The sequence below is a fragment of the Bartonella sp. B39 genome, assembly GCF_053795145.1.
This window is the reverse complement of sequence record NZ_CP200036.1, coordinates 403,700-634,385: the sequence shown is the minus strand read 5'-3', so window position 1 is coordinate 634,385 and position 230,686 is coordinate 403,700. Positions and strand designations below refer to the sequence as shown.

Genomic DNA, 230,686 nt, shown 5'->3' with positions numbered 1-230,686 from the left:
AAAGTTCAAAAACAGATAAAAACACTCATCACCCCAAAACTATATACAGCTTGAGTATACGCTCTTTTATCACACTTGTCCCATTTAAAATCAAATTGTAAGATAAGCTAAAAGAATGACAGCAATAAATATAACCGTCGCTCGTCTCGCTACCATCCAACACTTTCTTTCTATAGCGCTTTCCATAGCTAACCTTCAAAATGAACAACGGTCTTAGAATAACCACTCTCTTAATTCTTTGAAGGTAGTAAAATAAGTGTTAACATGCAATATTAAAATTTGATAAGAATGAGAGGTTCTCACCGAAATATTTTTTAACGTCTTAAGCTCTTAAAAAATTACGCTCACTTACAAAAATATCCCCATAAATACGATTAAATAAAGCGTACAAAATTCTCAATTGGTTCACGTTCAGTCTCAAAATTGTTTTCTGGAGCACTTTCATCACGATAGCCAAGTGCCATGCCACAAATAATGTGCCGATCAGAAGGTACTGACAAAAGTGTACGAATTTGTTTATGATAACCAGCAAAAGCAGCTTGGGGACATGTATCTAAGCCGAACCCACGTGCTGCTAACATGATGGTCTGCATAAACATCCCCAAATCAAGCCAGCTTCCCATTTCCATGTCGTAATCCATTGTAAACAAAAGTCCTACAGGTGCACCAAAAAATGAAAAATTCCGCGCTTTTTGGAGAAGTATTTTTTTCTGCTCGTCTTTTTGAATTCCAAGACTCTTATAAAGATCCAAACCAATTTTTCGACGCCTCGAAAGATAGGGTTCGCGCCATTGACGTGGATAATAACGAACTTCACGTTCTTCTTTTACACCTGAGAGCGCGAGTTTGGAAAGTTCTTGTCCTACTTTCTGCAATACATTTCCTGTAAGAACAATGACTTGCCATGGTTGGATATTTGTTCCAGATGGCGCACGAGCCGCAAGTTTTAAGATTTCTTTGATCATTTCGTGTGAAACTGGCTGATGAGTAAAAGCGCGAATCGACTTACGTGTCAGAATAGACCGGAAAATATCAATAGGAGAATCGTTCGTCATTGTTTTTACTTTCTCTTTTGAAAAGTGAATTTAAATATCGTTGTTTTTTATTCATAGCCGGTATGTTGCAACACCTTTGCAACCATTTTTCATTCGCTCTATTTTTTTGAAAGACTTACCACATTTGAGGCCCTATCAATGCCTATCATTAAAGAACATACAGCCCATCTCTCTCATCAAAAAGTGAATGTGAAATAAACTTTATAATCAACGATTAATTCCTAATTCAGCTAAACTCTCAAAGAAGTTTTCTCTATGCATCCTAAATCATGCAGGAGATCATCAATACAACACTGCATTTGCTATAAATAGGCCCGTTTTTTATTAATCCCTGCAATTAATTTCTTAAGATTTTTCTCATCATCAGGTAGTTTTGCGACTATAGTCAACATATCAGATATTTCAGACAAAGAAAATTTAACTCTTTTTAACACGCAGTATCTGTTTTAATTTGCGATGATCCGTTTGCGTATAAAGCCGTACACTCTCACGGCGAAAAGGCATAAAAAGCTCTTCTTCTTCATAACAACGCAAAATCCAAGCAGTTATTGAAAATTCGTACGTCAATTCGCCAATTGAATAATATTCGTATGTTTTATCATTCCGTCTTATAGATACACTTTTATCAGATATCTGTTTTTTATAAAATTTTAATTAGCTTTTTATCCTCTACTTTCCTCAATTTTTAAAATATAAAAAACACAAAATCTTCTCGTCATGCAAATATCATACAGCAGAAAATCAATTATTATTTGGATTACAGAAAAGATTTTTAACCACCTATTATAACACCTTTTCAATCTTTATAAAATATATCAACCAAAAAAAATCTCACAATATTCAAAACCAGTAGCTATCTTATTTTCAGATAATTCACCCCTGTTCCCTTAACACATGATAACCTATCACCATATGCACTTTTTAACCTTAAATATATTGGAAATAAACTTTCTATCCAACTGTAAAATGAGAAATTTATGAATAAGAAGCGCATGAAAAGATGAATATCACTATAAGAAAATACAATAGGCCAGAAAAATGCTTAAAACAATAATCGCCTTACAGCTTTTAAAGTCATATTTTTTAGAAAAACACGGGGATTCTGCATTATGCAATCTGTAAAAAACGCCCAAACTTTATATTCGGACGCTCTTATGTCAATTCTTTAAGTATGTATACAAATTATTCAGCAACCGCTTCGGTTGTCATATTTGTCAACATAGCCTTAGCTATTTCATTATTGCTAGACTTGCGCCGCTCATCCACAATCAAATCATCACGGACCGTAGCAATACGGCGAATTTGAGCAATTGTACCGCCCGTACCCGCAGGAATAAGACGACCAACAATAACATTCTCCTTAAGACCTTGCAAAGTATCAATTTTACCAGAAACAGCTGCCTCAGTAAGCACCCTTGTTGTTTCCTGAAACGATGCTGCCGAAATAAAAGAGGGTGTTTGAAGAGATGCTTTCGTAATTCCAAGAAGGATGGGGGTACCAGACGCGGGTCTCTTCCCTTCTGCAATCAAATTATCATTGATTTCATCAAGTTCAATGCGATCAACATTATCACCTGCAATATAGCCTGAATCTCCAGATTCAGTAATCTCAACTTTTTGCAACATCTGACGAACAATCACTTCAATATGCTTGTCATTAATTAAAACACCTTGCAAACGATAAACTTCTTGAATTTCATTAACAAGATAAGACGCCAAAGCTTCAACGCCCTTAATTGCTAAGATATCATGAGGAGCTGGATTACCATCGAGGATATAATCTCCTTTTTCAATTTGATCGCCCTCTTGAAAGTGAAACAGTTTGCCCTTTGGAATTAAATATTCTACCGGTTCAAGAGTTTCATCATTTGGTTCGATGATAATACGACGCTTATTCTTGTAACCACGACCAAAACGAATTGTACCACTGACTTCAGCAATAATAGCATGATCTTTTGGACGTCGCGCTTCAAAAAGCTCAGCCACACGTGGTAGGCCACCTGTAATATCTTTTGTCTTAGCACTTTCCATTGGCAAACGAGCAATAACATCACCAGCCTTAACATGCGAACCAGGCTCAACAGAAAGAATGGTTTCGACTGACATCATATAACGGGCCTCACCCCCCTTATACAATTTAGCAATGTTTTCACCTTTTTTATCTGTGTGGATGATAATGGCTGGTTTTAGATCAGCACCACGCGGATTAGCACGCCAATCAATCACTAAACGCTTTGTAATACCGGTAGACTCATCAGCCGTTTCAGTAACTGATAAACCATCAATCATGTCTTCAAAACCTACATAACCTTCAACTTCAGTTAAAATTGGACGTGTATAAGGATCCCATTCTGCTATACGTTGCCCACATTTAACCACATCACCATCATCAACGAAAATATGCGCACCATAGCTAACACGATGCACTACACGCTCTTTTCCAGACTCATCCTTGATAAGGATAGCCATATTACGCCCCATAACCACCAAATGACCTTCAGAATTGCGAACCACATTGCGATTACGAATTTCCACCGTACCTTCATAGGAGGCTTCTAAATGAGATGAATCCACAACCTGGGCCGTTCCCCCTAAGTGGAAAGTACGCATAGTAAGCTGAGTTCCTGGTTCACCAATGGACTGAGCCGCAATAACACCAACAGCTTCACCCTGATTCACTGGTGTTCCACGTGCCAAATCACGACCATAGCATTTAGCACAAACACCAAGACGCGTTTCGCATGTCAAAGCAGAACGGATTTGAACAGACTGAATTCCAGCTTCTTCAATCTTAGCAATATCAGCTTCCTCAATCATCGCACCACCTTCAAGGATAACCTCTCCAGAAACTGGATGTAAAATATCAACAAGTGCTGTGCGACCAAGAATCCTTTGACCAAGAGATGCAACAATTTGTCCCGCATCAACAATAGGCTGCATAGTAAGCCCCTTTGCAGTACCACAATCAACTGCTGAAATAATAGCATCCTGTGCAACATCAACAAGGCGGCGTGTTAGATAACCAGAATTGGCTGTTTTTAACGCAGTATCAGCAAGCCCTTTACGTGCACCGTGAGTCGAATTGAAGTACTCGTTAACGGTTAGACCTTCCTTAAAGTTTGAAATAATTGGTGTTTCAATAATTTCACCCGATGGCTTTGCCATTAATCCGCGCATACCAGCCAACTGCTTCATCTGGTTAGCAGAACCACGTGCACCAGAATGTGACATCATATAGATCGAATTCATTGGCCGCTGACGACCCGTTTTAGGATCAAACTCAACGGCCTGAATACGTTTCATCATTTCATCCGCAACGCGATCCGTACATTTACCCCAAGCATCCACGACCTTATTATATTTTTCACCTTGCGTAATTAAACCGTCATTATATTGCTGTTCATATTCTTTAGCTAAAGCTTCCGTTTCTGCAACTAAACGCGATTTGCTATCAGGAATAACCATATCATCCTTGCCAAAGGAAATTCCTGCACGACAAGCATAAGAAAAGCCAAGCTGCATGATACGATCACAGAAAATAACCGTTTCTTTTTGCCCGCAATGCCGATAAACTTGATCAATCATTTTAGAAATATTCTTTTTGGTCATTTCTTGATTAACAATATCAAACGAAATATTCGGATTTTTCGGCAAAAGCTCCCCGATAATCAAGCGACCAGGTGTTGTATCATAAAGTTTGGCAACTTCTTTTCCATCCTTCCCCATATTGTTAACGCGGCCTTTAATCTTCGTATGAAGAGTTACAACCTTATTTTCTAAAGCGTGATGGAGTTCACCTATATCAGAAAAAGCCATTCCCTCACCTGGTTCTTTTTCTGAAACGATCGAAAGATAGTAAAGGCCAAGAACCATATCCTGCGAAGGAACAATAATCGGTGCCCCATTGGCTGGATGAAGAATATTATTGGTCGACATCATCAAAACACGGGCCTCAAGCTGTGCTTCAAGAGAAAGCGGAACATGAACCGCCATCTGATCGCCATCAAAATCCGCATTAAAAGCAGTACACACCAAGGGATGCAGCTGTATAGCTTTCCCTTCAATCAAGATAGGTTCAAAAGCCTGAATCCCCAAACGGTGCAATGTCGGCGCACGATTGAGCAAAACAGGATGTTCACGAATAACCTCATCTAAGATATCCCACACTTCCGGATGCTCTTTTTCAACAAGCTTCTTTGCTTGTTTTACAGTTGATGAATACCCCTTCGCATCAAGCCGTGCATAAATAAATGGCTTAAACAACTCAAGAGCCATCTTTTTAGGAAGACCACATTGATGCAATTTTAATTCAGGGCCAGTTACAATAACAGAACGCCCAGAATAATCAACACGCTTTCCAAGTAAGTTTTGGCGGAAACGCCCTTGCTTACCCTTCAGCATATCTGAAAGAGACTTGAGTGGACGCTTATTTGCTCCAGTAATTACACGCCCACGCCGACCATTATCAAACAACGCATCGACAGCTTCTTGCACCATACGTTTTTCATTGCGCACAATAATTCCAGGGGCACGCAATTCAATCAACCGTTTCAAACGGTTATTACGGTTTATTACTCGTCGATAAAGATCATTCAGATCCGATGTCGCAAAACGCCCACCATCAAGCGGAACTAATGGACGTAAATCAGGTGGAATGACTGGAATCGTCCTCATAATCATCCACTCTGGTTTATTACCAGATTCAAGAAAATTCTCAACGATCTTAAGTCGTTTAATCAGCTTTTTCTGCTTTAACTCCGAAGTTGTCTCAGATAATTCGGCGCGCAAATCATTCGCGAGTTTCTCTAATTCCATGCTGGCTAGAAGCTCGTAAATAGCCTCAGCGCCAATCATAGCTGTAAATTGATCCTCCCCAAACTCATCAATAGCAAGCATATACTCTTCTTCAGAAAGAAGCTGATAGAGCTTAAGGGATGTCAATCCTGGTTCTGTTACAATATAATTCTCAAAATAGAGAACCCGTTCAATATCCTTCAAAGTTAAATCTAAAAGTGTAGAAATACGACCTGGCAATGATTTAAGGAACCAAATATGCGCAACCGGTGCCGCAAGCTCAATATGGCCCATACGCTCACGACGTACGCGCGAAAGAGTCACCTCTACACCACATTTCTCACAGATAATACCCTTATATTTCATGCGTTTATATTTACCGCACAGACATTCATAGTCTTTAATAGGGCCAAATATACGTGCACAAAAAAGACCATCACGCTCTGGCTTAAAAGTCCTATAATTAATAGTCTCAGGCTTCTTGATCTCACCATACGACCAAGACAAAATCTTCTCAGGACTCGCAATGGAAATACGAATAGAGTCAAATGTCTGCGCTGGCGCCTGAGGATTGAAAAGATTCATGACCTCGTGGTTCATGCCGTTCTCCTTCAAAGATTCTTATAACCCGTTATTATATCTTATTAATTTTATCACAGATCTTATTTAAAACCCATTTTTATCTTTTAAACTGTCTGCGCTACCTTAATAAAAGTCTTTTATTTAACCTCTTAAGATAATCAGAGCGCGCTCTTTCCAGTGCACTCTTCTCAAATTATTATTCTACTGTATCAGACAATACCCGCTGTGCAATAAGCTCGCGCGCATCATCAAGTTCTACATTAAGAGCGAGTGAGCGCATTTCTTTTACCAGCACATTAAAGCTTTCGGGTATACCTGCTTCAAATGTATCATCACCACGCACAATTGCCTCATAGACTTTCGTTCGACCAGCCACATCATCTGATTTTACAGTCAACATCTCCTGCAAAGTGTATGCAGCGCCGTAAGCTTCAAGTGCCCAAACTTCCATTTCACCAAAACGCTGACCACCAAATTGTGCCTTACCACCTAATGGCTGCTGGGTAACAAGCGAATATGGTCCAATCGAACGCGCATGAATCTTATCATCAACAAGGTGATGCAATTTCAACATGTAAATATATCCAACTGTCACCGGACGATCAAAAGGCTCTCCAGTACGACCATCATAAAGCGTAACCTGTCCTGAGCTATCTAGCCCTGCATCTTCCAACATCATGTTGATATCAGATTCATGTGCTCCATCAAAAACAGGCGTTGCGATTGAAACGCCTTTCTTCATCTGCAGTGCCAATTTATAAATGCTTTCATTATCATACTGACGTACTGGTTCATTATGATCATTATCAGGCATCAGATTCTCAATACGCTGACGCAAAGGAAGGATATCCCCAGTCTCTTGATATAATTCTATCAAATCACCAATCTTCTTGCCCATACCAGCACACGCCCAACCAAGATGTGTCTCAAGAATTTGACCAACATTCATACGACTAGGCACACCAAGTGGATTCAAAACGATATCAGCGTGGGTTCCATCTTCGAGAAACGGCATATCTTCTACAGGAAGAATACGTGATACAACCCCCTTATTACCATGACGTCCTGCCATTTTGTCACCCGGTTGGATTTTGCGTTTTACAGCTACAAAAACCTTAACCATTTTCATGACACCAGGAGGCATTTCATCACCTCTTTGGACCTTCTCAACTTTATCCATAAAGCGACGTTGTAATGCTTCTTTTGATTCATCATACTGCTTGCGCAAAGCCTCAATTTCATTCTGAAGCTTTTCATCATCAACAGCAAATTGCCACCATTGTGAACGCGGATAGTGAGCCATCACCGTATTGTCAAGTTCCTTACTACCCGAAAAGCCTTTTGGACCTTCTACAGCAACTTTGCCTACCAACATATCAGCAAGACGCGCATAAACATTGCGATCAAGGATCGACTGTTCATCATCACGATCTTTAGCTAAACGCTCAATTTCCTCACGTTCAATTGCCATTGCACGTTCATCTTTTTCCACACCGTGGCGGTTGAAAACACGAACTTCAACAACAGTTCCAAAAGTTCCAGGAGGCATTCGCATAGAAGTGTCACGAACATCTGAAGCCTTTTCTCCAAAAATGGCACGTAGAAGCTTTTCTTCTGGCGTCATGGGACTTTCACCTTTTGGTGTAATTTTGCCAACCAAAATATCACCAGGCTGAACTTCAGCACCAATATAAATAATACCAGCCTCATCAAGATTCCTTAACGCTTCTTCCGCAACGTTAGGAATATCGCGCGTAATTTCTTCTGGACCAAGCTTTGTATCACGTGCTGCTACTTCAAATTCCTCAATATGAATTGAGGTAAAAACATCATCGGCAACAATACGCTCGGATAACAAAATGGAATCTTCATAATTGTATCCATTCCAAGGCATAAATGCCACAAGAACATTTCGCCCAAGAGCTAAATCACCAAGATCTGTAGACGGACCATCTGCAATAATATCACCCTTCTCTATCCGATCTCCTACATGCACGAGGGGACGCTGATTAATACAAGTAGACTGATTGGAACGCTGAAACTTTTGTAGACGATAAATATCAACACCAGACTTTGAAGGATCCAAATCTTCTGTTGCACGGATCACAATACGGGTTGCATCAACCTGATCAACAATACCACCACGCTTTGCACTAACGGCAGCACCTGAATCACGAGCAACAATTGGTTCCATTCCCGTACCGACAAATGGTGCTTCAGCACGCACAAGTGGAACCGCCTGACGTTGCATGTTTGATCCCATCAAAGCACGATTCGCATCATCATTTTCCAAAAATGGAATAAGAGCTGCTGCTACTGAAACCAACTGTTTTGGTGAAACATCCATCAAATCCACATGATCGCGCGGTGCCATCAAAACTTCACCTGCATGACGACAAACAACAAACTCTTCTGTAAAGCGCCCCTCAGAATCCAATGAAGAATTAGCCTGAGCCACATAATGCTTTGATTCTTCCATAGCAGATAGGTAAATAACTTCTGTTGTCACTTTACCATCGATAATTTTGCGATATGGACTTTCAATAAAACCATATTTATTAACCCGCGCAAATGTCGCTAAGGAATTAATTAAACCAATATTAGGACCTTCCGGCGTTTCAATTGGACAAATACGGCCATAATGCGTAGGATGTACGTCACGAACTTCAAAACCTGCACGTTCACGTGTCAAACCACCTGGACCAAGAGCAGAAAGACGGCGCTTATGGGTAATTTCTGATAATGGATTGGTTTGATCCATAAACTGCGATAATTGTGAAGATCCAAAAAACTCGCGAACCGCTGCAGCAGCGGGCTTTGCGTTAATTAAATCTTGTGGCATAACTGTATCAATTTCAACCGATGACATACGTTCTTTTATCGCACGCTCCATACGGAGCAAACCAATGCGATACTGATTTTCCATCAACTCTCCAACTGAACGAACGCGACGATTGCCAAGATTATCAATATCATCAATTTCACCACGACCATCGCGCAATTCAACCAACATCTTAACAACAGCGAGAATATCCTCTTGACGCAAAATGCGAACCGTGTCTGGACAATCAAGATCCATACGCAAATTCATCTTAACACGCCCTACAGCCGAAAGATCATAACGTTCTGGATCAAAAAATAATGAATGGAACATAGCTTCTGCTGTATCCATTGTTGGTGGCTCACCGGGACGCATAACCCGATAAATATCAAACAATGCATCCTGCCGACTTTCGTTTTTATCCACTTTTAAAGTATTACGAATATATGCTCCAATATTCATGTGATCAATATCAAGAATATTAATTTGATCCGCATTAACATCAAACAAAACCTTCAATATTTTTTCGTCAATTTCATCACCAGCTTCAAGATAAACCTCACCTGTCTGATAATTAACTATATCCTCCGCTAAATAACACCCTAATAAATCATCCTCACTAACCTTAACCGCCTTGAGACCTTTCTCAGCTAAAGATTTTGCAGCACGAAGCGTTAGCTTTTTACCAGCCTCAACAACAACTTCACTGCTGTCCGCATCTACAAGGTCAGAAACAAGCTTCATGCCCTTAAAGCGATCAACAGAATAAGGAATACGCCATCCATCTCCATCTCGCTCATAAGTGACTTTATTATAAAACATCGATAAAATGTCTGATGCATCCATACCTAACGCCATCAAAAGACTCGTAACAGGAATCTTGCGTCGCCGATCAATACGAGCATAGATGATGTCTTTAGCATCAAACTCAATATCAAGCCAAGAACCGCGATAAGGAATAATACGAGCAGCAAAAAGAAACTTTCCCGATGAATGCGACTTTCCTTTATCATGATCAAAAAAGACACCTGGAGAGCGATGCATCTGTGAAACAATAACGCGCTCCGTACCATTTACGATAAAAGTACCATTCGTCGTCATTAAAGGCATATCACCCATATAAACGCCTTGCTCTTTAATATCTTTGATATCTTTTGATCCCGTATCTTCATCAATATCAAAAACAATTAAACGCAATATCACCTTTAATGGCGCAGCATAAGTCAAATCACGCTGACGGCATTCTTCAACATCAAATTTTGGTAAATCAAATTCATAACCAACAAACTCAAGCATAGCTGTACCGGAAAAATCCGAAATAGGAAATACCGATTTAAAAACAGCCTGTAAACCTTCATCTGGTCGTCCACCTTTCGGTTCCTCAACCATGAGAAACTGATCATATGACGCTTTTTGTACCTCAATAAGATTCGGCATTTCTGCCACCTCAGGAATCTTACCGAAAAATTTGCGTACGCGCTTACGACCATTGAATTGAGACATCATCGCTAGGGTTTGAGCCATCATCGCTCCTTGATTTTTACTCTTCAAGGTAAACTAAACCTTGAAAGCTTTATGTCATTAACCTGCACATGCAGACCAGTTCACCTGATACCCGATAATGGATATCACCAATTTGCTCCATTAACATAAACCATTGATTTACTCGGCCCTATGATAAAGGAACTAGAAGTAAAACCTATACCCATTTACTCAACTATTAGGAAATAGGCTTTCATTAATCATCTTCCTTTTTTTCAAGAGAAAGTAAATCGGCGAACATAAATGCCCGCCGACAAAATAAAATCTACTTAAGCTCAACTTTAGCACCAGCAGCTTCAAGTTGAGATTTAATTTTCTCTGCTTCATCTTTAGAAGCACCCTCTTTAATAGGCTTAGGAGCTCCCTCAACCAGATCTTTAGCTTCTTTAAGACCAAGCCCAGTAAGAGCACGAACTTCCTTAATGACATTAATTTTTTGCGCACCACCTTCAACAAGGATAACATCAAATTCTGTTTTTTCTTCAGCAGCTGGAGCAGCGGTACTGGCAACAGCAGCTACAGCTACAGGAGCAGCAGCCGAAACACCCCATTTTTCTTCAAGCAACTTAGAAAGCTCAGCAGCTTCCAAAACAGTTAAATTAGAAAGGTCTTCTACGATCTTCGCTAGATCAGCCATTTTTAAATTCCTTCAATTAAAAGATTTGAACCATTATTTAAAACTTATTCAAAAAACAGAAAAGCACCAAAACTCTTCCATAAACATGAATACAAAACAGCCTTAAGCCGCCTTATCCTCCTGAGCATATGCTCCAATGACACGCGCAACCCGACCAGCAGGTGCATTAATAACCTGTGCAATACGGGTTGCAGGAGTAGAAATCATACCCACAAGTTTTGCTCGCAATTCGTTCAGTGAAGGCAATGAAGCTAATGACTTCACAGCTTCTACACTCAAACTCGTTGCACCCATTGAACCACCAAGAATAACAAATTTGTCATTGGTCTTTGCAAAATCAACAGCAACTTTCGATGCTGTAATTGGATCTTCTGAATAAGCAATAAGTGTTTGTCCAACAAACAAATCCACTATCGATTCAGATTCCGTGCCCTGAAGAGCGATTTTAGCAAGACGGTTTTTGGCGACTTTAACGGCACCGCCAGCTTCACCCATTTTCGAACGAAGATCGTTCATCTGTGAAACTGTCAGACCGGAATAATGTGCAACAACAACAGAACCAGACTTTCGAAAAGCCTCATTAAGCCATGTAACAAATTCGCGTTTTTCCGCTCTATTCACTGTCTCTCTCCATTTAACAGATTTACTTAAAGCAAACCTGCTGGTTACCTTTGATAACACAAAATACTCCATGCTATCGATGAGGATCCTGTCCCCTTTTTCACGCATAACGATCAAAGGCAACCTTGGCTCAAACCCTTTAAGTCTTTTAACTCTCAGTTTTTACCCCAGTCTCATGCGGGCTTTTTCGATTAAGATACCCAAGTATCGCCCACAATCTCGGACAGGATATTCCGGAATTTCTTCCAGTATAACCTAAGCTCGATAAAGCTTAGATAGCTCAATGCCGATAAGAACCGACATCCTAAACATAATCTCGTTATTCACATACCCCAAAACAAAATTATAAATCTGTTTAAACTTACTCCGAACGAACAGTTGCAGGATCAACTTTAACTCCAATCCCCATAGTCGAAGAAACTGCAACACGCTTAACATATTCACCTTTTGCACCTTGTGGCTTAGCTTTAATAACAGCACTCGCGAAAGCTTTAATATTTTCCACTATCTTCTCAACCCCAAAAGAGGCCTTACCGATACCGGCATGGACAATCCCAGCTTTTTCAACGCGAAATTCAACAGCACCACCTTTAGAAGCTCTTACAGCACTAGCAATATCAAGCGTTACAGTACCAACTTTTGGATTTGGCATCAAACTCCGTGGACCAAGAATTTTACCAAGACGACCAACAAGAGGCATCATATCAGGTGTTGCAATACAACGATCAAAATCAATCTTTCCACCATTAATGCTCTCAAACAAATCTTCAGCTCCCACAACATCTGCACCAGCAGCCCTAGCCTCCTCAGCTTTATCACCACGTGCAAAAACAGCAACACGAACTTTACGCCCAGTTCCATTGGGCAAATGAGCAACACCTCGAACCATTTGATCTGCATGACGGGGATCAACACCTAAGTTCATTGAAATCTCAATCGTTTCATCAAATTTAGCAACTGCACGCTCTTTAACAATCGAAACAGCATCTTTTAAAGCGTAAAGCTCATTAAAATTAATATCTTTACGGATATTTTTTATTCTCTTTGCTATTTTTGCCATAACATTAGCCCACCACTTCCAAGCCCATAGAACGAGCAGAACCCTCAACCATACGCATCGCTGAATCAATATCATTCGCGTTAAGATCCTTCATCTTTGTTTGTGCAATTGAACGAATCTTATCACGAGAGATACTCCCTACAGACACTTTACCAGGCTCTTTCGAGCCAGATTTTAAATTTGCTTCCTTCTTCAAGAAAAATGATACAGGAGGTGTCTTTAAGGAAAATGTGAAAGACTTATCTTGGTAATACGTGATAACTACTGGAATCGGTGCCCCCTTTTCCATTTCCTGCGTAGCCGCATTAAACGCCTTACAAAATTCCATGATATTAATACCACGCTGACCGAGAGCAGGACCAATCGGTGGAGACGGAGTAGCCGCTCCTGCAGGAACCTGCAACTTGAGCTGACCTATACTTTTTTTTGCCATAACAATCTGCCTTCAATTTTACTGGGATGCAACAAGTTGTCTTGCCTGCTACCCTCTGCAGTTAAGTGGTCCGGATCATCAAGCCGACAAAAGCTATAACTCACCTCCCACCAGCTACCTAAAGTGGTTGAAAAAACTCTAAGCTCATCAGAGTTTCTCAACCTGACCAAACTCCAATTCAACAGGCGTAGGACGCCCAAAAATTAACACTTCAACCTTAAGACGAGAACGCTCTTCTTCAACCTCTTGAACGATTCCATTAAACGAAACAAAAGGCCCATCGGCAACACGAACCTGCTCTCCAACCTCAAACAATATAGAAGATTTTGGAGACTCAACCCCCTCCTGAACTTGTTTCAGAATTTGTTCAACCTCTCGATCAGAAATGGGAACGGGACGCGCATCTGATCCTAAAAATCCCGTCACTTTAGGAGTATTCTTAATGAGATGATAAACATCATCTGTTAACTCAGCACAAACAAGGACATAACCAGGAAAAAATTTTCGCTCAGTATCAACTTTACGCCCACGACGAACTTCCACAACACGCTCCGTAGGAACAAAAATCTTCTCAAACAGATGATCAAGTCCTTTTTGTTTTGCCTCCTTGGCAATAGCTTCTGCTACCTTTTTTTCAAAATTCGAATATGCTTGAACAATATACCAACGAGTAGCCACAGTCACACTTCCTTGCATTCTCAACTAAAAAGATATTTTAGAAGATCAATACCCCGCCAAACACCAAAATGCATAACCTGATCCACAACAAAAAAGAAAGCCGAAGCCAATGCAGTTACCAACAAAACCATAACAGTCGAAATCACCGTCTCGCGACGCGTAGGCCATTTCACCTTAACTGTTTCTGCATATACCTGTTTTAAAAAGGTTATTGGATTGGTTTTAGATGCCATCAATCACACTATATTCTTTCTAGCCTTAATTATGTTTTATACAATAAAATAAATACGACAAAAACGCGAAAAGCCAATCTTCAGCCTTATGCGGCTTCCTCATTTTCTACTCAATACCGATTCACGCACAAAAAAACAAGCCCTACACAAAAAAAAGCGAAGAAGGCAATTAAAAAACCACCTTCTCACAGCTAAAATGTTATTGCCCTCTGGCAGGGGCAGCAGGGCTTGAACCCGCGACCTGCGGTTTTGGAGACCGCCGCTCTACCAACTGAGCTATACCCCTAATTCTTAATATTAAAATATCTCCTAATAACAAAGACGTTTTTCAATAATCACTCTTTATTCAATGATTTTAGAAACGATACCGGCACCAACAGTACGACCACCTTCACGAATAGCAAAACGAAGCTTTTCTTCCATGGCAATTGGAACAATCAAAGAAACATCCATAGCAACATTATCACCAGGCATTACCATTTCTGTTCCTTCTGGAAGCGTTACTATCCCCGTCACATCTGTCGTACGGAAGTAAAACTGTGGACGATAATTCGTGAAAAATGGAGTATGACGCCCACCTTCATCTTTCGTTAAAATGTAAGCCTCCGCCTTAAATCGGGTATGAGGAGTAACTGAACCAGGCTTTGCCAAAACTTGACCACGCTCAATTCCTTCACGATCAACGCCACGAAGCAGTGCACCAATATTATCACCCGCCTGACCTTGATCCAAAAGCTTGCGGAACATTTCAACACCTGTAACCGTCGTCTTAGAAGTGGGACGAATACCAATAATCTCGACCTCTTCACCAACTTTAATAATACCACGCTCAACACGACCAGTCACAACAGTTCCACGACCAGATATCGAAAAAACATCTTCTATCGGCATCAAAAACGGCTGATCAACAGGACGCTCTGGTGTTGGGATATAATTATCAACTTCACTCATCAAAAGACGAACCGCATCTTCACCAATGCCTTTGTCCTTATCTTCAAGAGCTGCCAATGCTGAACCTTTAACTATCGGTATATCATCTCCTGGGAAATCATATTTTGATAACAACTCACGTACTTCAAGCTCAACAAGCTCCAGAAGCTCCTCATCATCAACCTGATCAACCTTATTGAGAAAAACTACAATCGCCGGAACACCAACCTGACGCGCTAGCAGAATATGTTCACGTGTCTGAGGCATCGGACCATCTGCCGCAGAAACAACCAAAATTGCACCATCCATCTGTGCTGCACCCGTAATCATATTTTTTACATAATCCGCATGCCCGGGACAATCAACATGTGCATAGTGCCTTTTTTCTGTTTCATACTCAACATGTGCTGTAGAAATCGTAATCCCACGTGCTCTTTCTTCTGGTGCAGCATCAATTTGGTCATATGCTTTAAATTCACCAAAATACTTCGTAATCGCTGCTGTCAATGACGTCTTCCCATGGTCAACGTGACCAATCGTACCAATATTAACATGCGGCTTCGTACGTTCAAATTTGCTCTTTGCCATTGCTATCAATCTCTTGTCTTGTTCTCTTGTTTTATTAGCACCTAGAAACAGTCCTGCAGAACTGAACTAAATTTGGACTGCCACATCAGTCCGAACACTACAACCCTTAGATGAAAAAAACCACCAAATCTACGATGGCAAGCTTTTCCATCATACTCACTCGCCCAATCAACAACAACTGTTTGGAGCGGGTAGCGGGAATCGAACCCGCATATTCAGCTTGGAAGGCTGCTGCTCTACCATTGAGCTATACCCGCAATCATGTAATAACTCTCCTCCGATGAATGGTGGAGGGGGTTGGATTCGAACCAACGTAGCATACGCAACGGATTTACAGTCCGCCCCCTTTAACCACTCGGGCACCCCTCCATTACATCGGCAAAGTTGCGCAACAAGGCATCACGACAACCAAAATTTGATCACCCATTCAATTCAAACCGGTCACGAGGCGGTTATGACGATTACTATTGTATCTGTCAACAGGATAAATATGATTCTGTACAAATTTCCTGCTAATAATTTTAAATCACAGCTTTTTTCTATCTATTTTTGCTATTTACACGCTATAAAGAAGCTATGAAAGAAAAAATATCAAAAAATTCTCATTATGCTCATCTACGTCGCCAATACCGCGATACAAAAGGCTTCCCTTCTCGATCTGCCTCACATCTGAAAAAGGAAACTATTCCTTTGCCACAAGGAAAAATTCGTCTTTATGGTATCCATTCGGTTCATGCTGCTTTAAAAAACCCAAAAAGAATTTTTGGTTGTCTCTATGTTACACCAAATGCCTTAAAACGATTAAATATATCCGAATCAGATTTACCTTGTTCTATTACACTATGCTCCCCCAAACAACTCGATGCACTCGTTGGAAGTGATGCAGTTCATCAAGGTGTTGTTGTGGAAACTGCCCCACTTAAGCCATGCCAATTGTCTGAACTAACGAATACCGATCTTGTCATCGTAATGGATCAAATTACCGATCCCCATAATGTCGGCGCTATTATGCGCTCTGCAGTTGCATTTAAAGCTGAAGCCCTTATCACCACTTGTCGCCACTCACCCCAAGAAAGTGGAGTTCTTGCTAAAGCCGCATCCGGAGCTTTAGAGCTGATTAATTATATCACTGTAGGAAACCTCGCCGAAGCACTCCAAGAGCTTCATCAAGCAGGTTTTATTAGTTTTGGACTCGATTCAGAAGGTGAATATCCTCTAGAAACTGCGTTAACAGGAAATAAAATTGCTCTTGTTTTAGGAGCAGAAGGGAAAGGTTTACGTAAAAAAACACGTAAAACCGTTTACGCATTAGCGCGTCTTGATATGCCCGGAAATATTAAATCATTAAATGTTTCAAACGCAGCAACAATAGCACTTTATGCTGCTCATAAATATCTTAGATCATAGTGTTTAATTTTTTCCGTGAAATATCAAAAAATCCAATCAATAAAAAACCTGAGAAAAAACCACCAATATGAGCCTCCCACGCAATTGAAACACCATCTTCTTTAAAGAAAAAAGAAGAAATTCCTATGATAAAATCAATACTCAACCATATACTTACGAAAACAAGTACATCCCTCGAACGCAGTGCTTTTTTGATAGACAATAAAGGGCCTAAAAGTTTTTCATTTTGCGTACTACCTGTCAAATAACTTCGAGGAAAACCGTAGCGTGCAATAGCACCCACCATTCCACAGACTACGCCTGACGCACCGACAAGCGATATCGCACTATTTTGGTGAAATACAAAATAAGTTAACACAGCTATAATTGCTGTTAATATCCAAAACATAAAAAAGCGAAAATTACCCATATGTCTCACTAAAGGAGACCCAAAAATCAAAAGCCAAGCCATGTTAATAGCAACATGTTTAAAACTACTATGCATAAATGAATAACTAATCATCGTATGACAAAATGCTAAAGGTTCAACCTTAAATAACACAGGTGTAAATGAAAAAAGATCAAGAATTTCAATAGAGAATTGAGGAGAAAAAAAATACTGAGGAATCAAATAAGTACCAAAACAAAGCGCTATCAAAACAACTATAATAAATGGAACATTCAATAATGGTTGTAGAGATTGTTTTGGGGAAAACGATACGTCATTATAGTGGTAATTGGCATCTTTCATCGTATAAAATCTCATACTCTTTGGTGAACTAGTAGCTCTTTGTGCAAAAATAAATATATAACTTATTGATAATAAATAAGTTTTTAACATAACTTCATTTGGTTGGCGCTCCTAGACTTCAAATATCTTTATATGAAACCGCTTGTGTTTTATACAAAATATTTTAAAAGATGAGTGTTTAGAATATCATCTACAAAATTACTACACCATGATAGAGCTAAATTAAAATGATTCAGTTAATTTAGATTTCTATTGTAGAGAGAATATAATTTTGATTATTCATCTGTTTAATATGCTTTTCAGTTGGAAAAAACAGAATCAGAGACTATAAAAACGAAACCCTATAAATTAATTTGTACCTTCTCTGTAGAATGATGGTACTTTATAATTTAGCAATTTAATATTAAGCACTTTTACGAAAACCATCACAAATGTGCAATAACAAATGTACTTTTAAAATATGCAAATAAAAATATCACCACTCCTTTTTCCACATCTAACCATCTCGTTTTAAAGCTATCTTTAGCTGCTTAGGGGAAAATTATAAAATAAACAAAAAGAATATTTTGATTTCAATACATCATTTATAAAAAATCATTGAAGAATCTGACTTTGAGAATTTTGTTTGCAATCTTTTAACCACACGTCATAAATAGGATGCTCTACAGCATTCAAACCAGGGCTATCTGCAAACATCCACCCTGTAAAAATACGCCGCACCTTTTTATCTAATGTAATCTCATTAACTTCAATAAAACCGGTTGTACGCGTCGGTTCATCCTTGGAGCTCGTATAACACGCGCGCGGCAATACCTGTAAAGCACCATATTGATAAACTTCACCAAGAGAAACTTCAAAACGCATCACCCGTCCAGTAATTTTATCAAGACCAGCAAAAACAGCAATTCCATTGCTCACACGCTCAGCTTGTACTTCAACAACTGAGGACAAAAATACTATAACCTCTATGAAACAAAGACAAAAAAAACGCTTCCACCCCAACAGTAAAAAAATTCTCATCACATTAAATCAATCATATCTAAAAATTCTATTTATAAAATAGTGCAAATAAAAAACAACGCACGCACCAGAGCATCTTATTTTTTAGGCGACCACGCATCATAATCTTCATGCACACAAGGACGCTCGCCACTGTAAGGAATAGCTCCTTTTGGACGATAAGCATCGCTCGTTCCTGTCATATTGGCAACGTGAGGCTTTTCCCATTCATACGGTTTATAATTCTCCCGCGTTGGTGGACTGTCACAGCGATGATGAATCCAACCATGCCAACCTGGAGGAATAGCAGAAGCTTCAGAACAACCTTTATAAATCACCCAACGACGCGGATAACCATCTTTATGAGTGCCTCCCTCATAATAAATATTTCCAAACTGATCTTCCCCTATACGCTTGCCTTTACGCCAAGTAAAAAAGCGCGTATTGATGGTATTACCATTCCACCACGTAAAGAATTGCTTAAAAAAACCAGCCATCTTTTATTCCATTTCTTCAGTATGTTCATGAAACCAATCATTAGAATAAAATTATCATGATACTTGCAATTACTGAAAACAAGAATTTATCAGCAAAATCGAACCATGTCACCATTTGATAAATTCAGCTATATTCCTCAATTAAGAGATATCATATTCATGAACTTTACTCTACCTCATAAAACTCAATCTATCCCAAGTTTTATCTTAATTAATTGATTAACAATTTGAGGATTTGCCTTACCACCTGTCATTTTCATGACCTGACCAACAAACCAACCACTCAAAGCAGGTTTTTGTTTTGCTTGTGCAACTTTATCAGAATTATTAGCAATAATTTCATCAACAGCTCTCTCAATAGCCTTTGTATCTGTTACTTGCTTCATATTGCGTTCTTCCACAATCTGACGCGGATCCCCCCCTTCATTCCAAATAATCTCAAACAGATCTTTAGCAATTTTCCCAGAAATTGTTCCTTCTTTGATAAGATCAATAATGCTCCCCAGTTGATCTGGTGATACTGGTGTCTCTTCAATCTCACGATTATCTTTATTTAAAGCACCCAACAGATCATTAATTACCCAATTGGCAACGATTTTTGCATCACGCCCGTGTGCTACTTTTTCAAAATAATCAGCAATGGCTCTTTCTGTCACAAGAATGGAAGCATCATATACCGTCAACCCCATATCCTTGACGAAACGTATTTTTATATCGTCAGGCAATTCAGGCAATTCAGCCGCTAACGCATCAACAAATGCTTGATCAAATTCCAACGGCAAAAGATCGGGATCAGGAAAATAACGATAGTCATGCGCTTCTTCCTTTGAACGCATAGACCGCGTCTCACCTTTAGCAGCATCAAAAAGTCGCGTTTCTTGATCTATGACACCACCATCTTCTAAAATTGCAATTTGACGACGTGCTTCATACTCAATCGCTTGACCAATAAAGCGAATAGAATTTACATTTTTAATCTCACAACGCGTTCCAAAATTTTCACCAGGGCGACGAACTGATACGTTAACATCTGCCCGCATAGACCCCTCATCCATATTACCATCGCAGGTACCCAAATAACGAACAATCGTACGTAATTTTGTCATATAGGCTTTAGCTTCATCTGCTGAACGCATATCCGGTTTAGAAACAATTTCCATAAGAGCAATGCCAGCACGATTAAGGTCAACAAAAGACATCGTTGGATGCTGATCGTGCATCGATTTTCCTGCATCTTGTTCAAGATGCAACCGCTCAATCCCAATTTCAACATCCTCAAACTGGTCGTTCGAATCTGGACCAACAGATATAATAACCTTCCCCTCTCCTACAATCGGAGAGCGAAATTGAGAAATTTGATAACCTTGCGGTAAATCCGGATAAAAATAATTTTTACGATCAAAAACAGACTTCAGATTAATCTGCGCCCTCAATCCCAAACCCGTTCGAACTGCTTGACGGACACATTCCTGATTAAGAACAGGTAACATACCAGGCATCGCTGCATCAATAAGCGACACATGATTGTTCGGTTCAGCACCAAACTTTGTCGAAGCTCCTGAAAAAAGTTTTGAATTGGATATGATTTGCGCATGAACCTCCATACCAATGATAACTTCCCAATCACCTGTAACTCCAGAAATGAAACGCTTAGAATCAGGAGTGCGCGTATCAACGATGCTCATTGCCAATCCACTATCAATATTTTTAAAATACACATGATGGCTAATCTAAAACCACTCTCAGTGCAAGCCTAGAATAGAAATCTTATAAAAAAGCCCGACTTCACCGGGCTTGTTCTTTTCGAGTAAATATTAACCTTTTTTAGGTGTCTTTTTCTTAGCCGGAACTTTTTCTGCGGCTTTTTCCTTCACTGCAGATTTTTTCTTCTCTGGCTTTTTTTCTGTTAAATCTGTTTCGTCATACTCTTTCATCAACTCTTCAACGGTCACTTCTTTATCTATGACTTTTATCTTTGTCAGCAAATAATCGATGACTTTTTCTTCAAAAATTGGGGCACGTAAATTTGCAACAGCTTCCGGAGTATTACGGAAAAAATCCATAATTTCTTTCTCTTGTCCAGGATATTGGCGAACCTGATCGAAAACTGCTGCTTTTAGTTCATCTTCACTTACTTTAACACCAACCTTCATGCCAATCTCAGAAAGTACCAAACCAAGACGAACACGACGCTGTGCAAGTACACGATATTCCTCCCGTGCTTGCTCTTCTGTAACGCCTTCATCTTTGAAACTGCGACCAGCCTTTTTTAAATCATCATTAACCTGAGCCCATATATTATTAAATTCAATTTCTAAAAGTCCTTCAGGAATCTCAAAATTATAATCAGCATCTAAAGCATCAAGAATTTGACGCTTAATTTTTTGACGAGTCATTGAGCCATATTGACTTTCAATCTGCCCACGAACAACTTCACGTAAGCGATCTAGAGATTCTAAACCAACTTTTTGCGCTGCTTCATCATCAATTTTTAGCTCGCTCGGCTTAGAGACGACTTTAACAGTGACATCAAATTCTGCATCCTTACCAGCCAAATGTACTGCATTGTAATTATCAGGAAATTTAACAGAAATCGTTTTCTTATCACCCGCTTTTACACCAACTAATTGCTCCTCAAAACCAGGAATAAATTGTTTTGACCCCAGAATCAATTGCGCATCATTATCTGCTCCACCCTCAAATGGAACCCCCTCAAGCTTACCAAGATAATCTATTGTAATACGATCACCTTCTTCAGAAGGACCATCTTTTAGCGAATAATCACGCGTAGAAGAAAGAACCCGCTTTACTTGATCATCAATCTCTTGTTCATGAATAGCTGCAATTTCGCGGGTAATTTCAATATGTCCAAAGTCTTTAATTTCAAATTTTGGCAAAACTTCATACTTTAAACTGAAAACAAAATCGGCTTCACTATCCAGAACTTTTTCATCTTCATCTACATCAATTTGTGGCTGCAATGCCGAGCGCTCATTGCGGTTCGCTAAAACAGAACGGGGTGCATCACTAACAATCTCATTGATAATTTCTACCATAAAAGATTTACCGTACATTTTTCGTAGGTACCCAGCTGGCACCTTCCCAGGACGGAAACCATTAAGCTTGATTTTACCCTTGGTATCATCCAACCGTTCATTTAATTTTTCTTCTAAATCTCGCGCCGGAACCACGATCTTAATTTCGCGCTTCAGTCCTTCATTAAGCGTCTCGGTAACCTGCATTTAAAAAACCTTCATTTCTCTGAGGAGAGGGATAAACCCACTCTGATAACAACCACATTCTAACACTCGAGTGTTAAATTACCATGAAGCGGAATTCCAGACACATAGAAGTCCGTAGTGCTCAAAGAATCCCTTTGGTGCGGATGGAGGGACTCGAACCCCCACGGTCTCCCGCCAGAACCTAAATCTGGTGCGTCTACCAATTTCGCCACATCCGCTCAAACTTACAAGCCAAGTAACCTTACATAAGCGGCGTTTCTATACCATTAATTAAAGAAAAAAAGCAAACAAATATATCTAAAAACAAAAATACACGTCATTCTTAATAAAGCACAAAAACAAAATCTACACTTTTCATACAGAGATGCTTCCGTTAAAAGTAGGCTATGTTAAATACATTCAATACTCCAATTCATATCATTGGCGGCGGTCTTGCAGGTAGTGAAGCAAGCTGGCAAATTGCTCAATCAGGGATCCCCGTTATTTTGCATGAAATGCGACCCCAAAAAAAATCTGATGCTCATAAAACCGATAATCTTGCAGAGCTAGTCTGTTCAAATTCATTCCGTTCCGATGATTCATCAATAAATGCTGTAGGGCTTTTACATAACGAAATGCGATTGGCAAAATCGCTGATTATAAAGGCTGCAGATGCCAACAAAGTACCAGCAGGAAGCGCTCTTGCCGTTGACCGCGATGGATTTTCCAAAACCGTTACAGCAGCACTTGAAAACCATCCTCTTATAACTATAAAACGTGAAGAGATTCAAGATCTTCCTGAGGATTGGCATAATATCATCATTGCAACTGGTCCTCTTACCTCACCAGCACTCGCTGAAAAAATACGAGCAATAACTGGAACAGAAGCGCTCTCTTTTTTTGATGCTATCGCACCTATTATCTATACTGATAGTATTAATATGGACATCTGTTGGTATCAATCTCGCTATGATAAAATTGGCCCTGAAGGAACAGGAAAGGATTATCTTAATTGTCCCCTTAATAAAGAACAATATGAAGTATTTGTTCAAGCGTTGAAAAGTGCAGAAAAAATAGAGTTCCGCGACTTTGAAAAAACACCCTATTTTGATGGATGTTTACCAATCGAAATTATGGCTGAGCGCGGACTTGAAACCTTAAGGCATGGACCCATGAAACCTATGGGATTAACCAATGCCCATAATCCCGCAATTAAAGCCTACGCCATCGTTCAATTACGCCAAGACAATAAACTTGGAACCCTTTACAATATGGTTGGTTTTCAAACAAAACTGAAATATAGTGAGCAAGTTCGCATTTTTAGAATGATTCCAGGTCTTGAAAAAGCAAAGTTTGCCCGCCTTGGCGGACTTCACCGCAATACTTATCTTAATTCACCAGTCATTCTTGATCAAACTCTCCGTTTAAAACAAAGACCAAGACTGCGTTTTGCAGGACAAATCACAGGATGTGAAGGTTATGTCGAATCATCGGCAATTGGGCTTCTTGCTGGGCGTTTTGCCGCTGCTGAATATAACCATAATTGCCCTTGCTTACCGCCATTAACCACAGCATTTGGAGCTCTTTTAAACCATATTACGGGTGGACACATTGTGGCTAAAGAAACAGAAAGGCAATCTTTTCAACCAATGAACATCAATTTTGGACTTTTTCCACCTATCGCTTCTGTCAATCAGTCAGAAAAACGCTTGCCAAGCAGAGAAAAAAAATTAGCAAAAAAACAAGTTATAACTGCTAGAGCTCTGAATGATTGTATTCAGTGGTTAGCAGATAGAGAACAAAATAGCTCCTTATAAATACATTCTTTGCCTTCAGTCTATTCAAGAGATCATAATACCTCTTGTGCAAAAATTACCCTAAAGCCCCTTTACGATATTAACTACTGCAACGAATAAAAACCACTCTTTGTTTCATTATTTATTAAACAGGGTAGGAATCTTAAAAGAGCTTTTTTACTATACATAAAAGCTTTCACCACTGTAAAAAGCACACATATTTCAATCAGTTAGAATAAGTAATGATTGAGACATACCACAGCAACGGGAAGAATAGAATATTTATTAAACTATTCGCAATAATGGCTTTTTGGTCACTTTGTGCACACAAAACTTTACGAAAACTTTAAAAGCACTGAAAAAATTTAAAACAAACGCACATTACCAAAATCCATGCAGAAAATACCTACAGAACACTTCTAAAAAAACCCGCTTATAAATAAATCGGGTTTTTTTAATGTAATCCAAATTATTTTTTATTAACAGCTTCTTTTAAACTTTTCCCTGCAGAAAACTTGGGCACAGAACGCGCTGGAATATCAATTTCAGCCCCAGTTGAAGGATTACGCCCCTTCGTAGCAGCACGATGAGAAACTTCAAAAGAACCAAAACCTGGAAGGCGAACATCTCCCCCTGAAGCCAAGGCTTCTGTTACAGAAGCTATAAAAGCATCGACAACAGAACCAGCTTGCGCTTTCGAAACACCTGCCTTTTCAGCAACAGAGCTAACCAATTCACTTTTATTCATGGAACATTTCCTTTCCCTATATTACCGGATAACACAACTTAACCGTGTCATCGACAGTTTATTGAAAAGTACAACAAACAGAAGTCTTATTTTCATCCAGAACATTGTTTTTTAGCAATAATCACAGTTATTCACGGAATTTTTTACTTTTTTTAAAAAATAAATAAAAAACAACCACGAAAATGCCTTCTGCTGCTTTAAAAATGCAGTCACAAATAAGACTAATGAATCAGTGTGCAATCTGCATTCCTTCACTATCGCTCTCTGTTCTCATAGGCACAGGAACTGTGGGAGGTTCTGTCCATTCAATAGGTTCAGGAAAGTGAACCAAAGCATGCTTAAGAACCTCACTCACATGATTCACTGGAATAATTTCCATATTATTTTTGACATCATCGGGAATATCGATCAAATCTTTTGCATTTTCTTCAGGAATAAGTACTTTTTTTATACCTCCTCGAAGAGCTGCCAGTAGTTTTTCTTTCAATCCACCAATCGGTAAAACACGCCCACGCAAAGTAATTTCACCAGTCATTGCTACATCTTTATGTACTGCTATCCCTGTTAGCACTGAAACAATTGCTGTTACCATGGCAATCCCTGCTGATGGACCATCTTTTGGCGTAGCACCTTCTGGAACATGAACATGGATATCGCGTTTATCAAAAAGTGGAGGTTCAATACCAAAATCAACAGCGCGAAAACGTACATAAGACGCTGCTGCCGAAATTGATTCTTTCATAATATCGCGCAAATTTCCGGTTACGGTCATCTTGCCTTTACCCGACATCATAACCCCTTCAATGGTCAATAATTCTCCACCAACCTCTGTCCACGCAAGGCCTGTCACAACACCAATCTGATTTTCTCCTTCAATCTGGTTATAGTGGTAGCGTTTAACACCTAGGAAATCGTTAATATTATCTTCCGTAATCTTTACAGATTTTTGATGCGTCTTAAGAATTTTTGTAATTGATTTACGTGCTACTTTCATTAATTCACGTTCAAGGTTACGAACTCCTGCTTCACGTGTGTAAAATTGAATAATCGACTTTATCGCGCCATCAGAAACACTGAATTCTTTTTTAGATAAACAATGATCTCTCAATGCCTTTGGCAAAAGATGTCGCTTAACAATTTCCATCTTTTCACATTCAGTGTAACCAGCAATACGAATAATTTCCATTCGATCCATTAATGGCCCTGGAATATTAAGGGTATTCGCAGTTGTAATAAACATAACATCAGAAAGATCATATTCAACCTCCAAATAATGATCAATAAATGTACCATTTTGTTCGGGGTCGAGTACTTCTAATAAAGCTGATGAAGGATCTCCGCGAAAATCTTGCCCCATTTTATCAATTTCATCAAGTAAGAAAAGCGGATTAGATTTTTTGGCTTTTTTCATAGACTGAATAATTTTCCCAGGCATAGAGCCAATATATGTTCGGCGATGTCCACGAATTTCTGCTTCATCTCGCACGCCTCCTAACGAGATACGAACATATTCACGCCCCGTCGCTTTTGCAATAGAGCGAGCAAGTGATGTTTTCCCTACACCTGGAGGACCTAGCAAACAAATAATAGGACCTTTTATTTTTGAAGCTCGACTTTGTACTGCTAAATATTCAACAATTCGCTCCTTGACTTTTTCAAGACCAAAATGCTCATTATTCATGATTTTTTCAGCAAAATTTAAATTGTTTTTGATCTTCGACTTTTTCCCCCAAGGCATTGCTAATAACCAATCAAGATAATTACGGACAACCGTCGCCTCTGCAGACATAGGAGACATATTCCGTAATTTTCTCAATTCTGCCCCAGCTTTTTCATTTGCCTCTTTGGAAAGCTTCGTCTTCTTGATACGCTCTTCTAATTCAGAGAGCTCATCGCGGCTATCATCACCCGCTCCCAACTCTTTCTGAATAGCTTTCATCTGCTCATTGAGATAATATTCTCGTTGGTTTTTTTCCATTTGCCGTTTAACATGCGAACGAATACGCTTCTCAACCTGCAAAACAGAAATTTCTCCTTCCATAAAAGAAAGAACACGCCCAAGGCGATCACGGATAGGTAATAGCTCTAATATCTCCTGCTTTTCTGAAAGTTTAATCATCAAATGGGAAGCAATAGTATCAGCAAGCTTAGAAGGATTATCAATCTGGCCAATAGCATTGACAACTTCAGGAGAAATTTTTTTATTAAGTTTTACATAATTTTCAAAATAAGCAATCACCGACCTTGAAAGAGCTTCAATCTCAACATTATTCTCTCTAAGCTCTTCTGTGACAGTCGCATATGCCTGATGATAATCTTCATTCGTAACAAATTGGCTAATTTTTGCACGTGCAGTCCCCTCAACCAAAACCTTTACAGTTCCATCAGGAAGCTTTAAAAGTTGAAGAATATTAGCGAACGTACCAATATCGTATATATCTTCTGATTTTGGATCATCATCAGAAGCATCTTTTTGCGTAACCAACAGTATCTGCTTATCAACCGCCATCGTTTCTTCAAGAGCACGAATTGATTTTTCCCGGCCCACAAAAAGCGGAACAATCATATGTGGGAAGACAACAATATCACGAAGAGGTAAAACAGCGTAAAGACCCTCTCTTACTTCATTTGTCTTTTCATCAATATATTGCATAACTCTCCTTTCTGGAGCCTATAATCTATCCACTACACAAGCCCACCCTTAGCAACCCTTTATCCTAAAATACATGAAGTGGTAACTGTAAACATATAAATCAAGCATTATGACTACAATATTCAGAAATACCCATTCTCAAATGATATTATTATTACTTCTCAGATCGCGCAATATCATGCCGATACATTTTCTTTATCTTCTGCACGTTCTGAGTAAATGTAAAGAGGATGTGCTTTTCCATCAACTACGTCGCTCGAAATGACAACTTTTTGAACACCTTCAAGAGATGGCAGCTCAAACATCGTCTCAAGAAGGATCTTCTCCATAATAGAACGTAAACCACGCGCACCGGTTTTACGCTCAATTGCCTTTTTAGCGATAACCTGTAAAGCATCTTCATGAAATGCTAACTCGACATTTTCCATCTCAAAAAGACGCTGATATTGCTTTACCAATGCATTCTTTGGTTGTGATAAAATTTGCACAAGAGCGTCAACATCTAAATCCTCTAAAGTAGCGACAATAGGAAGGCGACCAATAAATTCTGGTATCAAACCGAATTTTATAAGATCTTCTGGTTCTAAATCACGAAAAATCTCACCAACACAACGCTCATCAGGTGCTTTAACTGTAGCAGAAAAACCAATAGACGTTTTTTCACCACGTCCTGAAATAATCCGTTCTAAACCAGCAAAAGCTCCACCACAAATAAATAAGATATTTGTTGTATCAACTTGTAGAAACTCTTGTTGTGGATGCTTACGCCCCCCCTGAGGAGGAACAGAAGCAATCGTTCCTTCCATAATTTTTAACAACGCCTGCTGAACACCCTCCCCTGAAACATCTCTTGTAATAGAAGGATTGTCAGCTTTACGAGAAATCTTATCGACCTCATCAATATAAACAATGCCACGCTGCGCACGTTCAACATTATAGTCAGCAGCTTGAAGAAGTTTCAAAATAATATTTTCAACATCTTCACCCACGTAGCCTGCTTCCGTCAAAGTGGTCGCATCTGCCATCGTAAAAGGCACATCGATAATACGCGCTAATGTTTGTGCTAAATACGTCTTACCACATCCCGTTGGACCAACAAGAAGAATATTCGACTTTGCCAACTCAATGTCATTGCTCTTAGACTGATGCGCAAGTCGCTTATAATGATTATGGACAGCAACAGAAAGAACACGCTTTGCATGTTGTTGACCAATAACGTAATCATCAAGAACTGTTATAATCTCCTGCGGAGTAGGAACACCATCACGTGCCTTGATCCCAGAAAATTTATTTTCTTCACGAATAATATCCATGCAAAGCTCTACGCATTCATCACAAATGAATACAGTAGGCCCCGCGATGAGCTTACGCACCTCATGCTGACTTTTGCCGCAGAACGAGCAATAGAGAGTATTTTTCGATTCGCTCCCGCTATTGCCAATTTTGCTCATTTTTCTTTCCTTTCACCACGGTATATGAATACTTCGTCTTTTCAAAGGAAGTTTTTCATAACGAAAAATATAAAGACATATAAAAAAACCTGCGTGTCATAATATTTTTAGGTATTTTCCCCTTATTTTCGCGATATTTTTACAAAAGGCTCTCTTTAAAGTAGCTCTTTTTTCTGTAAAAATTCTTAATCTTTTTCATCTTTTTCAGTTTCTGCTCGATATTGTATAACGTCATCAACTAAGCCAAATTGCTTAGCTTCTTCCGCTGTCATAAAGTGATCACGATCAAGAGTTCTCTCAATAACCTCATAGTCCTGGCCTGTGTGTTGAACATAAATTTCATTTAAACGACGTTTCATCTTTATAATATCTTGCGCATGCCTTTCAATATCTGAAGCCTGACCTTGGAAACCACCAGATGGCTGATGCACCATAATACGTGCATTTGGCAAAGTAAAACGGTGTCCTTTCGCTCCAGCTGCTAAAAGCAGCGATCCCATAGATGCAGCTTGGCCCATGCAAAGTGTAGAAACAGGAGGGCGAATAAACTGCATAGTATCGTAAATTGCCATACCAGATGTCACAACACCACCTGGTGAATTTATATAAAGACTAATTTCTTTTTTAGGATTTTCAGCTTCCAAGAAAAGCAATTGTGCACAAACGAGCATCGCCATACCATCTTCAACAGGGCCATTAATAAAAATAATCCGTTCTTTTAAAAGACGAGAAAAAATATCATAGGCCCGCTCACCACGATTAGTTTGTTCAATAACCATAGGTACAAGACTTAACGCTGTTTTCATTGAATCACTCATGTTTTCACTTTCCGTTCATATAATAAGCGCTCTTTACGCATTCAATGCTCTTCTCCATAGGCTAACATTACGCTCTTACGCAAGTCACAATCAGTGCTCTTTAAACAAGATTAAAATCCCAGTGGTTAAAATAGCAATAATAACTCTACCTAAACAAGTCACATGCGTCAGGAATGCGAGACACAGCCCAATGGTAAAAGCTTCCTTCCTGCGGTTTTTGAATGGTCTTTGTTTTTCTGTGAATATGAAACCCTATCAAGCGTGGATCCGCAAGCGGCTCAACGCCAAAAGCTGGATCAAAGATATATTCAGTTTTTCGCCCCGTCCAATAATAAAAAGTTTCCTTTTCTTTTGCTTGATGAAAAAAACCATATCGTTTGGCTAACCGCGAAATACCGTCATTGCCAAATATCGTAACTCCAAGATTTCCTGGTAAAATCGGCATTTTTTTCCTCTTTAACCAGAATGGTTTCCAAACACGGCGCCTAAAACCAAGCCAATGAGGCACCATTTCTGTGCCTGCCCAATAATCTTCAAACACTTTTATGATAGGGTTACCAGGCGGAAAATAAAGCGCAGAAACGCCCACCCTTACAGCATTTTCTCTTGCAAGCCAAACTTTATTCGCATCTGGATGAAATTGTCTAACCAGGTAAACATCTGTATCTAACCAAACACCTTGCTGATATTTCATCAGCATAACACGAAAAAAATCTGAAAACTGAACAATTGTACATCCAGGTTTCTCATGAGAAAAGTTAGGATCAAGGCGGTAAATCGCCGAACGTGGCAGAATTGATTCGGCTTCATGCAATTCAACACCAACGGGTAGGTTTTCTAATTTATCATAGCTGAAAAGCTTAACACGCTGCCCAGTTTTAACCATTGAGGACAAACAAAGTCTATCAACAAGTCTTAATTGTCCACTATACCAAAAAGTACAAATATCCATAGGCAATATATCAAAAATATTCCAAACTTACACGAAAAAGTTGTTCAACATCACGAATATTCTCAGCAAGAGCAAAAATCACTATCCGATCGCCAGACAAAATACGCGTATCTGCCGAAAGCTGTATGATTGTCTCATTGCGATAAATTGCACCAATTCTCAAACCATCTGATAAATTGAGCTCTGACAATGATTTTCCAACCAGTGAAGATGTTTGCATCACTTCAGCCTCAATAATTTCTGCCTGACCATTAAAAACCGAGTGAACCGCACGAATACGTCCACGACGCATTTGTTGCAAAATTCTTGATATAGTAACACTATGTGGATTAAGATATGCATCCACACCAACGGCACGACTAAATTCCTGGTACGCAACATTGTTGATCAATACCATATTAGCTTTACATCCCAATCTTTTAGCAATAATAGCACTTAAGAGATTGACTTGATCCTGATTTGTCAATGTGATTATTAAATCAGCTTGATCAATTCCAGCATCTTGAAGAATTACTGGATCTAAGACATTACCATACAAAACAGTCGTTTTTTCGAGCTGATCAGCAATTATTAACGCTCTTTCTCTCTGCGATTCTATAATCTTCAATCTTAATTTATGGAGACGCTTTTCAATAGCCTGAGCAACATAAAGACCAATATGACCGCCTCCTGCAATAATCATGCGATGAGCATCTTGTTCTTTGTGACCAAAAAGCCCAACAGCACGACGCATCTGATCACGAGCAACAACAAGATAGGTCACATCACCAACGCGTAATTGCGTATCTGAGTGTGCCACTAATAATTCTGAACCACGCTTAATTGCGGTAACTGTCGTGCGAAGATCTGGAAAAAGCTCCGTTAATTGACGCAAAGGTGTATTAATAACCGGACAATCTTCCATACATTCCAAAGCTAATGCAACAATATCATCATTACAAAAATAAAGGACATCTATTGCACCAGGTAAAGCAATACGACGCAATACCATTTCCCCAACTTCAACTTCTGGCGAAATGACCACATCAATGGGAATATTCTCTCGAGCAAAAAGTGTTTTATAGCGCGGTTCTAAATAAGATTGTGAGCGAATACGTGCTATTTTTGTTGGAACATTAAATAACGAATGTGCTACTTGGCAAGCTACCATATTGACTTCATCAAATAACGTTACTGCAATCAACATATCAGCTTTGTCTGCATCAGCAGCTAAAAGAACTTCAGGCCGTGAACCGTGACCAACAAAACCTCTAACATCCAACGTATCGCGAATCCTTTCAACCAATCTCGTTTCAATATCAATAACAGTGACATCGTGATTTTCAGCAGCAAGACGCTCTGCTATCCCATAACCAACCTGTCCTGCTCCACAAATAATAACACGCATCGCTTTAAGAAACTCCAAGCGCTTTAAGCTTACGGTGCAAAGCTGAACGCTCCATACCTATAAATTCAGCTGTACGGGATATATTTCCGCCCAGACGCCCAATTTGCGCCACTAAATACCTCTTTTCAAACAATTCCCGTGCTTCACGCAATGGTAATTCCATTATACTCTTATCTGTATCCATTTGAATGCGCGGTAAAGAATCGCTCACTTCTTGAGGGAGAAACTCTGCTGTTATTGGGCCATCACCATCACGTACAAGAATGAGAAGACGCTCAATATTGTTGCGGAGCTGCCGCACATTGCCCGGCCAAGCATGTGCTTGCAAAATTGCTATCACATCATCACTAATTTCACGTGGCTTAATACCAAGCTGCTGCGATATTATTTTAACAAAATGACGCACAAGTTCCGGAATATCTTCACGACGCGCTGACAGTGGTGGAACAGTAATAGGAACAACCGAAAGACGGTGGAAAAGATCCTCTCTAAAACGCCCGTCAGAAATAAGGTTTTCAAGATTTTGCGCCGTGGAGGAAATGAAACGAACATCCACCTTGACACGTTTTGTGCCTCCAACCCTCTCAAATGTCTGTCCCGTCAACACCCGAAGAATCTTACCTTGAGTCTCACGTGGCATATCAGCAATTTCATCAAGATATAATATTCCACCGTGGGCTTCTTCTAATGCACCAATCTTGCGCTCCCCTCCCTCCATTTCGCTGCCAAACAATTCTATTTCCATTCTTTCCGGAGTGATCGTTGCAGCATTTATTGTAACAAATGGCCCTTTCGAACGCGTTGAAAGCGCGTGAATGGCACGCGCTACCATCTCTTTTCCCCCACCCGAAGGGCCAGTGATCATAATACGACTATTGGTCGGTGCTACTTTCTCTATGATTTGGCGCAAATGTTTTATAGCAGTCGACTTTCCGAGCAGTTCTAATGTCTCACTCGAGCGTTTTCGTAATTCTAAAACCTCACGTTTTAATTTTGAGTTTTCAAGAGTCCGTTCAGCAACTAATACAAGTCTATCGGCTTTAAAAGGCTTTTCAATGAAATCATACGCTCCTCGCTTTATAGCAGAAACAGCCGTCTCAATATTACCATGACCAGAGATCATAACCACCGGAAGAGCCGGATATTGCGTTTTAATCTCATCAAGCAACGCCAAACCATCAAGACGACTTCCTTGTAACCAAATATCTAAAAAAATGAGCTTTGGGATACGTTCACTGATTTGCGCTAATGCTTCGTCAGAGTTACATGCAACACGCGTCTCATAACCTTCATCATCCAAAATACCAGCAACAAGCTCACGAATATCTGCTTCATCATCAACAATTAAGATATCTGATACCATTCTATTCCCCTATGTTATGACTTGTGGCTTGCATAATAATACCACCTTGCTTAGCTCCATCCGCCGGAAAAATCAAACGGATCATTGCTCCACGACCTCCATAAAAGCTCTTTGGTGCATCATGTAATTCCATGGTACCACCATGATCTTCAATAACTTTGCGCACAATAGCTAATCCGAGCCCTGTCCCTTTTTCCCGCGTTGTTATATAAGGCTCTAATAATTTTTGCCTTTTCTCTTTAGGAAGCCCTATACCGTTATCAATAACATCCACAATCACACACCCTTCGTGACGATAAGAACGGACAAGAATATGACCGTGAATGCTTTCCTCTCGCATGACCGAATCTATGGATTCGCTCGCATTTTTGATAAGATTGCAAAAAGCTTGCACAATAAGACGATTATCAAATGCACCCACAAGTGGTACACTTCCTAAATCTTGCTCAAAATGAATATCATGTCGCGTAACTTCTATCAAGAAACATGCTTCACGCAGCAATCCGCGTATATCCAAAACGTTCATTCGCGGCTTAGGCATACGCGCAAAAGAAGAAAACTCATCAACCATACGCCCAATATCTCCAACCTGTCGAATAATCGTATCAATACACCGCTCAAATACCTCTCGATCCTGTGTAATAATTTTGTTGTAACGTTTACGAATACGTTCAGCCGACAACTGAATAGGTGTAAGCGGATTTTTGATTTCGTGTGCAATACGGCGTGCAATATCTGCCCACGCCGATGTACGTTGTGCTGCAACAAGATCTGTAATATCATCAATCGTTAGAACCCAAGATTGTCCCTGTCCGTCATCTTCTTCCATCGTAATTTGCACATTACAAACGCGTTCTTGTCCTACAACACTTAAAGTTACCTGCTCACGATGATTTTTACGACCCAACGAACGTGCAGACTGAAAAACCTGCCAAATTTCAGCACTTAACGATAAAAGACTGTGCCCAATAACTTGTTCAGAGCGAATATTAAACATCGTTTCAACAGATCGATTGATAATTGTAATATCGCCATTATCATCGATGCCAGCCACACCCGCTGTTACACCAGACAAAACAGCTTCAGAAAAACGCCGTCTCTCATCGATTTGATCGCGAACTGCAATCAACTCATTGCGCCGACTTTTCAGCTCACTGACCATGTAATTAAAAGTTTTCGATAACTGCCCAATATCCCCATCTCGCGCACGCACTGGCACAAAGACCTCCATATTCCCAGAAGCTACATCATCAGCAGCACTAATAAGAAGACGAATAGGGCGTACCAAACGATCAGCAACAGCAATACCTGCCCAAATAGCCGATAAGAATAAACTAAAAAAAAGACACAGATAAAGCATACCAAATGCGATTTGCGTCAGCAGACGATTTTCATTTAAATCACGATAACGATCTGTATTGACTTCCGTCAAACGCAAAGCAGACAAAACGTCTTTATCAACGTCGCGCACCAAATACAAAAATGTATTTGGGATATTAGTAAATTTTAAAATAATGCCAAAATAATCATGAACCCCTGGTTGAAAAGAAAAAGGCCTCGCGTTGGTTGCACGCTCGATAAGATGGGAGGGGGGAATCGGCAGTTTATCCTCATCACCAAGATTGCTCGATATAAAAACAGTGCCGCTAGAACTTAACAAAAATGCACCACGTAGATTGCGCCCTATAGCGTGACGAGTCAATTGTATCCTATATTCAGCTGGACTACGCTCTAAAAGCCTTTTGTTATCAAGCGCAAATGCCATAGCATAGGATAAATTTTTCAAGTTTTGAAGCATTTCATCCGCATAAGCATTTGCTAAATCGATAGAAGAACCTACAATTTGACGTGTTGTCGTATCAAACCATCGATCAAGCCCTAAATTCAGTGCAGGCCCCGATACAAGAGCAACTGCAACAGCCGGCATTGTTGCAACAAGCGCGAATAACGAAATAAGACGCACATGAAGACGAGAACCTGCACGCCTCGAGCGCCAGGCACGGATGATGGGAATCATCTCATAAAAAACAATGATTACAAGTCCTAAAACCCAGACACTATTAATCCCTATAAGAATAAGAGTTACAGCTCTACTAGGAACAACAGGCGTTAATCCAATAAGAATGATAAATGAAACAGACGCTGTCAGCAAAGACAACACAATAATTGTGATACCTAAAAAGATATACACCTTACTTAAACGATACAATTCATCGTTAGAAGTATTTTGATCTATATCTTGGAGATTTGTTGCAGATGTTGTATTCATGATAAGCTTGCGTTACTTTATCCTGTCGTCCTCATATAACCTCTTGTAACAGAAATTGACAATACCGCATTTAAAATATAGCCAACCTATTAAAGAGAGAAAGAACTTCTACATTTTGCAAAATATCTTTAAAATAAAGTGCGTTCGGGAAGAGATTACAGAGGAGATAAGATGCGGTTAACCAAACAGACAAATTATGCGCTTCGGATGCTCATGTACTGTGCAGATAATCAGGAATCTCTCAGTCGGATTCCAGAAATTGCTAGAACATATGCTGTTTCTGAATTTTTTTTATTTAAAATCCTTCAACCACTTGTTGAAGCAGGTTTTATAAAAACAGTGCGGGGACGTAATGGTGGTGTTAAATTAGCTAAACCAGCAGCAGAAATTTCGGTAGCTGATGTTGTGAAAGTAACAGAGGATAACTTTTATATGGCAGAGTGTTTCAATACTGCAGAATCTAATTGTCCATTGATAGATTTTTGTGGTTTAAATGCTGCACTTCAGAAAGCGTTAAACGCTTTTTTTGACGTATTATCAGTGATATCTCTTGCCGATCTACAACAACAAACCTCTCAAAAACAATTAAAAATTGATGACTGTGAAACAATCAGCTAAAGTAACCAAAAAGGAGATTAAATATTTCTATTGCAGCTATAATATTAGCCGCTGGGCGCGGTGAACGAGCAGGATTTCTACAAAAAAATCCAAAACAATACCGACTTTTAGGACAAGAGCCGGTTATTTGTCGTACTGTGCGTTGTTTTTTGCAGCATCCAGCTATCACGACGATTATCTTAGTTATTCATCCAGAAGATCGTCAAATCTGTGAACAAGCTATTGGCGATTTTAAAGAGCGCCTCATCATCATTGAAGGAGATGATACACGTCAAATGTCCACCTTATGTGGACTTCGTGCACTTAAAAATATCAAGCCAAGATATGTTCATATTCATGATGGTGTACGCCCTTTTATCAAAAAAAAGCTCCTCGAGAAAATCCACACTGTCGTCAGTCATCAAGAAGGCGTTATCCCTGTTCTCGCCGTCTCTGATACCCTCAAACGCGTAAATAATGCACACTATGTTTTAGAAACCATTTCACGCACTCATCTTCATAGTGCACAAACTCCACAATGTTTTCCATTTGAACGGATATTAGCTGCCCATGAAAAAGCAAGGCAAACTTGTAAAAGGGAATTTACCGATGATTCAGCAATTGCTGAATGGTTTGGAATTCCTATGCGTACCGTTCCAGGAGACCCTAATAACATAAAAATTACTTGGCACGAAGATTTTGATACCGCACACTTTTATCTCCAGAAAAAAATGCAAATATTTCCTGATATCCGCACCGGCAATGGTTATGATGTTCACTCTTTCGAGGATGGTGATTTTCTTATATTATGTGGTATAAAGATTCCTTTTCATAAAAAATTAAATGGACACTCCGATGCTGATGTTGCACTTCATGCGTTAACAGATGCCCTGCTCGCTACGCGTGGTGCTGGAGATATTGGCACACATTTCCCTCCCTCTGATCCTCAATGGAAAAATGCATCATCAGAAATTTTTCTACGTCATGCTATTGATATTATTAAACAAGCAGGTGGCCGTATTGCCAATGTTGATATTACACTGATCGCCGAAAAACCTAAAATCACTCCTTATCGACAGAAAATGACAGAAAATCTGATGAATATCTTCACAATTTCACCCGATCGAATCTCCATTAAAGCGACAACAAATGAAAAGCTTGGATTCATCGGTCGTGAAGAAGGCATTGCTGCTTTTGCAGCCGCTACTGTTCTTTATCCAGGAGAAGTCCCAAAATGACGTATTTCTGTGAAAAACAAGCACATGCAGTCCTTACAGCTTGTCGCCAAAAGGGGGTACTTTTAACGACTGTTGAATCCTGTACAGGAGGCCTCATTGCTGCAAATCTCACTAATATTGCAGGATCATCAAATGTACTCGATTGTGGATTCGTCGTTTATTCAAATGAAGCTAAAACGCGCCTTGTTGGCGTATGCGCTGAACTTATAAAAACCTATGGTGCCGTTTCAAAAGAAGTTGCGCTTGCAATGGCAGAGGGTGGATTAAAATATTCACGAGCTGGAATTGCTATTTCTGTAACAGGAATTGCTGGTCCAGGAGGCAAAAGTCTCGATAAACCTGTAGGTCTTGTGCATTTCGCAGTTGCTTACAAAAATCATAAAACGCTGCACAAAGAAATGCACTTTGGGAATCTTGATCGTAAAGCTATCCGCTATGCAACCGTTGAAAATGCTTTGAAAATGATCTTACAATCTCTCCAATGATATATTCCCAAGATTTGATTTTCATATTTCATGTCACCACAATTACAGAGTATAATTTACAATAGGTGTCATACAAAAACATCAACTGAATAAATTATGTTGCCGGATACCCATAAATTTTATGTGCACGCATTTCAAAAGCATCGGTAAACTTATGAAAAGCAACATCAAATATTGAACCCATAATTAACCCAAGCATTTTGCTTTTAAATTCATAATCAATAAAAAATTCTACATTACATGCATTCGTATTCCCAATGTGATGAAATGCCCAATGATTTTCAAGATATCTGAATGGACCATCAATATATTTAACCTCTATGAGATTTTCCTTCGGCTGAAGAAATACTTGAGTCGTGAAAGTTTCTCGGATGACTTTATAGCCAACTGTCATGTCAGCAAGAAGCAATGTCTTTTCCTCACACTTTTTGCGAGAACGTACTATTAAAGCCTCACACATTGGTAAAAATTCAGGATAACGCTCAATATCTGAAACAAGATCAAACATTTCACTGGCACTATGGGCAATCTGCCGATATGTTGTAAAAGTCGGCATAATTATCTCTGTAAAGAAAATTTTTCATCACGTGCTTTTTGCAAAATTGCAAAATCATCCCCTGCATGATGAGAGGAACGTGTTAACGGGCTAGAAGCCATATGCAAAAAACCCTTCACTTTACCAATTTTAGCAAAAGACTCAAATTCTTCAGGGGGTACAAAACGAATGATTGGGTGGTGTTTTCGTGTGGGTTGCAAATATTGCCCAATCGTCATAAAGTCAACGTCAGCAGAACGTAAATCATCCATCAATTGAAGAATTTCATTTCGTTCTTCCCCAAGACCAACCATAATTCCTGATTTTGTAAAGATTGTCGGGTCAAGTTCTTTAACGCGTTGTAATAACCGAATTGAATGAAAATAGCGCGCTCCTGGACGAACCTTTAAATATTTAGAGGGAACTGTTTCCAAATTATGGTTAAAAACATCAGGCTTAGCAGCAACAATGATTTCTAACGCACCATCCTTATGGCGAAAATCAGGTGTAAGAACTTCAATTGTTGTTTTAGAAGCTTTTCGACGAATAGCATAAATAACTTTTGCAAAATGATGTGCACCACCATCTGCAAGATCATCTCGATCAACAGATGTAATCACAACATGCTTTAATCCCATCTGTGCAACGGCATCTGCTACACGTTCTGGCTCATTATCATCAACTGCAAGCGGAATACCTGTTGCAACGTTGCAAAAAGCACAAGCCCGTGTACATATCTCACCTAAAATCATGAAACTGGCATGCTTCTGGCTCCAACATTCACCAACATTTGGGCATCCAGCTTCTTCACAGACAGTCACCAATTTATTGGAGCGTACAATACCATGCGTTTCTTTATATGTCTGTGATGTTGGCGCTTTTACACGAATCCAATCCGGTTTTTTCTGAATGCTTGTATCTGGACGATGCGCCTTCTCAGGATGACGCAAACGTCTATTCGTAACTCTATCAACAACCGTAACCATTTAAGCCTCTGCCTTTTCAAGAATGGAACGCTGATGAAAAATCACAAAATACAAGATTTTTCATACAATCCAGCCATCAAGCATTTAAAACTTGACCATAAGCATCCAATACACTTTCTTTCATCATTTCCGACAATGTTGGATGTGGAAAGACGGTATGCATCAATTCTTCCTCAGTTGTTTCAAGATTCATAGCAATAACAAAACCTTGAATCAGTTCTGTTACTTCTGCTCCTACCATATGTGCACCAAGAAGCTGTCCTGTTTTTTTATCAAAAATTGTTTTCACTAATCCTTGATCTTCCCCTAAAGCAATTGCTTTACCATTAGCGGAAAAGGAATAACGACCAATACGTATATCATAGCCAGCTTCTCTCGCTGCTGCTTCTGAAAGCCCTACAGAGGCAACCTGTGGTGTACAATATGTACACCCTGGAATTTTTCTTTTATCAAGCGGATGAACACTCTTCAAACCTGCAAGATGCTCAATACATATCACACCTTCTTCTTCTGCTTTATGTGCCAACATAGGAGGACCTGCTACATCACCAATAGCATAAATGCCTTCCACCCCCGTCCAACCCCATTCATCAGTTACAATGCACCCGCGATCGGTTTTTATACCTAATGCTTCCAATCCAAGATTTTCAATATTACCCTGAACCCCAACAGCTGCAATGAGCCGATTAGCTGTGATTGCTTCTGTCTTACCATTCACATCAATATGCGCAGTGAGAGAATCAAAATCTTTTTCAACCTTTGTTATTTTTGCTTGCGTAAGGATTCGTATACCTCTTGTCTCTAACTGCTTACGAGCAAATGTTGAAATTTCAACATCCTCAGCTGGCATAATATGGGGCATCATTTCAACAACTGTCACCATCGCCCCCATATCATGGTAAAAAGAGGAAAATTCAATACCAATTGCCCCTGATCCTATTACCAAAAGCGATTTCGGCATTGTGTGAGGAATCATAGCTTCAAAGTAAGTCCAAATAAGCTTTCCATCTGGCTCAATACCAGGAAGAGAACGAGGACGTGCACCCGTTGCAATAATGACATGTTTTGCTTGATAGCTCCCCTCTCCTAATGTTCCTTTGGGGACCGGATTTTGTGGTTGCATAATCGGTTTGGAAGATGAAGAAACCATAACTTCCGCAAGCTTACTCCCTTTTGCCTTCTTGGTAAGCTTAGCTTCACCCCAAATAACATCAATTTTATTTTTTTTCATCAAAAAACCAACACCAGCATTTAAACGTGCTGAAACTCCACGCGAACGCGCCACAACATCTTTGATATTTGCTTCAATTGAACCGTTAAGCTTTAGACCATAATCTTTCGCATGTTCAGCAAAATGCTTCATTTCCGCTGAACGTAAGAGTGCCTTTGTGGGGATGCATCCCCAATTTAAGCAAATCCCACCTAAATGTTCACGTTCAACAATCGCAGTTTTGAAACCACATTGTGCCGCACGAATCGCGGTTATATATCCACCAGGACCCGATCCAATCACAATTACATCATAAAGATTCACCACAGTAATTCCTCCATGGACATACATAAAATGGATACGCATTCTTTGAGCTTAAAAAACAAAAAAACAATATGAAAGAATTTTCTCGTGTTTTTCATTCCAAGCTTCACATAAATGCCTTTACCAAATTAGAAAGTGCAATAATACGCTCCCTCAAGCTCTTTAAATTCGGCTTTCGTCATATTGACATACCACACGCACAAATGACTCACGTGAAGCACCTTTAAACAACTCAAATTAACATTGCTAACGGATTTTCAATCATCTTCTTAAAAGTCCGCGCAAGCTCTGCTGCTAACGCACCATCAACAGCACGGTGATCAGCAGAAAGTGTGACCGACATCACCGTCGCAATCCCTAATGCACCATTTTTAACAACTGCACGCTGTTCACCTGCACCAATCGCAAAAATCGTCGCATGCGGTGGATTAAGAATAGCAGAAAAACTTTTCACACCATACATTCCCATATTTGATACAGCTGTTGTCCCTCCCTGATATTCTTCCATTTTTAACTTGCGTTCACGTGCACGCTTTACAAAATCTTTCATTTCATTGGAAATCATTGACAAAGATTTTTCCTCTGCATGGCGAACAATTGGTGTAATTAATCCATTCGCAACAGAAACAGCAACACCAACATCACAGTGTTTGTGACGAAGTATTCCACCTTTAAGCCAAGATATATTGGCATCGGGAACAGCCTTTAAGGAAAGTGCTACAGCTTTAATAACCATATCATTAACAGAAATCTTATAAGTAGGCTTTGATCCTTCTTGCATTTTAACCATTGGAGCAGCAGCATTCAATTGTGTACGCAGCTCTAATAACGCATCGAGTTCACACTCCACTGTCACATAGAAATGTGGTACTGTTTGCTTTGATTCTACCAAACGCTTGGCTATTGTTTTACGCATATTATCATGGGATGCAAATGTGTATTCATTCTGTTTGAAGAGTTTTAGTATCTGTTCGTCAGAAACACCTACAGCTACCGGCTGTATATTTTGTGATGAGTCTGAATCCTCAAAAACACCGCCACTCATGGCTTTTTCTACATCACGCTTGATAATACGCCCCTGTGGACCACTGCCCGAAATAAGTGATAAATCGAGCCCACTTTTTGCTGCTAATCGCCGCGCTAAAGGAGAAGCAAAAAAACGTATACTCTTTTTATCTTGCTGTATTGATTGCTGAACTGATAGCATGTGAGACATTTGTGTTGTCTTTGAATCTGTTTGTTTTACATCCTCTGATTCTTTGACTGCAAAAGAGGAAGAGGTTTCTTCTGCAACCTTTACTGCTTCAGCTAAATCTTCACCTTCTTCTGCTAAAACAACGATCAAAGAATTTACTTTAACGCCTTGCGTTCCAGCAGGAACAACGATCTTAGCAACCGTTCCCTCATCAACGGCCTCTACTTCCATTGTCGCCTTATCCGTCTCAATTTCAGCGATAACATCACCGGAGGAAACCTTATCTCCTTCCTTGACATTCCATTTTGACAAATTGCCTTCTTCCATCGTAGGGGAAAGCGCAGGCATCGTAATCTTAATGGGCATAGTGCTTTCCTCCGTTATGCTCTATAAGTAACAGCCTTAACGGCTTCAACAATTTCAGCGATATTAGGCAAAGCCAATTTTTCAAGATTGGCAGCATAAGGCATCGGAACATCTTTGCCGGCAATTGTAGCAATTGGTGCATCAAGATAATCAAAAGCCTGCTGCATAACACGTGTTGCTATTTCAGTGCCAACAGATGACTGAGGATATCCCTCTTCAATCGTTACCAAACGACCTGTTTTTTTAACTGAAGCAAGAATTGTCGCAAGATCCATTGGGCGAATAGTTCGCAAATCAATCAATTCAACATCAATCCCCAGTTTTTCAATTTCAGGTAACGCTTGAACCGCGTAATGCATTCCAATTCCATAGGCAACAATCGTAACATCTTGACCAACCTTATGAAGGCGCGCCTTACCAATAGGCAAAATGAAATCATCTATTTGGGGAACGTCAAATTGATGGCCGTACAAAATTTCGTTTTCGAGGAAAATAACAGGATTGTCATCACGAATAGCAGCCTTCAACAAACCTTTTGCATCTGCAGCGCTATAAGGCATAATAACCTTAAGACCCGGTATATGGCTGTACCATGCGGCATAGCACTGAGAATGCTGTGCACCAACACGCGCAGCTGCACCATTTGGACCACGAAAAACCATGGGAGCAGACATTTGTCCACCAGACATATAACGGGTTTTTGCTGCCGAATTGATAATCTGGTCAATCGCCTGCATAGCAAAGTTAAATGTCATAAATTCAACAATGGGACGTAATCCCCCAAATGCCGCCCCAACAGCCAATCCCGCAAAACCGTGTTCTGTAATTGGGGTATCAATAACTCGACGTTCCCCGAATTCTTCCAACAAACCTTGGCTAACTTTATAGGCACCTTGATATTGCGCGACTTCTTCTCCCATGAGAAAAACCATTTCATCACGCCGCATCTCTTCGGCCATAGCCTGATTAAGCGCCTCACGCACCGTCATCGTAACCATTTGCGTCCCTGCTGGAATATCAGAATCAGAGATGATATCAAAAGTAGGAGGTTCGGGAATTACGGGAGAAAGAGAGGGAGCCTCTCCCCTAGACTTATTTAAAGTATCGGCAGTCTGTGAAATATCATCAGCACTTTCACCTTCTTCCAACAACACTGCAATAACAGTATTCACTTTTACGCCTTCAGAACCTTCAAGCACAACAATTTTACCGAGAGTACCTTCATCAACAGCCTCTATTTCCATCATTGCTTTATCAGTTTCAATTTCAGCAATTACATCACCAGAGCTAACTTTATCGCCTTCTTTCTTGAGCCATTTAGATAATTTACCTTCTTCCATCGTTGGTGAAAGCGCCGGCATCAAAATATCAATAGACATACTTGCTTCCCTCGCATCAAACTAAAATATCAGTATAGAGCTCAGAAGCATCTGGCTCTGGATCACTTTGCGCAAAATCTGCCGCATCAGCAACAATCGCACGCACCTCTTTATCAATAGACTTTAAATCGTCTTCGTTCGCAAAGCCTTGTTTAAGAATTCTATTTTTTACCTGATCAATCGGATCTTGATCCTCTTTTATTTTCTGGACTTCTTCCTTTGAACGGTATTTTGCTGGATCAGACATGGAATGACCACGATAGCGATAGGTCTGCATATCAAGAATGATAGGCCCTTTACCAGAACGTGCCCAAGTAATTGCTTCATCGGCAGCTCCTTTTACTGCTCGAACATCCATACCGTCAACAACAATACCTGGAACTTCAAAAGAAAGACCACGACGGGAAAAATCAGTCTCTGCAGATGCACGTGCAACTGATGTTCCCATAGCATACTGATTATTTTCAATAATATAGACAACAGGAAGCTTCCAAAGTGAAGCCATATTAAAACTTTCGTAAACCTGCCCCTGATTAGCAGCGCCATCACCAAAATAAACCAATGTCACATTATCTTTACCAAGGTATCGATTTGAAAATGCCAAACCTGAACCAATCGGAACCTGCGCACCAACAATGCCATGCCCACCATAAAAATTCTTTTCTTTAGAAAACATATGCATTGAGCCACCCTTCCCTTTGGAAAAGCCACCTTGGCGCCCCGTTAATTCAGCCATAACACCACGTGGACTCATCCCAACCGCCAACATATGGCCATGATCTCGGTAAGATGTTATCACCTGATCACCTTCTTTTGCTGCCTTCAATGTTCCAACAACAACGGCTTCTTGCCCAATATAAAGATGACAAAATCCACCAATAAGCCCCATACCATAAAGCTGCCCCGCTTTTTCTTCAAAACGACGAATTAAAAGCATCTCACGATAGGCATCAATCTCCTCTTCTTTGGTAAAAGTGACTATTTGTGCTCTCTTTGTGGTGTTTGATAATGCCGTATTTATTACCGACGCAGAATTTTTTTTAGATCGTTCTGCCATATTAAACTCCCTTTTATGATTGTCTAGGAATAACCTTTACGAACAAAAGTTACAAGCATTATCAATCAGCTTGGATGATATCCGAGGGGATTGTGTTAAAATGCTTTTTGAAATGAAGCGGTTTCTAATTAATTTTTAATGTCATTTGAAGGGATTAAAATTGTCAACTCATTGGGTTTGGAAAAGTTTAAATTCTTCCGAATATACTCATCCAACATATCCTTCTCAATATGCCCATTGCGTAAAAGAGAAATACGCTTTTCAATGAACATCCGTTCATCTTCTACTTTATGAAGCTCTTCCTCTAATTCGATAATATGTTGATTAACCTCACTACGTGAATATAACCCGTACTCACCATGATAAATGTGATAACTGAAATAGCTTAAAACCCCCACTGTCATAAGTGGGAGTACGAAGCGAATTTTGATTGATCTGCGTTTTTGTTTTGTCCACATAAAACAGCACAGTCTTTATAGCGCAAACTTCTTAATACTTTGCCTAACTATGTATAATTTTAATTAATACCTCATTACCAAATACCTACAAAAATAATTCTCTGCTACATATTTACCTAAAGTTGCTGCATTCTATATTACAATGTACAGGCATCTATTAATTTGTAATTTTATGCCCATCTTTATCTCTGAAATTCCCTGTTAAAATAACTATAAAATCAATGAATGCCCAAGGACCAGATATCAAAGCTCCAAGGAGAGTTAGAGTTAGAATAAGCATTAAAATACCTGTTCCCGTTTTACCAACCATAAAACGATGAATACCCAACCCTCCTAAAAAAAAGCAAACGACTGCTAGAGTTGTTTTTGATTGTTGTGAATGACTTCCAGCCAAGATAGGAAAAACAGATTTAACAGTATCACCTTCGCAAACAAAATCAACGGCATCACCCACCTTCGGTGGATTCTTTCCCAACCAATCCCAACCCAAAAATTGATAACGCTTACCATCATCTCCTGAAACAAGATAAGCTCCTTGATCCTGGCTGATAATTTTACCTTTCATCTTCACCACCTCTAAAATTGTTACCCATATTGTTATTTATAAAAAAGTTTTTTTCTAACTTTATAATGTATTGATAAACTTCACTGCGCGAACACAACCCGTATTCACCATAATAAATGCGATAATTAAAACAATTGAAAAATTCCCACCGCTATAAAGAAAAATATAAAGTACAACCTTGACTGATCTGTACTTTTATCTCATTAATACATAACAATACAGATTTTTACAATATTTTTTATTTGCCTATGTATAATTATTATTAAAATACTGCTATAAAATATATGAAATAAAGTAATTATTATATCATATAAAGTAAATAATAACATATATTATTGATATTTTATAAATATATATTTCTACCAATTTGTAACTTTATTGCCATTTGCATCTCTAAAGTATCCAGATAAAATAACTATAAAATCAATAAGTGCCAAAGGTATAGTTATAACCATTCCTATAATTATCACATTTAGAAGAAGCATCACAATGTTCGTTGCAATTTTACCAGCCATGAAGCGGTGAATCCCCAAAAAAACAACAAACAAGTGCTAGAGCTAATCTCGATTGTTCTGATTGTTTTTGATTTGAGATAGGAAAAACAGATTTAACAGTATCACCTTAGCAAATAAAATCAACGGCATCCCCCACCTTCGGTGGATTCTTTCCCAACCAATCCCAACTCGAAAATTGATAACGCTTACCATCATCTCCCGAAACAAGATAGGCCTCTCGGCCTCGACCAATAATCATACCTTTCATCCTTGATCACCTATAAAGCTATTCCACATATGTTACTCATAAAGAGGTTATTTTCTAAATTTGATAATATTGTACCTAACCTCATGGCGTAAGTATAACTCATACTCACCGTGATAACCGTAAAATTAAAATAGCTTGGAATCCTACAATAATCTAATACTTCGCACTACTGTAAGCGGCAACACAAAACACATCTTAATCGATTGACATTGATGTATTGTTCAATACAAAATAATATATCCTTTTGCAATATTTCTATTCAACTATGTATCATTTTCACTAATATCTGATCATCAAATACATATACTTAAACACTCAAAGTATTATAGTTTCATAGATTAATCACAACAAAACTAAAAAAACATTGTTTCCTTTTTACATATTCCATTACTATGTAACTTCTACCAACGTGTAATTTTTTTACCATTTTTGTTAGTAAACTTCCCCGCCGCAATGACTATAAAATCAACAATTGCCCAAATCCCTGTAATCATCAAACCGACAATCGATAAAGATAGAATAAGCATTAAAGCACCAGTCCAAACTCTACCAACCATAAAACGGTGAACACCAAATATACCAGTGAACCAACAAATGAGTGTAAGCATTGGTCTTGTAGGTTCTGAATCTTGTGGCAACAATGGAAAAACAGAATTGATAACATCATCTTCACATACGAAATCAACTGACTCACCTATCCTCGGTGGAGTTTTTCCTAACCAATCCAAAGTTGCGAATTGATAACGCTTACCATCATCAGCAGAGACAAGATAAATTTCTTGATCCTGACTAATAATTATACCTCTCATCTTTAATCACCTATGAAATAGTTATACTTTTATTATTGATAAAATCATCAAATTTAATCGTCTTGTTCAGTTAATAAAAAAGACTGTTTTTTTCATTCGCCATTAACGACGCCAATCACCTGCATAACATGCCTGTACCCCTAGCATCTCTTCAATGCGAATAAGTTGATTGTATTTTGCTAATCTATCCGAACGTGCAAGCGAACCCGTTTTAATCTGCCCACAATTCGTTGCAACAGCGAGATCTGCTATGAAAGAATTTTCCGTTTCGCCTGAACGGTGAGATATAATAGCACGATAGCCTGCTTTATGCGCTGTTTCTACAGCATCAAGCGCCTCACTTAAAGTACCAATCTGATTAACTTTAATAAGAATAGCATTAGCCGCCCCCATCTTGATACCATCGCGCAAACGCGCTGAATTTGTTACAAATAAATCATCACCAACAAGTTGACATTTTTTGCCAATCGAATCAGACAGTAATCTCCATCCTTCCCAATCATCCTCGGCCATCCCATCCTCAATCGTAACAATAGGGTAAGATTCAACAAGTTGTGCCAAATAATCTACTTGTTTTTGGGCATCACGACATTTACCCTCACCTTTATAAAAATAAGAACCATTTTTATAAAATTCGGTCGCAGCACAATCTAAACCAAGTACAATTTGTTCACCTGGTTTATACCCACACGCTATTATAGATTCCATAATAAAATCAAGTGTCTGCTCGGCGCTTTTAAATTGGGGTGCAAAACCACCTTCATCACCAACATTAGTATTATAACCTGCATCTTTTAAGCGTTTTTTTAGGGTATGAAAAATTTCAGCCCCGTAGCGGATTGCTTCTTTCAGGGTAGGAGCCCCAATTGGAAGAATCATAAATTCTTGAAAATCAATCGGATTATCAGCATGTACGCCCCCATTAATAATATTCATCATTGGCGTTGGAAGAATATGCGCTTGTATACCCCCAATATAACGATAAAGAGGTAAACATAATGATTCTGCAGCTGCTTTTGCAACAGCTAATGAAACGCCAAGAAGCGCATTGGCACCAAGACGTGCTTTGTTTGGCGTTCCATCCAAAGCGATCATTGCTTGATCAATAGTAATTTGATCTCTTGCATCTCGCCCACCAAGTTCATCAAGAATTTCGCCATTTACTGCTGCAACAGCTTTTTCAACACCTTTCCCCTGATAGCGCACGCCACCATCACGAAGCTCAATAGCTTCATGTGCTCCTGTAGATGCCCCTGAGGGCACAAGAGCACGACCAAAAGCCCCATTTTCCAAATGAACATCAACCTCTACCGTTGGATTTCCTCGGCTATCAAGTACTTCACGACCAACGATATCAACAATTACAGTCATATAAGTTCCCTTCTCCAATAAAAGTCTCGCTTCATTCTAAACGCCATAATGATAGAATATCCTCTGTAACTGTATATTTAATTCACTTTTTTGGACAGATAATCAAATTCCATTAAAGTCTCAAGAACTCTTTGTAAATTATCAATTTTAATCATATTAGGCCCATCAGAAGGTGCATTATCTGGATCTTGATGTGTTTCTAAGAAAACACCTGCAACCCCAACAGAAACAGCCGCCCGCGCTAAAACTTCAACAAATTGACGTTGTCCATCAGACGAATCTCCTTTGCCTCCCGGCTCTTGAACAGAATGTGTTGCATCAAAAATAACAGGTGTTCCAAATGAACGCAAAATGGGTAATGAACGCATATCAGAAATAAGTCGATTATAACCAAATGAAGTACCTCGCTCACAAAGCATAACATTCGGATTACCGCTTTGAACAACCTTTTTTAAAACATTTTCCATGTCCCACGGAGCCAAAAACTGACCTTTTTTAATATTAATAATACACCCCGTTTTGGCTGCTGCCACCAAAAGATCTGTTTGACGACATAAAAAAGCGGGTATTTGCAGAACGTCTACAGTAGAAGCAACAGCTATACATTGCTCTTCTGTATGCACATCAGTCAATACCGGACAACCAAATTCCTTCTTCAGATCGGAGAAGATAGCCATCGCTTTTTCAAGGCCAATACCACGTGCCGCACTCAAGGATGTTCTGTTGGCTTTATCATAACTGGATTTATAAACAAACCCAATACCAATTTGATCTGTAATTGTTTTAATCCGACCAGCCATTTCAAAAGCATGTTCTCGACTTTCCATCTGACACGGACCTGCAATTAATGAAAGAGGTGATTCATTTGAAAAAACAATATTTCCAACTTTCACAATGGCATTTGGTTCAGACATTTTATTCCTCAAAAAGCAAATAATCCAATTTATGACCTAAACCAATCGACTTTGTTCTACGGTGGCTTCAATAAAAGAAGAAAAAAGTGGATGTGGATCAAATGGACGTGACTTCAGTTCTGGATGATATTGAACACCAATGAACCATGGATGATCTTCATATTCTATTGTCTCCGGTAAAATACCATCGGGAGACATACCAGAAAAGATTAAACCACACTGTTCAAGCTTCTCTTTATAATCAATATTTACTTCATACCGATGACGATGTCGCTCGTGAATCTTCGTCGTTCCATAAATTTTAGAAATATGACTATTCTCTTTTAATTCAGCAGCAAAAGCACCAAGACGCATTGTGCCACCGAGATTTCCACTTTTTATACGTTTCTCAAGAACATTTTCTTTAAGCCATTCTGTCATTAAACCTACAATTGGATTTTTTGTTTCGCAAAACTCACTTGATGAAGCATCCTTAATATGTGCAAGATTGCGCGCAGCCTCTATACAAGCTAATTGCATCCCAAGGCAAATACCTAAAAACGGAATCTTACGCTCCCGTGCAAATTGAATTGCCCGAATTTTACCTTCTGTACCACGCGCTCCAAACGCACCAGGAACCAAAATTCCATGGACTTTTTGTAAAGTAGATGCAGGATCTTCTTTTTCAAAAAGTTCCGCTTCAATCCACTCAATATTAACTTTTACTTTATTGGCTAAACCACCATGCGCAATTGCCTCGATAAGAGATTTATAAGCATCCTTCAAGCCGGTATATTTTCCAACAACAGCAATTATTACTTCCCCTTCAGGATGGTGAATCCGATATGTAATATCTTCCCAATGATCCATTTTAGGCTTAGGTGTCGGATTCATTCCAAAAGCGGCAAGAACTTCTGAATCTAACCCCTCTTTGTGGTATGCTATGGGAACATCATAAATCGTTGGCATATCCAATGCCTGAATAACTGCATTTGAGCGAACATTACAAAAAAGTGATAACTTGCTCCGCTCTGTTTCTGGAATAGGCCGATCTGCACGCACCAACAAAATATCGGGTGCAATACCAATTGATTGTAATTCTTTGACGGAATGTTGCGTTGGTTTGGTTTTCAATTCACCAGCCGAAGGAATATAAGGCATTAATGTAAGATGTACATAAATAACATTTTGCCTTGGTAATTCATTATGAATCTGACGAATCGCTTCTAGAAAAGGCATTGCTTCAATATCACCAACAGTTCCACCTATTTCACATAAAACAAAGTCAAATTCTTCATTTCCTGTAGTAATGAATGTCTTAATTTCATCGGTAACATGAGGAATAACTTGGACTGTTGCCCCCAAATAATCACCGCGCCGTTCTCGTTCAATGATATTTTGATAAATACGCCCTGTCGTAACATTATCCTGGCTATTCGCAGAACGTCCTGTAAAACGCTCATAATGACCAAGATCAAGATCGGTTTCTGCACCATCGTCGGTCACAAACACCTCGCCATGTTGATAAGGTGACATAGTACCTGGATCAACATTCAAATAAGGATCAAGTTTGCGAAGCCGTACACGATAACCACGAGCTTGCAATAATGCAGCCAACGCTGCTGCTGCAATGCCTTTTCCAAGGGAAGAAACCACACCACCAGTAATAAAAATATAACGTGTCATGAGCTTATGGTGATAAGCGGTTTATAATAATTTTTCCAGAAAAAAATGCAAAAAGAAACTATTTTTCTTCTATAAAATAAAAAAGGTGAAAAAAACACCTTTTTAAAAATCTATACTCTCTCGAAGAAACTATTTTGTACCGTCATTTGGAACTGGATTTTCAAGAGCCGGCGGAACGGGGTTTTCAGTTTCAGGATTTGTAGGCTGTTTTTGTTCCTGAGGTGAAACCGAGGTGCCTCCTAGTTGTTCAAGAATAGAAGGCTGAGACTCATCACCTAATGATGGCGCTATTTCCGGAATCTCTTTATTTTTAGAGTTCTTTTCTGAATTAACAGGAATACGCTTAAGAATATCAGAGCTGGAATTCGATATACTCCCTACAACGGTAAGTCCAATCGATACTGCGAAAAAGCAACATGCTAAAATAGCGGTCAAACGCGTTAACGGATTTTTGGATCCACGTGTTCTCATCAACCCAGAACCGCTACTTGCTCCAAGCCCACCACCTTCAGAAGGCTGAATTAAGATAATACCCACCAAAGCAATAACAACCAAAAAATGAATAACAATAAGTACTGTTTGCATAAACCCTGCTCTTTAAATAACTTTTCATGGCTATTTACACGTAAATAACACATAATCCAAGGGGGGGGCAAATATTCCTCTGTTATAATTTACGATAAACATCGCAAATAGTTAAAAAATCAACCGCTTTTAAGCTTGCTCCACCTATCAAAGCTCCATTAACATGATCAATGCTCAAAAGCTCAAATGCATTGGATGGCTTGACTGATCCACCATAAAGTAACCGCATCTTATTTCCTTCGTCACCAAAACGAAAGCGCATCTTATCACGAATAAAATTATGCACTTCTGCAACATCTGCTGAAGTAGCAGTATTGCCTGTGCCTATAGCCCATACAGGTTCATAAGCGATGATGACATTTTCTGCTGTAGTGCCATCTGGCAAAGATCCCTCAAGCTGCCGCTTGAGAACATCCAACACTTTATTATTTTTGCGCTCCTCCAATGTTTCGCCAATACAAACAAGAGCAACAAGACCTGCTCGCCATGCTGCTTGCACTTTAGCACAAATAATCGCGTCACTTTCTTGGTAAACTGTGCGACGTTCTGAATGCCCAATAATGACATGACTTGCCCCTGCTTCTTTAAGCATAAAAGCTGAAATATCTCCGGTATAAGGACCATGATCATCAAAATGACAATTTTGTCCTCCTAAAAGGAGATTTTCACCACCTAACGTATCAAAAGCCCGCGATAAAAGCGTTGCTGGAACACAAATGAGCGCTTCAAATAAACGGCCTAAATCAGAGCTAACACCAGCAGCGATAGCACGCAACTCTCCAAGTGATTCACCGTTTCCATTCATTTTCCAATTTCCAGCAATAAAAGGCCGAATATTTGAAGGCATATTTTCACCTCAGGAGCACTCACAATACATTATTTATCTTTTAGGTATCAAATTATAAAATGAAAGCAAGTCTTTAAGCTTGCATCTTTTATATCTTTATTGCAAATTCCATTATTGCTTCGATAACAACTCATACCAGAAGATGGAATTGAACGATGCTTGACATCATACGAAATGCTACAAATTCTTGGCTTTCCAGAATTTTCCTTGCTATTTTACTCTTGTGCTTCATCCTTTTATGGGGAATACCACAGTTACACATAAAGAGTGAAAGAGATCTTATTACTGCTGGAAAGTCCGCAGTAACTGTTGATGATTATCGTCTTGCACTTGCTGATCAAAGCGCACGTTTAGCACTCGCATCTCAGATTGGACGAATGTTTACACCAAATGAGATGCAGCAGTATAGAATACCCACTGTTGTTTTCAATCAGTTGCAACAAAATATACTGTTTGATGAACAGACGCGTAAAATGAAAATTAGTCTTTCAAAAAACACAATAGCGCGTATTCTTAGTGCTGATAATATGTTTCAAATAAATGGCGTTTTTGATCAGAGTTTGTTTCGTAACTATCTTCAGCATTTACGTATCAGCGAAAATAATTTTCTTGATTATTACACCCGAAAAGAGAAACGCAACCAACTCATTGCAGCTTCAATATCTGGGATGAAGGCACCAGATATGTTTTATAAAGCGCTCGCTCTTTATCGAGGAGAAACCCGTGTCGCTGATTATATTGTTATTGATCTAAAAGACAAGGAAACGAACTTTGACCCCGATCAAGAAACATTGCAAAAGTGGTTTGAAATCTACAAAAATGAATTTCGTACTCCGGAGTACCGCACTGTTTCTTTATTATCTATGACATCGGCTGAGATTATAAAACCCGAAGATATTTCAGCAGATGAGGCTAGAGCTTATTATACACAAAATACCTCGCGTTTTATGACTCCTGAAAAACGCACGATTGAAGAATTGCGATTCCCTACGCGCGAAGCTGCCGATAATGCGGCAAAAAAAATAGCCGATGGATTGAGTTTTGATGCACTGGTTAAAGCTGAAAACAAAACTCTCCGTGAGATAAAAAAAGGTCCTATCACAGAAAATGAGCTTCCTAGTCATCTAGCATCTGAGATCTTCGAACTCGAACAAGGGCAAATTAGTTCTGTAATCAATAGTATACAAGGTCCCGTTATCATTCGCGTAATACATATTGAACCTTCAGCCTTACTTCCCTTTGAAAAAGTGGAAGAAAATATTCGTCAAGAACTTGCTCAGAATCGTGCTGTAGATGCTATACGTAACAATTATACAGCGATCGAAAATGCACGTTTTGAGGGAGCTTCTCTCAAAGAGCTTGCTGACCAATATAAATTACCTCTGCGTACAATTACTATTGATAAAACAGGAAAAACAATTGGGGGTACAATACTCACAGATTTACCCCAGAAAGATATTTTATTGAATGCCATCTATCAATCAAATGAAGGAGTCGATCTTGATCCTCTCTCTCTACCAAAAAGTGGATATCTCTGGTATAAAGTAGATAAAGTTATCCCTGCCCGCGATAGAACACTTGAAGAAGCCAAACAAGATGTACTTTCTCAATGGAAAAGTGAAGAACTTCAACGCCTTCTTGATGAAAAAGCCAAAAATGCTCTAAGACAACTCTCTGAAGGAAAAAGTTTTATTTCTCTTGCTCATGCATTTGGTGTGGAAAAACAAACGACACAACCTCTACGACGCCAAGATTCATCTGAAATTTTTGGATTTGAAGGTGTTAAAGCATTATTTTCTGGCCCAAAAGGTCACTATGGCGTAGTAAGAGGTCCGATCGCAACAAATCGCATCGTTTATCAAATAAAGACGGTAACCATGCCTCAAGACAGCACCCCTCATACCCTTTCACCTGATATCCGTACCAATATAGATATGATAATAAGAGAAGATCTAAAACTAGAAATGCTACAAGTTGCCAATAAAGAACACCCTTTGGAAATTAATAGCACTCTTCATCATCAAATCTTCAACGCTGTCGAGTAAAAATCTTACAAATGATTTTTGGTATTTAAGTAATAAAATCGCAATTAGAACTTCTTCTACAATTCAAAAAATAAAATGAACTTCTTTTCCGTCAGTATAAGGATGAATAATATCCATAAAAATAATGGATGCAATTTGGAGAATAGTTTTTTCAGCGTAATAATAAAAAATGTAATCCGTGCAGACAGGCTCTATAAATGTTCTCATAATAAATGGCTATCATTTATAATCCTCTATACACGCAATATTCCCTCCAACCATAGATTTTTCTGTGGCCGTTGGAGGTAATTTTTCCTTATCCAAAAAAACCATCTTTCATTGAAAAACGATGCACACCGATACAGTTAAGCACTGAATATTAAAACCTCAATCTCATCAGAAACCAACTAATGATTTCATAAATTTTATCTTAGTTTTGTCTTCTCTAAATCATCTACCGATGTACAATCATGAATAACTACTGAAAAAAATGCACGATACATTCAACCTCAAATCTCATGAGTCCAGTTTATAACTGTTCTGAGGTCATCCTCATCAATACATTAGCAGCGCTTTCCCCAACGAGAAAAAAGGATTTTGATTTATAATATCTTAGTTACCTGACACATTTGTTGATTTCTCTGTTCTTGGATAATCTTCTTTAATCCCTACAATATCTTTGGAAAATTACCGCTTATTGCCGCCTTTGCTATCAACCAATAACGATGAATCAATGGTAAAGTCGCGCTTTCTTGAAAAACTACAGCTCCCAACTGTACTGCTTTTTGAAGAGATGCTGGTATAATCGCCAACGGAAGAAATGCTTGTTTAAGCATGCTAGGCAAATCACTAGAATGGTCGTAAAACTTGGTATAATGATCTTGGGATAACGCTACCATAGCTTCAACAATGTGGCGCTTTTGTTTGTCATTAATACGATTAGACTCCAAATCCTCCCTATCCACCCCTACAGCCTTTAGTATATCAGCAGGTAAATAGTATTGGTATCGTGATTGCATGAATGATAAAAGACGTAATACACCACTTAATCCCTGAGCAATTCCTCCGTGTTCATAGATATCTGTAAAATCTTGTGTCGTATCAGGATCCAGTATCTGACAAGAAAGCCGCAAGATCGTACTCGCTGTTTCGCTAAAATAGAATTCGAGATCATGAAGATTTTCTATCGGATTGTGGTAAAGATCTAAAATCTGTGCATCACAGTAACGTAAAAAAGCTGTCTTAGGCAAATTAAAGAGGGTCATTGCTGTAAACAAATCACTTAAAATCGGATTATCTTTACTCTTTTTTATTTCACCATTAGCGATAGAATCATACCACCAACGTAATCGTATTTCGCCAATAAGCGGATCGTGTACAGTTTCACGAATACGAGCAACTTCTACATTAAAAGCGTAAAGAGCAGCCAGTGCTCTACGCTTTTTTTTAGGCGCAAATAAAACCGATATATAGCGATCACGATCTGTGGCACGTAAGACATCAAGATAATAAGGAAGAGAATCAATCATTCTATGACACCTCTTAACTTCCTTTTTTAGCAATTAACATTCTATTTTTATCATATTTTAAAATGATGAATGAGCAAATACAGTTAAGAGAATAAAATTTTTAACTATGCCTCTACATGCATTACAAATTAAGGATTCTTTCTCTAGGTAATTTTTTAGCTACCCTCAATACATGAAGTATTTTTACTTCCAAAAATTTCACTTGTAACTGTAACGTGTCTCCTTAAGAATAAAAATTAACAAATAGATAAACTCCTACGAAAGCTTGTCGCTTACGCTCACATTCATACTAAAATAAAAGAGTAAATAATGATCACTTTGGAATATATATGTTGATTACATCAAATCTCATTCGTCTAACATTTTTATATGTAAATGATGAAGACTATTTGTCTTTATTGTGAAGGAACTGGGTAGAAAAAAGGTAAAATATCTGAAAAATTGATGTGCTTTTTAAGAACTTTGGCATCTGATCTACCGACACTGTTCTCCAAGACACTTCAAACGCAATGTATGCAAAGTAAAAAGCGTGATAAGAATATCAATAAGCAGCGTATATTATCAAATCTAATTGAATAAGGAAAAATTGCTACCAAAATATTCCATAACTTTCCTGATAAAGAACAATTGGACAGGAAGCCATAACAGACACAACAAAAAGTAAAATCTTTTAATGATTATTTTCTATAAGTTATTTTCTCTATTCTTTCATCAATCAAAGCATATTCCTTCCTATAATTCTTCCCCCATGTACTCAACTATGTATCACTGATATCCACCTCTATATCTATTGGTTACAATAAGTAATTTTTTGAATATAACCTTTATTGCATTCCTTCCAATACTGCTGTTTCATCATATTAAACTTGTCTTTATCAAATTAGATTCTATTATGTCGTGATTAATATGAATAATAAAACTATGTTTGTGATAGATCTCTTTGGTAACCTCTGCTATGGAACCAGCTTACATTTGTAGCATGTAGGTGTAACCTAATGGAAACATCTTCAATGTCAAAAGATGTTGTTTATTGTCTTTTTTTAAACAAAAGTCTTTTTGTTTGGAAAAGCGGAATATCTTCCAATGACAAATTCTAATCAGTTATAAAGCTCTTTGCACCTTTTCAATCAAAGCATAGCTCAGTTGTTTAGATCTTTCTAATTCTACAGCTAAAATTACTGCGCATTAAAGATGAATATTTTGAATGTTCTCTTCAAAACCTAAATGATCCCCTACTGAAAAGCTTCGCGATAAGACTGCAGGGTCTTAACATCGACCAATAAAACCAGTGCACCAATATGAAGTAAAGCATAATCTGTATTATCCGCACCATCCGTTGCATCCTTCTCCCAAAGCGCAGCGCCATAATGTGAGTAAATTGCTTTAGTAGGATAAGTTCTCTTTGTATGCCCATTCTAAAGCATCATCAAGCAAACCTCATGCACTTTTAGCGCATAAATTTTTAGACCATTTGCGTCAAAATTAAGCTCTAAATCTGATAAATTTTCAGAGTGTGTAGAGGCACTGAATCTGTAAGCAGCAGCAAGAATGCCGATACTAATCAAAAAGGCGCTATCAAATTGCAGATAATCTTTGGCAATTACATCATTATAAAAAATTTGTACTTCACGATCAGCCGACTGATAGCTTGCCATACAGCCATCTTCATTGATTTTCTCAGCAGCCATCCTAAGCTTTTTAAAAGCCTGTTGCACTTTCCATAGTCAACGGAGAATCATTAATCCATTTCATCGACCTTATCTACCATATCAACAGGTGCTGTTTTGGAGGCAAAAGACGCTGTTTGGGAATTAACGGACAAAATTAGAGTGTTTTTGGGAAAACCCGTTTGATAATGCCTAGCAAGAGTAAGATTTTTGTCAATACCATATTTTGTGATACAATCTGCCAAGCATAAGCAGTTCTCCCTTTTAAAACTCTCCTTATAAGATTTATCTTATCAGACTTAAAACATTCGTTTGTAGTGGAATCAAACCTTATTTTATAATATTTGTCTCAAGCAGAGATAAAAGAACAGCAAAGCAATTCAAAAATTAGCAGCAAATAATATAACAGCATGAGATCCTTTTACATAAGATGCACTGATTATAGAAGTTCCCCTTTTGAAATGATCAAAGAAAACAACAGCATTCAAGAAGCATAATAATTTCTTCATGTTACATTGATATATTGAAATAAAATATCATTGCACCGCAAATAATAGTGCAGCAACTGCCCGATCCTCAGCCAACAAAACATTAAATGTACGCACTGCTGCTCCTGTACTCATTGTATCTGATGAAATACGCTTTTCCCATAAAAGCATCCGTAACTCTTCGGGTAATCGCAACAATTCAACTCCTGTTCCTATGAGTAAAACTTCAATATCAGACGCTTCTTCTAAAACACGAAATATATTCTCTTGAGTAGGAAGAGGACCTATCATATCAATACCATAAATACCTGATGGTACACAAATAATGGAACCTCTGTGTGACATATCAGCAAAACGAAAACCACCATTTCCGTAAGCATCAATAGGTGCACGCCTCGGAAAATGCGCTTCACGAATTTGAATTGCATGAAACATCAATAAGCATCCTCTATTTTAAAAACCCAATTGCCTTTTTTTCTCTCCCTCAAAAATTAGAAAAGGGCTTGAATATTTCATGTTTTAATCATAACCTGTACAGCAATATTGAGGCAATATCTTTTATACAAAATACTGCCTTAGCAATATAAAAATCATATAAAAATTTTGCACTAAGCCGCAGTTAAATGCTATGCTCGCTTAAATAAATCTACCTCGAAAAAAACTTTCTTGGCCTCTTCACTTAGAAATAAGAAATCTCTGCCATACAAAACAATGACATTATCTAAAGGACAAGAAAATTCACTGAGATACTCCAGAGATAAAATATATATTTTAAAAAATAGTCTGCATAAAATAAACAAAACACTAGGTTATTTATCGACTATGAAACTACCTCTACAATGCAATATTTTTTATACAAAAACACCTATTTTTATAAAAATACGTCGCAAAAGAACGTAATAAACTGCAATTATAATTTAAGATTCCTTTCCCCTTGATAAAGTTTTTTTCTCCTTAGATGCACTCACATTTTCTTTTTTCGTAGTTTTAGATTTAGAATTTTGTTGTGCTTTTGTTTTAGCATTAAGTTTTGATTTTTTTTCTGAAATGGGTTCGCCTTTAATGCGAACATCAGATAATGTTGAGCGGATAACGCGAATACGAATATCATTACCAATTTCCACCTCCAGTTCACCACTCTCATCGTAAACTTTTGTCACCTTGCCAATGATACCACCACCCGTTATAACTGTATCACCACGGCGCACAGCATCAAGCATCTCCTGCCGCTTTTTCATTTGCATACGCTGCGGGCGAATCATAAAAAAATACATAATTGCCAAAATCAAAATGAATGGGACAAAGGTAACAAGTGAGGTCCCATTAGAAGCACCGCCTGCGACTTGAGCATAAGCGTCATTAGTAAACATTTTTATCTCCTATAGATTAAAATTCATGTATTTTCCACTCTACTGAAATAAATTTTCGGCTCAGAGAAAAGCCTTCATAGAGAATTTATCATACAAAGTGATAACCACACAACGCAATCACAGCTTTATAGAAAGGAGATAAATCCTTAAGAGACTGAAGGCAATGAGAAAAAACTTTTTAAAAACAGATTTATTTTCCTTTTTATATATCATAAATATGAGCATCGACATTAATTGAAAAAATTAATGATACAAAATAATTTTCTTCTCTTCCAAGGCATCTAACGGACAACTCTTTTCAAATGTATAATTTTTTCCACTGAGACGTTCTTAATTAAAAAAAATTGATTTTTTTGCTTGAAAGCCAAGTGAAAATAGATTTTCAAAATCAAGCCACTATAAATTAGTCTTCTAAATACTTGATCGGATCAACAGGTAACGAGTTCTTACGTACTTCGAAATAAACACGCGGCGTTTTAACATTTCCTGAAACACCGGATTTAGCAATCTCATCACCACGTCGTATCCTTTGACCCTTGCTAACGACAAGCTTACTGTTACATCCATAAATAGTAATAACATTGTCTTCATGCCGAATCATAACAACATTACCGAGTTCTTTTAACCCATCACTCGCATAGATAACGACACCATTTTCCGCTGCTTTTACCGAAGAGCCTTCAGGCACAGCAATGTCTACCCCTCGATTAGTTGCTGTTCCTTTTTTCTGACCAAATTGGCTTAATAAACGCCCTCGTACCGGCCAACGCATCTTAGAAATTCCTGTGGATTGTGGGGTAACAATATCATCTGTATTCGTAATGGCATCTGACAAACCAGTTTGATGGCTTAATTGCTTCATCTGTCTGGAAGAATCATTCTCAATACCTGACTTGTACATTTTTGTTGGAGGGACAGTTGTTACAGGAGCTTTATATGTAGGTGGAATCTTCTTGTGTCTTATGGAAGACGTAACTTGAGACTGGAATGAAGACTCCGTTGCTGATGACTCCCAATTATCATTGTGAACATTTGAAGCTGCTACTGTACGCCCGCTTGGGATCACTAGTACCTGACCAATATAAATGGAATTACTGCCTATACCATTTGCTAATTTTAATGCCTCAACACTGACTCCTATTTGCCGTGCAATACTTAACAGTGTATCCCCACTTTGCACAATATAAGAATTTCGCCGAAAAATAGGAGAATTATCGACTTGTGAACGGGAAAGTGTCCCAAGATTGCGTGGCGGTGTCCCCATAACTCGGCTATTTGGAGAAGACGTACTACCCTGTTGTGAAGAATTATTATACGAAGGATTATTATCGGTCCATGAATCATCACTCGGATCCACAGGTGGCAACTCAGCGCTTTGTATCATGCCATCATACGATAACATTCGCGGATTAGCAGGCATAGTTGTAGATATACTTGAACGAGTAGATACCTCACGATGAGAGAAAACATTAGCGAAGCGCTGTGTACCGGAACTACACCCCGCCAAAATTGTTATCGTCGCTAAAAAAGCCATTTCATGAAAATTACGCCGAAAAATATTACCCAAAACTTTTAAACACATAGTTTTGCTCACCCGTCAATACTCAACTCGCTCTATTAAAGCTTTCTAATATTACCTAAGAGTTAAAATTAGATATTTTATTCATAAATATCCTTATAATAATATCAAAATGAATTTATCGTAAAAAAGATAAAATAATCTGCGCAATACCTTAAATCTAAAAAATTAAAGTATTTCTGCAATGCCTTTAATAAAAGGCTGATAACGTACTTGAAACATTTCTAAACATTCAAATCGGCTGCCAATTCTCGTATAACGCGTCACTGTTTGTACCCCTTCATCAGGCCCTATAGCCTGAATGAGAATTCCATTTTCAGCTAGAAGCTCTAAAAAATCCTTTGGTTCATCAAAACGTGATGGCCAAATAAGAATACGATCAAATGATCCAAAACCTGTAAAAGTACAACTTCCATCAAGTTGCTTTACAACAATATTTTCAAGTCCCAAACCTTGAAATTTTTGTCGTGCCAAATTAACAAGTGTTTTATAACGATCAACTGTTGTCACGCGGTCACTCAGACACGCCATAAGAGCAGTACAAAAACCAGATCCTGTACCAATTTCTAAGACACGGTGCTTTTTTTTCAATGATAATGCAAAAAGAATCAAAAGCTGCTCTTCCAAGCGCTCAATATATTCACCACATTCAATGGGAATAACTTTGTTCTCATAGGCACTACTGAACCAAGGAACAGAAACGAATTGTTGACGCGGAATTCTCTCAAAGGCTGAAAAAAAGCGAACATCATCAATTCCTTTGCTGCGCATTTTAAGCACAAGACTAGCTAATTCCTCACGAAATCGTAAAATATCGTTCTGCCCCATAGTGTCATTTATTCTCCAATGAAGTAGCACCTTTGTCGTACGTACAGCTCATTTTTTAAAAATGGCAAAATCTTGCATTTGCATATCATCATCTTTCAGGTAAAACTATATAGGTTATCCTTTTGCAAAATTAAGCAGTAATACAATGAATGCCCTTCATATAGGGTTGTAAAACATCTGGAACAATAATTGATCCATCAGCTTGCTGATAATTCTCAAGAATAGCAATAAGACAACGCCCAACGGCCGTACCAGAACCATTAAGACTATGAACGAAGTGCAATACTTTATCTCCTTCTTTACGATAACGCGCATTCATGCGTCGCCCTTGAAAATCTCCACAAACTGAACAACTAGAAATTTCACGATAGCACCCTTGGCCGGGAAGCCAAACTTCAATGTCATACGTTTTACGTGCAGAAAATCCCATATCACCAGTAGAAAGAACAACTGTGCGAAAAGGTAAACCAAGCCGTTTCAACACATCTTCTGCACACTCTGTCATCCGTTCTAGCTCGATTAAAGACTGATCTTCAGTCGTAATCGATACCATCTCTACCTTCCAAAACTGGTGCTGACGCAACATACCCCGTGTATCACGACCTGCAGATCCCGCTTCCGAGCGAAAACAGGGAGTCAAAGAAGAAAATCGCAGTGGTAAATCTGATATCTCAAGAATTTCATTGTTTACCAAATTGGTTAATGGAACTTCTGCTGTAGAAATAAGCCATCGACCGTCTGTCGTTCTAAAAAGATCATCAGCAAATTTTGGCAACTGAGCTGCCCCATAAACAATCTCATCACGAACAAGAAGAGGCACCGAAACTTCTGTATAACCATGCTCGTCAACATGCACATCAAGCATAAATTGGCCTAATGCGCGTTCAAGCCGTGCCAATGCTCCTGAAAGTACCGTAAAGCGTGTCCCTGATAAACGACTTGCTCGCTCGAAGTTCATCTGTTTGAGATTTTGTCCAAGATCAAAATGTTCCTTTGGTGTAAAATCAAATGTTGGAGGTGTACCAAAATGTCGAATAACAACATTATCGCTCTCATCTTTACCTTTTGGAACATCATCCAATGGAATATTCGGGAGTGCTGAAAGAGCCTTCTCAAAGCTTTCAGTCAACCGCTTTTCTTCTACTGTAGCAGAAAAAAGGAAAGCTTTAATCTCTTCAACCTCAGCCCTAAGGCGTTCCGCCATTTTCTGATCACATGCAGCTAAAGCCTGTCCTATTTCCTTTGAAACCGCATTACGGCGCTCCTGCACCGATTGCACTTTAGCAACATGCGACCGACGTTTAAGATCGAGTTTTATTAATTCTTCCGCTTGTGGCTTAATTCCTCTCTTTTCCAGTGCTTCATCTAATTTCTCAGGGTGTTCACGAATCCACTTAATATCAAGCATCAAAATTCCTCATTTGCATCGTTTCTATTCGTTTCCTATCACATAAGGTATAAATGTCTCTTAAGAGGATTTTTTCCCCTTTTCTATGTAGTAAGCAATTAAAATTGAGATCTCGTAAAGAGTTATCGTCGGTAAGGCTACTGCAAACATAGTAAAAAAATCCGATGGGGTTACTATTGCCGCAATTATAAAAGATATGAGGATAGCCCACTTTCGTTTAGACACCAAACTATGAGAAGTTAAAAATCCAACTTTCGTTAAAAGACTAGTTACAAGAGGTAATTGAAAAATCAAACCAAAAATCAGGATAAACGATGTCATAAAGCTCAAATAATCGGAAATACGGACTATACACTCTATTCTTAAATGAATACCTGAAAGAATTTGCTGAGAAGGGCTAAACCGAAGCATCACTGGCGCCAACAGAACATAAACAAATGCCCCCCAAACGAAAAATAAAATCGATCCACCAATGAGAAATGGTAAAAAAGCCATACGCTCATTTTTATAAAGTCCTGGTGCGATAAAACTATAAAACTGACAAGCCGTATAGGGAAAAGATAAAATAGCTGCCCCAAAAGCGGCAAGTTTCATCTTTGTTAAAAAAGTTTCCCATACCTGTGTTGATTGCAAACGGATACTCCAAGGATTATCACCTGATATTTTCATCGCCCATTGATAAGGCCGTATTAAAAAATATAAAATATAATCTTTGATAAGAAAACACATAATAAAAGCTATCAAAAATGGGATCAGAGTAGCAATAATTCGCTGACGGAGTTCAATCAAATGTTTCAAAAATGGTGCTATATTGGCATCAATTTCATCTTTCTCAACACTCATAACACACCTTCTTTATTTTTAGAAGTTACAGAAATGCTTTCAGAATTATGAAAATTAACAGATGCTGTTAAATCTTCATTGGCTTTTTTCCGATCACATTCCATAACTGCCTTATCTTTTTCTAATGTATGGTGCGTTGTATTTACATCAAAATTATCGCGGATACTCCCTAGTTCGTCATGAATAGGATTAAAAGTCTCTGTTAACTCTTTTCTTAGATTAAGACCACTGATATCCGATAATGGCTTTTGCAAATCATCAAGCTGGGTTTGTTTCATAGCATCATCAAACTGATGACGAAATTCATTCGCTGCTGAACGCACATAAGCCATCGCTCTTGCTATCGTCTTTAGCATTTTAGGTAAATCTTTCAGCCCAACTACAACGATGAAAACAAGTAATATCACGAGAAACTCTGACCCATCAGTCCCAAACATCGCCTACACTCGACTTTCTCGTTAAAAAAATAATGCACAATTATAATTGTGTCTTTGTTACTTTATACGCCGTTTTCTAGCAACAGGCATCTTACCTTCTTTAGTGGAAGAAGAACCTTTTCTGCGTACAACTACACGTTTCACCGATAATGACTCAGGTTGTTGCGTTCAACATCAATTTTTTTGGAATAATCAGCTACTGTAGGCTCATCCTCAATGCTGTTCTCTTCTTCCTTCATATTCTTTTTGAAAGCTTTAGTCCCTTTAACAACATCGCCCGTTAATTCAGAAAATTTACCATACCCGAAAAGAACAAGGATAATCAGTAAAATTACAATTAAATGCGTTCGTGAAAAATATTACCCATCACTCTCTCTCATTGCTTTTAAATTTGAATTCATTTTTTCATGTTTACTCTCAAGAAATGCGATCAAATATAATTGTATCTTACTTGTATATTTTTTCTCAAGTTAAAGGCAACCACGCGCTTTTTATTGTAAACTAATTTTCTAGCCCCTTTTCCCTTGTTATTTAACGTATTATAATGAACATAAATTAAGTCGAAAATGATAAACCGCTCCAAACAAAATTCAAAATGCTTGAAAACTTTCCTCTTAAAGCCTCCTCATCTGATCTATCGGATTTCAAAACTTGACGGCAAGCATTATACGCACGTTCCAATGTTTTACCTTTTAAAAATGTCGTTATCTGCGCAATCGCAAACATCTCTTTCAAATTACCATTACAGTGAAGGATAGATAATATCACAGCCTGCTACAAAAATTTTACGTGTTAAATCTAAAAAAAATTTTCGAAAACGAAATCTCTGAAAGAGCTTTCATTGATACATCATCTAACAATTAAAAGCCCGTCAAAATCCATCTTCTTACGAATAATATTCTTAATAACTCTCTTAGAAAGTGTTGCAGGAGCCTTATCGTCAATTGCTTCACAGACGATATGCGTAGTCATGGCAGCGAGTAAATCGGCTAAATTTTTAAAAGGTATAAAATCGTAATTTTCCAAAATATTAAGCGGTGTATCCGCACGTGCTAACTCAAAATGTGTATAAGAAAGTGCTCATCCATGTCTGGGAATATGTTTCATCACTGGTAAAGCACCCCCATCCAAAAGTCCTTGAACCGCTCGCACGTCCTAAAGCCGTAACCCTGTTTCTTTGTTCTGAGCATAAATGCGCATTCCGATAATATCATATGCTTCTCTCACAGAAATATCTAAAACAGGAAAACAATTTGCATTGACGCCCAATTTTATTAAATCAAAACTATGAAGTCAAAACATAATCCACGCAGCATAAACTCCCTTATTTTTATCTCTTTTATAAAGTTTTTTACAATATTGCAGCTGCTGAGTAGTAGGATACTAAAGTTAGAAGAAAACGTTGTACCTTTCCCCCTTCTTGATTAATAAAAATAAAAGCCTAAGGCTTATACTTCATAATGAAGATTTTTTCTTCATCTCTTAGAAAAACACCAGAAATACCAATAATCACAGTCTTTATTTCTGACATTATCATAATCCTTTATGCTAAATTTTACTCAACACTCCCTCATTTGATTGAAACAGCTCGTGTGCCTCATATCAATTTTTAAAAGCTATACTTCGATATCATATATAAAAACCTAGTCATTTTACACATAAACATGAAGATTGCCTTTTAACTGAGAAAATTATTCCTTAGATGCTAGAAATATTGGAGCTTTGTCCACATATCATAGGATGTATTTTTACCGCTCATGCTCATAGTTTCATAGCGGTTTTGTTAAAGAAAAATCCTATCATTTTAATGGTGTTTTATAAGACCTATAAAATATATAAATCTTTAGATCACTAACAAATTTATTGATCAATGTAAAAATTGATCTTAAAATTTTTAGTGATTTTTACTGGTGATTCAGTTAATTTGTACTCTCTATGATTTTCTTTTAAGACGGTGATGATGCAGAAACTCTCTTACAAATATAAATGAAAAATGCCTCAATTGAAGTTTTTTCTCTTTGGTCACATTCTGGTAAAAGATTTTGATTTTAGTCATTAATCTAGTTAATAGAAATTACATCTCTTTAAAAATATAGTAAAAAACTACCAATTTATAACATTATTATTCTTCCGAATATATATTTTGGGATCAAGATATTTTTTTGATCTCTACAAGAGGTTTTTTATTGGTATAAAAGTTGTTTTCTATGTTAGTAAAAAAATTAGTGAGCAATCATATATATGGTAGAATTTACTCATGAATTATCGGCATATTTATCATGCTGGCAATTTTGCTGATGTTTTTAAACACATTATTGTCACCCGCATTGTAGAATATCTCAAACGTAAAGAAAAAGCTTTTCGCGTTATAGATACACATGCCGGAATTGGTATTTATGATCTCTCCTCTTTGGAGGCACAAAAAACAGGAGAGGGACGCGAAGGTATTCAACGTTTTTTTTTGGCTCCTATCCCAGAAGATTTAAAACCACTCCTTTGTCCATGGTACAATATTATTAATGCATTCAATGATGGGGGAAAAAAAGTATTCTATCCCGGATCTCCTGTTCTTATTCGCCAATTATTGCGTAAACAAGATCGACTGACCGCAATTGAATTGCACGATAAAGATTATCATATTTTAGCAAAAAAGTTTGCTGGTGATTATCAAACAAAAGTCCTGCATTTGGATGGTTGGCTTTCTTTAAATGCGCATCTGCCACCAAAGGAAAAACGTGGATTTATCCTCGTTGATCCTCCCTTTGAAAAACCTGGTGAATTTTCCCGCCTTATTGAAGGATTGATGAAGGCATATCGCCGTTTCCCTGGAGGAATCTACGCTTTATGGTATCCTGTTAAATATGACAAAGAAATTGAAAATTTTCTTCACGCTCTTTATCAAACAGGAATTCCAAAAATTCTACAACTAGAAATGCGTATTCGAAAAAGCTCAATACCACCTACAATGAATGGAAGCGGTATGATTCTTATCAATCCTCCCTATCTTCTTGAAGAAGAAATGAGAAAACTTAGCCCCTTTCTTCTTGCTTGTTTTGGACAAGATAAACATGCACGCTTGACTCATAAATGGATCCAAAAGGAACATTCATCACGTTAAATTCTTCCAATTTATGTCTACCTTAAATTAGATCTTCTTTATATGTGTCAAGGCATTAAGCGACTCAAAAATACTGTAATGCTAGGCTATCGATTTCTTTGACCTTTTGAGCTATAACCTCCCCCTCATGTACCTCATCTTCAGCAGTGAAAATTTGATTTTTAAAACAAAACCTATTGTAATATAATTTTTCACCATCACAGATTTATTATTATCATTATCAATAAATAAAATTGGTAACTTCGTAAAACTGTTTTTTTAAAACCGTCCTTATGTTTTTTATGAAAGTAGTAACTTCAAAATTGCATGATACTCTCATGTCAGAATACATTATTTATAAAAAAAATAACTATCATTGCATAAATGATAATACTTTAATGAATGAGAAAATTTCATATGAAAAATATAAAATAGTGTCGGATAAAGTGAATGATCCTAAAAAAAAACACAACTTATTCCAAAAATAAACCGGAAAAGCTCTCTTTTCTCTCTCATGTTACATGGGATAATGCCAATCAAGGAAATGATAAGAATCAATTCAAAGGTGCCAAACTCATACAAGAGTTAGTTAAACATCTTCCGCATAAGCCTGGGGTTTACAGGATGGTTGATGAAAATGGTGATGTTCTCTATGTTGGCAAAGCACGTAATCTTAAAAAACGTGTTTCAAACTATACTCATGAACAAAGGCACAACAACCGTATTGCTCGTATGATTCGTGCGACATATCATATGGAATTTGTTATTACTCATACAGAAACAGAAGCACTACTTTTAGAAGCTAACCTCATCAAAAGATTGCATCCACACTTTAATGTATTACTGCGTGATGATAAAAGCTTTCCTTATATCATTATTACTGATGATCATCGAGCACCTGCACTTTATAAACATCGTGGTTCTCGAACAAGAAAAGCTCATTATTTTGGTCCTTTTGCCTCTTCAGGTGCAGTAGCACAAACAATCAACGTTTTACAACGTGCTTTTTTATTACGCACCTGTACCGATTCAGTTTTTGAAAACCGTACGCGTCCCTGTTTGCTTTACCAAATTAAGCGCTGTTCTGCACCTTGTACAGATGAAATTAATGATAGTGATTATAGAGAGCTGGTCAGAGGAGCAAAGGCTTTCCTTTCAGGAAAAAGCCAATCCGTTAAAAATGATATGGTTCAAGCTATGCATCAAGCTGCCGAAAACCTTGATTTTGAACAAGCAGCAACCTACCGTGATCGTTTATCGGCCCTCTCTCACATACAAAGCCATCAAGGCATTAACCCACAAACAGTAGACGAAGCAGACGTATTTGCAATTGCACAACAAGAAGGGGTGACCTGCATTCAAGTGTTCTTTTTTCGCATGGGGCAAAATTGGGGAAATCGAGCCTACTTTCCTAAAGCAGATCCCTCTTTTTCTCGTAATGAAATTTTAGCGAGTTTTCTTTCCCAATTTTATGATGATAAACCACTTCCAAAACTTATCCTTTTATCTGAATCAATTGAAGAAAAATCACTTCTTACAGAAGCGTTTAGTCTAAAAGCAAATCGCAAAATACTTCTCTCTTTACCCAAACAAGGTGAACGAAAAAACCTTGTTCACCATGCTCATATCAATGCTCAGGAAGTACTTGAACGTAAGCTTGCTGAAACAGCCACACATACAAAATTTCTTCAAGAGCTTTCTGAAATATTCCAACTGCCTCATACCCCACGCCGTATAGAAGTCTATGACAATTCTCATACTATGGGGACAAATGCAGTAGGTGCGATGATTGTCGCGGGGCAAATGGGATTTATTAAAAGTGAATATCGCAAATTCAATATTCGCTCGACCGATATTACACCCGGCGATGATTTTGGTATGATGAAAGAAGTCATTAAACGAAGATTTTCACATCTTATCAAAGAGCATGATCTGTCTCAGAGAAACAATAATATAAAAGCTCAAAATGATGACTCCTTTCCTATTTGGCCTGATCTCATATTAATAGATGGTGGTAAAGGACAAATAAATAGTGTGCATACAATATTAGCTGAATTAAAATTGGACAATCTTATCACAGTTGTTGGAATTGCTAAAGGTGCTGATCGTAGAGCGGGGCGTGAACGATTCTTTGTAAAAGGCAAAGCGCCTTTTATACTTCCCCCACGTGATTCTGTCCTGTATTTTTTGCAACGTCTGCGCGATGAAGCGCATCGTTTTGCAATTGGAACACATAGAGCAAAACGAAAAAAAGCAGTATTAAAAAATCCGCTTGATGAAATAGCAAATATTGGTCCAACAAGAAAGCGCGCATTACTTCATCATTTTGGAAGTGCCAAAGCTGTTGCCGGTGCTTCACTCGAAGATTTAAAAAAAGTCACAAGCATTTCTGTTACCATTGCACAAAAAATTCATAACTATTTTAATGAAAAATAAGCTTGTTTCATAATCTTTGCCTTGTTACTTTTATGAAGTAAATTACATTTCACAAAAAATTGAAAATAGCTCTATGAAAAAACATACTTTTTCTTTTCCAAATATTCTGACTTATGCACGGATTATCGCTGTGCCTATGGTTGTTGCATGCTTTTTTTTAGAAGGACGGCTACAATCAAGCGATATCGCACGTTGGATTGCCGTTTCCATTTTTGTTGTTGCATCCATTACTGACTTTCTGGATGGCTACCTTGCCCGTATTTGGGAACAAACCTCCAATATTGGTCGCATGTTAGATCCCATTGCAGATAAACTTCTCGTATCTGCTTGTTTGCTCTTGCTTGCCGCAGACAGTACTATTGCTGGATGGACACTATGGGCTGCCATTATCATTCTTTGCAGAGAAATTCTTGTATCAGGATTACGTGAATATTTGGCTGAATTGAAAGTCAGTGTTCCTGTCTCTCGTCTTGCAAAATGGAAAACTTTTGTACAGATGATAGCCATTATCCTTCTCTTGGCGGGACCAGCTGGCAATAAAATCATCCCTTATACAACGGAATTTGGCATTATCATGTTGTGGATTTCTGCTCTCCTCACATTGTGGACAGGATGGGATTATTTTCGTGCTGGCTTAAAACATGTTATCATATGATAAGATACTAATATCTACAAATCCTTTCAAAAAAATCTGTAACGTTATAAAAAAATCCCGAAACATATAGTTTCAGGATTTTTTGGCTTTTCTACACGATTTTATTAACCAACAATTTCCATCTTGGAAAACCAAAAAGCGATTTCTGTTTTTGCATTTTCAGCACTATCTGAACCATGGACAGAATTTTCACCAATCGACAAAGCGTGAACTTTACGAATTGTTCCCTCCTGTGCTTCTATAGGATTCGTAGCACCCATCACTTCACGGTTTTTAGCTATTGCATTTTCACCTTCTAAAACCTGTACAACTGTTGGTCCAGAAGACATAAATTCAACCAATTCACTGAAAAATGGGCGTTCTTTATGAACAGCATAAAATCTTTCAGCTTCACGTTTGCTCATCCACACACGTTTAGATGCAACAATACGTAACCCCGCATCCTCAAGCATTTTCGTAATTGCTCCTGTTAAATTACGACGCGTTGCATCTGGTTTAATCATTGAAAAAGTATATTCTACAGCCATTTTATCACCTTTATTTCCAACATTATCTGGCTGTTCTATAGCGAGCAAGAAGCCTCTTGCCAAGTAACTATAAAAAAATCCGTATTAATTTTCAAAAATACATCATTAATCATAAAATAAGTTTCAATAAAAATAGAAATATCAATGGTACCTGATATCCTCAGAACAATACCATCACCCCTCTTACAAAAGCTAGATCTATTTGCATAGCCAGAAATACTGCTCCCCTAAAGATTTTTTATCAGAGAAAAACATAGCACGCAACAAAACATCTAGACTCTATAACAAGTGGCATTCTATCAAGGAATGTTACCTATGTAGCTTGCCAGCAGGTTTTGCACTATTTGCCACCTAGTTTTGCACCAATTTATTTTTTTTCATAGGGTTTTTTAAGGGGTTCTAAAAGGGTCTTCAAAGGCCTTTCAAAGGTCATTTAAAGACCCTTTTTATGAGTCTTTTTTTCTTTTCTTCTAAAAATCACAATTTGAAATGATAAGTTCTTGAGCCCAAGTCGGATTATTTGAGAAGCAGCATCTATAAGATGTAGTGACCTCTTTTAGTCAAATTGACTGATAATTTTTCTGTATCATAAGCACATTACTAAAGAGACAAATGTTTAAGCAATTGGGTCAAGTTGACCGAATTGCTCTTCAGTATGCAATTGTGCAATGTTTGCACTATTGCTCTTTTAGGAATTGGATAAACATTACCTCATTGCTGTACTCATGCAATTGGATCAAGTTGTCCCTATTCTTCTCTCCCACCCAAAATGCAAACATTGCATTTTGATTTCAGGAGGCATCACGACAGATCAAAGGTGCAAGGTGCACCTTTGATTTTTCATTTCCCTCACAGGCGATTTCATTGTGATCTGAAGTTGCTCTGCTCATTTCAGCAATTGGTGCAACTTGCATCAATTCCTTACCTCCACACCAAAGTACGAACTTTTGATTTTGGTCTCAATACTCTTCAACGCCGATCAAAGGGTCAAGTTGTCTCTTTGATTTTTTTCCTACCAGCCTCTATTTTCAGCCTTTATTTATTTTATCTCTCCTCCCTCTTGTTTGGTGCTTCCAGTGTAATTTCTGTGGTATATCCGCTTGATTTCTCATAGCGATGGGTGACGGTTGCAACTTTCCATGAACCATTGATTTCACCGCGGAACCCCTGTAGCAAAAGAGGTTGATCGGCCATGATTTCTGGATAACCCTCAAGGGTCAAAGAACCACTTCCCACAGCACGGCAAAGTCGGTCTGATTCTGATGCCGCTACTGCTAACGCCTCTTCCTTGCAGGTATAACAAGTCCGCAGACGACGCACAGGTCCGCTAACCCCTGTCTTATGTTTGACTTGGTATTGCTGCCCTTTTGAGCGATCAAAATAAGAAGCTTCCACCACACCGTATTGCGTGCGTGGCTCTAACGTGAATTCCCAACTGGAACAGTCGTGCTTATAAAGGTCGAGTGCTGGTAAATTGTCTCCGCTTAAAAATAAAAACTTATTGTCCTTGATCAAAAAACGTGCCTGCATGCGGTCAGCAAGGCGGGTTCGCAGATTGATCTGTACGAATCACAAAGGCAAAGCTTGTTTGGTCAACTGGGGACTGATCTTTGCTTGATAGCCATGGCGCTTGGCGAGTGTCTCAACAATCTCACCAATGGTTCTGTGATCAAAATGTTCACTAGCTTGTTCTTTGAGTTCCTTACGCATCGAGGCGCTTTTGCCACAAAGGCGTAAAATCTCTCCTTCACTGCCGCCTGAACTTACAACCGATTCAACAACAAAACGCCCCATAAACGCACTGATGATGTTCTCATAGCCAAAGATCACCTGTAGAGTGCTGTTGCTGGCCGGAACACTTAAATCATGACCGCTATCGTCAAATTCTGCTTCAAATGTATCGGCTTCATTACCGGCATTATCAGTGATGGTTGCCGTTAAAAGACGCTGGTAAAAAACTTCATGAACAGGTCTGTCTCCCACCTTAACCACAATAAAAGGGTATGTACGCATTAATCCCATAGCCGCTTCACCATGCTTTGGGGATTAGACAACACAAATTCAGGAAGTATCACACGCAATCCACGTGGCAAAAGCACACCATATTTGGCAATCTCTGGATTGGCCTCCAATGTGGCTTCTAAATAACCTTTTAAAGCTCCCACGCGAGAGCGATCCCCTAACACAGCCATGGCATGGTGAAAGCAGATGAGGTCTAAGCTCATATCCTCTAGCTCTACAACAATGTGCTTTTCTGCTATCTTCATTGGCATTGTCCCATCTGATATTGCCCCATCTGATACTGTCCTTGAGGTTTTCCCCCATCAAAAAAGGGCAAGAGACTAATGGAATAGCGGAGACGCTGAGATTGGCCAGAGCGGCTGATATAATCATGGTCTTTACTAATACTGGTGAGCACCACGCAGCCATGCATAATGGCGCTATAGGTGGTATCATTGATCCAACGGATCATCGCAACGGGTTTGGCTGCTCGAATCGTTTGGGTAATGGCATCTATCGCTTCACGGTCGCCAAACTCTTCTGGAAACAAAACCCCATGGATGGTTTTGGGATCATTACCATAGCCGGTAAATTGCAAACCAGGTGCCTTGCCAAAACGCTCCATAGAGATCCAGGAGGCAGAAAACTCTTCTTCAAAGGATTGGAAATTCAACCAGTCCACATAAAATTGATGTGGTCCTAACATCATCAAAGGATCTCTCATAGGCTCCCTCCCCTCATTCTGTTCCCCCATGCAGGGCATTGGCACGTGCACGTTGAATGGCGTGACTTACCGCACGACCAGTGGCAATAGGATCACGGGCACCATTGACATGTACCGTGACATTTTGATTATGGGTGATGGTGGAGCGGTCTTTGTCCCTTATCCCTGTGTCAGGAGCCTGTTTGTGATGGCTTCCCGCAAATTGCACAATCGGTTGAATGGCTGTTTTGCCCCCAAGCCAACTTGGCAAATGGAAAAGGTCCGATAAATCAATCGACCCAATCCATGTCTTGATGCGGCGGGGCAAGGATGTAAAAAAATCGCTCAACCCCGTGATGGAGGCCATAAAACCATCGACAATCCAATTGGCCAAGTCCTCCCCCGCCTGTTCCATACCGGCTTTGGCATCCTCAGAGAGCTTTTCTTGAGCAAAAAAACTAACCAACCATTGCCAAAAGTTGGAAAGGCTTTGTTTAAACCCATCCCACACATTGCCAAACCACCTGCCAACAGCGTTAAGTCCTTGTTTGAATTTTTGCCAAGCTTGAGAGAAATCAAAAGCAGCGGCAATAATATTTTTCCACTTGGTGATGGTTGCGGTATCAGCACCAAAAAAGCGCATGACGGCTTCAAAGGCACGACTAAGAGCGCGTGTTATTCCCCGTGCAAAGCCTTTGACAAAGGAAGAGAAACGATCCCAATATTTCCACAAAGCAAAGCAAGCGGTAAGGATCACAGCCACAACAGCAGCAATCAGAGCCCCTATCGGGGTAAAAACAGCACCAACTACAGAGGCAATGCCAGCCCCAACCACTTCTATCGCTGTCCCTATCGAACCAAAAGAGGCGGCGAATGCAGAACCAGAGACCATAAGCCCCCGAAACGTAGCCACCAGTAAAGTTATCGGCCGTAAAAGACGCAGTGATCTCCCACCAAGCCCTGCCGCCATTATTCCCAGTGAGCGACCTGAAGCCGCTAACCCTCGCCAATTTGCCTTAAGACCACGACTGAGTGCTCCAAGCTTGATAAAAGAGCTGATCAACTGCAGAAACCCAAGACGTGTACCAGCCATGGTAAAACGCAACACACGCAGAGCAATATTAAAAGCCATCAGGGCGGCAATGGTTTTGATGATAGCGCTTGTTAAAGTGGGATGGGCATTCGCCCATGTCATCAACCCATTGGTAAAATTGCCAACACTTTCCATCAAACTGTTGACAGGGGGCAATAAAACTTCACCAATGGTAATCCCCAAAGCCACGATACGGTTTTGCAAAAGTTCAAATTGCCTCATCGCACCGGTTGCTTGTTTGTCCGCCTCTTGCTCCACCGAGCCTTTAAAAACTTTTTGATCTCTCACAAACTCTAGAGATTGCCCTTAAAAAAACCCTCTTCTTCTCATCATTCTATCCCCGCGGAAACTTTATCACTTCACGCCCCTCATTAAACGCCGAAAGCCGTCTTAAAGCTTTATGCAAACTTTGACTAAATTCTTTGGCATCCAAAGCCTCATCATCGTCCGCTTTAGGGGCTAAATTCCCCACATTGTTTGGCATCAATCGGCTAACCTTTGGCTTAACGGCAAGCTTGGATTTGAGTTCTTCACCCCCTTGTTCAATCCGCCGATAAACATCCGCCAATTGATCAGGAGCAAGTTGCGCAGCCAACTGTTTTTCTGCTTTAACAGCCCTCACATACTCTTTACGCAAACGTCCATTTAAGCGTGCTGCCTGTTGGTCGTAAAAGCCAACATCTGAAAGATAAGACGCCATGCAAAGCAACCGATTATTCAGGTCATAAACCCGCAAATCTTGATGTAAATGATCCGGATCAAAACGCACAATCACCCTCTCGCCCGCATGCTCATTCAACGCCCGCGCCCAATAACGATTGCCATAAAAATGTATCTCGCCTGTTCCTTTTTGGGTGCGAAGCGCCTCTGACGTTAAAAGCCACAAAGCCCGTTGTGCCGCTGTCGCTTGCCGGATAATCGTTCCATCAGACTGCAAACTTTCTGCAAAGGTCACATCAAAACTGCGCCCCGCACAATTAACCGCTGTGCGCCCCTCTTGCGCATTATGGGCAACAATTTGCGCTCCAACATGGGCTTTGAATTCCTCAAACCCTATCGCACGCCGCCCATAATCCTCAGGCTTGGCATCAGGCTTATTGCCTGTATAAGCCCCAGCACAACAAGGATGTTTCGAAATCGCTTCTGCCAAATCACGCCAAGCTCGCTCAATCGGTTTTGATTGCCCACTATAAGGTGTCGTCCATTGCAATTGCACGCCCAGGCTCGTCAAAAGCCCTTGCGGATCATCCGGCTTAATCTTAAAGCGAAAGCGGTTTTGCACACCCCCAGAAATCCACTTGCTGGTAAAGGCACGCCCATTATCCAAGGTCATACGCTCCGGGATGCCATAAGCCTCCACCATATCACCAATCACCAAACGCACGATTTCCCAAGTCTCGGCATCCGATAGGCGCCACGATAAAATCTTGCCCGAATAAAGATCTTGAATGGCGATCAAATAAAGCCGCACAGGCTTTTCTGCCCAAGGAACCTGAACAAAAACATCCAATTTATGCCCGTCCATATTCACCGCTTGCAAAGCATGAAGCGCACTGCGATCACGTCGTTGTGCAGGATAAAGCTTTTTTGCCTTTTCTTCTCCCTCACGTGCTAACGTCACAACCGCTTTGGAAATTTCTTTATTGAAACGACGACGCAAAGCCCGCTCAGAAGGGATAGGAACCCAGCCTTTCTCACGTGCAACCGTAACCATGCGCCGATAACAGGCCGAAAATGCAGGGCGAGAGGGGCGCAAATAATCCGAACACAAAACTTCCCAAGCCCCCTCATGACACGGCGCAAATTGTGCACAACTCTCCTCACCATAGGAAGGCGCTAACGCCGCCAACCAATCACAACGCTCATATCCTTCTACCCTCTCGCGCCAATTAAAAACTGACCTGCGGCTTACTCCAAATTTGACCGCACTTAAGCTTGCCGCATCATGCACACCCATACCAGCTAAGAGTAAATCATCCATAAAACAAAGCATCTTCAAACGCTCTTCACAACGGCTTTTATGCGCCTTCGAAAGGCCATCATAGCGCAACCAAATGTCTTCTTTTTGCGTACTTTCTTCCGTATTTTGAAAAACGGCAATCTCTCTTTGCTGCATCAGTAAAACTGCCCGCGACCGCTCTGGCAATAAAGAGACGTGGTACTCCCAAACCGGCTTGGTTTTTCTCCTCACTTTCCTTGAAAAAATTGAATTCTTCCGCCAGTATGTGCGTCCATGATTATCGAGACTTTTATACGTGGACGGAAGTCCTGGCAGGGCTAATGCAGCTAATTCTGCAATGCTAAACCATTCTTTCATGGCCGCCCCCGCTTAATCTTCACGGGTGTAGCCCGCATGGCTTTTAATTGCGCCGCAATCTCCCGCTGTTCCTGCTGAAGCCTTGCAATCTCTGCTAACCGTGCCTCATCCCCTTGCAACAGCAATAAACCATCTTCACTCACAACCTCATCCCACAGCCAAAATGCCTCTGTCGCCCGCACAAAAGCCTTAAAACGCGGCAGGGAAATATCAACCTGCTTACTTTCCGCAACATAAGCATCTAAACTTGCCTTACTTAAGCAACCAATCCCTAAATAATGCGCCATACGCTCGGCAATCACACTGCGTTCAAACGGGCATTCACGCAAAGCCCGCGCCATGGCACGCTTAATACGTGAACGAAACCGCTCCAGATCAATCTGGGCAACAGGCTCACGACAGGGAAAAACCGGCTGTTGAAAAAAATCAAGCTGTTGAGAACCATGCCTCTTCATGCCTGCTCCTCCCCCCGTTCTCTTGCAAGATAATCACAAAACCGCGCCTTTGTTTGCGCATCCGCTCTCTGCCAAACACCCAACAATTGGGCAAAAATCCGTTCCTGTTCATTGATTTGTAGCGGTGTATTAATGCCATTGACCAAATCAACAGCCCGCCGTAAATCCCCCTCAACCTGTTGCAAAGCAATCGCCACACGCCGCTACGCAACCGGCTCCATCTTCGCAAGCTTCAACAATTGCGCCTGATTATCCGCCAATGCCGTGCCACGCAAAACCGCCCGTAATTCCGGCTGTAAATGCTGGGAAATTTTCGTTAAATAATGTACTGCACGTTTCGATAAACCAATGCGATCCGCCACATGTTTGGCAAAGTGCAAACTTTGCACTTTGCCATTTAAGTCACCATCATTTGGCAAAGGGTAAACATTACCCTTTGCCACTTTATCCTTTGTATATTGATTACCGTGGTCACCACCACGTTGAATCTCCCCATACTTCTTTTCCCATAATTCGCGGTAGGTCTGGACAAACAAGGCACGGTCAATCACCGACAATTCATTGCGGAAAAGGTTTTCTGCAACCTCTAAAAGCGCGGCATTGTCCTTATCAGCTTGCACCACAACAGCATCAATTTCCCGATAACCCAAAAGCTCAGCAGCACGTAACCGGTGCGCACCAGCAATAAGGGTATAATTGCCCCCTTTAGCGTTGGGCGTATGGCGTACTGTAATCGGATTCATCAATCCCTCTCGCACCATCGATTGCGCAAGCGCCTTGGCATGCTCATCATCTACAGGGCGAATGCGCTCAGGCACCACAATCAAATCTAAAGCAATCTCTTGAAATCGTGCCATCACGCCGCCACCTTTTCCATTTCTTTAAAAAACAAATCCATCGCACGCCCAGCCCACCTTCGATAAGCTTTCGCAAAAACAGGTTCTTCCAAACGTCGATTAATCACTTGCAAAGATAGAGAGATAGAAGTCCGCTGCCGTGCTTGTATGGCAACAATACGCCGCCGCGGCACCTCAAACTGATAATGCAGAATATGAATAACAATCTGTCGTGCTAACGCCGCATCAAATAAGCCATGTGGAGGATCAATAATATATCGGATCGTTATATGCTTAAAGCCACCACTCACTACTTTTAAAGAACAGGAAAGCATCACTTGTAAACGTTCAACTTCTGAATAAGGATTAACGATTTCTCTTTTTGCCTCTGGAACCCATAAATTATAAGCAGCAACCATAATCCCCCCCTGTAAAGAGAATGGAAGCACCAGCTGATTTAAAAAAACAAACCATCCAATCAGCTGCCTGATGAGACAACTGTGTGCAATTTATCTTGCCAATTTCGTATTGATGTTTAGACATTGATAAACCTTTTTATCTTATGGTATCTAAATTCATGGCAAATGCGTTTAACACGCAAAGCCGTGTAACGAGTTCAAGCGGCATTACCGCGCAGTGCGGAAGGGGTACGCGAGTCCGTATTAGCGTGTTTTGCTGCTTTAAAAATGCGACGGCGACTTTTGGGGTAGCGGTCGCTAAAAACCTGCTCAACGGGCAAGCCGATAAAATCGGCAATAGCGCGTTCAGCTTTCTCGTTAGACCGTGTCCAGATATGTTGAACACTGGATGACGATAGTTGATAAGCTTTTGCAAGCTCCGCCAAGGTCATATTACGACGGCGTAGCTCGGCTAAAATACTATGGCGATCCCATATTTGGGTCATGGTCATAACTTTCGCTCCTGCTTCAAACGGATGCTGCAACATCCGTCTTTGTGGGGTTAATTGTAAAATATATGCCCGCTATATCGGGCGGTAATAAAAGATATAATTCACTTTTATGAATTAGTAAACCTAAATGTGTATTAGGAGTGTTTTTTTGGGACGTCCTAAAAAAGAACCTAAAACAGAACTAGCAAAACGGTTACGTGAAGTGCGTCTTGCTCTTGGTTTTGTGGAACGCAAACAATTTGCTGATCATCTTGCGGTACCTGAAAGTACTATGAGCAACTATGAAACTGGCTTACGCGAACCACCTATATCCATGCTGATAATTTACAAAAATATTTGCGGTGTATCTGTGGAATGGCTAGCTACAGGTGAAGGCGAAATGTTCACGGACGTAACGAAAGTGACAGATTTAGAAGCACCTACCATCCCTGCTGGACTCATGAAAAAGCTTGGTCGCATAGCTTATACGACCTATCGTGATACAAAAATAAAACTCCCCCCTGAAGATATAGCGGAAATCGCGGCGGAGCTCTATGGAAAGTTGCAAGAGCTTGCTCAAAACATCAATGATACGGAAGAAGTTGAGCTTACTTTGCCTCTTCTCAAACTGCATTTAAAGCGTCAAATCGAAGCTGAAAGAGCACATATAACAACTACACAAAATACGGCTTAATGCCTCTCCAAAATGAAAAACTGATATGAAAATCTTTTTACATTAGAAAAATTATGTAACTATCTTATTTATAATAATATATTGCTCATAAAAATAGATAATCACCAATAGGTGAAAATCTTTTTTGCTTTTTTGGTCATTTTGGATTGTTTTTGGAGTTGCTTTTACGATTTGTCTGATTTTTTTCAAAGGTCTTTCAAAGCCGGATTTCTGGGCTTTCACAGACTTTTTAAAATTCTTCAAAGACCTTTCAAAGACTTCTCTCATTTTTAGCACAAAATTCCGATTTTTATGATTTTTCGCTCTTTTGGGCCATTTTAGCTGTCAAAATTTAATTTTACAAAACGCGCATTTAATGGTAAAAATTGTACATAAAAACAACAAATTACCACATATTCCTAACTAATCCCACCTCTTCCCACTTAGTGCAAAACATAATGTCAAACTACAACCTAGATACTCAATGGCTACGTGCAAAACATCATCCATTTAAGCTACTCAGAGAAATATAGTATTAGAAGCTGTAGTGTACGCTCAAAATATCTTGAAGAGACTGCTTCACCTTGCGGCCTTTGACATAATGTGCTTCCGCATAAAACTTTAATTTCTCACTCACTAAACTGCTCAAACCAACTCCCAATTTACCTGCATTCCCTGATAAGTTTGTGGTAAATTTATGGAGTTTATTAATTGTTGTGTAATTGTTATCTTTACTCCCTCGTATCCAAAAAGCAGTAATGTAAGCTTGAGATGAAGCATCCATTTCTGGTCCAAATTCATACCCTAACGATAAGCCTACATCACTGCGTAATGAAAGCGATGAGCTTATATCACCTGTCATTTCATTAGAAAGCTTGATTTCTTTACCTGCAGCTTGCAGCCACGTAAATTGTGCATAAGGCTGTATCCAACCAAGTCTGTATTACTTTAAAATGATATCCCGCTTCAAATGACGTACCTACTGCCCACTGATCATAACTTCCTTCAATTGCTAAACCATTGGTTGAGACTGCATTCAGATTATTTTGATAATGATTGTATTTCAAAACACCATCCAGATACACTCCGCTATGATCAAAATAAGTTGCACAAGCTCTAATGCTATAACTGCTTATACCGCTGATACCACATCGTGCATGCATAACACGGGCTTTATCATAACTGCCAAAACCACCAATATAAAACTCTCCACTCATTAATTTGCTTAAGCCACTTATCCCTAAGGTTATACCCGTCTACTCAAGCTTAAAATCTGTACAACCCGTTGCAATGTTTTCTTTGCTCTTGATCGCATATATCCGTAGCACCGCATTTTTCTTATTTCTATCTAGGAGGCCTCTTCCTGCACATATAGTTTGCAACTCGTTATGAAAGATAAGCTGGGGAGCCACTGATAGTGACAACACTGCATCCGTAGAGGGAGTAGTTAAAAAGTGAGAAACTAACAGCTCCTGACTCAATTGTGGAGAAGGTTTAGCCTTATCACTCGGACGCACAGTCATTTGATCGGCTAGCGACAAATCATCAGAAGAAACAACAGACTGTTGTTTTCCATCAGTAGGATGATGGTAATCTGCTAAACAGACCACCTCAAGAGCTTGATTTTTTTTTGAAATAATACAGGAGGAGGCTGCTCTCTCAAATGCCGTGGAGGTCGTTTCCTAGTTTTTTGCTTAGGCCTCTCTGCACCAGTGGAAAAAAGCAACGAAAGAGCAGAATCCTGCCCTTGAGAATAAGAAAAATTCCGAAGAGACTCCTCCCCCGTATAAGTAGATAAAAAAGGTAAAAATTTCTCTCTCTCATTCATGCATGGAAAGCGAATACTTGAAGAATTTGGCTTTCCAACCGCCATACCACAATACCAAATTGTAGAATCATCACTAGAATCGGCACGCCTCTCCCTCTTATACAAACTATACATATAGGTTCCACCATCAACAGCTGAAACTTTTTTTCCAGAATAGTTTGTTAGAGTAAAATTAGCCCTTTCCTTTTTGCTTTTATCGGTAATCAAGTTGATTTCAGTAACAATCCCACTTTTTTGTAAGAGAAGTCCTGTGATTTCAACACCAGAATCGGTAATGCTTATTGTGTGATTATCCTCACTATTGCCAATTGATAAGTAATCACTAGAGTTACCGGTAGCACTAATATTGATATGAAAATGTAAATTACCTGAAAGATTGCCAACATAAAGTGAAAGAAGGTGTTTATCATACGAAACAGAAGAAAAGCTAACAGTTCCTCCACTCCCACTTAGATTCTCAATATTAAACCGAGAAGTGTCTTTATTACTCCGCTCTCTAACTAAAAATAATTCTTCCTCACTTAGTCCCACTACGAAAAGTTTTTTTGTAATATGATTTCTAACATCCCCAGTGTAAAGATAAAGTTTTTCTCCATTCTCGGCCTTTATTTGCCCTCATAACTTTGCCCCTTCATATACCCATGATTTAGTAGAATCTTTAATCACTAGGCCATCCACAATTCTACCAGGGTATACTGCCTGAATAGCTTCCCCATCCGAGGTAGTATTAGCGGCTACTCCTCTGAATAAAACATGCTGCCTACCATCCTTAGAAACAGTGGTACCTGATGCAGAACCACCAGTTTTTTATGTCCCATATAAAGATTTTGTTCTCCTCCTTGTATAACTTTCGTATTCAAGCTGTTCCGTCATCAAATACATTTTGCTACCCTATTGCTCCATTACTACTAGAGGCTGTAGCATCATATGCATCACTTAGCTTCTCTACGCTTGTAAGATTTAGGAGATGCTGCTCTTCGAAAACAAGCTGCTTACCACCATGAATTTTAGTATCTATGGCGGTTCCCCCACGCGTAACTATCTGCATCCCACCTTTGTCAACAGTAGATCCCATGGAAACTCCACTATTTTCAACAACTTTCGCACCACCATCCTCAATTTTAGCATTAATGCTGAAAGGAGTACTAATCAATACTGAACCTTTTGATACCTTCCCCTCACTTGTCAAACTTGTTATCTTTGTTAGCGCCTCATTCCTTTTCTCAACTGCGTTTGCAATTTGCACAAGATAACTACTGATCATCAATATTGAAAAACCTAACTTACATTTATGTCGCATAATCTACGCTCCACTCTAATCATTAAACAAACATCCCGCAACTTCGCAGGTGGGCTGCTGTTGATTATATCATAATATATTTTACTTATGTCTAAACATTTTTTAGTGTGTTATTAAATTAATACAATTATAAATTATAAAATTAAATCAAAAATAATCTTCTAGTCCGAGGTTGTATAGTTCAAAAAAATTCAAAGTGTAATTTTTGCATACAAGGCACAATTTGCAAGACTTGTAATAATAAATGAAAAATAACATCGCCTTTAATAGAGCGTAACATCATCATAAATGTCTATATGCTCCCAAGAGTGTATAGACATTGAATGTTTAGTTTTCTAAGAGAATAACATTTCTAAGTTTAATCAGCATGTAAAACGCATATTTAGAAACTGTAACGTAGCCCTAAAATACCTTGAAGGGACTGCTTAATCTTATGTCCTTTCAGATAATGTCCCTCCGCATAAAGCGTTATTTTATTATTGATAAAACTATTTAAACCAACTCCCAACTTACCCGCATTCCCAGATAAGTCTGTGATAAATTTGTGCTGGTTATTAATTGTCGTATGATTGTTATTTATATTCTCACGCAACCAAGCTGCCGCAATGTAAGCCGTTAATGAAGTTTCTGCACCAAAAATAAATTCATGCCCCGCAGTTAATCCAACTTCGCTATGGAATGAAGTTAATGGACTTATATCAGCTGTCATTCCGTTGGAAAGCTTGATTTTTTTATCTTCAGCCTGCAAACCCATGAGCTTGACATAAGGCTGCATCCACGTGCTTTGCGCTGGCTCAAAACGACAGCCCATTTCAAATGAACCACCTATCGCCCACTGATTATAATCGCTTTGAACAGCTAAACCATTCGTTGAAATGGCTTTCAGATTATCTTTGTAATAATTATATTTTACAACACCATCCAGATACCACCCGCGAGTATCAAAATACGTTGCGTAAGCTCCAACGCTATAAGTGTTCACGTTGCTGGCACCACCTCGTGCATGAGCAACACGTACTTGATCATAACTGCCGAAACCACCAACATACAAATCTCCATGCTTTAATTCGTTCAACCGATCAGCACCAAACACTATACCTGTTTGCTCAAGCTTAAAATGTGTATGATCTGTAGCAATACGTTCTCTACTCTTGATCGCATAAGTCCATAGATCCATATCTCTCCTATTATAATCCAGAATTCCTCTCCCAGTACGCACAATTTCCAGTTCATTGTTAAAAGCAAGCCCAGAAGCTACCGCTGTAGAAAGCACTGCATCAACTGAAGGAGTTGTTGACGCCCCACCAAGAGCCAACGGATCTGTTAGTTTTGGCATAGAAGATCCTGTTCCACTGATGCGATCCGCAGCCAAAAACCAAACTTTTCCATTTTCTTCCTTTCTCTGTTTCAAATCATACATATAGGTTCCACCATCGATAGCATGAATTTTTTCACCTGAGAGATTTGTCATAGTAAACTGCGCTCCACCGCTCTGATCAGTAATTAAATCACGCTTATTTGAAGAAGGATCAGTGATTTCAACTCCAGAATCAGCAACGCTTACTGTGTGATTACCTTTTCCATTTTCAATGAAGAGATAATCACCACGGTTCCGTGCAAGAGTGGTATTGAATTTGAAATGTAAATTTCCTGAAATATTATTAACATAAAGCTGAGAATAATACGGATCAGAGCCAGTAAAAGCAAAGATAACACTCCCCTCACCACTTAATTTCTGAATGAAAGAACTTTTTCCATCAAACTCTTCGGTAATAGAGTATAATTTTGCATCTTGTCCGTTTAAAATAACGTCTTCTGCTGTAGTACGATGTTGATCATTTCCAGTATAAAGATGAAGCTGTCCAGAATGGTTCACCAGTGTCTTGCCTTCTAACGTCGAACCCGCATGCACCCATGATTTTGCTTCATCATTAATCGTTAGATTTTTCACATATCTATTGGTATATACTTCTTGGACAGCAGTCTCATTTAAAGAGACGTCAATAGCATTCCCTCCTTCTAACACACGCTGCTTACCGCCACCAAAAACTTGTGTATCAAACGCAAAACCACCATTTTTTGCACCTTGATCCTTTTTTGCAATCTCTTGTACACCCCCTCGCATAACTTTCGTATTCCAAGCACTTCCCCCATCGTATATCTTTTGTTGTCCTAGTGTTTCACCTTGACCATAAATTACTGTATCTGAAGCACTACTCCCTTTAATCTGTCCTCCGACATCCCCTTCCCCGAAAATAAACTGTTCACCGCCATAGATTTTTGCTCCTTCGACTTTTCCTCCGGTCTTAATCCTTTGCTTTCCACCTTCTCTAACGACAGCATTTTTTGAAAAGCCTTGTTTCCCCTTTGAAGCCTGAATAATTTCAGTTCCACCATGTTCAATTTTACTATCTTCACTGAGGCCTCCCGCAGAAACATGAATCTCTGCACCATTTCTCACCGTGTTATTGATAGACTTCCCTGGCTTATCTGTATTACCATCATTTAAAAAGTAGCCTTTACCATTATTATCGAATAAATGATTTTCTAGTTCAGTTCCACTATTAATGAAAATAAGCTCAGAACTTTTAAGTATCGTATTATTTTTTTCTTGCACATACGATTCGATATCGCCAACACCGTTGCCAACAGAATCTCGCATTTTTCTGGCTAATATTTCACTACTCTTATTCGTAGCAATACCATTAAGCATTTCAAAAGAGCCTGATCCGCCACTTGCTTTTACAATGGCATCACTTTTAGATGCTTGAACCTTTGTGTATTCTTCTGTTCTCACACTTCTATTATGTTGACTATGTGATATTTTCTTGTTTATGCCATAATATGAAGGCTGGTCAAAAAGTTGTATCCTGCTCTCACCCGCAACAGCCGCTTGAACAAAACAGCTGCTGACCATGAGTGCCCAATAACCTTGTTTCCACTTATATTGCATAACTATACCCTCCCCCTTCACGCCTGAGTAGACATCAGAGGTAATTAGCTCTGCAAAAATTATTTTCAACCTAAAATTTTAAGAATTATCTTTAACACTTTATTAATATTGAAAAAATCTCTATTTATACACTGCTGAATTATTTGTTTGATTGAGAGTATAAGGCAGTGCTTACATTGCTTTTTTTACACTCCTCCAAAGATTTTTCAGAAAATTGTAAAGGGTAAAATACGAGAAAAATGACACGCAGCAGAGTATATAGCCTTTACGAAAAGTCCATTTCTATGAAAAATGCTACCTCAACACCGCGTGTCTAGTTTCCAAAATTCTTAAAATGCTAAAACTGATCAGAGAACAAATACATGCTTATAAACTATGGTATACGCTCAAAATATCTTGAAGAGACTGCTTCACCTTGCGGCCTTTGACATAATGTGCTTCCGCATAAAACTTTAATTTCTCACTCACTAAACTGCTCAAACAAACTCCCAATTTACCTGCATTCCCTGATAAGTCTGTGGTAAATTTATGGAGTTTATTAATTGCTGTGTAATTGTTATCTTTACTCCCCCGTATCCAAGAAGCAGTAATGTAAGCTTGAGATGAAGCATCCATTTCTGGTCCAAATTCATACCCTAACGATAAGCCTACATCACTGCGTAATGAAAGCGATGAGCTTATATCACCTGTCATTTCATTAGAAAGCTCGATTTCTTTACCTGCATCTTGCAGCCACGTCAATTGCGCATAAGGCTGTATCCAACCAAGTCTTTATTACTTTAAAATGATACCCCGCTTCAAATGACGTACCTACTGCCCACTGATCATAACTTCCTTCAATTGCTAAACCATTGGTTGAGACTGCATTCAGATTATTTTGATAATGATTGTATTTCAAAACACCATCCAGATACACTCCACTATGATCAAAATAAGTTGCATAAGCTCTAATGCTATAACTGCTTATGCCGCTGATACCACCTCGTGCATACATAACACGGGCTTTATCATAACTGCCAAAACCACCAATATAAAACTCTCCACTCATTAATTTGCTTAAGCCACTTATCCCTAAGGTTATACCCGTCTACTCAAGCTTAAAATCTGTACAACCCGTTGCAATGTTTTCTTTGCTCTTGATCGCATATATCCGTAGCACCGCATTTTTCTTATTTCTATCTAGGAGGCCTCTTCCTGCACATATAGTTTGCAACTCGTTATGAAAGATAAGCTGAGGAGCCGCTGATAGTGACAATACTGCATCCGTAGAGGGAGTAGTTAAAAAGTAAGAAATTGATTTTGGCTCAAATGCTCGGGGAGATCTACTCGCGCATGGTATATCATCAATGTAAACCGCAAACAAGGACTAGATTTTTCCTTTGTTATGATTTTTTCTTTAGAGCATATATATAGACTTCACTGTCAATAGCATCAATCTCTTCACCAGAAAAATCTGTCAGAGTAAAATGTGCTTCTCCGCTTTGATCATGGATTAAATCAAGTTCAAAAACCAAATCCTGATTTATTAAAGGAGAGTCGGTAATTTTAATATCAGAATCAATAATGCTTATTTTGTGATGACCTTTACCTTTTCTTATAAGGAGATAACCACCGTGCTGATTCGCAAAATTGGTATTAAATCTAAAATGTAAATTCCCTGAAAAATTATTGATCTCAAGTCGAGAGTAATGTGGGCCAAACACGCTAGAAGTAAAAATAACACTGCCATCCCCCCTAAATTTTTAATTAAAGAAATCTCATCATAAATGTTAGAAGTAATAAAATACAATTTGGAATACTTTCCATTTAAAAGAATTTATTTTACTTCCGTACGAGATTGATAAGCACCAGCATAAAGATAAACTCGTCCAGAATCATTAACTGTTATGCTTCTCTCTAATGTTTGCACCATGCTGTAACCATGATTTTATTTTCTCATTAATCGTTAAATCTTTCACATAGCCCCCTAAAGCTACTTTCTGAAGAACCGTTCCTCGTAAAACGATACCAATAGCCTCACCTCCCACGAAAACATTTTACTCTCCACCAGAAAAAACCTCTGTATCAAATGCAGAACTGCTATTATCTTTTAAATCATCTTCTACATAAAGATTTCGTACTCCTCCTTCCGTAATCTTTGTTCTAAAAACCATTCCGCCATTATACACGTTCTGGTATCCTAGCGCTTCATTTTGACCAGAAATAACAGGGTCATAGGTACGGCTCCTCACCAACTCACCATTGATATTAATCCCTCCTGAAACAAACTGCTCGCCACCGTAAATTTTAGTCCTTTCAGCTTTTTCTCCATTCTCAATTCTTTGTTGCTCATATTTATACACAATGGTCTCTTGTAAAAATCCCTGTGTCTTAATAATCTCAACACCACCATTTCAATGGTGGTATATAGATTAAAACCGCCGTTATAAACATGGATCCCCCCACCATACCGAACCTTATTACTAATCGAAGATTCTGCATTGCAACTGTCAATGTCATTGTTGCATTTACTAAGACTATCAAAGCTATAATCCACAATAATAACAATTTTCCCTTTATCAATTGCGAGTTCCGTTGGTAGACTATTCGATAAACTAGTAAGACAACATAAGAAATTTGTGAAGTCGTTTCATCAATGATGTAGTTTGCATCTAAATACCAAATTTTACCGGCATCCTTATTTTTATGTGTTTCAAGCTATACACATAAGTTCCACCATCAATAGTTCTGATTTTTTCACCAAGGCTATTTGTCAAAATAACGTGAGTATTTCCACTGCAATCAGAAATTAATCTAAGTTTTTTAGGGAAGAATTTATAATTTCAATCCCAGAATCAATAATATTCATTGTATGGTAACATGACCTACTTTTTTAAAGAGAATAATTACCAAAATGCTTGGTAAGATTGAATGTAAAGAACCTGAAAGATCGTCAACTCTACGTTGAAAGTAATACCTAGCAAACCCTGAAGACGTAAAATAACTCTGCCACTTCTTTTCAAACTCTTAATATTAATTTGGGATTTTTTCCGTTATCTTCAGCAGCAATAGAGTATAGCTTAGCATCTTCTCCGTTTAAAATAATACTCTCCAATTTAGTGAAAGCTTTACCATTACCAGCATAGAGATAGAGGTTAGCAAAATCATCAACAGTTGTATCTTTATCTAATATTGCACCAGCATGTAATCATGATTTTGCTTGATGCATTAATTGTTTAAATCATCCGCATATCCAGTATTACATATCTCCTGAGTGGCGTTGTAATATAAAGTAAGATCACTCGCATTCCCTCCTGCATAGATGTTTTGCACACCATTTTTAAAAACTCAGTTCTAAGTGCGGAAGCGATTTCATTTAATATAAAATCTCCATCGTCTACACCATCGTCTTTTGTAAACCCATTATTAAAGTTCTCTGTACCATTAAAGTTCTGTACACCTCCCCTCATAATCTTTGTATTAAAAACTGTTCCATTACGATACACATTTTGTAGCCATAGCATCCCGTTTTGGCCATAAATCACCGTATCATAAGCTCTACTTCCTTGAACATCACTTTCAATTTCTTCAGTATCGACCTCGGAAACCAATTTTTCAAAAATAATCTGCTCACCACCATAAATTTTGGTGCCCTCTGCAACTGCTTCCCCTTTAATAATTTGTTTTCCACCTTTTTTAACGACAGCATATTCTGAATATGCTCAGATTTTTGACAAGCTCAATACCACCACTTTTGATTGTCGTATCCCTACTGACACTGGCTTCATCAATATAGAGCCCTCCACCCTCTAAAACCGTATTATTTGGAGAATATCCTGCATTCTTATAGTTGAAACTCTTTACTTTTTCACCAAATTCCCCAGAATTATGATTGGTAATATAAACTGCAGTATCATCATAAATTATTGAATTCGTCAGTACTTTAAAGGAAATATTTTCTATTCTCTCCTTCTCTTCTTCCGATAACTTACTTACTGCTATTGTCTGCTCATTCAGTATTCTTTTTTATCCCCCTTTTTTTCTTTTAATCCTCTCAATTCTGATAACAATTTTTCGTTTCTTCTAGATGTCCACTTATGCTTATTGGTATGATTTATCTCTCCCCCGACACAGCTACTCCACCCACACTTGCGATCTTTACAAGAAAACCAATAGCTATGAATGTTTTCAAATTTAACTTTAATTTGCATTGCATTAACTATACCATACTCCATGAGTTCAAATAGAAAATTCTACGCATTCAGAAAAAAGTGCATATATATACAAACGATACGGTGCCCCTACTTAATCTCATGCTTTTTAAGATGGCACACTACCATACAGAAAGCATTCAATGCACTAGAATCTGCCTCATCAATAGCATATACTAATAGGTTTGCTAGCAATTCAAAGTTGATATTAGTATTACTAATACACTTATAAATTGTTTTAATAGTAGAAAAAAAAGATTTTTTGGATATTTTTGAGAAGCTAAACACTAAATCTAAAAAAAAACAAATTTATCCCTAAACAGAATAAGATAGTATCGTGTCTTGAAAGAGACAGTAATACAAAATTAAAGAGATGGTGTCGTTTATAGAAACATGTTTCCATCTTCTATGGTGTTTAAAATTGTGGCATTTAGAATGGTGTTTTTATTGTAGTTAATTTGGATATATCTAGGGGATAATCATCCATATTGACTGTGCCGTGTTTATTGCTTTTATGTATTAAAAGCATAGATAATTATCGACTCGACACTGCTTTGGAATTTTTATAACTGTAAGAAATTAGTTTTATAATTTCATTTGTCATATACTGGAAGGGACATTCTATTCATGTCTATAAACTCAGAAACACAAGGTATAAGCAAAAAAAATTCTCCTCGTCGTATTTTATTTGCAAGCCTTATTGGACCAACAATTGAATACTTTGATTTTTATGTCTTTGGAACTGCTGCAGCTCTCATATTTCCTTATGTATTTTTTCCAGCGCAAAATGATCAACTTGCTATTTTACAATCTTTCCTAATCTTTGGAGCGGCTTTCTTTTCCCGCCCCTTAGGATCAGTTGTTTTTGGACATTTTGGAGATAAAATCGGACGAAAAGCGACACTTATCGCTGCACTTCTGACTATGGGTTTGTCAACAGCTATTATCGGTTTCCTTCCCACTTATGAAACCGCGGGATGGTGGGCACCTTTCTTTCTAACGCTATGCCGTGTAGGTCAAGGTATGGGGTTAGGGGGTGAATGGGCGGGAGCTGTTCTCCTCGCAACAGAAAATGCTCCTCCAGAAAAGCGTGGCTGGTACGCAATGTTTCCTCAATTAGGTGTTCCATTTGGCTTGTTTTCGTCTATTGCTGTTTATTTAGGCCTGTTGCACTTTCTTAGTCATGACGAACTTTTGGCATGGGGATGGCGTATTCCTTTCATTGCTTCAGTGATCTTTATGATTGTGGGATTATGGGTTCGTTTTTCAATAAACGAAACAGTTGCATTCAAAAAAACTCTTGAACGTAAAGAACGTGTCAAAGCTCCTATAATAGATGTCTTTTTAAAATATCCACGAATTCTATTTCTTGGCACATTTTGTGGTATGGCGACGTTTGTGTTATTTTATTTGGTGAGTGCCTATTTACTAAGCTATGCAACAAACCATTTACAGTTACCATTTTATCAAGCTCTTGAAGTAGAAATTATCGGTGCTGTTTTCTGTACAATTTTTACTATTCTTACTGGAAAAATCGCTGATCGTGTTAGACGTAGAACTTTGATGATATGGGTCACAATTATTCTTGGTATCTATTCTTTCGCAGTTCCTTATTTCTTAAGCTCTGGAATCTTAGGAATCCTTGCAATGTCTACTATTGGCTTATCGATCATGGGAATGGTGTATAGTCCGCTTGGTGCTGTTTTGGCTTCACCATACCCAACAGAGATTCGGTACACAGGTGCCTCTGTAACATTTAATTTATCCGGTATTGTTGGAGGATCTTTTGCACCTTATATTGCAGAACACTTGGTGCAAAATTTTGATGCTTCTTATATTGGTTATTATTTGCTTCTTTCCTCTTTCATTTCATTGCTTTGCTTCGTCGGATTTAAAGATGATGAAATATCCAACTAGGAAACAATGAGGAATAATAAAAAAATGCTGGCGGCAGAAATGCCGCCATTTTTATTTTCAAAGACATTGGTTGCGGTACACTCCACCACAATATTCCAGCAAAAAGTGCGCTCAGAAAAAAAAATAAAACATCTGCTATATCCCCAATACAAACTATAGGAAATATTTTCGATAGAATATGCGTTGTACCCAACCATGAAACGCAAAAAAACGCTAACATCACAGCCCATAAAACAAGCAAAACTCGATCAATGATCATCATCATTCCGTTTAAATATTTTGCGAGAAAGACAGCAATTAACGATTTTTGACCACATCTTTATTGCCTCCAGAAAAAAATCATACTGAAAATCCAACGGTCTCCTCTCGATTCTTCCGAAATAAAAATCTCTGGATTTATTACCCCTATCAATCTTATAAAAAGCAAAATAACAGACGCTGCACACATCAAACCTGCTTTTCCCAACAGCGATCTTCAGTCTGTTGCCAATAAGTTAAATTATGATTTTCCATTTTATATTTTTTCCACTGTGCACGAACAAGATCCAACTGTTCAGCATTCCGACCATCAAATATCACTACAAGTCGCTGATAAACATCAATATCCGCACAAACAGCTCCCTCTATGAGAAAGCGGATTTTTGAATCATTCGGATTTTCATGACTCGTAGTAAGAAATACAGGCTGAAAATTTGGATATTGATCACACTCAGTTCCATGTCCAATAAATGCTTCATCGGCATAAACCCATAAACGCATATCTATAGCATCGCGTTGCTCTGTATTCACAAATTGTATCGTTATCCTATCAAAACGATCAAGTGCACGCTCCACAAGCGCTGGTAAAATATCTCCCAGCGTTGACTGCGTCAAATGGTAGAACAGAATATCCACTCTCTCAAGCCTCATCACTTTTTATAAAAAATCAAAACTTTTCTGAAAAAACCTTCTATTTTCTCCAGCACAAAAGAAACTGGCTAAAAATATAACGATTCCTCTTTTTGAAATTGTGTATTTTACCTTTTTTACATGCGTCTTAAAAAGAAAAAAAGACAAGTTACTGTCTTTTAAGTTAATAAAAAAGTTTATTGTAGCGCGTTTTCCATCTTCTCTATAGACTACTGTCAACAATAAAGTATATGGTAGAATAGATTAAAGTTAACGATATTTTACACTGTTTATTTGGTAAAAATGTGCAATAGACATAAAGATATTTTTTTAAATTTGATTATATTTTTAATTCAAGGCAATGTAAAATGTCTGCTTTCTAGTTAAAAACTGAGGATGTTATCCAATCTATGCGTATTATTGAGTTCTACATCCTGAAACGTGTTCTTGTTCTATTTAGTGCTGTCATGATTGCAGCAATCAGTATCAGTTGGACAGTGCAAATTCTTGCAAGGATAAACTTTCTCACAACAAGTAGACAAACACTGCTAACAGTCTTACAATTTTCACTTTCATTGATTCCTTCTGTTATTTTTCTTGTCATTCCATTTGCATTAGTAATTGCAACTACAAGCACTCTTTCAACAATGAATAAAGACTTAGAGCTCGCGATCATCAGCGCCTCAGGTTTTCCCAAAAGGACTATTTGGAAACCAATTCTTCTTCTCGCTGTTTTTGCCTCATGTGCTTCCTTTTCTATAGCCAATTTTGTTGTTCCTCAAGCACGTTTTAACATGCGACAAATGCTAGCGAGCGCTCATTTTGATCTTATTAATCTTTTCATTAGTGAAGGAAGCTTCCAAAAACTAGCTAATAATCTTTACATAGAAATTGGTGAACGCAATCCAAATGGAACGCTTGGGCGTCTTTTCATTGCCGACCAGCGTGATCCTAAGACTGATTTTTTTTATTATGCAACAGACGCATCCATTGTGAGCAATAAAAACGGCAGTTTTCTGGTTCTTAATAATGGAGAAATAGAAAGAATCAATCGTCAAAATGACAGTATTTCGATCGTTCAATTCAGCTCATATACCTTTAGCCTAGGTGAATTCATCACCAACAATAAGACACCCACACTTTACCCAAAAGATCGCCCGCTTTCTTATTTATTAAACCCTGATCCGAAGGATCTCTACTATCAGCGAAAACCTCTCCAATATAAAGCTGAATTTCACCGCAGGCTTACCGAGTGGCTCTATCCAATTGTTTTTTCACTCATTGCATTAGCAGCCGCAGGAAATACACGCTCATATCGACAAGCAGGTAACTCCGCAAACCTTTCTGCAATTACCTTCTCTTTGCTAGTGTATTGGATAGAATATTTTTTCGCTGAAAAAGCAAAGAGCGATCTCGCATATATTCCTCTCCTTTATATTACCCCCATAGGCGTGAGTGTTCTTACTTTTTTTATGCTCTTAACAAATCATCAAATTGGTATCCCAACAAAACTTAATGAGGTTATTCAAATAGCTTTTCAAAAATTGGTCCATAAATTTGAACATCGAAAATCTCAACATCCCTCAGATGAGGTATCATGATTGGGTGGACGATTGGACGATATTTTTTTATACGTTATTTTAGAACAACCTGTTATTTTTTGGGGGGGATTTTGATTCTTGCTCTTTTGATCGACTTTACAGAAAATTCTGGTCGGCTATCAAACCTTCCACATTATACGGCAAAAGATGCCTTTTTCATCTCTATTTTACGCATTCCTTTTATCATGCAACAACTCATCCCCTTTATTGCACTCTTTTCCGCAATGGTAATGTTAATCTCGCTTAATCGAAAACTTGAACTTGTTGTAACTCGCTCAATTGGTATTTCTGCATGGCAGTTTCTCATGCCTGCTTGTTTGGGAGCTTTTCTTTTTGGATTATTTTCAATTTTTCTTATTAATCCACTTGCCGCATGGGGATTTTCTCAAGCAGAAAAAATGACAACTGAATGGCGTAGCAATAGTGTACTAACACCTCTTCATAACATGCGCATCCCATGGTTAACACAGCGTACAAATTTAGGCAGAACAACCATTGGTGCTAAATCTATCACCGATCAGGGACTTTCTCTTATCGACGCAACCTTTGTACAATATAATGATAATGCAACAATCAAAAATTGGATTAATGCCAGAAAAGCAATATTAACAAACGGTGCTTGGCTATTAACAAATGGAACGATCTATAAAATAGGACATGCTCCTGAAAAATTTTATGAATTTCAAATAAAAACCAATCTAAAGCCAGAATTTTTAACTGAACGTTTAGCAAATCCCGCGACTGTCCCATTTTACCAATTGCCAAAAAAAATTATGATCGCGCGATCATTTGGCTACTCTGCCAATAATTTTGATATGTATTTACAGTCTTTGATTGCATTGCCTGCATTGCTTGTAGCAATGACTCTCATTGCAGCAACTGTATCCTTAAACTTTACACGCTTTGAACAATCTGGAGCATTGATTCTCGGTGGTGTACTGGCTGGATTCATGCTTTATGTTATTTCTGTACTCATTCAAGCTTTTGGCAATGCTGGGTATATTCCACCAATTATTGCAGCTTGGACACCAGTTGTTATTGCATTGTTTTTGGGAATCTCTTTTTTACTTCATAAAGAGGATGGCTAAGTGAACGCATTAATAAGTAAGAGAGTGATTTTAACAAAATTAAGTGCACTTGTCTTTAGAAGTGCCGTAGGCTTTTTTTTAGGTATGTCTTTATCCTGTTCTGTACAGGCTAAAAGCCCTACTTCTATTGCTCAAAATCGTAACCAAAATTTGGTAAGTTCCCTCTTGCTCTCTGCAGATGAACTCATCTACAATCGTGATGAAAACACTGTTTCTGCACAAGGCAATGTCCAAATTGAATATAATGGCAACAAAGTCATCGCTCAAAAAGTCACTTACAATCAAAAAACAGGACGAATTATAGCGCAAGGTAATGCTGAAGTTATTCAAAAAGATGGTAACAAAATTTATTCCAATCAAATTGATATGACCAAAGACTTCAGCGAGGGATTCGTAAATGCTTTACGCATTGACACCGCTAACAATATCCATTTTGCAGCAGAAAGTGCTACGCGCAGTAACAGCGGGGTAACAGTCTTCAACAATGCCACATATACAGCCTGTGAACCTTGTTCTTATAAACCAGATAGAGAAGTGCTGTGGAAGATTAAAGCAAGAAAGATCATATGGAATAATTCTACCAAAAAAATTCGATTTGAAAATAGCCATTTTGAAGTTTTTGGTGTACCGATTCTGCAATTTCCAACTTTTGAGATTAGTGATCCAACTGTGAAGCGTGCTAGCGGTTTCCTTGCTCCTCATTTTTATTATGCTGATTATCTTGGCATGGGTATAAAAAATTCCTATTTCTGGAATTTGTCACCTCATTATGACTTCACACTTTCTTCTACTGTCTATACCAAACAAGGGCTTTTAACTGAAGGTGAATGGCGTCAACGGTTTAAAACAGGAAATTACAACATTCGCTTTGCGCATATATATCAAATGAAACCGCACAGCTTTGACAATGATACAATTGATGCACAACATAGAAACCGTTATATGCTAGCAACAAAGGGTAATTTTCGTATTAATTCACGCTGGAATTATGGATGGGATATTCTCGCACAGTCTGATCGACATTTTAGTCGTGCTTATAAACTTGAAAGCTATAACAATCCCACACAACTTTCTCAGCTTTATTTGAATGGTCTTGCAGAAAAGAACTACTTTGATATGCATTTTTACCATTTCAACGTTCAAGACTTGATATTGAATAATCCTAATGAACGCCACTCTCGCCAAGCGTGGGTTCTCCCTCGTATCGATTATTTTTTTACACCAGATCAACCAATTTATAATGGAGAACTCATTTTTCATAGCAATATGCAATCAATTTATCGTCGTCGTGCTGACTTTAGTTCTACTGACTGGAGTGGGAAGCCTCTCAACGCTGCCAGACTTTCTGGTATCCCTGGAAACAGTTTTCGTTTAACAAATGAGCTCGAATGGAAAAAGCGCATTAACATGCGCAATGGACTTATATTAACCCCTCTTCTCTCTTTACGTGCTGATATCATTACAACAAATGTGTACAAAAACGATATTTCTTCTATAACGAATGACTCTTTATCCACTCTTCGTAACTCGGCATTTCGTGGTATGGCAACTGCTGGCTTAGAATTACGCTATCCATTCCTCATTACATTGGAAAATTCCACACATATTATAGAACCAACCACACAAATTTTTATACGAAATAATGAGCGATATATCGGACAACTTCCTAATGAAGATGCACAAAGTTTTATCTTTGATGCAACTAGCCTCTTTCAACGCAATAAGTTCTCTGGTTACGACCGTGTGGAAGGTGGAACAAGAGCCAATATAGGTTTTAGATATTCTGGAAACTTTAAAAATGATTGGTCTTTTTATGGTCTTGTTGGACAATCCTTTCATCTTGCGGGAAAAAATTCCTTTGCAGAAAAGGATTTTGTTAATTTAGGTATTCACTCAAGCTTAGAGGCAAAACGTTCAGACTATGTTGCAATGTTCGGTGCAAACCATAAAAGTGGTTTTTCCTTAGAAACACGTGGACGTTTTGATAAAAAAACAGGGAAAATCCACCGTAGAGAAATTGAAGTATCACAGAAATGGCAGAATTTTCGGGCGACTCTACAATATGCCTATATTGCAAGCCAACCAAATTATGGATATCCACAAGAGCGGCAAGAGATTTCTTTTCAAACTGGTATTAAACTAGCTAGCTATTGGACTCTTAATAGCAATGCTGGTTATGATTTGATGTCCAATACATTTATAAAGCGGGGAATCAGCTTGAATTACACAGATGAATGTTTTGGATTAACATTCGGTTATCAGCAGATTATTGATCCAGGAAAAAAAACACCTTTGCAAAATTTTAATTTCTCCCTTTCATTGCGTACAATTGCAGATGTTGGAAAAAAGATAAACCAAAATTTATAAATGGAATGTATAGGCAATTTAACTTATCATTGTTTTTATAGAAAAAAACGTATATTTTGATCAGTGGATGAAAATTAATAAACTAACGCGAAGGCTTACTTATATGAACAAATTGAAAAAGCGTATTCTTACTTTATTTTGTATTGCATCTTTGAGTGTAAGCAATCTAATGGTGAGTGAATCTCTAATTTCATCGGTCTTCGCGCAGACAGCCGTCGTTGTCACAGTCAATGGCAGTCCTATCACCAATTACGATATTCAAAGGCGTGCTGCTTTTCTCAGATTGCAACAAAAACAGGGTAATCTTGTTACACAAGCGAGAAGTGAGCTTGTTAATGAAACTCTCAAAAATATTGAAATAAAGCGCCGTAATATTGAGGTAAGCAATAATGAGGTTGACAGTGCTTTTGAGAACTTTGCAACGCAAAATAACATGACCATTGATCAGCTCAACCAGATTCTGATTCAAAATGATATCACAGTGCAACACTTTAAGGATTATATCCGTGGACAAATAGGGTGGGGCCGTCTCGTTAGTGCACGCTATCAAGCTGAAACTGGTATGATTAGCGAACAAGAAGCTGTGCGTAGAATATTAAAAAATGGTGGTATAAAGCCTTCAACCAATGAATACACGTTACAACGAATTATTTTCGTCATTCCTGCACATCGCCGTTCAGAAATCTTTGAAAGACGCCAAAAAGAAGCAAGAAATTTCCGAGCACATTTTAGAGGATGTGCTAACGCTCAAAACCAAGCAAGAGGTATTTTGGACGTTACTATCCGCCACTTAGGAAAATTTCTCGAACCTCAACTTCCCAGTGCATGGGAACAGGCTATCCTTGCAACACCTGCCGGAAAAATGACTCAATTTCAAGAAACATCTGATGGAATTGAAGCGCTTGCTGTGTGCAAAATAAAAAGAGTTTCTGATGATTATGTAGCTCGGCTGATATTTTCCATTCAAGATAGCAAGCAAAGAAGCCCGCAAAAACTTGAGAAATTGAGCGAAAAATATCTAGAAGAATTGCGGCGGGTAGCACGTATTCAAAACTCATAATGGCTGTGCTTGTTGTTAGTGGTGGTGATCCTGCCGGAATTGGTCCTGAAATAGCATTAAAGGCATGGAGTTTGCGTATTACGCGCCAAATTCCGCCTTTTGTGCTTCTTGCTGATCCAGATGTTATTCGTGCGCGCGCTCACTTTTTACAAATCGATGTTGAAGTGGAATCTGTTTTAACAAATAATTCCGTAAAAAATTTCCAAACTGCTCTTCCTGTAATACCGTTAAAAAACCGACAAAATAATCAATTAGGCCTCCCTTCACCGAATAATGCTGCTGGAATAATTGAAGCGATTAAACGTGGAGTTCAATTGATTCAAAGTGGTCATGCGTGTGCACTTATCACTTGCCCTATTGCAAAAAAAAGCCTTTATGATGCTGGGTTTGAATTTCCAGGACATACAGAATTTTTAGCGCATGTAGCCCATCAAACCTCTGGTAAATGCTATCATCCGGTTATGATGTTATCTGGACCTCGATTAAAAACGGTCCCCATTACTGTTCATATCCCATTCAAGGAAGTTCCATCATACCTCACTCGTCAGATAATCATTCAAACAGCATTCATTACTGAACGCGACTTGAGAATACGATTTAAAATAACTGAACCCCGTCTAGCCGTTGCTGGTCTTAATCCTCATGCGGGAGAAGAAGGTGCGATGGGAAAAGAAGATATTGAAATTATCATACCCGCTATTGAATATCTTAAAAATAAAGGACTCAATATTATAGGCCCACTGCCTGCCGATACAATGTTCCACGAACGTGCAAGAAAGGCATATGATGTTGCCCTTTGCATGTATCATGATCAAGCGCTTATTCCTGTTAAGACACTGGACTTTGACACCACTGTCAATATCACTTTAGGACTCCCTTTTATTCGTACTTCTCCAGATCACGGAACTGCTTTTGATATTGCTGATAAGGGGATAGCCTCTCCCGAAAGCTTTATTGCTGCTCTTAAACTTGCAAATCAACTTGCCGAAAATAGTTTGACGCTATGCCAATAGATAATCTACCTCCTCTTCGTGAGGTAATTGACACATATGGATTGCAAGCTCATAAATCTTTGGGCCAAAATTTCCTTTTCGATCTTAATTTAACATCTAAAATTGCTCATCAAGCAGGAAATATAAAAGGAAAACCTGTTATTGAAGTGGGCTCAGGTCCTGGAGGTTTGACACGCGCCTTGCTTGCAAAAGGTGCCATTGTAACAGCCATAGAGCGTGATGAGCGTTGTATACCGGCTCTCTTAGAGATAGAAAAGCACTATCCGAAAAAACTAAAACTTATTTGTAATGATGCGCTGAAGCAGGATTTCTCAAAACTCTTTGAAAAAAACTTAGAAAAACCACGCATTATTGCGAATCTTCCCTATAATATTGGAACACAACTCTTACTAAATTGGTTGTTGGCTGAACCATGGCCTCCTTTTTATGAATCAATGACATTAATGTTTCAACGTGAAGTTGCCAAACGTATTACAGCTAAACCTCAATCTGCACACTATGGACGTCTTAGTGTCTTAACCGGCTGGCGTACTATTGCTAAAATTGCGTTTGATGTACCTCCTCAAGCCTTCACACCAGCACCCAAAATAACTTCCTCCGTTGTCCATATTATTCCGCGGACACAACCTCTCACCTGCTCTGCAGAAAATCTGAGTTTTGTAACAAAAACTGCTTTTGGACAACGACGAAAAATGCTTCGTCAAAATCTCAAAACAATTGGAGGTGAAAAGCTTTTAGAAAAAGCTGGAATTGATGGAACACGCAGAGCTGAAACGCTCTCAATTTCCGAATTTGTAACTTTGGCTAATTTGATGATCTAAAAAGCATAACTCTTTGCCCATCACTCCTTTTCAAAATAATAAGGATATTAGTCAATCTTTTCAGTAATAAGCTTATCAACGAAAGATTCAAAAAAGGAAAAACATCGCTCACGTTTCATTGTTTCTGCCAAATAAATTGACTTAATAAACGCCACGGACTTGTTTAAATCCTCATTAACCACAACATAATCGTAAGAACGCCAATGTTGTATCTCCGTTCGTGCATTGTTTAACCGCAGACCAATGTTATCTTGACTATCTTCTGCTCGACGATGTAAACGAGAAATAAGCTCTTTCATTGATGGTGGAAGAATAAAAACAGATACAATATCCTCTGGCATCTTTTTTTGAAGCTGCTGGGTGCCTTGATAATCAATATCAAATAACATATCTTGACCAGCATTCAACACGTTTTCAACGCTTTCACGTAAAGTTCCATAATAATTTCCATGAACTTCCGCCCATTCAATAAATTCATTTCCGTCACGCTTATGCTCAAACTCCTTCTTTGAAATAAAATGATAATGGAGACCATCTACCTCACTAGGACGTCTTTGCCGTGTTGTCATACTCACGGAGAGCTCTAATTTCCCATCCTTCAGAAGTAACTGAGAAAGGGTTGATTTACCAGCTCCTGAAGGTGAAGAGAGAATAAATAAAAAACCGCGACGCCGATTTATTTTCTTAGCACTTACTTCACTCTTAAAGAATGTCATAATATCACTCTACTTTTCTTAAACTTTGCGTCAAAACTTCAATAATACGTTTTTTACATTCCCAAAAATTAATGTGTTGCTTTTAATGCACGCCACTTACGAACATTCATATTATGCTCCTCCAAAGTTCTAGAAAAAACGTGCCCTCCTGAACCATCAGCTACAAAATAGAGTACATCACTTCTTGGTGAATGCGCCACCGCTTTCAAAGAATCTCGGCCTGGATTCGCAATAGCTGTTGGTGGCAAACCATCAATTTTATAAGTATTATATGGTGTTTCCTTCTCAAGATCTGAACGGTAAATTGCACGACCAGACGGCATTCCTTTTCCACCAAAGAGACCATAAATTACCGTTGGATCAGATTGAAGGCGCATATGTTTTGCAAGACGGTTATAAAACACCGCGGCAACCTTCGGTCTCTCTGATGCAACTCCTGTCTCTTTCTCAACAATCGATGCCAATATAACAAATTCATCGATAGATTTGATTGGTAAATCAGGTGAGCGAGTAGCCCATATTGCATTAATTAATTTTGTCTGTCCTTCACGCAGTCTATTTATAATTTCTTTGCGCGTCGTACCGCGAACAAAACGAACAGTATCCGTCATCAAACTGCCCTCTGGAGGCAAAATTTTCGGAAGATCCCCAATCAAAATTTCATTGGCAGCTAATCGATCGAAAACTTGTTGAACCGTCAAACCTTCTGGCACTGTAAAAGTATATTCAATAGATTTACCTTTCACAAGGATATCCATAATATCTTGCATCGAAGCATGTGCTGGTATTAAATACTCACCCGCTTTAAGATGTGTTGTTTTTTGGTGATAACCAACGCCATAAACAAAAACATCCGATGATCGAATAAGACCACGTTTTTCAAGTAGTGAAGCAATTTCACGAATTCCTGTTCCAGGAGAGATAAGAACAACTTGCTCTCCCTCCATCACTCCCTTTCCTTCAAAAATACTTTTTCCAATATAAAGGGGAATGCTTGTGGCCAAAATAATAACCACAATCAGCATCAGAAAAAAATGACCGAGAATGACCAACGGACTACGTACAATATACGACTTCTTTCGTCTCTTATACGCTGACATATCATTATTATCCCCTAAATGATTCGAAGAGGAATCATCTACGTCCTTTAGTGGCCTTTCATTTTTCACACTGGACATAACTATCAACCTCAATAATTTCTAGGTTGTACTGCACTGCAATTTTTTACTCAAACCCTATAATGAATATAGTAAAGAAGAAAACTTAGAAGCAACAAAAACAAATGAAAATACTTACTCATCCCCCAAAGCGCCGAATCACCAAAGATGCATTTGTTCCACCAAACCCAAAAGAATTTGAGAGAACTGTATCAATTTTTCGTTCGCGCGGTTTATGTGGAACAAGATCGATTTTCGTTTCAATCGATGGGTTATCAAGATTGAGCGTCGCCGGAGCTATATTATCCCGTATAGCTAAAACACAAAAAATAGTCTCAGCGGCACCAGCAGCACCAAGCAAATGCCCCACAGATGACTTTGTTGATGACATGGACACTTGTGGTGCATAATGCCCTAAAACACGCTCAACAGCCGCCAACTCTATGGCATCGGCCATCGTCGAAGTCCCGTGGGCATTAATGTAATCAAGTTCGCTTACATTCACTTGTGCACGCTTAAGAGCAGCCATCATACTACGTTGTGCCCCTTCACCACTCTCTGAAGGCGCAGTAATGTGATAAGCATCGCCAGATAAACCATAGCCAATAAGCTCAGCATAAATACGAGCCCCCCTCTTTTTTGCATGTTCAAGCTCTTCTAAAATAACAATTGCAGCCCCCTCACCCATCACAAAACCATCACGATCAGCATCATAAGGACGTGATGCTCGCTCAGGATCATCATTACGACAAGTAGAAAGAGCTCTACAAGCAGCAAAACCAGCAAGAGATATTCGATTTATCGGAGATTCAGTACCCCCAGCTACCATAACATCGGCATCACCAAATGCAATCAAACGCGCTGCATCACCAATCGCATGTGCACCTGTCGAACAAGCCGTTACAACTGAATGATTAGGACCGCGCAAACCATATTTAATAGACACATAACCAGAAGCAAGATTAATCAAACGTCCCGGAATAAAAAAAGGAGAAACACGCCGAGGACCTTTATCACGAAGCGTATAACCGGCCTCAACAATGCCTTCAATGCCACCAATACCTGAACCAATTAATACACCTGTGCAAACCTGATCTTCATCACTCTTGGGAAACCATTCAGCATCCGCAAGTGCTTGGCCAGCAGCCGCCATTGCATAAACAATAAACCCATCAACCTTACGCTGTTCCTTGGGATCCATATACAAATCGGCATTATACGTACCATCCGTTCCATCCCCCAAGGGAATGCGCGCAGCAATCTGGCATGCTAAATCGGAGACATCGAACTCAGCAATGCGTCGAACACCACTCTTCCCTTCAAGAAGCCGTTTCCAACTATATTCGACATCGCCAGCTAATGGAGATACCAATCCTAAACCAGTAACAACAACGCGTCTCATAACTTACAACCTTGAATTAATATTCACCTCTCAAAGCTCACTTCTCAAAATGGCTCCAAAGAATATAGGCAAAAACGTAAAATGCTTTTGCCTTTCAGCTATCACGCAGAAGCTTTATCGATAAATTTGACTGCATCACCTACTGTGAAAATCGTTTCAGCGGCCTCATCTGGGATTTCTACACCAAACTCTTCTTCAAAAGCCATAACAAGCTCAACCGTATCAAGGCTATCTGCTCCCAGATCATCGATAAAGTTCGCATTTTCTACCACCTTATCTGCATTAACTCCAAGATGCTCCACGATAATTTTCTTAACGCGCTCTACTGTATCACTCATATTGAAATCCTCAAAGTTATATTATTTCCTATAATTTGGTTAGCTATATCGGATCCTCTAATCAAGAAATAGATGCATTTACCCTAAAGATTTTAGCAATGACCTAAAACATCCTGTGGATATCCCCTAGACAATGAATCAATCTGATATTCCGACATAAATTGATCAACTTACCATATTAGGAAAATGGATATGTTTTTCCACTTCATTCATACTATCTAAAATAATACAATTTATAAATCAATGTAGAATAAAGAAAATACTCAGATCATTGCCATTCCACCGTTGACGTGTAGTGTTTGGCCTGTCACGTATGCTGCTTCATCGCTTGCTAAATAAACAGCAGAGAAAGCTATTTCTTGTCCACTCCCCATACGCTTCATTGGAATCGCAGCCATAATAGTTTCTTTTTGCTTTTCGTTAAGTTTGTCAGTCATAGCGGATTTAATAAATCCTGGAGCAATACAATTAACCGTGATGTTCCGTGAAGCAATTTCCTGCGCCAATGCTTTAGAAAATCCTATCAAACCAGCTTTTGCAGCACAGTAGTTCGTTTGTCCAGGATTTCCAACAACCCCAACAATGGATGTTATGTTAATAACCCTTCCATAACGACGTCGCATCATAGAATGTGTCAGTTCACGTGTCAAAATAGAAGCAGCTGTTAAATTAACAGCTAAGACATCATCCCAGTCTTGATCCTGCATACGTACAAAAAGACCATCTCGGGTGATTCCTGCATTGTTAACAAGGATATCAACACCCCCCATTTCTCTTTCTGCTGTTTCAGCCAATTGCTTAACAGATTTACGATCAGAAAGATTAGCAGGAAAAATAAAAACATCTTTTCCTAGATCTGCCGCAACTTCTTTAAGCTTGTCTTCACGGGTTCCATGGAGCCCAACAACTGCTCCTTGCGCATGAAAACAACGCGCTATGGACTCACCAATTCCTCCCGACGCTCCCGTTACAAGAGCTTTACGACCTGTTAATTTAAACATCTTCAGACTCCTTCATAGATTAAACGCCAAGCACTCGTAGTGCTACTTCTATTTCCTCAGCTGTCCCAATTGTTAATCCCTTTATATCCTTATTAATACGACGCGCTAAACCCGTTAATACTTTTCCAGCACCAACTTCAAAAAGCGTATCAACTCCATTGGTGCCAATCCACTCTATCGTTTCGCGCCATCGCACTCTTCCAGTCACTTGTTCAACAAGAAGCGCAACAATATGCTCTGGATCACTCTCTGGCGCAACAGAAACATTAGCAACAAGAGGAACAAGAGGAGCAATTTTGTTAACAGTCAAAAATGCATTCTTCATGGCATCAGCAGCAGACTGCATTAAGGACGAATGGAAAGGCGCAGAAACCGGAAGAAGAAGCGCACGTTTAGCACCTTTTTTTGATGCAATCTCTACTGCTGCTTCAACTGCTTTTGCTTCACCTGAAATAACAATTTGCCCACCACCATTATCATTAGCAATCTGGCATAGTCCTTCTTCAGAAACCGTTTTGCAAATTTTTTCCACATCTTTCTCATCCAAACCAATCAGTGCTGCCATGGAACCTTCACCGACAGCAACTGCTGCCTGCATGGCATTGCCACGAATCCGCAAGAGCCTTGCTGTATCAGTAAGACTAAATGTACCAGCAGCACAAAGAGCTGAGTATTCGCCTAAAGAATGGCCTGCAACAAATTTTACTTGTGTTTTTATATTCAGCCCCAATTGTTCCATCACACGAATAACTGCCATGGATACGGCCATTAATGCTGGTTGTGCATTTACTGTTAATGTTAAAACATCTGCTGGTCCTTCAAAAATGATCTCTGATAATTTCTCACCTAAAGCATCATCCACTTCTTCAAAAACCATCCGCGCTGCAACAAATTGCTCTGTAAGTATTTTGCCCATACCAACAAACTGGCTTCCCTGCCCTGGAAAAGTAAAAGCTGCCACCATCAATCGACTCCTAAATTGTGCAATTCATTTTTTTTCTTTTGACCTTATTCATCAACACAAATCAAGACAAAGTAACTTATTTAGAACGCATATCTCTCTTAAAATTATATTTTAATGGCGGAATTTGATATAAAAACTTAGGGAAATACGGCGCCATAAACTGAAAAACACCCCAACTTATGAAACTTCCTAAAATTGTACCAGCTAAAATATCAAAGGGATAATGTACACCAACAAAAATACGCCCCCAACAGATTAAGCATGAAAACATCACTGCAAACTTAAAGGCAACTTTATATCGGTAAAAATAAAGAATCGCCGTATAAGATGTAATAGTCAAGGCATGATTACTCGGAAAAGAAGCTGTTGCACGATGCTTAATCAAAGGTGTCGTTAAACCCACAACAAACGGGCGTGGGTGAAAATAAATAAGAGAAATGAGATAGCCTAAAAAAAGAGCCGCACAAATGCTTGCACAAATACTTAGCGCTGCACGTCGTTCCATATTTTCACCGCAAAACCACAGTGCACAAAGATGTATAGGAATAATGTAAATCAAAAATTTTGCACAAAAAATACTAAACAAAACTAAAACCGACCAAGATTGATGACTGCCAGCAAACATTTCAAAAAGTACAACATCAATTCGATTAAAAAAATCCATTCTTCTCTCCTTCATGTTTGTAGCTTTACAGCATTGTCTCTTTGTAAAAGAGTGAAACCGTATAAAAGATATATCAAGATTCAATAAATTAATTTTTTTATGCGCATAAACTTGCTATTTTTAAAGATAAGCTGTAAATGTCAAACGTTCATTATCGGTATTTTAGCCGGGGGTTGAACGGAGGACTGAAAATAATCAGCAGGAAATGCAATGTTTCCGACCTCCCGTATCTCCGCTCTCGGATGTCTCGAATTGCAAACGCGTCCTTTCTTCTTTGGATCTCCAAAAAAGACAAGTCGCAGAGGCTTTGCGCTAAAACCGGTAAAGTTTAATTGAAGAAAGGCAAAGCAATGACTCTTTATGAACATATGTTTCTTGCTCGACAGGACATTGCACCGCAGCAAATTGATGAACTTTTGAATGTCTACAAAGGTGTCATTGAAGCACATGGTGGAAAGGTTGAGCGTGTAGAAAATTGGGGTCTTCGCCCTCTCGCTTATCGTATTCGCAAAAACCGTAAGGCTCATTACGTACTAATTAATATCGATGCACCAGCCGCAGCAATTGCTGAAGTTGAACGTCAAATGCGCATCAATGAAGATATTTTGCGTTATATGACCATTCGCGTAGAAAAGCATGAAAAAGAAAAGTCTGCTATGCTTTCGCGCCTTGATCGTAATGGTCACGTTGATCAAGATGAAGAGCGCCTTCGCTCCCCACGTCGTCAACGTGAAGATGCCATAGAAGGAGTAGAATGATGACTGATATTAATCAGACAGCAACACGTCGTCCCTTTCACCGTCGTCGCAAAACGTGCCCGTTTTCAGGTGCTAATGCTCCCAAAATTGATTATAAAGATGTCAAATTGTTGCAGCGTTATATTTCAGAACGTGGAAAAATCGTTCCTTCACGGATTACAGCCGTCAGTCAGAAAAAACAGCGTGAATTGGCTAATGCCGTCAAACGTGCTCGTTTTCTAGGCTTGCTTCCATACGTTATAAGATGATATCAAGTGTATTATGCAGCTGGAGTATCTCTCCAGTCGCTTCTCTTGTGTAGTTCAGCGACACAGCCCATTGTAGGCTATGCAAAGATGTATAAAATACTAAAAGTTGGGGCATTATAATGTCCCTAACTGCAGAAAGCAGGACAGCGATAAATGAAAAACTTTCATGCTTATAAAATAATGGCCGGTATTTTGGCAGGATTGTTTGCTGTTGTTGTAGGAATGGTAATCATTAGTGTCGCAAATATCGCGCCTTATTTCTCTCTTCTTCTTAGTTGCTTTCTTTCACTCCCAATTTTCATTGTTGCATTCGGTCAAGGAACATTAGCCAGCCTTGTTGCCTTAATAAGCGCCACTGTTGTTCTTATCATAGTCACTAACGCTCATATTGGTTTTGGCTTTATGCTGTTATTCTTCCTTCCTGCTGTCTATGCTTCTTGGCTCCTTGGGCTTGCACGACCAGCGCAAAAGAAAAACACACTAATATGGTACCCATTATCATCAGTTATTTTTCATTTAACTAACCTTATCGCTCTTATAGCAACTTTCATTGGGCTCTATATTCAAACCCGTCCTTCCACACCCATCATTGCAAAAAAAGTCACTGCAGACATAGCACAAGCTATGCAACAATCACAGTCAATAAAAGAAGCCGATATACGCGCTTTTAATGAGCTTGTAATGACGCATACAGCAACTTTGACTGCTGTTGCTTTGACTATTTATAGTTTGATTTTTCTCATTGGTAACCTTTATTTTTCAATGATAGCAGCACAGCATATGAAATGGCTGAAAAGACCCCGTGATGATTGGAACAAAACTTTCCGTATCCCAATTTCTGGAATTTTTATTTTCATTATCGTTTGCATAGCATCAATGGTTGAGTTGAGCACTACTGTTAACTTAAGTACCCGTGTCTTTAGTACTGCATACACTGTCATCATATCAATCAGTGGTCTAGCGTATCTCCATAACATTACGAAAGGGATTAACGGTCGGATTATTATACTCTGTCTTGTTTATATTGCCATTTTAACCGTTGTTTTTGCTCCGCCTATTTCTTTCATGATGCTTTTGATGGGTATTTGGGCAGCTATTCAATACAATTTTCAATCACATAAAAAACTTAATTAATTTATTTGTTCGAAAGGAAAAACTATGGATATTATTCTACTTGAGCGTATTCCTCGTCTTGGTCAGATGGGTGATATTGTCTCAGTTAAAGATGGTTATGCACGTAACTTTCTCTTGCCTCAAGGTAAAGCTTTACGCGCAAATGAAGCTAATAAAAAGCATTTTGAAATCCAGCGCGCTCAACTTGAAGCACGTAATCTTGAACGCAAAAGCGAAGCACAAAAAATTGCCGAAAAACTTGATGGTAAATCATTTATCGCCGTCCGTTCAGCTGGTGAAACGGGGCAACTTTACGGTTCTGTATCAACGCGTGATATTTCTGAAATTATAACAGATGAAGGCTTTTCTATTGGACGCAATCAAGTTGAGCTTAATCATCCAATAAAAACTATCGGTCTCCATCCCATTACTCTTAGCCTACACCCTGAAGTTCAAATTTCTGTGATCATTAATGTTGCACGTTCAGCTAGTGAAGCACAACGTCAAGCGGAAGGTGAAAATCTAACTTCTGCTGAAGCAATATATAATATTCAGGAAGAATCCGTACAAGAGGAAAATAATGAGAACGATGCAAGCAGTATTAATGAAGAAGCTTAATTGCTATTTTTATTTCCTGTCGTGTATTTTTTATTTTTCTGTTGTTTAATGTATTGGTGTATTATAAAATGCTTAGCTCAAAAGGCTGAGCATTTTGTTGTTTTATCACTAGAAAACTAAATTCTTAACGAGAAAGAAGTGTTTAGTGTATTGTGTAAAAACATACCACATCAAGAGATATAAACACACTAAGTGAAACTGTCCCCATACATCGCCGTGTAAAGATAATTACTCAAATCCCCATTCTTTAAAAGAGTGGTATTTATATAAAGTAGTTAATTGACTACATCCTCACTTCATTTAAAATAACTTTTATCATAAAGAAAAGTGATTTTACGCATCGCGATATTGAAACTTTTTCGTCATATAATACCAAAAAATTTGAAACAGAGCATTGTTTTTTTTAACATCAAAAGTGTAGTATGAAAAACTTACATATTATAAGAAATGTACAGGAATAAGTTACATATAAATAATACACAGATACTGAATCAGTACTCGAAGAGAGCCTAAAAAATTGAAAGTGGATTTTGTTTTAAAATAAGATCTGCCGTTCTGTCCTTTTGATATACATCTAAGTAGCTAAATGTGAAATTTGAGTGGAAAAAACTGTTATGGAAGAAACAAGCGTTGTCAATTTCAGCTCTTCGCAAAAAGAAGTTTCCTCTTCTTTTCAACAACTCCCACACAACATTGAAGCTGAACAAGCATTGCTTGGAGCACTTCTCATCAACAATGATGCTCATGATCGCGTGTCAGATTTTTTGAAGCCCGAACATTTTTTTGAACCATTACATCAAAAAATCTATACCGTTTTATCTCATCTTATAGAAAAAGGAAAAGTTGCAGATCCGGTTACCATCAAACCATTTATTCCAGCGGAAGAAAAAATTGCAAATATCACCGTATATAATTACGTTATTCGTTTAGCAAAAGAAGCAGTAACAATCATTAATACAGAAGATTATGGACGAGTCATCTATGATCTTTTTATCCGACGCTCTTTGATTAATCTTGGAACTCAAATTGTCAATACAGCCTTTGATGCCCCTGTAGAATTTACACCCACGCAACAAATTGAAACTGTTGAACAACAGTTGTTTGAACTAGCAGAAAAAGGAAAATATGGTGGTGGATTTGAAAATTTTAATGAAGCTGTCAAAAAAGCGCTTGATATGGCAAGTGCTGCTAAAAAGCGTTCTTCACATTTATCTGGGATAGCTACTCACATTAAAACACTTGATGAAAAAATGGGAGGATTACAAAAATCTGACTTGATCATTCTCGCTGGACGCCCTGGTATGGGAAAAACATCACTGGCTACCAATATTGCCTTTAATATTGCCAGTGCTTGCAATCGTGATGGAAAAACAGAAGAAAATGAAGGAGGTATTGTTGGTTTTTTCTCGCTTGAAATGTCATCAGAACAACTTGCAACCCGTATTATTTCTGAACAAATAGAGATCTCTTCTTCTGATATTCGGCGGGGAAATATTTCAGAAGAGCAATTTTCTAAAATCATCCGCGCAATGAATCGCTTACAAAAAGCACCGCTTTATATTGATCAAACTGGTGGTATATCAATTACACAATTGGCTTCCCGTGCACGACGTCTCAAGCGGCAACATGGTTTGGATGTCCTGATTATTGACTATATCCAGCTCATGACAAGCCGTTCAAAGCGCTCCTCAGAAAATCGTGTTCAAGAAATTACAGAGATTACCACAGGATTAAAAGCATTAGCAAAAGAATTGAATATTCCCATCATTGCTCTTTCACAGCTTTCTCGCCAAGTGGAAAATCGAACAGATAAGCGCCCACAACTCTCAGATTTACGTGAATCTGGTTCGATTGAGCAAGATGCCGATATCGTACTTTTCGTATATCGTGAAGAATATTATCTCAAAAATGAAGAACCAAAGATAGGTACTCTCGAATATGAAAAATGGCAAAACACGATGGACAAAGCTTTCGGAAAAGCTGATGTTATTGTTGCAAAACAACGTCATGGACCAACAGGAACTGTTCATCTTGCCTTTCAGGCTGATTTCACGCGCTTCAGTGATCTGGCAGACAATGATTACCTTCCAGAACAAATCGGTTAAATCATCATGGCGCGCAATCGTATTCAATTTATTTGTCAAAATTGTGGAACCGTCCATTCACGTTGGGCTGGAAAATGTAATTCCTGTGGCGAATGGAATTCCCTTATCGAAGAAAATGAAAATAGTGGTATTGGCAGTGGACCTACACAAAATATCCGTAAAGGACGTATTATTGCACTAACATCTCTTTCTGGAGATCTTCAAGATAATCCTCGTATCCATTCTGGTATTGTTGAACTTGATCGTGTCACCGGCGGAGGCTTTGTGCGTGGATCAGCATTACTTGTTGGTGGCGATCCAGGTATTGGAAAATCAACGTTACTGACACAAGCAGCTGCTACTTTATCGCGAAAAGGATATAATGTTATCTATGTTTCAGGTGAGGAAGCTATTGCACAAATCTGTTTACGTGCTCGAAGGCTTGGGGCTGCCAATACAGAGGTAAAACTCGCCGCTGAAACTAATGTTGAAGATATTCTTGCAACCTTAGGTGAACATAAAAATCTTGATATGGTTATTATCGATTCCATTCAAACTCTATGGTCAGATGCAGCGGATTCAGCACCTGGCACCGTCACACAAGTGCGTATCAGTGCTCAAGCAATGATTCGATTTGCAAAAAAAACAGGAACAGCTGTTGTTCTTGTCGGGCATGTTACAAAAGATGGACAAATTGCTGGTCCCCGTGTTGTTGAACATATGGTTGATGCTGTTCTCTATTTTGAAGGTGAAGGGGGGCATCATTATCGAATCCTTAGAACTGTAAAAAACCGCTTTGGACCAACTGATGAAATTGGTGTTTTTGAAATGTCTGATAAGGGATTACGGGAAGTAATAAATCCATCCGAACTTTTTTTAGGTGAACGAAATGAAAAAGCACCAGGGGCTGCTGTTTTTGCAGGAATGGAAGGAACACGCCCTATATTAGTAGAGATCCAAGCGCTTGTTGCTCCCTCTTCACTTGGAACACCACGACGAGCTGTTGTGGGATGGGATGGAAATCGCCTTTCAATGATTCTCGCTGTGCTAGAAGCCTATTGTGGTGTTCGCTTTGGACAGCATGATGTCTATCTTAATGTTGCGGGCGGATATCGCATATCAGAACCAGCAGCTGATTTAGCTGTTGCAGCAGCTTTGGTATCCTCTCTCGCAAACATCCCTCTTCCAACCGATCATGTCTATTTTGGTGAAATCAGCCTTTCAGGAGCCATCCGCGCTGTTGCACATTCAGCACAACGTATCAATGAAGCAAAAAAACTAGGCTTCCAAGGAGCTGTTCAACCTGCCACTACAACTGAAATGACGAAATCGTTCAATTTTCAACAAAAAACATTCTCTGACCTTCCTGAGCTGGTTGTCACTATTACTGCAGGTAAAAAATGATCTGCACCGTACATATGATAATATAGAAAAAACTCTACAAAATATAAAAGATCCCTGCTATAAAAACAAAAATAGCGTAATTAGAAATGCATTCATATACTACCTTAAAAGAACACAACTTTATGTATAAGGAACAAACAAATGATCATAACAGTCCTTGATGGAATTGTCGTAGCAGTCATCCTGTTGTCCGCTTTTCTTGCTATGCTCCGAGGGTTTTCACGCGAGCTGCTATCGTTGGTTTCTTGGGTAATCGCAGCTGTTGCTACACTGTTTTTATTCAAGCCTGTATTGCCCTTTTTTGAGCAATATCTCTCTAACAAAATGATTGCATTGATTACAACATTAGTCACGATTTTTATTATTGTTCTTATTATTACTTCAATCATTACAATGAAGATCTCTGATTTTATTATTGATAGTCGAATTGGCATCCTCGACCGTACTATTGGTTTTATTTTTGGAGCATTCCGCGGTTTATTCATCATGGTCATCGGCATGTTACTTATTAATGCGCTTGTTAAACCCGAGCACCAAGCTAATTGGTTAAAAAATGCAACAACAAAACCCGTTTTAGATTCATTGGGACAAAAAGTTTTAGAAATACTTCCTAAAGATTTCGATACTATTCTCGAAAAGGCAGAAAAAATTTTTAAAAGAGATGGCACTAATACATAGGATAAGCACTTTCGTGAAAAGGTGATTTGGAAAATGGAGAACAGTTCGTTATAGGCAAAGAGTTCCAAATAATACGTGAAGTATAATATAATCATTTCTCATATCGTGGCTGAAAGAATATGATGACAAAAAGCGATATTTCCTGTCAGGAGTTTTCATTGGATGACGATACCCTTCATGAAGAATGTGGGGTTTTTGGTATTCTTGGGCATGAAGATGCGGCAACATTAACAGCTCTCGGGCTCCATGCACTTCAGCATCGTGGACAAGAAGCAGCTGGAATTGTTTCCTACCATAATAAAATGTTTCATCAAGAAAAGCATTTAGGTCTTGTCGGTGATCACTATACAAATCCCGCAACACTTGCCCGTTTACCAGGAAATCGTGCTATCGGACATACTCGTTATTCAACAACTGGAGAAGTAGCATTACGTAACGTTCAGCCTCTTTTTGCTGAATTAAAAGCTGGAGGTATTGCTATTGCTCATAATGGCAATCTCACCAATGGCCTTACATTACGCCATGAACTCATTGCCTCAGGTGCCATCTGTCAATCAACATCAGATTCAGAAGTTTTTCTCCATCTTATTGCCCGCTCACGTTATGAATCGTCATCTGATCGCTTTGTTGATGCTATTCGGCAAGTAGAAGGTGGATATGCTATGTTAGCGCTCACGCGTACCAAGCTTATTGCTGCACGCGATCCAACAGGTATTCGACCTCTCGTAATGGGTGAACTTGATGGTAAACCAATCTTTTGTTCCGAAACATGTGCACTTGATATCATTGGAGCAAAATATGTTCGCGATGTCAAAAATGGGGAAATTATTATATGCGAAATACAAAAAAATGGGGAAATCACTAAAAAAATCATAAAACCAGAGAACAAGAAACCAGAAAAACTCTGCCTTTTTGAATATGTCTATTTTGCGCGTCCTGATTCAATCGTTGGAGGACGTAATGTTTATACGGTACGTAAAAATATGGGAATCCATTTGGCGCAGGAAGCCCCTTGTGAAGGTGATGTTGTAGTTCCTGTTCCTGATGGCGGAACACCTGCTGCAATTGGCTATGCACAAGAAATTGGAATTCCCTTTGAACTTGGTATTATTCGTAATCACTATGTCGGCCGTACTTTTATTGAACCAACACAACAAATTCGTGCTTTTGGAGTAAAATTAAAGCATTCTGCAAATCGTTCTGTTATCAAAGGGAGACGCGTTATTTTAGTTGATGACTCCATTGTACGTGGAACAACGTCCCTCAAAATTGTGCGAATGCTCCGCGATGCCGGAGCAAAAGAAGTACATATGCGCGTTTCTAGTCCTATGATTTTCTATCCGGATTTTTATGGTATTGATACACCTAAAATTGAAAGCTTGTTGGCTAATCAATATCCAGACTTAAAGTCCATGTGTAATTTTGTTGGAGCTGACTCACTAGAATTTCTTTCAACAGATGGCCTATATCTCGCTGTAGCAGGAGAAAAACGAAATAACGCTGATCCGCAATTTACTGACCATTATTTTACCGGACATTACCCTACACATCTGGTTGATCAAGAAAGTATCCCCCAAATTCATCAATCATCTGTCCTTAAAACAAGAAATTAATAATGACAAAATTTGATTTTAGCCTCCATGGACGTGTTGCACTTGTTACAGGTGCTTCAAGAGGAATTGGCTATCATTTAGCATTGGCGCTCGCAGCACGCGGCGCTCATATTATCGCTCTTGCACGTACAATTAGTGGACTCACTGAATTGGACAATCAAATCAGAGAAAAAGGTGCTCGCGCAACACTTGTTCCACTCGACTTACATCATGTGGAAAACATTGATATTCTCAGTGTTTCTATTGCTAAGCGCTGGGAAAAACTTGATATTGTGGTTGCAAATGCAGGAATTCTTGGAACACTCTCGCCAATAGCGCATATTGAAAATACGGCATTTGAAGATGTTTTTCAAATAAACCTTATCAGCCAATGGCGTTTAATGAAAGCTGTTGAACCCTTATTGCGTAAGTCTGATGCTGGACGAGCGATTCTGTTGTCCTCAAGTGTTGCTCATGTTGCACGCGCTTTTTGGGGACCTTACGCAGCTTCTAAAGCTGCTTTAGAAGTTATTGCCCGTTGTTGGGCAGAAGAGCTAAAGCAAACTCCTATTAAGATTAACTGCGTTGATCCTGGTGCAACACGCACTGCTATGCGTGCACAAGCCATGCCTGGTGAGGATCCTCAAACTCTTCCTTCACCACAAGAAGTTGCAGCAAAGATAGTGCATTTACTCCTACCTGATTTAAAAGAAACGGGCAAACTCTTTAATGTTCGTAAAAATCGCTTTACGGATTATCGTGTACCTGATTAAGGTAATATATTGACTTATAAAAATAGCTCATTGTTTTGCAACTCAAATGAAATTTTCAAATACAGTAAGGTTCTCTCATTTCAATCCCTCTTATTATAAATCAGAAAAAATGCTCGTTTGTATGCTATACATGGAATAAACGTGTGGATAAAATCGTTTAAGAAAAGAACAAACACGCCTATCATAAATCCTCCCAATGCAAGAGAAGTCATCACATTAGAAATTGGTAAACATAATGGTATTACCGGTTTTTATCTTTTCTTATAAAGACGTAGTGGAGCACAATGGATTTTGCGTTATACCCTTCACAATCGCCACTGTGAAATGATTGTAGCTTGCCAGCAGGTTTTGCACTATTTGCCACCTAGTTTTGCACCAATTTATTTTTTTTCACAGGGTTTTTTAAGGGGTTCTAAAAGGGTCTTCAAAGATCATTTAAAGACTCTTTGAATGAGTCTTTTTTTTCTGTTAAAAATCACAATTTGAGATGATCAGTTCTTTGGCAGGAGTCGCACGATTTAAACCACATGTGTAAGATGTTGTGACCTCTTTTATCTGAAATTGACTAAAGGTTTTTCGGATCTCTGGCACATCATTGAGTGAAAGAAGAAACTTCCCCTTTAATTGCGCAAGGAGCGCAGACATGGTCTGGTAATCCTCCCGCTTAAACAAATCCTTTCCATAATAGGGCTCAACGCCAAAATAAGGTGGATCAAGATAAAAAAACACCTGTGGACGATCATAGCGAAGAATAAAGTCAGACCAATTTAAATGTTCAATGGTGACCGTGGATAAACGACGGTAAATAAGCTTTAACAAGGCTTCAAGTTTCAAAGGATTAAACTGTGCAGTGCAGTGAGGATCAACTCTAAACTTACGATTGGTTACCTGACCACCAAAACTCAAACGCTGCAGATAGAAAAATCGTACAGCCCTCTCTAAATCCGTAAGGGTTTTGGGATCTTGTAAAGAGAAGTGTTGAAATACTTCACGGCTGCTAATCTGGAACTTTAACAAATCCGTAAATGGCTGATAATGGCGTTGCAACACCCGAAAAAAATTCACCACATCACCTGAACGATCATTGATCACTTCATATAAAGGTTTCAATTTTCGTCTAAAGAATATTCCTCCCATGCCAACAAAAGGTTCTGCATAAGTTTTATGAGGAATGCTTTCAATGATTCTGATAAGGGTTTTAGACAACTTGATTTTACCACCAATATAAGCACTAGCTGGTGTGATAGGATCAACAGATTTTAATGTTTCAGCATAAAGTGTATCCATACTTTTTTAACTTCTTCCATACATGATAGCCGCCTTCTCATTGCTTCAAGTGATAAGAAGTGGCTGCGATGTTATGTGTTTTGGCATCGGACGGGTGTGTCGCTAAACTATCCCCGTTGGCTGGGTAACCAGCCCAGCCTCTATTTATTGTGTCTCTCCTCCCTTTTGTTTGGTGCTTCCAGTGTAATTTCTGTGGTGTATCCGCTTGATTTCTCATAGCGATGGGTGACGGTTGCGGCTTTCCATGAACCATTGATTTCGCTGCGGAACCCCTGTAGCAAAAGAGGTTGATCGGCCATGATTTCTGGATAACCCTCAAGGGTCAAAGAACCACTCCCCACAGCACGGCAAAGTCGGTCTGATTCTGATGCCGCTACTGCTAACGCCTCTTCCTTGCAGGTATAACAAGTCCGCAGACGACGCACAGGTCCGCTAACCCCTGTCTTATGTTTGACTTGGTATTGCTGCCCTTTTGAGCGATCAAAATAAGAAGCTTCCACCACACCGTATTGCGTGCGTGGCTCCAACGTGAATTCCCAACTGGAACAGTCGTGCTTATGAAGTTCGAGTGCTGGTAAATTGTCTCCGCTTAAAAATAAAAACTTATTGTCCTTGATCAAAAAACGTGCCTGCATGCGGTCAGCAAGGCGGGTTAAAAAATCAACCGCAGATTGATCTGTACGAATCACATAAGGCAAAGCTTGTTTGGTCAACTGGGGACTGATCTTTGCTTGATAGCCATGGCGCTTGGCGAGTGTCTCAACAATCTCACCAATGGTTCTGTGATCAAAATGTTCACTAGCTTGTTCTTTGAGTTCCTTACGCATCGAGGCGCTTTTGCCACAAAGGCGTAAAATCTCTCCTTCACTGCCGCCTGAACTTACAACCGATTCAACAACAAAACGCCCCATAAACGCACTGATGATGTTCTCATAGCCAAAGATCACCTGTAGAGTGCTGTTGCTGGCCGGAACACTTAAATCATGACCGCTATCGTCAAATTCTGCTTCAAATGTATCGGCTTCATTACCGGCATTATCAGTGATGGTTGCCGTTAAAAGACGCTGGTAAAAAACTTCATGAACAGGTCTGTCTCCCACCTTAACCACAATAAAAGGGTATGTACGCATTAATCCCATAGCCGCTTCACCATGCTTTGGGGATTAGACAACACAAATTCAGGAAGTATCACACGCAATCCACGTGGCAAAAGCACACCATATTTGGCAATCTCTGGATTGGCCTCCAATGTGGCTTCTAAATAACCTTTTAAAGCTCCCACGCGAGAGCGATCCCCTAACACAGCCATGGCATGGTGAAAGCAGATGAGGTCTAAGCTCATATCCTCTAGCTCTACAACAATGTGCTTTTCTGCTATCTTCATTGGCATTGTCCCATCTGATATTGCCCCATCTGATACTGTCCTTGAGGTTTTCCCCCATCAAAAAAGGGCAAGAGACTAATGGAATAGCGGAGACGCTGAGATTGGCCAGAGCGGCTGATATAATCATGGTCTTTACTAATACTGGTGAGCACCACGCAGCCATGCATAATGGCGCTATAGGTGGTATCATTGATCCAACGGATCATCGCAACGGGTTTGGCTGCTCGAATCGTTTGGGTAATGGCATCTATCGCTTCACGGTCGCCAAACTCTTCTGGAAACAAAACCCCATGGATGGTTTTGGGATCATTACCATAGCCGGTAAATTGCAAACCAGATGCCTTGCCAAAACGCTCCATAGAGATCCAGGAGGCAGAAAACTCTTCTTCAAAGGATTGGAAATTCAACCAGTCCACATAAAATTGATGTGGTCCTAACATCATCAAAGGATCTCTCATAGGCTCCCTCCCCTCATTCTGTTCCCCCATGCAGGGCATTGGCACGTGCACGTTGAATGGCGTGACTTACCGCACGACCAGTGGCAATAGGATCACGGGCACCATTGACATGTACCGTGACATTTTGATTATGGGTGATGGTGGAGCGGTCTTTGTCCCTTATCCCTGTGTCAGGAGCCTGTTTGTGATGGCTTCCCGCAAATTGCACAATCGGTTGAATGGCTGTTTTGCCCCCAAGCCAACTTGGCAAATGGAAAAGGTCCGATAAATCAATCGACCCAATCCATGTCTTGATGCGGCGGGGCAAGGATGTAAAAAAATCGCTCAACCCCGTGATGGAGGCCATAAAACCATCGACAATCCAATTGGCCAAGTCCTCCCCCGCCTGTTCCATACCGGCTTTGGCATCCTCAGAGAGCTTTTCTTGAGCAAAAAAACTAACCAACCATTGCCAAAAGTTGGAAAGGCTTTGTTTAAACCCATCCCACACATTGCCAAACCACCTGCCAACAGCGTTAAGTCCTTGTTTGAATTTTTGCCAAGCTTGAGAGAAATCAAAAGCAGCGGCAATAATATTTTTCCACTTGGTGATGGTTGCGGTATCAGCACCAAAAAAGCGCATGACGGCTTCAAAGGCACGACTAAGAGCGCGTGTTATTCCCCGTGCAAAGCCTTTGACAAAGGAAGAGAAACGATCCCAATATTTCCACAAAGCAAAGCAAGCGGTAAGGATCACAGCCACAACAGCAGCAATCAGAGCCCCTATCGGGGTAAAAACAGCACCAACTACAGAGGCAATGCCAGCCCCAACCACTTCTATCGCTGTCCCTATCGAACCAAAAGAGGCGGCGAATGCAGAACCAGAGACCATAAGCCCCCGAAACGTAGCCACCAGTAAAGTTATCGGCCGTAAAAGACGCAGTGATCTCCCACCAAGCCCTGCCGCCATTATTCCCAGTGAGCGACCTGAAGCCGCTAACCCTCGCCAATTTGCCTTAAGACCACGACTGAGTGCTCCAAGCTTGATAAAAGAGCTGATCAACTGCAGAAACCCAAGACGTGTACCAGCCATGGTAAAACGCAACACACGCAGAGCAATATTAAAAGCCATCAGGGCGGCAATGGTTTTGATGATAGCGCTTGTTAAAGTGGGATGGGCATTCGCCCATGTCATCAACCCATTGGTAAAATTGCCAACACTTTCCATCAAACTGTTGACAGGGGGCAATAAAACTTCACCAATGGTAATCCCCAACGCCACGATACGATTTTGCAAAAGTTCAAATTGCCTCATCGCACCGGTTGCTTGTTTGTCCGCCTCTTGCTCCACGGAGCCTTTAAAGACTTTTGGATCTCTCACAAACTCTAGAGCTTGCCATAACAATTCGGGATTGCCGACCAATTTGGCAAAATCACCGGTAAAATCGCGTCCAGCGATGGCAATCAGGGAACGCATACCCTGTTCTGATTTGCCCAAAACATCAAAAAAGCGAACCAAGGTACCGGTCGCATCTTTATCGAGATCTTCCATGAATTTTTCACGGGATAGCCCGATATTGGTAAAAGCATCCTCAATATGCTTGCCTCCCGCCTGAATGCGGGCACTGATTACGTTAAAGCCACGCGCTGCGCTTTCTGGAACAATACCAGCGGAAATCATTGCTGTACCAAACGCCGCTGTTTCACGCGCCGTGAGTTTAAACATGGTTGCCGCACCAGTGGCACGATTGGTAAAATCGGAAACCTCACTGGCCTTGGCGGCCATATGATTGGAGAGATGATTGATGGCATCACCTAAATCCTCAATACCTTCCTGATTGAGTTTAAAGACATTGCGCAATTTAGCAAAGCGCTCCCCAATCTGATCCCCCGTCATATCAAAAGCCACTGCAGCTTTAGCAGCATAAACGCTAAAAGCTTCTAGATCTTGCTCGCCGATGCCGGCTTGGCTGGCACTGGTCATCAGCTCCAAAACTTCACGTGCCGCTAGCGGAATCTTGGTGGAGGTTTCCAAAGCAAAACGGCGCAATGCTTTTAAGCGCTCAAGGGGCGCATCCAGAACCTTTTCCAATCCTTTCATCGATTGGTCAAATTGCATGGCTTTATAGAGAGGGGCAATCAAGGTTGCTGTTTGCGCAATGGCACCCACCATGCGCCCACGTGCTTGATTGAAAGCATTTTCCGCATTTGCTGTTGCCTCCCTCAGATGCTCAGGGTCAAACCAATTTTTAAAGTGCTGCCTTGTCTTGTTTTGGAAATGCGCAACATCTGAACTAAAGGCTGCAAGATCCCGCTTGGCAGAAGCTATCCCCTCTTGCAGATGATTAACAAAACGCACAACAAGGGAAACATCCATGAGAGTATTTTATCCTAACTGATGGCTTTCATATTCTAGGGCTTTAAGGCGTGCTAATTCGCTGCGATAGGAAATCACATCCCGCCAATCCATCTGGTTAATTTCTGAAGGTGCCCAGTGATAATAAAGCGCTAGTTCTGCTCCAAATTGTCCAGCATAAAGGATTGGCGTTGCGTAAAAAAAGCAAAAAAAACCTTGAAGACAGAAATAATGTCAACAACATCAAGACGATCAATCAGTTCAACAGATTCATGTGACATATCGGCTAAAAGCGCTGTGATGCCTTCTGTCGCCTCACTTGTGAACAAAACTTGAGAAAGCTTTGTGATAAGCACATCATTGGTGAGTGTTTTTTGCTCTCCAAGTTCAGAACCAAGCAACTCTGTCAACTGTGGTCCAATCAGCACCGCTAATTGCTTGGCTTGTTTGAAGGTGGGGCGATAAAAGGTCAGTTTCTTGTATAGAGATTCTTTGCCATTTTTGTCTTGATAAAGAAGAGGAACCTGCAACTCCACATCAATGGTTGTTTGTAAACTTGTCATGATCAATTCCTATAAATGAGATCCCTAATAATGAGAGCTTATAAATTGAGAATAGAGCGTCGACGGCCACCGATATCTTGTCCATTGCGTACAAGCCAGCCGCCTCGTTTAAAAGAAAAGCGATGCAGGACAGAACCATCCCAAAATTCCGTATAATCCCAAATATTTTTAATCTCGCAATCATAGCCTGTGGCTTTCCCACCAGACAGACCTTCACTATCAACCTTAACTAAGCGGCCTATGACATCGATGGAATGTTCATGCTCGCGCCCATCTTCTTCACAAACCACATGCTTTTTGCCGGTAAATTTATGACGAACACCAGGGGCACCACCAAAGATGCCAATGATTTCTGGGGTATGGCTGCGGATTTTCATTTGCAAACCAAAAGCTTTGACACCAAGGCCAGCAACATCAATTTGCATATCAGAACCACCTGGTTGATAGGTTTCGGTGATTTCTTCCAATGTGGGAAGTTTAAGTGTCTCAAGATCAAGATGTAGATTGACATCATCATCAACAATCAGGGTAAAACCGCGTATAATGCGTAAGGTCATATTTCACTCCTTGCTGCTTTGCGATAACCCTCAAGCGTATCGCCAAATGCGTAAGTCATTTTATTTTGGATATCCTCGGCCAGCCGATTAAAGTAAGTGCCATTGCGGCGACTGCCAAAACTTAAATCTTCTAAAGGCGGAACTTCTTCCGCATCAAATTCCACCCGTAACTTTCCCAGCTGTAAATTGCTGTTTGAATTAAAAGCACGATCAAACCAAACACGCCCACCCAAAAGGGCGCCACGGGCAATCATATCATCTAGAAACTGCGTGAGACTGCGGGTAATGGCAATGACATGTTGGCCTGTAAGGTTCTCATCATTTGCCCAAGGGCGCAAATTATTGATAATGGTTTTCTCTAGTGCCGCACGGGTGCGTACCACATTAACAAAACGCCACAATGGATCACTGGATGTGGTGTGGTTTCCCCATAAAATGCGTCCATTGGCGACAAATTGCCCCTGCGCATTTTGGCTAAGCCGTGCTGGAATAAAGGTAGCAATATCGGCTTGATTGAGGCGGTTTGCCTCATGATCCATTTCTCCATCAAAATAGCTAATCGGGCGCGCCGTGCCTAAAATGCCTTTGACATCTTGATTGGAAGGAGACCAAAAAACACCGCCCCTTTGCTTATCCCGTTTGATAAACATCGCCACAGCAAAAGGACTTGCCGGTTTAATGCTAAAACCACCATCACTATTTGCAACCCGTACAAAGGGATCAATCAGATAACAAAAGCGTGAGGAAAAATCTGCACGAAATGCAAGGCTTTCTTCAGTGTTTTTGCCTCCCGTATCAAAAACGGCTATCGCTTGCAGCTTTTCGGCAACTTGTTCAAGTGCATCCGCCACGGGGTTTTTGCCATTGTCAACCCGCCCTGCACTATAAGCCGGTGCCAGGAGAATCCCAGGTTCAACACCTAAATGCCCCCGTGCATGTTTCAGCGCATGCACACCGGTCAAGGCAGAATTTGATCCCACCATTTCAGCTTGTGTGTCAGCAATGGTAGATTTTTCTTCCACACGCACAAGAATAATTTGTGCCCCTCCCCCTTGTGCACACACAGCATTAATCACATCAACAGCCGTGCCTTTTTGTCCAAGCTTGTCGATTTTGTCCGCTTCATGCGTAGAGATAAGTACAGGTTCATTAAGGGGATAAAGTTGTGCATCCGCATCAAGCGCCGTGACAACAGCACCAATGGCCGTCTGACTAAACATCTCCAACGGCCGCGATTCTTCACCAGCCTCAACAAGGCGAATCCCATGATTAAATTCTGTTGCCATTTTGCTCTCCAAATCAATGAAGAGACCATAACAACAAACGCATAAGTATCATAAGCCTGACACTGTCAGTCAAATATAGGTCGATGGCAACCCCGGCAGGGCGGCCTTAGCCAATTCGGCAATAGTAAACCATTCCTTCATGGCTGCCCCCTTTTAATGCGAACAGGCGTTGCGCGCATGAGTTTCAATCGCGCCGCAATCTCCCGCTGTTCCTGCTGGAGCCTCGCAATCTCTGCTAACCGTGCCTCATCCCCTTGCAACAGCAATAAACCATCTTCACTCACAACCTCATCCCACAGCCAAAATGCCTCTGTCGCCCGCACAAAAGCCTTAAAACGCGGCAGGGAAATATCCACCTGCTTACTTTCCGCAACATAAGCATCTAAACTTGCCTTACTTAAGCAACCAATCCCTAAATAATGCGCCATACGCTCGGCAATCACACTGCGTTCAAACGGGCATTCACGCAAAGCCCGCGCCATGGCACGCTTAATACGTGAACGAAACCGCTCCAGATCAATCTGGGCAACAGGCTCACGACAGGGAAAAACCGGCTGTCGAAAAAAATCAAGCTGTTGAGAACCATGCCTCTTCATGCCTGCTCCTCCCCCCGTTCTCTTGCAAGATAATCACAAAACCGCGCCTTTGTCTGCGCATCCGCTCTCTGCCAAACACCCAACAATTGAGCAAAAATACGTTCCTGTTCATTGATGTGAGGCGGCGTATTAATGCCATTGACCAAATCAAAAGCCCGCCGTAAATCCCCCTCAACCTGTTGCAAAGCAATCGCCACACGCCGCTGCGCAACCGGCTCCATCTTCGCAAGCTTCAACAATTGCGCCTGATTATCCGCCAATGCCGTGCCACGCAAAACCGCCCGTAATTCCGGCTGTAAATGCTGGGAAATTTTCGTTAAATAATGTACTGCACGTTTCGATAAACCAATGCGATCCGCCACATGTTTGGCAAAAGACAAAACTGTTCCTTTGCCATTTTCTCCACTCGCATGAGAAATAGGTGCAACTTGCACTAATTGCTCTTCATCATGAAATAGTGCAAACTTTGCACTATTTCTCGTTTCAGAAATAGGATCAAGTTGATCCAATTTCTCATCAGCAGACCAAAATGCAATGTTTGCGCTTTGATTTGCATGTATATCATCACCAATCAAAGGGTAAACATTACCCTTTGATTTTTTATTCCTACCAATCTTAATCTCCCCATACTTCTTTTCCCATAATTTGCGGTAGGTCTGGACAAACAGGGCACGGTCAATCACCGACAATTCATTGCGGAAAAGGTTTTCTGCAACCTCTAAAAGCGCGGCATTGTCCTTATCAGCTTGCACCACAACAGCATTAATTTCGCTATAGCCCAAAAGCTCAGCAGCACGTAACCGGTGCGCACCAGCAATCAACGTATAATTGCCTCCCTTGGCATTGGGCGTATGGCGTACTGTAATCGGATTCATCAATCCCTCTCGCACCATTGATTGCGCAAGCGCCTTGGCATGCTCATCATCCACAGGGCGAATACGCTCAGGCACCACAATCAAATCTAAAGCAATCTCTTGAAATCGTGCCATCACGCCGCCACCTTTTCCATTTCTTTAAAAAACAAATCCATCGCACGCCCAGCCCACCTTCGATAAGCTTTCGCAAAAACAGGTTCTTCCAAACGTCGATTAATCACTTGCAAAGATAGAGAGATAGAAGTCCGCTGCCGTGCTTGTATGGCAACAATACGCCATCGTGGTACCCCAAACTGATAATGAAAAAGATGAATGACAATCTGCCGCGCTAACATCGCATCAAACAAATGATGCGGCGGGTTAATAATATATCGTACAGGTAAATGGCGAAAACTGCTTTGCACAACCTTATAACAGCAAGCGAGCATCGTTTCTAATCGTTCAACTTCTGAATAAGGATTAACGATATCGCTTCTGACATCTGGGGTCCATAAATTACAAGCAGCAACCATAATCCCCCCCGATAAAGAAAACTTGACCACCACCTAATCGCCAAAAACAAACCATCCAATCAGCTGCCTGATGAGACAACTGTATGCAATTTATCTTGCCAATTTCGTATTGATGTTTAGACATTGATAAACCTTTTTATCTTATGGTATCTAAATTCATGGCAAATGCGTTTAACACGCAAAGCCGTGTAACGAGTTCAAGCGGCATTACCGCGCAGTGCGGAAGGGGTACGCGAGTCCGTATTAGCGTGTTTTGCTGCTTTAAAAATGCGACGGCGACTTTTGGGGTAGCGGTCGCTAAAAACCTGCTCAACGGGCAAGCCGATAAAATCGGCAATAGCGCGTTCAGCTTTCTCGTTAGACCGTGTCCAGATATGTTGAACACTGGATGACGATAGTTGATAAGCTTTTGCAAGCTCCGCCAAGGTCATATTACGACGGCGTAGCTCGGCTAAAATACTATGGCGATCCCATATTTGGGTCATGGTCATAACTTTCGCTCCTGCTTCAAACGGATGCTGCAACATCCGTCTTTGTGGGGTTAATTGTAAAATATATGCCCGCTATATCGGGCGGTAATAAAAGATATAATTCACTTTTATGAATTAGTAAACCTAAATGTGTATTAGGAGTGTTTTTTTGGGACGTCCTAAAAAAGAACCTAAAACAGAACTAGCAAAACGGTTACGTGAAGTGCGTCTTGCTCTTGGTTTTGTGGAACGCAAACAATTTGCTGATCATCTTGCGGTACCTGAAAGTACTATGAGCAACTATGAAACTGGCTTACGCGAACCACCTATATCCATGCTGATAATTTACAAAAATATTTGCGGTGTATCTGTGGAATGGCTAGCTACAGGTGAAGGCGAAATGTTCACGGACGTAACGAAAGTGACAGATTTAGAAGCACCTACCATCCCTGCTGGACTCATGAAAAAGCTTGGTCGCATAGCTTATACGACCTATCGTGATACAAAAATAAAACTCCCCCCTGAAGATATAGCGGAAATCGCGGCGGAGCTCTATGGAAAGTTGCAAGAGCTTGCTCAAAACATCAATGATACGGAAGAAGTTGAGCTTACTTTGCCTCTTCTCAAACTGCATTTAAAGCGTCAAATCGAAGCTGAAAGAGCACATATAACAACTACACAAAATACGGCTTAATGCCTCTCTAAAATGAAAAACTGATATGAAAATCTTTTTACATTAGAAAAATTATGTAACTATCTTATTTATAATAATATATTGCTCATAAAAATAGATAATCACCAATAGGTGCAAATCTTTTTTGCTTTTTTGGTCATTTTGGATTGTTTTTGGAGTTGCTTTTACGATTTGTCTGATTTTTTTCAAAGGTCTTTCAAAGCCGGATTTCTGGGCTTTTACAGACTTTTTAAAATTCTTCAAAGGATTTTCAAAGACCTTTCACAGACTTCTCTCATTTTTAGCACAAAATTCCGATTTTTATGATTTTTCGCTCTTTTGGGCCATTTTAGGTGTCAAAATTTAATTTTACAAAACGCGCATTTAATGGTAAAAATTGTACATAAAAACAACAAATTACCACATATTCCTAACTAATCCCACCTCTTCCCACTTAGTGCAAAACCTAGTGTCAAACTACAATGATCTTAAGAGCAACAAGAGAAGTTTCTTTAAAACAAGTTTATGAATGAGCATCACAATGGCGTATTATTCTCCATGAGGAGCGTAATTCAATCAATCATAAATACAGAAAAAAATAGCCAACCTAGATTAAATTTCTCTCTACTTTTATTCTTCTTCCCAGAAACAAAATATGAAACTCTACGGTTCTTTGATATTTTTAGCATTGAGTTTTTTTTCTTCCAAAGTAATCCGTTTATTATAAGCTACAAAACTACAAGGAAGAAAAATCGTATAACAGACAGCAGTAATCAATAAAGTGTGCCATGTGTACGTTGCAAGAAAACCTACATAAATAACAACGCCCAACATGCACGGTACAACGATATCACGCCTCAAATTTTGATCAATTGTTTTCGCGTTCCATACTGGTAAACGACTGACCAAAAGAAATGCAATTATCACAGTATAAAGGCTAAAAAATAATGCCCAGCTCCAACCTGGTCTCAAGCCAAGAGCTCCTAAATACATGGGCAATAAAAGCAATAACGCCCCTGCTGGTGCAGGAACACCAACAAAATAACTTTCCTGCCATTTCGGCATATCAGTATTATCCAACATTACATTAAAACGAGCTAATCGCAAACAACAAGCAACACAATAGACAAGCGCCGCGATCCAACCAACTTGGTGCGCTTGAGTCAAAATAAAAGAATAAACAATAAGTGCAGGTGCAACACCAAAATTAACTACATCAGCAAGAGAATCCATCTGTGCTCCAAAAGATGAACTCCCATCCATCAAACGAGCAACGCGGCCATCGGCACCATCTAAGATTGCAGCCAAAAGCACCATTAAAATAGCAGCCTCATAGCGATGTTCAAAAGCCAAACGAATACTGCTCATTCCTGCGCAAATCGCCAAAATAGTGATGATATTGGGGATGACATACCGCATTGGTGTAGGTGAACGCCATCGATTTGCAACATCATCATGCGGTCCCTCAGGATTAAATGAAGAAAATAGCGAAAAATTTTTCATTGTTCATCCTAATCAAATCTGAAGTCAGTTGTAGAACTCTTATCATCAAAAGAACCTAAAACTGTCTCTCCAGCAATTGCTGTCTGGCCAACCGCAACACGCAATTTCACTCCAGTTGGTATATAAATATCAAGACGAGAACCAAAACGAATCAACCCAAATCGTTCTCCAGTAATGACAGAATCATTTTCTTTTGACCAACAAACAATCCGGCGAGCAAGCATCCCAGCTATCTGCACCATACCGATTTTACCATGTTTGCTGTCAATCACCATCCCATTACGCTCATTAAATTGACTAGCCTTATCAAGCTCAGCATTGATAAAACGGCCTGGACGATAAATTATAGACTCTACTGTACCACTTATGGGAATACGATTGATATGACATGAAAAAATATCCATAAACACAGAAATACGGATCATTTCTTCTTTACCTAATCCTAATTCTTCGGGGGGAACACATGGTTCAACAAAAGAGATGCGCCCATCAGCAGGAGAGATAACCCAATTTGCATTCAAAGGAATAACACGATCTGGATCACGGAAAAAGTAGATACACCACACAGTAAGAACCAAACCACACCAAAACAATGGATTCCATACCCAACCAAGAATAAGCGTAATAACAAAAGATGCTACAATAAAAGGGTAACCTTCTTTATGAATTGGCACGAAGCCATTATGGACAGATTGTAGAATACTCATATAATTTCCTATTCATAATATAACTTAAAACAAGTAATAAATTTTTTTGTTCCTCCTTGTCCTTCTACGTACTTAATCAACCTCTCCATATAAAGTTATAACCCAAATTTTGCGCAGTTTATTTTTTACGATTAACAATACCCATCTCATCTTCTTCACGCATTTTACGCAATTTTTCTTCAGCTTTCGATGCTTCAAGCTGTTTATTCCACATTGAAGCATAGAGACCTTTCTTAAGTAAAAGCTCTGCATGCGTCCCATTTTCAATAATACGGCCGTTTTTGAGAACCAAAATTTCATCAGCATTGATGACAGTAGAAAGACGGTGAGCAATAATCAATGTTGTGCGCCCACGGCTTACGATATCTAATGCCTGTTGAATTTCTTGTTCCGTCGCCGTATCAAGAGCCGCAGTTGCTTCATCAAGAATAAGAAGTGGGGGAGCTTTTAACAACGTCCGTGCAATAGCCACACGTTGTTTTTCACCACCTGATAACTTAAGACCACGCTCACCTACCATAGACTGAAAACCTTCCGGAAGCATCTCAATAAATTTTGATATCTGTGCCATTTCAGCAGCTTTTCGCATCTCTTTATCTGTAGCAGTTGGACGCCCATAGAAAATGTTATATGCGATTGTATCATTAAATAATACCGTATCCTGCGGTACCATACCAATCACTTCACGCAAACTTTTTTGCGTCACGTCACGTATATCTTGTCCGTCAATTGTGATGGAACCTGCATCAACATCGTAAAAACGAAAAAGTAATCGAGAAATAGTCGACTTACCAGCACCTGATGGGCCGACAATTGCAATTGTTTTGCCTCCAGGAACCTCAAAATCAATATCTTTCAAAATCTGGCGATCTGAATCATAGGAAAATTTTACCTTATTAAACCGAATAGTACCACGGCTTACCATCAGTGGTTTTGCATCTGATTTATCAACGATCTCTTGCTGAACATCTAAAAGATCAAACATAGCTTCAATATCAGTTAATCCTTGTCGAACATCACGATAAATTGAACCAATAAAATTCAGTGGAATAGAGAGCTGTATTAAAAGCGCATTGATAAAAACGAAATCCCCTAAAGTTTGTGTTTCATAAAAAACTTCATAAGCTGACATCAACATCAAAACAGCCATTCCAATACCAAAAATAAGAGCCTGACCAAAATTCAGCCAGCTTAATGATGTCCAAATTTTTGTTGCCGCTTTTTCATAATTTGCCATAGAAGAATCAAATCGATGTGCTTCCAGAGTTTCATTGCAAAAATATTTGACCGTTTCAAAATTCAAAAGAGAATCGACAGCACGTGTATTGGCCTCAGTATCTGCCATGTTCATTTTCTGCCGAATACGAATGCGCCAGTCACTTGCCTTAATTGTAAACCAAGTATACAAACCAACCATTATTACGACTATGACTAGATAATGCCATCCGTAACCTATATAAAATACAAATGCCGTCAAAACAAATTCTAAAACCGTTGGGACTGTGTTCAGAATTGAAAATCTAACGATAGCTTCAATTCCCTTTGTACCACGCTCAATCACACGAGAAAGCCCGCCAGTCCGCCTTTCCAAATGAAATCGCAGTGACAATCCATGAATATGTATAAACGTCTTATAGGCTAACTGGCGAATAGCATGCTGACCAACGGTTGCAAACAGAGAATCGCGTAACTGATTTAATGCGGCTTGGACAATACGTGCGACATTATATGCCAAAACAAACATAATAGGAATAACACAACTGGATGATCCCCATGTAGAAAGATTAAAACTTACATCGAGTGCGTCCGTGGCATATTTAAAGAAATACGGTACAGATATGAGAACAATCTTGGCTAAAACAAGATAAAACAGCGCCCATATAACCCGCACTTTTAGATCCCGTCGATCTGCCGGCCACATATAAGGCCATAGATTATAAAGTGTACGCAGAGTCTGGCTTGTATCTGACGATACAGTTTTTATTGTTTTATTCTGTTTCATAAAGCCCTTACTTCTCTATCATCCACTTAATAGGCATCACAATATTTTCTCTTTTGTTGTTTATAGGTTATATCATCCTTCTACATACCCCCTGTAAACAATACGTATTAACTCTTGAGGTTAGACTGTTTTTGAAAAAGGGACAAGAAATAATCCACTATAAGGTTTATTATTTTGGTCTGTATTCTCATACCATTCTGCCGCAAATAAATTCTCAACCTTTGTACGTTTTTTTTTCAATTCTGCTTGAAGCCATGTCTTTGATTTACCAATCTCTTTAAGACCTTTATCGAAAACTTCACCATTTTGTACTAAAATGATGGACTTCTTACCTTCTTCCTTTTTAACAACAGAACAATCACCATTAGTTTCTAAATGAATAAAAGCTGCTTCATGTAAACTACAGCCTTTAATACGCAACATTGTAATCAAATCATTGACGGTGATGCCCAAATTCTTAATTTTATCTATTTGAAATATACCATCTAAAACCAATGCGACATTCTGTCCTGCAACAAGATGACGAAAAAAAACTGAATAGCGCGCAAAAAAATTAAGAGATGTAACCAAGGCTTGCCAAATACACAAAACAACCAATAATTGAACAATACTAATATTGGGATTATAAATCACCCCTCCAATAATACCCCCCATTACAAAATTGCTAACCAAATCAACGGGTGTCATTTGACTAAGACTACCACGACCGGTTGTTCTTAAAATTAAGAGAAAGGCAACAAGACCTACAGCCAGCTTAAGTGCGACATATCCATAACTATACACAAATTCCATCATATCCTCCCTTTTCTATGAAAGCTGCTGGAGTAGGCAAATTATCATCGCTTTATTTCCCACACTGTTATACGCTCGCCAGTCTGTGGATCTTTTTCGTCTCTTAAAATAACCCCATCGGCTGCAAGCTCATCACGAATTGTATCCGCAGCTGCCCACTCTTTATTATGGATAAGTCGTGATCTTTCGGCAATACGTTGATCGATAAATTTTGAATCAAGAGAAGCTTTTCTCATAAACAATGGGCACTCTCCATCTCTAACCCACTCTCGGTATAAGAGCCCAAATAAATTCATCCCATTTGCCAGAGCTACAGCATCACCTGTTTTATAAAACTTGCGTAAAAGAGCAAATGCATTCGGAGTATTAAGATCATCACTGAGTACATTTATCAAAGAATCATCAAGAGCTTCATTCTTTTCTACACAGCCTTTTTCATAACGAAGCAATTCATACCAACGATACAGTTCTCTACTAGATTGTGTTAAACGCTGAAACGTCCAATTTAACGGTTCACGATAATGCGTTTGTAACATTGAAAAACGTACAGACAAACCAGCCCAATTGTGCTTCATTTCATTTGTTAAAATATCGTTAATCTCAAAAAAATCATTCTCTAAAATAGAACGAATAGTGATAAAATTGCCGAGGCTTTTAGACATCTTTTGGCCTTCAACCTGCAAAAAACCATTATGCATCCAAATATTAGCCATTCGCTCAGTTCCAAAAGCCGAACAACTTTGTGCAATCTCATTCTCATGATGAGGAAAAATCAAATCAATACCACCACCATGAATATCAAAAATATTTGCTACCGGATCATCACATGTCAAACCACCGCCATAGGGTTCTAACAATTTTGCCATTGACATTGCAGAACATTCAATATGCCACCCTGGGCGACCTAAAACAGGAATTCCTGCCGGTGATTTCCAACCTGGTTCCCCTTTCGCAGAAGGTTTCCATAAAACAAAATCCATTTCCTCTCTTTTATAAGCAGCAACATCAACACGCGCCCCTGCTCTCATCTCTTCTAAGGAGCGTTTTGCAAATGACCCATAACGAGGATGTTTTTTTATGCTGCTTACAGAAAATAATATATGATTTTCTGCTATATAAGCGTGTCCTTTTTTAAGCAACCGCTCAATCAAAGAGCGCATCTCTTCTAAATGATCTGTTGCACGCGGTTGACTGGTTGGCAGTAAACAACCAAGTACTAGTGTATCTTGCTGAAATTGAGAATAGGTACGCTCCGTCAATCGGTGAATAGCTTCGTTAAGCGCTAACTCTGGATACTCGTAAGCTGCTCGTGCATTAATTTTATCATCTACATCTGTAATATTACGTGCGTATATAACGTGATCTTTACCATAGATCTGACGCAATAAACGAAATAACATGTCAAAAACAATGACTGGGCGTGCGTTACCTATATGGGCGTAATCATAAACTGTTGGACCACAAACATAAAGACGTACTCTCGTCGTATCTATTGGTGTAAAATTTTCTTTTTTACGTGTAAGCGTATTATAAAATCGCAACTCTCTCATCCTTATACTCCATTAGCGATATTGTTTGCCGCTTCCTAAGATGAATCTTATCCAAAATCATTGCATTATGCGGTTTGAGCTAAAACTTTCTATAGCTTACGTAAAATTCTCATAATTTCCCTATTTTCTCTAGGCTTTATCAACCATCTGTTACAAAAACAATCCGTTTTATTTGATTGAATATAAGAGTATTTTATCGATACATACTTTTTCTCGATGAAAAAATATCACAGAAGAAAATCTGTAATGTACAATACAACTTAAATTTATATGAAAAACAAATTGTATCCAGAAAATTTGAAATTTTTAACCACACAAAGCTTTGTTAGAATTCTCAATAAATCTCTATGACGCTTTCCTTACTATCTTTATGCCCTAGATTTTATAGCACACCCCCATCTTGGTACTGATGCATAAATTCATTTGCGTTCTATCTTTTAACATAATGCTCTGCAACAAAATCATTTTTCGCAATTGTAATGATACAGAAATTTATTAAAAGGAAGCAAATAAATTAATGCGTAATATATTGATAAATATTATTTTTTTAACTTTAACACCAGCTTTTGCGCAACAATCACCACCCTATGAAACAAAATTGCTACGACTAGCAGAAATTTTGGGATCCCTTCACTATCTACAAAACCTTTGCAGTACTCCAACAAATAAATGGTACGGCTACATGAATGCACTAATCGAGGCAGAACAACCAATGCCGCAAAGACGCGCTTACTTTTACGAAGCGTTTAATGGAGCATATCGTGCTTTTTCAGAAAATTATCATCATTGTACACAATCAGCAATTGAAGCAAACCAAAGATATATCAAAGAAGGAAGAGCTTTATCTGAAAGCCTTCTCACGAATTATAACAACCAACCTGTACACAAATTACCACACCCTCAATTTGATATATCTCACTGATAATACTATCAAAAATGAATAGATTAATAAGCTTACTTTGATATAAATTATAGCAAATTTTGAAGAATAAAGCCTCAATATATTTTTATCTTCGTATAATAAAATCACCATGAAAACCTTTTCATCCGTACAATCATTTTATAAAATCTGTCGATTTTATGTGATCACATCAAAGCTTCTATAAATTTAACAGGTTCACCTTGCGAAGGTGTAATAATTTCACCTTCCCACATAACGCGCATACCACGGATAATGGTCCCAACAGGCCAGCCTTGAACCTTTTGACCATCATAGGGTGTCCACCCTGCACGTGAACCAATTAAGCTATTCGTAATAACTTCTTCCCGCTTAAGATCAACAATGGTTAAATCAGCATCATATCCAACAGCAATGCGCCCTTTACGGCTTATACCAAAAATGCGGCTAGGGCCATGCGACGTGAGATCAACAAAACTTTCAAGAGATATTTTTCCTGCATTCACATGTGTTAACATAATTGCTGCTGTTGTTTGCACACCTGTTATACCTGAAGGTGAAGCAGGATAAGGCTGTAGTTTTTCTTCAAGTGTATGAGGCGCATGATCAGAACCTAATACATCAACAATACCTTGCTGGACACCATACCAAAGAGCTTCACGGTGGCGACTCTCACGGATTGGGGGATTCATCTGAATCAATGTACCAAAATGCCGATAAGCATCAGCAGTTAAAGTCAAATGATGCTGCGTAACTTCAATTGTTGCCACATCCTTATGTTCTTTTAGAAAATCAATTTCTTCTGCAGTAGAAAGATGTAACACATGAATGCGCGCCTTCGTTTCATGCGCGATTTTCACCAGGCGTTGCGTGCATTTTAATGCTGTAACCTCGTCACGCCAAACCGGATGCGATGATGCATCTCCTTCAATACGCAGCACTTTACGCTCTCTGAGCCTTGCCTCATCTTCAGAATGAAAAGCTGCACGACGGCGTATGCTCTTCAAAATAAGACGCACGCTTTCATCATCATCCACCAAAAGATCACCGGTAGAAGACCCCATGAATACTTTAATTCCAGCAGCACCAGGAAGCCTCTCTAACTCAACCAATTCATGTGCGTTTTCACGCGTTCCCCCAACCCAAAATGCAAAATCACAATGCATCCGATGAAATCCGCGTTTCACCTTATCGGACAATGCTTCTTCCGATGTGGTTAATGGATTGGTATTAGGCATTTCAAACACTGCTGTAACCCCCCCTAATACCGCGGAATAGGAGCCACTTTCTAAATCTTCCTTATGCTCATTGCCAGGCTCGCGAAAATGAACTTGGCTATCGATAATCCCCGGCAAAATATGAAGCCCTGTACAATCAATCACTTCACCAGCAGATGCACATGTAAGATCACTAATTTCAGCAATACGGCCGTTTGTAATACCAATATCACGCTTACTACTTCCATCATGATTCACAACTATTGCGCCTTTTAAAATTGTATCAAATGTTTTAAACATAGCCGTACTCCGTATATATCCCTTCTTTATCGATTATGTAACTTTGGGCAGAAAGGCAAGAACCATGATTAAAAAACAAAATGCCATTCTTTTCACAAACCGCAGAATTATTAAAGTTACTGGTGAAGAAGCAACACATTTTTTGCAAGTTCTTATCACGACAGATGTAACAAAAATCGGCGCACAAGAAATTTTTCCTGGAGCTCTTTTATCCCCACAAGGAAAGGTTATTGCTGATTTTCTTATCGGAAAAATAGATGATGGTTATCTCATTGATATCATCGTCTCTTTAGCTGATATCTTCTATAAGCGCCTGCTCCTTTATAAACTGCATAAAAAAGTTGAAATTACACAACCATTACAAGAACTTGTTACAGTTTGTTGGAATAATGAATCAGATACTTTAAATTTTGATTCAAGTTTTATTGATAAAAGGTTTCCACAAAAAGAAAAAATAATTCGAATCTATGGAAAAATACCCTTTTCTGCTTCAGAATATCATGACAATTGGAATCGATTGCGTATCCGTTATGCAATCGCAGAAAGCGATCAAGACTATGAAATAGGCAAAGTCTTTCCCCATGATATTAATTATGATCAAATCAGTGGACTAGCATTCAACAAAGGTTGCTATGTCGGACAGGAAATTGTTTCACGAATGCATCACCGCCACACAGCGCGTCGCCGTATTTTGCTCGTAAAAAGTCAGCATGAATTAACCTCAGGTTCTAGCGTTGAAGCAGGAACAAAGGTACTTGGTTGCTTGGGAACATGTGTTGCAAATGAAGCTCTCGCTTTAATGCGTATTGACCACGTCAAAGATGCTATGGACAAAGATATTCCGTTGACAGTAAAAAATACTCCCGTCACCATAAGCATTGCTGAAAATATGGACTTTACCTTTCCTGAAAGTACTGTGGAAACACACTAATGGCCAAAGCTGAATTATCACAAAATGGAGAAGCTCGTGCTTGGCAAAGAATGCTTTCTGGTCGGCGACTTGATTTGCTAAATCCTTCTCCTTTTGATGTTGAAATCGAAGATATTGCGCATGGTCTTGCACGCGTTGCACGTTGGAACGGTCAAACACGAGGAGAACATGCCTATTCTGTCGCACAACATTCACTTTTAGTAGAACAAATATTTCAAAAGCTTTTTCCGCAATCACGGAGTAATGAATGTTTGTGTGCTCTTCTTCATGATGCACCAGAATATGTGATCGGTGACATGATTTCACCCCTTAAAGCCGTCATAGGAAAACAATATGAGCTTATAGAAAAACGTATACAAGATGCTATCCACATGCGCTTTTCTCTCCCCATTGATCCTTCTCAAAAGCTTTTAAAAAAAATTAAACAAGCCGACCGTATCGCTGCATTCTACGAAGCTATCACACTTGCCGAATTTAATACAGAAGAAGCACTTCGCTATTTTGGTCATCCAAGTTATATCTTACCAGATGGACTTCATTTGAAACCATGCTCCACACAGAAAATTGAAAATGCCTTTTTAATACGTTTTAAGGAGATCGATGTTCAGAGAATCTCTTAGCAATTTTTTTGTCATTTATCCTTTAATTATCGATGATAAAAATCACACAGTATCTTTCCCTTAAGATCGTACTCCTTTGATGAAAATAAAAACATATCATCTCATTATTTATGTCTTTAGTGGATTATTGCCTCACCCTTACAGACAATAATACCAAAAAACGTCCAGTATATTAGAGCATTACTCTTCTCACAGAACTCTTTAAAACAGACTATGAGAAAAATTCCATCCTTTCAGGATCTATCTTATCAATCCCTCAAAAGAAAACATCACTGAGTGCAAACACTTTCTACAATATGCCATCAACAATACTACAAAACATTCTGATCTCATTGACCATTATATGGATCATATAAAAAATTAATAAATCAAATTGGGCATGAGAAAAATGTGTACAAAAAATCCGCTTATCTTAACCTTCTGTAAAAAATACTCTTTTCCATAGAGCTTTTTATCTTAATCTAATTTTTATTTAAGCTTATAAATTTCTGCCTCAGAGGGAAAAGTACGTGATTTAACATCATTTGCATAATTTTTAATCGCCGTCTCCATTTCTTGTTCAAGGATACCATAACGGCGTACAAATTTAGGAACCCACGTACCATAACCTAACATATCTTCCATTACCAATATCTGCCCATCACATTGACTCGATGCTCCAATGCCAATAGTAGGAAGAGAAAGCATTTCTGTAAGCTTCACCGCTAGAGGTTCAACAACCCCTTCTACAACAACAGCAAAGGCACCAGCTTCCTCAACCGCTACTGCATCCGCTTCAATCTGCCGCCAATTACTTTCATCGTGTCCTTGTGTCTTAAAGCCACCAAAACGATTTACTGCTTGGGGTGTAAGACCAATATGACCCATAATGGGAATCCCGCGTTTACACAAAAAATCAATCGTTTCCGCTATATAAACACCACCTTCAAGCTTAATTGCACCACATCCTGTCTCCGCAAGAATACGTGACGCATTAGAAAAAGCTTGTTCTGGACTTTCTTCATAAGAACCAAAGGGCATATCAACAACCACCAATGCCCTCTCAGAGCCACGCATCACTGCCTGTCCATGCAAAATCATCATGTCCACACTTACAGGAAGCGTTGTATCAAACCCATGCACAACCATACCAACGCTATCACCAACCAAAAGAAAATCACAATATGGATCAGCAATTCGCGCACTATAAGCTTGGTAAGCCGTTAAAGATACAATTGGTTCTTTTCCTTTTCTCAACCTTATTTCAGAAGCAGTCATACGCTTTATGGTTTTGTGTACACTCATTTTAAACCCTTCTATTGCAAGATATATTGATCAATAAGCCTAACCTCACCAAAACGGACAGTTAATAATAAAACTGCAGGTTTATCTAAAATTCCCTTAATTACAGATAAAGTTTCCATATCTCGTAAATCTATTGATTCAATAACCGCGCGCGATTCTTGCTGTAAAATATTACGAACAATTTTATATAATTTATCAACTGATCGTTCCCCTTGGTGATAAAGCCTTTCAGCAGCTTTACCACTTTCAGGAATAATTTTTGCAGCTTTGCGATCTTCTAATGTTAAAAGCTGATTCCTTGAAGAACTAGCGACACCATCTGCATCACGTAAAATAGGTACACCAATAATTTCAACAGGAAAAGCCAAATCTTCAACCATACGTCGAATAATTAAAATTTGCTGAAAATCTTTTTCCCCAAAAAAAGCCTTATCTGGCTGGACAATATTAAAAAGCTTAGCAACAACGCTGGTCACGCCACAAAAATGCCCTGGACGTAACCTCCCTATCAAAATACGTGATAATTTTTCTACCTTCACAATTGTGTCATTTCCCGGTGGCCACATTTCTTCCACAGAAGGTGCAAAAATATATTCAACACCCGCTTTTTTCAACAAAGCACAATCGCCCATTAAATCTCTTGGATATTTATCAAAATCTTCGTGGAGGCCAAATTGCTTCGGATTGACAAAAATAGAAACCAATACTCGGTCACACATTGCCCTTGCTTGCTGTACCAATGCCAGATGGCCATCATGTAACGCTCCCATAGTGGGAACCAAACCAATCGAAAATCTTAAACGTCGTTCTTCTGCGATATATTGGCGTACTTCAGCAATTGTTTTTAAAATTCGCATATTTATATTTATCCATTTTCAACAAATTAATGCTTGCATACGAAATCGCCGCTCAAACAATTGTATCAAATTCATGCGCACTGATGGCTGCTTTATATCCCGTGGTCCCCAGACATGACGCATTAAAAAGAAACCTGTTAGAATGAAACCATTCATTATCTCATTAAAATCTGCAGGACGTGTAGTTCTTTGCACCAGAAACTGTGGTAAAGTTAAAAGTTTCTCTTTCCAAGGGCGCCCTGCTTCCTCACATACAGCCTGTCCCGACTTTGGCGACACGTAACAAAGTCTTTCCGAGCTGCCTGTTGCAGCACAATGAGACAAATCAAGACCAAAACCAAATTCTTCAAGAAGACGCATTTCAAAGCGTACAAGCAATTCGGCGTTTACAGACAGTTCATCAAAATTCTGCATAAAAAGATGTAAAATATCATATAAAACAGGATGCGGATCACGCTCGGGAAGAAGACGCAAATGGAAAGCTATCAACTGTAAAGCATAAAGCGCCTCTGGTAAGAGGATTAATCGTGCCGCATGTAAGTCAAGTGCTTCAAGCCGAAAAAGTCCCAAATGTTCATCTAAACGTGCCCACCATTCAGCCTCAACAAAATTCCCAGGTTGAAGAAGAGCTGCCATACGACGCGAACGTCCCCCTTTTACCACTCCCATACAACGGCCACGCTGACGCGTCATAACTTCCAGAATAACACTTGTTTCACCATATTGGCGTGTACCAAGGATAAAGGCTTGTTCTTTCCATTTCATTTTATTTTAAAAAAATCCAATCCCATTTCGCGGTAACGTTCTGGATCGGTATCCCAATTATCATGCACTTTCACAAATAGAAAAAGATGAATCTTCTGATCCAGAATTTCCATGAGTTCTTTACGCGCTGCCAGACCAATCGCTTTAATTGTATCGCCTTTCGTTCCTAAAACAATTTTTTTCTGGCTATCACGCTCTACATAGATGACCTGATTAATTTTAACTGAACCATCTGAATGCTCTTCCCAGTTCTCTGTTTCAACTGTTGAAGAATAAGGGAGTTCATCGTGAAGACGAAGAAAAAGCTTTTCGCGCGTAATTTCAGCAGCAAGATGACGCATGGGCATATCTGAAATTTGATCCTCCGGATAGTACCATGGTCCCTCCTGCATCATGTTACTCAACGCATGAAGCAAATCCTTACAACCAGAACCATTCAATGCCGAAATCATAAATGTCTGCGAAAATTTTATGCGCTCATGAATTTTTGCGGTTAATGCTAAAAGGGATGATTTAACAACTGTATCAATCTTATTAAGGACAAGAATCTTATTTTGTCTGATATTTTTTACAATATCTAACATCCTATAAACATCATCAGAAAGACCGCTTTGAACATCAATCAAAACTAAAAGAATATCAGCATTCTTAGCACTCTCCCACGCAGTAGAAACCATTGCACGTTCTAACCGCTTATGAGGACGAAAAACACCCGGTGTATCAATCAACACAATTTGTGTATTATCATGAATGACAATGCCGCGAATTAAAGTTCTCGTTGTTTGTACTTTATGCGTTACAATTGAAATCTTTGTTCCAACCAACTGATTAACTAAAGTCGATTTACCAGCATTAGGCATTCCAATAAGTACAACAAAACCAGAACGCGTTTTAACGTCATTCATGACCACTTTTTCCCATTGTTTTCCATATACCTTCTCGTTGCAAAATTTTTTCAGCTGCCATTCTTTCGGCATATCTTTTAGAACTGCCCTGTCCAATCTCTGGAACATAACCAGAAATACTTACCTCTACTACAAAAACAGGATCATGATCTGGACCTGAACGTTTTATAACCCGATACTGTGGCTGTACACCGCCTTGTACATGCGCCCATTCCTGCAACTCTGTCTTGGCATCCCGCCGACCAGCATCCATCTGTTTTGCTCGACTTTGCCAATATTTTTGAATGAAGGGCCGAACACTCTTTAATCCTCCATCAAGATACATGACAGCAATCAAAGCTTCAATCACATCAGCGTACATATTTGTGAGCCGGCGACCCTTTAAGTTTTTCATCTCAAAACCAACATAAATCATATCAGGCAAACCCATCTCTCGCGCAATATCGGCACATGTCTGCGCATTTACCAAACCGTTTAAACGTACCGATAATTCACCTTCACTTGCTTGCGGAAAAAATTGATATAGCATCTCTGCAATCAAAAGTCCTAGAACCCTATCACCTAAAAATTCTAGTCTCTCATAATTGCCCTGTTCTGAATCTTGTACACTAGAATGTGTTAATGCTCTTTTTAGTCTCTCTTCATCTTTAAAATGATGCCCCATCAGTTTCTCAAGCTGATCAATTATTGGACGCTTCATCATTGATTCCTTGCTTGACAAGCGGCAAATCATGAACAGTATTGATAAAAGAAAACAAACGACTCCAACGCACATCAAATGGCCAGCGCCAAATTTGCCAAGCACTTGAACCATTACTGATAGAGAAAAAAATCACGCTTGCTCGACCAATAAGATTCTCTTCTGGAACATAGCCTACATCCAAACGACTATCGTCTGAATTATCGCGATTATCTCCCATCATAAAATAATGCCCCTGTGGAACTTCAAAGACTTTTGTATCATCAACTTGTGGGATAAAAGCTAAATCAAGTGTATCATAGCTAACACCATTAGGCATTGTCTCGCGATAAACGTCAACAGGGTAGTTGACCTCTGTTATATCAGAATTGTCAATCTTCCCTATAAAATGGCGTGAAACAGCCTGATCATTAATATAAAGAACACTTTGACGAACTTGTATACGATCACCTGGTAGCCCAACAACACGTTTTATATAATCAATACTAGGATTACTCGGTAAACGAAAAACCGCAACATCTCCACGCTGAGGCTGAGATGCCCAAATACGTCCCGAAAAAAGGGGGGGAGAAAAAGGTATGGAAAAACGAGAATATCCATATGCATACTTGGAAACAAACAGATAATCTCCTACAAGCAAAGTAGGGCGCATTGAACCAGAAGGAATACTAAAAGGCTGAAAAAAGAGTGTACGAATAAGTGCTGCTAGAAACAGAGCCTGTATTAAAACTAAAATAAATTCAAAAGCTCCGCCTTTTTTTTCCTTTTTGCGGATTTTCTCTTTCTGGATCATTCCAAACCACCTTCCCATCACAGATATAATTCATCTTTATCATAATGTTCAAATAACAAAAGCACAATCTCCAACAATATTTACTCACGTAGAAGCGCCTCGATAACAACAAATGCCTGTGCCCAAGGAAAATCATCCGTTATACTCAAATGAATGACAGCTTCATAATGAGGAGGCAATAACTTTTGTAATTGCAATTGCGCGCGATCTGTGAGTTTCACGACTGGTTTTCCGGATGGTAAATTAACCACTCTCATGTCTTTCCAACCCACTCCATAAGCGATTCCTGTACCCAAAGCCTTAGCACATGCTTCTTTGGCAGCAAATCTTTTGGCGTAAGAAGAAGATCTTTTTTGAAGATTTTCAGATCTGATCTGCTCCACGTCGGTAAAAACACGCTCAACAAAACGGCTGCCATAACGAATCAACATTTTCTCAATGCGTCTTATATCAATCAGATCATTTCCAAGACCAACGATCATACAATACCACCCGAATTTCTTTGCTACAAATGCTTTTTTTTTATAATCTTTTGGTATCGCTTTTGTTGAAAGCGAACGATCGCTCTATAAACACCTATATAAGATAATCCACCAAAAATAAAACCTAAAAGGGTACCACCTAAAATCATTGGTCTCATGATTGAATCCCATGTGCCCTTAAAAAGCAGAGATACATTTGACAGTGTTAAGCCATTAAATAAAACGCGAATTTGCGAAAGAGAAATTTCATTTACATTGCTAAAAAGTGATAAAAAGAAATAGCCAACCTTATAATCAGCCATAACAATCAGCAGAAATGTAAGGGGATTAGAAAAAACTGTTCCAATGATTGATGCTGCAAAATTTGCGCGAAAAATCCAAGAAAAAAATATTGCCAAAACAATATGCATTCCAAAGAGAGGAGAACAAGCTAAAAAAATACCAATAGCAAATCCTAACGCTACTTTATGCGGTGTGGCTGATATACGCAAAACACGTTTACGTATGTAGGAAAATGAACGAGAGAATGAACGACGTGGCCATAACCAAAGTCGAATACGCTTTACAAAATCTATTGGTTCTCTACGACGAAAAAGCATATGATTCTCAATATACATTCTTTGACAATAAAATAATTCGTATGATTCAAATGAATTTCTCCAAAGCTTTTGCATAAAAAAAAATAGAAAAGCAATTAAATATTCCGACTTCCCGGCTTAATCGCTGGAAGCATAGCGAGTTCAGCAGGAAGTGCATCACTCGCATAAGATGCTATCTCGTATTCAGCAAGTGCAATCAATGGAACTCCGACATCAACCTTACCGCCAGAACGATCAAGAATACATGCACTCGCCAACACATTTGCTCCTGCTGCAACCAAAGCCTCAACCGTCTCACGAATGGAAAGACCTGTTGTGACAATATCTTCAACAATTACAACCCGTGCACCTTTCTTGATTTCAAAACGACGCAACTCAAATACACCATTTACGCGCTCTACCCAAAGAGAGGGAACACCGAGATGACGTGAAGTTTCGTATGAAGGAATAAGACCACCAATCGCAGGACCAACAACATAATCAACTTTTCCCTCAACAGATTTTTTGATTTTTTCAGCCAATCCACGACATAACTTTTCCGTTAAATCAGCATACATAAATACTTTTGCCTTCTGCATATAAGTAGCGCTATGACGACCCGATGTTAAAATAAAATGCCCTTCTAAAATAGCATCTGCTTGTTTAAAAATATCAATCACATCTTGTGTATTCATCATAAAATTTCTCTTTTTATCCATGAACCCGCTCTACTGCACTAACCGAACCCGCCTCTTTTAACTGAGAAAAAATACGATTCAAATGTTTTAAATCCCAAACCTCCAGATCAATCATAATTTCTGTAAAATCTGGTGCTGTACGGATAAACGATAAATTTTGGATATTGGCATCATTGGCAGAAATCACTTGCGTAATTTCAGCCAAAGAGCCTGGACTGTTAACAGCTAAAATATTAACTCGAGCAGGAAAACGTTCATTCATTTGAGCATCAATATCCCAGCGGACATCAATCCATCGTTCTGGTTGATCATCATACGCCATCAAAGCCGAAGATTGTATCGGATAAATAACAATTCCCGATCCTGGTTGCATAATGCCAATAATCCGATCTCCTGGTACTGCTCCTGCAGGAGAGAACCGGACAGGAATATCTCCACGGGTTCCTCGAATAGGTAATGCTTTGGACTGATGTTTCTCCACAGTTACATCCTTTTCATTTTCTGGAACTTTAAAAATCATCCCTTGAGCATTTTCAATGTTAAACCAACCTTCTTCTCCAGACTTAAAATAGGATTTTTGTAAGACACGATGATCTTGATAATCAGGGTAAACCGCTTTAATTACATCCGCAGAAAGTAATTCACCACGCCCAACAGCGGCTAATACGTCTTCTACATCTTTGCGTGCCAAACGTGGCAAAACTTGCTTAAGATCGTCTTTTGAAAATTGTTTTCCCATATACTCAAATGAACGCTCTAATATACGATGTCCTAAACCAGAATATTGCTTGCGTACCGCAGCACGAGTTGCCCGACGAATGGCTGAGCGTGCTTTACCTGTTACAACAAGAAACTCCCACGCTGCTGGTGGAATTTGAGCTTGTGAACGTATAATATCAACTTCATCCCCATTTTTTAATTTTGTCATCAAAGGCATAATACGACCATTGATTTTTACACCCACACAAGAATCACCAATATCAGTATGAACTGCGTAAGCAAAATCAATAGGCGTGGCGCCTTTTGGAAAAGCAATCAATCGACCTTTTGGGGTAAAACAAAAAACTTGATCTTGAAAAAGCTCAAGTTTTGTATGCTCTAAAAACTCTTCTGGATTATCCCCATCTGACAAAGATTGTATCGTTTGACGTAACCATGCATAGGCATTGGTTTCGCTTGATAACTTTGAAGTCGAATAATTGGAACCATGATCTTTATAAATGGAATGTGCTGCAACACCATATTCAGCAATTTCATCCATCGCAGAAGTTCTAATCTGAAGCTCAACACGTTGCCTTGAAGGCCCTACAATCGTCGTATGAATGGAACGATAATCATTTTGTTTTGGTATAGAAATATAATCTTTAAAACGACCAGGTACCATTGGCCACGTCGTATGGATAACACCAAGAGCACGATAACAATCATTCACTGTTTCAACAATAACGCGAAATCCAAAAATATCGGACAATTGTTCAAAAGAGAGTGCTTTACTTTCCATTTTGCGAAAAACTGAATAAGATTTTTTCTGACGGCTTTTAACATTTGCTTTAATGCCATGCTCGAAAAAAAGCTTTGTCAACTCATTTTCAATTGTAGAAAGTAAATCACGATTACGCTTCGATAATTCAGCTAGTCGATTAGTAATCGTACGATAACCTTCTGGATTTAGATAGAAGAAAGAAAGATCTTCTAATTCCTCGCGCATGTCCTGCATACCCATACGACCAGCAAGCGGCGCATAAATATCCATTGTCTCCTCAGCAATTCGCCGGCGCTTCTCATCACGCATAACACCAAGAGTACGCATATTATGAAGACGATCAGCAAGTTTGACTAAAAGGACGCGTACATCATCAGAAATAGCGATGAGAAGTTTACGAAGATTTTCTGCTTGTACTGCCTTCTTCGATACAAGATCAAGCTTATTAAGTTTTGTGAGCCCTTCAACCAACTTACCAATTTCAGATCCAAAAAGCTGATCAATCTCTGCTCGTGTAGCACTTGTATCTTCAATTGTATCATGCAAAAGAGCGACAGCAATCGTTGCCTCATCTAACCGCATATCTGTCAAAATAGCGGCTACTTCTAAAGGATGAGAAAAATAAAGATCACCCGAAGCACGTTTTTGATGACCATGCTTTCGCATTGCATAATCATAGGCTCTATTTAACAGAGCCTCATCCACGTCAGACTTGTAACGTTGAACACGTCCAACAAGCTCACACTGACGCATCATACGAGCACATCCTTTATCTCTTTACAACTTAATCCTTATTGAACATCAACATATTTCATCAATAAAACACAAGAAAAAATGATCGCTCTCACATAAAATGCATGCACGCTTTCGCAACTATAAACCACTGCAATTAATAATCGTCACTCTTCTCTGGAACAACCAAACCCTCAATACCTGCTAAAAGCTCTTCTTCTGACATATGATCAAACGAACTACCCCCTTCTTCTGAGGAAATCTCAAAAACACTTTCAGCTTCACCTGAGTGCGTAATCAATTCACTTGCCATTTCTGGCTCATCCACTTCTACATGCTTTTGCAGAGAATGAATAAGATCTTCTCTCAAATCGGCAGGCGATAATGTCTCTTCTGCTATTTCACGCAAAGCAATAACTGGATTTTTATCATTATCACGATCAACCGTGATCTGCGCACCCTGCGAAATTTGACGCGCCCGATGCCCAGCTAAAAGCACCAACTCAAAGCGGTTATCAACTTTATCAACACAATCTTCTACCGTTACGCGAGCCATTTATATCTCTTTCTTAAAGATTAAAAAATTTCATAATGAAAATAAAGTGTATACAACAAACAAAACAAAACACAAGAAAAACAATGCATAATTTAATATTTTTTGCCCAAAGAGCTTATTGAAAAAATACTTTCTCTGGAGGTTATCCTTTAAAGGAACATAAACCATTCAAAATTATTAAAAGTCTTTCGTAATAACAACATGTTAATGCACAATTTTATAATAAGATATTCATAAAATGAGAGATTTTATCCCATGAAACACCATATTCATTAACATCTTATTGCTCCAATAAATCACTAACAAATTATTTCTCTTTGCAAAGTAATCAACAATAATTTTATGTTAAACTTTGTTATTAAATAGTTCGTTCGTATTCATCGTAGCTGTTTACAAAGATATAATTTGTCATAATAAACAGCTCAAAAGAATTTTTATAAAAAATGATTAATGCCGACTCCATAAATAGCCAATTAACATCGCTTTGCCCAGAACCGCCGAAAAATTGCAACTTATGCCCACGCTTACACACTTTCATCTCTGAATGGCGTATGAGAGAACCAAGCTGGCATAACGCACCGGTGCGCTCATTCTTTCCCTATAAAGGTGCCGCCACAACACGCCTCCTCATTGTCGGTCTTGCTCCTGGATTGCGTGGAGCAAATCGAACTGGACGCCCGTTCACTGGTGATTATGCTGGAAACTTGCTTTATTCCACTTTAAAAAAGTTTGGTTTTGCTCAAGGAACCTTCGAAGAAAGAGCGGACGACACTCTTGAATTGATTGATGTAGCAATTGTCAACTCAGTTCGTTGTGTTCCACCAGAAAATAAACCCACTGGTGCAGAAATTAACACTTGCCGATATTTCTTTTCTCCTCTTCTAACAAATCTTCCCAAACTGAAAGCTGTTATTACCCTCGGAACTATTGCACACCATTCAACACTACGCGCTCTCAATGCAAAAATTTTAGCCCATCCTTTCGGACATGGCGAAATAAATAACATCGGAAGATTACGTATCTTTTCAAGCTATCATTGTTCACGCTATAATACCAACACTGGGCGTTTAACAGATGCTATGTTTCATCAAATTTTTGAAGCAGCAAAAACATATCTGGATCAATGCTGAAATCTTCTGAGAAGTACATAAAAAAGGTATGGCAACCAATTTTATCATCCATATTTTTTTAAAAGCCTTGCTTTTTCACGCCCCCAATCACGTTTCTTTTCCGTTTCACGCTTATCATGAAGTTTTTTCCCACGTGCTAGCGCAATTTCCAACTTGGCACGTCCTCTTTCATTAAAATAAAGTTTGAGGGGGACAAGTGTCATTCCTTCGCGAGAAGTCGCATTAAAAAAACGTACCATTTCACGTTTAGAAATTAATAACTTACGCAAACGACGTGGCTCATGATTAAAACGATTAGCTTGCGTATATTCAGGAATATAGCTATTCACTAACCATAATTCCCCATTTTCAAAGCTGGCATAACTTTCAGCAATATTTGCATGATTAGAGCGTAAAGACTTCACTTCCGCTCCTTGAAGTACCAGACCAACCTCAAGATTATCGAGAATTTCATAATTAAAACGGGCTTTACGATTGTCAGCAATTATTTTTCGTACTGGCGCGTTCTTTTTTTTGTTCATGGCTACATTACATCATTTCATTCTTTAAGCAGACCCGCATGGCATAAAGCTGCATCAATAATCTTTTTTGTTGTATCCGTTAATGGAATAATCGGGGAACGAACAGCACTGCTACAAATCCCCAATTTTGCAGCAGCATATTTAATACCTGCAGGACTAGGTTCAATAAATACCGCACGATTGAGAGGCATCAGGCGATCATTTAATTCTAGTGCTGTTTTATAATCACCACGCAAACACGCAGCTTGAAGCTCTGCACAGAGTCTTGGAGCAACATTGGAGGAAACCGAAATACATCCAACACCTCCATGTGCATTAAAGCCTAATGCTGTACAATCATCACCGGAAAGCTGTATAAAATCCTTGCCACACTTCTCGCGTTGTTCACTTACACGCTCAATTTTGCTCGTCGCATCCTTGATACCAATGATATTTTTAAAATCTCGACAAAGATCTCTCATCGTTTCCACAGCCATATCAATAACAGAACGACCGGGAATATTATAAATTATAATAGGTATAGAAATAGCCTTTGCAATAGAAGAAAAATGCATGTATAGACCAGATTGATTAGGTCTGTTATAATAGGGTGTCACAACCAGAACAGCATCTGCACCTGCCTTTTGCGCATGTTGTGCAAGTTCTACAGCTTCACTTGTGCTATTTGATCCTGCTCCAGCAATAACAGGAACACGCTTAGCAACCTGCTCAACACACAATTCTATAACTCTCTTATGTTCTTCATGACTTAAAGTTGGTGTTTCACCTGTCGTCCCAACGGGGCTCACACCATTAATACCTTGTGCAATCTGCCACTCAACAAAATTGCAAAATGCTTTCTCATCAATAGCACCTTTATCATTAAATGGTGTGATAAGTGCAGTTACGGCTCCCTTGAGCATAATAAACTCCCTCTAATGTTCTCTTTGATTTTTTAAAAATGGCCTTTATAAATTACTCATAATAGAACATAATCCTGCTTTTTCATTGAAGCAAGACGAATTTCACAATGGCCCTCTCAAGATTTAACATGTATCTCTTTCAATTCCAGACATCTCTTTAAAGTATCAGCCTGCATTAACGGGTTTTTCATGCTTCTATTCTAACAATTCTTGAGTAGCCCCAAAAAGCAAGCTCTCAAGGTTTTTTCTCTATGCGTGCATTTTCTGCCCCCTTTTTTCTACAAACCTTTACTGTATTTATACTGGCAACAACAATTTTATTTTCAAGCGCATGCGCACAAACACCCTTTTTGCATGGGAAAGCACCAATCCCTTTAGTTCGCCCCACCCCTTTTGTCATAAAAAAAGAAACTCAAAAATCTTTTAGACAGATTCACACGCCACCCCACAGTTATCCTACACTTAATAATAACTCTACTCTCAAGCAACTTAAAGTGGGTTTAGATGCGCTTTTAAACAACAATATTGCAAAAACAATAAGTCTTCGTAATTCATTGGAAAAAAATAGCCTTGATCGTCATATTTTGACATGGGCAATAAGTATATCAAGCCAAGCCAATATACCAAGCTCTGAAATATTTAGTGCAATCAAACAGCTAAAGGGATGGCCAGGTATAGACATTATGCAACGTAATGCTGAACGTGCTTTTATCAATGAAACCAATTCCGCACATGTAATTATCCAAAAATTTTCTTATCATCCCCCCCTAACAGCACAAGGTATGGCTATGTTCGCTAAAGCACTTATCGCAACTGGACAAACCGCCCGTGCTCAACAAATCATTGCACCGTGGTGGCATAAAGAAAAGCTTAATACAAAAGAAGAAGAGCTTATTCTTAAAAATGCAAGTGCTGCGTTAAAACCTATCGATCATCTGAAACGCATGCAGTTTATGCTTTATGCACATCACTTCGATTCAGCTGAGCGCGTTGCAAAATTAGCTCATGCTCAATCTCTTTTTAACGCTTTTGTTGCCGTTGAAAAAAATGATCCTAGAGCCACGCAAAAATTACGAGCTGTAGAGCGATCATGGCAAAAAGATCCTCTCTTACAATTTGCTCAAATTCGCCATCTTCGGCGAACTGGGCAGTATAATGTAGCTGCAACACTCATGATGAAAACACCAAGAGATGTATTAAAACTTATGAACCCGTATGCATTATGGAAAGAGCAACGTGCTCTTTCTCGCGAAATGCTTGATTTAAACGAACCTAAAATTGCTTATCAACTCGTTGCCACACATACTGGTATGATATCATCATTGACTGTCGATGCTGAATTTCATGCAGGATGGTATGCGCTACGGTTTCTTCATAATCCTAAATTAGCAATGCACCATTTTTCGCGTATTCCTCAATTATCTTCTGCACCTCTTTCTGCATCCCGTGGATACTATTGGATGGGACGAACAGCAGAAACTCTAGGTGAACATAAAAATGCCCAGAATTATTTCCATCATGCGGCTCGTTTTAGTGCAACTTATTATGGTCAATTAGCAGCTGCACGTCTTAACAAAAAAAAGCTCGAAATTTCTTTTCCCAAGCCAACAACCTCTGAACGGCAACGTTTTAGTGCACGAGAAGCCATTAAGGCAATTCAACGCCTTGAAGCGGCTGGCTATGCTAACCTTGCTAAATTTTTTTATAGAGAACTCGGCCAAAAAATAGAAAGCCCGGGCGAATTGGCTCTTCTGGCCGTGATGGCAGAAAAAAATGGCGACTATTATACCAGCCTCAAAATCGGAAAAACTGCTGTTTTTCAAGGTAAAAATGTTGGTGCACTCTCCCATCCTATAGGTGCTATACCAGCCTCTATTCATGTTGCTGCCGTAGAACAAGCGCTTGTTTATGCCGTTGCGCGACAAGAAAGTGAATTTAATCCAACAGCCATATCAAAAGCAGGCGCACAAGGCATACTCCAATTAATGCCGACAACAGCAAAAACACTTGCCAAGAAATATTCAATCATATGGTCACCAAAAAAATTAAGCAGTGATGCCAATTATAATGCTACATTAGGGGCTTATTTTCTCAACGAACAACTGGAACGTTTTAATGGATCCTATATATTAACTCTTATTGGTTATAATGCAGGATCCCGTCGTGTCGATGAATGGATAAAACGCTATGGTGATCCTCGAAGGCAATCTCTTGATAAAGTCATCGATTGGATTGAACGGATTCCCTACACAGAAACACGTAATTATGTGATGCGTGTTATGGAAAATTATGGAGTTTACAAAGCAAGATTGACTGGAAAAACAGACATACAGGCTGCTCTTCTCTCCAGCCAATGAAAATAATACAATCTCGATTTACTTCAAAGTCACTCATTCTCATTTGTCAACTTATAAACCATAATATCGTAGCAATTATAGATATAAAGTATGTGAAAATTCACCAGAAAATCCGTGAAAATCAGCTAAATATCAAGGACACTCTGATAATTTTGTTCACTTTTGATGGAGGAGGAGGAGGAAAAGAGCCCACACGTTGAAGTGCTGCCATAGCTAACCGATCAAGTTCCAGATTACCAGCAGAGACGAAAATACGGCTGGAAAAAATACTCCCCTGCTCATGCACCCTAAATTCTAACTTCACCGTTCCTTTTGCACGACTGATACGCTGTTTCACAACATATTCTTTTTGCATTTCTAATTGCGCCTGTACCTTTGCCAACCACTCTACTAACAACGCATCCTCAAGTGCTGCCGTATCACCACCCTGACTAGTAGTAGACGAACGCACTGCCTTTATCGTAGGCCGCTTTACCAAAGCCTTCGGCATTGGTTTTTTATCAAGCACTTTATACTCCACTTTTTGAGGAAGCGTTTTTTCCAAAGATTTGAGAATCGCAAAATCATCTTTTTCCACAATATGCGGAGGTTCTTCCGGTTGAATCTCATTCACTGCTTCTAATATCTCTGACTCCCGCTCGGAAAGATCAGGTTGCAACTCTTCTAGCTCTGTGCCAACATTAGATAAATCTGTATCAACATCTAGTAAATCTGCATCGGCATCTGGATAGAGAGGCTCTTGTACAAAAGTTAGCGTAATCGTAGGTGAGAGCATGTTATTACTTACACCAGTACTATAGAAATAAAACTGTGTTCCCAATGCAATATGCAAAAGGAAAGCGCAAATAAACCCACCAATCCAAAGAACTAATAACCGTCTCGTCTTTGCAAAAATCATAGTTTTTTCCGCCGCTATTCTAAGCTTAATATTGGTGTTAAACCTCATTAAAACGAGCTATTTTTAAATTGCAACTTTTTTCTTGACTGATTTTATCATGTTTAATATGGTTTCCTCGTGATTTTTTGCTCAATCCAAAATCGCTTTTGCTTGGCAGGCTATTTGTAATTGGTATGTTAAGCTTTTTATATGTATAAAGTTTCAAGCTAGGGAGGGGTTATTTAAAAGAGGTTATGATGTGTTATGCGAATAAGACGAGAGAATATCCATAAAAGTTGTGTGATTTTAAGTGCGTTGTCGGTCTGTATACCTTCATTTGTTTTTGCAAAAAACAGTAGTAAGGATGCTGTAACTGAGCTTAAACCGATTGTTATTAAAGAAAAAAAAATAGAGGATGCTTCAGGTTCAGTAACCATTCTGACCAGTCGTAAAACCGCTAAGGATATTAGCGAAAAACAAATAAGTGATACCCATGAAATTGGTCGTCTTGATCCGTCCATAACTTACAACGCAAGCAATAACAGTTTCATGCTTCGTGGTTTGGACGCACAGCGTGTTCTTACAACAATGGATGGTATTAATCTTCCATGGGTTTCAGATATAGTACGGGGAAACAGCGGAAACACAACGTTTGACTTTGATGCTCTTTCTACGTTTGATATTATTCAAGGATCAGATTCTAGTCTTTATGGATCTGGTGCCTTAGGAGGGGTTGTTGCTTTGCGCACTCTTAATCCTGAAGACCTTATCACTGAAGGAAAGAACTGGGGTAGCCTTATAAAAAGCGGTTATCATTCTGTTGATAATAGTTGGCGCGTAAGTCAGGCTTTTGCGGTACGTAGTTATAAAACATTCTTGCTTTTCCAAGGATCTCATACAGAAGGTCATGAGCGCAAAAATATGGGAACCGTAGATGGCTATGGAGAACGTACACGTAAAAATCCGGTCGACTTTGACAAAAATAATTTACTGTTTAAGATTCATCAATACTTTAATGACAACCACCGTCTTGATTTTACAGCAGAACGTTTTGGCTATAGCAGAAATACACATTTATTAAATGCATCGGTAAGGTATGCCCCAGGTTCCGTTTATGATCAGGATGATAAGCACCGTGAGCGTTTATCTCTTTCTTATAACTATAGTGGCAATGGAGATACACTTTTTGATGCGTTTCGTAGCCAGCTTCATTGGCAGAGACAATTAAATAATAACGTTATGAGTGGATTTCGTGTTCGGGCACCAGAAGGGGATTATTTAAGAGATAATTTGGTACGTGATACCAGTTATGGTTTCAGTGCTTACGCTCTTAAAAAGGTGAATGTTGGTGTGGTAAATCATACATTAAAGCTTGCTACTGATGTTTCGTCATCTAAATTTCATCATTATATGTTAGGTAAAGACAATTGTCATTTGAAAGAAAATGCACAAGGATGTGCTTTTTTGCCTGCTAATCGATCAGAATCACCCGATACGAATAGCTATAATTTTGGTCTTGTTTTCGAGGATGAAATTGGTTTGGCCGATAACCGTTTTCGTGTAATACCTGGGGGACGTTATGATTGGTATAAACATAGTCCTCAAAAAACAGCCTCTTATGAGAAAGCACTAAATTCTGACAAATATCCTCCAGAAAGAAGTGGTTCACGTTTTTCTCCTAAATTACGAATGGAATGGGATATTCATAATCAAGTGACACTCTATGCCCAGTGGGCACAAGCTTTTCGCGCGCCGCGAGCTTCGGAGCTTTACCTTTCTTACACCAAACCTCCTCTTTATTATATGAAAGGAAACCCCGACCTTCGGTCAGAAAAAAGCAATGGGTATGATGTTGGTATACGATATGGAGATGTGAATTTTGGTGGTTCTTTCAATGCTTTTGTCAATCAATATAAGAATTTCATAGATACCATGGATAAAGGGCCATCAGAAGAATTCAGGTTTTCTCGTCAGCATTACATAAATCGTTCGCGTGTGCGGGTTTTTGGCGTTGAAACAAAAGCGCATTGGATTCTTAATAGTGGATTTCGTAGCAATTTTGCTCTTGCCTACTCACAAGGAAAAGATCTTGACAAAGATGAATATCTTGACTCAATTCCACCTTTGAAAGCAATTATCGGATTGGGATATGCGAAAGCTACTTGGGGAACAGATGTTGTACTTACTTTAGCGGCCAAACGTGACAGAGTTGCTAAAGAAGCTGATAATCAAAAAATTCCGGGATATAACACTGTTGATATATTAGGTTGGTGGAAACCGTTTGGCGAGAAAGGACCTATTGTAAGAGCTGGTGTTTATAACCTTTTCAATGAAAAATATTGGGATATATCAGATATTCCTTCTAGCAAAAGTGCTTCACCAAGGGATTATTACAGCCAACCTGGCCGTAACTTTAAAGTGTCGTTTGTGCAAAAGTTTTAGTTACTTCTGTTAACTACTAGACCAGTGGGAAGTTGTATCGATAAAGGGGGACGTTATTGTGTTCCTGTTCTCGTTTTTGTGTAAATTGCAGAGACTTAAAAGGGAAGCTTTAATTATTTCTGATTTATCGATTTTTGGTTGTTTTGCTGCTGATAACAAGAGGGCTTATTTATGATGGGTTGAGCTATTCGTCGAGAGTGGTTCAATCCATTACCTTCAGGTTGTAAAATTTTAAAAGTTAACCCTTTGGGGTAACACAGGGAAAATCCATGTCGTATACAGCTGAAATGATTATTCGTTTGCGTGAAGAAAAAAAAGAGATGCGGAATCGTGATTTTGCAGCCTCTATTGGTATATCTGAAGCAGAATTTGTTGCTGCTTACTGTACAGTAGGAAAAGCAAAAAAACTACAAACTGATGTTGCTACTCTATTGGAGGCCGCTCCTCAGCTTGGAAAAGTTATGGCGTTGACGCGTAATGAATATGCCGTTCATGAAATAACAGGATGTTTTGAAAAAATTATCCAAAGTCAACATACCCCTATCACGCTTGGTGAAATCGATTTGCGTATTTTTTCAAAACAATGGAAATTTGGTTTTGAATATGATGTAATTATCCTTGGAAAGCCTACAAAAAGTTTGCAATTTTTTGATCAATATGGTGTTGCTGTTTTTAAACTCTATTCTAATGACACGACAAATACGGAAAAATGGAATAAACTTGTTGAGAAATTGCGTCATGAAGACCAATCATCTGTTCTTGATATCCTTCCTATTCCTTTTCCAATTCAAAATGATACGGCGGAGTTTGATGTTGAGCAATTTCGGAACCGTTGGCGAAATATGACTGATGTACACCAGCTACATAGGATTATTTCTGAATTTAAAATTAATCGGTATGATGCTGTGAAATATGCTGGTAACGAATTTGCCGATGAGTTAAGGATAGAAGCTGTTGAAATTATGCTCAATCGAGTTGCACAGAACGAAATACCAATTATGTGCTTTGTTGGTAATAGGGGATGTATCCAAATTTTTAGTGGGCAAGTAAAAAATGTTAAACAAACTGGATCTTGGCTTAATATTCTCGATCAAAAATTTCACTTACATTTATTGGTTTCTGGGATCGATAGTGTATGGTGGGTTCGCAAACCTACCAATGATGGTTACGTCAGTTCACTTGAAGTTTTTGATAAAAATGGTGAGATGCTTATTCAATTCTTTGGTATGCGAAAAGAAGGCAAAAAAGAACGTGAAGATTGGCGCTCCTTACTAAGCGGTCTCCCCTTATGTCAAAAAGCAGTGGTAGCTTAGAAAGGTAAAGTTGGACATGTCTACACCTTTTTTGCGTAAACTATCAAGCCTTTTTCTTATTTTTATACTGTTTTCTCTTCCTTACTTTTCTCAACAAGTAATTGCTGAACCTACAACGCATTTTTCTGAAAATGCACGGATCGTCTCTATTGGCGGATCTCTTACAGAAATCGTTTATGCATTGGGAGCTCAAGATCAACTTGTCGCCCGCGATAGTACAAGCGTTTATCCACAAGAAGCACTCAAACTTCCTGTACTTGGCTACATGCGTGCTCTTTCACCTGAAGGTGTTTTATCACTTGCTCCAGAAGGCATATTGCTCGTTGAAGGAAGCGGCCCTCCTTCAACAATTGATATTCTTAAAAAAACATCAATCCCTATAGTGATTGTGCCAGAAAACTACTCCCGCGAAAGTGTTATAGAAAAGATTCGCATCGTTGGAAAAGCCATTCATCGTGAAGCGCAAGCAGCTGCATTAATTAAAAAACTAAGCCATGACTTTGTGAATAATGATGCACTTTTGGCAAAAGTAACAAAACCCAAGCGTGTCCTTTTTATTTTATCCGTACAAAATGGGCGCGTTATGGCATCTGGGACAGGTACAGCTGCTGATGGTATGATAAAACTTTCGGGTGGTATCAATGCTATCACAGATTACAAAGGGTATAAGCTTCTAAATAGTGAAGCATTATTAAAATCAAACCCTGATTTTATTTTACTTGTGAAACATGGTGGAAGATCCACTAGCCTTGAAAAAATTTTAGCTATACCGGCAATTCAAGCAACAAATGCAGCAAAAAATCATGCTATTAAACAAATGGATGCTATGTATCTTTTAGGATTTGGTCCACGCGCTGCAGATGCATCGAGAGAACTTATTAATATACTTTATGGTGTAAACCAAAACGATAAGAGCTGATAGAAATGGTAGATAGTACATCCGTAGTGTATGCATCTGAAACAAAAGAGAATAAACGAATAGATCGTACAAATTTGAGAAGGATTCTATCATTAAGTTTAATAATATTTCTCATCTTCAGCATTTTTGGCGGGCTTTTGAACGGTGCTTCAGACGTTTCCTTCTTTGATTTCTTTCGTATAATGCTTACACAAGACTTTTCAGTAAGTAGTAAAACGCGTGATTATCTCGTGCTTATCGATATTAGGCTGCCCCGTGTTATTTTGGGGTTGTTGGTTGGAGCAGCTTTAGCTGTCTCTGGTGTTCTTATGCAAGGGCTTTTCCGTAATCCTCTTGCCGATCCTGGAATCGTAGGCGTCTCCGCAGGTGCAGGTCTTGGCGCTATTTTAGCAATCGTTGTCGGTATTGCTTTTCCTGTTTCATTAGCGCCTTTTCTAGAACCTTACAAAGTGATCATAGGTGCTTTTTTTGGCGGACTTTTATCAACAATTGTTCTTTATACAATAGCAACGCATCATAGTTTTACTTCTATTGCAACAATGCTTCTTGCTGGTATTGCTCTTGGTGCTTTAAGCAGTGCTGTTGTAGGAACGTTAATCTTTGTTGCAAATGACCAACAATTGCGTGACATCACTTTTTGGAATCTTGGCTCTCTTGCGGGTGCAACATGGTTAAAAGTTTGGCTTATTCTACCTTTTATCTGTATTGGTCTTCTTTGTTCACCCTTTTTATCACGAGCACTTAATGCTCTTGCTCTTGGAGAAGCTGTTGCTGGCCATATTGGCTTCCATATTCAACGGGTTAAAAATCTTGCTATTCTCCTTGTTGCCCTTATGTGTGGCAGCGCAGTTGCTGTCAGTGGTGGCATTGGTTTTATCGGTATTGTTGTTCCACATATTCTGCGTCAGCTGATTGGCCCCGATCACCTTTATCTTATTCCCTATTCCGCTCTCTTGGGGGCAGCATTACTTATTTTTGCTGATACCCTTGCACGCTTAATTGTTGCTCCCGCAGAATTGCCAATCGGAATCGTCACAGCACTTTTTGGTGCGCCTTTTTTCCTGTGGATCCTTATATGCAAACGAGGAACAAATTTTTCATGATTGAGGCAACCGATATTTGTGTTCAACGCGGGAAAAGGCAGATTCTTAACCATATAGACCTTCACGCTAAAAGTGGTGATCTTACTATCATTATCGGTCCAAATGGATCTGGGAAAAGTACTTTCGTCAAAGCGCTAAGTGGAGAAATTCCTTACAGTGGAAACATGACCTTAAATGGTCATGATGTTAGCAAGACAAAAACTTATGAAATGGCAAAGATACGTGCAGTGCTACCACAATCAACAATGCTAGCATTTCCATTCTTAGTCCATGAAGTTGTAGGACTTGGTCTTTCTGTAAACCAATTTACCATTGCCAAAATCGAATTGAAAAATCTTATCCAAAAAGCTTTAGAACGCGTCGGTCTTGCTGACTACGGCAGCCGATACTATCACCAATTATCAGGTGGAGAACAAGTCAGAGTGCAACTCGCTCGTGTACTTTGCCAAATCTGGAAACCCGTTTATAATGGAACACCTCGTTGGATGATATTAGATGAACCTATTGCTAACCTCGATATCCAATACCAAATCGTTGTTATGAATATCGCTAAAAGCTTTGCCAATTGTGGTGGTGGTGTTCTTGCCGTTCTCCATGATCTCAATCTTGCCGCACATTATGCAGATAAAATGATATTGTTAAAGCAAGGAAAGATTTATTGCGAGGGGAGCGCCTCTACCGTTTTGACAACGCAAAATCTACGCGATGCTTATCATTGTTCCTTAACCGTCTCTGAGTTACCTAAAGCAGATATCCCTTTTATATTGCCTCAAACAGCGTCTTGCCTATGAAATAGCGTTGTTTTTCAGAGAACTGTCTGCTTAAATCAAAAACTCAAACTGTACTACAAAATGAAATATGCAGATATGTTTAGGATTTGTTTTTTTGAAAATTATTTTTTTATTAATACACTTATTTATAAATGTAATTTATCATCTGTCATATTAGATTAAAGTATCAAATACCGTAATGTTATTTTATGTTATCATCTTATTAAAAATAAAAAAAATCGTTTACTTACACATCAGAAAAGGGACCTTCGTGTGGATAAAAGCCGTCTGAAAAAGCACGAAATATGGCCCCGATGAACTATCTTAATGTAAGAGTAGTAGCATATCGAATTTAGGAAAATATAACGATAGTACCGTTTCAGTATTTCATACGCGTGATAAATACATTTTTTTCTCCACACGGAAAATATTATAACTTCATGCATTCTGAGATAAACCACCTCGCTATAAATTTTCAATGACATTTACTAATTTTCTTCATGCGGCTATATTCATAAAGAGAAAAATAACTTTCGACTTATCTTTTCTTGCAACGAGTTATATCTTAGCATGATGCGTCTAAAATTGCTAACTGAGAAATCATTCAAATATCGTTTTTAACGCTCACAAATATCTTAATTAATGGCATATGAATTATCTACGATCTGCATAGAGATTACGGATGAATATTTATCATTCGATAAGCCTCACGATTTTATGGCATAAACAACCGTTGTATTAACAGGACGCGTTTCTGTTTCACTTGCAAAAGTGAGAAATGATTTCTGAAATTAACAGAGCACAAACAAATATATCTGATCTCTCCCTACCACGCTTATAGCTAAGATAAAACCCTCACTGCTATTTTCACTACCAGGATTCTCAACAGCCTTAATCACGGCTTCTTCAAAAAACGTACAGAAAACACTTTCTATAAAAAAAACAATCAATTTCAACCAAATGTTACTCTATTTTACCTAATATAGCTGTAGGATTTCATACTGCTGTGATAAAAGTGGTAAAATTTTTGTCCAGCACAGCTTTGATGACATATTTTAAAAAATTGCACCCGAACAGATAAAAAATGAGCACACAGATTAAGAAAATGCGCAATAAGACGTGCCATAATTTTAGGAGCAAAAATATCACAATTCAAAGCACTGTTCGTAAAATAGAGAACAGCATAACATCATACAAAGAATGCTGATTACTAAAGACTGGCTACTGGATCATCCTAAGAGCTACACGGAAATGCAGAATAAAGGATAAAACAATAGAAACGATAAGTATAGGTCCCATCATTTTGGTAATAAATTTTTAATCTTACTGTCCTTTATAAAAAACTTAGCATTTAAATTTCCTCTTCATAATACCTGTTTTTATTCCCCTAAAACTCTCTAAAATCGCTTAAAACATATTTTTATGATTGACAATATAGATATTTAAGCCAATCATATTCGTGCTAACAAAAATACTTAAAGTGGGAGGAGGAATGCAAATATTAGAATAGATATTGTATTAATTTTTCAAAATAAATTTTCTTGAACTTTATTGGGTTTGCTTTGCTATAAAGTAGTACTGTTTTTGTTTATCCGCATACTCGTGACTGATAATTTGAATATATCCCCATTAACATCGCAGCCTATTTTTGAACTCTGTGTCTATAAGGAAAAAATTTGTGCAGAAAAATACTCCATCAATCAGTTGCAACCCCTTTCCCGCTTCACGCAAAATTTATCAACAGAGCCTCCTATTTTCTGATGTGCGCGTACCATTGCGTGAAATTTCACTGACTGATGGCAGTGGTGAAAAACCTTTAAACGTTTACGATACTTCTGGCCCCTACACAGATAAAGATATGATCATTGATATTACAAAAGGCTTGCCAGCAATTAGCTTGCCTTGGCTTTCTAAGCGGGATGATACTGAAACTTATCCTGCACGATTAGTTAAACCTGAAGATAATGGATTGGCTTCTGATAAAAACCTTGCACCAACCTTTAAACAAAAACGTCCCATTTTACGAGCAAAAAATGGCAAAGCAATTACACAAATGGCTTATGCACGCGCAGGCATTATTACCGAAGAAATGGAATATGTGGCTATACGAGAAAATGAAGGATTAGCAGTAAAAGAACGGCAGAATGTACTATCAAATGAAACATTTGCTGGATCAATACCAGAAATTTATACTGCCGAATTTGTTCGTAATGAAATTGCTTGTGGACGCGCCATTATTCCACAAAACATTAATCATCCAGAATGTGAACCTATGATTATTGGGCGTAATTTTCGTGTTAAAATTAATGCCAATATTGGCAATTCAGCAGTAACTTCATCTATGGAAGAAGAAATTGATAAAATGGTTTGGGCCATTCGCTGGGGAGCAGATACAGTTATGGATCTCTCAACAGGTCGAAATATTCATAATATTCGTGAGTGGATTATTCGAAATGCCCCTGTTCCCATCGGGACTGTTCCACTTTATCAAGCACTCGAAAAAGTACAGGGTGTTGCTGAAAACTTAACATGGGATATTTTCCGTGATACCCTTATTGAACAAGCAGAGCAAGGTGTTGATTATTTTACCATTCATGCGGGATTAAGATTACCTTTTATCCCTTTGACCGTTGATCGGGTAACAGGTATTGTTTCACGAGGTGGTTCTATTATGGCAAAATGGTGCTTGCATCATCACAAGGAAAGTTTTCTCTATGAACATTTTGATGAAATTTGTGATATTGCACGCACGTATGACATCTCTCTTTCATTGGGGGATGGATTGCGCCCTGGCTCTATTGCTGATGCCAATGATGAAGCCCAATTTGCAGAGCTTAAAACTTTGGGAGAATTGACAAAAATCGCTTGGGAAAAAGATGTACAGGTTATGATTGAAGGTCCTGGACATGTTCCAATGCACAAAATTAAAGAAAATATGGAGCAACAATTAGATCTTTGTCATGAGGCGCCTTTTTATACTTTGGGACCTCTTACAACCGATATTGCTCCTGGTTATGACCATATTACATCAGCAATTGGTGCCGCTATGATTGGATGGTTTGGAACCGCTATGTTGTGTTATGTAACACCTAAAGAACACCTAGGACTCCCCGATAGAAATGACGTAAAAACTGGTGTGATTACTTATAAAATTGCTGCTCATGCCGCTGACCTTGCCAAAGGTTTGCCTAGAGCACAATTGCGCGATAATGCTCTTTCGCGTGCACGATTTGATTTTAGATGGCATGATCAATTCAACCTTTCTCTTGATCCGGAAACAGCCTGTGCCTTTCATGATGAAACAATGCCTAAAGAAGCTCATAAATTGGTGCATTTTTGTTCCATGTGTGGACCAAAGTTCTGTTCTATGCGTATTTCCCATGATATTCGTGAGGCAGCAGCAATAAGAAAAACAAAAGAGGAAGGTATGATCGCCATGACCAAAAAATATCAAAAAAATGGTGACCTTTATATGGAAATTGTTCCTCCTCAAAAAGAGAAAATAAACAGTTGAAGAACATTCTTATCAAAGGTGCGGGTGTCGGAGGATTAACAGTTGCCTTTATGTTACAACAAAAAGGTATTTCTGTTACTGTATCGGCTCCCCCTCATTCACCCATAGGAAGTGCTAGTTGGTATGCAGGAGGAATGCTGGCACCTTACTGTGAAAGAGAAAATGCGGAACAGATTGTTGAAGATCTTGGTATACAAGCTATACAGTGGTGGCGTAAAACGCTCCCCAACCTTGTCATACAAAAAGGCACTTTAGTGGTTGCACCTACACGAGATAGAGGAGAGCTTGAACGATTTTCTGCGCGCACGCATAATCATAAAACCATAGATAATACAGAAATAGCTCATATTGAACCAGATCTTGCGGAACGTTTTAACTATGCGCTCTTTTATGAAAATGAAGCCCATATTGATCCTCGCAAAGCACTTATGGCTTTAAAAGAAAAGCTTCTTAACAATGGAGCGTATTTTGTTGATGCAGAGACGGCTGAAACAAATTTTGATATTGTTATTGATGCGACAGGAATAGCACGTTTAGGAAAAGACAAAAATATACGGGGCGTACGCGGCGAAATGCTTCTCGTGCATTGCACCGATATTAAAATTTCGCGTCCAATTCGTCTTCTTCATCCACGGATTCCTCTCTACATTGTACCGCGACAAGATAATATTTTTATGATTGGCGCAACAATGATTGAGAGTGACTTTGATGGTGCAATCTCTGTGAGATCAATGATGGAATTACTCAATGCAGCTTATACTCTACATCCTGCTTTTGCTGAAGCAGAAATTATTGAATCTGGCGTTGGTGTTCGTCCATGTTATCCTGATAACTTCCCTTCTGTGTATAAAGATGGTAACTATATTTCTATTAATGGATTTTATAGACATGGTTTTCTTTTGTCTCCAGAAATGGCAAAACGAGCAATGAAATTGGCATTGGAGTAAAGCATGCAAATATTTGTTAATGGTGAAAAAATCCAAACAGAAGTTATGACTCTCGGTCTCTTGCTTGAAGAATTGGGATATGAAAGAAATTGGCTTGCAACCGCTGTTAACGCTGAAGTTGTTCCCATAGATGCACGAAGTCAATTTGTCTTGCATGAAGGAGATAAAATTGAAATTTTAAGCCCAATGCAAGGAGGCTAAAATTATGCTGAATCTTTATGAACGGCAATTCTCTTCCCGTCTTCTATTAGGTACAGCGCAATATCCTTCACCAGCAATCCTTCGTGATGCTATTCATAAATCGAATACGGAAATTGTGACTGTTTCCTTGCGCCGTGAAACTGCAGGTGGAAAACAAGGTGGAAAATTTTGGCAATTTCTTCAAGAACTTGGGGTAACAGTGCTTCCTAATACCGCTAGTTGTTATACTGTTAAAGAAGCCGTAACCACAGCGCAATTAGCAAGAGATCTTTTTAAAACAGCTTGGATTAAACTCGAAGTCATAGGAAATCCAGACACCTTACAGCCAAATGTTTTTTCTTTAATAGAAGCAGCGCAAATCTTAAACAATGAAGATTTCAAAATTTTTGCTTACACAACGGATGATCTTATTGTTGCTGAAAAACTTTTCGACATTGGTTGCCGTGTTATTATGCCTTGGTGTGCTCCTATTGGTTCTGCCAAAGGACCTCATAATACTGATGGACTGCGTTCTATCCGTGCTTACCTTCCTGATGCTACTCTTGTTATTGATGCCGGCATCGGACGCCCATCACATGCCGCCATTGCGATGGAGCTCGGTTATGATGCAGTACTACTTAACACCGCAATTGCTAAAGCAGGTGATCCTATCTTAATGGCTGAAGCATTTTCTAAAGCTGTTCAAGCAGGACGTATAGGATATAAAGCTGGCATGGTCGAAGCACGTAATGTGGCAGTCCCTTCAACGCCAGTCATTGGAAAAGCAGTATTTTCATGAAACTGGATCCATTTTATCTCATCGTTGATAACGCTGATTGGGTTGAACGTTTGCTCCCTCTTGGTATCAAGCTCGTACAATTGCGTATGAAACATGAAAATCAACAAATAATCCGTCAACATATCAAGCGCGCAAAAAACACATGCAATAAATTGGGAGCACAATTAATTATTAATGATCATTGGGAAATAGCAATTGATGAAAAGTGCAATTTTATTCATCTGGGACAAGAAGATCTAAGCAATGCTGATCTTCACGCAATTCGTAAAAGTGGTATAAAAGTTGGTCTTAGTACACATGATGAACATGAATTGGATATCGCACTCTCTGTTAATCCTGAATATATTGCACTTGGTCCTATTTATCCGACAATCTTAAAAAAAATGAAATGGATGCCGCAAGGACTAGAAAAAATCAAACAATGGAGAAAGCGGATTGGTACTTTACCTTTGGTGGGTATTGGCGGTTTAACACCAGAACGCGCAGTTGGTGTTTTAAAAGCAGGAGCAAATAGTGCTGCTGTTGTAACTGATATTATCCTCCATAAAAAACCTGAAAAGCGTGTACAACAGTGGATAAAAGTGACAAAAACATGGCGTTGATACCTTCCATTCTTATTGTTGCGGGCACTGATCCAACAGGAGGTGCCGGTATTGTTCGTGATATAGAAACCACTGCACATTTTCAAATAAAAGCAAATTTAGCAATCACTTGTGTTAACGTACAAGATGATAATCGCGTTGCCGAAATCATTCCAATGCATGGAGACATCGTCGCTGCGCAAATGCGTGCTGCCCTAGAAGCAAATCCAATAAGCGCAATAAAAATAGGTATGACAGGGACAAAAGCAATTGTAGCAGCAATCTGTAACGTACTTAAAGACTATCCCCATGTTCCAGTTATTCTGGACCCTGTACTTGTCGCTTCATCAGGAGGAAAGCTAACAACGGAAACAATCATCAACACTATGATAGATAAACTGCTTCCTCATGTTGATCTTTTAACACCAAATAGAGAAGAACTCGCTCTTCTTAGCCAAAGTCCATTGGCATCTCATGATAAGCAAGCAATACAACAAGCAAAAAAACTTCTATCTTTTGGTCCACACTCAATATTGATAAAAGGTGGACATGCAGAGGGCCATCTAGTGACGGATAGCTTTATTAATAAAACTGAAATTCTACATATTTCCGCACCACGTTTAACGGGAACAATGCGAGGAACAGGTTGTACCCTTTCCAGCGCTATTGCTGCGCATTTGGCGTTAAATGAATCTATGACTGAAGCGGTAAAAAAAGCAAAAGCATATACCCACACATTACTTTTAAACCACTGTCAAAAAGAGCCCTAAAATTAACATCACGTTATGTTGCATCGACATTCTTATAATAAGATTAGAAACGAGAATATTATAAAGCTTGAAGAATAATTCTATCTGATTTATTCATAAACGGATCGATGAGTAAGAAAAAACAATGTCAAACCAAACTCAGTATTCAATCTCGTATGAAGAACTTCTAAGCTTCTATAAAGAAAGTGGTGTTGATGCCGTGCTGACTGATGCGCCTATTGACCGTTTTAACCAATCTGCTTCTTCAGAGAAAAAATCGATACAAACAGCAAATATTTCTCATAATCAACAGACATCGCCAACCATCAAGTTACATCATCATCTGCTGCCTAACCCTAGTATAATGCAACGTGAACCTTCCGCTACAGAAATAGCTAAAAGTGCAAATACACTTGATGAATTAAAATCTGCTCTTCTCGCTTTTAATGGTTGCTCCTTAAAACTGACAGCGAAAAATACATGTTTTTCAGATGGAACAGCAGGAAGCGCACTCATGCTTATCGGAGAAGCACCAGGACGCGAAGAAGATATGCAAGGCATTCCTTTTGTGGGAAAAGCTGGTATGTTGCTTAATAAAATCCTCTCAGCGATCGGACTCACGAGACAAAATGTTTATATAACCAATACTATTCCATGGCGTCCACCAGGAAATCGAACACCAACACCAAGAGAAGTTGCATTATGCCGTCCCTTCATTGAACGACATATTCAACTGGCTAAGCCTCGCATTCTGATAGCATTAGGAGGGATTGCTACACAATTTCTTACTGGAACTCAAAATGGAATTATCCGAACAAGGGGGAAATGGCATACTTATGTAGGAGAAGGTGAAGTTGAAATACCTGTTATGCCAACTTTTCATCCCGCTTATCTGCTCAGAACGCCGAGTCAAAAAAAGCTTACATGGATAGACTTCTTAGAAGTAAAAAACCGCTTAGATAATCTCTCGTAATTCTTCAATCTTACCTGCCCCTAAAATAGAAACGTCCTTTCTATCATTTGCACCCTTAAAATACAGTCAGGAAAAAATTATGGAACAACCAACAACACCCATTTATCGTTTGGAAGATTACCAACCAACACCTTACGCTATCCTCAAAACACAGCTTTACTTTTGTTTAGATCCCCAAAAAACCTCCGTGACAGCAACATTGTTGATTGAAGCGCGCCACAGTACAAAAGAGAGAATGCCTCTTGTGCTTTCTGGTGATGATCTTACTCTCATTTCCGTTGCTATCAATGGTGAGGCATTACCCTCAAACGCTTACAAGAGAACGCCTTCATATCTAGAAATTACAAACCCACCAGCAACCCCTTTCACGTTGCAATTAGTCACAAAACTGAATCCTGAAAGCAACTGCCAACTCATGGGACTTTATCTTTCAAACGGTGTCTATTGCACACAGTGTGAATCGGAAGGTTTTCGTCGTATAACTTATTTTTACGATCGCCCAGATGTTCTTTCTACCTATACAGTAACAATCGAAGCCGATTCTCAAGAAATCCCTATCTTGCTTTCCAATGGAAATCTTGTGGAAACAGGAACTCTTGAGGGTAACCGTCATTTTGCTACTTGGGAAGATCCTTATCCTAAACCATCTTATCTCTTCGCTTTAGTTGGTGGTGATCTTGATAAAATAGAAGATTATTTCACCACCGTATCTGGTCGGCGTATCAAACTTGGTATCTATGTAGAAAAGGGAAAAACCAAACGAGCAACTTATGCAATGGATGCTCTCAAACGTTCCATGTGTTGGGATGAGCAGCGTTTCGGACGCGAATACGATCTTGATGTTTTTAATATTGTTGCTGTCTCCGATTTTAACATGGGAGCAATGGAAAATAAAGGACTCAACATTTTTAATGATAAATATGTTCTTGCAGATGCTGAAACAGCAACTGATCATGATTACAGAAATATTGAACGCGTCATTGCACATGAATATTTTCATAATTGGACCGGTAATCGTATTACCTGTCGTGATTGGTTTCAACTCTGCTTAAAAGAAGGATTAACGGTGTACCGTGATCAGGAATTTTCCTCAGATCAAAATGTACGTAGCTTACAGCGAATTGAAAACATAAAAATATTGAAAGCTCGACAATTTACTGAAGATTCTGGACCACTTGCCCATCCTGTTCGCCCTCGCCAATATAGTCAAATAAATAATTTTTATACCACAACCGTTTACGAAAAAGGAGCGGAAGTGGTTCGCATGGTGCATACTCTTTTAGGCTCTACGCTATTTCGTAAAGGTATGGATCTCTATTTTCAACGTCATGACGGACAAGCTTGCACAATTGAAGATTTCATTGCTTGTTTTGCTGAAGTCTCTGGTCGAGATTTCTCACAATTCATGCTGTGGTATGAACAAGCCGGCACACCCCATGTAGAAATCAATCATCATTACAGTGATGGCATTCTCACAATCCATGCAAAGCAGCATATTCCAACAACACCGCAACAAAATATAAAAAAACCTATGCTTATCCCTATCGCTTTTGGACTTTTAGGACACAACGGAGAGCCTCTCACCTATGAAGCTGATGCGGAGATTCAATCAGATGTTATGCTTCTTTCTAAAGAAAACCAAACATTCATATTAAGAGGAGTGAGAGAAAAACCGGTTTTATCACTGCTTAGAGACTTCTCTGCACCTATCAATCTACAAACTCCATTCAATGAAAGCGAACTCACCTTTCTTGCTCAAAATGATAGCAACCAAATTAATCGCTGGCAATCACTTAACCATTTAATGACACAAGCGCTCATCCAAGCCATTCAAGATGAAGCAAAAGCAAAAGAGGGTATGCCCTCTGCTTTGATAAAATTGATTGAAGCTATCATTACAGATGAAAGTCTTGAACCTGAGTTTCGTGCATTTTGTTTAAGTTTACCGAGCGAAGTTGAACTTGCCCATACACTTGGTAAAAATGTTGATCCAGAGCGTATTCACCATGTGCGCAATCAATTTTTAGCTTCGCTCGCGCGTACACATCAAGGACTCTTCACAAAAGTTTATATGCAAATTGGGACTCATGAACCATATTCACCAAACACTGCACAAGCTGGGAAACGAGCATTGCGAAATATTATGCTAGACTATCTCTCCATCGCCGAAGCCAAACCAAATCGTGCTGCTACACAATATGCAACTGCTGATAATATGACTGACCGTATGGCTAGTATAACCACGTTAGTAAAGCGCTTTAATAAAAGTGAGCAAGCGCAAAATGCCTTAAATGATTTTGAAAGTCGCTATCATCATGATCCTTTAGTCATGGATAAATGGTTCTCCATTCAAGCAATGGTTGCAGGATCATCAACACTTGATCATGTTAAAAAACTTATGCAACATCCGCTTTTTTCAAAAGATAATCCCAATCGTGTGCGTGCCTTGATTGGTGTCTTCGCGTCTCATAACCTAATAGGCTTTAACAGAGTTGATGGTGCCTCCTATGATTTTCTTTGCCAAATTATTTTAGAAATTGACAAAAAAAATCCGCAGCTTGCTTCATGGTTATTAACAACTCTGCGTTCTTGGCGACAATTAGAGCCCATTCGGCAACAAAAACTTGAAACCGCATTAAAAACAATTGCAGCAGCTCCTCAATTGTCAAGCGATGTGGCTGATATCATCAATCGCATACTTTCTTAAAAAATATTATAATCAATATGTTATAGTATTTTTCATGCAAAATAATAATTTAACTCTTCGGTAACGGTAAGCCCATAAACAGGTTATTTAAGCCTGTTTATGAGGCTTGTTCAGATTCCTTTTCATTTCCATACTCCACGCTCATAAAAGTAAAATTACTTTTTTTAAAAAAAAGACTGGACAGAAGACTCCTGTTTTGATTCATTGCTCCCTATGGGTTTACTATGAATATTGAAGCAGTTTTTAAATTACATTATTCCATAATTAAAGGAACTAAAAATGGCTAAATTGGACGCATATCATGCGCCAACGGAGGTGTATGCTGATTCAAAATCAAACGCTCAAAATCATAAAGCGCAGAAAGAGCATATCAATCTGTTTTCTAGTTCAGCCTATCAAAAACTTCTTTTTATTGAACCTTGGCTGCGACGTTCACTCCCATTTGTAATTCTTGCATTTCTTGTTGTGCTAGCGGCAATCCGTTTCCTATCAATCTATGATTGGCGCAACACAATTTATAAAAACACGCGTTCTACCATCACTCTCTTAGCTTCTCACATTACCAATACAATTGACCACGACTTACTTGCCGCCACTCGACAAGGAAAAGCTGCTGCTCTTTCTCATAATCATTTACAAAATATCCTTACCAATTTTCGTAACAAAGGTCTTATCAAAACCAGCACTGTTATTGCTATTGTCGATCAAAAAGGCAGTGTCCTAGCTTCATCCAGTTCAGAAATTACTTTAGGAAAGCCTTTAAAGGATTTTATCTCTGAGAGCATTGCCTTACAATCTCTGGGACAACACGCTGGAATCATGAAAATCACAATAGGAAAAAATGCCCCTGCACTTGCTTCATTGTACAAAACAGAAAATGGACAATTCGGTGTTTTCGTCAGCGAAAAAACGCAACATATCTATATGGAATGGCACAAAATTTTCTCGCTAAATATAACCCTGTTTATAGCAACTACCGGTGTTATTTTGGCTCTTCTCTATGCTTATTACAATCAAATTGTACGTGCACGTAATACAGATTTTATTTCAGAAAAAATTCAAAACCGTATTGATATGGCCATGATGCGTGGACGCTGTGGACTGTGGGATTGGAATATGGCAAGTGGACGTGTTTACTGGTCACGGGCAATTTATGAAATGCTCGGCTATATACCTCAGGATGCACTGCTATCAATTTCCCAAATTACCGCCATTATTAATCCAAATGATGCGAACTTTTTTGATCTTGCTCAGGAATTAATGAGCGGTAAAAAAAAACATATCGATATTAATGTCCCTATGCGCCACGCCGATGGTCATTATGTCTGGATGCGCATTCGTGCTGAAGTTACGGATGAAGAAGAACCTCATTTGGTTGGTATTGCCTTCGATATTAGTGAACAACGCCAGCTTGCAGAAGAAACAGCACAAGCCGATCTTCGTATCCGCGATGCGATTGAAAATATTTCTGAATCTTTTGTGTTATGGGATTCAGAAGGGCGTTTAGTCATGTCCAACAGCAAGTTTTGCGAATATGCAGCGATCCCTAAACAGGTTTTACAATCAGGTATCCAACGTGTAACCGTAGAAGCTATGGCTCGCCCTGCAATTAGTGAATATCCCCTCAAAGATGATGGTACTGGTAACTTAACCAGTATTCGCCAAACTGCAGATGGTTGTTGGCTCAAAATTAATGAACGGCGTACACAAGATGGAGGGCTTGTTTGTATTGGTACAGATATTTCTGAGCTTAAACAACAACAGGAAAAATTTGAAGACAGTGAAAGACGCCTTTTTTCTTTCATTCAAGAACTCAAACGTGCTCGAGGAAATGCTCAACAACGTGCAACAGAAGTTGAAAAACTTAATAAAAGTCTCAAGGCAGAAAAAGAGCGTGCTGAAAGTGCTAACAAAGCTAAATCAGAGTTTTTGGCTAATATGTCCCATGAATTGCGCACTCCACTTAACGCTATTCTAGGCTTTTCAGATATCATGTTGCAATCCACCTTTGGCCCTCTTGGTTCAGAACGCTATAAAGAATATATGCACGATATTTACAATTCAGGAAAACATCTGCTAACTCTTATTAATGATATCCTTGATATGTCCAAAATCGAAGCTGGTAGATTTTCCCTTGATTGTAAAAATATCAATCTCGAGCCCATCATCAGCGAAGCAGTGCGAACACTTACACCCCAAGCTCAAGAAAAAAATATTTCTGTTACAACAAATATTGCTCCAGAACTGCACGCAGAAGTTGATATCCGTGCTATGAAACAGATCTTCCTTAATCTTATCTCTAATGCTGTTAAATTCACACCTTCTGGAGGAAGTATTGATATCTGCGCTTTTGGTAAAAAAAATAACCTTATTTGTAAAATTAAGGATACAGGAGTTGGTATTCCTCAATCAGCGATAAAAAAACTTGGGCAACCTTTTGAACAAGTCGAAAATCAACTTACTAAAACCCATACTGGTTCAGGTCTTGGCCTAGCCATTTCACGCTCCTTGCTAGAACTCCATAAAGGAAAACTTGAAATTATCTCTAAAGAAATGAAAGGCACAACTGTAACCATTACAATGCCCATTAAACAAAGTTAAATTCTCCTTTTTGTTCCCTTTGTAGCAAAATCTTTTTTCGCCTGACACCCCAACGATAACCAGAAATAAAACCATTCTTGCGTACCACACGGTGACAAGGAATAACCAACGCTAACTCGTTACATGCACAAGCATTAGCAACTGCACGAAAAGCTTTAGGCATATTGATATGTTGCGCCAATGCTTCATATGAAATTGTTTCCCCACACGGTACCTTACATAATACCGCCCATACTTTCCGTTGAAAGACTGTACCATTTATATCTAAGGGAAAATTATATTTCCTTACTAACTTAGGAGTTTCTATCATTGCTATAATATGTGCAACTTCCCTCTTAAATGTATTGTCATTATCCACTTGTTTTGCATTACCAAAACATACCATGAATTCCTGTAATAATTGTTCTGTAGTATCTCCCAACGCTATATTACAAACCCCTTTTTGAGACTTTGCTACCAAAAGCCCTCCTATTGAGACGTTTCTCAAACAAAATATTCTCTTTCGGGAAATATTCAACATTTTAGCCTTTTTTATATTTCTAAAAAATTTAAACACCATAAATAAAATAAAGAGATTTCCTCATCACACCCTTTACAAGGTAAAACAAAATCTCCCCTAAAATCCATCTCTTTAAGCATTACTCAAAATCGCACTTAATCTATTTTATAGAATAGCGAATAGAACAGCCAGAATCCGAATTATCTTTTATACCTCAATCCAATAGCTCTATAAGAAGACAAATGATGATGCATTCTAAGGCGTACAGTTCTAGCATGTTAAAGTAAATTATTAACCCGCTCTACATAAAGAATAAAAAATCTTATCTTTCCCTAAACTCCCTCCTTCATAACATCTGCAATGCTATATGGAAGAACTATTGATACAACGATTTCTTACATTCATGGAGTAATAAACCAATACTATCATTGCCTTTTTCTGTCCCCTCATATTGCCACAAATCTTAGATTAAGATGATTTATAAAATTTTATTCAACACGTTCTAAAACAGGCTTTATCCTTACACCGATCCTTCTTATAACACGCAAGTGGCTACTTTTTACACTTGCTAAAAGCTAAAATGAGCAAATATTGCTGCATTTTCTTCCATCTAAACAAAGCATTTATAACAATGAAAACAAAACAAATTCCTGAGAGAACAGAAAAATGAGTCCCACCAAAGGTACTCCAAACAGGATAACTTCTCTCTTAAAAAAGAATGTTTCATAATATATATTTGAAAAAATAAGAGCCCCATTCAAAAATGGGGCTCTTTAAAAATTCAAACTTGCAACAAATTAAAATTTGTACGCTACACCAACACGAAAATCATTCGTTTTGTAGTTAATTTCCACCTTTTCATTTGCTAATTTCTTCTTACCATAATCTGAGTAACGATATTCTGCACGTACAATAAAATTATCAGTCATTGCAAAATCAATACCACCTCCAATGGTATAACCAATCATCTTTTTTTTCTCATCATGCTGCAAATCATGAGAAATAACCGCTCTACTTGTTGTATCGTCTGTCATCTCATAAATATTTCGAAGCTGCGTATAAGCAATGCCTCCTGCAACATAAGGCATTATATGATCAGCAGAAAAACCAATTCGCACGCGCGCAGCACCAAACCATTTTTGTTTTAAAGTATGATGCACAACTTGGCCAGGCATCACCCTATCATCTTCCATAAGATTTTCTATTGAACCCGTTTTTCTGAGCTCTTTTGATACGACGGCGGTTTTGTCCTTCTTTGGCGACTTAATATCTTTTGTGTCCTTTTTATAAGACCACATTACATCCGTATCAATACCTATAATAAAGCCATTATCGACATCAACATTGTAACCTGCATACACACCACCTACAAAACCAGAAAGTTTAGGCAACAACTCCTTCCTAATTGGAATCCACTTCCCTACACTCTGATCTCTTAAATAACTTGAATTAACCTTACTTGAAAAACCACCAATTTGGCCTCCAAAGTAAAACCCCTCCCAAGAAAACGCTGGAACCGTAACAATAGGCACGGGATGTTCTGGTATAGTAAAATCCGCTGCTTGTACTGCAGAAACTAAAGTTAAAGAAAAAATAGACGCTGTAATTAAGTATTTTGTAGCCATAATTGCTCCCCTAAAAGCTAATGTGACAACTAATAATTAAGTTTTTTCATATTTTTTTCAAAAAATCTGTAGTAAAAATGATACAATTACATAATAAATAAAATTTATATTTAAAAATATTATAATAAAAATTTATGATAATTTCTAAAATTTTCTAGACTGTACTTGTTTTATCTCTCATCATTGCGCAGCAGTAGGCATGTAATCATAATACCAATTACTAAAGAGGAAATAAGATTTTCTTACGTAGTCAGTAAAGCTTGTTATCCTCCTTTGCTCAATATATTTCCGTTATTCATGTGTTAAAAGCATACATAACTACAGTCTGTGTGAAATTTTGTAGCATCTCTGGGCTTATGAATGTATATGATTTAATATGCTTTTCTATAATTAGGTGAATGATGAATCATGGATACACATTAACTAAGAAAAACTGATAAAGAGTGCTATCCACTAAAAGGCAGAAAAAAGCTTTTTCAAATTTTCTGCATGAACAACAACACTTAGAATGAACTAATTTTAGCATAAAAGACATCAAAACCAGTGTAAGAGAGGAAATACAAATAAGTTTTGCTGTTTATTCTCTTAAAATCCATACTTAAATAAAATATAAAAAAGACAGAAAATTATTTTCAATAAATTATTTATTTTACAATGTTTATTTTATATTATTCAATATTTTCCTATTGTATACTATCTATATTGATATATTAGTCTCTTATATTTTATCTAACAATCATACAAAATGATTCCATAAAATTATTATAAGATACTCAATATTTCATTACACATGTAAAAGCTGAACATACTGATTGCTCAGTTTCCTCAAGTAATTTTTCGACACGAAGCAAATCAGGCTCTCCAACACACCTCAACAAAAGATCACTTAATCCAGGTGGCATATCATGAGATTTGATGGAAGCATTTAAGCAAAGCCGTATAATTTGGCTTAAATTTGTATAGAGTCTATAGGCATGGTGTAAATCAGAAATAAACGACTGATTAAGAAAACTGTTTGGTAACTGGGCTAAAATATCCGCTGTAGTCGCCCCAATTTGAAATACAATCACATGCGTAATAAGAGCGAATTGGGCAATAAACTCTAAGTCCATGATACCACCAGGCATTGTTTTCAAATCCCATCGATTCTCCGGGGGTTTTTCTTTTGCAATCAAAGTACGCATTTCACATACTGCTTTCGCCACATCCTTCTTATTACGAGGAAAAGAAATAATCTCACACACTTCTTTTTCTAACTTTTGTAAAAAATCAGGATCCCCTGCAATGCCCCGTGCCCGTGTTAAAGCTAGATGTTCCCATATCCACGCTTCTTTGCGATAATATTTTTTAAAAAATTGAAAAGAAACAGCAACAGGCCCTTTATTTCCTAATGGTCGCAATCTTAAATCAACAGCATAAAGAATACCTTGGCTTGTTAGAGTAGATAAAGCTGCAACCAAACGCTGTGTCAAACGGGTATAATATTGAGGGATATAGAGAGGTTTTTCTCCATCAGATATTTCTGCATCCTCATCATGTTCATAAAGCAAAATAAGATCAACATCTGAACCAGCCGTTAATTCATGGCTTCCAAGCTTTCCCATACCCAGTATTCCAACACGTCCTCCTTTAATACTTCCATGAAGACTTGAAAATTCTTTTTGAACCGCAGCAAATGTTTTTGCAATCATAATATCAGCAAGTGCGGTAAACGCAAAACCTGCTCTTTCTCCCGTAATTGCACCATTTAAAATTCGAATACCAATCAAAAAACGTTGCTCATCAGCAAAAACCCTTAAGTGATCCAGAATTTCTTCATAAGAAGTTATACCTTTAAGAAAACACTCAAGCCGTTTTTCTAGATAAGTTTTCGTTGGTAATTCTGAAAAAATAGTTGGATCTAACATTCCGTCAAAAACATGTGGTTTACGTGTAATAATTTCCGCAAGACGTGGAGCAGCTCCCATGATAAGCACCAACATATCCAAAAGAGAGGGATTAGATTGTAATAAGCTAAAAAGCTGAATTCCTGAAGGTAAACCTTGTAAAAAACTATCAAAACATAACATCACTTCATCAGCCCGTTTTGTCGCACCAAAAGCTTTCAAAAGAGCTGGGGTTAATTCCGTTAATCTCTCACGCGCCTCTGCAGATTGCGTTGCTTTATAACGCCCACAATGAAGTGTGCGCATAATACGACAAATATCACTTGCTCTTTCAAAACCTAAACGACTTAACGTTATTAATGTCTCTGGATCATCTTCTTCTCCTGTAAAAACTAAATTGCCAATTTCTAAACCAAGCTCTTGTTCATTCTCAAACAGCGCCGCATAATGTTTTTCAACGACTCGGAGTGTTTTTAACAAATCACGGATAAAGCTTCTTCTCTCTTGATAACCCATCAAATATGCGACACTGGTAAATTGCAAAACATCATTTGGAAGAAGATGCGTTTGTTCATCTGCAAGCATCTGAATACGGTGTTCCACATTTCGTAAAAAAGCATAACTTTTTACAAGACTATTTCTTGTTTTCTCACTGATCCAACCAAGCGTTTGAAGTTCTGTTAGCATTGCAACTGTCTGACGTCCACGTAATTGAGGAAAGCGCCCACCAGCAATAAGTTGTTGTGTCTGGACGAAAAACTCAATCTCACGAATACCTCCCCGTCCCAACTTTACATTATGACCATAAGCAGCAATTTGACCATAATTTTTATACGCATGGATTTGACGTTTGATCGAATGAATATCAGCAATCGCAGCATAATCTAAATATTTCCGCCACACATAAGGAAAAATCTCTTTGAGAAAGTTGAATCCTGCTCTTTTATCGCCAGCGACTGGACGTGCTTTAATCATAGCAGCTCTTTCCCAATTTTGCCCACGTCCCTCATAATAACGCAACGCAGTCCTTACCGGTAAAGCCAAAGGAGTTGAACTTGGATCTGGTCGAAGCCGAAAATCAAGACGGAAAACATATCCCTCCGCAGTACGTTCTTGAATGATACGGATTAATCGACGTACCATTTTAGAGAATACATCGATACTTTCAGAAAGATTCCCAATATGCGGTGATGTCTCATCAATGAAAACAATAAGATCAATATCAGAAGAATAATTAAGTTCTCCTGCTCCTAATTTTCCCATTCCTAAAATGATTAAACCACTGTCTTTTTCTGGATCATCACGACTCGATAAACTTATCTTACCGTGATCATGTGCTTCTCTCAAAAGAAAACGGAGAGCTACGCCTAATATCACTTCGCCCAAACGCGTCAACCAAGCGCATGAAATTTCGTAAGTAAAAACACCACTCAAATCAGCTAAAGCGATGAGAATATGTGCTTCCCGTTTTTTGTGTCTTAAAGCCGCCATCAATGACGTTTCATGCATAGATTCATTCTTATCAATAAGTGCAATATCATCTATAATTTCGCTCAGTCTTGTTTCTATATCAATATTCAATAAGGGACTGAGATAGGATGGATTAGCGATTAAAACCTCACGTAAAAAAGGCGATAAGGTCATGACCGCACTTATGAAATCAATTTGTTTTCCCTTGTCTGAAATATAAGAAACAAGCGGTTCTAAATTTTCTTTCCTCGCTTGTTCTTCCATGTCTTTTAACCATTGAGAACCACTCTCATCAAGGGGACATAAAGGGAGAAGCTGTGTTTTTAAAAAAGCATTTTTCATCTGCACTCCCTTGAAAGGCGTTTTGCCCTTTTTCTATGCATTATGCTACAAAGAAAAATAGTCATCGGTATTAAAATCAAATAATGAATTAAGGCTAAATTCAAGGAAATAATAAAACAGCCCTAAGCCCTGGATTTGCATTTTCAAGCAATAATTCTCCCCCGTGCAATTTCATAACAGCTTTTGCTATACTTAACCCAATACCAAAACCTGGCTGTGTACGACTTTCTTCAAGGCGAACAAATCGTTCTGTTACTTTTTCACGTTTATCTACTGCAATTCCTGGACCATTATCGCTAACGACAACCAACAAATGTTCACCACGATATTCCATCGATAAGCAAATTTCTGCCTTCCTTCCATCTTTGGGCGCATATTTAATCGCATTATCAATAAGGTTAAAAATTGATTGTGCAATAAGCTCACGATTCAACTTGAGCTCTTTATCAAATGTATCTCCTAATCGAAGCAGAATACCCGATTCTTCAGCAAAAGGTTCATAAAGCTCAACGGCATCTTCAAGGATCAGTTTCACATTCATAACCTCAAGATGCTCAATTGCCTTGCTGGCTTCAATGCGTGAAATCATTAAAATAGCATTAAAAGTGCGAATAAGTTGATCTGATTCAGCAATAACGCCATCGAGTGCCTGTCGATATTCAAACTCTGTCTTTTGCCCCGAAAGTGCTTCTTCAGCACGATTTCTAAGACGCGTCAGCGGTGTTTTAAGATCATGAGCAATGTTATCCGAGACTTGACGCAAACCAATATTTAATTCTTCAATGCGATCTAACATAACATTAAGATTAGCAGACAAGCGATCAAATTCATCCCCTACCCCAGAAACAGGTAAACGCCCACTAAAATCTCCATCCATCAAGCGCTGTGATGCAGCCGTCACATGGTCAATCCTTTGCAATGCACGCCTACCAACGAAAAACCATATAAGTAAAGCACCACCAACCATTGCTGCAAGAGCAATCATGACTGCTTTACGAATAACTGCTGCAAAACGTTCTGGTTCATCCAAATCCCGCCCCACAAGAATCTTCATAGCATTGGGTAAATCAACAATAATTGCCAAAGCATGATGTTTACTTGTTTTTCCATGTTCTCCAAAACGTGAATACAAAAAAGAATTCGAATGAAAACCATTTTGATTCAAAATACCTAATTCAATACGCGCAACATTGCCCGCTAAAATACGCCCCATAGGATCAGTAACAAGATAAAGAAAAGCTCCTGGTTGTCGTGAACGATAATCAATCGTGCGTATCAATAAAGGTAATCCACCGTAGTTATAAGCATTTTCGATACGTTTTAACTCTTCACGCAAAGCCTGTTCGGTTTGTTCGGTTAACAATGAAATAGAAAATGCCGTTATATAAATAGAAAGCCCTGTTGCAACTAACCCAAACAGTAAAATATAAAGTGCTGAAAGTCTTAGCGCAGTTGTGCGCATTATATTGATCAAACGATTCATCTTTTTTTATCTGGTGCTTTCAACATGTAACCAGCTCCACGCACTGTATGAAGAAGTGGGACATCAAAATCTTTTTCAATTTTTGCTCTTAAACGGGATATATGAACGTCAATGACATTTGTTTGTGGATCAAAGTGGTAATCCCAAACATTTTCTAAAAGCATAGTGCGTGTGACAACCTGCCCAGTATACCGCATTAAATATTCAAGTAAACGAAACTCTCGTGGTTGCAATACGATATTTCTATCACCCCGTTTCACTGTATGTGCTAGCCTATCAAGTTCAAGATTGCCTACGTAATAAACAGTTTCTGCTTCTTTAGGATTTTTCCTCCGTTGCAATACTTCAACACGAGCAAGAAGCTCAGAAAAAGCATAAGGCTTTGTTAAATAATCATCACCCCCTGCACGTAAACCCATCACGCGATCATTCACTTGCCCTAAAGCTGAAAGGATAAGAACTGGTGTTTCGTTGCCTTTAGAACGTAATTCAGTAATAATAGAGAGACCATCACGATGCAAAAGCATCCGATCAACAACCATAACGTCATAATTTTCCGTTTCGGCTAGAACATATCCCGTATCCCCATCATACGCAACATCAACTGAGTGCCCTGCTTCCCCAAAAGCTTTTTCGAGATAACGCCCCGTCTCATGATCATCTTCGATAACGAGTATCTTCATAAAACGCATCTCCGTTATTTTATTAAATCGTGTTGTAGGATAGAAGTCTACAAAACTCCTATCCTACCATTAAAAAGATATTATTTTTTGAAAACCGGCAGAGGAACAAAACGATTTTGATCCTTTGTTCGCACTTGTAGGAGTATCGCTGGCCGCCCTAGCTTTTGCGCATTTTTGATTGCATCAGTAATATCAGAGGCCTTTTTAATAGATTTATTATTTACTGTCACAATCACATCACCTGGTTGTATTCCTTTATCCGCAGCATCTGAATCTGAATCTACATCAGTGACAACCAATCCTAAACCATCATCAGAAGGCGCTACAATCAAACCATAATCTTCTAATGTTTCATCTGAATCACTGCGTTGATCTGAATATTTTGAACCCTCTTGCTTACCTACATTTTCAGGCATTGAAGCAAGTTTAACCTTTATATTTTCCTCTTTACTCGTTCTCCAGACACCCAACGTCACCGTCTCTCCTGGACTCATACTTGCAATACGCTTCGCTAAATCACGAACATCATTAACTTTTTCACTATTCACTGAAATAATCACATCACCTGCCTTAATACCAGCTTTTTCTGCTGGTCCCTTTGACGGATCAGCTACTAAAGCGCCTTTAGCCTCTTTCAAACCTACAGAGTCAGCAATATCTTTCGTTACAGGCTGAATCTGCACCCCCAACCAACCACGCTGAACTGAACCTTTTTCGATAAGTTGTTTTACAACCTGTTTGGCTGTCGCTGCCGGAATAGCAAAAGCAATCCCAACATTTCCTCCAGAAGGAGAAAAAATTGCTGTATTAACCCCAACAACCTTTCCATTAAGATCAAAAGTTGGACCGCCAGAATTTCCTCGATTAACAGCAGCATCAATTTGAATAAAATCATCATAAATATCAGCGCCAATCTCACGGCCACGTGCAGAAACAATACCTGCTGTTACAGTTCCACCAAGACCAAATGGATTACCGATAGCAACAACCCAATCACCAACACGCAGCTTTAAATCATCACCAAAATCAACATAGGGGAATTTTCTTTTTTCATCTACCTTCAAGACTGCAAGGTCGGTTCGCTTATCCGTTCCAATGAGCTTTGCATTCACTTCTGTACCATCGTCAAGAACCACAGTGTAACTTGTGCCATCAGAAATTACGTGATCATTAGTTACGATATAACCATCAGATGAAATAAAAAAACCCGATCCAAAAGCTATAGGACGAAACCTATGCGAACGTGTCAAAGGCTTATTTTTAGACCTATCACGATCATAAAATTCTTCAAAAAACCTTTTTAACGGATGCTGATCTGGCAATTGGTCAAGCCCTGGACCACTAAAAAATTCACTAAAAAACCGATCTTTTCTCCTTTTATTGCTCTTCACTTGCACTGAAACAACAGCAGGTTTTACTTGAGAAACAATATTTGCAAATCCCTGCTGTTGCCCTAACGAAGTAGATACGGAATTTGCACGAACCTCTGTCGTCCATAAGCTTGATCCACTTCCACTAAAAAACAATGCAGTTTCTAAGACAACAGAAAAACTTACTGCCGCTAATGTTGTGAAGAAAGTTTTTTTAACCATTTGGTATATACTCCTATTCAGTCATATTTTTTATCCAGATTCCGATCACTTATAAAACACTAGACATTACCGTTTTCTGTCTAAATTATTAAAGTTTTGTAAGATTTAAGGTCACAATAATGCATAATTATCAATAAAGCTGAGTGACTCATTTCAACGACCTCATTTTTCTTTATGTAATATCTCTTTTAACCCAACGGTATTTTGGACTGTTTTTTTATCAGTATTTAAAGTAATTATTTTTTCGTATCTGTACCGTCTTATCCGGAAAAAGATGGTGCTTGCGCTCATGATGATAATGATAAAAGGCGATAACCATAAAAAACACGTTGTTTTATTAAATGGTGGTTTCAAGAGAATAAATACACCATATCGCTCAACAAGAAAATCAATCACCTGCTGATTGCTCTCCCCCATTTTCAGTCTTTTGCGGATCAAAAGCCGTAAATCACGTGCTAGTGAAGTATCTGAATCATCAATTGTTTGATTTTGGCAAACTGGACAACGCAAATATGATGAAATCTCACGTGCACGCGATTCCAAAGCTTTATCCTGTAAAATTTCATCTGGCTCCACGGCTATCGCTAACGACAGAGAAAAAAAAGCAATAAAAAAAAGTAAAGCCAAAAACAGTCCATTTTTCATCTCAATGCCTTTTCAACAAATTTAAAGCAGGAGGCTATACGTCGATGCAACTCAATACGGAACCAATACCCAAAAAGAGAAAGACATCCGCCCATAGCCATCATCAAAGCCCCTAACCAAACACAAATCACGTAAGGCTTCCACCATATATGCACAACAAGCCCCTGATCATCTATATGTCCTGGCACAATATATAACTGAGATAAACCATGATTTTGAATACCAACTTCCGTTGTTGAGGTATTTTGGCTTGAATAGAACCGCTTTGAAGCTATTACATTGCGCACAGCATTTTTATTTTCATATATTGTAAAATGAAACTCCATTGCAGAATAATTCAGGCCAGCGCCATCGCGCACTTCATCCAAATGAAGAGTTTTACCCGCTATCGTTACCATATCTCCTATATGCATGGTTAGAATACGTTCTTGTGTGAAAGTTGCAACACAAGTAATACCAAGTAATGTCACACCTAACCCCATATGCGCCATTGCAGCACCAAAAGCGGACCATGGTAATCCAATAAATCTCTTGACCCTCACTGACAAAGCCATCTTTCGATGACCACTCTTTCCCCAAAGATCAGCTAAACTGGCTACAAAAACAAAAGCTGAAAGCCCCACTCCTAAAGCTGCAAAAATATCGCGAAAAGATGTTGCATAAAATGTTATAAAAAAAACTGCACAAACTAATGCAAAAACAAACCATAACCGCTCAAAAACTGCGAAAAAATCACCGCGTTTCCATGCTATCATTGATCCAAACGGAACCAACAGCAACAATAACACCATTAAAGGCCCACAAGTAAGGTTAAAAAAAGCAGCACCTACAGAAATTCTTTGTCCAGTGAATGACTCAATAAAGTAAGGGTAGAGTGTACCAATTAATACTGTCGCTGTTATTGTTGTAAGCAACAAATTATTTAAAACAATAAAACCTTCACGCGAAATTGGCTGAAATAATCTCCCTGTTTTGAAAACAGGTATGCGCAATCCAAAGAGAAGAAAAGCTCCCCCCGTGAAACAGAATAGAAGTGCAAGAATTGCTTGCCCTCGTGCTGGATCAACAGCAAAACTATGAATAGATGTTAAAAGGCCCGAACGAACAAGAAAAGTTCCCATAAGAGAAAGAGAAAAAGTTAGAAGTGCTAAAAATAAAGTCCAACTTTTCAATGTTTCCCGCTTTTCAAGAACAAGAGCAGAATGCAAAAGGGCTGTACCTGAAAGCCAAGGCATAAATGAAACATTTTCAACTGGATCCCAAAACCAATACCCTCCCCATCCCAACTCATAATAAGCCCAATAGGATCCAACCGTAATACCCAATGTTAAAAAGCACCAAGAAAGGAGAAGCCAGGGACGAACCCAACGCGCCCAAACCCTATCAACATGTCCCATAATCAATGCTGCTATTGCAAAAGAAAAACAAAGCGAAAAACCAACATAGCCTAAATAAAGAAGTGGTGGATGAATTGCTAATGCGATATCTTGTAAAAGAGGATTGAGATCATTTCCCTGCAATGCCGGTGGATTAACACGTAAAAACGGGTTGGACATAAAAAGAATAAACAAAAGAAAAGCGCTTGTAATCCAACTTTGGCATATTAAAATGAGTGCTTTAAACTGTTCTGGCAAATGTTGACTAAACAACGCCATCAATGCACTAAAAAAAGCGAGACTTAAAACCCATAACAACATGGACCCCTCGTGATTCCCCCAAACCCCCGTGATTTTATATAGCATGGGTTTTTCCGAATGAGAATTCTCAACAACATTCAAAACAGAAAAATCAGATACGATATAGGCATGAACAATAATCAAAAAAGATAAGAGTAATAATGCAAAAGTAATATATGTTAGGGGAACTACCGTTTGCATCAACGAACGCTCTTTCCACCAAACACCTAAAGCAGGCAAAAATGCTCCTAATAAACTCACTGCAAAGGCTGCAACTAAAAAAATATGACCCAGTTCAACGAGCACGATCGAATTATTTCTCCACACTTTTATGTTTGTTCAAGCGATCAGCTGTTTCTTTAGACATATAAGTTTCATCATGTTTTGCCAAAACGCGCTTACCAATAAACAGCCCCCGTTTATCGAAATACCCTTCCACGATAACTCCCTGTCCTTCACGAAAAAGATCGGGTAAAATACCATCAAAAATAACTTTTTCGTGTCTTGCATTATCCGTTACAAAAAAAGTAACTTTCATCTTCCCAAGATATTGAACCGTTCCTTTCTCAACAAAACCTCCTAAACGCAAAGGGCGCCCCATTAGAATATCTTCTTTTGTAATTTCAGATGGCATTCGAAAAAAACTGACTGTATTGCGCATTGCATACATAATAAGACTTATCGCAATTCCCACGACGAAAAAGCATAAGAAAATCATTAGTAATCGGTTTTTTTTTCGCTGCTTTAAAATAACCTTCAATGAAGGAGGTTTCTCGAAAGATTGACTGTTCATAGATACTCTACGAAAAATACTTTTATAAATGCGCTGTATAAACATTCATTCATTATTCTTGTGCTTTATCTTTAGTCAGAGCTTCGCACATCTTGTATACGGGTGCAACTTCTTATCCAATATCTCTCTTCCCCGAGTGATGATCTCCTGATTTTAATACTCTTAAACTGTCCATACTCACTTTCTGAGTATTCTATTTGGATAAATCACGGAACTGAATTATCTTCGCTTCAATGCGCAATCGCCCTACAAAATCCTTAGGCATTTTATCAAGAAAATTTTCTAAAAACTGTACTGCCTGTGCATACTTACCCTCTTGGCTAAGTGCTTCAGCGAGTAATAAACGAGGATAAAAGTCTTGTGGCGCTAAATCCGCTGCTTTTTGGAAAGCATTTTGTGCTTCTTGCGTAATCATTCCGCCCTCATAACCAACCAATGCCAACCCATATCCAACAAGCCTTGGAGCCGTTTCCCCATTCAAGCGAAGCGCATCTAAATACATATTCACTGCATCCTGAAATTGACCTTCCTCGAGGTATCCTACTGCCAACGCATCCGCTAGCTTGCCATCATGAGGTGCACGAAAGAAAAGGACTTGTAGACGAACGAGTTGTTCACGCTTACTAAGCGTCTTTGGATCCTTATCCATTAACGCACTAAAAAAATAACTTTTAACTTCTGGATTTCCTGTTAAAGCGTAAATGCTCCATGTCATAAGAAAAACAAACAAAATACTAAGAATTTTAATAGTTCGCATAGTTTTACAACGCTTGTAAGACTTATCAGATTCAACAAAACACGTACAACTTCTGTAAATATTAGTAGCTGAAATGCTCTTGTTTTGAAAAAATTTACAGTTAAAATGTAACGAGAAAAAAAGAGAAATCGTCAACAAAATAAAAAAAATGCAACCAAAATTAACAATAGCATATCACTTTGGTACCAACACAAGAATTAAAAAGCATAATCAATTATCCTACCTCTCTCATTCGTTAGAACATTGATGTAAAATGATAGAACACTATTTTTTCACATATGAAATTATGAATTTTATCATAAATTTTTCTAAAAAGCTTATTTTTCTATTCTCATTTATAGACAGATAGATACGGATTCAAAATCCTGAAATCATTCCCTACTTCATGTATTATACGCACAAACATTACTTCCTTCCTACAAATTTTAATATATACATGCCCTGCATAGAAATAAAATATGTTCATTTCTTTGGTAATACAATTTTTGCATATAACCCACCTAAGTTAGAACGCGATAATAAAAGACTTCCACCGTATTCGTTGACCATATCTGAAACAATCGCTAACCCTAAACCTGTCCCCGGCTTACTTTCGTCAAGCCGATGCCCCCTTTTTAATGCTTCATCAATTTGTTCTTCTGTTAAACCAGAACCATCATCTTCTATGAGGATACTAAAACATTCTGCTTCTTCAACATTTTCCTCTAACTGACAGGAGATTAGAACTTTTGTAAGAGCCCACTGAGCAGCATTCTCAATCAAATTTCCTACAATTTCCTCTAAATCTTCTCTTTCACCAGAAAAAACAATATCATTAACATCCATAACAAATTTAAACTGTTTTTCAGGGTTAAGCTTTTCCATAACCCGCACCAAACGATCAATCACTGTGCGAACTGATGTGTGATAAACAACACTGTCGCATTGTGCGGCAATCCGAGCACGCTGTAAATAATGATTTATTTGGTCCTGCATTATTTGCGTTTGCTCTTTCAATAAAAGAGCCTGTTCTCCACACATCTTATCAATCTCATTCACAATCACTGACAAAGGTGTCTTCAATGAATGTGCAAGATTACCAACCTGTGTGCGAAACCGTTCAATAATACGCTGATTATTATTGATGAGAGCATTCATCTCTTGTGCTAACGGCATAACTTCGCTTACTAAATCCGTATTCACGTAATTAACCCTGCCTTCACGAATATCACTCAACGCTTGTCGGATAAGTTTCAACGGTTGAAAACTAAAGAACATAATAGCAATGTTAATAAGAACGCTCCCTATACCAAAACTCCACAAAAAAATTTGTAAAGTCCGCTTAAATTCCTGCACTTGTGCATGTGCTTCATCGATATTCCCAACAAGGCGAAAACGCGCAACATGATTTTGATTATCAAGAACAACATCACTCTCAATCACTTGCAGATTCTGACCATTTTTTCCCGTTATCCGGTAAGAACGAAAAAATTTGTTGTCAAAAGGTATATCGACATCGCTGGGTGAAAATATTCTCTCAGTTCCTAATGATGGAGATGTCAGTCTTCCTTGTAGATTAGATGATACAGAAACGACTTCCCAATACCATCCCGATGTTGGATCTAAATAGCGAATATCATCAATTCCAAAACTTCCTTTCAAGTTCCCATCAGGTGTTACAGTCACTGTTGCAATAAGACTGTACAGTTGAGTAGACAGGATACGCTCTAGATTTTCTTCACTTGAACGCCGATAAAATAAAATACTGACTGCAGAAATCAATGAAAGCGAAATAACAACCCATAATGTTGATAAAATCATAACACGCAAGCTGAGAGATCTAACAATTAGAGAAATCATTCCCCTAAGCGAGCCCTTATTTTTTAGAACTCTCATTGATCACCTAGCTTTTTCACTCTATAGCCTAATCCACGAATAGTCTCAATTAAATCCACCCCAAGCTTTTTACGTAACCGTCCTACAAAAACTTCAACCGTATTCGAATCTTTGTCAAAGTTCTGATCATAAAGATGTTCGGTAAGCTCCATCCTTGAAACCACCCTATCGCAATGGTGCATGAGATACGAAAGAAGCCTGAATTCATATGATGTCAATTTAATCAACTGACCATTAACAAAAACACGAGACGTTTTAGTATCCAATAAAACCTCTCCGCAGTGTAACGTGCTCGTTGCATGGCCTGCAGCTCGACGAATTAACGCCCGCAACCGCGCCATCACTTCCTCTAAATGAAATGGCTTAACAACATAATCATCAGCACCTGCATCAATGCCAAGTACCTTATCAGACCAGCGATCTCGCGCTGTTAGCACTAAAACAGGCATTGAATACCCTTCTTTGCGCCATTTTTCAATAATACGAATCCCATCTAGACGTGGCAAACCAATATCGAGAATCACCGCATCATAAGACTCTGTGCTTCCTAAAAAGTAAGCCTCTTCACCATCAAAAGCGCTATCTGAAACATATCCCGCATTTTTCACAGCTTCTGCTAATTGATGATTGAGATTTCTATCATCTTCAACAATTAAAATACGCATCACGATATCTGCTAAATACTAATCTAGAGGAACAGAAACTTCAACACGGCGCAACTTTTCACCCCCATGGGCAGGCACAATGACCACAACCTCACACATATTTCTTCCATCCTGAATAATGGGGATTGAACGTACTAACACCCCACTTTTTTGGACAGCCACTTTCTTACCCATTTCGGCGCAATCAGCAGCAAGAACAGAATCTGCTCCCAAAAGAACCACTGTCATTATAAATAAAAAAGATTTTTTTATCATAAATATTTTATAATCTACTGTAGATGAATATAAAATGAATAATGTTTTTGTCCATTCAAAAATCACGCAGGAACAATACATGATCTCTATGCAACAAAATAACGCGTGGATGTTCCCTCGAGCTTTAATGGTTTTAAAATAAAATCTTCTTAAAGATCACATCAAAAATTGGAAAAGAAAATCTACAAGGACTTAATTGTCGTAATTCCAAAATAAATTCTTTCTCTGTTGACACTATAGCAAAAAACTCTTTTCACTCCATATAATCATGAGAGATTTGTTTCGTCCTATCATTTTGTTACAGGCTCTCTTTTAAATGTTTCATTTTTTTAAAAAAAAGAAAGCACAAAATAATAAGCCATTTCGTAGTCCTGCACTCATTGAATTAGATGCATGGTTAGACACTGCACTTTATCGCATCCGCTCTACCAACAGTTTCTTCTGGAACGAGGCAAAAATAGCTTCACAGTGTTTTCATATACAAGGGTGGAAACGATTTATTGTCGAATTTCTTGATGAAACAATGACATTAGGATTAATTGCTTTTACTCTCTTCACCATAAATGGTATTTCTGTTTTTGAATTAACTAAAAAAGACTGGTTTTCTCCTAAGAAGTTTTCCATCCTTTTTCTAGATCGGTACGGAAATCCCATCGGTCACCGTGGTGCATCACCAGCTGCATCTGTTCCTGTTGAAGAGATGCCCGATTATCTTATTAAAGCTGTTCTTGCGACAGAAGACCGCCGTTTTTTCGATCACTGGGGCATTGATTTGCATGGTCTCACGCGGGCAATCTCAAAAAACATGCAAGCTAAAAATGTGGTTCAAGGCGGTTCGACCCTTACACAACAATTGGCTAAAAATTTGTTTTTAACAAATGAAAGAACCATAACACGCAAAATAAAAGAAGCTTATCTTGCCCTTTGGCTCGAAGCAAATTTTAGCAAAAAACAGATTTTGCAACTTTATCTTGATCGCGCATATATGGGAGGAAATAATTTTGGTATCGCAGCAGCTGCAAAATTTTATTTTGGTAAAAATATACGCAATATATCCCTTAGCGAATCCGCTATGTTAGCAGGACTGTTCAAAGCCCCAAGCAAATATGCTCCTCATAATAACCTGCTTGCCGCTCAAACACGTGCCAATGTGGTCCTTTCTAACCTTGTTGATGGCGGATTTATAACTGAGAGCCAAATTATCAACGCCCATCGCCATCCTGCCATCGCTCTGAAAAAAATAAAAAATAGTCAGCCTGATTATTTTCTTGATTGGGTCTTCGACGAAGTCAAAAAAATGAGTGACCAGCTTCCAAGCCATAGTTTGATCATTCAAACTACCCTTGATCCAGATATTCAAAAAGCTGCAGAGGAATCCGTCGCCTATCATTTACACCAATACGGCCAACAATACCGCGTAACACAAGCTGCTACAGTCATACTCGATAATAACGGAGCTGTGCGTGCAATTGTTGGAGGATTGGATTATAGTAAAAGCCAATTTAACAGAGCAACACAAGGAGGAAGACAGCCTGGTTCTTCATTCAAACCTTATGTTTACGCAGCCACAATGGAACGTGGTCTATCTCCCTCAACAATAGTCTTAGATGCCCCCATCAATTGGGGAGGTTGGTCGCCCAAAAATAATTCCGGTCGTTATCTTGGTAAAATCGATTTAGCAACTGCTTTAGCCTTTTCTATCAATACAGTGCCTGTCTATCTTACCTATCAATATCTTAACCGCGATACCCAACCCATCATAGATCTGATCAAAAATATGGGAATTTATGCGCATATTTTATCACACAAAACTATGGTTCTAGGCACATCCAATATGACACCCATGGATCAAGCGACCGGTTTTAATGTCTTTGCTAATGGGGGTATAGCTGGAAATCGCCATGGTTTCACACAAATCAGCACACCAGATGGGCATGTGGTGTGGGACTTCGAGCATGACGGGAATAAACCACACCGGGTCCTCAGCGGACAATCAGCAGCTTATATGAACCAAATGATGGTTGGTGTCACAACACGAGGATCTGGTAAACGTGCCGCGCTACCCATGACTCTTGTTGCCGGAAAAACTGGAACATCACAATCCTATCGCGATGCATGGTTTGTTGGCTTCACCGGTAATTATACGGGAGCTGTATGGATGGGTAATGATAATTTTTCACCGATGAATCGCGCTTTTGGTGGTGGTGTTCCTGCCATGATCTGGCACCGTATCATGCTCTCTGCACACCAAAATATCATGCTCAAACAGCTCTATGGTGTCGAAAACTCTCTCTTCCCTTATCAGCCACCACCCTTCTCTTCCCGTAGTGATTTTGAGCCTACACTCCAAATACCCCATACGCTCTCCCGCGAAATATTAAATATTGTGCAACTGATTAACAAAGATTTAAAAAAGACATCTGCAATCTCTTTGAAATTGAAAGCACTTGGAGCTTTAACACATTGAATTCAAAATATTCTAGAATGTTTGTTAACATTGTCATTCCCTTTTTCATCTTTACTTTTTCCATTTTTTTTGGAACACTCAGTGTTGATTATGGACTCAATTCCTTTAACAATTTAGGACGTTTTACAATTGGTGAATGGAGTGCTTACCCAGAAGCAGGAACCGCCAAAACTGACCCATATACCCGCGCACGCACTGCCAAAAGAGGCGAAATTTCAATTGGGCGTACAGAAGGGCTTATTTTTCAACTTTGGAAAGATAACCATGGGCGTCCACTACGCTCCCATTGCCATTATTTGCTCAAAGGACACATCCCTGAAACACGTCTCTTTACCCTTTATACAGCTGAAAAATCTCTCAAACCTTATACTTCATCCAAGGAAATACCCTTCAAACTTTATACCGATAACATTACCTATGAAAGTGATGGCTCTTTGCGCATAAACATCGCACCTACACCACAAATTGGCAATTGGCTTGCAACAGGCAATCAAAAAGAATTCGGACTTATTCTTACTTTGTACGATACGTCAATTATCTCTGCAACGGCATTACAAAAGCTTACGATGCCCTCTGTAGAACAAATTCCAACAGGACAAAAAAACTGTGACTAGATTTATTCACGCCGCACTTCTTGCAAGCATTGGTGCTATCATTGTTCATGTTTGCATTTTATTTCTAACGCCCTATTGGGCACAAAATAATATATGGAAACAGCTTAAAAAATCTGGAGATCCTTATCAATTTGTTAACTTGGATGCCCACAATCCTATTCAGCAGACTACTGATCCCTTTTTTCTTCTTAAAGTCTGTAGATTTAATCTCGAAAATGGCCCTGTTCACTTAAAGGCTTTAAAGACAACCCAATTTTGGTCACTCGCTGCCTACACACACGAGGGAATTATTTTCTACAATCTTAATGACCGGACAGCCCCTGATACGACACTCGATCTTATCATTGGGAAACCTATACAAATCATAGAACTCAAAAAGTCAAAGTCTACAAGAAATACAAATTCAGTTTTAATCGCTCAAAATTTGAATGAAGGTTTTGCACTGTTACGCGTTTTTGCCCCTTCTTTACTTGCAAAGAAAGAAAGCGAAGCCTTCTTTTCATCTGTCACCTGTAGCATATTCAATGGATGAAAATTACACCGCTTTCTGTCTATACAACAGCTCTATTTTTCAAGAGAGGGTAAAAGCGTGCCCAAATAGTCATATTCAAACACAATCAGCTAAATATGAGAATGAGAATGCAATCCTTATTGCAACTTTAAATCACCTGATTTTTTCTTAAGATAAAAATCATTAAAAATGATCCGTGCAACGCTCTTGTTTTGAAGCAGTCATCTGCTTACAGAATTATATATAATGAATAAATATATTGATAAAAACTATGAAATAAAGACGATCTGTGTCGCACTTAGATTGTATTGTGCTGGATAGGTAATATAACTTCAAGCAGAAGGCAATATAAAAGTAAGAGCCCTAATTTTGGATAAACACACGCATCGCAAAGCTTGCGAGTTGAGTTTATTTTTATGTCGTTACAATCATTTCTCATAAAATTTAATCAATCTATAAAGGTGTTATCAGTTACCGAAATGAATTGGTGAGAGTAACCATTGGAAATTGATGGGAGATAGAGCATCCTTGACCTTAAAAATAAGTGCTTTACTTTTGTCATATGACTGGAAGCTTTCTGTGAGATAGGAAATCTGAGGAGAGTTTTGCTTATGGTTCATAGTTGAGGGGAAAGAGATTCATGAAGAAGATATACGTTCGGTTAGTCTCGAGGGCAGCAGTATGGTCCCCCCGTTTTGGCGGATTAGCGTTCTTTATTTTGTTATTTTCAATGTTTTTACAGCGCTTTTCTGTGATTGACGTAACTGACTTTATATTGTTAATAATCATTTCTGCTTGTTGTGTCGCTGTTTCTCTTTTTCTTGCTGTAAAAGCACTTCATAGCTTATGGGTGTATGGTGCTCTGGGTGGAATGAAAGCTTTAAGAGGTATCATTTATTCTTTGGTAACAGCCACACCATTGGTATTATTCTTTGGATTTTGGTTTTCTTTTCCAGCTCTTCATGATATTTCTACTGATACACAGAACCCACCAGCTTTTTTTCGCACGACACGTCCCAGCGATGCTTTACCGCTTAAGAACGTTTTAACCAAACAAGCAACTGTACAGATGTCATCATGGCCGGAAATGTCAGGACGTCGTTATGATGGTTCACCTGAGCGTATTCGCAAATCCGTTCTCAGTGTTTTAGCAGCTTATGATTGGCCTGTTGTAGCGCAACGAGAGTTTCAAGGTAAAGAGGATACACTGTATATTGAAACAATGGCAAAAACTTTTTACCTTGGCTTTATTTCAGATATTGTTATTCGTTTAACTGATGAAGGGGATACAACTTTTGTTGATATGCGTTCTGCTTCGCGTTATTTGCCAAGAGATTTGGGAACGAATGCTGCTTTTATTATCGATTTTATGGATGCACTTGATACAGAAGTCGCTTCTCTCCCTCTTTCTCAAGATGATGAGTAAAACTTCAAAACGTAGTAAGTTACATTTAGTAAATCAACTCATTTAAAAATAAATTTTGAGACGTGCAAAAACGAACAAATCGATTATCATCTCTCACCGACTATAAGTAATTTACGTGTTCTTGACTGCTCTAAAGCAACTTATAGCCTCTTTTTAGCGCATCACACGTAAATAAAATATCTGAATTCAAATTCTAAACTTAAATACCATACTTGATTTACGCATATTTTTATGCTCAAAAATCTCATCATAAGGGTAGGAAAGAAGACTTCTCTAATAAGGAAATTAAGCATTCCATACAGATTTATTTTTCTAATGAAAACAGAAAATCATATCTCCATCAAGATAGAGAAATATATTTATCTAATCTGATGTAATCTCACATAGTTATAGAAAAAATTAACAATAAAAACACATTTATCATCGGTGATAAGATTTTACAGAGTTTTCTAAAACTGTAAGCATTAAATATTCGAAAAAAATAGTACAGTACACACAAATTCACCGATAATTGTCACAATAAATTATGATTGTGGTTTTGTAAACAAAACACATAATAATATAATGAAAAACTAATATATAATATATTTAAATGAAATATAAATAATAAAAAAATGATAAAAATAATAACTTAAATATATTAAGCATTACTTAATAATATTTTTCCAATTGTAATCGTAATATCTATACATTAATACAAATAAAAATATTGAATACAATACATAAACAATAATACCAATTAATAGCGTAAATAATACTATTACTAATATACACGACAAACATCATAAATGATAATTTTCATTATAACATATAAAAAATATTTTTATATAAAATAAATTCAAAAATTTCATCTACTTTACCAATGATCGCATATAGATATACACATACATAGCAATATAATATAATACAAATAATAAATTTAACTCAAATAAATCTAATTTTATATTTTTTAAAATTTCTGCTTTTAAAAACATAAGAGAAAATTTAAAAAAATAAACAATTGTCAAAACAAACGCGAGTTTAACACTATTTAAAATGTCTATCATAATAAATTTAAAAATAAAATATATATTAATATAAATGCAGATATCCCTGATGGTTTTATGTATAGCTGCGATCATTTAATTTTAGTACATTTATTAACCAACAACTATAGCAATATTGACTTCATAGATATCTTTCTAAATATTGTCTATAAATTAGAATCAGCATATCGCCTTTGCCGGTTGAGGCACTTAGTGGAGTTATCTTCGCCAAGTGGATTACATTAGAAATTTGAGTGCGTATTTACATCCATGTTTTAGTTTTACCCCTGCCTGCTTTGCGCCACTGGCAAATGGGGAAATTATTTATGCATATTGAAAATATGTTGATACAATTCACGCTTTTTCAACGAAAACCTCTATGTAAAAAAATAAAATTTACAAGATAAATACAATGGGTATTTATAACAATTTTAATTTTATACGATATATAATAAATAATTATTAAAAACATCTTATATATAATGAAAAAATTCATTATATAAAATAATATAGTTATTAATAATATTTCTTTTTTTACCTTTAAATCATTACATTTAATCATATTATATAGTATAAACAAAAATCCAAATATAATCGTTGTCACTAAGGATTCAATAAAGATAAATATAATAAAAAATAAAATATCTATTATAATAAATATACTTGAAATCAGTTGTATCTATAGCTTTTAAGTTATGTTTACAATACTACTGATCTCAGAAACATCTTTCCAGCTATTTTCTAACAAATTAGAAACAGCATTCCTTCGCTTTACCGATATAGCATTTGATCCAATTTATCTACCAAAGCATCCCTAGATCCTAATATTGCGCCTCTTACTACTTCATCGGCAAAGACAGAACCTATGGCTTGCTCCCGTGACAGAATATACCATTTCTCTACTTAATCCTCTTCCTACGAGATCATTTATGTTTGTTTCATAGAGATAACTACCTTTATTATCCCCTTCATAGTGAAGAAAATCTATTATATTACTCTATAAATTTGAACTAAACATTTTATCTATTTAAAATAATACATTATAATAACAGATTCTAAATATACCATCATGTATTTAAAATAATTGTCAAAGACAGTTTTTAAGAAAAAAATAAATTTATTTATAAATAATTAATATATTATTATATAAAAAATTATAAAAATTACATTTACATTGTTGATGAGTTCAAGCTTATTTTCATTGTTTTGTACACAGGTATTAAACAACTCTACTTGTTATCAGGAGATTATTAATCGCATCTTACCTTTTCAGCGTGCAGTAAATCTTTAGTCTATCGTTGCCCTTACGATAGTTATTATTTTGTTTTTCTTAGGTGATAGAAAGCACCTAGTCATGAAATCAATCAAAAAACTACGAAAAAGCTTAAAGTAGAAAAATAAACAAAATTCAAAAAATATAAGATTTTCAGAATCTAAGATCTTTGAACTTATAATTTATAAATTGGTGTAATTCATCAAAAACTGGCTGGGGTACCTGGATTCGAACCAGGGAATGCCGGTACCAAAAACCGGTGCCTTACCGCTTGGCTATACCCCAAAAGAAAAACACGCTCACAATTATTTTTTGCACCTTATAGCGATTCCCGTGATTATGCGCAATATCTGAAAATCAAAGCTTTTACTTTTTTATCATAAATTTTTTGTTAGGATTGCTTTGACGTAAAACTTGTAACAAAAACTCATATTGGCCTATAAAGTTAACACAAGTAACAGCTCTTAATCTATCATTTATTTTGCATTTTTCGTATTCTGCTATTTTATTTATTCATTTTAAGGCAGTATAAAATGGAGATTTTATGCCTTACTGTAATGTGTTTATAGATTACCATGGATCACATGTTTCCTTCATATACTCAAATCCAAACATTTAAATGAGATAGGAGAATAAACAGGCTTTGTGTGTTGATGATTTTTTTCTTTTAATCATATTATCGATCTTTAGCTGTTCAATATACAATAATGCACTGCCTCTTACTTATAGATTAAATGAATAATGCATAACAAACATAAATTAGCTTATCATGAATAAGTGCATTTAAGATCAATGTCTGCAAACTATCAGGTGCCATTGATCTTATATAAAATTTCAAAGTCTATGCAAAAATCAATAATATCTGAAAAAATAATCGCTAACACTCTTTTACAAACACTATGATAAAGCGGTGTATACTCATAAATAGAACAGGAAAAATTGTGTAAACATCGAAGATACTTTTATGATATTTATAGAGATATTTTGGGAAACAAAAAAATATCTTATAACTATCCAAATTCACCTTTCTAGCTCTTAATGAAGCGGTACACCATTCTTAAATAAGATAATGATATTTTTTATTAGTTCATAGACGGAAAAAACTCTTTAAAAGCAGGATGCTATAAATCAATGGTATTTTGATTAATTAAGCGCATATATCTAGAAATACCTTTATAAAGAACGATCATTAAAATTAATTTAACGCAAGTGGGTATTCAACATTTGCTTTTAAATTCTGTAAATGGCAAATTGGATTTGTGAAGTAAACTTAACAATTAGAATCGAGGAGATTTTAAATGGCTTTTGAATTGGCCCCGTTGCCTTATGATTATGATGCTCTTTCGCCTTATATGTCACGCGAAACACTTGAATATCATCATGATAAGCATCACCTCGCTTATCTTACCAACACCAATAATTTTGTGAAAGATTTAGGCTTAGAAAATGAAAGCCTTGAAAATATTGTTAAAAAAAGTTTTGGAAAAAATATTGGGTTGTTTAATAATGCAGCGCAGTATTACAATCACAACCATTTTTGGCTTTGGATGAAAAAAAACGGTGGTGGTCAAAAACTTCCTGAAAAGTTAGCAAAAGCTATTGATGCTGATCTAGGTGGTTATGACAAATTCCGCGCTGATTTTATTGCTACTGCCGTCGCACAATTTGGCTCCGGATGGGCATGGGTTGCTGTTAAAAATGGGAAGCTTGAAATTATGAAAACGCCTAATGGTGAAAACCCTTTAGTTCACGATGCTCAACCTATTTTGGGTGTCGATGTATGGGAACATTCTTATTACATTGATTATCGTAATGCGCGCCCAAAATATCTTGAATCCTTTGTAGATCGTTTAATTAACTGGGACTATGTTTTGAAACTTTATGAAGACTGTGAATTTTAAGTGTAGTTTTCTATTTTTTATTAAGGCTCCAAAATCGCATAAGCGATTGGAGCCTTTCAAAAAAATAAAGATGTTTTAATTAATAACAGTTTTTTTCGCTATTTTTAGAATATAAGCGTAGATATATGCAACTTCTTCTAGCTTTGAAAAACGTCCAGCTGCACCTGCATGACCTGAGTCCATATTAATACGCAATAAAATCGCATTATTGTCTGTTTTTAAGTCTCGTAATTTTGCCACCCATTTCGCAGGCTCCCAGTAAGTTACACGAGGATCCGTTAATCCTGCTATCACAAGCATAGGGGGATATTTTTGAGCTTTGACATTATCGTAGGGTGAATAGGAAGCAATAAACTTATAATCCTCTTCTGATTCAATAGGATTTCCCCATTCCGGCCATTCTGGGGGTGTAAGTGGCAATGAAGCATCTAACATAGTAGTTAAGACATCAACAAAAGGCACATTCGCCACGATTGCAGCAAAATCCTGTGGAGCTATATTGGCGATAGCACCCATCAACATTCCTCCTGCTGAGCCACCGTGAGCAATGAGTCGATCATGAGAAGTAAATTTATTGTTTACAAGGTGGCGCCCACAAGCAATAAAATCTGTAAATGTATTGTATTTAAAGAGGTGTTTTCCTTTCTCATACCATTCAACTCCCTTTTCTTTTCCTCCCCGAATATGAGCAATGGCATAAATAAAACCTCTGTTAACCAAAGAAAGTACATTGTTATTGAAACTAGCTGGAATGGAGATTCCATAAGCACCATAACCGTAAAGAAAACAGGGTGCACTACCATTAAGAGCTGTAGTTTTGTGATAAAAAAGTGAAATAGGGATTTTCTCACCATCGTCTGCTATTGCTGTAATACGCCGCGTTACATACTCATCTTTATTATGCCCAGAGGGAATTATTTGCGTCTTTAAAAGCGTTCGTTTGCGACTTCTCATCTCATAATCAAACACTTGATCAGGTGTTGTCATAGATGAATAAGAAAAACGAATGGTTGGACTGTTATATTCTGCAGCACCTTGTAAACCTAAAGAATAAGCCTCTTCAGTAAAAGCAATAGAATGAATTTTCTTAGTGGCACGCTCCATTACTTTTATACGAGGAAGCCCTTCAAAACGTTCCATCCAAATCAGAAAATCTTGATAAGCATCGTGGGATAGTATCAAACGTCCGAGCTGATGTGGCACAAATTCAGACCAATTTTCTGATTGTGGAGATGTGTATGGCGCTACCATAATTTTGAAATCTTTTGCATTATCTAGATTGGTCAGAATATAAAAGATATCACCGCCTTCTGTGAGTGAATATTCAATACCTTTTTGTCGCTTCCGCACACATTGGGGAGCAGTAAAAGGAGCTTCAGCAGGGATCAACCAGATCTCTGACGTTTCATGATCATGAATATTAATGTAAATAACGTCATTAAGCTTAGAACCACTTACGTGTAAAAAAAATCCTGGATTATCTTCACGAAAAATAAGCTTATCTTGCGATTGGTCTGTTTTTAATCGATGATAATAGAGCTCAGAAGGCCGGTGATTTTCATCCAACTTAGTGTAGAAAAAACCTTCAGATTTAGCATCCCATACGATTTGTCCGGATGTATCAGTGATTGTGTCCATACAGTCAGACAATGTTTCCAAATTACGAATTTTAGCTCTGTAGAATTCTGATCCTTTATCATCATAACTCCAGACAACATGTGTATGATCAGGAGATTCTTGAACTGAACCAAAATTAAAATATTCTTTACCTTCAGCCAAAGCATCACCATTAAGGTAAACGTTTTTTTCTCCGCCATTTCTTGGTGTACGAAAATAATGTGGTTGTTGACCTCCTGTAACATAAGTGAATCCGTAAGCAAAAGGACCATGTTTTATAGGAACAGAACTATCATTCTCTTGAATACGGCTTTTCATTTCAGTAAAAAGCAAATCCTGTAATAGCTTTGTATCAGCCATTTGAGCAGTTTGATAAGAATTTTCATTTTCAAGATGATGTCGGATATTTGCGTCAAGACAATTAGGGTCTTTAAAAACATCTTGCCAATTAGATGCACGTAGCCAATGATAGGGATCAATACGACAAATACCGTGATGTGTTTCTTTATGAGTGATTTTAGATGCTTTTGGGGGAATTACAGAAGAGCTGGTCATACACGGTCCTATGTTAAAAGATGTTGACAGTTTTGTTTATGTGTTAGAATCATACCACTTATGCAAGCGCTTCAATCTGCAAGTTTCACTCACTTACTCACAAAAATATAGCTACAACAGTTTCCGTAATGGCACTCTGTATTTCTATTCATCGCGTATCATAGGTATTGCCTTCTAAACATGTAATGCTGCCTTTATGAAAGATAATAGGTCAAGGAAATAAGGCTATTTTGTAGCAAAATTGATTTTTTTTTCAAACAGTAGAAATAGCTTTTGGATATATACAATAAAATTTATTTTATTAACATACCTATAATGTTGCTATTATGTAATGTAAATAAAAAGTACTTCATGTATCATTATGGTACGTTATTATGTATTTATCAATGATACTATATTTATATTAGTATATATATTTTTTATTTTATTAAATATACTTTTTTAAATTAAAAAAAATTATAAGATAATTTTTATATTATAATAAATTATTATTTAATAAAGTTAAAATTAATTAAAATAAATAATAAATATTTAAAATAAAACTATTAATTTATATATAATATTTTTATTATTTATATTTTATCTGTAAAAGAAATAACTTTATGCTATATAAGTTTTTATATTTATGATAATATTTTGCATCATACATGCTGTTTTATATAATAATACTATATTATAACAGGTAAGAAATTAGCTCTTCTTATTGAATATTATGACTAAAAAGGGGTGTTTATTTGATTTTTTTGTGTTTTTGCGATTTTATAGAATAATTGAATTGACAAAAAAGATTTTTGTACAATATGAAACCTACGTGCATGCGATCTCTGTATTATGAGTATATATGCCGTATCTCGATTTTAAATTACTCAATTTTAAATTAAAGGAAACAAGAATGGAACATCGCCCAGTCTTAGAGACTGAAAGCAATTTAGTTATTACATTGGTTGCTGATATTGTTGCTGCCTACGTGAGTAATAATTCTATCCGACCGACTGAAGTGCCAAGTTTAATTGCTGATGTTCATGCCGCTTTTCGTAAAGCGGGGAATGTAGAATTAACAGAAGTCGAAGTTGAAAAGCAAAGGCCAGCCGTTAACCCAAAACGTTCAATCTTTCCGGATTATCTCATTTGCCTTGAAGATGGGAAAAAGTTTAAATCTTTAAAGCGTCATCTCATGACACATTATGGAATGTTGCCAGAAGAATATCGTGAAAAATGGCAGTTGGACAGTTCTTATCCTATGGTGGCACCTAATTATGCAAAAGCACGCTCAGCTTTGGCAAAAGAAATGGGACTTGGCCGCAAAAGCAAACGGAAGAAAAACAAGTAATTGCAATTTTGCAAAAAAGTAGATACCTCTGACACATAAATGTGTTTTTGGCAGGCGTGTTTTCTGTAGAGGTTTTTTATAGTTTTTGCTATGGGATTTCAGTTTTATACGTAGCTTTCGTTACGAATCCGTTCAATCATTGATTTGAGACCATTTGATCGTTGTGGTGTAAGATTTTCATTTAAACCAAGTGTTTCAAAGAGTCCTTCAGCATCAGCATTACGAATTTCAGAGGCTTTTTTACCTGAATAGAAGGCAAGAAGAATGTAGATAAGCCCGCGCACAATGTGGGCATCGGAATCACCTTGAAATGTTAATGTTGGATTTTCTGAATTATTACGTGAGGCTAGAAGCCATACTTGGCTAACACAGCCAGACACTTTGTGAGCATCGTTTCGAGCGCTTTCAGGAAAAGGTGGTAATTCGCGACCAAGTTCAATCACATAACGATAACGATCTTCCCAACTATCCAAAAATGAAAAATTTTCTATAATATTATCGATCGTTTCTGCCATAAATTCAATCCTGTCTTTTTTTGATGATCATGTTAAACGCAATTGGTTGATAGATAAGTACTTATTCTTCTTAGCATAACCCCAATGATGAACGTTAAAAAATTCATTTCAGGATAATACTATATGTTTCTATTTCTGTGTGGGTTCTTGTGTTTCCACTTTGGGAGTAACACTTGAAGAAGCTACTGTATTCTTCTCTTCCAATATACGTCCTAAATATTCGTAAGCTGCTTTTGCGCCATGATATGCACGTTCACCAAGTGAATTTAAAAAGGACTTTCCAACTTTGCAAGCTTCTATATTACGATCACAGAATGTTCCTAAATCATTTAAAGTTTCCTTAAAAGCAATAATTACATCGCTCATTGTTGCCTCGCTATTTCTTTGGGAAGAGAAATGATTACTGCTCGGCTTTGCTAAAAACAATGAAATGATAATAAAAATAAAAAACAAAAATAGTGACGATTTAATCAAAAAACGTATCATAGGCAACCAATGTACTGCAGTTGTAAATGAAACAAAAGTGGCATTCTATACTCTTCTTCTTTATAAAAAATTTATAAAATTAGTATGTTATGAAATTGAACATCTGTTTAGCAAATTTACATGCTGCATGATGGAGCTGTACAAAAATGAGATACATTATTTTTCGATTATAAAATTAGCGTTAAAATTACACAGTAAAAAATAAGAGTGTTGAAGATACGTAATCTTACACTCTCATTACATATAATGAGCGAAAATCTATTAAAAAAGAAAAAACTATAGGTAATAACCATGGTAATGCGCGAAGATTAGAATATTGTACAATAAAATAGTATAATTTTACATTTTAAAAGAAATTACAGTTGTAAAACTATAATGATTAAGTAGCTAGCTTATTCTATTGCAAATATTAAAAAAATCACTTCTGTTAACATTTATAAAATTTATTTAATATTAGTAGGGGATATTTATACTAAAATATATAAGATATTGGGAAATATTATGCTTAGTACACCACATTGTACAGAAGTTTTATCCTCTTTATATGTAAAATATTGAAATAAATACACCCTACTCTCAACTGTACAGCGTGATGAGCGAATGTGTTGCAATTTGATTTCAAATACCACCAAATATGTGTGCGAAAAGAATGAGGAAATGACGTAGCACTTTCCGTTTAAATGATGATATGTGGTGGTGTGACTTATTAAGTGCAAAAGGTTATCACATAGTTGGCAGCTCTTTTTATACATACTAAAAATGCTATAGAATATAAAACTAAGAAAGCTGCATGAGAGCTATTGTTCATTTATCAGCTTATATGTGTATATGACAAACTTATTTATTTAACAATTTGTAAGGAGAGAGCGATAATATGGATGCGTCTCCCTTTCACTGGAAGTGAGAATCATTTCTATTCATTTCTCTGTAGTAAACAATTGCAATTGGAATAAAAAATAAAAATAATGGCAAAAAAACCAAAGACACGCAGAACAAAAACCGTGAAAAAACGTAAACAATATAGTAGCCTTGTTGTAACGTTTTTTCTTTTGAGTGGTCGTTTTCTTTTTTGGATAGCAAAAACGCTTTATTTTTATACGCGCAAAAATACTTTATTTTTTGCGGGAGCTTTTTTGTTTATAATTAGTTTTGGATTTGTTTCATTTAATGCCTTATTTTTACAAATGATAATACATAAGGATATCTTTACTAGAATGAAATTCACATTTGCCCCAGATATAGAGCAAAATTCTCCTTTGTTCGAAAAAAAAGCAAAACTTCACGCAGTTTCTCGTGTTACTTCCATACCTTTTTCAAACCATCTACATAAAAACTCATCATCGCATTCTCCATCAGAAAGCACACTAAAGATGCAAAAGAAACTCGCAAAACTAGGACTTTACGATGGCCCTTTAGATGGAATAGAGGGACCTAAAATGCGTCAGGCCATAGTGCTATGGAAACAACAAGCTACTCAAGAGATACAAAACGATATTTTACCTAACCCCACGACCGATAAAATTGCGGTATTAATTAAGCAGAGTGAAATGGAAATGGCAAATGAGACAACAAAGACAAAAGATATATCGCGCTCAAAAAAAACTATTTTAAAACCTCTTGCTACAGATATTACACAAGTACAAAAAGCTTTACGCACTTTTGGCAATCAGGAAGTCATTGTCTCAGGCGTAGAAGACCAAAAGACAAGAGAGGCCTTAAAACAGTTTCAAAAAATATTTGACCTTCCTATAACAGGTAAAATTGATCACGCAGTTTTGATGAAAATGTATGAAGTTGGCTTGTTGAATTAAGAGCAAACCTCTATCTCACAAAGCAAACAATGAAAATATGGCGGTAACGTACTATTCTGTCTTATGCTTTTTTTATCAACACATAAAAGGCATATTTTCTTCTCTTTCATGCATACAACTCACTGCATATCCTAAAAACTTCTTTTTCCTTTTTACGAAAAAATGAGGAGTACATACAATTTACTCTGTGCACCACAATCAATATATTGACTTATAAAGATAACGCATCATTTTGGCAATTTGGAAGGAAATACCTTATATAGAAATTCCCTTATCTCTCCTTATCATAAACCAAAATAAACATCGCTTACATACAACAAGAGAAGTGAATATGTGAATAAAAATATTTAGGAAGGGAATAAATATACCTCTTATGCATCCACACAACGAAAAGACCTCTATATCTTTTTTACTATTGCAGCTTGGGCTGCTGCTAAGCGGGCAATTGGCACTCGAAAAGGAGAACATGAAACATAGTCCAGACCATTTTCTTCGCACAAATTAATAGAATCAGGATCCCCTCCGTGTTCACCACAAATTCCTAATTTAATTTTTGCACGCTTTGAGCGTCCATGCCGTGCAGCAATGGCAATAAGCTCTCCTACTCCATCACGGTCAATAGATACGAAAGGATCTTGTTCCAAAAGTCCTTTTTGAAAATACGTTGCTAAAAAGGGAGCGGCATCATCCCGTGAAATACCAAAAGTAGTTTGCGTCAGATCATTTGTTCCAAACGAAAAAAATTCTGCAGTTTCTGCAATTTCATCCGCTCGAAGAGCCGCTCTTGGAAGCTCAATCATAGTCCCAACCATGTACTGAACAGTGCTTCCCTTTTCCTTCATCACCTCACAAGCAACCTGATCAATATGTGCTTTTACAAAATCTAGCTCAGATTTAAGTGCAACAAGTGGTACCATAATTTCAAGCATAACAGGGGACCCAGATTTTTGAGCAGCTTCTGCTGCTGCTTCAAAAATTGCTCGCGCTTGCATTTCGACAATTTCAGGATAAGTAATAGCCAAACGGCATCCTCTTAACCCAAGCATAGGATTAAATTCGTGCAACTGCTGCGCACGTTCAGCAAGCACTTCAGCAGAAACTCCCATAACCTTTGCAACATCAAGAATTTCTGCATCGGTTTTTGGTAGAAATTCATGGAGTGGAGGATCTAACAAGCGGATAGTAACAGGCAAACCAGACATAATTTTAAATAATTCAGCAAAGTCTGAGCGCTGCATTGGCAAAAGCTTATCCAGTGCTTTACGACGCCCGCTTTCATCATTACTTAAAATCATTTCACGCATGGCGACAATACGATCCCCAGAAAAAAACATGTGCTCAGTACGGCACAGACCAATACCTTCAGCCCCAAAGGAACGCCCCATATGTGCATCAGACGGTGTCTCAGCATTGGTGCGAACTTTGAGACGCCGCATCTCATCAGCCCACTCCATCAATTTTGCAAAATCTCCGCAAAGCTCAGGTTGCAACATCGCAACCTTTCCTTTAAAAATTTCTCCACTACCACCATCAACTGTTATGACATCACCTTTTTTAAAGCTTTGTCCTGAAACAAACATCGTGTTTGTGTTATAATCAATCCGTACACTCCCTGCACCAGAAATACACGGTTTTCCCATACCACGCGCTACAACAGCAGCATGGCTTGTCATGCCACCGCGCGTCGTTAAAATTCCTTCTGCTGCGTGCATACCATGAATATCTTCTGGACTTGTCTCTATGCGTACCAAAATCACTTTGCGCCCTTCTGTTGCTGCTGTTTCTGCCTCTTCCGAAGTAAAAACAATTTCACCAGTTGCCGCCCCCGGAGAAGCAGGTAAACCACGGGCAATAATAAAACGAGCTGCCTTGGGATCAAGTGTGGGATGGAGAAGTTGGTCTAACGATTTTGCATCAATGCGCATTACCGCCTCTTCTCGGCTTATCAACCCCTCCTCAACCATTTCAATAGCCATTTTTAGAGCCGCACGTGCCGTTCGTTTTCCAGAACGAGTCTGCAACATCCACAATTTACCCTTTTCAATTGTAAATTCGAGATCTTGCATATCACGATAATGCTGTTCGAGCTTCTGTGCGATCCGACACAATCTCAAAAAAGCCTCCGGCATAATTTTTTCCAAGGATGGTTTATTTGAACCTGCAACAATACGCGCATTTTCTGTGATATTTTGGGGAGTTCGAATGCCTGCCACAACGTCTTCACCTTGCGCATTCACTAAAAACTCGCCATAAAGTTCTTTCTCACCTGTCGATGGATTGCGGGTAAAAGCAACGCCCGTTGCTGAATCCTCACCCATATTGCCAAACACCATCGCTTGTACATTCACTGCTGTTCCCCAATTTTCAGGAATATCATGTAAACGACGATAAGTGACTGCGCGTGCTGTCATCCAACTTGAAAAAACCGCTCCAATTGCTCCCCACAATTGTTGTTCAGGATCTTGTGGAAAAGGTTTCCCTAACTTTTCTTCAACGTATGCTTTATAAGAAATAATAACATCTTTCCAATCAGCCGCTGTCATTTCTGTATCGATAGTATAACCATTGCGTACTTTTGCATCATCAAGAATTTTTTCAAAATACGAATGATCTAATCCCAGAACCACATTAGAGTACATTTGAATAAAACGACGATAACTGTCATAAGCAAAGCGCTCATTATTGGCTTGTAAAGCAATTGCTTTTACAGTCTCATCATTCATACCAAGGTTAAGTACTGTATCCATCATCCCTGGCATAGAAGCTCTAGCACCTGAACGAACAGAAAGTAAAAGTGGCCTTTTTTCATTACCAAATTCACGCCCTGTTTGTTCACAAACTCGTTTTAGTGCTTGCTTAACAACTCCCCGTAATTCATCTGGATATGATTTGTCATGTGCATAATAAAAATTACAAACTTCTGTTGTAAGAGTAAAGCCGGGAGGTACAGGCAAGCCAAGATTACTCATCTCCGCCAAATTAGCTCCCTTGCCACCGAGAAGATTTCGCTTATCCGCACTTCCTTCTGCACTACCATCCCCAAAACTATAAACCCACTTTGTCACAGCACAAGCCCTCTCTATCAGCATCAAGATATCATTTGATCTCTAAGTTCACCATCACAAGTAATGCTTCGCTTCATAATTGGTCAAACTAAAGAAAATATTGCTTCATAAATGCACAAAACCAATCTTCCCAATAGGGAAATAACCACAAATATTAATACACATCTTCTGTAAGGAAAATTTACTTTTTGAGAAAACTATCAATCACCGAAAAGAAGGATTCTACTGACATCACACCTTCATACTTATTACCATTAATAAAGAATGTAGGTGTTGCTGTAACACCAAGCTCTTTGCCACGCTCAAAGGATGCATTTACTTCATCTAAAAGGGTTTGATTTTTCAAGCAAGCAGTAAAACTTTCATCTGTAAAACCCGCCATCAAGCCAATTTTCTTCAACGGTGTTAGAGCATCTTGTCCCCAAACCCACCCATGCTGTTTTTGAAACAAAATTTCTATCAAAGGAAAATAGCGATCTTTTGGTGCACATCGCGCCAACATAAAACCTGCTGTTGCCCTAGGATCAAAGGCATATTCTCGGAAAATAAGTTTTACTTTTCCTGTTTTGATATACTTTTTACGAATTTGGGGAAGTATATCATTATAAAAATACGCACAATGAATACAAGTCAACGAAGCATACTCGACAATTGTTACCGGTGCATTCACCTCTCCCTCAAACCGATCCTCCACTTTTCCCGATTGAAGGACCTCTGCCATATCAACAGTTGAAACTGGTTTAGTTCCACTAGCATCAACAACAGTTGAACTGATCTGTACAGTTACCACTAAGAGAAAAATAATCGCGAACGCCAAAAAAGAACGACACTTTATCATAAATAATACTTTTCTGTTGTTATTAAACGAATAAAAATTCAACACCTTCTTATATACTAAAGGAGAATATATAAAATATCTTACTATTTATTATTTTTTTCTGCAAAAATGCAACAGCCAAGTTCATAAAGTGATTGGCGTAAATTCTTACTTTTAACTTCCTCAAGCATTTTTTTTATACGTTTTTTATCTTTTTCATTCGGAACAGGTATCATCGGCAAGTGATTTTTTGGATCAGATATACATCTTTGCTCAATCTTGATACGATCAACAGCAATATACCCAAAAAAAACATTAATCCTATGGAGTAATTCATCTGTTCCGTGCATCAATTTCAAGGCAGTAAACCCTTCACATGCTACAATAAGCGTTGCAGGTTGGAACACTTCATCTTGAGCCGAACGATGCTTCCAAATAATTTTAATCGGCATTGTATGCTCACCGATATCATAACCTGCAATCTGTGACCAATGCTCTATCAGTGCGACATTAAGCCCTGTCCGTTTACGTAAAACTGGATCAAGCATTTTGGATACCGTCTCAGAAAGAGAATAAAAATGGCGCTTTTTAAATTGTTTGCTCATTTTCTAGATCATCATTCACTTATTTGCTAAATTATGGCAATTTATTTTATTAAAAAACTATTCCTCAAACCTGACTAAATACCAACAAAACCTAATTCTCATATAACTAAAGTTTTGGTAATAAAAAATAAAAATAAAATATGAATTTTAAAACAAATGTTTTTTCTTTTGCATTTTATATCATCATATGATTGAAAAAAAACATGCATGAAATTTCTTCGCGCCTCCTTTCCTGGTACGATCAGAAGCACAGACTTTTACCATGGCGGATCACCCCTGAAGAACAAATACAAGGCATTCGCCCTGATCCTTACCGCATTTGGCTTTCTGAAATCATGCTTCAACAAACAACTGTCGAAGCTGTAAAACCTTATTTTCAAAAATTTCTGAAACTTTGGCCTGATCTCTCTTCTTTAGCAAAAGCCTCACAAGATGATATCATGAAAGCATGGGCTGGACTTGGTTATTATTCCCGTGCACGTAATCTTAAAAATTGTGCTAGACAACTTGTGGAAAATTACGGAGGACAATTTCCACAGTCTGTAAAAGCATTGCGAACTCTCTCGGGTATTGGAGACTATACTGCTGCAGCTATCGCCGTAATTGCTTTTAACCATCCTGTAGCAGTTGTTGATAGCAACGTGGAACGCGTTGTGACCCGCTTATTTGCTATCGCTTTAGCATTGCCAAAAGCAAAAACTGAAATCAAAGAAAAAACACAAAAAATTACCGCTTTAAATCGTCCTGGTGATTTTGCTCAAGCAATGATGGATCTGGGAGCAACCATTTGTACACCACGCAAACCATCTTGTTACCTCTGCCCTCTTCAAAGTTCGTGCAAAGCAGAAAAGATGCAAATGACAGAGGCTTTTCCAGTCAAAGCCCCTAAAAAAGAACGCCCTTCAAAAAGTGGTGTTGCCTTTGTTGTTCTTAATGAAAATAAACAAATTTATTTAGAAAAACGACAGGGGAAAAAGCTTCTCGGGGGAATGACCCAAATTCCTAACAACATTGGAATAAACAACGAAGAAAGTCTCCAGAACGCACCCTTTATCGCCAACTGGCAATTTAAAGGACAGATTACGCATGTCTTTACTCACTTCTCCCTAAAACTCGACGTTTACTATACTAACAGTGTTCATAAAATGAATCGTGAAAACGGCTGGTGGTGCGATATCCACAATCTTGCTGAAGAAGCACTACCTACTGTTATGAAAAAGGCTATTTCTGTAGCGATTCCCAATTCTTTTAGATCTCAATAACCCTCATCAATGGGTTTCTTAGTTTAATACGCAATATTTCATGTTTTGTTTTTCACAAAGCGTGCTAGTTTATAATGATCCTTTATTGTTTGCAAATTAAAAATGAGAGCCTCAAATACAATGACAATTTCTCATTTCCGCTCCTTTTATGATGAATCATCATAAAAACATTCACTTGCACATCACAAGCGGAATTTGTATGCAGACAAAAATGTTAAAAATAAAATAAGTGTCCCTCTTTATTAATCTCCGAGTACAAAAATGCAGCATTGAAAGCTGATCTATATGATTATGCTATCAATTTAGCACTTCACAAAACACCGGTTTTTAACATCTGTGAACGTATTATCATTCTTAAATTATCTATGGATTTCAACTGTCCTTTTTCTTCATAATACCAAAAAGTCCAACCGTTACAGCTTTGTGAATCTTGGGCTTTTCGCCCCATTGCATGAATAGAACCAGCTTCACCACCGTGCATGATCGTACCATCAGCCCTTACAATAGCAGATACTTGCTTCTTGCAATCGTAAAGAATCTCTCCTGGATAAAGTAAACCCGCTTCAAGTAAACTGTTGAATGCTACACGCGGTTCTGCTTTTTTCTTATCCAAAATTGCCAATTCTGGTTTGTCTAAAGGTTTAACCGCAGCAATCCTCTCACATGCCGCATCAATGTAGTGTTGCTCGCGTTCAATACCTACAAAATCACGCCTTAAAAGTTTAGCAACAGCACCTGTCGTTCCCGAACCAAAAAACGGATCAAGAATGACATCACCAGGCTTACTAGAAGCCATAATAATACGAGCTAATAGCGCTTGTGGTTTTTGTGTTGGATGCAATTTACACCCTGCTTCATCTTTTAAACGTTCAGCACCAGTACAGAGAGGAAAAAGCCAATCTGAACGCATTTGTAAATCTTCATTCGCAGCTTTTAAGGCATCATAATTAAATGTGTACTTTTTATCCTTTTGATCTCGGACAGCCCAAATAAGTGTCTCATGAGCATTTTGAAAGCGACGCCCCCGAAAATTAGGCATAGGATTATTTTTGCGCCAAATGATATCATTAAGTACCCAAAAACCTAAATCTTGTAATGCCGTACCAACCCGAAAAATATTATGGTAGGATCCAATAACCCAAAGCGTCCCGTTTGGTTTTAACACACGACGACAAGCAAGCAACCATGCACGCGTGAAAGCATCATAAGCAGCAAAACTTTCAAACTGATCCCATTCATCATCAACCGCATCAACAAGCGAATGATCTGGACGATATAAAGCACCATCTAATTGCAAATTATAAGGAGGATCGGCAAAAATCACATCAACTGAATGTTTTGGAAGTTTTTCCAACACTGCAACACAATCTCCTTTGAAAATTTTATTGCGCCATGATATCCGTGAAAGAGTGTGAACGAAATCTTTTTGAAGCTGAATAACTGTCATGAAAAACCCAACGAAATGAACTGAATTTGCCCTATAATCAATCAAAATGGTTTATAGGCCCGCATTACCAATCCATATTTACAAAATAGAGTAAATGTATCGTTAAAATCCTAAAATTTGACAGGTATTTTTGCTATTTCAGGAAAAATAAAGAAATTTCATCCGATAAATCCTTATTTTCTTCCCTTTAACGTACTGTTCTCGTATCTTTTATTTCGTCAGATGAATAGGAATCACTTTTAAAGCATATTTTTATGAAATAAAATCATCTCTGTGACATTTCTATAAACGTTTTCAATCTAGTAAATAATATATAAAGGAATATCTCATGCATCAGATAGATCTCATTATTTTTGATTGTGATGGAGTTTTAGTAGACTCTGAATATCTCGCGGCAAAAATTGGATCTCAATTACTTAAACAAACAGGATATGAAATATCACCTGAAGAATTAAGTGAACGTTATGCGGGGCTGATTTTTCGCGATATTCTTAGACAAGTTGAACAAGAAACAGAAAAGCCAGTTTCTGCTCATCTCATAGATCAAATGTCAAATCTTTTTCGCGCGCAAATAACAACGGATTTACGTGCTCTTGATGGTATAAGAGAAGCAATAGAAATCATTCAAACTCGCTATCCCTACTGTATCTGCTCTAATGCAAAAAGCATAGATATAAAAGAGATGCTCTCTGCCGTTAATCTTTATGATCTTTTTGATGATAAATATAAAATATTTTCTGCCCCTGAAGTTGGCACAAAAAAAACTAAACCAGCCCCTGATGTTTTTCTTTTTGCTGCACAACAATTACGTGCAGAGCCAACAAACACCATTGTTATAGAGGATTCAATTCATGGCGTACATGCTGCGTCTGCAGCGGGCATGCGCGTCATCGGCTTTACTGGAGGATCACATAGTTATCTTGGACATTCTCATGCACTTGCAGAAGCTGGCGCTGAAACGGTTATCGCCAAGCATACCCATTTGCTAGAAGTTTTAGAGGCAATGGCAGTATGGTGCGATTTATCGTAAAATTTGTTATGAAGCACGATATACCTTTTGATCCTAACGATACCAATACATACAATAATCAGATGACGATTCAATACTGTATCGTAGAATATATGCCCCAATAATGATCAATATTATGAAAAAAATTATTAATGAACTTAGTGTTTGATCTGGTGAGAAACAGCCCATTATCATTTTCATGTTTCTTATGTGATAAAGATTGAATAATAAAAGATGCATTCGTAATTTTATCCTATAAAAATAAAGTATATATTATAAAAGATTTATAATTACATTTATTTTAAAAAGTGATGTAATCTCAAATAACAAAACACATTATCTATTTTAATGATCAGATAATATAAAAATGATACATCATGTATTTATTGTGTAATATAATAAAATTATTATGGTTAATATTTTTTAATAATACTTTTCTATCGATGTAACATATTATATACAGTAAAATATTTCAAAAACATATTTCACACGTGCATTATAAATATCCATAATCTTTCCTTATGCATCATATCTTTCTCACAATTTTCATAAATACTACTATAATATTGAAACATATTTTTAAAAATTACAATTGTACATCATTATGTATTTTTATTATTGACTAAAAATACATAATGGCATATAGTGTTTAAAAGTAGGTTATTTTTTGTCACAATTTTTATAATAGTATTTTATTCACTTATTTAAGTAAAAAATATTTGAGGTGGAAGTTATGGTAAAAATTTTTAAAAATTATGCATTAAGTATTCTTATAGCATATGCTTTTTTTCTTTCACAAATTGTGAGTGTTAATGCAAATCATTTAAAAAACGGCCATCAAAAAGAGGTTATTGCTGGTTTCTTGATGGAACAAGTGGGAAATGCGTCATCTCAAGCAGTTACTATGGTTACTTTTTATGCTCCAATTTTAGGTTATGAAGTGAAAAACGGAGATACTGTTGAAGGAAAAATTGAAAAGATAGTTGAACCCATCACGGTAGGAACAGGAATTCTGATTGCCGGACATGTGGTAAGCTTCATAAGCGCGGTAATAGGATGGATAAAGGACATATTATTGATGATCAAACAACATCGTTCCGTATAGGACTTTGATAAATAGTCTCATTATGTTATTCAATGCATTATGTATGTAAATACATAATGGACAATTATCCCATCGCCGTAGATAGTAAACATAGGTAATACATTCTAGTCACTGAGGTCATGTATTACACTGATGCATTCATCCATTAATGTTAAAAGTAAAAAGTATTTGAGGTGAAATTATGACAAGAGTATTTAAAAATTACGTATTGAATATTTTTATAGTGATCGTCTTTTTTCTTTCACAAGTTATGAGTATTAACGCAAATCATTTAAGAAATAGCCATAAAAAAGAAGAGGTTGCTGGTTTCTTAATGAAACAAGCGGGAAATACGATATCTAAAGCAGTTACTATGACCGCTCTCCATGATTCAACTTTTGGTTATGAAGTGGAAAATGGAATCCCCACTGAAGGAAAAATCGAAAAGGTGGTTGAGCCCGTTACGCTAAGCCTTTTTGGTGTTGGGGTATTGACTGGATATGCAGCAAGTGCGGCAGGCATGCTATTAGGGTGGATAATAGGAAAAATAGTGGAAGCTGTCAAATTTGCCGCCTAAATACTGGAAGCCTATGAAAATAAAATCTTTCAGCATAAAAGGTCAAAAATATAATCGCATTATGTGTTCAAATTGATTTTTGATAATAAAAAACACAACAAACCACCCTATCGTAAATTAAGAGAATCGTGAACGCTTCTGTGCATTATCTCTTTCAAAGCATTCACTATCCCATCAATACGTTTGCTTATTCATGTTAACAGTAAAGAATATTTGAGGTAAAATTATGATTAAATTGCTTAAAAATTATGTGTTAAGTATTTTTGTGGCGGTTGCTTTTTTTCTTTCACAAATTGTAAATGTTAATGCAAATCATTTGAGGAGTAGTCCTCAACGAGGAGATGTTTCTGTCTTCGTAATGGGACAAGAAAAGAAAAAAGAAATCAGTACAGCTGCCTTTTATGTTCCAAGTTTAAATTATAGAGCAGAAAGTCAAACTGACTTTGAAGGAAAAATTGAAAGGGTATTTGAGCCCATTACATTAGGTTTTTTTACTACATTAGGAGCTTTAGGTTTTGGCGCCTTAACTGGATCTGTTATGGCCGTTGTGACCGCAGTAATTGGATGGGCAATAGGCAAAATTAAAGTCAAATAATCCAAAGTTATTCGGTTACTTTTTTCTGTTTAAAAAGTAACACTTAAAATGCAGTCTGCCTCAAACAATTGGGCAGACTGTTTTTTGTGCTTTCTATGGATAACCTTGCTCATCACCAGTAATACTGTGTAGCACAAATATAATACCTATTAGCATGAAAACTGATAATTTAGACTAGACAAAGATTACTTAAGATACATAATTTATGCACAAAATGCCACGCAATTATCTCATAAATCATTCAACATGAGTCATAATATGCCATTTCGGAGACATTAATTGTCATATGGATTTTTGATTCTACAAAGTAAGAACAAAAAAACAACTATGAAAGATTGAGTTTTTGCAAGAAATATCTTCGATAAATACTATCTTGTATATTGATCTCAATATTCAGGAAAATGCATAAGTTGACACGAATTATAAAATAAGCGAGTAAATAACAGAAAAAATCCTCTCAACTATGAAAAATTTTCATTAATACTCAATGTGTTATATATAAAAAATCAAAAAGAACTAATAGCATTTATTTTCATTATTCATAAGAATAAGCAAACAAACTTCTATTCATTTAGTAATTTAAATACTATGAAAAACATGAAATAAATAACTTCACCAACTTGCCGGAAATAAACGAAGGAAAAGATTTATGAAATATATCAGTACGAGAGGTGAAGCTCCTGCTCTAGGCTTCACTGAAACTATTATGACGGGGTTGGCTAGTGATGGTGGACTTTATCTTCCAGAAAAATTTCCCCAATTATCATTCGACGCACTGAGAGCACTCCGCGGTCAATCCTATACGACGATCGCTAAAACCATTCTTTGGCCCTTTGTAAATAACGAGATCGAATATACCTCTTTTGAAAATATGATTGCTGAATCTTATGCTTCCTTTCATCATCCAGCAATCTGTCCGTTACTGCAAACTGGAGCGAATGAATTTATCCTTGAGCTTTTTTACGGCCCTACTTTAGCATTTAAAGATGTCGCAATGCAGTTCCTTTCTAGACTGATGGATCATATTCTGACTAAAAAAAATAAGCACGCAACGATTATTGCTGCTACATCAGGTGATACCGGTGGTGCTGCAATACAAGCCTTTGCAGGAAGAGAACACTCAGATGTTTTTATTTTATTTCCTAAAGGACGCGTATCACCCGTTCAACAGCGACAAATGACCACCAATCAAAGCACAAATATTCATACCATCGCCATTGAAGGGAATTTTGATGATTGCCAAGCACTCGTCAAAGCAATGTTTAACGACCATAATTTCCGTCAAAAAAAAGCGCTTTCGGGAGTTAATTCTATAAATTGGGCGCGTATCATGGCGCAAATTGTTTACTATTTCTCATCTGCACTTTCCTTAGGCGCTCCTGATAGATCTATTTCATTTACTGTTCCTACTGGAAATTTCGGTGATATTTTTGCAGGCTATGTTGCTGCCCGTATGGGATTGCCCATTGCACAACTGGTAATTGCAACGAATGACAATGATATCCTTGCACGCACATTGGCTAGCGGCATTTACGAAACAAAACCTATAACCAAGACAACATCACCTTCTATGGATATTCAAATCTCTTCTAATTTTGAACGCTTGTTGTTTGAAAGTGGCGATCGTGATTCAATGTGGATTCGCAATGCGATGAAAAACTTGAAAAAATCAGGGTATTTTAATCTTAACGAAAAACAGCTCAAGAATATTCGCTCTCTATTTTCTGCCGGAAAGAGTAACGTAGATGAAACAGCACAAACAATTGAGAGTGTTTATAAGGAAAGTGGCTATCTCGCTGATCCACATACAGCTGTTGCACTTAAAGTAGCGCGCGAAAACAAGCAGCCACACATTCCAATGATCGTTCTTGCCACCGCTCATCCTGCAAAATTTTCTGATGCTATCAAAAGTGCCTGTGGACTTAATGCCCCATGGCCCTCTTGTCTCAATGATTTAATGGAACGAGAAGAACATTTTATAGGTCTTGCTAATGATGAAAAAATAGTAAAAGATTATATTTCTTTAAAATCGCGTGCATCTTATTAAATTTAGCTGCGTTAATTCAAATCAGGAGTATTCCAATGCCCTTAAATGAAGTATTTGGCTTGTTTAATGGAGTCGTAAACACATGGGTGTAGATATCAGTCGCCTTAGTAATGGTTTGACGATCGCCACGCGTGCGATGCAACACATTGACAGTGTAGCACTCGGAATATGGGTTAAAGTTGGCTCACGCAATGAAACTTTCGCACAACATGGTATTGCCCATCTTCTTGAACATATGGCTTTCAAAGGAACAGAAAACCGTACAGCCTTTCAAATTGCAACCGATGTTGAAGATGTTGGTGGTGAAATCAATGCCACAACCAGTACTGAAACAACTGCCTATTTTGCGCGTGTACTTAAAAGCGATATCCCACTTGCTATTGACATTCTAGCCGATATTTTGATGCATTCACAATTTGACGAAGATGAATTAGAACGAGAAAAACAAGTAATTCTTCAGGAAATTGGTGCTGCCCATGATGTTCCTGATGATATTGTTTTTGATCACTTTACTGAAACAGCCTTTCGTCATCAGTCGCTTGGTCGCTCTATTTTAGGAACGCCAAAAACAATTCAATCATTTACATCTGCTGACCTTCATAATTTTATGAATAAACAATACAGTGCAGACCGTATGATCGTGGTTGCAGCAGGAGCTGTACAGCACGAAAAATTCCTGCAAGAGGTTGAAAGCCGTCTTAGCACTTTTCGCTCCCATTCAACAGCACCCCTCACCAACCTTGCAAATTATGTCGGCGGCGATTTTCGTGAATATCGTGATTTAATGGATACACAAGTTGTTCTTGGTTTTGAAGGGCGTGCTTATCATGCACGTGACTTTTATGCTGCCCAAATTCTTTCAATTATTCTTGGCGGAGGCATGTCATCGCGCCTCTTCCAAGAAGTGAGAGAGAAACGTGGATTATGCTATTCTGTTTATGCTTTTCATTGGGGATTTTCAGATACTGGGCTCTTTGGAGTCCATGCCGCCACTGGACAAAAAGGACTAAAAGAACTGCTTCCCGTGATTCTTGATGAGCTTTCGAAGACAAGCAAAAATATTCATGCCAATGAACTTAAACGAGCACAAGCGCAATATCGCGCTAACCTTACAATGTCGCAGGAAAATCCATCGAGTCAAGCACATCTCATTGCTCGTCAAATGCTTCTTTACGGTCGACCAATTCCAATATCTGAAACAATTGAACGTTTAGATCTCATTACTCCTGCAAGATTAACTGACTTAGCTCATCGTCTTTTTATCAATTCCATTCCAACATTAGCTGCTGTCGGACCTGTTGGATCCCTTATGAATTTTGATGATTTAACATCAATTCTTTCATACAAAATAAAGTAATATTAAACAAGGTTTTCCCAAAATGCTTTCGTACATATTGGAGATATAAAAATTGCTTTTAAAAGCAGTAGCATAATAACATGCACAAGTTTTATGCTAAAATTTACCACAAACATTCTTCTCACTAAATAAGTTTGGGAAATATTTATCAAAGAGGTGTACAAAACTACCCAATTCCTCCTTCATGTGATAAAGTGGCTTATGAGCGAAAGTATCTCTATGAAATCTGAAAACTCATGGTTTAATTTTGCCCTACAAAAATATAAAAATCTATCAGCTTCAAGCTTTACTAAAGTAAATGAGGGATTGATCTATTTTTGTATAATCTTACAACTTTTTAAAAGAAAATAATAACCGCTTGTTATGTAGAACAATTTATAAAAGGTGGATATTTTTTCTCGAAAATCTAATTAAAATTAAACATCCTAAAATACTGAGAGTGGGACATTGTGAAGAATTTGCGTAAAATCATTGACATCATTTTCATTGTAATCGTCAGTTCTTTTATCCACCTTACGTCAGCACAGGCAATTGAGCCAGTTAAAATTTCTTCTCATGATGCAGCTCTTGACCTTTCAAAAGCGATCGAAATTTACCATACAAACAACTCTATCTTTCAAACAAGTACAGCACCAGGACCAGATGGTATTGTATGGCGCATTGAAGTGCAGGCAAAAAGTGAAAAATTTTCTGGAAACTGGGCAGTATTTTCTCTTGCAAATCCAACAGATGAACAAATCGACCGTCTTATCGTTGCTCCGCATTATCGTATGGCTCATTCAGGATTTCTTTGGCCAGATCTCGGATCAGCACGAATTCAATCCATTACTCCAAGTGAAGGCTTTTCTCTCGATCGTCAAGCTAGTGCAAACTCTGATATCTTTCGTATTACACTGAACCCTGGTGCTGTTGTTACGTTTGTTGCTGAACTTAACTCTGCAAATCTACCGAAAATCTATTTATGGCAGCCTGAAGCCTATAAGGATGCAATCAATTCTTATACACTTTATCATGGTATTCTTCTTGGTATATCAGGTCTTTTAGCACTTTTGTTAACCGTTCTTTTTGTCGTTCGTGGAACAGGACTCTTTCCTGCAACAGCTGCTATCGCTTGGGCAGTACTCTTTTATATCGGCATCGACTTTAACTTTTTAAATAAATTTTTTGCAGTGACATTGACAACACAACCGATCTGGCGTGCTAGTACAGAAGTAGCACTTGCCGCTACACTCTTCATTTTCCTTTTTACCTATCTATGCCTTAACCGTTGGCACTATCACTTTAGTTATGGTGCAATCGTATGGACCATTGCTCTTTGTGGTCTTGGAGCATTTGCTATTTATGATCCAACAAGAGCAGCTGGCATCGCCCGTCTGTCATTTGGACTTACTGCCGTGCTTGGTATAATTTTGATCGGCTATTTTTCGATCCGAAGCTATGACCGTGCAATCATGCTTATCCCAACATGGTTGCTCATTAGCTTCTGGTGTATTGGAGCTTATGCCTGCATAGCAGGATATTTAAACAATGATATTATCCAGCCAGCATTAGCAGGGGGATTAGTGCTTATTGTGCTCCTCATCAGTTTTACTGTCATGCAACAAACTTTTTCCAGTGATGCTTTCCACGAAGGAATATTTTCCGACCTTGAACAACAAGTGCTTGCAGCAAAGGGAGCTGGAAATATTATTTGGGACTGGAATATTGAGCGTGACCGCATTGTTGTACACCCAAATATGGCAACCCTTTTTGGTATTGAAACCGACAAACTCAATGGTCCTATGCGCAACTGGATTTCAGCCTTGCATCACGATGATCGTGAACGCTTTCAAGCCATATTGGACATTATTCTTAAAAATAAGAAAGGGCGTATTGATCAAGTTTTTCGGTTATCTTCTGGTGGTGGTTATTATCATTGGTTCTCCCTTCGTGCACGACCAGCTATGCAAAAAGATGGAAAAATTACGCGTGTCATTGGAACCATTGTCAATATTACTAACCACAAAAAAGCTGAAGAACGTTTGTTGCATGATGCTATTCACGACAGCTTAACAGGACTTCCTAACCAACAAATTTTCTTTGACAGACTACAAAACTATACTTCTTTGGCTAAAGCAAATATAAAAATTAGACCAACTGTCTTTATGATTGACTTTGACAATTTCCGTCAAATTAATCGCAAATTAGGCATAGCTGTTGGTGATACTGTACTGCTCATCATAGCACGCCGTTTAAGCCGCCTTATTAACTTTCAAGATACCTTATCACGTCTTTCCGCAGATCGTTTTGCAATCATTTTACTCAGCGAAACTGAACCACAGAAAATTGCACAATTTGCAGATAATCTGCACAAAACAATCTCAGCACCCATTTCACTTACAGAAAAAAAAATAACGCTTTCAACATCAATTGGACTAGTTACATGGAGTGAAAGTAGGTCGACTGCTAAAGATATTTTAAATGATAGCGAACTAGCAATGATCCGCGCAAAACAAATGGGTGGCAATCATATTGAACCTTTTCGCCCCAATTTTCGTACTTTCAGCATTGAGCATAACACTATGGGGAAGGATATTCATTACGCCATAAAACGTAATGAAATAAAAATCCTTTATCATCCTATCCTTAATTTATCAGACGGGCACATTATTGGTTTTGAAACAATTGTAGAATGGCATCATCCAAGTTATGGAAATTTAAATGTCTCTGATTTTATCAAAATCGTAGAAAATGAACAAATCGTTATGGATTTATCCCAATTTATCATCGATAATGCTGTTATTGATCTTACAAATGTACAAGAAAAATTCTCCCAACAATCTTTCTTTATTTCAATTAATTTACCAAGCTCGGAAATGGTTCATCCTCGTTTCATCAGTCAATTGCGCTCCGCTTTACTTCGCTACCCGCTCAACAAGGGGGGGTTGATGATCGAAATATCCGAGTTTGTCTTAAGAAAAAATCCTGAACAATCAGCACACTTTCTTGAACAAATTAAAGTACTCGGAATGAATCTTGCACTCGATAATTTTGGAACAGGTTATTCATCACTTGCTTATCTCGTGCGTTATCCATTCGATATGGTTAAATTGGATCGTTCGTTTATTTCTATCGACTCCCTCAAGAAAAAACTTGTTCTCAAGTCCATTATTAATATGGCAACTGATCTTAATTTGCAAATCATCGCAGAGGGCGTTGAAAATGAAAAAGAAGCAATCTTCCTACGTCAAGAAGGCTGTAAATATGTTCAAAGCACACTTGTGACTAAGCCAATTACTCTCGAAGAATTAATTACTCTCGTTCAAAATCATTTCCCTTATACAGCCAAAACATAATGGGTAGGCAGCACATAATGAGATGCGACATTGTATAAAATCAAAAAATTCGACAAAGAGTGAAATTCTACGCGTGCCCCATTTCAGAAACGAGATAGGTCGGGTTGATCCCCATGCGGATCAAACTTTCATCATATTTACGACTTAGATTGCTTTCAAAAAGAAAACTGGGCGACGTAGAGCTAATTAACCAACCATTCGTAGAAATTTCTGCTTCGAGTTGTCCGGCTTTCCATCCAGCATAACCTAATGCTATCAATGCATGTTGTGGACCTTGTTCACAACTGATCGCTTTTAATATATCAATCGTTGCTGTAAAACAGATTTTATCTGCAATAGAAACAGTTTCTTCACAAGCATAATCATCAGAATGCAACACGAAACCCCGTGAAGGGTCTACAGGCCCACCATAGCGTACTGGAAACTTTCTTATTGGTTCAGAAAGGCATTTTTTTTGACCGCTGTTTATGACTCCAAGATGAAGCAAAAGCTCTGGAAAATCAATATGGTGCAATTGATTGAGAATAATCCCCATGGCACCAGCATCAGAATGCGCACAGACATAAATAACAGAACGCATAAAACGTTTGTCATTCATCCCTGGCATTGCTATGAGCAACTGCCCCCCCAAAAAGCCATTACATTGCTTCATCAATCTGTTATTCTCCATAATTTACATGATAAAATTCACTTTAGCTAGTACAACAGGAAAACAAAGCTCCAATGAAAAAAATTCAAACATTTACAAGTTTACAGAATAGCGCAGTTTCCCTTTATAAAAAACTTTTAGTTACTTTAAGCTTAACATTCATAATTTTAGAATTATTTGACATTTCTGTCAGTGCTCAAACAGAACAAAATACATACCTTTTTGCAACATCCTGGTATGAATCAGATGGTGGCCGTGTCAGATTAGCTATTACTGAACCTTCTCTTTCTGAAACAAGAGATGGTATTATTGAAATTATTCTAAAACCAGGATGGAAAACCTATTGGCGTAATCCAGGTAATTCAGGCATGGCACCATTTTTTAACTTCAATCAACAGGTTTCTTATGAAATATTTTATCCCACACCACAGCTTTATGAAACAGCAAATGACTGGTCATTAGGCTATGAAGATAAGGTGGTATTACCTTTCAGTCTTTCCGGTTCAAGTAAAAATTTAAGCGGTACCTTAACTCTTGGATTATGTAATAAAATCTGTCTTCCGTTTACTGTTAATTTTGATTTTTCATCACTTGCTCTCAAAAATAAACGTCTTCCTGCTTTCTTATTAAAAAATGCCCAAGCTTCTCTGCCCGATACAACGAATCATGAATTTAAAATAAGTGCTGAAAAAGATACAAACAGCCTTTTCATAAAAATACAAAATAGCAATAAAATAATACCTTCTTCTCTCTTTTTAGATGGAGGAGAAATGCAAATTGGACTAGCAAAAAAAGTAAGTGAAAACGCAGAGTACACACTCTTTTGCGCTCCACTCTATTTCATACCAGATGAAACAAAACACTCAATCTTTTATACAGTTTCTTTTAAAAATCATGCTTTGAGTGGTACATTTACACTCTATACACAACCAACCCTTCTTACTGCTCCATGATAAAAGAGAAAGGATTGCAAAAAGACTATTTCTCAAAACATCCGTTTTCACGATATTCAATAATTGCTTTCCGGGCAAGTGCATCTGCGCGCTCGTTATCTGGATGTCCAGCATGCCCTTTTACCCAATGCCATCTGACGGTATGATGACAACAGGCTCCTTCAAGAGCCTGCCATAACTCTCTATTTTTCACGGGACTTTTTGACGCAGTACGCCAATTATTTTTCTTCCAAGCTTCAAGCCACATAGAGATACCGTTGTGTACATAAACTGAGTCCGTATAAATATCGACAACACAGGGATTTTTTAGTGCTTTCAACGCATGAATCGCTGCCATCAACTCCATTTGATTGTTGGTCGTGTGCACTTTTCCACCATAAAGTTCACGTTCATAACCATTCCAGCGTAAAATTGCTCCCCACCCTCCAACTCCAGGATTTCCTGAACAAGCACCATCTGTATAAATTTCAACGACCTTTTGCTTATCTAACATAAAATTCAAAAACCTAACTCACTCAGTGAACCTACATTACTGAAAAAACAAAGCTTATGCCAGTATTCCCGTGGATCTTTCTTAACGACAAAGCTCTCTGGCGGTGTATTAAACCAATCATAAAGACGCGTGAGTAAAAAACGTAAAGAAGCACCACGCGCCAATAAAATAATAGCCTTCATTTCTAAAGGTATCAATGGTCTTATTTTTTGATAATTTTCTAATAACCTACGTGCTTTGATAAGACTATAGGAATGGTCCGGTTCAAAACACCAAGCATTCAAGCAGATAGCTAAATCATAAGCCAAAAAATCATTACAAGCAAAATAGAAATCTATAATACCAGAAAGACGATGGTTTAAAAAAAACACGTTATCATTAAATAAATCAGCGTGAATAATACCTATTGGTAAATTTGATGGCCAATTTTCTTGTAAAAAAGACAACTCCATATCAATTTTTTGCTCAAACTCTTTTAACAATTTATCTTTGCTCGTTTGACACTTTTCCCACAATAATTTCCAATCCATAATAGAAAGAGTATTTTTACGGCTAAGTGAAAAACTCTGTCCTGCTAAATGCAATTGCGCTAAACCAGTTCCTACCTCGCCACAATGACATATATTGGGTCGACGAACCCACATTCCTTCCAGAAAAGTAATAATAGCAGCAGGGCGTCCTGCTAATTCACCAATCATTGTTCCATCATTTTGTACAACTGGTTGAGGGCAAGGAATTCCACGCTGCCTTAAGTGTTGCATAAGACTACAAAAAAAAGGCAAATCATCTTTTGAAATACGTTTTTCATAAAGTGTTAGAACAAATCTCCCTTCTGTCGTATACAGCATGAAATTAGAATTCTCGATCCCCTCCTCGATACCTTGATAGGACAAAAGTGAACCTATCGAATAACGTGCCAAAAATATCCTCAAATCATTAGGATGAATATTTGTATAAACTGCCATTACTTTTCTTTCGTTATAGGCATGTATGTATCCTAATTTTCATTTTTCAGCGTCTCAGCTCGACCATTAACAAAAGCTGTATCTTGAGGAGTTAAAGTGACATCACGTAGTTCGCGACTCACCAAAAATGTTTCCGTTTCCACTACAGTTTCAGCTAATTCTATTGTAACATCATAGCGCTCACGAAAAGCTGAAATGATTTCATCAACAATAATTTCAGGAGCAGAAGCTCCCGCTGAAAGGCTTACAACGGAAAGAGCTCCTAAATGATCAAAATCAATTTCATCAGCACGCTGAACTAAAACAGCCCGCTGTGCACCAAACCTTTCAGCAACCTCTACCAGACGTCGCGAATTAGAGGAATTCGGTGCTCCAACAATCAAAAATAAATCGCTCCCCTTTGCTGCTGCCTTAACAGCATCTTGTCGATTCGTGGTAGCATAACAAATTGATTCAGAAGATGGAGCTTCTAATGTAGGGAAACGTCGTTGTAACACATCGAGAATCCCTGCTGTATCTTCAACAGAAAGCGTTGTTTGCGTTACAAATCCTAATTTATCTGGATTATTTGGTTTATAGTGTAAAGCATCTTCAATCGTTTCAATTAATGTCACAGCCCCTTTTTCAAGCTGTCCCATTGTTCCTATCACCTCAGGATGACCAGAATGGCCAATCAATATAACATGACGGCCATGACGTTGATGCCGTATCGCCTGTTTATGAACTTTAGAAACCAAAGGACATGTCGCATCTAGGTAGAATAAATTATAGCGACGCGCCTCTTCTGGGACAGATTTTGGCACACCATGGGCAGAAAATACAACTGGCTGACCGCGGTGTTCTTCTGGAATTTCATCAAGTTCTTCAACAAAAATAGCTCCACGCTGCTGTAATCCCTCAACCACATAGCGGTTATGCACAATTTCATGACGAACATACACTGGAGCACCATATTTTTTTAATGCAAGAAGGACAATCTGAATAGCACGATCAACCCCTGCACAAAATCCACGCGGACCACAAAGACGCATTGTTAAAGGAGGAAGTACAGTCATCAATCATCCTTAATAATATCTATAATTTTTACCACAGTTTCAAACAGATTATCGTTATGCATGACATCAGCCGTGTAAAAAAACGGGAAAATACTACCTTCCCCCGTAATATTACCCATATCTGACGCTCTCTTATCACATTTTCTTCAAGCAAAGTTATTTTTAAAGTTCGCTCTTTTCATTTCACTGTGCTAGAAATTGATAAAATGCCAAACTAGGGTTTCGATTAAAAGAGTTCCAAAGAGAGCAGCCAAATAGAATAACGAAAAGAAAAACGTTTTTTTTGCCATTAAAATAGTTGCGTCATGCGTGTCAGCTTTCCACAAACGATAAGAAAAATAAACAAAAATAATGCTCAAAATTGTTGAACAAATACCATAAAAAATTCCCGCAAAGCTGGTAATATAAGGCCCAGCAGCGCATATTGCCATAAGAACAGTATAAAATAATATCTGTTTTTTTGTTGAGTACTCGCCTCTTGCATTAGGCATCATAGGAATGCCTGCTGCGTCATAATCAAGAGACAAAAATAAAGAAAGAGACCAAAAATGCGGTGGGGTCCACATAAAAATGATTAAAAATAATAGAAAGCTATCAATACTTACTGTACCCGTTGTCGCAGCCCATCCAATCATTGGCGGAAAGGCTCCAGCTGCACCACCAATAACAATATTTTGTGGCGTTATGCGCTTTAGCCAAATTGTATAGATAACAACATAAAAAAAGATTGTGAACGCAAGAAAAAGAGCTGAAAACCAATTAATAAAAATCCCCATAATTAATACAGAAAGCGCAGAAAGAACCATGCCAAAGATAAATGCCTTCCTAGAGCTGATTTTTCCACTAGGAATGGGGCGATTTTTAGTACGTTCCATCACTGCATCAATGTCAGAATCATACCACATATTAAGTGCCCCTGCACCACCACCACCTATAGCAATACACAAAATTGCTAAAAAACCATAAAATGGACTAATCGGAACTGGAGATACAACTAGTCCAACTAGAGCTGTAAATATAACGAGTGACATAACCCGTGGTTTTAATAACGTGATATAATCACCAATACCGGATTTTGGCGGAATTGATTTACCACTTGCAGCCGATAATTCTCCTGAAACAGACATTCCACTCAAAGACCTCCTCCATTTCTATCATCCACAAACAAATATTGTCTAGCATAAGGGAATCACCAATTAATAGCACAGTGTTTTTGAAAACATGCAGGATACCCCTCCTCTTCCCCAAAAACAAACCGAAATATTTGCAACAAAATTTTTCAAACACACATCATTTCTCATACGAAAAGCGTACTATATACACTATACTAAACATCATAAAGTAACGCTAAAAGCCTTGTCTTCTATGACATGCTATTTTTCCTACTTTTATTTTGTGTATATGGATTAATAGTTTGGAGAGATAATGGTTTTATGTTATAATTCTAGCTTGAGAGTTGATTTTTTATACAGAGCTATGCATAACGATGTAGTGTTGAGGTGGTTGGGGTTTTCTGTGGTACTTTATGAATTAATAAAAAAGACTCTCTTTGCTGGTATGATTATCTATACGCTCTACAATATTCCTGCCTATCATGTACTGGCAGCGGTACCTCATGTGCAAAATGTCCCTGCTCCACAAACCTACGGTGCATGGACAAAGGTTTGCTCTCTACCACCAGGTACACCAAATGTACAATGTGAAGTCGTACAAAACGTACACACACAAAGTCGTCATGATGTTACTCTCCGCGTTACGTTTTATAAACTCCCTAAAAATCAAGGAGCTTTAATGCGTGTTTTTGTTCCTATCCGCGTTGAGTTGCGTCCTGGTGTTGGACTTAAAATTGACGATAAAAACATGGGAAGAGTAGAATATCGCCGTTGTCTTGGTGATAATTGTGTTGCTGAAGCTTTTCTTAAAGAAGATGTACTACAGCTTTTTTTTAAAGGTAAAATGGCAACCTACTTTATTTTCATAACTCCTGAGCAAGCAATTGGAGGCATCATTGATCTTCATGGTCTTAGTGACGCCTATGCAACATTACCAACATAGTAAAATTTACGCATATTGAATGATTAAAACCTCATAGTGTACTTCACAGCTTCTTAAACAAGACAAATGGAAACAAATGGAAATTTTCCAAGCACTCATAAAAATAGGATAACCACTATGAAATCACTGATTGACCATTTTGATATTGCTTCATCTAAAGTACAATCACTGGTACAAGAAACGCTTCATCACGCTGATGATGGTGAACTTTACCTAGAGTATACAGAAAGCGAAACCCTTTTATTTGATAATGGACAGCTTAAAAATGGCTCATTTCATCAAGATATGGGATTTGGTTTGCGCGTTGTTGCTGGAGAGGCCACTGGATATGCACACTCTAGTGAATTATCCGCTGCTGCACTCAAACGTGCCAGTGAAGCAGCGAAAGCTGTTACCTATAATAATCATGCAGGACCTTATAACGCAGCTCCTCAAAAAACAAATAAAAGACTTTATCAGCCACATAATCCCCTTGATGCCCCATCATTTGAAGAAAAAAGTGCACTTTTGCAAAAAATTGATACCTATTTGCGTGCAAAAAATGATAAATTGCATCAAGTTACTGTTTCTCTCTCCGGCTCACTACAGCATGTTGAAATTCTACGCGCAGATGGGCACCTAGTTCGTGATATTCGTCCTCTTGTACGACTTTCTATATCTGTAGTTGCTGCTGAGGGTAATCGGCGTGAAAATGGCTTCTATGGGTGTGGTGGACGGCAAGCATTTAGCCAATTCATTAGTGAAGAAAATTGGAAAAAGGCTGCTGATGAATCCTTGCGTATGGCTTTAATAAACTTAGAA

At 38.3% G+C, this 230,686-nt stretch carries 197 protein-coding genes, 5 tRNA genes and 8 pseudogenes (2 of these 210 cut by a window edge); 64 read left to right on the top strand and 146 right to left on the bottom strand.

The window, feature by feature from the left end; all coding sequences use genetic code 11:
* From V4P57_RS02845 to V4P57_RS02775, 15 genes are all read right to left on the bottom strand, one after another.
* Positions 1-25: the 5' end (the start) of an L-serine ammonia-lyase gene (locus V4P57_RS02845; protein WP_455466673.1), read on the bottom strand. 1,373 nt of this gene lie to the left of the window's left edge; only the first 25 of its 1,398 coding nucleotides appear in the window; the start codon lies at positions 23-25; its stop codon lies off the left edge, out of view.
* Positions 26-374: 349 nt separating this feature from the next.
* On the bottom strand, positions 375-1,055 hold the full coding sequence (locus V4P57_RS02840) for a nitroreductase (RefSeq protein WP_455466672.1): 681 nt from the start codon (positions 1,053-1,055) through the stop codon (positions 375-377).
* 417 nt (positions 1,056-1,472) lie between these two features.
* Complete coding sequence (locus V4P57_RS02835; RefSeq protein ID WP_455466671.1) at positions 1,473-1,622, bottom strand: hypothetical protein; 150 nt, start codon at positions 1,620-1,622, stop codon at positions 1,473-1,475.
* A 615-nt stretch (positions 1,623-2,237) separates the two neighbouring features.
* The gene (gene rpoC, locus V4P57_RS02830; protein ID WP_455466670.1) at positions 2,238-6,449 is read right to left on the bottom strand and encodes a DNA-directed RNA polymerase subunit beta'; all 4,212 of its coding nucleotides are present in this window, start codon (positions 6,447-6,449) and stop codon (positions 2,238-2,240) included.
* A 178-nt stretch (positions 6,450-6,627) separates the two neighbouring features.
* A complete protein-coding gene (rpoB, locus tag V4P57_RS02825) occupies positions 6,628-10,776 on the bottom strand; it encodes a DNA-directed RNA polymerase subunit beta (RefSeq protein ID WP_455466956.1) in 4,149 nt (1,382 codons plus the stop codon).
* Positions 10,777-11,059: 283 nt separating this feature from the next.
* Positions 11,060-11,431: a 50S ribosomal protein L7/L12 gene (rplL, locus tag V4P57_RS02820; protein ID WP_455466669.1), complete on the bottom strand. Its 372-nt coding sequence runs from the start codon at positions 11,429-11,431 to the stop codon at positions 11,060-11,062.
* 102 nt (positions 11,432-11,533) lie between these two features.
* On the bottom strand, positions 11,534-12,052 hold the full coding sequence (gene rplJ, locus V4P57_RS02815; RefSeq protein WP_455466668.1) for a 50S ribosomal protein L10: 519 nt from the start codon (positions 12,050-12,052) through the stop codon (positions 11,534-11,536).
* 361 nt (positions 12,053-12,413) lie between these two features.
* Positions 12,414-13,112 (bottom strand): 50S ribosomal protein L1, encoded by a 699-nt coding sequence (rplA, locus tag V4P57_RS02810; protein ID WP_455466667.1) that lies wholly within the window; start codon positions 13,110-13,112, stop codon positions 12,414-12,416.
* Positions 13,113-13,116: 4 nt separating this feature from the next.
* Entirely contained in the window at positions 13,117-13,545 is a 429-nt protein-coding gene (gene rplK / locus V4P57_RS02805) for a 50S ribosomal protein L11 (protein ID WP_455466666.1), read from the bottom strand.
* Positions 13,546-13,692: 147 nt separating this feature from the next.
* Complete coding sequence (gene nusG, locus V4P57_RS02800; RefSeq protein WP_455466665.1) at positions 13,693-14,223, bottom strand: transcription termination/antitermination protein NusG; 531 nt, start codon at positions 14,221-14,223, stop codon at positions 13,693-13,695.
* 20 nt (positions 14,224-14,243) lie between these two features.
* Positions 14,244-14,456, bottom strand: coding sequence for a preprotein translocase subunit SecE (gene secE / locus V4P57_RS02795; RefSeq protein ID WP_455466664.1), 213 nt, complete (start codon positions 14,454-14,456; stop codon positions 14,244-14,246).
* 210 nt (positions 14,457-14,666) lie between these two features.
* Positions 14,667-14,742: transfer RNA gene (locus V4P57_RS02790), tRNA-Trp, on the bottom strand.
* A 56-nt stretch (positions 14,743-14,798) separates the two neighbouring features.
* Complete coding sequence (gene tuf, locus V4P57_RS02785) at positions 14,799-15,974, bottom strand: elongation factor Tu (RefSeq protein ID WP_455465563.1); 1,176 nt, start codon at positions 15,972-15,974, stop codon at positions 14,799-14,801.
* 183 nt (positions 15,975-16,157) lie between these two features.
* A tRNA-Gly gene (locus V4P57_RS02780) sits at positions 16,158-16,231 on the bottom strand.
* 28 nt (positions 16,232-16,259) lie between these two features.
* Positions 16,260-16,343 (bottom strand) — tRNA-Tyr (locus V4P57_RS02775).
* A gap of 207 nt (positions 16,344-16,550) precedes the next feature.
* Between V4P57_RS02775 and V4P57_RS02770 the strand changes: the two genes are divergently transcribed.
* Positions 16,551-17,381 carry a TrmH family RNA methyltransferase gene (locus V4P57_RS02770; RefSeq protein ID WP_455466663.1) on the top strand — a complete coding sequence of 277 codons (831 nt, stop codon included), beginning with the start codon at positions 16,551-16,553 and terminating at the stop codon, positions 17,379-17,381.
* Here V4P57_RS02770 and V4P57_RS02765 read toward each other — a convergent pair.
* From V4P57_RS02765 to V4P57_RS02740, 6 genes are all read right to left on the bottom strand, one after another.
* Positions 17,371-18,111, bottom strand: a complete 741-nt coding sequence (locus V4P57_RS02765; RefSeq protein WP_455466955.1) for a rhomboid family intramembrane serine protease — start codon at positions 18,109-18,111, stop codon at positions 17,371-17,373. The genes V4P57_RS02770 and V4P57_RS02765 overlap by 11 nt on opposite strands.
* 594 nt (positions 18,112-18,705) lie before the next feature.
* Positions 18,706-19,131: a DUF2155 domain-containing protein gene (locus V4P57_RS02760; protein ID WP_455466954.1), complete on the bottom strand. Its 426-nt coding sequence runs from the start codon at positions 19,129-19,131 to the stop codon at positions 18,706-18,708.
* A gap of 77 nt (positions 19,132-19,208) precedes the next feature.
* Entirely contained in the window at positions 19,209-19,607 is a 399-nt protein-coding gene (locus V4P57_RS02755; RefSeq protein ID WP_455466662.1) for an NADH:ubiquinone oxidoreductase subunit NDUFA12, read from the bottom strand.
* Between the two features lie 185 nt (positions 19,608-19,792).
* Positions 19,793-21,292, bottom strand: coding sequence for an Asp-tRNA(Asn)/Glu-tRNA(Gln) amidotransferase subunit GatB (gatB, locus tag V4P57_RS02750; RefSeq protein ID WP_455466661.1), 1,500 nt, complete (start codon positions 21,290-21,292; stop codon positions 19,793-19,795).
* Between the two features lie 129 nt (positions 21,293-21,421).
* Complete coding sequence (gene tig / locus V4P57_RS02745; RefSeq protein WP_455466660.1) at positions 21,422-22,849, bottom strand: trigger factor; 1,428 nt, start codon at positions 22,847-22,849, stop codon at positions 21,422-21,424.
* Between the two features lie 135 nt (positions 22,850-22,984).
* A tRNA-Leu gene (locus V4P57_RS02740) sits at positions 22,985-23,067 on the bottom strand.
* 168 nt (positions 23,068-23,235) lie between these two features.
* Between V4P57_RS02740 and trmFO the strand changes: the two genes are divergently transcribed.
* Positions 23,236-24,645: a methylenetetrahydrofolate--tRNA-(uracil(54)-C(5))-methyltransferase (FADH(2)-oxidizing) TrmFO gene (gene trmFO, locus V4P57_RS02735; protein WP_455466659.1), complete on the top strand. Its 1,410-nt coding sequence runs from the start codon at positions 23,236-23,238 to the stop codon at positions 24,643-24,645.
* Positions 24,646-25,093: 448 nt separating this feature from the next.
* On the opposite strand, the gene V4P57_RS02730 is transcribed toward trmFO, so the two are convergent.
* The 8 genes from V4P57_RS02730 to V4P57_RS02695 all read right to left on the bottom strand — a co-directional run bounded on the left by V4P57_RS02730 (position 25,094) and on the right by V4P57_RS02695 (position 36,265).
* Entirely contained in the window at positions 25,094-25,372 is a 279-nt protein-coding gene (locus V4P57_RS02730) for an HU family DNA-binding protein (protein WP_455466658.1), read from the bottom strand.
* A gap of 229 nt (positions 25,373-25,601) precedes the next feature.
* Positions 25,602-28,025, bottom strand: a complete 2,424-nt coding sequence (lon, locus tag V4P57_RS02725; RefSeq protein ID WP_455466657.1) for an endopeptidase La — start codon at positions 28,023-28,025, stop codon at positions 25,602-25,604.
* A 176-nt stretch (positions 28,026-28,201) separates the two neighbouring features.
* Positions 28,202-29,476 (bottom strand): ATP-dependent Clp protease ATP-binding subunit ClpX, encoded by a 1,275-nt coding sequence (gene clpX, locus V4P57_RS02720; RefSeq protein ID WP_455466656.1) that lies wholly within the window; start codon positions 29,474-29,476, stop codon positions 28,202-28,204.
* Positions 29,477-29,661: 185 nt separating this feature from the next.
* The gene (gene clpP, locus V4P57_RS02715; RefSeq protein WP_455466655.1) at positions 29,662-30,294 is read right to left on the bottom strand and encodes an ATP-dependent Clp endopeptidase proteolytic subunit ClpP; all 633 of its coding nucleotides are present in this window, start codon (positions 30,292-30,294) and stop codon (positions 29,662-29,664) included.
* 145 nt (positions 30,295-30,439) lie between these two features.
* The gene (locus V4P57_RS02710) at positions 30,440-31,246 is read right to left on the bottom strand and encodes a hypothetical protein (RefSeq protein ID WP_455466654.1); all 807 of its coding nucleotides are present in this window, start codon (positions 31,244-31,246) and stop codon (positions 30,440-30,442) included.
* Between the two features lie 10 nt (positions 31,247-31,256).
* Positions 31,257-32,633: a Trk system potassium transporter TrkA gene (gene trkA / locus V4P57_RS02705; RefSeq protein WP_455466653.1), complete on the bottom strand. Its 1,377-nt coding sequence runs from the start codon at positions 32,631-32,633 to the stop codon at positions 31,257-31,259.
* 4 nt (positions 32,634-32,637) lie between these two features.
* The gene (ntrX, locus tag V4P57_RS02700; protein ID WP_455466652.1) at positions 32,638-33,996 is read right to left on the bottom strand and encodes a nitrogen assimilation response regulator NtrX; all 1,359 of its coding nucleotides are present in this window, start codon (positions 33,994-33,996) and stop codon (positions 32,638-32,640) included.
* Position 33,997: 1 nt separating this feature from the next.
* A complete protein-coding gene (locus V4P57_RS02695) occupies positions 33,998-36,265 on the bottom strand; it encodes an ATP-binding protein (protein ID WP_455466651.1) in 2,268 nt (755 codons plus the stop codon).
* A gap of 171 nt (positions 36,266-36,436) precedes the next feature.
* On the opposite strand from V4P57_RS02695, the gene rirA reads away from it, so the two are divergent.
* The 3 genes from rirA to V4P57_RS02680 are packed head-to-tail and all read left to right on the top strand — an operon-like array spanning position 36,437 to position 38,585.
* Positions 36,437-36,883, top strand: coding sequence for an iron-responsive transcriptional regulator RirA (gene rirA / locus V4P57_RS02690; protein WP_455466650.1), 447 nt, complete (start codon positions 36,437-36,439; stop codon positions 36,881-36,883).
* Positions 36,884-36,906: 23 nt separating this feature from the next.
* Positions 36,907-38,100: a bifunctional 2-C-methyl-D-erythritol 4-phosphate cytidylyltransferase/2-C-methyl-D-erythritol 2,4-cyclodiphosphate synthase gene (locus tag V4P57_RS02685; protein WP_455466953.1), complete on the top strand. Its 1,194-nt coding sequence runs from the start codon at positions 36,907-36,909 to the stop codon at positions 38,098-38,100.
* Positions 38,097-38,585, top strand: a complete 489-nt coding sequence (locus V4P57_RS02680; protein ID WP_455466649.1) for a CinA family protein — start codon at positions 38,097-38,099, stop codon at positions 38,583-38,585. Before V4P57_RS02685 ends, V4P57_RS02680 begins: the two co-directional genes overlap by 4 nt.
* A gap of 94 nt (positions 38,586-38,679) precedes the next feature.
* Here V4P57_RS02680 and V4P57_RS02675 read toward each other — a convergent pair whose 3' ends face one another.
* The 15 genes and pseudogenes from V4P57_RS02675 to tpiA all read right to left on the bottom strand — a co-directional run bounded on the left by V4P57_RS02675 (position 38,680) and on the right by tpiA (position 53,613).
* On the bottom strand, positions 38,680-39,141 hold the full coding sequence (locus V4P57_RS02675) for a type II toxin-antitoxin system RatA family toxin (RefSeq protein WP_455466648.1): 462 nt from the start codon (positions 39,139-39,141) through the stop codon (positions 38,680-38,682).
* A gap of 2 nt (positions 39,142-39,143) precedes the next feature.
* Positions 39,144-40,106, bottom strand: a complete 963-nt coding sequence (gene lipA / locus V4P57_RS02670) for a lipoyl synthase (protein ID WP_455466647.1) — start codon at positions 40,104-40,106, stop codon at positions 39,144-39,146.
* Positions 40,107-40,182: 76 nt separating this feature from the next.
* Positions 40,183-41,643, bottom strand: a complete 1,461-nt coding sequence (gene lpdA, locus V4P57_RS02665; protein WP_455466646.1) for a dihydrolipoyl dehydrogenase — start codon at positions 41,641-41,643, stop codon at positions 40,183-40,185.
* A gap of 229 nt (positions 41,644-41,872) precedes the next feature.
* Positions 41,873-43,201 carry a pyruvate dehydrogenase complex dihydrolipoamide acetyltransferase gene (locus V4P57_RS02660; RefSeq protein WP_455466645.1) on the bottom strand — a complete coding sequence of 443 codons (1,329 nt, stop codon included), beginning with the start codon at positions 43,199-43,201 and terminating at the stop codon, positions 41,873-41,875.
* 14 nt (positions 43,202-43,215) lie between these two features.
* Positions 43,216-44,580, bottom strand: coding sequence for a pyruvate dehydrogenase complex E1 component subunit beta (locus V4P57_RS02655; RefSeq protein ID WP_455466644.1), 1,365 nt, complete (start codon positions 44,578-44,580; stop codon positions 43,216-43,218).
* Positions 44,581-44,596: 16 nt separating this feature from the next.
* Positions 44,597-45,637: a pyruvate dehydrogenase (acetyl-transferring) E1 component subunit alpha gene (gene pdhA, locus V4P57_RS02650; protein ID WP_455466643.1), complete on the bottom strand. Its 1,041-nt coding sequence runs from the start codon at positions 45,635-45,637 to the stop codon at positions 44,597-44,599.
* Positions 45,638-45,765: 128 nt separating this feature from the next.
* Positions 45,766-46,095 carry an FtsB family cell division protein gene (locus V4P57_RS02645; RefSeq protein WP_455466642.1) on the bottom strand — a complete coding sequence of 110 codons (330 nt, stop codon included), beginning with the start codon at positions 46,093-46,095 and terminating at the stop codon, positions 45,766-45,768.
* Positions 46,096-46,252: 157 nt separating this feature from the next.
* Positions 46,253-46,660: an NINE protein gene (locus V4P57_RS02640; RefSeq protein WP_455466641.1), complete on the bottom strand. Its 408-nt coding sequence runs from the start codon at positions 46,658-46,660 to the stop codon at positions 46,253-46,255.
* A gap of 359 nt (positions 46,661-47,019) precedes the next feature.
* Positions 47,020-47,422 (bottom strand): annotated as a pseudogene (locus V4P57_RS02635) (NINE protein).
* Positions 47,423-47,823: 401 nt separating this feature from the next.
* Positions 47,824-48,231: a TM2 domain-containing protein gene (locus V4P57_RS02630; protein ID WP_455466640.1), complete on the bottom strand. Its 408-nt coding sequence runs from the start codon at positions 48,229-48,231 to the stop codon at positions 47,824-47,826.
* A gap of 102 nt (positions 48,232-48,333) precedes the next feature.
* Positions 48,334-49,602 carry a phosphopyruvate hydratase gene (eno, locus tag V4P57_RS02625; RefSeq protein ID WP_455466639.1) on the bottom strand — a complete coding sequence of 423 codons (1,269 nt, stop codon included), beginning with the start codon at positions 49,600-49,602 and terminating at the stop codon, positions 48,334-48,336.
* 77 nt (positions 49,603-49,679) lie between these two features.
* On the bottom strand, positions 49,680-50,516 hold the full coding sequence (gene kdsA, locus V4P57_RS02620; protein WP_455466638.1) for a 3-deoxy-8-phosphooctulonate synthase: 837 nt from the start codon (positions 50,514-50,516) through the stop codon (positions 49,680-49,682).
* 36 nt (positions 50,517-50,552) lie between these two features.
* The gene (locus V4P57_RS02615; RefSeq protein ID WP_455466637.1) at positions 50,553-52,181 is read right to left on the bottom strand and encodes a CTP synthase; all 1,629 of its coding nucleotides are present in this window, start codon (positions 52,179-52,181) and stop codon (positions 50,553-50,555) included.
* 129 nt (positions 52,182-52,310) lie between these two features.
* Positions 52,311-52,766, bottom strand: coding sequence for a preprotein translocase subunit SecG (gene secG, locus V4P57_RS02610; protein ID WP_455466636.1), 456 nt, complete (start codon positions 52,764-52,766; stop codon positions 52,311-52,313).
* A gap of 82 nt (positions 52,767-52,848) precedes the next feature.
* Complete coding sequence (gene tpiA / locus V4P57_RS02605) at positions 52,849-53,613, bottom strand: triose-phosphate isomerase (RefSeq protein WP_455466635.1); 765 nt, start codon at positions 53,611-53,613, stop codon at positions 52,849-52,851.
* A 155-nt stretch (positions 53,614-53,768) separates the two neighbouring features.
* On the opposite strand from tpiA, the gene V4P57_RS02600 reads away from it, so the two are divergent.
* A complete protein-coding gene (locus V4P57_RS02600) occupies positions 53,769-55,658 on the top strand; it encodes a peptidyl-prolyl cis-trans isomerase (RefSeq protein WP_455466634.1) in 1,890 nt (629 codons plus the stop codon).
* 647 nt (positions 55,659-56,305) lie between these two features.
* Here the strand turns inward: V4P57_RS02600 and V4P57_RS02595 are convergent.
* From V4P57_RS02595 to V4P57_RS02535, 13 genes and pseudogenes are all read right to left on the bottom strand, one after another.
* Entirely contained in the window at positions 56,306-57,166 is an 861-nt protein-coding gene (locus V4P57_RS02595; protein WP_455466633.1) for a phytoene/squalene synthase family protein, read from the bottom strand.
* A gap of 1,415 nt (positions 57,167-58,581) precedes the next feature.
* Positions 58,582-58,854, bottom strand: coding sequence for a hypothetical protein (locus V4P57_RS02590; protein WP_455466632.1), 273 nt, complete (start codon positions 58,852-58,854; stop codon positions 58,582-58,584).
* Between the two features lie 50 nt (positions 58,855-58,904).
* Positions 58,905-59,078, bottom strand: a complete 174-nt coding sequence (locus V4P57_RS02585; protein WP_455466631.1) for a hypothetical protein — start codon at positions 59,076-59,078, stop codon at positions 58,905-58,907.
* A gap of 291 nt (positions 59,079-59,369) precedes the next feature.
* On the bottom strand, positions 59,370-59,756 hold the full coding sequence (locus tag V4P57_RS02580; protein WP_455466630.1) for an Mth938-like domain-containing protein: 387 nt from the start codon (positions 59,754-59,756) through the stop codon (positions 59,370-59,372).
* Between the two features lie 482 nt (positions 59,757-60,238).
* Positions 60,239-60,691 carry a preprotein translocase subunit YajC gene (gene yajC / locus V4P57_RS02575; protein ID WP_455466629.1) on the bottom strand — a complete coding sequence of 151 codons (453 nt, stop codon included), beginning with the start codon at positions 60,689-60,691 and terminating at the stop codon, positions 60,239-60,241.
* Positions 60,692-61,094: 403 nt separating this feature from the next.
* Complete coding sequence (locus V4P57_RS02570; RefSeq protein ID WP_455466628.1) at positions 61,095-62,273, bottom strand: peptidoglycan DD-metalloendopeptidase family protein; 1,179 nt, start codon at positions 62,271-62,273, stop codon at positions 61,095-61,097.
* A gap of 165 nt (positions 62,274-62,438) precedes the next feature.
* Positions 62,439-63,098 (bottom strand): protein-L-isoaspartate(D-aspartate) O-methyltransferase, encoded by a 660-nt coding sequence (locus V4P57_RS02565; protein ID WP_455466627.1) that lies wholly within the window; start codon positions 63,096-63,098, stop codon positions 62,439-62,441.
* 130 nt (positions 63,099-63,228) lie between these two features.
* A complete protein-coding gene (gene serS, locus V4P57_RS02560) occupies positions 63,229-64,506 on the bottom strand; it encodes a serine--tRNA ligase (protein WP_455466626.1) in 1,278 nt (425 codons plus the stop codon).
* 60 nt (positions 64,507-64,566) lie between these two features.
* Entirely contained in the window at positions 64,567-65,349 is a 783-nt protein-coding gene (gene tatC / locus V4P57_RS02555) for a twin-arginine translocase subunit TatC (RefSeq protein ID WP_455466625.1), read from the bottom strand.
* Positions 65,346-65,786, bottom strand: a complete 441-nt coding sequence (tatB, locus tag V4P57_RS02550; RefSeq protein WP_455466624.1) for a Sec-independent protein translocase protein TatB — start codon at positions 65,784-65,786, stop codon at positions 65,346-65,348. Before tatB ends, tatC begins: the two co-directional genes overlap by 4 nt.
* Before the next feature lie 57 nt (positions 65,787-65,843).
* Positions 65,844-66,124 (bottom strand): annotated as a pseudogene (locus tag V4P57_RS02545) (twin-arginine translocase TatA/TatE family subunit).
* A gap of 217 nt (positions 66,125-66,341) precedes the next feature.
* A complete protein-coding gene (locus V4P57_RS02540) occupies positions 66,342-66,512 on the bottom strand; it encodes a hypothetical protein (protein WP_455466623.1) in 171 nt (56 codons plus the stop codon).
* A gap of 123 nt (positions 66,513-66,635) precedes the next feature.
* A complete protein-coding gene (locus V4P57_RS02535) occupies positions 66,636-66,812 on the bottom strand; it encodes a glycoside hydrolase family 3 N-terminal domain-containing protein (RefSeq protein WP_455466622.1) in 177 nt (58 codons plus the stop codon).
* Positions 66,813-68,043: 1,231 nt separating this feature from the next.
* Here V4P57_RS02535 and V4P57_RS02530 point away from each other — a divergent pair.
* The 3 genes from V4P57_RS02530 (at position 68,044) to pgsA (ending at position 71,974) form a co-directional block, all read left to right on the top strand.
* Positions 68,044-68,904 (top strand): 23S rRNA (adenine(2030)-N(6))-methyltransferase RlmJ, encoded by an 861-nt coding sequence (locus V4P57_RS02530; protein ID WP_455466621.1) that lies wholly within the window; start codon positions 68,044-68,046, stop codon positions 68,902-68,904.
* A 429-nt stretch (positions 68,905-69,333) separates the two neighbouring features.
* Entirely contained in the window at positions 69,334-71,319 is a 1,986-nt protein-coding gene (uvrC, locus tag V4P57_RS02525; RefSeq protein WP_455466620.1) for an excinuclease ABC subunit UvrC, read from the top strand.
* A gap of 73 nt (positions 71,320-71,392) precedes the next feature.
* On the top strand, positions 71,393-71,974 hold the full coding sequence (gene pgsA / locus V4P57_RS02520) for a CDP-diacylglycerol--glycerol-3-phosphate 3-phosphatidyltransferase (RefSeq protein WP_455466619.1): 582 nt from the start codon (positions 71,393-71,395) through the stop codon (positions 71,972-71,974).
* Positions 71,975-72,078: 104 nt separating this feature from the next.
* Here pgsA and ndk read toward each other — a convergent pair whose 3' ends face one another.
* The 13 genes and pseudogenes from ndk to V4P57_RS02455 form a co-directional block, all read right to left on the bottom strand.
* A complete protein-coding gene (gene ndk / locus V4P57_RS02515; protein WP_455466952.1) occupies positions 72,079-72,501 on the bottom strand; it encodes a nucleoside-diphosphate kinase in 423 nt (140 codons plus the stop codon).
* Positions 72,502-72,971: 470 nt separating this feature from the next.
* A pseudogene (locus V4P57_RS02510) lies at positions 72,972-73,084 on the bottom strand (DNA adenine methylase); the annotation flags it as partial.
* 208 nt (positions 73,085-73,292) lie between these two features.
* Positions 73,293-73,415: a hypothetical protein gene (locus tag V4P57_RS02505; protein WP_455466618.1), complete on the bottom strand. Its 123-nt coding sequence runs from the start codon at positions 73,413-73,415 to the stop codon at positions 73,293-73,295.
* A 130-nt stretch (positions 73,416-73,545) separates the two neighbouring features.
* Positions 73,546-74,514, bottom strand: a pseudogene (locus tag V4P57_RS02500) (phage late control D family protein).
* Complete coding sequence (locus V4P57_RS02495) at positions 74,514-74,768, bottom strand: tail protein X (protein WP_455465472.1); 255 nt, start codon at positions 74,766-74,768, stop codon at positions 74,514-74,516. The pseudogene V4P57_RS02500 and the gene V4P57_RS02495 overlap by 1 nt, the downstream one beginning before the upstream one ends.
* The gene (locus tag V4P57_RS02490) at positions 74,765-75,226 is read right to left on the bottom strand and encodes a phage tail protein (protein WP_455465473.1); all 462 of its coding nucleotides are present in this window, start codon (positions 75,224-75,226) and stop codon (positions 74,765-74,767) included. The genes V4P57_RS02495 and V4P57_RS02490 overlap by 4 nt, the downstream gene beginning before the upstream one ends.
* A gap of 13 nt (positions 75,227-75,239) precedes the next feature.
* Positions 75,240-76,586, bottom strand: coding sequence for a phage tail tape measure protein (locus V4P57_RS02485; protein WP_455466617.1), 1,347 nt, complete (start codon positions 76,584-76,586; stop codon positions 75,240-75,242).
* Between the two features lie 46 nt (positions 76,587-76,632).
* Positions 76,633-78,615 carry a transposase domain-containing protein gene (locus V4P57_RS02480; protein ID WP_455466616.1) on the bottom strand — a complete coding sequence of 661 codons (1,983 nt, stop codon included), beginning with the start codon at positions 78,613-78,615 and terminating at the stop codon, positions 76,633-76,635.
* On the bottom strand, positions 78,612-79,070 hold the full coding sequence (locus V4P57_RS02475) for a hypothetical protein (protein WP_455466615.1): 459 nt from the start codon (positions 79,068-79,070) through the stop codon (positions 78,612-78,614). The genes V4P57_RS02480 and V4P57_RS02475 overlap by 4 nt, the downstream gene beginning before the upstream one ends.
* Positions 79,067-79,927: pseudogene (locus V4P57_RS02470) on the bottom strand (ParB/RepB/Spo0J family partition protein). The gene V4P57_RS02475 and the pseudogene V4P57_RS02470 overlap by 4 nt, the downstream one beginning before the upstream one ends.
* Entirely contained in the window at positions 79,927-80,325 is a 399-nt protein-coding gene (locus V4P57_RS02465; protein ID WP_455466614.1) for a hypothetical protein, read from the bottom strand. Before V4P57_RS02465 ends, V4P57_RS02470 begins: the two are co-directional and overlap by 1 nt.
* Complete coding sequence (locus V4P57_RS02460; protein WP_455466613.1) at positions 80,309-80,449, bottom strand: hypothetical protein; 141 nt, start codon at positions 80,447-80,449, stop codon at positions 80,309-80,311. The genes V4P57_RS02465 and V4P57_RS02460 overlap by 17 nt, the downstream gene beginning before the upstream one ends.
* A 73-nt stretch (positions 80,450-80,522) precedes the next feature.
* The gene (locus V4P57_RS02455) at positions 80,523-80,816 is read right to left on the bottom strand and encodes a helix-turn-helix domain-containing protein (protein WP_455466949.1); all 294 of its coding nucleotides are present in this window, start codon (positions 80,814-80,816) and stop codon (positions 80,523-80,525) included.
* Between the two features lie 148 nt (positions 80,817-80,964).
* On the opposite strand from V4P57_RS02455, the gene V4P57_RS02450 reads away from it, so the two are divergent.
* Positions 80,965-81,489, top strand: coding sequence for a helix-turn-helix domain-containing protein (locus V4P57_RS02450; RefSeq protein ID WP_455466575.1), 525 nt, complete (start codon positions 80,965-80,967; stop codon positions 81,487-81,489).
* Between the two features lie 514 nt (positions 81,490-82,003).
* Here the strand turns inward: V4P57_RS02450 and V4P57_RS02445 are convergent.
* The 9 genes and pseudogenes from V4P57_RS02445 to V4P57_RS02405 form a co-directional block, all read right to left on the bottom strand.
* Positions 82,004-83,054: pseudogene (locus V4P57_RS02445) on the bottom strand (autotransporter outer membrane beta-barrel domain-containing protein); the annotation flags it as partial.
* An 11-nt stretch (positions 83,055-83,065) separates the two neighbouring features.
* Positions 83,066-83,827 (bottom strand): pertactin-like passenger domain-containing protein, encoded by a 762-nt coding sequence (locus V4P57_RS02440; RefSeq protein WP_455466612.1) that lies wholly within the window; start codon positions 83,825-83,827, stop codon positions 83,066-83,068.
* A gap of 355 nt (positions 83,828-84,182) precedes the next feature.
* Positions 84,183-84,596 carry a hypothetical protein gene (locus V4P57_RS02435; protein ID WP_455466611.1) on the bottom strand — a complete coding sequence of 138 codons (414 nt, stop codon included), beginning with the start codon at positions 84,594-84,596 and terminating at the stop codon, positions 84,183-84,185.
* Between the two features lie 382 nt (positions 84,597-84,978).
* On the bottom strand, positions 84,979-87,549 hold the full coding sequence (gene bafA / locus V4P57_RS02430; RefSeq protein WP_455466610.1) for a BafA family autotransporter: 2,571 nt from the start codon (positions 87,547-87,549) through the stop codon (positions 84,979-84,981).
* A 366-nt stretch (positions 87,550-87,915) separates the two neighbouring features.
* Positions 87,916-88,870, bottom strand: a pseudogene (locus V4P57_RS02425) (autotransporter outer membrane beta-barrel domain-containing protein); the annotation flags it as partial.
* A 61-nt stretch (positions 88,871-88,931) separates the two neighbouring features.
* Entirely contained in the window at positions 88,932-89,252 is a 321-nt protein-coding gene (locus tag V4P57_RS02420; RefSeq protein WP_455466609.1) for a pertactin-like passenger domain-containing protein, read from the bottom strand.
* Positions 89,253-89,426: 174 nt separating this feature from the next.
* Complete coding sequence (locus tag V4P57_RS02415; RefSeq protein ID WP_455466608.1) at positions 89,427-89,576, bottom strand: hypothetical protein; 150 nt, start codon at positions 89,574-89,576, stop codon at positions 89,427-89,429.
* 9 nt (positions 89,577-89,585) lie between these two features.
* The gene (locus V4P57_RS02410) at positions 89,586-89,891 is read right to left on the bottom strand and encodes a hypothetical protein (protein WP_455466607.1); all 306 of its coding nucleotides are present in this window, start codon (positions 89,889-89,891) and stop codon (positions 89,586-89,588) included.
* 873 nt (positions 89,892-90,764) lie between these two features.
* Entirely contained in the window at positions 90,765-91,139 is a 375-nt protein-coding gene (locus tag V4P57_RS02405) for a hypothetical protein (protein ID WP_455466606.1), read from the bottom strand.
* A 1,227-nt stretch (positions 91,140-92,366) separates the two neighbouring features.
* Between V4P57_RS02405 and V4P57_RS02400 the strand changes: the two genes are divergently transcribed.
* Positions 92,367-93,656 carry an MFS transporter gene (locus V4P57_RS02400; protein ID WP_455466605.1) on the top strand — a complete coding sequence of 430 codons (1,290 nt, stop codon included), beginning with the start codon at positions 92,367-92,369 and terminating at the stop codon, positions 93,654-93,656.
* Here V4P57_RS02400 and V4P57_RS02395 read toward each other — a convergent pair.
* On the bottom strand, positions 93,631-93,915 hold the full coding sequence (locus V4P57_RS02395) for a hypothetical protein (protein ID WP_455466604.1): 285 nt from the start codon (positions 93,913-93,915) through the stop codon (positions 93,631-93,633). The genes V4P57_RS02400 and V4P57_RS02395 overlap by 26 nt on opposite strands.
* 188 nt (positions 93,916-94,103) lie before the next feature.
* Entirely contained in the window at positions 94,104-94,550 is a 447-nt protein-coding gene (locus V4P57_RS02390; protein ID WP_455466603.1) for a DNA polymerase III subunit chi, read from the bottom strand.
* Positions 94,551-94,954: 404 nt separating this feature from the next.
* Between V4P57_RS02390 and lptF the strand changes: the two genes are divergently transcribed.
* From lptF to rsmA, 6 genes are all read left to right on the top strand, one after another.
* Positions 94,955-96,145, top strand: a complete 1,191-nt coding sequence (lptF, locus tag V4P57_RS02385) for an LPS export ABC transporter permease LptF (RefSeq protein WP_455466602.1) — start codon at positions 94,955-94,957, stop codon at positions 96,143-96,145.
* Positions 96,142-97,233 (top strand): LPS export ABC transporter permease LptG, encoded by a 1,092-nt coding sequence (gene lptG / locus V4P57_RS02380; protein ID WP_455466601.1) that lies wholly within the window; start codon positions 96,142-96,144, stop codon positions 97,231-97,233. The genes lptF and lptG overlap by 4 nt, the downstream gene beginning before the upstream one ends.
* Positions 97,234-99,600 (top strand): LPS-assembly protein LptD, encoded by a 2,367-nt coding sequence (locus tag V4P57_RS02375; protein ID WP_455466600.1) that lies wholly within the window; start codon positions 97,234-97,236, stop codon positions 99,598-99,600.
* A gap of 103 nt (positions 99,601-99,703) precedes the next feature.
* A complete protein-coding gene (locus tag V4P57_RS02370; protein WP_455466599.1) occupies positions 99,704-100,660 on the top strand; it encodes a SurA N-terminal domain-containing protein in 957 nt (318 codons plus the stop codon).
* The gene (gene pdxA, locus V4P57_RS02365) at positions 100,660-101,673 is read left to right on the top strand and encodes a 4-hydroxythreonine-4-phosphate dehydrogenase PdxA (RefSeq protein ID WP_455466598.1); all 1,014 of its coding nucleotides are present in this window, start codon (positions 100,660-100,662) and stop codon (positions 101,671-101,673) included. The genes V4P57_RS02370 and pdxA overlap by 1 nt, the downstream gene beginning before the upstream one ends.
* Positions 101,664-102,494, top strand: coding sequence for a 16S rRNA (adenine(1518)-N(6)/adenine(1519)-N(6))-dimethyltransferase RsmA (rsmA, locus tag V4P57_RS02360; RefSeq protein WP_455466597.1), 831 nt, complete (start codon positions 101,664-101,666; stop codon positions 102,492-102,494). The genes pdxA and rsmA overlap by 10 nt, the downstream gene beginning before the upstream one ends.
* A gap of 47 nt (positions 102,495-102,541) precedes the next feature.
* Here the strand turns inward: rsmA and gmk are convergent, their stop codons facing one another.
* From gmk to V4P57_RS02325, 7 genes are all read right to left on the bottom strand, one after another.
* Positions 102,542-103,210, bottom strand: a complete 669-nt coding sequence (gene gmk, locus V4P57_RS02355) for a guanylate kinase (protein ID WP_455466596.1) — start codon at positions 103,208-103,210, stop codon at positions 102,542-102,544.
* Positions 103,211-103,278: 68 nt separating this feature from the next.
* A complete protein-coding gene (gene mltG / locus V4P57_RS02350) occupies positions 103,279-104,388 on the bottom strand; it encodes an endolytic transglycosylase MltG (RefSeq protein WP_455466595.1) in 1,110 nt (369 codons plus the stop codon).
* A 118-nt stretch (positions 104,389-104,506) separates the two neighbouring features.
* Positions 104,507-105,769 (bottom strand): beta-ketoacyl-ACP synthase II, encoded by a 1,263-nt coding sequence (gene fabF, locus V4P57_RS02345; protein WP_455466594.1) that lies wholly within the window; start codon positions 105,767-105,769, stop codon positions 104,507-104,509.
* A gap of 101 nt (positions 105,770-105,870) precedes the next feature.
* Positions 105,871-106,107 carry an acyl carrier protein gene (locus tag V4P57_RS02340; protein WP_455466593.1) on the bottom strand — a complete coding sequence of 79 codons (237 nt, stop codon included), beginning with the start codon at positions 106,105-106,107 and terminating at the stop codon, positions 105,871-105,873.
* 263 nt (positions 106,108-106,370) lie between these two features.
* Positions 106,371-107,108: a 3-oxoacyl-[acyl-carrier-protein] reductase gene (fabG, locus tag V4P57_RS02335; RefSeq protein WP_455466592.1), complete on the bottom strand. Its 738-nt coding sequence runs from the start codon at positions 107,106-107,108 to the stop codon at positions 106,371-106,373.
* Between the two features lie 19 nt (positions 107,109-107,127).
* Positions 107,128-108,072 carry an ACP S-malonyltransferase gene (gene fabD, locus V4P57_RS02330; protein ID WP_455466591.1) on the bottom strand — a complete coding sequence of 315 codons (945 nt, stop codon included), beginning with the start codon at positions 108,070-108,072 and terminating at the stop codon, positions 107,128-107,130.
* 76 nt (positions 108,073-108,148) lie between these two features.
* Positions 108,149-108,736 carry an undecaprenyl-diphosphatase gene (locus V4P57_RS02325; RefSeq protein WP_455466590.1) on the bottom strand — a complete coding sequence of 196 codons (588 nt, stop codon included), beginning with the start codon at positions 108,734-108,736 and terminating at the stop codon, positions 108,149-108,151.
* Positions 108,737-109,086: 350 nt separating this feature from the next.
* On the opposite strand from V4P57_RS02325, the gene rpsF reads away from it, so the two are divergent.
* The 9 genes from rpsF to V4P57_RS02280 all read left to right on the top strand — a co-directional run bounded on the left by rpsF (position 109,087) and on the right by V4P57_RS02280 (position 118,004).
* On the top strand, positions 109,087-109,494 hold the full coding sequence (gene rpsF, locus V4P57_RS02320; RefSeq protein ID WP_455466589.1) for a 30S ribosomal protein S6: 408 nt from the start codon (positions 109,087-109,089) through the stop codon (positions 109,492-109,494).
* Positions 109,494-109,742 carry a 30S ribosomal protein S18 gene (gene rpsR / locus V4P57_RS02315; RefSeq protein WP_455466588.1) on the top strand — a complete coding sequence of 83 codons (249 nt, stop codon included), beginning with the start codon at positions 109,494-109,496 and terminating at the stop codon, positions 109,740-109,742. The genes rpsF and rpsR overlap by 1 nt, the downstream gene beginning before the upstream one ends.
* A gap of 153 nt (positions 109,743-109,895) precedes the next feature.
* Complete coding sequence (locus tag V4P57_RS02310) at positions 109,896-110,876, top strand: hypothetical protein (protein ID WP_455466587.1); 981 nt, start codon at positions 109,896-109,898, stop codon at positions 110,874-110,876.
* Positions 110,877-110,900: 24 nt separating this feature from the next.
* A complete protein-coding gene (rplI, locus tag V4P57_RS02305) occupies positions 110,901-111,473 on the top strand; it encodes a 50S ribosomal protein L9 (RefSeq protein ID WP_455466586.1) in 573 nt (190 codons plus the stop codon).
* 614 nt (positions 111,474-112,087) lie between these two features.
* A complete protein-coding gene (locus tag V4P57_RS02300) occupies positions 112,088-113,578 on the top strand; it encodes a replicative DNA helicase (RefSeq protein ID WP_455466585.1) in 1,491 nt (496 codons plus the stop codon).
* Positions 113,579-113,584: 6 nt separating this feature from the next.
* Positions 113,585-114,961: a DNA repair protein RadA gene (radA, locus tag V4P57_RS02295; RefSeq protein ID WP_455466584.1), complete on the top strand. Its 1,377-nt coding sequence runs from the start codon at positions 113,585-113,587 to the stop codon at positions 114,959-114,961.
* Between the two features lie 141 nt (positions 114,962-115,102).
* Complete coding sequence (locus V4P57_RS02290; RefSeq protein WP_455466583.1) at positions 115,103-115,639, top strand: CvpA family protein; 537 nt, start codon at positions 115,103-115,105, stop codon at positions 115,637-115,639.
* Between the two features lie 119 nt (positions 115,640-115,758).
* Entirely contained in the window at positions 115,759-117,252 is a 1,494-nt protein-coding gene (gene purF, locus V4P57_RS02285) for an amidophosphoribosyltransferase (protein WP_455466582.1), read from the top strand.
* A 2-nt stretch (positions 117,253-117,254) separates the two neighbouring features.
* On the top strand, positions 117,255-118,004 hold the full coding sequence (locus V4P57_RS02280) for an SDR family NAD(P)-dependent oxidoreductase (protein ID WP_455466581.1): 750 nt from the start codon (positions 117,255-117,257) through the stop codon (positions 118,002-118,004).
* Positions 118,005-118,472: 468 nt separating this feature from the next.
* Here the strand turns inward: V4P57_RS02280 and V4P57_RS02275 are convergent, their stop codons facing one another.
* The 12 genes from V4P57_RS02275 to V4P57_RS02220 all read right to left on the bottom strand — a co-directional run bounded on the left by V4P57_RS02275 (position 118,473) and on the right by V4P57_RS02220 (position 128,348).
* Positions 118,473-119,291 (bottom strand): DNA adenine methylase, encoded by an 819-nt coding sequence (locus V4P57_RS02275; RefSeq protein ID WP_455466580.1) that lies wholly within the window; start codon positions 119,289-119,291, stop codon positions 118,473-118,475.
* Between the two features lie 140 nt (positions 119,292-119,431).
* Entirely contained in the window at positions 119,432-120,421 is a 990-nt protein-coding gene (locus V4P57_RS02270; protein WP_455466951.1) for a phage late control D family protein, read from the bottom strand.
* Complete coding sequence (locus V4P57_RS02265; RefSeq protein WP_455465472.1) at positions 120,421-120,675, bottom strand: tail protein X; 255 nt, start codon at positions 120,673-120,675, stop codon at positions 120,421-120,423. The genes V4P57_RS02270 and V4P57_RS02265 overlap by 1 nt, the downstream gene beginning before the upstream one ends.
* Entirely contained in the window at positions 120,672-121,133 is a 462-nt protein-coding gene (locus tag V4P57_RS02260; RefSeq protein ID WP_455465574.1) for a phage tail protein, read from the bottom strand. The genes V4P57_RS02265 and V4P57_RS02260 overlap by 4 nt, the downstream gene beginning before the upstream one ends.
* Before the next feature lie 13 nt (positions 121,134-121,146).
* Positions 121,147-123,489: a phage tail tape measure protein gene (locus V4P57_RS02255; RefSeq protein ID WP_455466579.1), complete on the bottom strand. Its 2,343-nt coding sequence runs from the start codon at positions 123,487-123,489 to the stop codon at positions 121,147-121,149.
* 131 nt (positions 123,490-123,620) lie between these two features.
* The gene (locus tag V4P57_RS02250; protein WP_455466235.1) at positions 123,621-124,031 is read right to left on the bottom strand and encodes a hypothetical protein; all 411 of its coding nucleotides are present in this window, start codon (positions 124,029-124,031) and stop codon (positions 123,621-123,623) included.
* A 38-nt stretch (positions 124,032-124,069) separates the two neighbouring features.
* The gene (locus V4P57_RS02245; RefSeq protein ID WP_455466234.1) at positions 124,070-124,588 is read right to left on the bottom strand and encodes a phage major tail tube protein; all 519 of its coding nucleotides are present in this window, start codon (positions 124,586-124,588) and stop codon (positions 124,070-124,072) included.
* Positions 124,585-125,874: a phage tail sheath C-terminal domain-containing protein gene (locus V4P57_RS02240; RefSeq protein WP_455466578.1), complete on the bottom strand. Its 1,290-nt coding sequence runs from the start codon at positions 125,872-125,874 to the stop codon at positions 124,585-124,587. Before V4P57_RS02240 ends, V4P57_RS02245 begins: the two co-directional genes overlap by 4 nt.
* 137 nt (positions 125,875-126,011) lie before the next feature.
* The gene (locus V4P57_RS02235; RefSeq protein ID WP_455466577.1) at positions 126,012-126,470 is read right to left on the bottom strand and encodes a hypothetical protein; all 459 of its coding nucleotides are present in this window, start codon (positions 126,468-126,470) and stop codon (positions 126,012-126,014) included.
* Positions 126,467-127,459 carry a ParB/RepB/Spo0J family partition protein gene (locus V4P57_RS02230; protein ID WP_455466576.1) on the bottom strand — a complete coding sequence of 331 codons (993 nt, stop codon included), beginning with the start codon at positions 127,457-127,459 and terminating at the stop codon, positions 126,467-126,469. Before V4P57_RS02230 ends, V4P57_RS02235 begins: the two co-directional genes overlap by 4 nt.
* The gene (locus V4P57_RS02225; protein WP_455466950.1) at positions 127,459-127,857 is read right to left on the bottom strand and encodes a hypothetical protein; all 399 of its coding nucleotides are present in this window, start codon (positions 127,855-127,857) and stop codon (positions 127,459-127,461) included. Before V4P57_RS02225 ends, V4P57_RS02230 begins: the two co-directional genes overlap by 1 nt.
* A gap of 197 nt (positions 127,858-128,054) precedes the next feature.
* Complete coding sequence (locus V4P57_RS02220; RefSeq protein ID WP_455466949.1) at positions 128,055-128,348, bottom strand: helix-turn-helix domain-containing protein; 294 nt, start codon at positions 128,346-128,348, stop codon at positions 128,055-128,057.
* Positions 128,349-128,496: 148 nt separating this feature from the next.
* Here V4P57_RS02220 and V4P57_RS02215 point away from each other — a divergent pair, with 148 nt between their 5' ends.
* Entirely contained in the window at positions 128,497-129,021 is a 525-nt protein-coding gene (locus V4P57_RS02215) for a helix-turn-helix domain-containing protein (protein WP_455466575.1), read from the top strand.
* A gap of 642 nt (positions 129,022-129,663) precedes the next feature.
* Here V4P57_RS02215 and pssA read toward each other — a convergent pair.
* The 5 genes from pssA to cysS form a co-directional block, all read right to left on the bottom strand.
* Positions 129,664-130,503 (bottom strand): CDP-diacylglycerol--serine O-phosphatidyltransferase, encoded by an 840-nt coding sequence (gene pssA, locus V4P57_RS02210; protein WP_455466574.1) that lies wholly within the window; start codon positions 130,501-130,503, stop codon positions 129,664-129,666.
* A gap of 8 nt (positions 130,504-130,511) precedes the next feature.
* The gene (locus tag V4P57_RS02205; protein WP_455466573.1) at positions 130,512-131,210 is read right to left on the bottom strand and encodes a phosphatidylserine decarboxylase; all 699 of its coding nucleotides are present in this window, start codon (positions 131,208-131,210) and stop codon (positions 130,512-130,514) included.
* Between the two features lie 118 nt (positions 131,211-131,328).
* Positions 131,329-133,212, bottom strand: coding sequence for an ABCB family ABC transporter ATP-binding protein/permease (locus V4P57_RS02200; protein ID WP_455466572.1), 1,884 nt, complete (start codon positions 133,210-133,212; stop codon positions 131,329-131,331).
* A 120-nt stretch (positions 133,213-133,332) separates the two neighbouring features.
* The gene (locus V4P57_RS02195; protein WP_455466948.1) at positions 133,333-134,004 is read right to left on the bottom strand and encodes a DUF421 domain-containing protein; all 672 of its coding nucleotides are present in this window, start codon (positions 134,002-134,004) and stop codon (positions 133,333-133,335) included.
* 44 nt (positions 134,005-134,048) lie between these two features.
* Complete coding sequence (cysS, locus tag V4P57_RS02190; protein ID WP_455466571.1) at positions 134,049-135,554, bottom strand: cysteine--tRNA ligase; 1,506 nt, start codon at positions 135,552-135,554, stop codon at positions 134,049-134,051.
* A gap of 517 nt (positions 135,555-136,071) precedes the next feature.
* Here cysS and V4P57_RS02185 point away from each other — a divergent pair.
* Positions 136,072-136,476 carry a TIGR02301 family protein gene (locus V4P57_RS02185; protein ID WP_455466570.1) on the top strand — a complete coding sequence of 135 codons (405 nt, stop codon included), beginning with the start codon at positions 136,072-136,074 and terminating at the stop codon, positions 136,474-136,476.
* A 164-nt stretch (positions 136,477-136,640) separates the two neighbouring features.
* Here the strand turns inward: V4P57_RS02185 and V4P57_RS02180 are convergent, their stop codons facing one another.
* A complete protein-coding gene (locus V4P57_RS02180; RefSeq protein WP_455466569.1) occupies positions 136,641-137,969 on the bottom strand; it encodes a dihydroorotase in 1,329 nt (442 codons plus the stop codon).
* A gap of 64 nt (positions 137,970-138,033) precedes the next feature.
* Between V4P57_RS02180 and ygfZ the strand changes: the two genes are divergently transcribed.
* Both ygfZ and V4P57_RS02170 read left to right on the top strand, forming a co-directional pair.
* Positions 138,034-138,900, top strand: coding sequence for a CAF17-like 4Fe-4S cluster assembly/insertion protein YgfZ (gene ygfZ / locus V4P57_RS02175; protein ID WP_455466568.1), 867 nt, complete (start codon positions 138,034-138,036; stop codon positions 138,898-138,900).
* Positions 138,900-139,520: a YfbR-like 5'-deoxynucleotidase gene (locus tag V4P57_RS02170; RefSeq protein WP_455466567.1), complete on the top strand. Its 621-nt coding sequence runs from the start codon at positions 138,900-138,902 to the stop codon at positions 139,518-139,520. The genes ygfZ and V4P57_RS02170 overlap by 1 nt, the downstream gene beginning before the upstream one ends.
* A 468-nt stretch (positions 139,521-139,988) precedes the next feature.
* Here the strand turns inward: V4P57_RS02170 and panB are convergent, their stop codons facing one another.
* The 11 genes from panB to rpoZ all read right to left on the bottom strand — a co-directional run bounded on the left by panB (position 139,989) and on the right by rpoZ (position 149,353).
* Positions 139,989-140,804 carry a 3-methyl-2-oxobutanoate hydroxymethyltransferase gene (gene panB / locus V4P57_RS02165; RefSeq protein WP_455466566.1) on the bottom strand — a complete coding sequence of 272 codons (816 nt, stop codon included), beginning with the start codon at positions 140,802-140,804 and terminating at the stop codon, positions 139,989-139,991.
* An 11-nt stretch (positions 140,805-140,815) separates the two neighbouring features.
* The gene (gene panC, locus V4P57_RS02160) at positions 140,816-141,661 is read right to left on the bottom strand and encodes a pantoate--beta-alanine ligase (RefSeq protein ID WP_455466565.1); all 846 of its coding nucleotides are present in this window, start codon (positions 141,659-141,661) and stop codon (positions 140,816-140,818) included.
* An 18-nt stretch (positions 141,662-141,679) separates the two neighbouring features.
* Entirely contained in the window at positions 141,680-142,426 is a 747-nt protein-coding gene (recO, locus tag V4P57_RS02155; RefSeq protein ID WP_455466564.1) for a DNA repair protein RecO, read from the bottom strand.
* Positions 142,423-143,331 (bottom strand): GTPase Era, encoded by a 909-nt coding sequence (gene era, locus V4P57_RS02150; protein ID WP_455466563.1) that lies wholly within the window; start codon positions 143,329-143,331, stop codon positions 142,423-142,425. The genes recO and era overlap by 4 nt, the downstream gene beginning before the upstream one ends.
* Entirely contained in the window at positions 143,324-144,031 is a 708-nt protein-coding gene (gene rnc, locus V4P57_RS02145; RefSeq protein WP_455466562.1) for a ribonuclease III, read from the bottom strand. The genes era and rnc overlap by 8 nt, the downstream gene beginning before the upstream one ends.
* Complete coding sequence (lepB, locus tag V4P57_RS02140) at positions 144,012-144,824, bottom strand: signal peptidase I (RefSeq protein ID WP_455466561.1); 813 nt, start codon at positions 144,822-144,824, stop codon at positions 144,012-144,014. Before lepB ends, rnc begins: the two co-directional genes overlap by 20 nt.
* Before the next feature lie 80 nt (positions 144,825-144,904).
* Complete coding sequence (acpS, locus tag V4P57_RS02135; RefSeq protein ID WP_455466560.1) at positions 144,905-145,306, bottom strand: holo-ACP synthase; 402 nt, start codon at positions 145,304-145,306, stop codon at positions 144,905-144,907.
* Between the two features lie 23 nt (positions 145,307-145,329).
* On the bottom strand, positions 145,330-145,905 hold the full coding sequence (locus V4P57_RS02130) for a DUF2062 domain-containing protein (protein WP_455466559.1): 576 nt from the start codon (positions 145,903-145,905) through the stop codon (positions 145,330-145,332).
* 95 nt (positions 145,906-146,000) lie between these two features.
* Positions 146,001-146,579 carry an orotate phosphoribosyltransferase gene (gene pyrE / locus V4P57_RS02125; RefSeq protein ID WP_455466947.1) on the bottom strand — a complete coding sequence of 193 codons (579 nt, stop codon included), beginning with the start codon at positions 146,577-146,579 and terminating at the stop codon, positions 146,001-146,003.
* 16 nt (positions 146,580-146,595) lie between these two features.
* Entirely contained in the window at positions 146,596-148,821 is a 2,226-nt protein-coding gene (locus tag V4P57_RS02120; RefSeq protein ID WP_455466558.1) for a RelA/SpoT family protein, read from the bottom strand.
* 133 nt (positions 148,822-148,954) lie between these two features.
* Complete coding sequence (gene rpoZ / locus V4P57_RS02115) at positions 148,955-149,353, bottom strand: DNA-directed RNA polymerase subunit omega (protein ID WP_455466557.1); 399 nt, start codon at positions 149,351-149,353, stop codon at positions 148,955-148,957.
* Between the two features lie 461 nt (positions 149,354-149,814).
* On the opposite strand from rpoZ, the gene V4P57_RS02110 reads away from it, so the two are divergent.
* The gene (locus tag V4P57_RS02110) at positions 149,815-150,483 is read left to right on the top strand and encodes a uracil-DNA glycosylase (protein WP_455466946.1); all 669 of its coding nucleotides are present in this window, start codon (positions 149,815-149,817) and stop codon (positions 150,481-150,483) included.
* A gap of 44 nt (positions 150,484-150,527) precedes the next feature.
* On the opposite strand, the gene smpB is transcribed toward V4P57_RS02110, so the two are convergent.
* Together smpB and dapA are read right to left on the bottom strand one after the other, a co-directional pair.
* A complete protein-coding gene (smpB, locus tag V4P57_RS02105) occupies positions 150,528-151,004 on the bottom strand; it encodes an SsrA-binding protein SmpB (RefSeq protein ID WP_455466556.1) in 477 nt (158 codons plus the stop codon).
* Between the two features lie 17 nt (positions 151,005-151,021).
* Positions 151,022-151,906: a 4-hydroxy-tetrahydrodipicolinate synthase gene (gene dapA, locus V4P57_RS02100; RefSeq protein ID WP_455466555.1), complete on the bottom strand. Its 885-nt coding sequence runs from the start codon at positions 151,904-151,906 to the stop codon at positions 151,022-151,024.
* Between the two features lie 251 nt (positions 151,907-152,157).
* On the opposite strand from dapA, the gene V4P57_RS02095 reads away from it, so the two are divergent.
* Positions 152,158-154,263: a lytic transglycosylase domain-containing protein gene (locus V4P57_RS02095; RefSeq protein WP_455466554.1), complete on the top strand. Its 2,106-nt coding sequence runs from the start codon at positions 152,158-152,160 to the stop codon at positions 154,261-154,263.
* Between the two features lie 121 nt (positions 154,264-154,384).
* On the opposite strand, the gene V4P57_RS02090 is transcribed toward V4P57_RS02095, so the two are convergent.
* Positions 154,385-155,161 carry an energy transducer TonB family protein gene (locus tag V4P57_RS02090; protein WP_455466553.1) on the bottom strand — a complete coding sequence of 259 codons (777 nt, stop codon included), beginning with the start codon at positions 155,159-155,161 and terminating at the stop codon, positions 154,385-154,387.
* Between the two features lie 243 nt (positions 155,162-155,404).
* On the opposite strand from V4P57_RS02090, the gene V4P57_RS02085 reads away from it, so the two are divergent.
* The 14 genes from V4P57_RS02085 (at position 155,405) to V4P57_RS02020 (ending at position 174,738) form a co-directional block, all read left to right on the top strand.
* The gene (locus tag V4P57_RS02085) at positions 155,405-157,582 is read left to right on the top strand and encodes a TonB-dependent hemoglobin/transferrin/lactoferrin family receptor (protein ID WP_455466552.1); all 2,178 of its coding nucleotides are present in this window, start codon (positions 155,405-155,407) and stop codon (positions 157,580-157,582) included.
* A gap of 269 nt (positions 157,583-157,851) precedes the next feature.
* A complete protein-coding gene (locus V4P57_RS02080) occupies positions 157,852-158,895 on the top strand; it encodes a hemin-degrading factor (RefSeq protein ID WP_455466551.1) in 1,044 nt (347 codons plus the stop codon).
* Positions 158,896-158,911: 16 nt separating this feature from the next.
* Positions 158,912-159,814, top strand: coding sequence for a heme/hemin ABC transporter substrate-binding protein (locus V4P57_RS02075; RefSeq protein WP_455466550.1), 903 nt, complete (start codon positions 158,912-158,914; stop codon positions 159,812-159,814).
* 5 nt (positions 159,815-159,819) lie between these two features.
* Complete coding sequence (locus V4P57_RS02070) at positions 159,820-160,917, top strand: FecCD family ABC transporter permease (RefSeq protein WP_455466549.1); 1,098 nt, start codon at positions 159,820-159,822, stop codon at positions 160,915-160,917.
* The gene (locus V4P57_RS02065) at positions 160,914-161,708 is read left to right on the top strand and encodes a heme ABC transporter ATP-binding protein (protein ID WP_455466548.1); all 795 of its coding nucleotides are present in this window, start codon (positions 160,914-160,916) and stop codon (positions 161,706-161,708) included. The genes V4P57_RS02070 and V4P57_RS02065 overlap by 4 nt, the downstream gene beginning before the upstream one ends.
* 1,657 nt (positions 161,709-163,365) lie before the next feature.
* Positions 163,366-165,201, top strand: coding sequence for a phosphomethylpyrimidine synthase ThiC (gene thiC / locus V4P57_RS02060; RefSeq protein ID WP_455466547.1), 1,836 nt, complete (start codon positions 163,366-163,368; stop codon positions 165,199-165,201).
* On the top strand, positions 165,198-166,148 hold the full coding sequence (thiO, locus tag V4P57_RS02055; RefSeq protein WP_455466546.1) for a glycine oxidase ThiO: 951 nt from the start codon (positions 165,198-165,200) through the stop codon (positions 166,146-166,148). Before thiC ends, thiO begins: the two co-directional genes overlap by 4 nt.
* Positions 166,149-166,151: 3 nt before the next feature.
* Entirely contained in the window at positions 166,152-166,349 is a 198-nt protein-coding gene (gene thiS / locus V4P57_RS02050; protein ID WP_455466545.1) for a sulfur carrier protein ThiS, read from the top strand.
* Between the two features lie 4 nt (positions 166,350-166,353).
* Positions 166,354-167,127 carry a thiazole synthase gene (locus V4P57_RS02045; protein ID WP_455466544.1) on the top strand — a complete coding sequence of 258 codons (774 nt, stop codon included), beginning with the start codon at positions 166,354-166,356 and terminating at the stop codon, positions 167,125-167,127.
* Complete coding sequence (locus V4P57_RS02040) at positions 167,124-167,729, top strand: thiamine phosphate synthase (protein ID WP_455466543.1); 606 nt, start codon at positions 167,124-167,126, stop codon at positions 167,727-167,729. Before V4P57_RS02045 ends, V4P57_RS02040 begins: the two co-directional genes overlap by 4 nt.
* Positions 167,720-168,478 (top strand): hydroxymethylpyrimidine/phosphomethylpyrimidine kinase, encoded by a 759-nt coding sequence (locus tag V4P57_RS02035; RefSeq protein WP_455466542.1) that lies wholly within the window; start codon positions 167,720-167,722, stop codon positions 168,476-168,478. Before V4P57_RS02040 ends, V4P57_RS02035 begins: the two co-directional genes overlap by 10 nt.
* Positions 168,479-168,602: 124 nt before the next feature.
* Complete coding sequence (locus V4P57_RS02030; RefSeq protein WP_455466541.1) at positions 168,603-169,430, top strand: uracil-DNA glycosylase; 828 nt, start codon at positions 168,603-168,605, stop codon at positions 169,428-169,430.
* A 79-nt stretch (positions 169,431-169,509) separates the two neighbouring features.
* Positions 169,510-172,137 (top strand): aminopeptidase N, encoded by a 2,628-nt coding sequence (gene pepN / locus V4P57_RS02025; RefSeq protein WP_455466540.1) that lies wholly within the window; start codon positions 169,510-169,512, stop codon positions 172,135-172,137.
* 279 nt (positions 172,138-172,416) lie between these two features.
* Positions 172,417-174,738, top strand: a complete 2,322-nt coding sequence (locus V4P57_RS02020; protein ID WP_455466539.1) for a PAS domain-containing sensor histidine kinase — start codon at positions 172,417-172,419, stop codon at positions 174,736-174,738.
* Here the strand turns inward: V4P57_RS02020 and V4P57_RS02015 are convergent.
* From V4P57_RS02015 to V4P57_RS01955, 13 genes and pseudogenes are all read right to left on the bottom strand, one after another.
* Positions 174,725-175,258: a methylated-DNA--[protein]-cysteine S-methyltransferase gene (locus V4P57_RS02015; protein WP_455466538.1), complete on the bottom strand. Its 534-nt coding sequence runs from the start codon at positions 175,256-175,258 to the stop codon at positions 174,725-174,727. The two genes, V4P57_RS02020 and V4P57_RS02015, sit on opposite strands and share 14 nt — an antisense overlap.
* A gap of 776 nt (positions 175,259-176,034) precedes the next feature.
* Entirely contained in the window at positions 176,035-176,862 is an 828-nt protein-coding gene (locus V4P57_RS02010; RefSeq protein ID WP_455466537.1) for an outer membrane protein, read from the bottom strand.
* Positions 176,863-177,635: 773 nt separating this feature from the next.
* The gene (locus V4P57_RS02005; protein ID WP_455466536.1) at positions 177,636-180,560 is read right to left on the bottom strand and encodes a bifunctional [glutamine synthetase] adenylyltransferase/[glutamine synthetase]-adenylyl-L-tyrosine phosphorylase; all 2,925 of its coding nucleotides are present in this window, start codon (positions 180,558-180,560) and stop codon (positions 177,636-177,638) included.
* A 100-nt stretch (positions 180,561-180,660) separates the two neighbouring features.
* Positions 180,661-182,043, bottom strand: coding sequence for a sensor histidine kinase (locus V4P57_RS02000; RefSeq protein ID WP_455466535.1), 1,383 nt, complete (start codon positions 182,041-182,043; stop codon positions 180,661-180,663).
* Positions 182,040-182,726, bottom strand: coding sequence for a winged helix-turn-helix domain-containing protein (locus tag V4P57_RS01995; RefSeq protein ID WP_455466534.1), 687 nt, complete (start codon positions 182,724-182,726; stop codon positions 182,040-182,042). The genes V4P57_RS02000 and V4P57_RS01995 overlap by 4 nt, the downstream gene beginning before the upstream one ends.
* A gap of 80 nt (positions 182,727-182,806) precedes the next feature.
* Complete coding sequence (locus tag V4P57_RS01990) at positions 182,807-184,318, bottom strand: Do family serine endopeptidase (RefSeq protein WP_455466533.1); 1,512 nt, start codon at positions 184,316-184,318, stop codon at positions 182,807-182,809.
* A gap of 162 nt (positions 184,319-184,480) precedes the next feature.
* A complete protein-coding gene (locus V4P57_RS01985; RefSeq protein ID WP_455466532.1) occupies positions 184,481-184,963 on the bottom strand; it encodes a cytochrome c-type biogenesis protein in 483 nt (160 codons plus the stop codon).
* Entirely contained in the window at positions 184,960-186,945 is a 1,986-nt protein-coding gene (locus V4P57_RS01980) for a heme lyase CcmF/NrfE family subunit (protein ID WP_455466531.1), read from the bottom strand. The genes V4P57_RS01985 and V4P57_RS01980 overlap by 4 nt, the downstream gene beginning before the upstream one ends.
* 7 nt (positions 186,946-186,952) lie before the next feature.
* Positions 186,953-187,432: a cytochrome c maturation protein CcmE gene (gene ccmE, locus V4P57_RS01975; protein WP_455466530.1), complete on the bottom strand. Its 480-nt coding sequence runs from the start codon at positions 187,430-187,432 to the stop codon at positions 186,953-186,955.
* 193 nt (positions 187,433-187,625) lie between these two features.
* Positions 187,626-188,362: pseudogene (locus V4P57_RS01970) on the bottom strand (tetratricopeptide repeat protein).
* 289 nt (positions 188,363-188,651) lie between these two features.
* Positions 188,652-190,064, bottom strand: a complete 1,413-nt coding sequence (locus tag V4P57_RS01965; RefSeq protein ID WP_455466529.1) for an ATP-binding protein — start codon at positions 190,062-190,064, stop codon at positions 188,652-188,654.
* Positions 190,061-190,729: a response regulator transcription factor gene (locus V4P57_RS01960; RefSeq protein ID WP_455466945.1), complete on the bottom strand. Its 669-nt coding sequence runs from the start codon at positions 190,727-190,729 to the stop codon at positions 190,061-190,063. The genes V4P57_RS01965 and V4P57_RS01960 overlap by 4 nt, the downstream gene beginning before the upstream one ends.
* An 18-nt stretch (positions 190,730-190,747) precedes the next feature.
* Positions 190,748-190,984 carry a hypothetical protein gene (locus V4P57_RS01955; protein WP_455466528.1) on the bottom strand — a complete coding sequence of 79 codons (237 nt, stop codon included), beginning with the start codon at positions 190,982-190,984 and terminating at the stop codon, positions 190,748-190,750.
* Positions 190,985-191,300: 316 nt separating this feature from the next.
* Between V4P57_RS01955 and V4P57_RS01950 the strand changes: the two genes are divergently transcribed.
* The 4 genes from V4P57_RS01950 to V4P57_RS01935 all read left to right on the top strand — a co-directional run bounded on the left by V4P57_RS01950 (position 191,301) and on the right by V4P57_RS01935 (position 196,002).
* The gene (locus V4P57_RS01950; protein WP_455466527.1) at positions 191,301-193,451 is read left to right on the top strand and encodes a transglycosylase domain-containing protein; all 2,151 of its coding nucleotides are present in this window, start codon (positions 191,301-191,303) and stop codon (positions 193,449-193,451) included.
* A 17-nt stretch (positions 193,452-193,468) separates the two neighbouring features.
* Positions 193,469-194,065: a DUF1214 domain-containing protein gene (locus V4P57_RS01945; protein ID WP_455466526.1), complete on the top strand. Its 597-nt coding sequence runs from the start codon at positions 193,469-193,471 to the stop codon at positions 194,063-194,065.
* Entirely contained in the window at positions 194,058-194,597 is a 540-nt protein-coding gene (locus V4P57_RS01940) for a DUF1254 domain-containing protein (protein ID WP_455466525.1), read from the top strand. Before V4P57_RS01945 ends, V4P57_RS01940 begins: the two co-directional genes overlap by 8 nt.
* Positions 194,598-195,216: 619 nt before the next feature.
* A complete protein-coding gene (locus V4P57_RS01935) occupies positions 195,217-196,002 on the top strand; it encodes a DUF1499 domain-containing protein (protein WP_455466524.1) in 786 nt (261 codons plus the stop codon).
* A gap of 2,508 nt (positions 196,003-198,510) precedes the next feature.
* Here the strand turns inward: V4P57_RS01935 and V4P57_RS01930 are convergent.
* A tRNA-Gln gene (locus V4P57_RS01930) sits at positions 198,511-198,585 on the bottom strand.
* A 1,013-nt stretch (positions 198,586-199,598) separates the two neighbouring features.
* Here V4P57_RS01930 and V4P57_RS01925 point away from each other — a divergent pair.
* Entirely contained in the window at positions 199,599-200,201 is a 603-nt protein-coding gene (locus tag V4P57_RS01925) for a superoxide dismutase (protein ID WP_455466523.1), read from the top strand.
* Positions 200,202-200,276: 75 nt separating this feature from the next.
* Here V4P57_RS01925 and V4P57_RS01920 read toward each other — a convergent pair whose 3' ends face one another.
* A complete protein-coding gene (locus V4P57_RS01920) occupies positions 200,277-202,373 on the bottom strand; it encodes a S9 family peptidase (protein ID WP_455466522.1) in 2,097 nt (698 codons plus the stop codon).
* An 892-nt stretch (positions 202,374-203,265) separates the two neighbouring features.
* Here V4P57_RS01920 and V4P57_RS01915 point away from each other — a divergent pair.
* Positions 203,266-203,703: a MucR family transcriptional regulator gene (locus V4P57_RS01915; protein WP_006925549.1), complete on the top strand. Its 438-nt coding sequence runs from the start codon at positions 203,266-203,268 to the stop codon at positions 203,701-203,703.
* A 104-nt stretch (positions 203,704-203,807) separates the two neighbouring features.
* Here the strand turns inward: V4P57_RS01915 and V4P57_RS01910 are convergent, their stop codons facing one another.
* Positions 203,808-204,218 (bottom strand): SufE family protein, encoded by a 411-nt coding sequence (locus V4P57_RS01910; protein ID WP_455466521.1) that lies wholly within the window; start codon positions 204,216-204,218, stop codon positions 203,808-203,810.
* 129 nt (positions 204,219-204,347) lie between these two features.
* Positions 204,348-204,704, bottom strand: coding sequence for a DUF5330 domain-containing protein (locus tag V4P57_RS01905; protein ID WP_455466520.1), 357 nt, complete (start codon positions 204,702-204,704; stop codon positions 204,348-204,350).
* 965 nt (positions 204,705-205,669) lie between these two features.
* On the opposite strand from V4P57_RS01905, the gene V4P57_RS01900 reads away from it, so the two are divergent.
* Positions 205,670-206,515 (top strand): peptidoglycan-binding domain-containing protein, encoded by an 846-nt coding sequence (locus tag V4P57_RS01900; protein ID WP_455466519.1) that lies wholly within the window; start codon positions 205,670-205,672, stop codon positions 206,513-206,515.
* A 398-nt stretch (positions 206,516-206,913) separates the two neighbouring features.
* Here V4P57_RS01900 and ppdK read toward each other — a convergent pair whose 3' ends face one another.
* The 3 genes from ppdK to V4P57_RS01885 all read right to left on the bottom strand — a co-directional run bounded on the left by ppdK (position 206,914) and on the right by V4P57_RS01885 (position 211,002).
* Positions 206,914-209,580: a pyruvate, phosphate dikinase gene (gene ppdK, locus V4P57_RS01895; RefSeq protein ID WP_455466517.1), complete on the bottom strand. Its 2,667-nt coding sequence runs from the start codon at positions 209,578-209,580 to the stop codon at positions 206,914-206,916.
* A gap of 181 nt (positions 209,581-209,761) precedes the next feature.
* A complete protein-coding gene (locus V4P57_RS01890; protein WP_455466516.1) occupies positions 209,762-210,418 on the bottom strand; it encodes a DsbA family protein in 657 nt (218 codons plus the stop codon).
* 83 nt (positions 210,419-210,501) lie between these two features.
* A complete protein-coding gene (locus V4P57_RS01885; RefSeq protein ID WP_455466515.1) occupies positions 210,502-211,002 on the bottom strand; it encodes a DUF721 domain-containing protein in 501 nt (166 codons plus the stop codon).
* Positions 211,003-211,205: 203 nt separating this feature from the next.
* Here V4P57_RS01885 and mutY point away from each other — a divergent pair, with 203 nt between their 5' ends.
* Positions 211,206-212,264, top strand: coding sequence for an A/G-specific adenine glycosylase (gene mutY / locus V4P57_RS01880; RefSeq protein WP_455466514.1), 1,059 nt, complete (start codon positions 211,206-211,208; stop codon positions 212,262-212,264).
* A gap of 310 nt (positions 212,265-212,574) precedes the next feature.
* Here mutY and V4P57_RS01875 read toward each other — a convergent pair whose 3' ends face one another.
* Entirely contained in the window at positions 212,575-213,711 is a 1,137-nt protein-coding gene (locus V4P57_RS01875; RefSeq protein ID WP_455466513.1) for a DNA methyltransferase, read from the bottom strand.
* A gap of 328 nt (positions 213,712-214,039) precedes the next feature.
* Here V4P57_RS01875 and V4P57_RS01870 point away from each other — a divergent pair, with 328 nt between their 5' ends.
* The 7 genes from V4P57_RS01870 (at position 214,040) to V4P57_RS01840 (ending at position 223,715) form a co-directional block, all read left to right on the top strand.
* Positions 214,040-214,741 (top strand): HAD family hydrolase, encoded by a 702-nt coding sequence (locus tag V4P57_RS01870; RefSeq protein ID WP_455466512.1) that lies wholly within the window; start codon positions 214,040-214,042, stop codon positions 214,739-214,741.
* A 712-nt stretch (positions 214,742-215,453) separates the two neighbouring features.
* Positions 215,454-215,825, top strand: a complete 372-nt coding sequence (locus tag V4P57_RS01865; protein WP_455466511.1) for a hypothetical protein — start codon at positions 215,454-215,456, stop codon at positions 215,823-215,825.
* A gap of 181 nt (positions 215,826-216,006) precedes the next feature.
* Entirely contained in the window at positions 216,007-216,381 is a 375-nt protein-coding gene (locus tag V4P57_RS01860; protein ID WP_455466510.1) for a hypothetical protein, read from the top strand.
* Positions 216,382-216,607: 226 nt separating this feature from the next.
* Positions 216,608-216,976, top strand: coding sequence for a hypothetical protein (locus V4P57_RS01855; protein WP_455466509.1), 369 nt, complete (start codon positions 216,608-216,610; stop codon positions 216,974-216,976).
* 649 nt (positions 216,977-217,625) lie between these two features.
* Positions 217,626-219,023 (top strand): threonine synthase, encoded by a 1,398-nt coding sequence (thrC, locus tag V4P57_RS01850; protein ID WP_455466507.1) that lies wholly within the window; start codon positions 217,626-217,628, stop codon positions 219,021-219,023.
* Positions 219,024-219,105: 82 nt separating this feature from the next.
* Positions 219,106-220,380, top strand: a complete 1,275-nt coding sequence (locus V4P57_RS01845; RefSeq protein ID WP_455466506.1) for a M16 family metallopeptidase — start codon at positions 219,106-219,108, stop codon at positions 220,378-220,380.
* Positions 220,381-220,829: 449 nt separating this feature from the next.
* Entirely contained in the window at positions 220,830-223,715 is a 2,886-nt protein-coding gene (locus V4P57_RS01840) for an EAL domain-containing protein (RefSeq protein ID WP_455466505.1), read from the top strand.
* A 67-nt stretch (positions 223,716-223,782) separates the two neighbouring features.
* Here the strand turns inward: V4P57_RS01840 and V4P57_RS01835 are convergent, their stop codons facing one another.
* Positions 223,783-224,367, bottom strand: a complete 585-nt coding sequence (locus V4P57_RS01835; protein WP_455466504.1) for a YqgE/AlgH family protein — start codon at positions 224,365-224,367, stop codon at positions 223,783-223,785.
* A gap of 71 nt (positions 224,368-224,438) precedes the next feature.
* On the opposite strand from V4P57_RS01835, the gene V4P57_RS01830 reads away from it, so the two are divergent.
* Positions 224,439-225,317 (top strand): protein-disulfide reductase DsbD domain-containing protein, encoded by an 879-nt coding sequence (locus V4P57_RS01830; protein ID WP_455466503.1) that lies wholly within the window; start codon positions 224,439-224,441, stop codon positions 225,315-225,317.
* A 25-nt stretch (positions 225,318-225,342) separates the two neighbouring features.
* Here the strand turns inward: V4P57_RS01830 and rnhA are convergent, their stop codons facing one another.
* From rnhA to cyoE, 4 genes are all read right to left on the bottom strand, one after another.
* On the bottom strand, positions 225,343-225,810 hold the full coding sequence (gene rnhA, locus V4P57_RS01825; RefSeq protein WP_455466502.1) for a ribonuclease HI: 468 nt from the start codon (positions 225,808-225,810) through the stop codon (positions 225,343-225,345).
* A gap of 5 nt (positions 225,811-225,815) precedes the next feature.
* Entirely contained in the window at positions 225,816-226,775 is a 960-nt protein-coding gene (locus V4P57_RS01820) for a homoserine kinase (RefSeq protein ID WP_455466501.1), read from the bottom strand.
* A gap of 32 nt (positions 226,776-226,807) precedes the next feature.
* Positions 226,808-227,830, bottom strand: coding sequence for a 4-hydroxy-3-methylbut-2-enyl diphosphate reductase (gene ispH / locus V4P57_RS01815; RefSeq protein ID WP_455466500.1), 1,023 nt, complete (start codon positions 227,828-227,830; stop codon positions 226,808-226,810).
* A 191-nt stretch (positions 227,831-228,021) separates the two neighbouring features.
* Complete coding sequence (cyoE, locus tag V4P57_RS01810) at positions 228,022-228,957, bottom strand: heme o synthase (RefSeq protein WP_455466944.1); 936 nt, start codon at positions 228,955-228,957, stop codon at positions 228,022-228,024.
* A gap of 349 nt (positions 228,958-229,306) precedes the next feature.
* Here cyoE and V4P57_RS01805 point away from each other — a divergent pair, with 349 nt between their 5' ends.
* Complete coding sequence (locus V4P57_RS01805) at positions 229,307-229,885, top strand: invasion associated locus B family protein (protein WP_455466943.1); 579 nt, start codon at positions 229,307-229,309, stop codon at positions 229,883-229,885.
* A gap of 117 nt (positions 229,886-230,002) precedes the next feature.
* Positions 230,003-230,686, top strand: the start of a protein-coding gene (gene tldD / locus V4P57_RS01800; protein ID WP_455466499.1) for a metalloprotease TldD. Its footprint extends 735 nt past the window's final position; 684 of the gene's 1,419 nt are visible here — the first part of the coding sequence; it begins with the start codon at positions 230,003-230,005; its stop codon lies beyond the right edge, outside the window.

Bases quoted from the DNA above. Each gene is read 5' to 3' on its own strand.
- acpS (WP_455466560.1), bottom strand. From the start codon at position 145,306: ATGATCGTTGGTCTTGGAAATGATCTGATTGATATAAGACGCATTGAG.
- V4P57_RS02250 (WP_455466235.1), bottom strand. From the start codon at position 124,031: ATGACAAGTTTACAAACAACCATTGATGTGGAGTTGCAGGTTCCTCTT.
- V4P57_RS02030 (WP_455466541.1), top strand. From the start codon at position 168,603: ATGTCAAACCAAACTCAGTATTCAATCTCGTATGAAGAACTTCTAAGC.
- V4P57_RS02570 (WP_455466628.1), bottom strand. From the start codon at position 62,273: ATGTGTTTAAAAGTTTTGGGTAATATTTTTCGGCGTAATTTTCATGAA.
- V4P57_RS01925 (WP_455466523.1), top strand. From the start codon at position 199,599: ATGGCTTTTGAATTGGCCCCGTTGCCTTATGATTATGATGCTCTTTCG.
- V4P57_RS01965 (WP_455466529.1), bottom strand. From the start codon at position 190,064: ATGAGAGTTCTAAAAAATAAGGGCTCGCTTAGGGGAATGATTTCTCTA.
- V4P57_RS02460 (WP_455466613.1), bottom strand. From the start codon at position 80,449: ATGTCTAAACATCAATACGAAATTGGCAAGATAAATTGCACACAGTTG.
- V4P57_RS02270 (WP_455466951.1), bottom strand. From the start codon at position 120,421: ATGCGTACATACCCTTTTATTGTGGTTAAGGTGGGAGACAGACCTGTT.
- rpoC (WP_455466670.1), bottom strand. From the start codon at position 6,449: ATGAACCACGAGGTCATGAATCTTTTCAATCCTCAGGCGCCAGCGCAG.
- mltG (WP_455466595.1), bottom strand. From the start codon at position 104,388: ATGTCCAGTGTGAAAAATGAAAGGCCACTAAAGGACGTAGATGATTCC.
- rirA (WP_455466650.1), top strand. From the start codon at position 36,437: ATGCGGTTAACCAAACAGACAAATTATGCGCTTCGGATGCTCATGTAC.
- bafA (WP_455466610.1), bottom strand. From the start codon at position 87,549: ATGCAATATAAGTGGAAACAAGGTTATTGGGCACTCATGGTCAGCAGC.
- V4P57_RS02675 (WP_455466648.1), bottom strand. From the start codon at position 39,141: ATGCCGACTTTTACAACATATCGGCAGATTGCCCATAGTGCCAGTGAA.
- V4P57_RS02565 (WP_455466627.1), bottom strand. From the start codon at position 63,098: ATGGGGCAGAACGATATTTTACGATTTCGTGAGGAATTAGCTAGTCTT.
- V4P57_RS02235 (WP_455466577.1), bottom strand. From the start codon at position 126,470: ATGAAGAGGCATGGTTCTCAACAGCTTGATTTTTTTCGACAGCCGGTT.
- V4P57_RS02275 (WP_455466580.1), bottom strand. From the start codon at position 119,291: ATGGATACACTTTATGCTGAAACATTAAAATCTGTTGATCCTATCACA.
- V4P57_RS02325 (WP_455466590.1), bottom strand. From the start codon at position 108,736: ATGGATTTTTTTAATCGAATTGATGTTGTACTTTTTGAAATGTTTGCT.
- V4P57_RS02300 (WP_455466585.1), top strand. From the start codon at position 112,088: ATGGAAGAAACAAGCGTTGTCAATTTCAGCTCTTCGCAAAAAGAAGTT.
- V4P57_RS02695 (WP_455466651.1), bottom strand. From the start codon at position 36,265: ATGAATACAACATCTGCAACAAATCTCCAAGATATAGATCAAAATACT.
- V4P57_RS02020 (WP_455466539.1), top strand. From the start codon at position 172,417: ATGGCTAAATTGGACGCATATCATGCGCCAACGGAGGTGTATGCTGAT.
- V4P57_RS02290 (WP_455466583.1), top strand. From the start codon at position 115,103: ATGATCATAACAGTCCTTGATGGAATTGTCGTAGCAGTCATCCTGTTG.
- tatB (WP_455466624.1), bottom strand. From the start codon at position 65,786: ATGTTTGGGACTGATGGGTCAGAGTTTCTCGTGATATTACTTGTTTTC.
- lipA (WP_455466647.1), bottom strand. From the start codon at position 40,106: ATGGTTACGGTTGTTGATAGAGTTACGAATAGACGTTTGCGTCATCCT.
- V4P57_RS02170 (WP_455466567.1), top strand. From the start codon at position 138,900: ATGGCCAAAGCTGAATTATCACAAAATGGAGAAGCTCGTGCTTGGCAA.
- radA (WP_455466584.1), top strand. From the start codon at position 113,585: ATGGCGCGCAATCGTATTCAATTTATTTGTCAAAATTGTGGAACCGTC.
- rsmA (WP_455466597.1), top strand. From the start codon at position 101,664: ATGCCAATAGATAATCTACCTCCTCTTCGTGAGGTAATTGACACATAT.
- eno (WP_455466639.1), bottom strand. From the start codon at position 49,602: ATGACTGTAATTGTTGATATCGTTGGTCGTGAAGTACTTGATAGCCGA.
- rpoB (WP_455466956.1), bottom strand. From the start codon at position 10,776: ATGGCTCAAACCCTAGCGATGATGTCTCAATTCAATGGTCGTAAGCGC.
- V4P57_RS02395 (WP_455466604.1), bottom strand. From the start codon at position 93,915: ATGATCATTGATCGAGTTTTGCTTGTTTTATGGGCTGTGATGTTAGCG.
- rnhA (WP_455466502.1), bottom strand. From the start codon at position 225,810: ATGTTAGATAAGCAAAAGGTCGTTGAAATTTATACAGATGGTGCTTGT.
- ccmE (WP_455466530.1), bottom strand. From the start codon at position 187,432: ATGAACAGTCAATCTTTCGAGAAACCTCCTTCATTGAAGGTTATTTTA.
- rplA (WP_455466667.1), bottom strand. From the start codon at position 13,112: ATGGCAAAAATAGCAAAGAGAATAAAAAATATCCGTAAAGATATTAAT.
- cyoE (WP_455466944.1), bottom strand. From the start codon at position 228,957: ATGTCTGTTTCAGGAGAATTATCGGCTGCAAGTGGTAAATCAATTCCG.
- V4P57_RS02260 (WP_455465574.1), bottom strand. From the start codon at position 121,133: ATGAGAGATCCTTTGATGATGTTAGGACCACATCAATTTTATGTGGAC.
- panC (WP_455466565.1), bottom strand. From the start codon at position 141,661: ATGCGAATTTTAAAAACAATTGCTGAAGTACGCCAATATATCGCAGAA.
- V4P57_RS01955 (WP_455466528.1), bottom strand. From the start codon at position 190,984: ATGATAAAAAAATCTTTTTTATTTATAATGACAGTGGTTCTTTTGGGA.
- rnc (WP_455466562.1), bottom strand. From the start codon at position 144,031: ATGAAGCGTCCAATAATTGATCAGCTTGAGAAACTGATGGGGCATCAT.
- V4P57_RS02660 (WP_455466645.1), bottom strand. From the start codon at position 43,201: ATGCCCATTAAGATTACGATGCCTGCGCTTTCCCCTACGATGGAAGAA.
- V4P57_RS02590 (WP_455466632.1), bottom strand. From the start codon at position 58,854: ATGGCTGCTGAGAAAATCAATGAAGATGGCTGTATGGCAAGCTATCAG.
- V4P57_RS02205 (WP_455466573.1), bottom strand. From the start codon at position 131,210: ATGAGTATTCTACAATCTGTCCATAATGGCTTCGTGCCAATTCATAAA.
- serS (WP_455466626.1), bottom strand. From the start codon at position 64,506: ATGCTTGATATTAAGTGGATTCGTGAACACCCTGAGAAATTAGATGAA.
- V4P57_RS02225 (WP_455466950.1), bottom strand. From the start codon at position 127,857: ATGGTTGCTGCTTGTAATTTATGGACCCCAGATGTCAGAAGCGATATC.
- V4P57_RS02480 (WP_455466616.1), bottom strand. From the start codon at position 78,615: ATGAAAGAATGGTTTAGCATTGCAGAATTAGCTGCATTAGCCCTGCCA.
- lon (WP_455466657.1), bottom strand. From the start codon at position 28,025: ATGCAATATATTGATGAAAAGACAAATGAAGTAAGAGAGGGTCTTTAC.
- tpiA (WP_455466635.1), bottom strand. From the start codon at position 53,613: ATGCCTTCAAATATTCGGCCTTTTATTGCTGGAAATTGGAAAATGAAT.
- V4P57_RS02255 (WP_455466579.1), bottom strand. From the start codon at position 123,489: ATGGATGTTTCCCTTGTTGTGCGTTTTGTTAATCATCTGCAAGAGGGG.
- pyrE (WP_455466947.1), bottom strand. From the start codon at position 146,579: ATGAATACACAAGATGTGATTGATATTTTTAAACAAGCAGATGCTATT.
- secE (WP_455466664.1), bottom strand. From the start codon at position 14,456: ATGGCATCTAAAACCAATCCAATAACCTTTTTAAAACAGGTATATGCA.
- V4P57_RS01875 (WP_455466513.1), bottom strand. From the start codon at position 213,711: ATGACAGTTATTCAGCTTCAAAAAGATTTCGTTCACACTCTTTCACGG.
- recO (WP_455466564.1), bottom strand. From the start codon at position 142,426: ATGAAATGGAAAGAACAAGCCTTTATCCTTGGTACACGCCAATATGGT.
- V4P57_RS01915 (WP_006925549.1), top strand. From the start codon at position 203,266: ATGGAACATCGCCCAGTCTTAGAGACTGAAAGCAATTTAGTTATTACA.
- V4P57_RS01805 (WP_455466943.1), top strand. From the start codon at position 229,307: ATGCATAACGATGTAGTGTTGAGGTGGTTGGGGTTTTCTGTGGTACTT.
- V4P57_RS02245 (WP_455466234.1), bottom strand. From the start codon at position 124,588: ATGACCTTACGCATTATACGCGGTTTTACCCTGATTGTTGATGATGAT.
- V4P57_RS02580 (WP_455466630.1), bottom strand. From the start codon at position 59,756: ATGTTTCATGCAATTCAAATTCGTGAAGCGCATTTTCCGAGGCGTGCA.
- V4P57_RS02840 (WP_455466672.1), bottom strand. From the start codon at position 1,055: ATGACGAACGATTCTCCTATTGATATTTTCCGGTCTATTCTGACACGT.
- lepB (WP_455466561.1), bottom strand. From the start codon at position 144,824: ATGATCCAGAAAGAGAAAATCCGCAAAAAGGAAAAAAAAGGCGGAGCT.
- V4P57_RS02015 (WP_455466538.1), bottom strand. From the start codon at position 175,258: ATGTTGAATATTTCCCGAAAGAGAATATTTTGTTTGAGAAACGTCTCA.
- ndk (WP_455466952.1), bottom strand. From the start codon at position 72,501: ATGGCTGTAGAATATACTTTTTCAATGATTAAACCAGATGCAACGCGT.
- clpX (WP_455466656.1), bottom strand. From the start codon at position 29,476: ATGAGCAAAATTGGCAATAGCGGGAGCGAATCGAAAAATACTCTCTAT.
- gatB (WP_455466661.1), bottom strand. From the start codon at position 21,292: ATGAGCATCGTTGATACGCGCACTCCTGATTCTAAGCGTTTCATTTCT.
- V4P57_RS02120 (WP_455466558.1), bottom strand. From the start codon at position 148,821: ATGATGCGTCAGTGTGAGCTTGTTGGACGTGTTCAACGTTACAAGTCT.
- V4P57_RS01900 (WP_455466519.1), top strand. From the start codon at position 205,670: ATGGCAAAAAAACCAAAGACACGCAGAACAAAAACCGTGAAAAAACGT.
- V4P57_RS02595 (WP_455466633.1), bottom strand. From the start codon at position 57,166: ATGATTGATTCTCTTCCTTATTATCTTGATGTCTTACGTGCCACAGAT.
- V4P57_RS01885 (WP_455466515.1), bottom strand. From the start codon at position 211,002: ATGAGCAAACAATTTAAAAAGCGCCATTTTTATTCTCTTTCTGAGACG.
- V4P57_RS02615 (WP_455466637.1), bottom strand. From the start codon at position 52,181: ATGACACGTTATATTTTTATTACTGGTGGTGTGGTTTCTTCCCTTGGA.
- pgsA (WP_455466619.1), top strand. From the start codon at position 71,393: ATGAAAAAACATACTTTTTCTTTTCCAAATATTCTGACTTATGCACGG.
- yajC (WP_455466629.1), bottom strand. From the start codon at position 60,691: ATGTTTACTAATGACGCTTATGCTCAAGTCGCAGGCGGTGCTTCTAAT.
- V4P57_RS02200 (WP_455466572.1), bottom strand. From the start codon at position 133,212: ATGAAACAGAATAAAACAATAAAAACTGTATCGTCAGATACAAGCCAG.
- V4P57_RS01860 (WP_455466510.1), top strand. From the start codon at position 216,007: ATGACAAGAGTATTTAAAAATTACGTATTGAATATTTTTATAGTGATC.
- V4P57_RS02010 (WP_455466537.1), bottom strand. From the start codon at position 176,862: ATGGCTACAAAATACTTAATTACAGCGTCTATTTTTTCTTTAACTTTA.
- thiS (WP_455466545.1), top strand. From the start codon at position 166,152: ATGCAAATATTTGTTAATGGTGAAAAAATCCAAACAGAAGTTATGACT.
- V4P57_RS02655 (WP_455466644.1), bottom strand. From the start codon at position 44,580: ATGTCTATTGATATTTTGATGCCGGCGCTTTCACCAACGATGGAAGAA.
- V4P57_RS01835 (WP_455466504.1), bottom strand. From the start codon at position 224,367: ATGAAGCAATGTAATGGCTTTTTGGGGGGGCAGTTGCTCATAGCAATG.
- rpoZ (WP_455466557.1), bottom strand. From the start codon at position 149,353: ATGGCTCGCGTAACGGTAGAAGATTGTGTTGATAAAGTTGATAACCGC.
- dapA (WP_455466555.1), bottom strand. From the start codon at position 151,906: ATGCTCAAGGGAGCCGTAACTGCACTTATCACACCATTTAATGATAAA.
- fabF (WP_455466594.1), bottom strand. From the start codon at position 105,769: ATGAGACGCGTTGTTGTTACTGGTTTAGGATTGGTATCTCCATTAGCT.
- V4P57_RS02455 (WP_455466949.1), bottom strand. From the start codon at position 80,816: ATGACCATGACCCAAATATGGGATCGCCATAGTATTTTAGCCGAGCTA.
- rplI (WP_455466586.1), top strand. From the start codon at position 110,901: ATGGATATTATTCTACTTGAGCGTATTCCTCGTCTTGGTCAGATGGGT.
- V4P57_RS01910 (WP_455466521.1), bottom strand. From the start codon at position 204,218: ATGGCAGAAACGATCGATAATATTATAGAAAATTTTTCATTTTTGGAT.
- V4P57_RS02000 (WP_455466535.1), bottom strand. From the start codon at position 182,043: ATGAATCGTTTGATCAATATAATGCGCACAACTGCGCTAAGACTTTCA.
- V4P57_RS01935 (WP_455466524.1), top strand. From the start codon at position 195,217: ATGAAGAAGATATACGTTCGGTTAGTCTCGAGGGCAGCAGTATGGTCC.
- rpsF (WP_455466589.1), top strand. From the start codon at position 109,087: ATGACTCTTTATGAACATATGTTTCTTGCTCGACAGGACATTGCACCG.
- pdhA (WP_455466643.1), bottom strand. From the start codon at position 45,637: ATGGCAGAACGATCTAAAAAAAATTCTGCGTCGGTAATAAATACGGCA.
- V4P57_RS02090 (WP_455466553.1), bottom strand. From the start codon at position 155,161: ATGATTTTTGCAAAGACGAGACGGTTATTAGTTCTTTGGATTGGTGGG.
- V4P57_RS02710 (WP_455466654.1), bottom strand. From the start codon at position 31,246: ATGGATATTTGTACTTTTTGGTATAGTGGACAATTAAGACTTGTTGAT.
- V4P57_RS02680 (WP_455466649.1), top strand. From the start codon at position 38,097: ATGACGTATTTCTGTGAAAAACAAGCACATGCAGTCCTTACAGCTTGT.
- era (WP_455466563.1), bottom strand. From the start codon at position 143,331: ATGAATGACGTTAAAACGCGTTCTGGTTTTGTTGTACTTATTGGAATG.
- trmFO (WP_455466659.1), top strand. From the start codon at position 23,236: ATGTTAAATACATTCAATACTCCAATTCATATCATTGGCGGCGGTCTT.
- V4P57_RS02130 (WP_455466559.1), bottom strand. From the start codon at position 145,905: ATGCTTTTTCGTCGTAGAGAACCAATAGATTTTGTAAAGCGTATTCGA.
- pssA (WP_455466574.1), bottom strand. From the start codon at position 130,503: ATGAAAAATTTTTCGCTATTTTCTTCATTTAATCCTGAGGGACCGCAT.
- kdsA (WP_455466638.1), bottom strand. From the start codon at position 50,516: ATGTCTGAACCAAATGCCATTGTGAAAGTTGGAAATATTGTTTTTTCA.
- V4P57_RS02495 (WP_455465472.1), bottom strand. From the start codon at position 74,768: ATGAAGATAGCAGAAAAGCACATTGTTGTAGAGCTAGAGGATATGAGC.
- V4P57_RS01855 (WP_455466509.1), top strand. From the start codon at position 216,608: ATGATTAAATTGCTTAAAAATTATGTGTTAAGTATTTTTGTGGCGGTT.
- V4P57_RS02540 (WP_455466623.1), bottom strand. From the start codon at position 66,512: ATGTTTGCGATTGCGCAGATAACGACATTTTTAAAAGGTAAAACATTG.
- thrC (WP_455466507.1), top strand. From the start codon at position 217,626: ATGAAATATATCAGTACGAGAGGTGAAGCTCCTGCTCTAGGCTTCACT.
- V4P57_RS01995 (WP_455466534.1), bottom strand. From the start codon at position 182,726: ATGAAGATACTCGTTATCGAAGATGATCATGAGACGGGGCGTTATCTC.
- clpP (WP_455466655.1), bottom strand. From the start codon at position 30,294: ATGAGTGATTCAATGAAAACAGCGTTAAGTCTTGTACCTATGGTTATT.
- V4P57_RS02465 (WP_455466614.1), bottom strand. From the start codon at position 80,325: ATGGTTGCTGCTTATAATTTATGGGTTCCAGAGGCAAAAAGAGAAATC.
- mutY (WP_455466514.1), top strand. From the start codon at position 211,206: ATGCATGAAATTTCTTCGCGCCTCCTTTCCTGGTACGATCAGAAGCAC.
- V4P57_RS02085 (WP_455466552.1), top strand. From the start codon at position 155,405: ATGCGAATAAGACGAGAGAATATCCATAAAAGTTGTGTGATTTTAAGT.
- rplL (WP_455466669.1), bottom strand. From the start codon at position 11,431: ATGGCTGATCTAGCGAAGATCGTAGAAGACCTTTCTAATTTAACTGTT.
- V4P57_RS02065 (WP_455466548.1), top strand. From the start codon at position 160,914: ATGATTGAGGCAACCGATATTTGTGTTCAACGCGGGAAAAGGCAGATT.
- V4P57_RS02435 (WP_455466611.1), bottom strand. From the start codon at position 84,596: ATGCGACATAAATGTAAGTTAGGTTTTTCAATATTGATGATCAGTAGT.
- smpB (WP_455466556.1), bottom strand. From the start codon at position 151,004: ATGAACAAAAAAAAGAACGCGCCAGTACGAAAAATAATTGCTGACAAT.
- V4P57_RS02005 (WP_455466536.1), bottom strand. From the start codon at position 180,560: ATGAAAAATGCTTTTTTAAAAACACAGCTTCTCCCTTTATGTCCCCTT.
- fabD (WP_455466591.1), bottom strand. From the start codon at position 108,072: ATGGTGGCAGCTTTTACTTTTCCAGGGCAGGGAAGCCAGTTTGTTGGT.
- V4P57_RS02230 (WP_455466576.1), bottom strand. From the start codon at position 127,459: ATGGCACGATTTCAAGAGATTGCTTTAGATTTGATTGTGGTGCCTGAG.
- V4P57_RS01960 (WP_455466945.1), bottom strand. From the start codon at position 190,729: ATGCGTATTTTAATTGTTGAAGATGATAGAAATCTCAATCATCAATTA.
- V4P57_RS01950 (WP_455466527.1), top strand. From the start codon at position 191,301: ATGTTTCATTTTTTTAAAAAAAAGAAAGCACAAAATAATAAGCCATTT.
- cysS (WP_455466571.1), bottom strand. From the start codon at position 135,554: ATGAGAGAGTTGCGATTTTATAATACGCTTACACGTAAAAAAGAAAAT.
- V4P57_RS02040 (WP_455466543.1), top strand. From the start codon at position 167,124: ATGAAACTGGATCCATTTTATCTCATCGTTGATAACGCTGATTGGGTT.
- uvrC (WP_455466620.1), top strand. From the start codon at position 69,334: ATGATCCTAAAAAAAAACACAACTTATTCCAAAAATAAACCGGAAAAG.
- V4P57_RS02370 (WP_455466599.1), top strand. From the start codon at position 99,704: ATGAACAAATTGAAAAAGCGTATTCTTACTTTATTTTGTATTGCATCT.
- V4P57_RS01845 (WP_455466506.1), top strand. From the start codon at position 219,106: ATGGGTGTAGATATCAGTCGCCTTAGTAATGGTTTGACGATCGCCACG.
- V4P57_RS02490 (WP_455465473.1), bottom strand. From the start codon at position 75,226: ATGAGAGATCCTTTGATGATGTTAGGACCACATCAATTTTATGTGGAC.
- V4P57_RS01870 (WP_455466512.1), top strand. From the start codon at position 214,040: ATGCATCAGATAGATCTCATTATTTTTGATTGTGATGGAGTTTTAGTA.
- V4P57_RS01865 (WP_455466511.1), top strand. From the start codon at position 215,454: ATGGTAAAAATTTTTAAAAATTATGCATTAAGTATTCTTATAGCATAT.
- V4P57_RS02505 (WP_455466618.1), bottom strand. From the start codon at position 73,415: ATGCAAGTTGCACCAATTGCTGAAATGAGCAGAGCAACTTCAGATCAC.
- V4P57_RS01990 (WP_455466533.1), bottom strand. From the start codon at position 184,318: ATGGTTAAAAAAACTTTCTTCACAACATTAGCGGCAGTAAGTTTTTCT.
- V4P57_RS02765 (WP_455466955.1), bottom strand. From the start codon at position 18,111: ATGAAAGATGCCAATTACCACTATAATGACGTATCGTTTTCCCCAAAA.
- V4P57_RS02080 (WP_455466551.1), top strand. From the start codon at position 157,852: ATGTCGTATACAGCTGAAATGATTATTCGTTTGCGTGAAGAAAAAAAA.
- V4P57_RS02310 (WP_455466587.1), top strand. From the start codon at position 109,896: ATGAAAAACTTTCATGCTTATAAAATAATGGCCGGTATTTTGGCAGGA.
- V4P57_RS01905 (WP_455466520.1), bottom strand. From the start codon at position 204,704: ATGATACGTTTTTTGATTAAATCGTCACTATTTTTGTTTTTTATTTTT.
- V4P57_RS02475 (WP_455466615.1), bottom strand. From the start codon at position 79,070: ATGAAGAGGCATGGTTCTCAACAGCTTGATTTTTTTCAACAGCCGGTT.
- rplK (WP_455466666.1), bottom strand. From the start codon at position 13,545: ATGGCAAAAAAAAGTATAGGTCAGCTCAAGTTGCAGGTTCCTGCAGGA.
- V4P57_RS02035 (WP_455466542.1), top strand. From the start codon at position 167,720: ATGGCGTTGATACCTTCCATTCTTATTGTTGCGGGCACTGATCCAACA.
- V4P57_RS02045 (WP_455466544.1), top strand. From the start codon at position 166,354: ATGCTGAATCTTTATGAACGGCAATTCTCTTCCCGTCTTCTATTAGGT.
- V4P57_RS02185 (WP_455466570.1), top strand. From the start codon at position 136,072: ATGCGTAATATATTGATAAATATTATTTTTTTAACTTTAACACCAGCT.
- fabG (WP_455466592.1), bottom strand. From the start codon at position 107,108: ATGTTTAAATTAACAGGTCGTAAAGCTCTTGTAACGGGAGCGTCGGGA.
- V4P57_RS02760 (WP_455466954.1), bottom strand. From the start codon at position 19,131: ATGAGAATTTTTTTACTGTTGGGGTGGAAGCGTTTTTTTTGTCTTTGT.
- V4P57_RS02240 (WP_455466578.1), bottom strand. From the start codon at position 125,874: ATGGCAACAGAATTTAATCATGGGATTCGCCTTGTTGAGGCTGGTGAA.
- ygfZ (WP_455466568.1), top strand. From the start codon at position 138,034: ATGATTAAAAAACAAAATGCCATTCTTTTCACAAACCGCAGAATTATT.
- pepN (WP_455466540.1), top strand. From the start codon at position 169,510: ATGGAACAACCAACAACACCCATTTATCGTTTGGAAGATTACCAACCA.
- lptF (WP_455466602.1), top strand. From the start codon at position 94,955: ATGCGTATTATTGAGTTCTACATCCTGAAACGTGTTCTTGTTCTATTT.
- V4P57_RS02630 (WP_455466640.1), bottom strand. From the start codon at position 48,231: ATGAGAGGTATAATTATTAGTCAGGATCAAGAAATTTATCTTGTCTCT.
- V4P57_RS01890 (WP_455466516.1), bottom strand. From the start codon at position 210,418: ATGATAAAGTGTCGTTCTTTTTTGGCGTTCGCGATTATTTTTCTCTTA.
- V4P57_RS02340 (WP_455466593.1), bottom strand. From the start codon at position 106,107: ATGAGTGATACAGTAGAGCGCGTTAAGAAAATTATCGTGGAGCATCTT.
- ntrX (WP_455466652.1), bottom strand. From the start codon at position 33,996: ATGGTATCAGATATCTTAATTGTTGATGATGAAGCAGATATTCGTGAG.
- V4P57_RS02600 (WP_455466634.1), top strand. From the start codon at position 53,769: ATGCTTGACATCATACGAAATGCTACAAATTCTTGGCTTTCCAGAATT.
- rpsR (WP_455466588.1), top strand. From the start codon at position 109,494: ATGACTGATATTAATCAGACAGCAACACGTCGTCCCTTTCACCGTCGT.
- secG (WP_455466636.1), bottom strand. From the start codon at position 52,766: ATGCAAACAGTACTTATTGTTATTCATTTTTTGGTTGTTATTGCTTTG.
- V4P57_RS01830 (WP_455466503.1), top strand. From the start codon at position 224,439: ATGAAAAAAATTCAAACATTTACAAGTTTACAGAATAGCGCAGTTTCC.
- V4P57_RS02755 (WP_455466662.1), bottom strand. From the start codon at position 19,607: ATGGCTGGTTTTTTTAAGCAATTCTTTACGTGGTGGAATGGTAATACC.
- V4P57_RS02095 (WP_455466554.1), top strand. From the start codon at position 152,158: ATGCGTGCATTTTCTGCCCCCTTTTTTCTACAAACCTTTACTGTATTT.
- gmk (WP_455466596.1), bottom strand. From the start codon at position 103,210: ATGACATTCTTTAAGAGTGAAGTAAGTGCTAAGAAAATAAATCGGCGT.
- tuf (WP_455465563.1), bottom strand. From the start codon at position 15,974: ATGGCAAAGAGCAAATTTGAACGTACGAAGCCGCATGTTAATATTGGT.
- lptG (WP_455466601.1), top strand. From the start codon at position 96,142: ATGATTGGGTGGACGATTGGACGATATTTTTTTATACGTTATTTTAGA.
- V4P57_RS02220 (WP_455466949.1), bottom strand. From the start codon at position 128,348: ATGACCATGACCCAAATATGGGATCGCCATAGTATTTTAGCCGAGCTA.
- V4P57_RS02075 (WP_455466550.1), top strand. From the start codon at position 158,912: ATGTCTACACCTTTTTTGCGTAAACTATCAAGCCTTTTTCTTATTTTT.
- pdxA (WP_455466598.1), top strand. From the start codon at position 100,660: ATGGCTGTGCTTGTTGTTAGTGGTGGTGATCCTGCCGGAATTGGTCCT.
- V4P57_RS02770 (WP_455466663.1), top strand. From the start codon at position 16,551: ATGAAAGAAAAAATATCAAAAAATTCTCATTATGCTCATCTACGTCGC.
- V4P57_RS02280 (WP_455466581.1), top strand. From the start codon at position 117,255: ATGACAAAATTTGATTTTAGCCTCCATGGACGTGTTGCACTTGTTACA.
- V4P57_RS01985 (WP_455466532.1), bottom strand. From the start codon at position 184,963: ATGAAAAATGGACTGTTTTTGGCTTTACTTTTTTTTATTGCTTTTTTT.
- V4P57_RS02530 (WP_455466621.1), top strand. From the start codon at position 68,044: ATGAATTATCGGCATATTTATCATGCTGGCAATTTTGCTGATGTTTTT.
- V4P57_RS01820 (WP_455466501.1), bottom strand. From the start codon at position 226,775: ATGGCAGTTTATACAAATATTCATCCTAATGATTTGAGGATATTTTTG.
- tatC (WP_455466625.1), bottom strand. From the start codon at position 65,349: ATGAGTGTTGAGAAAGATGAAATTGATGCCAATATAGCACCATTTTTG.
- V4P57_RS02400 (WP_455466605.1), top strand. From the start codon at position 92,367: ATGTCTATAAACTCAGAAACACAAGGTATAAGCAAAAAAAATTCTCCT.
- V4P57_RS02070 (WP_455466549.1), top strand. From the start codon at position 159,820: ATGGTAGATAGTACATCCGTAGTGTATGCATCTGAAACAAAAGAGAAT.
- tig (WP_455466660.1), bottom strand. From the start codon at position 22,849: ATGCAGGTTACCGAGACGCTTAATGAAGGACTGAAGCGCGAAATTAAG.
- panB (WP_455466566.1), bottom strand. From the start codon at position 140,804: ATGAGTGTACACAAAACCATAAAGCGTATGACTGCTTCTGAAATAAGG.
- ispH (WP_455466500.1), bottom strand. From the start codon at position 227,830: ATGACTGTACTTCCTCCTTTAACAATGCGTCTTTGTGGTCCGCGTGGA.
- V4P57_RS01945 (WP_455466526.1), top strand. From the start codon at position 193,469: ATGTTTGTTAACATTGTCATTCCCTTTTTCATCTTTACTTTTTCCATT.
- V4P57_RS02195 (WP_455466948.1), bottom strand. From the start codon at position 134,004: ATGGAATTTGTGTATAGTTATGGATATGTCGCACTTAAGCTGGCTGTA.
- V4P57_RS02265 (WP_455465472.1), bottom strand. From the start codon at position 120,675: ATGAAGATAGCAGAAAAGCACATTGTTGTAGAGCTAGAGGATATGAGC.
- trkA (WP_455466653.1), bottom strand. From the start codon at position 32,633: ATGCGTGTTATTATTTGTGGAGCAGGACAGGTTGGTTATGGGATAGCA.
- V4P57_RS02645 (WP_455466642.1), bottom strand. From the start codon at position 46,095: ATGTGGACAAAACAAAAACGCAGATCAATCAAAATTCGCTTCGTACTC.
- V4P57_RS01920 (WP_455466522.1), bottom strand. From the start codon at position 202,373: ATGACCAGCTCTTCTGTAATTCCCCCAAAAGCATCTAAAATCACTCAT.
- V4P57_RS02640 (WP_455466641.1), bottom strand. From the start codon at position 46,660: ATGAAAGGTAAAATTATCAGCCAGGATCAAGGAGCTTATCTTGTTTCA.
- purF (WP_455466582.1), top strand. From the start codon at position 115,759: ATGATGACAAAAAGCGATATTTCCTGTCAGGAGTTTTCATTGGATGAC.
- V4P57_RS02730 (WP_455466658.1), bottom strand. From the start codon at position 25,372: ATGAATAAAAGTGAATTGGTTAGCTCTGTTGCTGAAAAGGCAGGTGTT.
- V4P57_RS02180 (WP_455466569.1), bottom strand. From the start codon at position 137,969: ATGTTTAAAACATTTGATACAATTTTAAAAGGCGCAATAGTTGTGAAT.